We start from the raw sequence: 226,674 nt of genomic DNA on the forward strand, positions 1-226,674 counted from the left end.
CCGGACGGCTGATCGCAGAGCGCCGTGACGGTCCAGGTCACGCCCGAGACGCCCGCCTCGTTGAAGGAGTAGTTACCGTCCGCCGGTGGACCGAGCGCCTTGGCCGGTTCGCCGGATTGCAACGCGATTCCCGTTGCGACGGCAGTGCAGACGGCGGCACCCGCGGCCATTCCGTGACGGAGCTTCATGGGACTCTTTCTCCTTCGCGTGCGACGCTGCACCCGAGTATCACAGCGTTGGCGCGCCAACACCATGGGTTCCCGGCGCATCCGGGCTAATCGGCGTCATGGGGCCGCGCCTCGGCGAGCGCATCGAGGAATGACCGTGCCCAGCGGTCGACGTCGTGGGCGAGCACCTGGCGGCGCAGCGACCGCATGCGCCGCCGTCCGTCCTCGGCGGACTGGTTGAGCGCGGCCTCGATGGCGTCCTTGACCCCTTCGAGGTCGTGCGGGTTGACCAGGTACGCCTGCCGCAGTTCGGCGGCGGCCCCGGTGAATTCGGACAGCACGAGCGCGCCACCCAGATCGCTGCGGCAGGCGACGTACTCCTTGGCGACCAGGTTCATCCCGTCGCGCAGCGGGGTGACCAGCATGACGTCGGCGGCCACGAAGAAGGCGATGAGTTCGTCGCGGGGGACCGGCCGGTGCAGGTAGTGCACCACCGGATGCCCGACTTCGCCGTACTCGCCGTTGATATGGCCGACTTGGCGTTCGATGTCGTTGCGCAGCTGCTGGTAACTGTCCACCCGCTCGCGGCTCGGTGTCGCCAACTGGATCAGCACCGTGTCGTCACGCTTGGCGCGGCCTTCGGCGAGCAGTTCCGAAAAGGCTTTCAGCCGAACGTCGATGCCCTTGGTGTAGTCCAGCCGGTCGACGCCGAGCAGCACCTTGCGGGGGTTGCCGAGTTCGGCCCGAATCTCCTTGGCGCGACGCCTGATATCGCGGTGTCGGGCCGTCTGGTCGAGCGCAGTGGAGTCGATGGAGATAGGGAAAGCGCCCACCCGGACGACGCGGGAGTCGACCTCGACCTCGCCGTAGCGCGACCGTACCCCGACCGCCCCGCGCGACGTGTTGGCTCCGATCAGCCGCCGGGACAGGAACAGGAAGTTCTGCGCACCGCCGGACAGGTGGAATCCGACGAGGTCGGCGCCCAGCAGGCCCTTGACGATCTCGGTCCGCCAGGGCAGCTGCATGAACAGTTCCACCGGCGGGAAGGGGATGTGCAGGAAGAAGCCGATGGTCAGATCGGGGCGCATTTCGCGCAGCATCGCCGGGACCAGTTGCAGCTGGTAGTCCTGCACCCACACGGTCGCGCCGCGCGCGGCGGCACGCGAGGTGGCCTCGGCGAAGCGACGGTTGACGATGACGTAGCGCTCCCACCATTCGCGGTGGTAGATCGGCTTGACGATGACGTCGTGATACAGGGGCCACAGCGTGGCGTTGGAGAAGCCCTCGTAGTACTCGGCGACGTCGCCGGCGCTCAGCTTGACCGGCCGAAGTTCCAGGTCGTCCTGGACGATGGGCGCGTCTTCGTGGTCGACGTCCTCGTCGACGACGCCGGGCCAGCCGACCCACGCCCCGCGCCGTCGGCGCAGTAGGGGCTCCAGGGCGGTGACCAGTCCGCCGGGGCTGCGCTTCCAGGCCGTGGTGCCGTCGGGAAGCACCTCCCGGTCTACCGGCAGCCGGTTGGCAACGACGACGAAGTCGGAATTCCCGAATTTGGCTGCCTTGGAGCTTCGCCCTCCCCCGGGAGCCATTTATGCGTCGAGTTTCGCCGGCCCAATACCCAGCATGGACAGAAAAACCCGGCATTCGTCGGCGTCGGTGGCATACGCCGCGACGACCCGCCTGGCCTGGCTCGCAGTGCTGTCCGCCACCGGCTCGACATCGCCGATTTCGCCAGGATCAGATTTCGTAGGCATGACTTAACTGTAGGCGACGCGAGTGACCGGGCGCAGCCCGTCTCACCAGCTAACGGGCGTCGGACGCATTTATGGCTGGTTTGCAGGGCTTCGCCGCGCCGCTCGCGAAGTCACGATCGGACGGCGCGCACCGCCGGCGGGGACTCCCGGCGCGTGCCCCCAGCGCGGTCCCGGTTACACACTGGCCGTAATCTGTAAACAAGGCCAATTCAACGACGAACGAGGTGGGCGGAATGACAGTCTCCGAGCAAGCCGAAGCCGGGGCGGACGGCGCCAACGCCCCGGAGCTCGTGGCCTACGAAACCCTCGACGAGGGCCGCATCGCGCGGATCTGGCTGAACCGGCCCGAAGCCCACAATGCGCAAAGTCGCGGCCTGCTGGTCCAGCTCGACGAGGCCTTCGGCCGCGCCGAGGCCGACGACACCGTTCGCGTGGTGATCCTGGCGGCGCGTGGCAGGAACTTTTCCGCCGGCCACGACCTGGGTTCCGAGCAGGCACTGGCCGAGCGCGCACCGGGCCCGGGGCAGCATCCGAGCTTCCGCTCGCGCGGGGCCACGCTCGAGCCGATCATGGAGAAGCTGTACCACCAGGAGTGGCACTACTTCTTCGAAAACACCTGCCGCTGGCGCGATTTGCGCAAGATCACCATCGCCCAGGTGCAGGGCAACGCGATCTCGGCCGGTCTGATGTTGATCTGGGCGTGCGACCTGATCGTCGCGGCCGACAATGCAAAGTTCAGCGACGTCGTCGCGGTCCGGTTGGGTATGCCGGGTGTCGAATATTACGCTCACCCTTGGGAATTCGGGCCGCGCAAGGCCAAAGAGCTGCTGTTGACCGGTGATTCGATCGACGCGGACGAGGCGCACCGGCTGGGTATGGTGTCCAAGGTTTTCGCTGTCGACGAATTAGAGGAAAAGACACTCGAATTCGCGCGACGCATCGCCGAGCGGCCCACGATGGCGTCGCTGCTCATCAAGGATTCGGTCAACGCCGCCTCCGACGCGATGGGGTACACCGAGGCGCTGCGCCACGCTTTCCACGTGCATCTGCTGGGGCATGCCCATTGGGCGGCGTTCAACGAGAATCGGTGGCCGGTTGGCCAGCCTCCGCACGTCGAGGATTGGCGTGACGCGAAGCCGACGAAGGTGGCGCGCCGCGATACGCCGTAGCGCCGGGCGGCGCAGGACCTAACGAGACCGGGGGTAGCGATATTCCCCCCGAGGGGACATGCTTCTATAGCTAGAACCTGTTCCAGTTTGAAAGGGCCTCGCGTGCAGCTTTCTTTCCAAGACCGGACGTACCTGATCACCGGCGGTGGCAGCGGGATCGGCAAGGGCGTGGCCACGGGGCTGGTCGCGGCCGGCGCGTCGGTCATGATCGTCGGCCGCAATGCCGATCGCCTCGCCGAGGCCGTCAAGGAGATCGAGGCCCTGCCCGGCGAGGGCTCCATTCGTTATGAGCCCACCGACGTCACGAACGAGGACGAGGTGGCCCGCGCGGTCGACGCCGCGACGGCCTGGCACGGCCGACTGCACGGCGCGGTGCATTGCGCGGGTGGCTCGCTGACCGTGGGGCCGATCACCCACACCGACTCCGAAGCGTGGCGAAACACCGTCGACCTCAACGTCAATGGCACCATGTACGTGCTCAAGCACGTGGGGCGCGAGCTGGTGCGCGGCGGCGGTGGCTCGTTCATCGGGATCTCATCGATCGCGGCCAGCAACACCCACCGGTGGTTCGGCCCGTACGGGGTCACCAAGTCGGCGATCGACCACATGATGATGCTGGCCGCCGACGAGCTCGGCCCGTCCTGGGTGCGGGTCAACAGCATCCGGCCGGGCCTGATTCGCACCGATCTTGTCGACGCGAGCGTGATCCAGTCACCCGAGATCAGTGGTGACTACGCGCTGTGCACCCCGCTGCCGCGGGTCGGCGAGGTCGAGGACGTGGCCAACCTGGCGCTGTTCCTGCTCAGCGACGCGGCCGCCTGGATCACCGGCCAGTGCATCAACGTCGACGGGGGACACATTCTGCGCCGCGGTCCGGATTACTCCTCGATGATGGTGCAGATGTACGGCGAGGATGCGCTGCGCGGGGTGGTCGCACCCTGACCCGTCGCCGCGCCTAGTGAACGGGAGAAGCGATGAAGCGACTCGAGGACAAGCGGATTCTGGTGACCGGTGCCGCGTCGGGGATCGGTCAGGCGACCACGCTGCGCTTGCTCGATGAGGGCGCCGCCGTCGCGGCCTCCGACGTCGCGGCCGAGGGCCTGGACGCGACGCGGGCACAGGCACAAGAGGCCGGCACCGCCGACCGGCTCACCACCGTGCCGATGGATGTCGGCAGCGAGGCTTCGGTGGTCGACGGGGTGCGCCTGGCCGCCGAGCAGCTCGGCGGCCTTGACTCGCTGGTCAACGCCGCCGGCATCCTGCGAGCCGCGCACACCCACGACACCAGCCTCGAACTCTGGAACCAGATCGTCGGCGTCAACCTGACCGGGACGTTTCTGGTGGTGCGGGAGGCGTTACCGTCGCTGCTGGCAAATCCGCGCAGCGCGGTCGTGAACTTCAGCTCGACGTCGGCCTCGTTCGCCCATCCCTATATGGCCGCCTACGCCGCGAGCAAGGGCGGCATCCAGGCGTTCACCCACTCGCTGGCGCTGGAATATGCCAAGCAGGGTCTGCGCGCGGCGTGCGTCGCCCCGGGCAGCATCAAGTCCGGGATCACCGACGCCACTGGCGGATACATCCCGAAGGACGCCGACTGGTCGCTGTTTCCCCGGCTCATGCCGATCCTGCCGACCACGACGGAGTCCAGCGGCACGGGGATGGCCGGCCCCGACGCGGTCGCCGGGGTGATCGCCATGCTGGTATCCGACGACGGAGCCTGGATCACCGGCACCGAGATCCGCATGGACGGCGGCACGCACGCTTGAAGCGTGGCTGGTTGATGGCGGCGACCCGCTGCGCCCGGCTTGGACTATGCGGCGACCCGCTGCGCCCGGCTCCGCCGCGCTTGCGATCGCCACGACCGCGCTTGCGATCGCCGCTAGTTGACGCAGGGCACGCCCCCGCCGTCGATCGGCTTTCCCTGATCGGGCGTCGGGTAGGTCGTCGTGGTGCCGTTGTAGTAGTAGGACTTAACCTTCGTCGACGCGGTGGTGCTGGTGCTCGTCACGTCGTCCATCTGGGTGTCGTCCGGTGTGGGGATCGAGAAATTGGTGTCCACCGTCACCCGGATGTGGCCCGGCTGGACGCCGGGGCTGGGCTGACTGGGTGCGTCCATGCCCAGCAGGTTGGCCACGTTGCGCGCGTCGGTCTGCGCGCCGGCGCCGTACGCGATCGAGCTGGTGGTCGGCTCGCCGGACTCGCGGTCGCGGACCTGGCCCGGGGTGTAGCCCTTCTTTTTCAGGGCGCGCGATACCTCGGTGGCGAGCCCGCTCATGCTGCCCGAGTTGACCACGTCGACGACCGTGGACGGATCGGGCTTGACGGCCGTGGTGGTGGCCGCGGTGGTCGGTGCGTCGGTGCCGATCGCCGCCGCCACCTCGGCCTTGATCGCGCCCGGGTCGACGATGTTGACGTCCTGGCCATCGATGTTGTCGTAGCGCAGGACCGGCAGGGTCCGGAATTCCAGATTGCCGCCGGCGAGCCCGCCGAGCCGTTGGATCATCTCGTCATTCCAGCCGGACGACAGCACCACGTCCTTGCGCGCCACCGCCATCAGGTTCTTGAGCTTGTCGATGTTGGTGAAGGTGCCCGCGGCCTGCAACTCCTGCATGACGGACGAGATAAACGCCTGTTGCCGGTGGGTGCGGTCCAGGTCGCCGTTGTCCAGGCCGTGCCGCTGCCGGACGAACGACAGCGCCTCGGACGCGTCCAATCGCTGGCGCCCGGCCGGGAAGTCGGCGCCGGAATACGAGTCGTAGACGGCGTGGTTCAGGCACACCTCGACGCCGCCCAGCGTCTGCGCCAGGTCGTAGAAGCCGGCCAGGTTGACCTCGGCGAAGTAGTCGATCGGGACGCCGGTCAGGCTGCGCACCGCGCGCAGGGTCGCCGCCCGCCCGGCCTCACGGCCCTTGGTCTCGAGCTCTTTTTGACTGCTCGTCCCCTGGTTGGCCAGCTTTTGCGCGACGTACTGCTTGGTCAGCCCGTACGCCTCTTTGATCTTGATGTGGTTGTATCCCGGGACCCCGGTGAACGGCACCCAGTCGTCGCGCGGGATCGAGAAGGCGACGACTTTGTTGTCGGCGCTGACGTGCACCAGGATCAGGGTGTTGGTGTTGTAGCCGCCGTCGTCGGAATCGCCTGCATGCAGGTGCTTCAGAATCGAATACGGCAGGTCGTTGCCGTCCTGGTCTTTCCGCGAGTCCAGGCCGATCAGCAGGATGTTCATGTTGTCGCCGCTGGAGCGCGGGTCGTCGGGCTGCAGCGCGTTGGAAACGGTGATGCCGCCCAATGCGCCGTGCGCCACGTAATACCCGGCGCCGGTCAGCCCGACCGCCGCCACGGAAACCAGCGCGCCCAGGGTGCGCGTCAGCCCTTTGCGGAATCGAGAGGACTGACGGACGGCTCGGTGGCGGCGATGAGCGCCGCCCGAGCGGGCCATCACAAACCTCTGCCCACACCCAGCGCAGCACCGGACCCCGCAACGGCGGTTAGCGGCGATGTCGCTTCGAGCATGGTGACAAGTATGCGTTAGCTAGCTGTGAAGGCCCCAATCGAGAGCGCCCACCGCGAACCGCCGCGAGCGGATCCAGCGGGTCGGGTGCGCGGGATTCGCGCGCACGATCCTCGCTCTACCTGGCCGTTTTGGTCGGGCGATGCCGGGGTCCGGCCCGGATGGTCTCCTGCCGGGCTCGAGCGGAAGACGGATCGAGCCGAACTCGTGACCGCGCGGATACCTGGTACCGAACCGGCATCGCCCGCGGCCGGCCAGCAAACCGTCGCCGTCAGCAGTACAGGTACTCGATGCGCCATCGACCATTGACATAGTCGGCGCGGTACTGGCCGCCCAGTGCCGGGTTGGCATCGTGAATGAGGCCAGAGCCGCCGACCCCGGGCGTGAAGCCCGGGGGATCCCACGCGATGGACACCGGGTGGGGCGGCATGGTCGGCGTGCATCCGACTTGCTTCTTGATGTAGCCGTCGATGATCACGCGCTCTGCGGCGGCCTGGTCATCGCCGTCCGGCGCAGGGGCCTTGGCGCACAGCGCATTTGCGCTACAGGGACGCTGGCCCACGGCGGCGAGCGCTACGTGCGTCGGCGCGTTTGTGGTCAGCGTTGCCGCCGCGAGCAACCCGACGGTCACGACGGTCCGGGCACTTCTGCCGATGCGCATGTCGTCTCCCCACAGTGCTATCTGGCTTTGACCAGGTCCTCGCCCGACGTGTAAAAGAGCGTGATATTGGTGCCGGTGACAATTTCAGCGAGGTAGACACCCGCCGGTTCGACCTCGTAGTAGTAGTGGGTATTGCCCTGAATATCCAGCGTCGACGCGCACGGGTAACCAGGCGCCCCGCAGCGCTGCTTGATCGGTATTGCGAACACCGCGAGCAACACGACAACGGCGATTCCGATGCTCAGCGGGACTTTTTTCACTGCCGACCTCGTTCGCGCCAGATCTACCACCGTTGGAGTGTAAGCGGCCGATCCGCCCCTGGCACCTGCTGCGCCCAGGGGCGCTTTCGAGGCCGGCAGCGTTTGGGCCGCCGGGTGCGGCGGGTACGCGGATTTGAGCCGATTGAAGGACTGAGCATGAGCGATACGGACCTCAGGCCGCTTTCGGAGGAGTGGCCAGGCAATTCAGAGCCAACGGAGCCGGGGACGCCGGGCGAGACGCCGGAGCGCCTCACGCCGACGGAAGCACCCGAACGGCTCACGCCGACAGAACCGCCGGAGCGCTTGACGCCATCGGAACCACCCGAGCGTCCCGCTTCGGAATAGCGAACGCGACCAAGCAGGATCGGAGGACAGACATGCGTGCCGAGGAAGGCGACGAATCGGTCAAGGACTACGCGAATGAAGGCCGGGAAACCCTGGGCCGCATCAAGGCTTCCCAGCTCGCGGGCGGACGGCTGGGCGCCATCGCCCGACGGTTCGCCACGCTGTGGCGGGGTCAGCGTGACCAGCAGGACACCGATCCGCCAGCGTAAACTGCTTGCGGCAGCGACTAATTCGTGACCGCAGCGGGGTGCCGGTGAGCCCACGGGTTGGCCTCTTCGAGTTGGGCGGCCAACTGCAGGAGGCCGCCGTCGGCACCCAACTTCCCGACGAATTGCACACCCAGCGGAAGGCCCTCCTGCGTCCAATGCAGGGGGACGCTGATCGCGGGGCGCCCGGTGAGGTTGGCCAGCTGCGTGTAGGGCACCCAGCCTAGGCTCTCCTGGATGAGGTCGTCGAGAATTCCGCTGAGCCCCATGAGTTTTCCCGCGTGCAGCCGGCTGATCACTCGGGCCGCGCGCTGTAACACCGCCGACGTCGCCGTGGCGCCCACCTCCAGGGGCGGGGTGGCCAGGGTGGGGGTGAGGAAATAGTCGTAGGCACCGTGGAACTCGGTCAGGGACTGGATGTAGTCGTTCCTGCTTTCCAGCGCGGACATGGCCGCCAGGACACCACCGGATCGGCCGAGTTCACTGACGGCCAGCGTGTCGGCCTCAAAGTCGCTGTCCCGGGCGCCGGTTCGCCGTTTGATGTCCGCGACCTGCTGGTGAAGCTGCGCGAACCAAATGGTCAGAAAGTCACGGCCCAACGCGGCGTCATCGTAGGGCGGCGCGACCTCGTCGACCTGATGGCCCAACTCGCCCAGCAGGACGGCCGTCTTCTCGACGGCGGCGACGGCCTCGGGGTGGGGCCGCGGGTTGATCGCCGAGCGCGCCGAGTAACCGATTTTCAACCCCTTCGGGCGGAGCTTGAGGATGTCGTTGAATGCCTTGTCGGGCAACGCGGCTCGGTAGGCTGCACCGGGATGATTCCCGACGATCGCGTCGTAGAGTGCCGCACTGTCGCGCACGGTGCGCGACACCACCCCTTGGGTCGCCATTCCCAACATCATCTCGCCGGTCTGCGGGCCGTAGGGTGCCAGGCCCCTGCTGGGCTTGAGGCCGACAAGTCCGTTGCAGGCGGCGGGGATTCGGATCGACCCGCCACCGTCGTTGGCCCCGGCGGCCGGAACGATGCCGGCGGCCACCGCCGCCGCGGATCCGCCTGACGAGCCCCCCGGCGTGTGCTTCGTGTTCCACGGGTTGCGGGCCGGGCCCCAATAGTCGGGTTCCGTGACGCCCTTGGCCCCGAATTCGGGCGTATTGGTCATCCCGAAGATCACCAGGCCCGCGTCCAGAAACCGTTGTGTGATCAGCGCGTGCCGGTCGGCCACCTCATTGGCCAGCGAGCGCGACCCGCACGACGTGGGGAATCCGCGGTACTCCTGGCCGAGGTCTTTGAGCAGGAATGGGACACCGGCAAATGGCCCGCCCAGGTTCGGATCGGCGGCCTGGGCGTCGGCGACACCGTCGAGGCGACGGACGATGGCGTTCAACCGGGGATTCACGGCGTCCGCGCGCTGCCGTGCCAATGCGAGGAGTTCGGCCGGGGTGACCTGCTTGTCCTCGACCAGCCCGGCCAGGGCGGTCGCATCCATCGACATGTACTCGTCGAGATGCATGCCTTCTCCTTCACTCCGGGTCCGTCTAGTGCGGCGCCGACCCGCTCTCTAAATTGACGCCGCTGCACGCTCTTGGCGTCAAGTGAGTGCGGGCGCCGACCGGGGGCGCCTTAGTATCACCTGGTGCCCACGGCAGCTGAACCGTTCACGATCCGGGGTCCCGGCGGGGTCCAGATCGTCGCCGACCGCCTCGGGGATCCTCACGCCCGCGCCGTGGTGTTCTTGCACGGCGGGGGACAGACGCGCCGTTCCTGGGGCAAGGCCGCTGCCGCGGTCGCCGCGCGGGGATGGCAGGCCGTCACCGTCGACCTGCGCGGCCACGGCGAATCGGACTGGTCCGACGACGGCGACTATCGCGTCGTCAGTTTCGCCGCCGACGTCCAAGAGGTACTGCACACGCTGCCTTCGCGACCGGTGCTGGTCGGTGCCTCGCTGGGCGGGTTCACATCGATGCTGCTCGCCGGGGAGCTGTCCCCGGGCATCGCGAGCGCGGTCGTGTTGGTGGACATCGTGCCGAACATGGACCAGTCCGGTGCGAATCGGATACATGCCTTCATGGCCGAGCGGGTGGAATCGGGGTTCGCCTCGTTGGACGAAGTCGCCGATGCGATCGCCGAGTACAACCCGCATCGGCCGCGACCGACCGATCTCGACGGCCTGACCACCAACCTGCGTCGCCGCGGCGACCGCTGGTATTGGCACTGGGACCCGCAATTCATCAGCGGCACTGCGGCATTCCCGCCGTTCGAGGTCACCGACCCCGATCGGATGCACACGGCCGTGGAGGCGATCCTGCGCGGCGGGGTGCCGATGCTCCTCGTCCGCGGGCAGATGAGCGATCTCGTCAGCCAGGAGCGCGCCGACGAATTCCTAACGCGTTTCCCCCAAGTCGAATTCACCGATGTCCGCGGTGCCGGGCACATGGTCGCCGGCGACCGCAACGACATCTTCGCCGGCGCCGTGCTGGACTTCCTGGCCCGGCACGTCGACGCCGGATGAGCCGCCCGCGCGGAAACGGCTGGCCGCCAGTGCATTCGGGGCGGGCGGCGCTGCTACGATCTGCCGGGCACAAACGGAGGGGGACGACGTGAGCATGCCGTGGTTGCGAGGGCTGGGAATCGTCGGGGCCGTGTTGGTGGCCGCGACGACGGTGGCGAAAACCGCTGCGGCAGCGCCGCCCCCGGCTCTGCCGTCGCCGCCTCCGGCGCCGGGCATGGGAGTCGATCATGAAGCCGGCAGGTGCACAGCGGGATTCGCGGCGCAGGGCACCGACGGCAGCTATTATCTGATGACCAGCGGGCACTGCGACTCGCACGACGGTGCGGAGTGGACGTACGGCAACGACGCGCCACTGGGCAAAATCTCGGCCAGCGAGCATGAAGGCGCCAAGCGCGACGCCGCGATCATCCGCCTCGAGCCGAGTGTCGGGATGCCGGTGGGCGATGTAGGGGGCAGATATCAGGTTCGGGATGTGTTGAGCCGCGCGCAGATTCAGCCCGGTATGCCATTCTGCAAGATCGGTGCGGTGACCGGCGAGACGTGCGGCTCCATCAAGGGCATCGACGGCGATGTGGTCGAAGCCAGCGTGTTCAGCCTGGACGGCGACAGCGGAAGTCCCGGCTTCGTGATGAACCCGGACGGCACCGTGAGCGCGGTCGGTCTGTTGATGTCCTCGCCCGACGGCGACGATTACACGACCTACTTCATGCTGATCAATCCGCTGCTGGACAGGTGGGGGCTGCGCGTTCTCCCCTGAGCGTCGTAGCGTTTGCAATTCAGGAGTACCGGGTACCGAGGCCATGGTGAAGTGGCAGCGGAACCGGCGACACGAGGGGAAGCGGTAGTGAAGCGTGGGATCGTAGTCGGAGTAGGCGGCCTGGCCCTGGTGATCGCGGCCAGCGCCGGATGTTCGAGTAACAAGTCCAGCACGGGATCGTCGGGCTCGTCTGCTGCGCCCTCAGCGTCGGGTCCGCAAGTCATCGTCGACGGTCAGAACCAGAACGTCAGCGGGCAGGTCACGTGCGCCGCTGCGGGCGACAACATCAACATCGGCATCGGCGACCCAACGGCCGGGCTGGGTGCGGTGGTCAGCAATGGCAACCCGCCGCTGGTGCATTCAGTCGGGCTGGGCACCGTCAACGGCGTCGCGCTCGGTTTCTCTGACGCCGCGCCGAGCCAGGGCGGCAGTGCCGGAGCCGCGGTCAATGGCAAGGACTGGGCGATCAAAGGCACCGCAACCGGTATCGACATGAGCAACCCGCAGCAACCGCAGCAGGTGACCAAGTCATTTGAATTGGACGTCACCTGCCCGTAGCGCAGGCCGTCGACATCCAAGAGGGGAACCCCAGCTATGTCTATGAAACGTGTCGTCAGCGCTGCCGCGCTGGCTGCTGGCCTGAGTATCTCGACAGCGACCCTGAACGCCGGCTCGGCCTTCGCCGCGCCACTTGATCCTCCACCACCGTGCCCGAACTGCCACGGCGGCGGGGGTGGCGGTGGCAACCCCGGCGGACCGGGTGGACAGCCGGGCGGCTCCGGCGGTGGCGGCGGTCAGCAGGGCGGCGGCAACAACCCGCCGCAGGGTGGCCAGAACAGCCCGCCGCAGGGCGGACACAACAGTCCGCCTCAACAGGGTGGGCAGAACGGCCCGTCGCAGGGCGGGCAGAACAGTCCACCCCCGCAGGGCGGTCAGAACGGCCCGTCGCAGGGCGGTCAGGACAGTCCGCCCCAGCAGGGCGGGCAGACGAACGCACCACCCCAGGGCGGTCAGAACACGCCGCAGCCGAATGAACGCGGCCAGTCCCCGGGCCAGAACGGCCAGAACACACCGCCCAACCAGGACAACCAATACCCGCCGCAGCCGGGGCAGAACGCCCCGCGAAATGAGCCCGGTCAGAACCCGCCGCAGGGCGGGCAGACCAATGCCCCGGCGAACACTCAGAACCCGCCGCCGAACAAGCCGAACGAGAGGCAGCGGTATGCGTCGCTCAACCCACCGAGCACCCAGCCGCCGCACCCGCCCTACATCCCGCGTCACGACGTGATCACGGCTAACGCGCAGATCGGTGGCCCCGGCGGTCCGAACGTCCAATTCAGCATCCCGGGCCGCGGGGCGCCCCCACCCCCGCGCCAGCACAACTACGGCTGGAACGACGGCCCGGCCCCCGGCCACCCACCGCCGCACTGGGAGGGCCCGCCGCCTCCGGGCGGCTGGAACGGTCCGCCGCCTCCCGGTGGCTGGAACCGGCCGTGGGCCGGACCGCCGCGCGATGTGGCCGTGGCCCGGGGCGACTTCGGGCCCTTCAACTACAACACCTTCACCGTCATCCCGGTCTTCAACTGGCAGTACGGCGGTTGGGGTTACTGGTTCTTCGGTGTCTGGGTGCCCCTGTACTGATCGCGTCCTACTGCGGATGGGCCGCCACGTAGTCCGCGGCCGGGATCGGTGACGACGCGTCGTAGCCGATGGGCAACAAGACGTCGCCCGCCGTCGTGCGGCAGTAGACGTGCCACCGGTAGTACGCGGCAAACGTGGCGGGATCTTCCCCGATCAGCGCCGCGTATTGGTCGACCGCGTGCACGTATTCGCTGGCGTGGTTGTAGCCATAGATCGCGCGATCCCGATCGTTGGCAAAGCCATTGGCGGCCAGGTATCGGCCCGCCGCCAGGATGCTGTCGCGCGGCGAATGGATATCGCCGCCCTGCCCGTAACCGGCGAACGTCGACGGCAAGAACTGCATGGGGCCCTGCGCGCCGGCGGTGCTCGCGCCCACGATGCTGCCGAAACGGGTCTCGATGAAGTTGATCGCGGCCAGGTAGTTCCAGCTGACGCCGGATTCGGACTCGGCCTGGTGGTAGTCGTTGAGCAGCTCGTCGGCCGGGGCCGGCGGCTCGATGCGCCAAGCCGGCAGGGTGTCGCGCACCGGGGTCAGCGCGGTGAGTTGCCGGCGGGCGTCGACGTTGCGGTCGTAGACCTCGGCCAACTCCACCGGGATGCGCGGGCGCGTCGTCGCATCCCATTCGGGATGGCGGCCGATGGCCCGGTAGGCCGCCTGCTCGCGGTGCGCCGCCGCCGTCAGCGCCGGCTCCGGGGTCCCCGGGTCGCGCAGCGCGCGCTCGTCGGCGACGAGATCGTCGGCCAGCTGCGCGGGGTCCGACGCCAGCCGTGGCTGCGCGCCGCCGGGCGTCCCCGCGTCCGCGGGCACCACCCGGGTCGGCGATGCCGGCGGTGCGGCGGCCGGCGTCGTGGTGACGGCCCCGGGCGCACTCGTGGGATGCGACGCGGAACAACCGGCGAGCGCGACCATGATCGCGGCGAGGGCCAGCGGCGCGGCGCGTCGGTTACCGCCCACGGTGATCACTTCCGTCCATCGCCCCTCAATCCGTACGGCTCCGGTTGGTTGGCTCACAGCGAGTCTTGCGCATCGGAGCGCGTGACATCAATGCCGATGAAGCACCGGGACTTGTAACGGCGTCCAGACGCTCTCAAACTGGTTGATATGCGCGACCGCGAGACGATCGACTCGGAATTGCGGCGCATCGCCCTTGGGCGCCGGTCGATCCGCGAGCAGGGCGGTCAGCCGTCGACCCAAGAGGTCGACGCACTGCTCGACGAGCTTCTGGCCCACAGCACCGGGGTGCCGCTCGTGAGCGCGCCCGATGCGCGTGAAACCCCGGTGGTCGCGAGCTCTCTGCCGCGGCGCGCCAAGGCCACGCTCCTGTGGCGCAGTGGTGTGCTACGCCGTCTCGGCCTAGTGGCGGCGCTGCCGCTCTCCCTGGTGGGCATCGCCGCCGCGGCGATCGTCATCTTCGCCCTCCGCCAGCAGGATTCATCGGCGCAGCCGACGGAAACCCCTCCGCCGGCCGCGTCGTCGCCCAGTCGACCGGCCGCGTCGCCGCCCAGCCGAATGGCGCCGCACGCGCCCGCCCCGCGGATCGGCGTTGCCGACACGGCGTTCATCGCCGCGCTGAAGCACGAAGGCGTGCCGATTCCCAGCCAGGATTACGCGATGGCCCAGGGGCACGCCGTGTGCGACTTCCTGGCGCACCAACACAATTTCTCCGACGCGGTCGGATTCGTGCAGCGATCGTCGATCTGGGACGCCGATCAAAGCACTCATGTCACCGCGGGCGCCATCGTCGCGTACTGTCCCCAGTCCCTACCCTCTGCCTCAAACGAGATGCAGCCGTCGTATCAGGATGCTCTCTCCGATTTGCAGGCCATCGAAGGAAAACTGCGGGACATCCAAGGCGATCTGGACAACCTCCCGGGCTACCCGTGAGCTGATGGGCCGCCATCCCTCTTCGGGTCGAAACTCGTTATCCTGCAGACGATTAACGCTCAGCAGCGAGGAGCGCATGTGGTCGTGTCAGTGCTGTTGCTGATTCTCAAAGTCGCGTTGATCGCCTTTGTCGTCGGAGGCACCGTCGCCGTGATCACCCGCGGGATCAGGCGGTCACGAGCGAACAGACTGGACCCGCGGTGGAAGGGACACATCGGGCAGCCCGGGTATGAGGCATCCGCATTAGGCGCCATGCCCAACACACCGCTTCCCGAATGGGTCTACTGGGACGACGAGGACGACGACAACCACGGCGAGCGCAGGGCGCGCTGAAGAGGCCGATGCAGGATTGAGCTGACGACCGCTCGCCTACCGAGGCGCTCCGTTCGCGAGCTTTCGCCCTACACCCGCACCTCCGCGGGCCCGGTCGACGCGTAGCTCGGACGGCATCACCCTGTCGTAGAATCGTCGTGGCTTATCGAGCCGGCCCCGGCCGCGTTAGCTCAGTTGGTAGAGCGTCGCTCTTGTAAAGCGGATGTCGAGAGTTCGAGTCTCTCACGCGGCTCCATTCCTGTCGGTACTCAGGAATAGCGTTGTCTTGTGCCAACGACCTGTCTCGGGTGCGGAGTCGATTTCGAAGGCCGTCGGCGAAAGGTATTCTGCACCAACGCATACCAACAGAAATACCGCCGACGCTTGCTCTTGGAGGTCTGGCTTGACACCGGAGTCTGTGGGCGCATGTCCTACCAGGGTCACTACGTCCGCGACTATCTCTATGAGCAACAGGGCGGATGTTGTGCGATCTGCGGCATCGAGGACACGTGGAGCGGTGCGACCCTGACGCTGATCGTCGACCACATCAATGGCGACGCAAGCAACGATCGTCGGGAGAATCTGCGGCTCATCTGCCCCAACTGTGACAGCCAGCTGCCCACGTACAAGGCCAGGAATCGCGGCAGCGGTCGCTACTACCGGCGACAGCGGTACGCCGACCGCCAGTCCTATTGACGCACCGGCGGCCTGAGCATCCAACCAACGTGCTGCCCCGGCTCTACCACTGAGCTAAGGAGGCGGGGTAAAACCGGGACCAAGCCTAATCGGTCACTGGTCGCTGTCGACCACGCGTGCTGAGCGCACCGCCCGCGACGAGGGCCGCCGGCGCCCCGGCAGCGGGATCCGATCCGCGATGTTGCTCAGCGGGTTGACCACCATGGTGAGCGCGATGACGGCGTCTTGCAGGGTGGCGATGGCGGGCTCGAGCGCCTCCATCCCCGGGGTGAGTCGCGCCAGGGTGTCGGCGACGTCGGCGAGTTGGTCGAGCGGCCCGTGCTTCGCCGTCAGCTTGTCGACCAGGCCGCCTTCGCTGAGCAGCCGGTCGGCCAGCCCGTCCTCGGCCAGCAGGCGTTCGATCAGACCCTCCTCGGCGACCAGCTGATCCGCCAGCCCGCCGGGCTGCAGCGTGCGCTGCAAGGCGCCGCCTTCGGCGGTCAGCCGGTCGAGCAGGCCTCCCTCCGAGGTCAGCATGTCGACCACCCCGCCCGGGCGCAGTAAGCGGTCGAGCGGCCCGTCCGGAGCCACCGCGCGGCCCAGCGGCGCGTCGTCGTCGAGCAGCCTGGCCAGCCGGTTGGCGCGCACGAGCGCGTCGTCGAGACCCAGCATCGATGTCATCGGGTTCGTGCCGGTGGATCCGTTCTCGCCCAAGGCCCGCTTCGCCACGCCAACGGCCGCGCTTGCCACGCCCAGGCCCGCGTCCGCCGCGGCCAGCCCGACCCGGGCCGGAGCGGTCGCCGCCGACACGATGCTTTTGGCGAGGTTCATTCCCCGAGTCTATTCACGACGCGGCCTGCGAAAGGCCGATCGGTCCCAAGGCAACGCGTTGATCCCTGGCAGACTACTAACAGACGGTTGACACTGAGCTTTCAGGAATCACACAATCTTTCCATAGGTAACTTCAAGTAAGGGACAGCAGCACCTGATGACATCGCCAACTCCCAGCGACACCAAACCGGAGGCCCGCGTCCTCGTGGTCGACGACGAGGCCAACATCGTCGAGTTGCTCTCGGTGAGTTTGAAGTTCCAGGGCTTCGAGGTCTACACGGCAACCAACGGCGCCCAGGCGTTGGACCGGGCGCGCGAAGCCCGTCCCGACGCCGTCATCCTCGACGTGATGATGCCCGGCATGGACGGATTCGGGGTACTGCGCCGGTTGCGCGCCGACGGCATCGACGCCCCCGCGCTGTTTTTGACGGCGCGGGATTCGTTGCAGGACAAGATCGCCGGCCTGACGCTGGGCGGCGACGACTATGTGACGAAGCCCTTCAGCCTCGAAGAGGTCGTCGCCCGGCTGCGGGTCATCCTGCGGCGCGCCGGCAAGGGCGGCGCCGAACCACGCAGCGCCCGACTGACTTTCGCCGATATCGAACTCGACGAAGAAACGCACGAGGTGTGGAAGGCCGGCCAGCCCGTGTCGCTGTCGCCCACCGAATTCACACTGCTGCGTTACTTTGTGATCAACGCCGGCACGGTGCTGAGCAAACCCAAGATCCTCGACCACGTATGGCGCTACGACTTCGGAGGCGACGTGAACGTCGTCGAGTCCTACGTCTCGTATCTGCGGCGCAAGATCGACACCGGCGAGAAGCGGCTGCTGCACACGCTGCGCGGCGTGGGTTATGTATTGCGGGAACCGCGCTGAGCGCGTGCCCGATCAACCGCGGTAGCGAAGAATTGGAAAGATGGTCACTCAGCCTCGACGCGGACTGCCGCTCCGAATAGGTCTTGTCGCCGCCACCCTGGTGCTGGTCGCCTGCGGCCTCGCCGTGTCCGGTGTCGCGGTGACGTCGATCCTGCGGCACAGTCAGCTCAGCCGCATCGATCAGACGCTGCTCGACGCATCCCACAGCTGGGCGCAGGCACCGCGTCGTCAGTCACCGCCGCCGTACGAGGGCCCCGATCCGGGCCGGCCACCGTCGAAGTTTTACGTGCGCGGCGTCGGCACCGACGGAACCCCCTTCACCGCCATCAACGACCGCAACGCCGAGCCGGCCCTGCCGGCCAACAACGACGTGGGCCCCAATCCGACGACGCTGCCCTCGGTGAACGGTTCGAACATTCATTGGCGGGCCGTCTCGGTGCACGGGCCACACGGCTTGACCACCGTCGCGATCGACCTGTCCGACCTCCAGCACACCGTCGGGTCACTGGTCTGGCTGCAGATCGGCATCGGGGTCGCGGTGCTGGTCCTGGTGGGAATCGCCAGCTTCGCGGTCGTCCAGCGCAGCCTGCGGCCGCTGGCCGAAGTCGAACGAACGGCCGCGGCCATCGCGTCCGGTCAGCTGGATCGCCGTGTCCCAGAACGTGATCCGCGCACCGAGGTGGGCCGGCTCTCGCTCGCGCTCAACGGCATGCTCGCGCAGATTCAGCAAGCGCTGGCGTCCTCGGAGTCCTCGGCCGAGAAGGCCCGCGGCTCCGAGGACCGGATGCGCCGCTTCATCACCGACGCCAGCCACGAGCTGCGCACCCCGCTGACCACCATCCGCGGTTTCGCGGAACTGTATCGCCAGGGCGCCGCCCGCGACGTCGCCATGTTGTTGTCGCGGATCGAGAGCGAGGCCTCCCGGATGGGCCTGCTGGTCGACGACCTGCTGTTGCTGGCCCGCCTCGACGTGCAACGACCACTCGAGCACAACCGGGTGGACTTACTGGCGCTGGCCAGCGACGCCGTGCACGACGCGCAGGCGATCGATCCGCGGCGGACCATCACCATGAAGGTCCTCGACGGCCCCGGCACGCCGGAGGTGCTCGGTGATGAAGCGCGCATCCGACAGGTGCTGAGCAACCTGATCGCCAACGCGTTGCAGCACACCCCGGAAAGCGCCGACGTGACGGTGCGGGTCGGCACCGACGGCGACGACGCGGTCCTCGAAGTGGCGGACAAGGGCCCTGGCATGAGTGAGCAGGACGCGTCGCGGGTGTTCGAGCGGTTCTATCGCACCGACTCGTCGCGGGCGCGCGCCAGCGGCGGTACCGGTCTGGGTCTATCCATCGTCGAGTCGCTGGTGCGGGCGCACGGCGGCGTCGTCAGCGTGACCACCGCGCCGGGTGAGGGCTGCTGTTTTCGGGTGACATTGCCGCGCATCAGCGATGTCCACGCGCAGCACGCGGTTCACGCCAATTGAGCCAGGGCCGCCTTGATCTTGGCCTGGGCCTCATCCAGCGATTCTTGTGAGGGGTTGCGGTCCACGTTGGCGAAGCCGAAGTCGCTGAGGCTGCGGGTGGGGAAGACGTGCACATGCAGGTGTGGCACCTCTAATCCGGCGATGATCAGGCCGGAGCGCTCGGTTCTGAAGGCCTTGCACACGGCCTTGCCGATCAACTGACTCACGGCCATGACCCGGGCGAAGGCCGGGCCGCCGACGTCCTGCCAGTTGTCGATCTCTTCGCGCGGGACGACGAGGGTGTGTCCCTGGGTCATCGGCTCGATCGTGAGAAACGCGACGACGTAGTCGTCCTCATAGACAAAGCGGCCGGGCAGTTCGCGGTTGATGATCTTGGTGAAGATCGACGCCATGGGCAATCACTCCTCCTTGCCGAACTGCATCATTTCGAGGTTCCAGTAGCCACGCATGTTGGTGATCAGCCCGGCGCCGTTGACCTTGTAGGTGAACACCCCGCGCACCGAGCTGGTCAGGCCGCCCTCGAACTTGCTGTTGAGCACCAGGATGTGGGCGACCTCGTCGGGCGAACTCGACGGGAAGGTCTCCTCGCAGATGATGGAGAGCTGATTGGCCGCGATGTTGGTGTCGAAGAACGCGCCGACGGCCTCCTTGCCGCGGACGCCGGTGCCGTCGGGATTGGTGACGGACTTACCGATCGGGTCCTCGATGACCACGTCGTCGGACATCAGCGCCAGCCAGCCCGCCCGGTCGTGCGCCTGCACGCACCGCCACGAGGACTGCGACGCGGCCAGGGCCGGCGATGCCTGGGATTCTTGAGCTTGCGCGGCTTCGATCATTTCTTCTCCTGTCACTAGATTGCCCACCCGGTGCCTCGGGACGAGTCAACCCGATGGTCGTCTGTGCGCTGATTGCATTGTGGCGCAAGGAAAGACGGTAGTTCGTCCCCGCGGACATGAGCGCGCGGTCGCGCACCGTCATGGCGCCGGTTGGTCCCGGCGCCATGAGGTGGCAGAAAGCCGGTCACTTAAAGACGCGGCTGATGACGGGTGATTTAGCGGTCGGCGTCGGTGTAGCGGATGACGCCGCGAATGTTCTTGCCGTCCAGCATGTCCTGGTAGCCGTCGTTGATCTGCTCCAGCTTGTACTGGCGGGTGATCATGTCGTCCAGGTTCAGCTTGCCGGCCTTGTACATCGACAGCAGCTGCGGGATGTCGTACTGCGGGTTACCGCCACCGAAGATGGTGCCCTGCAGGTTCTTCTGCATCAGGGTCAGCATCGCCAGGTTGATGTTGACGTTGGTGTCCAGCAGGCTGCCGATGGCGGTCAGCACGCAGGTCCCGCCCTTTTGGGTGATGTTGAGGTAGTTGTCGACGTCGGCGCCCTGCAGCTCACCGACGGTGACGACGACCTTGTGGGCCATCAGGCCGTAGGTGACCTCGGCCATGCCCGCCATCGCGGCGAAGATGTCGGGGTAGACGTGGGTGGCGCCGAACTTGAGCGCCTGGTCGCGCTTCCACTCCACCGGGTCGATCGCGAAGATGTAGCGGGCGCCGGCGTTCACCGCGCCCTGCAGCGCCGCCATGCCGACCCCACCGACGCCGACGATGGCGACGTCTTGGCCCGGCCGGATGTCGGCGGTGCGGACCGAGGAACCGTATCCGGTGGTGACACCGCAGCCCACCAGCGCGGCGACCTCGAACGGCACCGACTCGTCGATCTTCACCACCGAGCTGCGGTGCACGACCATGTAGGGGGAGAACGTTCCCAACAGCGTCATGGGGAAGACGTTCTGACCCTTCGCCTGGATCCGGAAGGTCCCGTCGGACACCGCGGCGCCACCCAACAGCCCGGCGCCCAGGTCGCACAGGTTGCGCATGCCCGCCTGACAGGTCGGACACTGCCCGCAGGACGGGATGAACGACAGCACCACGTGGTCACCCGGGGCGATGTCTTCCACGCCGGGGCCGACCTCGGTGACGATGCCGGCGCCCTCGTGACCGCCCAGCACCGGGAAACCGGCCATCGGGATGCCCCCGGTGACCAGGTGATGGTCGGAGTGGCACATGCCCGCGGCTTCCATCTGGATCTTGACCTCATGCGCTTGCGGGTCGCCGATCTCGATTTCCTCGATGGACCAGGGCTGATTGAACTCCCAGATCAGTGCGCCTTTTGTCTTCACGATGGTCCTGACCCCATTTCGCCTTTGGAATTGATCAGCGCTGACCGGCCCCTTACTGCCGGCCAGCTAGGTGACGGATGCCACAGGCACCCTCGTCGCGTCAGCATAGCGCGTGCAACAAATCAAATGCTTGGTTGGCTCCTATCACCAGATCGGGACGGGTGCCTCGCCCAGCGGGTAGTACCCGGGCAGCTTCTCGCCGGCGATGCTGCGCTCGATGCGCCTCTGCATGCCCTCGCTCAGGTCGCTGGATTCGATGAGCTTGCCGAACATGTACGCGACGTGACCAAAGTCGAAGAAATCCCGCTGCCACTCGATGAGGTTGTCGGCGTTGAGCCGGAACCAGCTGCCGCCGATGCCGTAGATCTCGTCCTGGGTGCCGTCGGTCTTGTTCACGATCTGCTTCCAGAAGCCGACGATCTCGCCCTGCTTCTCGTCGATGAGCACCTTCTGGTACTCATACACCCAGTTCTCCAGGCCTTCCATCTCCAAACCCAAAGCGACGTCGCGGATCTCGTCGACGCCGACGCACATCACGTCTTCCTTGGGGCCGATGTTCCACCCGTAGGTGGCGTCTTTGGTGTAAAAGTCCGCCAAAGGCCGCCAGTCACCGGCCTTTTCGCAGTCTTTGTTGGCCTGCAGCCAGCGGTCGACCCATGCCTCGAGTTCTTCGCGTGACGCTTGTGCAGTCATAAGTCAGTCTCCTGGATCTTCTTTGATGAACAGTGCTTGCGTTGGGCACATATCGACCGCGCGCTCGACTTCCTCGCGGGCGTCTTCGGGCGGTTCGGGGTCGACGATCTCGACCTTGCCCCGCTTGGGCACCCGGAAGTAGTCGGGCGCCTCCAGTTCGCACATGGCGTGGCCCTGACACAAATCCAGATCGGCTTCGATTCTGAATCCGCCCATGGACGTACTCCTTACACGTTGCGCTTGCGGTAGCGGACCTTCGCCGGACGGGCAAGCTGCACAACCATCTTCGAGTGATCGTTGTGATAGCTGTCCGCCGGTTGCGCCATCTCGAAGTCGTACTCGCGAAGGAGTACCGAGAAGATCGCCTTGATCTGCATCTGGGCGAACGCGGCGCCCACGCAGCGGTGACGCCCCGCACCGAACGGAATCCAGGTCCACCTGTTGACGATGTCGGCCTGCTCGGGCTTGTTGTAGCGGTCGGGCCGAAACGCGTCGGGATCGGGGAAGTCCTCGGGAATCCGGTTGGAGATCGCCGGGGACGCCGCGACGTAGTCGCCGTCGTGAATGGGGAAGCCCTCGACCTCGAACTCGCCCTTGGCGACCCGCATCAGGATGATCAGCGGCGGGTGCAGCCGCAGGGTCTCCTTGACCACGTTGTCCAGCTTCGGAATCGAGCGCAGCGCATGAAAACTCACCTCCTGGCCGTCGGCGTAGAGATCCTCGAGCTCGGCCAGCACCTCGGCGTAGACCTCGGGATGGCGGATCAACTCGATCAACGTCCACGCCGAGGTCCCCGAACTCGTGTGGTGCCCGGCGAACATCAGCGAGATGAACATCCCGGTGACCTCGTCGGCGGAGAACCGCAGATTGCCGTCCTCGTCCTTGATCGACACCAGCACGTCGAGCATGTCGCGGTCGGCCTTGTCCTTCGGCGGGTTGGCCATCCGCTGGTCCATGATCTCCTGAACCACCGCAACGAGTTTGACGCGCGCCTCGTCACGCCGCCGGAAACTGTCGATCGGCAGGTACGGATCGACGTAGCACAACGGGTCGGTCCCCCGTTCCAGCTCGTGGTAGTACTCGGCGAACCGGTGGTCGAGCTGCTCGCGGAACTTCAGCCCGATCAAACACGCCGTCGAGGTGTAGATCGTCAGCTCGGCGAAGAAGTCGAGGAGCTCGATCTCACCCTCATCGCCCCAGTCGGCGATCATCTTCTTGACTTCGCCCTCGATGGTGGCCGCGTGGCCCTTCATCTGCTCGCCGCGCAGGGCCGAGTTGTGCAGCATCTCCTTGCGCCGCTCGGGGCTGGCGTCGAACACCACGCCCTTGCCGAAGATCGGCGTCATGAACGGGTAGGCCTCGGCCTGATCCAGGTCTTCGTCGGCGGAGCGGAAGAAGAATTCGTTGGCGCCCGCACCGGACAACAGGATGACGTGCTTTCCGGCCAGCTGGAACCAGCCCACGTCGCCGCACTCGTCACGGACTCGCTTCATCAAACCGATTGGGTCGGTGCGGAATTCCTCGAGGTGGCCGTGCTCCTCTTCACCGCCGGAAACCCGCGGCACGATTGCGGTGGTCGTCATTGTCCTGGCATCCCCTCTTCTCCGAGTGCCAACTTCTGGCGAGTCTTGTTGTCGGCTAACGGGGCTTCGGGCTGAAGCTCCATGTTGGCCACGAAGCCGCCACGCGGAGTCTCGGCGACGAACGTGATGGCTCGTGCCAGGTCCGCGGCGCGCAGGAAGTAGTCGTGGCGGGCCTGCCCCCACTTGGCCCAGTCTTCCAGTGCGGGGCCGATCTTTTCGGCCGGCAGGCTCCAGCCCATCGACGTCTTCGTCGGGCCGGGGTGCACGATCGAGGCCCTTACCCCGGTGCCCTCGAGCTCCATCTGGAAGTTGGTGACCATCGCGACGAGTGCGGCCTTGGCGGCGCCGTAGGCGCCCATGTGCGGCCGCTGGCGCAGGGCCACATCGGAGCCGACGAAGATCAGGTCGCCCCGCTGGCGCTCGAGCATGCCCGGCAGCACCGCGGCGGCCAGCCGGTTGGCGCCGACGAGGTGGATCTGCAGCTGGGACTCGAATTCGTCGGTGGTGATCTCGGCGAGCTTGCCGAAGTATGTATCGCCCGCCCCGGCTACCAGCACCTCGATGTCGCCGAGCGCATCGACCGACTGCGCCACAAAGGATTTCACCGAGTTCGGGTCGGTGACGTCCAGGTGGAACCCGACCGCCTCGCCGCCCTCGGCGTTGATCTTGCCGACGATGTCGTCAAGCTTCTCCACCCGGCGGGCGCCTAGGGCGACCGGGAAGCCGTGCGCCGCGAGTTCGATCGCGGTCGCCTCCCCGATGCCGGAGGAGGCGCCGGCCACGATGGCGGGCCGGCGTTCGGGCAAGGGCTCAAAGCGGGGCATTCAGCGGACCTCCACGCTCATTGGTAGGTGGGCGAATCCGCGGACATTGCTGGAGTGGACGCGGACGGCGTTGGCCTCGTCCACTTCATAGCCGCGGATTCGCTTGAACAACTCGGTTAGCGCCACTCGGGCTTCCATCCGCGCCAGATGCGCGCCCAGGCAGAAGTGTGCGCCGCTACCGAAACTCAATAGTTTGGGCCCGATTTCGCGCCCGATCACATAATCGTCGGGGTTGTCGAAGATCCGCTCGTCCCGATGGCCCGAACCGGGCAGCAGCAGCAGGACGTCGCCGTCGGGAATGGTGGTGTCGTAAAGGCTGAGCTCGCCGGACACGGTGCGGGCCAGGATCTGGCTGGAGGTGTCGTAGCGCAGGGTCTCCTCGACCCACAGCGGCACCCGGGACAGATCGTCGTAGACCGGGGTCAGCTGATCGGGGTTCTTGTGCCCCCAAAAGGCGGCGTTGGCAAGCAGTTTGGTGGTGGTCTCGTTGCCCGCGATGACCATGAGGAACATGAAACCGAGCACCTCGTCATCGGTGAGCCGGTCGCCGTCGATCTCGGCTTCCAGCAGCGCCGACGTCAGATCCTCCGTCAGCTTCTCGCGCCGCTCAGCCACCATCCCCTGGTAGTAGACGATGAGGTTGAGCGACGCCTCGACGGCCTCCGGCGGCACGTCGGTGACGCCCTCCTCGCGGTGCATCACCCCGTCGGCCCAGGCGCGGACCTGGTCTCGATCCGGCTCGGGGACACCCATCAGCTCGGAGATGACGTCCATGGGCAGCTTGCCGGCGAACTCGTCGACATAGTCCACGGTGCCGTCCTTGGCCTTGGCCAGCATGGTGTCGAGGTGCTGCGTCGCGATCTCGGTGACCCGGGGTTCGAGTTCCCGAATCCGGCGCGGGGTGAAGCCTTTTGAAACCAGCGTGCGCAGACGCAAGTGGGCGGGATCGTCCATCGCCAGAAAGCTCATCGTCTTGCTGGCGTGCGGGCCGCGCGACGCCGGATCCAGCGAGACGCCGTACTTGTTGGACAGCGTGGTGCTGTTGCGGAACCCCTGCAGCACGTCCTGGTGCCGCGACAGCGCCCAGAACTTCAGCTCCTCGTTGCGATACAGCGGGGCTTCGTCGCGAAGACGCTTGTAGTACGGGTATGGATCCTCGTGAAAGTCGTAATCGTAGGGATCGAGGACCAGCTCGTGGTCGCCAACATGGACGGTCATCGCTTAGGTTCCTGCCTCTGTCTCTGGGCTTGTGTCTTTGGCGCCGGTCAGGATCAGCCGGACCACGTAGGCCAGCCGGTCGGCGATCTCGCGGTAGCTGAATTCGCCACTGCCGCCCTGGACCAGCGCGCCGAAAAAGGACATCTCCAGCGCGGACACGGTAGTCGGATCGGCGTTGGGGCCCATCGCGGAGGTGATCCGGCGGTGGATCTCCACGCCGATGCGGTCGCGGGCGGCACGCACCGCGGGGTCCGCCCCGCCGCTGAGCAACGCGGTCGTGCAGGCAGCGCTGACTTCGGGCTCATCGGCGACCACCAGGGCCAGATGACGCAACACCTGCTCCACCCGAGTGGGCATCGGGTCGTTGACGTCGGTGAAGTAGGGGACCTGCCGCACCAGGTCCAGGTAGACCTCGGCGATCAGGTGATTCTTCGAGGAGAAGTAGGTGTAGGCGGTGGCGGGCGCGACCTTGGCGCGGGCCGCCACCGCGCGCACGGTCAGGTCGGCGTAGGACTTTTCGCGCAACGTTTCGATGCCGGCGGCCAGCACTTTCCGGAAGGTCTCCTCTTGGCGCCGGTTGCGCGGCGTCTGACCGGTCTGGCGGTCGGCGTCGGAGCTGATCGCCAGTGCATCGCTGGACACATGTCCAAGCTAGTGGATGGTGTCGGCGCGAAGCAAGTCCGTGTCGGCAACGCAATGGTTAATCAGCGATTTTGAGCCGAATTCGGGCGTCCGCCGGGATCGGCTCTTGCACCGCCGCTGATCAGACGACTATGGTTCGATCGGACGATATCGGACAACTGTCCACTAGATTGCCGTGCCGGGTTGACCGCGCACAGACAGGAGCGGGACATGGCCTTGTTGGCCGGCGGCGTGAGCCAACTCTTCATCGACGGCAAGATGTCGGCCGGCAGTGCCGGTACCTTTCCCACGGTCAATCCGGCGACCGAGGAAGTGCTCGGGGTCGCCGCAAACGCCGACGCCGCCGACATGGACCGCGCGATCGATGCCGCGCGACACGCCTTCGACGAGACGGACTGGTCGCGCAACACCGAATTGCGGGTGCGCTGCGTGCGGCAACTGCGCGAGGCGATGCAGCAGCACCTCGAAGAGCTGCGCGACCTGACCATCGCCGAAGTCGGGGCGCCGCGGATGCTCACCAGCATCGCCCAGCTCGAAGTCCCGGTCAACGACCTGGCGTTCGCCGCCGACACCGCCGAATCGTATGAATACAACCAGGATCTCGGCGAGGCATCGCCGATGGGCATTCCGACCAAACGCACCATCGCGCGTGAGGCGGTCGGCGTCGTCGGCGCCATCACCCCGTGGAACTTTCCGCACCAGATCAACCTCGCGAAGATCGGGCCCGCCCTGGCCGCCGGAAACACCGTCGTCCTCAAGCCCGCACCCGACACCCCGTGGTGCGCCGCCGTGCTGGGGGAACTCATCGCCGAGCACACCGATTTTCCGCCGGGCGTCATCAACATCGTCACCTCGGACGACCACGGCGTCGGGGCGCTGTTGTCGAAAGACCCACGGGTGGACATGGTTTCGTTCACCGGATCGACAGCGACCGGCCGCAGCGTGATGGCCGACGGCGCGGCGACCATCAAGAAGGTCTTCCTCGAACTGGGCGGCAAGTCGGCGTTCATCGTCCTCGACGACGCCGACCTAGGCGGCGCGGTGGGGGTGGCGGCGTTCTCGGTGTGCATGCACGCGGGGCAGGGGTGTGCGATCACCACCCGGCTGGTGGTGCCGCGGGCGAAGTATGACGAGGCCGTCTCCATCGCGGCCGCGACGATGGGCGGCATCAAGGCCGGTGACCCCACCGACCCCGGAACCATTTGCGGCCCGGTGATTTCGGCGCGCCAGCGCGACCGCATCCAGGGCTACCTCGACTCGGCGATCGCCGAAGGTGGGGCGTTCGCCTGCGGAGGCGGTCGGCCCGCCGACCGCGAGGTCGGCTTCTTCATCGAGCCCACGGTGATCACGGGGCTGGGGAACGACGCTCGCTGCGCGCGCGAGGAGATCTTCGGTCCGGTCCTGACGGTGATCCCGCACGACGGTGACGACGACGCCGTCCGCATCGCCAACGACTCGCCATACGGCCTGTCGGGCACCGTGTTTGGCGCTGACCCCGGCCGGGCCGCCGGCGTTGCCGCCCGCGTGCGCGCCGGCACGATCAATGTCAACGGCGGCGTGTGGTATTCGGCCGATGCGCCCTTCGGGGGCTATAAGCAGTCCGGGAACGGCCGCGAGATGGGCCTGGCGGGTTTCGAGGAGTACCTGGAAACCAAAACTATTGCGACAGCGATCAACTAGAGGAGCCTGCGAGCATGCGATTCGAGAACAAAGTCGGCATCGTCACCGGGTCCGGGGGCGGCATCGGACAGGCCTACGCGGAGGCGCTGGCCCGTGAGGGCGCCGCGGTGGTGGTCGCCGACATCAACGCCGAGGCGGCCGAGGCGGTCGCCAAGCAGATCGTGGCCGACGGCGGAACCGCCATCAGCATCCCGGTCGACGTATCCGATCCGGCGTCGGCCAAGGCGATGGCCGACCGCACGCTGGCCGAGTTCGGCGGCATCGACTATCTGGTCAACAACGCCGCGATCTTCGGGGGCATGAAGCTGGACTTCTTGCTCACCATCGACCCGGAGTACTACAAGAAGTTCATGAGCGTGAACCTCGACGGGGCGTTGTGGTGCACGCGCGCGGTGTACAAGAAGATGGCCAAGCGCGGCGGCGGGGCGATCGTCAACCAGTCGTCCACCGCCGCCTGGCTGTACTCGAATTACTACGGGCTGGCCAAGGTCGGCCTCAACGGCTTGACGCAGCAACTGTCCCGCGAGTTGGGTGGCCAGAAGATCCGGATCAACGCGATCGCGCCGGGCCCCATCGACACCGAGGCCAACCGGACCACCACGCCTCAAGAGATGGTCGCCGACATCGTCAAGGGCCTGCCGCTGTCGCGGATGGGGACGCCCGCGGATCTGGTCGGCATGTGCCTGTTCCTGCTCTCCGACGAGGCGTCCTGGATCACCGGGCAGATTTTCAATGTTGACGGCGGACAGATAATCCGGTCATGACGAATGAATTGAAGCTCGGCTATATCGGGCTGGGCAACATGGGCGCTCCGATGGCCACGAAGATGACCGAATGGCCGGGCGGGGTAACGGTTTTCGACATCCGGACCGAGGCGATGACCCCGCTGGCCGAAAAGGGCGCCGGCCTGGCCGACAGTGTCGCCGATGTCGCCGCCGCCGACATCATCCACATCACCGTCCTCAACGACGCGCAGGTGCGCGAGGTGGTCGGCGAGCTGGCGGCGCACGCCAAGCCCGGGACCGTCATCGCGATCCACTCGACCATCAGCGACACCACCGCCGTCGAACTCGCGGCCGAACTCAAACCGCAAGACATCCACATCGTCGACGCACCCGTGAGCGGCGGTGCCGCCGCGGCGGCCAAAGGCGAACTCGCCACCATGGTGGGCGCCGACCGTGAGGTGTACGAGAAGATCAAGCCGGCATTCAAGCACTGGGCGGCGATGGTCATCCATGCCGGTGAGCCGGGAGCGGGTACCCGAATGAAGTTGGCCCGCAACATGTTGACGTTTACCTCATACGCCGCCGCGTGCGAGGCCATGAAACTGGCTGAGGCGGCGGGACTGGATCTGCAGGCGCTCGGACGGGTGGTGCGCCACACCGACGCTCTCACCGGCGGCCCCGGCGCGATCATGGTGCGTGAGGACATGAAAGACCTTGAGCCGGACAACTTCCTGTACGAGCCGTTCTTGCACACCCGCGGCCTGGGGGAGAAGGATCTGAGCCTGGCGCTGGCTCTCGGTGAGTCGGTGTCGGTCGATTTGCCGCTGGCTCAGCTAGCTTGCGAGCGGTTGGCCGCCGGTCTCGGGGTGCCACACACGGAGAAAGAGGCGTAATGGACGAGCTGCGCAGCAAGGGCCTCGCGAAGATGAACGAGGTCTACGGCTGGGAGATGCCCAACATCGAAGGCGACGCGTACTTTGACCTCACCGTCGATCACCTCTTCGGCAGCATCTGGACCCGACCCGGATTGTCCATGCGCGACAAACGCATCATGACGCTGACGGCGGTCACCGCGATCGGGAATCGCGACCTGGCCGAGATCCAGATCAACGCCGCCCTCCTCAACGGCGAACTCTCCGAGACCGAACTCAAGGAGATGGCCGTCTTCCTCACCCACTACCTGGGCTTCCCGCTGGGCTCGGCCCTCAACGGCGCGGTCGACGCCGTCGTGGCCAAGCGCAAGAAGGCCGCGGCAAAGGGGGCCGGAGAGGACAAGAAGGCGAACGTCGAGGGTGCGCTGAAGATGCACTCAGGCAATAAGGGCGACTGAAAGGCCGAGCAGACACAAAAGCACCCGACACGCCGAGCTGCGGGTGCTTTTGCGTCTGCTCGCCAGCCTCAAGCGTGGCGTGAAGCCTCCTGGGCGAGCTGCACTCTCGAGCTGATAGCCAGTTTTGAGTAGACGTGGCTGAGGTGCGCTTGTACGGTGCGCGCCGAAAGAAAGAGGCGCGCCGCGATGTCTTTGTTCGAAAGCCCCTCGCTGACCAGCCTCACCACGTTGAGTTCGGCGGGTGTCAGTGAATCCCAGCCCGTTGCTGGCCGCTTACGCTCGCCGCGACCGCGCTGCGCATAAGCGATCACTTCGTCGATTGACAGTGACTGGCCCTCGGTCCATGCGTCCTGGAATTCGCCCTCTCCCATGGCGTCCCGCAGTGCAGCCACCGACGCGTCATAGTCGGCGTCATAGATCTTGAAGCGCACGTAACCGGTGCGGCCGCGAACCGCCTGTGCCGCTCCGAAGAAACGCCCGGCCTCTCGGTTCGAGCCGGCACCTGCCGCAAGCATGGCCAGGCATTCGAGGACGTCGGGAACAACGTAGTAGCCCTTGAGGTCCCCGGCGCCGGTGAGCGCATCGCGTGCGTCGCGCGCCGCCCGCTCAACATCGTTTTGTGCGATCGCAACACGCGTACGCTTCGCCAGTGCCAGCAGCCGGTGCATGCCCGGGGCCACCGCGACGGCATCGTCGGCCAAACGACGCGCCACCGTCAGATCACCCCGGGCGAGGGCGACGTCCGCGAGTGGGATGACGTTGACCGCGGCCAGTTCGGGTTGAGCCTTCATGCGCTCCCATGCCGCCTCGCCGGCGGCGGCAGACGCGTCCACGTCACCCGCGGCCAAGGTCGCGACCGCCAGCGCGGCGTAGGCGAAGCCTTGGTTGAACGCGCTGAAATCCGCGGCGGATTCCACCGCCGCGGTGGCGGCGGCCCGAGCCTCGCTCGTGGCGCCCGCGAAGGCGAGGTAGTGCCCCAGGCTGACAAGGCTGGACATCCGCCACGTCTCGTCGTGCGCCGTCTCCGCCTCGGCGACCAGTGCGCGGAATTGCGCTATGGCTCCGGCGAGATCACCTTCCCACTGCTGCGCCAGGCCAATACACCACCGGCACCCGCGAGAGGCGTAGCCGTCCCCGATCGCGTCGGCGACGTCACGGCCTTCTTCGCCGGCCGCGCGAGCAGCCATCGCGTCACCTTGGCCGGTCACCGCGGCGAAAGCCTGAAATGCCAGGATCTGGCTCAGAATTCGGTCGTCGCCCACAGCGCGGGCGAGTCCGAGCGCTTCGTCAAAGTACGAGCTGGCAGCAGCCGCGTCGTAAGCGGCGATGATGCCGCAACCGGCGAGCGCACGAACCAGCAACGCCGGGTCGCCGATCTCGCGGGCGAGCGCCAAGGCCTCCAGGGCCCTGTCCATGTTGTCGTGGATGGTCTGCGCGCCCTCGAGAGTGGCGTTGTCCGCGAGGGCCCGCGCGCGAACGGTTAGCGGCACCGCCGCGTCGTGCGCCGCGGCGTCGTCGAGCGCCGCTTGGAACCAGGCCGTCCCCTCCCGCACGCGGCCGCGAGTGGTCCAAAGCGGTTGCAACGCCGATGCCAGGCGCAGCGCCTCGGAGATCTCGCCATTCTCGCGGCACCACGCGAACGCCGCGCGCAAATTGTCCATCTCGATTGCGGCGCGCTCGACCCTGCTCTGATAACCGGTGCGTCCGGGCTCGTCGAGCAGGGCGGCCATTGCGGTGTAGTGGTCGCGGTGGCGCGCGCGGACGGAGTCGGCTTCGCTGGACTCGCTGAGCTTTTCCAGCGCGTACTGGCGAACCGTCTCCAGCATCCGGTATCGGGTTCCGCAGTCGCCGTCTTCTGCCGCGATGAGCGATTTGTCGATGAGCAGCGTGAGCTGGTCGAGAATCTGGTAGCTCTCGACGTCGCTGCCGCCACAAACCGCTTGTGCCGCATCGAGATCGAAACCGCCGTGGAATACCGCTGCCCGGCGAAACAGGACGCGTTCCGGCTCGGTCAGCAGCGCGTGCGACCAGTCGACCGACGCCCGCAACGTCTGTTGGCGGCGGACGGCGGTGCGCGCGCCGCCCGTCAGCAGGCGGAAACGGTCGCGCAGGCTGTGGAGGATCTGTGCCAACGACAGCGCGCGAACCCACGCGGCCGCCAACTCGATCGCCAGGGGTATGCCGTCGAGGCGTTCGCAGATCTCCGCTACCGCCGCCGAGTTCTGTTCGTCCACAACGAAATCGGGCCGCACCTGGCGGGCGCGGTCGGTGAACAACGTGATGGCCTCGTCCGTCAGTGACAGGGAAGGCACCCCCCAGGCGACTTCGCCCGGTACCCGAAGGGGTTCACGGCTCGTGGCGAGAACATTCGCCGCGGGGCATGTCCCCAGCAGCGCCACGGTCAGCGAGGAACACGCCTCGATCAGGTGCTCGCAGTTGTCCAGGACGATGAGGATGTGCCGCCCGGCGATGGCCCGGGTAACGGTGTCGATCGCTGATCGCCCCGCTTGGTCGGGCAGGCCCAACGCCCGCGACACGGCGACCGGTACGACGACGGGATCGGTGATCGGCGCCAGATCGACATACCACACCCCGTCCGCGAAATCGCCGTCCATCTGACCTGCGACCTGCACCGCCAAGCGCGTCTTGCCCACACCGCCCGCGCCGGTCAACGTCACCAACCGGTTGCCCGCGACGATTTCCCGCACGGCCCCGAGCTCCGCGCTGCGGCCGACGAAACTCGTGAACTGCGGCGGAAGACGTTGTTCACCATCGCTTTTCGATGCACGAAGCGGCGGAAAATCGTTGCGCAGCTCCGGGTGACACAGCTGGGTCACCCGTTCTGGCCGGGGCAAGTCCCGCAACGGGTGGGTGCCCAGATCGAGCAGCCACGCGCCGGCGGGAAGACCGTCGGCAAGGAGGTCGCTCGTCGTGGCCGACAGGACCGTCTGGCCCCCGTGGGCAAGATCTCGCAGCCGCGCGGTGCGGTTGATGGTGGGTCCCACGTAGTTAGCCTCGTCGCGCAGTTGCACTTCGCCGGTGTGCAAACCGATCCGCAAGCTGATCGGGGCAAGCGGCGCGAGCTGCAGCCGCAGCGCAAACGCGGCGGCGTCGCTGGCGCGGGCGAACGCCACGACGAAGCTGTCGCCCTCGCCTTGCTCCACGGGCCGCACCCCGCCGTGCTCGGTCACCAGATTCGATACCGTGCGGTCCAGGCGCGCCACCGCGGCGCTCATGACTTCGGGTTGGGTCTGCCATAGCCGCGTCGACCCCTCGACGTCGGCCAGCAGCAACGTCACCGTTCCAGTCGGGAGCTCGCCTACGCCCAAGTCGCTCCAGTTCAGAGGTTCCAGCGGCGGCGTTTCCGCACGTCGGTCGGTGGTCTCAGTCATGTTAGTCAGCATCGGGCAATCGCACGCAGCAAACATCAGCGCAAATGCCTAGAATCCGCCTCCGGCGTCGCGTGCCGGATCTAGGCCGATCGGCGAATGTTCTTTTCCGCCCGACCTCGCATAGTGACCTGGTCGGACTCGAGGAGGTCACGAATGGCAAGCCAAACTCTCATCGACGCCCACTTCACAACGGGCGTCCTGCACGGGCACTACGACAGTCGCTTCGAGGACCTCGTCGCCGGGCTGGCCGACGAGGTCAGCACCGGCGGCGAGCTCGGCGCGGCCATCGCCATCGACATTGGCGGCGAACTGGTCGTCGACATCTGGGGCGGGTATGCCGACAGGGCGAAAACCCGCGAGTGGTCGCAAGACACCATCGTCAACGTCTTTTCCAGCACCAAGAACGTGACCGCCTTGGCCGCGTTGATGCTCATCGACCGCGGACTGCTCGACCCCTTCGCCCCGGTCGCGAAATACTGGCCCGAGTTCGCCGCCAACGGCAAGGATCAGGTCGAAGTGCGGCACGTCCTCAGTCACACGTCCGGAGTGTCCGGCTGGGAGATGCCGTTTCGCCTCGAGGACGTCTACGACTGGGAGAAATCCACGTCGCGACTGGCCGCGCAAGCCCCGTGGTGGCAACCCGGCACCGCGTCGGGCTATCACGCCGTGACCAGTGGCCACCTGATTGGCGAGATCGTGCGGCGGATCACCGGAAAGACGCTGAAAGACTTCGTGCGTGACGAGATCGCCGAACCGTTGCGTGCCGACTTTCAGATTGGAGCGCTGCCCGAAGACGACGCCCGCATCGCGGAGCTGGTCCCGCCACCACCGCTGGACGTTCCCCTTGACGCGGTGCCCCATGACCATCCGATGTACAAGACATTCGCCGCTGTGCCGCCCACTCCGGAATCGGCGCTGGCGGCCGAGACGACGGCGTGGCGCCGCGCGGACATCGGCTCGGCCAACGGTCACGGCAACGCTCGGTCGTTGGTCCGCGTCCTTTCGCCAATCTCGTTGGGCGGCAGCGTCAATGGAACACGGCTACTGGACTCGGACACCATCGACCTGATCTTTCGAGAACAAGTCAACGGGACCGACCTGGTCCTGGCCATGCCGGCGCGGTGGGGCATGGGGTTTGCGCTGCCCCACCCCGAGGCGGTGCCGGACATGCCCGACGGGAAGGTCTGCTATTGGGGCGGCTGGGGCGGGTCGATGGTGGTCATGAATCCCGACCGCCGTGCCACCTTCGCCTACGTGATGAACAAGATGGGACAGGTCACCTCGGCGGGAACCGAGCGCACCCGCAAGTACACACGACTGATCTACCAGGCCCTGTAGGCGTCGCGCCTGCGCCCGGCTAGTCTGACGTGTCGTGCGCGTCCTGGTGATCGGTTCCGGTGCCCGTGAGCATGCGCTGCTGCTGGCGCTGCGCAAGGACGCGCAAGTCACGGGACTGGCCATCGCCCCGGGCAACGCCGGCACGGCCCGGTTGGCCGAGCAGCACGACGTCGATGTCACCTCGGCGGAGGATGTCGTCGCCCTGGCGCGCACGGTCCGCGCCGACCTGGTGGTCGTCGGTCCCGAAGTGCCCCTCGTCCTCGGGGTGGCCGACGCGCTGCGGTCGGCCGGCATCGTCTGCTTCGGACCCGGCAAGGACGCCGCTCGCATCGAGGGCTCCAAGGCGTTCGCCAAAGAGGTCATGGCCGCGGCCGGCGTGCGCACCGCGGCCACTGAAATCGTCGACAGCCCCGCACGTTTAGACGCCGCGCTGGATCGCTTCGGTCCGCCGGCCGGCGATGCCGCCTGGGTGGTGAAGGACGACCGCCTGGCCGCCGGCAAGGGTGTCGTGGTGACCGCGGATCGCGGCGCGGCGCGAGCGCACGCCGCCGGGCTGCTCGAGGCAGGCCACCCGGTGCTGCTGGAGTCGTATTTGGATGGCCCGGAGGTGTCACTGTTCTGCGTCGTCGACGGCGCGACCGTGGTGCCGCTGCTGCCGGCGCAGGACTTCAAGCGCGTCGGTGACGGCGACAACGGGCCGAACACCGGCGGCATGGGCGCTTACGCGCCGGTCCCGTGGCTTCCCGACGAGGTTTATCGCGACATCGTCCGCAACATCGTCGAACCCGTTGCGGCCGAGATGGTTGCGCGCGACTGCCCGTTCAGCGGATTGCTGTATGCCGGGCTCGCGATCACCGCAAACGGGCCCGCGGTGGTCGAATTCAACTGCCGCTTCGGTGATCCCGAGACCCAAGCGGTGCTGGCCCTCCTGGAATCGCCACTCGGCCAACTCCTGTACGCGGCGGGCAGCGGCACGTTGGCGGAGTTCGGTGAGCTGCGCTGGCACGACGGTGCCGCGGTGACGGTGGTGCTGGCGGCGGAAAATTATCCCGGCCGTCCTCGTCTGGGCGACATCATCGTCGGCTCCGAGGCCGACGGGGTGCTGCACGCCGGGACCGCGCGGCGCGAGGACGGCGAGATCGTCTCCTCGGGTGGTCGCGTGCTGTCGGTGGTGGGGACCGGCGTCGACCTCTCGGCCGCGCGGACCCACGCGTATGACGCGCTGCGTTCGATCCGACTGCCGGGCAGTCATTTCCGCAGCGACATCGCCCAGTTGGCGGCCGAAGGTCAGATCCGCGTCTAGAAGGCGTCTAGAACGCGGCGGCCTGTCCGTCGCGGCGCGGATCGCTGGCCGCGAAATAACCGCCGGGGAGTCTCCAGATCGCCTGGCAGCTGCCGAATTGGTTGTAGTCGTCGACGGCGACCAGGTCGTGTCCGCGCCGACGTAACTCGTCGAGTGTCGCACCGGGGAAACCCGTTTCGCAGCTGACTTGCATTGCCTCCACCCACCGAAACCGCGGCCCGTCGCACGCCGCCTGCGGGTTCTGCCCGTGGTCGGCGATGCGCACCATCACCTGCACATGCCCCTGCGGCTGCATCATTCCGCCCATCACCCCGAAGCTCATGACCGGGGCCCCGTCCTTGGTCACGAAGCCCGGAATGATGGTGTGGAATGGACGCTTGTTCGGGCCCACGATGTTTGGGTGACCGTGCGTTACACCGAAATTCGCGCCGCGGTTCTGCAGCGAGATCCCCGTCCCCGGCACCACCACGCCGGAACCGAATCCCATGTAATTCGACTGGATCATCGAGACCATCATCCCCGCGGCGTCGGCGGTGGTCAGGTAAACGGTTCCCCCCGTCGGGGCGCCCGCGGAGGCGGGCTTCGCCCGTGCACGGTCGATGAGTTCGGCGCGGCGCGCCAGGTAGCCCTTGTCCAACAGGTGTTCTGGCCGCAGCGGCATGTGGTCGATGTCGGCGACATAGGCCTGGGCGTCGGCGAACGCCAGCTTTACCGCTTCGATCTGTAGGTGCACGCTGTCGGCGGAATCGGGCGCCAACGACGCCATGTCGAAGTGCTCCAGGATGCCCAGGGCGATCAGCGCGACGATCCCCTGACCGTTGGGCGGAATCTCGTGCACGGTGTAGCCGCGGTAGCCGCCGTCGACCGTGCCCACCCAGTCGGCGCGGTGAGCCGCGAGGTCACTGGCCCGCAGGACACCGCCGTTGCCCGACGCGTGTGCCTCGAGTTTGGCGGCCAGTTCCCCGCGATAGAACGCCTCGCCGGTGGTGGCGGCGATCACCTCGAGCGTGGCAGCGTGATCGGGCAGGCTGAATCGCTCGCCGGGTTTCGGCGCCCGCCCGCCGGGAAGAAACGCCTCGGCGAAACCCGGCTGCCTCTCGAACAGCGGCACCTGGGCCGCCCACTGCTCCGCCACGGTCGATGAAACCAGAAAGCCGTTGCGGCCGTAGGAGATCGCGGGTTCGAAGAGCCGCTCGAACGGCAGCTTGCCGAATTTGGCATGCAGTTCGGTCCACGCCGACACCGCGCCCGGAACGGTCACCGAGTTCCATCCGAGGAGGGGAATGGCTTGTCCACCAAAGTATTCCGGAGTCCACCCGGCCGGAGAGCGGCCCGATGCGTTCAGCCCGTGCAATTGCTTGCCATCCCACACGATGGCGAAGGCGTCCGAACCGATGCCGTTGGAAACCGGCTCCACGATCGTCAGCGTGATGGCCGTGGCGATGGCCGCGTCGACCGCGCTGCCGCCCTCGGCGAGCATCCGCAGTCCCGCCTGGGCGGCGAGCGGTTGCGATGTGCACACAACGTTTTCCGCGAGCACCGGCTTGCGTGGCCAGGCGTACGGGAGGTCCCAACCGAAATCTGCGGTCACGTCCGCGAGCGTAACGCTGCGGCGAATTGCGGCGCGATTCTTCGCCGTGGCGTTACGTTCGCGGCCGAAGATCAGGCCGTCAGCAGCGGGGCCATCCAGGTGAGCTCGGCCGGCAACTGGGAGCTCCAGAACTCGGCGTTGTGCCCACCCGGGGAGAAACCACCCGCCGGTGGCTGGGGCAGCTGCGCGACGAACTGCTTTGTCGCGGCGTAAAACGGATCGCTGTCGCCGCAATCGACGCGGATGGGAATGGACGCCAGCGCCGGCGTCCCGAACACGGAGTTCGCCGCGAAATCGTCCGGTCCGTCGAACGCCCCGGGCGCCGCCGCACCGGAAGACAGCCATAGCGCCGGGCTCACGGCGCAGATCGCCGCCGTGCGCCCGGCCCCCAGCCGGCCGCCGAGCAACAGCGCGCCGTAGCCGCCCATCGACCAGCCCAGGAACGCCACCCGCGAGGTATCCAGGTTCTGGTTGCCGAGCATGGGGATGAGCTCGTCGAGCACCATCGCCCCGCTGTCCTCGCCGGAAGCCCGTTTGTGCCAATAGCTGCCGCCCCCGTCGACGGCGACCACCGCGAACGGCGGCAGGCCCGCGTTGACGGCCTGCGCCAGCCCCTGCTCGACGCCGCCGGCCATCACGGTGGAGGCGTCGCTGCCCTTGCCGTGCAGGGCGATCACCGGTCGCAGTGGTTGAGTCTGGCCGGGCGGACGCGCGACGGCCCAGTTGGTGTTCACTCCGCCGCGCGCGGCCGACACGAAGGAACCCGTGACCATGGTGGGCGCGGGCGCCGACGGGGGAGCCGGATCGCGAGGGGCGTTCGGCGCCGGTGCCAACGGAATCTGGGTGCCGGCCGTCGGCGCGGAGACCGGCGCGGCGTGAGATGTCCGAGGCTGTAACAAGATGTCGAGCCCGTAAGCGCCGACGGCGCCGAGGGCCGCGCCCGCGCCGAGACCGAGCACGGCGCGGCGGCTCAAGTCGGGCATGCGGGTCATCATGCCACGTCCGTTCGGCGGGCCGTTTGGCGGAAATGGCAATGTAGTACCACTTTGGCTGGCACGATGGCTACTCGTGACTGCAGCGGTTACTCCGAAAGGAGAACGTCGACGGTACGCGCTCGTCAGCGCGGCCGCCGAGCTGCTTGCCGAGGGTGGGTTCGAAGCGGTGCGCCACCGGGCCGTCGCCGGGCGGGCGGGATTGCCGTTGGCGTCCACCACCTATTACTTCTCCTCCCTCGACGATCTGATCGCGCGCGCGGTCGAGCACATCGCGATGATCGAGGTGGCGCAGCTTCGGTCGCGGGTCACCGCATTGTCGCGGCGGCGCCGCGGGCCGGAGACCATCGCCGAGGTGCTGGCGGACCTGCTCGTGGGGGACGTGTCCGGGCCGGGACTTACCGAGCAGCTGATCTCGCGCTATGAGCGACACATCGCGTGCACCCGCCTGCCCGCGTTGCAGGAAACCATGCGACGCAGCTTGCGTCAGCGCGCCGAGGCCGTCGCGGAGGCCATCGAACGCTCGGGCCGCTCCGTGCACATCGAACTGGTGTGCACACTGATCTGCGCGGTCGACGGGTCGGTGGTGTCGGCCCTGGTGGAGGGCCGGGACCCGCGCGCGGCGGCCCAGGGCGCGGTGGTCGATCTCATCGAGGTGCTCGCCCCCATCGATCAGCGCCCCGTGCAGATCTGACCCGACCGCAACGGCAGCCCGGATCACGTGGCCAGCGTCGGCGTCACGATGCACCCGCTGTCGACTTCGCCGTAGATCGTCACCTCAGCCGGGCAGCGCTGCGCGTACAGCGCCACGTAGGCGCAGACGACGGCGTCGATCGGATCCTCGGCGCGGCGCAGCTCGCATTTGCGTTGCGCGGCCGCCACGGCCGCCCGCAGCGCGACCCAACCGTCGTGCGCGGTGACGCGCAGCGGTATCGGGGCCTGCGCGAGCCGTTCGAGCCCGTCCATCAGCACCAGTAGCTCGGATTTGAGCCGCTCGACGCTGCGGCCGGGCTTGGCCTTGTATTTCAGGGTCCGCTCCAGCCGGAACAGTGCGACGGTCGCCGCATGCGGGTAGACCTCGATGGCGCGACGGCCGGCCGGTGAGCACGGATCCGGATCGAGGCCCAGCGCCGCGGCCAGGCGCCCGCCGCGCGGACCGTGCGCGAATTCGGGCTTTCCGGTGTTGCAGGGGTGGGTGCCGGCCTCGAATCCGCGGAAGTCGCGGTTGAGCGCGGTCTCGGCCGGGCGCTGGCCGGTGGGGTTGTTCACCACCAGCGGTGCGTCGAAGGCGACAACGCAATCGCCGCGCACGTAGGGCTGAAGCGCGGCCAGGATTTCGTCGTCGTCGCGGACCGCGCCCACGCTCACCAAATCACCACCGGAGTCGACGACGGCGACGCCGGTCGGGTTTCGGCCCGCCCAGGCGAGGTCGACGCCGACGAAGTACACGCGCCACATTGTGCCGCGAGGGTGTAGCTACCGACACCCGTCACTCGGGAAACGCGTTGCCAGCTGCAGTCTCGCGGTGGCTAAGCTGACCGAGTGAGCATTCCGAACGTGCTGGCTGCCCGGTACGCCAGTGCCGAGATGGTCGCGATCTGGTCGCCGGAGGCCAAGATCGTCGCGGAGCGGCGGCTGTGGCTCGCGGTGCTGCGCGCGCAGGCGGAGCTCGGCGTCGCAGTTCCCCCCGAAGCGATCGCCGACTACGAGCGGGTGCTCGAGGACGTCGACCTGGCCTCGATCGCGGACCGTGAGCGCGTCCTGCGTCACGACGTCAAGGCCCGCATCGAGGAATTCAACGCGCTGGCCGGTCACGAGCATGTGCACAAAGGCATGACCAGTCGCGACCTGACCGAGAACGTGGAGCAGCTGCAGATCCGGCGTTCGCTGGAGCTGGCCTTCGCGCACGGTGTGGCGGTTGCGGCGCGGCTCGCCGAGCGGGCCGTCGCCTATCGCGATCTGGTGATGGCCGGACGCAGCCACAATGTCGCCGCGCAGGCCACCACGCTCGGCAAGCGGTTCGCTTCGGCGGCACAGGAGACGCTGATCGCGTTGACCAGGCTGCGCGAGTTGATCGACCGTTATCCATTGCGCGGCATCAAGGGACCGATGGGCACGTCGCAGGACATGCTCGACCTGCTCGACGGCGACGCGGCCAAGCTCGCCGAACTCGAGCGCCGCATCGCCCAGTTCTTGGGTTTCGCAACGGTTTTGACCAGCGTCGGGCAGGTGTATCCGAGATCGCTGGACCACGACGTGATTTCGGCGTTGGTGCAGCTGGGCGCGGGACCGTCGTCGATGGCGCACACCATCCGCCTGATGGCTGGCCATGAGCTGGTCACCGAGGGATTCGCGCCGGGTCAGGTGGGCTCCTCGGCGATGCCGCACAAGATGAACACCCGCAGCTGCGAACGGGTCAACGGCTTGCAGGTGGTGCTGCGTGGCTACGCCTCGATGGCCGCCGAACTGGCGGGGGCGCAGTGGAACGAGGGCGACGTGTTCTGCTCAGTGGTGCGCCGAGTGGCTTTGCCGGACAGCTTCTTTGCCGTCGACGGGCAAATCGAGACCTTCTTGACGGTGCTCGACGAGTTCGGCGCCTATCCGGCGGTGATCGGTCGCGAGCTGGACCGCTATCTGCCGTTCCTGGCCACCACCAAGGTGTTGATCGCCGCGGTGCGTGCCGGCGTGGGACGCGAGGCCGCGCATCACGTGATCCGCGAACACGCCGTCGCGACGGCGCTGGCCATGCGGGAACGCGGGGCCGAGCCCGACCTGCTGGATCGGTTGGCCGCCGACGAGCGACTGCCGCTGGACCGGGCAGCCCTGGACGCGGCGCTGGCGGACAAGAAGGCCTTCACGGGTGCCGCCGGTGACCAGGTCGACGAGGTGGCGGCGGCGGTGGACGCGCTGGTGAGCCGCTACCCGGACGCCGCCAAGTACACCCCGGGCGCGATCCTGTGACCCTGGCCGGCGCGCTCTCGGAGATCGACTTCACCGATCTCGACAACTTCGCCGACGGATTTCCGCACGACCTGTTCGCCATCCACCGGCGCGAGGCGCCGGTGTACTGGCACCCACCGACCGACAATACCCCGGACGGCGAGGGCTTCTGGTCGGTCGCCACGTACGCGGAAACGCTTGAGGTTCTCAAGGATCCGGTGACGTACTCGTCGGTCACGGGCGGCGAACGGCCCTACGGCGGCACCCTGTTACAGGACCTGGCGATCGCCGGGCAGGTGCTCAACATGATGGACGACCCGCGGCATTCACAGATCCGGCGACTGGTCAGCTCCGGGCTGACGCCACGGATGATCCGTCTGGTGGAAGACGATCTGCGAAGCCGGGCGCGCCGGCTGCTGGACGCGGTGGTGCCGGGCGAGCCCTTCGACTTCCTGGTCGACATCGCCGCCGAGTTGCCGATGCAGATGATCTGCATTCTGCTGGGAGTTCCCGAATCCGAACGGCATTGGTTGTTCGAGGCGATCGAGCCCCAGTTCGACTTCGGCGGTTCGCGCAAAGCGTCGCTCTCGCAACTCTCCGTCGAAGAGGCCGGCTCGCGCATGTATGACTACGGCCAACAGTTGATCGCGGCCAAGCGTGAGAGCCCTACCGACGACATGCTGTCGGTCGTCGCGAACGCCATGCTCGACGACGTGGGCGGGCACGACGCATCGGCCCTCTCCGACCTCGAGCTGTACCTGTTCTTCAGCCTGCTGTTCAGCGCCGGCGCGGAGACCACGCGTAACGCGGTCGCGGGCGGGTTGCTGGCGCTGGCCCACCACCCGGCGCAGTTGCGTTCTCTGCGTGGGGATCTCGGAGAGCTGCCTACCGCCGTGGAGGAGATGGTGCGGTGGACCTCGCCCTCGCCCTCGAAGCGGCGCACCGCCACCCGCGACGTCACACTGGGCGGCCAACCGATCGAAGCCGGACAGAAGATACAGATCTGGGAGGGCTCGGCGAACCGAGACGCCAACGTGTTCGACAACGCCGACGAGTTCGATATCACCCGGAAACCCAATCCACATCTGGGATTCGGTCAGGGTGTGCACTATTGCCTGGGCGCCAACCTGGCCCGGCTGGAGCTGCGGGTGTTGTTCGAGGAGTTGCTCTCCCGGTTCGGTGCGGTGAAGGTGGTCCGGCCGGTCGAATGGGCCCGCAGCAACCGGCATACCGGCATCCGGCACCTCGTCGTGGAGCTACGCGAAGACCAGTGACGATCCGCTACGCAGATATCGAGCCCTCACCCGATGTGTTCGCTGCGGTGATGGCAACGGGCATCTTGTCGATCGGTGCGAAAAATCATGGATACCGGTTGATCAGCGACACGATGGGCGTCATCGCCACGTTGGGTCTGGTCTTCCTGGTCGCCCTCGTCGTCGCGAAGGGCTGTGCCACCGGGCAGAAGCTGCGCTGGGATCTGACCGATCCCGACGTCACCCTGCGGATGATCACCTTCGTGGCCGCGTGTGCGGTGATCGACACGCGCCTGTCGTCGAATGTGTGGGTGGCGCGGGTGCTCGGTGTGGTCGGGCTCGCCTCCTGGCTGGTGCTGATCCTGCTCAGCACACGAAATATGTTGGCGCACCGCTGGTCCGAGCTGCGCGACCGTGCCCACGGTGCCTGGCAGCTGGGCAGCGTCGGGACGTCGGGTCTGGCGATCGTGATCGCCGGGCAGGCCCGTCACACCGGTCATCACTGGTGGCTCGTGGTGGCCGTGGCCGCCTGGGTGGCGGCGCTGTGCATCTACGGACTGATGACCTGGCTGACCATGTGGCGCGTGGTCAACGAGCGACAGGACCGCGACGGCTTCGAACCGGATACCTGGATCCTGATGGGCGGCATGGCGATTGCGACGCTGGCCGGTGACAACATCCACGCCGTGGCTCCCGCATGGCTCGCCGGCCCGGTGCGCGTGGTCACCATCGTGACCTGGGTGACCGCCACCCTGTGGATCCCGCCGCTGGTCTACTTCGCGCTGCACCGCATCCGGCGGCATCCGAACATGCTTCGATTCGCCGGTGCGTGGTGGGCGTTCGTGTTCCCGCTGGGCATGTACTCCGCGGCGAGTTTTGCCATGGCGCGCGAGATCGGCCAGCGGTTCCTGTTCACCGTCTCGCTGGTGTTCTTCTGGGATGCGTTGGCCGCCTGGCTCATTGTGGTCTTGGCGGGGCTGCTTTTCCTGTCGCGTGCGCTGCTGTTAAGCCCCGCGGATCGCGATACCCGCCGCGCGTAGCTCGAGCGCGGCCAGGGCCCCGATGGTGCCCGGGTCCTCACGACGCCATCCGCCGACCGGGTCCGCGCTGACGGCGATCAACTTGCGCGGCGGGCGGTTGGTCAGCGCGCGCAGCGCGAGCAACTGCGCCCCGGCCGGGGTTGCGGCCAATGCGGTCACCGTCAGCTTGCGCCGAAAGAATCGAACCCGCAGGAATAACCATGGGATCACCGCGACGAGGATCGGGAGCGCCACGACCGCCATCGCCAGCAGCACCGCGAGCCAGCTCGCCGCGCTGTCCAGATCGTGGCCCGCGGCCGCGACGTCCAGTGCGGCCTGGCTGGCGGAGTTGAGCGGCTTGCTGACCGTGTCGCCGACCACCGGGATGTGCTGGGCGCCGTGCCCGGCGGACGCGAGGTTGCCGGCGATGCCGTCCGCGCCGCTCTCGACCTGCCGGCCGGCGTCGGCGATGGTCGCGATGGCGTCGTACACCGCCAGGCCGACAAGAAGCCAGAGCGCCGTCCACACGACGATGGCGAAGTCGCTGAACAGCTGGGCGGCCAGCCGGCCTGGCCTGGTGGAGTAGGGCAGAAACCGCGGTGTCATAGCCCCGATCCCAGCACAAGCCGCGTCGTCAGGTGCCCGATAGGCTGACCGGATGCCTGCACTGTCCGACTACCAGCATCTGGCCAGCGGCAAGGTCCGTGAGCTGTATCGCGTCGACGACGAACACCTCCTACTGGTCGCCACCGACCGCATCTCGGCGTACGACTTCGTCCTGGACAGCACCATCCCGGACAAGGGCCGCATCCTGACGGCGATGAGCGTCTTCTTCTTCGGTCTCATCTCGGAGCTTGCCCAAGTGCCGAACCATTTGGCCGGGTCCCCGGACGACCCGCGCATCCCCGACGAGGTGCTGGGGCGGGCGCTGGTGGTGCGGCAGCTGGAGATGCTGCCGGTCGAATGCGTGGCGCGCGGTTACCTGACTGGCTCGGGGCTTCTGGACTACCAGGCGACCGGCAAGGTCTGCGGCATCACCTTGCCGCCGGGACTGGTCGAAGCCAGCCGGTTCGCCGAACCGCTGTTCACTCCGGCGACCAAAGCCGCGCTGGGGGACCACGACGAAAACGTCTCGTTTGCCCGGGTGATCGAGATGGTGGGCGGGGTGCGCGCCAACCAGCTGCGCGATCGCACCTTGCAGATTTACGTTCAGGCCGCCGACCATGCGCTGCGGAAAGGGATCATCATCGCCGACACCAAGTTCGAATTCGGCACCGACCGCGACGGCAACCTGCTGCTCGCCGACGAGGTCTTCACCCCCGATTCGTCACGGTACTGGCCGGCCGCCGAGTACCAAGTCGGCGTCGTCCAGAACAGCTTCGACAAACAATTTGTCCGCAACTGGCTCACCGGCCCCGAGTCCGGCTGGGACCGCCACGGCACGCAACCCCCGCCGCCCCTCCCGCACGACATCATCGAGGCGACTCGCGGCCGCTATATCGATGCCTACGAACGTATTTCCGGCCTGAGCTTCGGCGACTGGATCGGCCCCGCCGCATGAGCGAGCCGAACCTTGCCGGGCCCGTGCCACCCGTGGCCAAGCGGGTGGACAGCCGGCGCGAGCACCACGGCGACGTCTTCGTCGACCCCTACGAGTGGCTGCGCGAAAAGACGCACCCCGACGTCATCGCCTACCTCGAGGCGGAAAACAGCTACGTCGATGAGATGACCGCGCACCTCGAGCCGTTGCGGCAACAGATCTTCGACGAGATCAAGGCGCGCACCAAGGAAACCGACCTGTCGGTGCCGACGCGGCAGGGCCGGTGGTGGTATTACGCCCGCACGTTCGAGGGCAAGCAGTATCGGGTCCAGTGCCGTTGCCCAGTCGGCGATCCCGACGACTGGGACCCGCCGACCCTGGACGAGAACACCGACATTCCCGGCGAACAAGTCTTGCTCGATTCGAACGTCGAAGCCGAGGGCCACGAATTCTTCTCCCTGGGCGCCGCAACCGTCAGCCTCGACGGAAACCTCCTGGCGTACTCTGTCGACACGCTTGGTGATGAGCGCTATACGTTGCGGTTCAAGGATTTACGCACCGGCGATCTGTATCCGGACGAAATCGCCGACATCGGGGCGGGTGCGACTTGGGCCGCCGACAACCGCACCGTGTACTACCTCACCCTGGATGCGGCCCATCGCCCCGACAAGGTGTGGCGGTATCGGGTGGGCTCCGGCGAGGAATCGGAGCTGGTCTATCACGAAGCCGACGAAAAGTTCTGGCTGGGCGTGGGGCTCACCCGCAGCGAGGCCTACGTCTTCATCGCCTCGGGTTCCTCGATCACGTCCGAATTCCGCTACGCCGACGCCGCCGATCCGCGGGGAGAGTTCACCGTCGTGCTACCGCGGCGCGAAGGTGTCGAGTATTCGGTCGAGCATGCGGTCGTCGGTGGGCAGGACCGGTTCTTGATCCTGCACAACGACGGCGCGGTCAACTTCACGCTGACCGAGGCGCCGGTCGACGATCCCACCCAGCAGCGCACGCTGATCCCGCACCGCGACGATGTCCGCCTCGACGGCGTGGACGCCTTCGCCGCGCACCTCGTGGTCAGCTATCGGCGCGAGGCGCTGCCGCGGCTTCAGCTGTGGCGCATCAACTCCGACGGCACATATGCCGAACCCGAAGAGGTTTCGTTCGACTCCGAACTGATGTCGGCCGGTCCGGCCGGCAACCCGAATTGGGATGCACCCAGGCTGCGGATCCGGGCGGGGTCGCTCGTCATCCCGGCGCGGGTCTACGACATCGACTTCGTCACCGGCGAACGCACCCTGCTGCGCGAGCAGCCCGTGCTCGGCGATTACCGTCCGCAAGACTACGTCGAGCGTCGCGACTGGGCGGTCGCCGAGGACGGCGCCCGGATCCCGGTCTCGGTCGTGCACCGTGCGGGGATCGAATTGCCGGCGCCGGCACTGGTTTACGGCTACGGCGCCTACGAGATCTGCACCGATCCGAGTTTTTCCATCGCCCGGTTGTCGCTCTTGGATCGGGGAATGGTGTTCGCGATCGCCCACGTCCGCGGCGGCGGTGAGATGGGCCGGCTGTGGTATGAGCACGGCAAGCTGTTGAACAAGAAGAACACGTTCACCGACTTCGTCGCGGTGGCAAGGCATTTGGTGGATTCCGGAATGACTCGCCCGCACCAGCTCGTGGCACTGGGGGGCAGTGCCGGCGGTCTGCTGATGGGAGCGGTGGCCAACCTTGCGCCGGAGCTTTTTGCCGGGATCCTCGCGCAGGTTCCGTTCGTCGACCCGTTGACCACCATCTTGGATCCCTCGTTGCCGCTGACCGTCACCGAATGGGACGAATGGGGAAACCCGCTGGCGGACAAGGAGGTCTACTCCTACATGAAGTCCTATTCCCCGTATGAGAACGTCGAGGCCAAGCGATACCCGGCGATCCTGGCGATGACGTCGATCAACGACACGCGGGTCTACTACGTGGAACCCGCGAAATGGGTTGCCGCGCTGCGGCACGTCAACGCGAACGGCAGCCCGGTCCTGTTGAAGACCCAGATGAACGCCGGACACGGCGGCGTCAGCGGCCGCTACAAGGGGTGGGAGGAAGCGGCGTTCCAGTATGCGTGGCTGTTAGCCACCGCCGACGGCGAGCGTCACGGCGGCGGGGCACGCTAGTTCAACGACAACCCACGGGCCCGTGCGACTAATCCTCGACAGGTGGGGTCGTCAGCTTCCGGGGCAGGAACGAGGCCGGGATGATGGTGAACGCCACCAACACGACCGCCAGCACGAATACCGTCGTATAGGCGTGCGCCAGGTGGTGTGACACGTGGCTGGCCAGATCGGGCGTCATCGTCTGTCCCGGGAGGGCCGAGGGGTCGACGCCCCGCTTGCCGGCGCCCGGGCGCACCCCGGCCATTTCGTTCGCCGCCATCAGGGCCTCGTTGCGGTTGAACTGATTGGTCAGGATCACCGCCAGGAGGGAGGCCCCGATCGACCCGCCCACCTGCTGATTCACGGTGATCAAGGTCGTCCCGCGGGCCACCTGGCGCGGCGTCAGCGACTGCATGAGCGCCGCGGACAGTGGCGTGGTGGTCAAGCCGGCACCGAGGCCCATGATCGCGAGCCCGGACACCAAGACCGGCGAGTACTCGGCCTGCGTGGCGACGCCGTAGGTGAACACGCCCAGACCCGCCGCCATCAGGGGCAGACCGATCAGCACGATGTTGCCGGGACCGTGTTTGTCCATGAAGGCCCCGCCGATCGGCATGGTCAACACGGCACCGATCCCGATCGGCAGCATGTGCAGCCCGGACTGCATCGGCGTCTCGTGGCTGAAGATCTGAAAGTAACTCGGGACCAGCAGGCCGACGCCGACCGAGGCGGCCCCGAACACCAGCATCGTCACGTTGACCTGGGTCACCACGGGGTTGCGGAAAAGCCGCAGGTCGATGAGCGGGTGATCGGTGCGATGCCAGGCATGCACGATGAACGCGGCGATCAATGCCAGGCCGAGCAGTGCCGGCCCCAGCACGTAGGGGTCGGTGATCGTGTGCCGACCCGGAATGGAGCACACCCCGCACAGGAAGATCGCCACGCCCGGGGAGAGCAGCAGCGCCCCGGTGATGTCGAGCGCCTCCGATGGGGCGGGGCGATCTTTAGCGAACATGACCGCCGCCAGCGCGAATGCGGTCAGTCCGATCGGCACGTTGATCAGGAAGATCCATTTCCAGCCGTAGGCACCGATCAGCCAGCCCCCGAGGATGGGCCCGCCGATGGGGCCGAGAAGGATCGGGATTCCGCCCACCGCCATGAGGCGACCGACCCGTTTGGGTCCGGCCTCACGCGTCAAGATGACAAAGCTGAGCGGCAACAGCATGCCGCCGCCCACCCCTTGCACCACCCGAAACAGAATGAGCAGCAGAATGTTTGGCGCGACCGCGCACAGCAGCGACCCGAGCGTGAAGATCAGGACTGACCCCATGAACAGGCGTTTGGTGCCGAACCGGTCCGCCGCCCATCCGGTGATCGGGATCACGGTCGCAAACGCGAGCATGTAGCCGGCGATGGTCCAGGAGACAATGGCCTGAGTCGAGCCGAACTGCTCGATGAAGGTCCGCTGCGCGACGGCGACGACGGTGCTGTCCAGGACGGCCATGATGCAGGCCAGGCCGCAGACACCCGCGATCCGGAACAGGGCTGCGTCGAGTTTGTCCGGGTAGTCGTCCGGATGCCGCGTTGGTCCCGGGGCGGTGGGCAACGGGACGGTGGAAGATGCGGAACGGGTGTTCTCCATGGCGCCGCTGAGCATATCTATACGGCTAGCCGTGCTGAGGCGTTTTTACGCGTATTCGCGGCTATTCCCATCCGTGTAATTCGTGCCGCGCAGAAGCGGCGCGGACGGCCGTTAAAGCGATAAATCGGCGCGATGTCGTCGAGCAGGAGCAATGTATTATTCGCCGGCAGTTTCGCTTGCCGGCTTTTTCGGCAAAAAAGACGCCGGAATGACTGTGAAAACCACCAGCACGACGGCAATCACGAATACCGCGGTATACGCGTGGGAAAGATCGTGCACCACATTCGCCCAAAAGCCCGGGACGAGGGCCTGCTGGGGTATTGCGGATTGGTCCACCGGCACGCCGTCGACGGCCGCTCTCTGGTGCAGGGCAGCAACCTTATTTGCCGCGACGACATTTTGGCTCCGATTGAACTGATTGGTCAGGATCATCGACATCAGCGCGGTCCCCATCGAGCCGCCCACCTGATGGCTGACGCTCATCAAGGTCGTCCCCCGGGCGATCTGGTGCGGGGCCAGCGCCTGCACCGCCGCGACGGACAACGGCATCATCGTGCAGCCCATGCCCAGGCCCGTGACCGCCAGCGCCACCAGCAGCACAGGTAGATAGTGGGCCTGCCTGGCCACCCCGAACGCGAACGCTCCCAGACCGGCCGTGATCAGCGCGATGCCGACCAGCACGATTTTGCCCGGCCCCTGCCGGTCGACCAGCGGCCCGGTCAGCCGCATGGTCAGCATGGCGCCGAGGCCCTGGGGGATCAGGTGCACGCCCGCCTGCATCGGCGTCTGGTGCAGCACCTGCTGGAAGTAGCTGGGAAGCAGCAGGCCGGCGCCGAAAAAGGCGGTCGCGAAGACCAGCATCGTCACGTTGGCGTGGGTCAGCACCGGATTGCGAAACAACCGCAGATCTATCAGCGGGTGATCGACGTGACGCCAGGCGTGCGCGACGAACCCCGCGATCAGTGCCAGCCCGATCGTCGCCGGGATCACCACGTGGCGGTCGGCCACGGTGCCGCGGCCCGGGATGGACGACACCGCGAACAGGAACATGGCCAGGCCGGGCGAGAGCAGCAGCACGCCCACGGCGTCGAACGTTTCCGACCGGGCCGGACGATCCCGGGGGAACACGATCGCCGCGAGGACAACGGTGAGCACTCCGATCGGCAGGTTGATCAGGAAGATCCACCGCCAGCTCGACGTGTCGATCAGCCAACCGCCCAGGATCGGCCCACCGATCGGGGCGAGCAGCATCGGGATGCTCAGGATCGACATCAAACGCCCGAGCCGCCCGGGGCCGGCCTCACGGGTCAAGATCATGAATCCCAACGGCAACAGCATGCCGCCGCCGACACCTTGCACCACCCGAAAGATGATGAGCTGCAGGATGTTTGCGGCAATCGCGCACAGCAGGGAGCCCAGCATGAAGGCCAGCACGGAGCCCATGAAGAGCCGCTTGGTGCCGAACCGGTCGGCGGCCCAGCCGGTTATCGGGATCACGGTCGCCAGGGCGAGCGTGTAGCCGGTCATCGTCCACGCCACGACCGCCTGAGAGGACGCGAACTGGTCGATAAACGTGCGCTGCGCGACGCTGACCACCGTGACATCCAGGATCGCCATCACCGTGGCCAAGATGCACACGCCGGAGATCCGCAACAGCGCGGCGTTCAACTTGTCGGGATACTCCCGTTCGTCGGCGTCCGACTGCCCGGCGGTGGCTTGGGGCAGCGGCCCTTTGGCCGCTGCGTAGGAGGCCTCGTCCATGGCGTTGCTTAGCATATCGAACAGATCGTGTCCCCCCGCGGCGGCGGCCGTTTGCTGGACCGCCCCGATATGCCGGTCGCCCAAATCAGTTATCTCGCTTGGGTGAGCGCATATACGCCTGCTGTCTGCGTGTCCTTCACCGTTTCGACACGTGCGGTCGGCAAACTGCTGGTGTGTCTGGAAAATTGATCGTCTCGGTGTCGGGGATCGGTGAACGCACCCTGCCCGACGTGGAGGCGTTCTGCGCACAAATGGACGCCCGCAAGGTACCGGTTTCGCTGCTCGTGGCTCCCCGCCTGTCCGGGGACTACCGGCTCGACAGCGACCCGAAAACCGTTGACTGGCTGACCGCGCGTCGTGCCGGCGGCGACGCGATCGTGTTGCACGGCTACGACGATGCGCTCACCAGGAAGCGTCGCGGTGAATTCGCGATCTTGCGGGCGCATGAGGCCAATCTGCGGTTGATGGCCGCCGACCGGGTTCTCGAGCACCTCGGGTTGCGCACCCGGCTGTTCGCGGCGCCCAGCTGCGTGGTCTCGCCGGGTGTCGTCAAAGCATTGCCGAGCAACGGATTTCGCATGCTGGCCGATCTACATGGGATCACCGATCTGGTGCGGCACACCACCGTGCGGGCACGGGTCCTCGGCATCGGCGAGGGTGTTCTCGCCGAGCCGTGGTGGTGTCGCACGGTCGTGCTGTCCGCCGAGCGGATCGCCCGGCGCGACGGCATCGTGCGGGTGGCGGTCGCCGCGCGGCACCTCCGCAAACCCGGGCCGCTGCAGGCGATGCTGGACGCGGTCGACCTGGCGTTGATGCACGACTGCACACCGACGGTGTACCGCTGGCGTCACGACAAGGCCGTGCTTGACGCCGCCTGACCAATCGCCTGCCTGAGCTGCTGTCCGGGGCATTACCCTGGACCGACATGAGCGATTCTTCGGGTGCGGGGTTCGGCGCTGATGTCATCGTCGTCGGGGCCGGACTGTCCGGCCTGGTCGCCGCCTGCGAACTCGTGGATCGCGGCTTGCGGGTGCTGATCCTCGACCAGGAGAACAGCGCCAACCTCGGCGGGCAGGCGTTCTGGTCCTTCGGCGGTCTGTTCTTCGTCGACAGCCCCGAGCAGCGCCGGTTGGGAATCCGCGACAGCCACGAGCTTGCGCTGCAGGACTGGCTCGGTACGGCGGCGTTCGACCGGCCCGAGGACTACTGGCCGCGCCAATGGGCCCATGCCTACGTCGATTTCGCAGCGGGGGAGAAGCGCAGCTGGCTGCGTTCGCGGGGGCTCAAGCTTTTCCCGCTGGTGGGCTGGGCCGAGCGCGGCGGGTATGACGCGCAGGGGCACGGCAATTCGGTGCCCCGCTTCCACATCACCTGGGGTACCGGGCCCGCGCTGGTCGAGATCTTTGCCCGCCAATTGCGGCACCGCTCCACGGTGCGCTTCGCGCACCGGCATCAGGTCGACGAGTTGATCGTCGAGGGCGACGCGGTGACGGGCGTCCGGGGGACCGTGCTGGAGTCCTCGCCCGCGCCGCGCGGAGTCGCGTCGTCACGAAACGCGGTCGGCGAGTTCGAGTTTCGTGCGTCTGCGGTGATCGTGACGAGTGGTGGCATCGGCGCCAACCACGAGTTGGTGCGCAAGAACTGGCCGAAGCGGATGGGCCGCGTGCCCGAGCAATTGCTCAGCGGCGTGCCCGCGCACGTCGACGGCCGGATGATCGCCATCACGCAAAAGGCCGGCGCACGGGTGATCAACCCGGACCGGATGTGGCACTACACCGAGGGCATCACCAACTACGACCCGATCTGGCCGCTGCACGGGATTCGCATCATCCCAGGTCCGTCGTCACTGTGGCTGGACGCGAACGGCAAGCGGTTGCCGGTTCCCCTCTATCCCGGTTTCGACACCCTCGGCACCCTGGAGTACATCACCAAATCCGGGTTCGACTACACGTGGTTTGTGTTGAACGCCAAGATCATTGAGAAGGAGTTCGCGCTTTCCGGGCAGGAGCAGAATCCCGATCTGACCGGACAGAGCGTGCGCGAGCTGCTGCGGAACCGTGCCCGCTCCGGGCCGCCGGGGCCGGTGCAGGCGTTCGTCGATCGCGGCGTGGACTTCGTCAGCGCGGATTCGTTGCGCGACCTGGTGACCGCGATGAACAAGCTGCCCGATGTGCAGCCGCTGGACTACGCCACGGTGGAGGCCGAGGTCACCGCCCGCGACCGCGAGGTGGCCAACCGGTTCAGCAAGGACGGCCAGATCACCGCGATCCGCGCCGCCCGCGGCTATCTGGGCGATCGGCTGGGCCGGGTCGTGGTGCCGCACCGGTTGACCGATCCGAAAGCCGGCCCCATGATCGCGGTCAAGTTGCACATCTTGACGCGAAAGACGCTGGGCGGCATCGAAACCGACCTTGCCGCACGGGTGTTGACGTCCGACGGCACGCCGCTGACCGGGCTCTATGCTGCCGGCGAGGCGGCCGGGTTCGGCGGGGGCGGCGTGCATGGCTATCGCGCGCTGGAGGGCACGTTCCTGGGCGGCTGCATCTTCTCGGGCCGCGCCGCCGGCCGCGGCGCCGCCGACGACATCACCTAGTTGGCCGAGCAGACGCAAAAGCCCCCGACACGCCGAGCGTGCGGGGGCTTTGCGTCTGCTCGCGCTAGAAGGTGACGGCGTCCTCTTCGGGGAGCACCTGGAAGTCGGTGCTGGTCATCTCGGTGAGCCGCCCGTAGTAGATGCCGCGCGCATCCGGGGCGATGATGCCCTGGTGTATGGGGACAGCGCGCGCGGGCGCCACCGCGCGCAGGTAGTCGACCGCTTCGGAGACCTTCATCCACGGGGCGGCCGCCGGGGTGGCCAAGACGTCCACCGGCTCGTCGGGCACGAACAGCGCGTCGCCGGGATGCATCAACCGGGCGCGATGCTCGGCGTCGCCGACCAGAAACGAAATGTTCTCGATCACAGGGATTTCCGGGTGGATGACGGCATGCTTTCCGCCCACGGCGCGCACGGTCAGCTCACCGATCTGCAGCTCGTCGCCGACATGTACCTCGCGGCAGGGCTCGCCCAGTTGCGCCGTGGTCTGCGGGTCGGCATACAGCGCGGCATCCGGGTTACTCTCGAGCAGTGCCGGCAGCCGTTTGCCATCGACGTGGTCAGGGTGTTGATGAGTGATCAAGATGGCGGTTAAGCCCGTGATTCCCTCGAAACCATGGGCGAAGGTACCGGGATCAAACAGCACGCGTGTCTGGTCGAACTCGGCGAGTAGGCACGAATGACCGAAATGCGTCAGTTGCATATCTACGATTGTGCCTTGATGGACAAGCTGCCGCTGCGCGTGATCCTGGCCACGATGCTGGTCGCCGGCAGCTTCGCGGTTGCCCTGTTCGTCGTCGTCCCTGCGCACGGCGAGCCCGAGACTTGCCCCGGCATGTGCGACCGGATCCCGAACACCGCGTGGATCGATCAGCACGCGGTGCCCCTGGACGCGGTGTACCACTGGCCCGCGCTCGCCGGTCAGGCCGTCCAGACGACCGGCTCGGCGCCCGGCCCCCGTTTCCGGTTCGAGGAGCTGTGCGCCACGCCGGCGACCCCCCGCGACCCGCGCGACTCGGCGGTTTCGGCCCGCTCGACGGTCCAGCATCCGGAGGGCCAGTGGCAGTTGCAGGCCCAGGTCCTGCACTGGCGCGGCGACACGGCCCGCGGTGGCGAGATCGCGACGGGGGCGTTCAACAACGCCGTCGCCGCGCTGCGGAGTTGCCAGCAGCGCGCGCCGCTGCAATCGCCGTCGCTGACCAGCGACGAAACCAACCGCATGGCCGCCGTGATCAGCGGCCCGGTGGTGATGCACACGTACCTTTTCGCGCACCCGGCCAGCAGCACGATCAGCGAGGTCACCCTCTGGTCCTCGGCGCCGCCGCAGTCGCCGTGGCCGGTGATGGCCGACGACCCGGTGCTGGGCGCCATGAGCGCGCCGCTGTGTGAGGCCTACATCGCCTCGTGCCCGTGACAGCGAGCTGCGGTTTCGCCGGTAGAGTTGGCGGCGAAAACCCCAACTGAGGAGGAGCGCCGGTGGCCCGGGTGATCGTGAGCGTGATGCCCAAAGCGGAGATTCTGGACCCGCAGGGTCAGGCGATTGTCGGCGCGCTGGGCCGCCTCGGCCACCCGGGGATATCGGATGTGCGGCAGGGCAAGAGGTTTGAGCTCGAAGTGGACGACAGCGTGGACGACTCGGCACTGGCCGAGATCGCGGAATCGCTGTTGGCGAACACCGTGATCGAGGACTGGACGATCAGCCGGGAGACGCCGTGACGGCACGGATCGGGATCATCACGTTTCCCGGCACGCTCGACGACGTGGACGCCGCCCGGGCGGCGCGGCGTGTCGGTGCGGAACCGGTCAACCTGTGGCACGCCGACGCCGACCTGAAAAGCGTCGACGCCGTGGTGGTGCCCGGCGGCTTCTCCTACGGCGACTACCTGCGGGCCGGTGCGATCGCCAGGTTCGCCCCGGTGATGACCGAAGTGGTGGACGCCGCGCGGCGCGGCATGCCGGTCTTGGGCATCTGCAACGGTTTTCAGGTGCTCTGCGAGGCCGGCCTGCTGCCCGGCGCCCTGACCCGCAACGTGGGTTTGCACTTCATCTGCCGCGACGTGTGGCTGCGGGTGGCGTCGACGTCGACGGCGTGGACGTCGCGTTTCGAACCGGAGGCCGATCTGCTGGTGCCGCTGAAGTCCGGTGAGGGCCGCTACGTGGCACCCACCGAGGTGCTCGAGGAGCTCGAGGGCGAGGGTCGGGTGGTGTTCCGCTATCACGAGAACGCCAACGGTTCCCAACACGATATCGCCGGCGTCAGCTCCGCCGACGGCCGCGTGGTGGGGCTGATGCCGCATCCCGAGCATGCCATCGAGGCGCTGACCGGGCCCTCCGACGACGGCCTGGGCCTGTTCTATTCGGTGCTGGACGGGGTGCTGGCCGGCTGATCGGAAACGCCTGCGGCGGCGCGTAATTCGTCGAAGGCGGCGCTGATGGCGTCCGTCGCTTCATGCGGGTCGTCGAACGTCTGGTCGTCGGTGAGCACGGCGACGCCGAGCCGGTCGACGTAGCTCCACACGGTGATGTTGACCGGGGCGCCGGGAGACAGCACGCCGGTGGAATAGATCTCGCTGACGGCCGCGCCGCCGAAGTGGCCGCGTTCGCGCGGTCCGACCACGCTGGATACGGCGACGTTCATCAGCTTGTTGGGCATGTCGCGCAGGCCCAGCCACCGAAATGCGGCCGGGGCGAACGCGGTCGGCAGGTAGGCCATCATCTTCCCGTAAAGCTGCGGACCGAGGATCTCGTGATCTTCCTTGGCGATCCGGGTGGCCACCGAGATCAACCGGGCCCGTTCGATCGGGTTGTCGACATGCACCGGCAGCGAAATCATCAGCCCGCTGATCTCGTTGCCGGTGATCCTGTCCGATTTGTCGGTGGCCGTCGGCACCGACGCGATGATCGGGCGCTCGGCCGCGCCGTCATACGCCAGCAAGAGTGTCCTCAACCCGCCCGCCGCCGTCGCCAGCACCAGATCGGTCATGGTGACGCCCAACGCTTTTGCCGTCGCCTTGGCCTGCGGCAGCGGTAACGACGTGCTGGCGAACCACCGCCGGGGTGAGACGACATGGTTGAGGAACGTCGGTGGCGCGTCGAAAGCCTCGGCCAGGTCGGGGTGTTCTCCGCGCTCCCGGGAACGACGCCGCACCCGCGCCAGCCCGACGGCCGCGTCTTTGAGCAGCCGTGGCAGTTGCGCGAGCTGCCGGACGTGGTCGCGCGCGGCCGCGCGCAGCAGTTCGGCGTCAGAAGCCGTGACGCCGGCTTCGTCGTTGTCGCGCTCGTCGGTCCGCCCGTCGCGCAGATCCATGGCGCGCGCCAACAGGTTGACCGAGGCGACGCCGTCCGCCAACGCGTGGTGCACCTTGCCGATCAAGGCGAACCGACCGTCGGCGAGTCCCTCGGCGAAATGAAACTCCCACAGCGGCCGGCTGCGGTCCAGGGGAGTGGACGCCACCTCGCCGATGACCCGGTCGAGTTCGCGGCGCCCGCCCGGCGCGGGCACCCGGACGCGACGGAGGTGGTAGTCCAGGTCGACCTCGCAATTCTCCTGCCACATCGGATGATGCAGGTGCCACGGGATGTCAACGAGCTTGTAGCGCAACGGTTCCAGCAGATGAAGCCGCCGGCGCAGGTGATGGCGAAAAGCGTCGAAATCGAACTCGTCGGCACAGTCGGCGGGGTCGATGACCGCCACCTTGAGCGTGTGCGTGTGCAGGTTGGGCGTCTCGCTGTAGAGCAGCATGGCGTCCATGCCGTTGAGTCTTTTCACACGTCACCTCGCCCTGCCGACGCGCCCAGGTCAACCACTATGCCGCAGGGTGCCGGCCGTCGGCTCGGATTGGCCGCATCGTCAGCCCAGGATCGGAAACCGGCGCTGCGCGGCCAACCGCTGCAGTGCGGCCTCCATGACGGCGCGGACGTGGGCGTCGACCTCGTCGACGTCGGGATCGTCGCCGAAGCGCGCGGTGACGTCGATCGGCTCGAGCACCTCGGTGACGATCTTTGCCGGCAGCGGCAGGTTGGGCGGGAAGATCATGCTCAGCCCGAACGGGAACCCGACGCTGATCGGCAGGATGTCCATCCGGGCCTTGGTTAACCCCAGCTTGCGGGCGAGCCAGTTGCCCCGGGTCAAGAACAGCTGAGTCTCCTGGGCGCCGATCGACACGGTCGGCACGATCGGCACGCCGGCTTCGATCGCGGTCCGCACGTAGCCGGTGCGGCCGTTGAAGTCGACGGTGTTGGCGCTGAAGGTCGGCCGGTACGAGTCGTAGTCGCCGCCGGGAAACACCAGCACCACCGCGCCGGAATGCAAAGCGGCGGCGGCGTTTTCGCGGCTGGCCTCGATCACCCCGAGGCGGCGCAGCCAGCCGTCCAACGGCCCCATGAACAGCCCGTAGTGACCCAGCGTGTAGACGGGGCGGTCGTAGCCGAACCTCTCGTAGAAGGCCGGGGAGAAGATCAACACGTCCGGTGTCAGCATGCCGCCGGAGTGGTTGGAGACCACCAGCGCTCCACCCGACGACGGGACGTTGTCGATGTTTCGCACCTCGGCCCGGTAGTACCGTTTGATGGCCGGCCCGAGCGCGTTGGCGACCTGTTCGGTGAAGGCCGGATCCCATTTGGCGGTCTCGTGATTGTCCGCCGCGTCCACGCCGCTGCCCTTCATGGCTCCCCGCTGTCGTGATCGTGCCATTTGCTATTGGTTGCCGGTGTGACGCCGGTCTCAAACCTCAGACCGTGGGTGACATATGGTACTCTCCATTTAAGAGAATGCCATATTCGTTTGCTGGGGGCAAACGCACAGCGGGGGGTCATGTCCGAGAAGGTTCTTGTCACCGGGGGATTCGGGCTCGTCGGCTCACAAACCGTGCGCCGGCTGGTCGCCGACGGACACCGGGTGGTCGCGACGGACCTGGGCACCCCCGCCCAGCGCAAAGCCGCGAGGACGCTGCCGGCCGGCGCCGAGGCGCACTGGGCCGATCTGACCGACCCGGGCGACGTCGACGGCCTGCTCGCCGCGACCTCACCGACGGCCATCGTCCACCTGGCCGCGGTGATCCCGCCGGGGATCTATCGCAGCCCCGCCGTCGGGCGCCGCGTCAACGTCGACGCGACCCGCACGCTGCTGCGCGCCGCGCAGGACCGGCCGCATCCGGTGCGGTTCGTTCAGGCGTCGAGCAATGCCGTGTACGGCGCGCGCAACCCGCACCGCAGCGCCGAGGTGTTGCGCGCCGATTCCCCGATGAACCCGGCCGATCTCTACGGCGCGCACAAAGCCGAGGCCGAAGACCACATCCGAGCCTCGGACCTCGAGTGGGTCATCTTGCGGCTGGGCGGGGTGATCAGCGTCGAACCGGACGCCATGCCGTTCAGCGTTGATGCATTGTTCTTCGAAAGCGCCCTGCCGACCGACGGCCGCATCCACACCGTCGACGTGCGCGATGTCGCCTGCGCGTTCGCCGCGGCGACCACCGCCGACGTCGCCGGTGAGACCCTGCTGATCGCCGGCGACCAGTCGCACCGGATTCGGCAGGGCGAGGTCGGCAAGGCGCTGGCTGCCGCCCGGGGGCTCGTCGACGTCCTGCCCGGGGGACGCCCGGGTGATCCCGACAGCGACGAGGACTGGTTCGTCACCGACTGGATGGATACCGCTCGCGCCCAACAAGTCCTGCGATTCCAGCACCACTCGTGGCCGGACATGCTCGACGAGATGCGCGTCACCGCGGGGTGGCGGCGCTACCCGATGCGGTTGATCTCGCCGCTGGCGCGGCGCTTCCTCAAAAGCCGTGCGGCCTATCGGGATACGCCGGGACCTTACGCCGACCCGTGGGGCGCCATCCGGGCCGAGCTGGGTGAGCCGCGCCCCGACGCGAGCGGTACTTAGCGCCTCAGACGGCGTGAGGCAGCAGCGGCCCGTCCGCGGACGCCACGCCTGCCACGTCTATGGCGGGGTCCAGCTCCTCGAACAGCTCGGTGGCATCCGCGATCGCCAGGTCGACGAACGACGCGAAGTCGGCGAAGGAGACTGCGCTTCGGATCCATTGCGACTTGCGGGCCACCACGCCGATGCGCTGTGGATCGGACGAGCCGTGCACGATCGCCGTGACGTGGCGATCCTGGCGGTTCCACTTGTCGGCGAAGTGCGTCAGCCAGGGACGGTCGGCGGCCGGGAAGTAGCAGCCGGGAGTGACCCGAATGATCAGCACGTCGTCGTGTGCGGGTGAGACTTCGAAATGAACGTGCAACCGTCGCGGAGCGCCGGTGACGAAAAAGTATTCGCCATCGTGATGCCCGCGGAAATACCGCCGCCCGCGGGTGCGCAGATAACGTTCGACAAGGTTCGCGCACATCTGCTCGTTCGCCATAGACCTATGGTGTCGTCGATGACTTTGCGGATGCTTGGAGCCAAGCGATGTGGCACCGAAGAATCTGGTGAGAATTCGCTGAGCGACCAGCCGACCGCCTACGGGGGGCCTTCCAGCGGATACAGCGCGGGCAGCTTGATCACGATCGCTTCCTGGGTGCTGCGGGCAATCACGACCTCTGCCGTGGTGTCGGGGTCGGGGTTTTCTTCCCGGTGCGGCAGATACGGCGGAATGAAGACGTAGTCGCCGGGTTCGGTGGCGATGCGGACCTCTTGGGTGCCGTCATGAAAGACGAACTCCGGGTTGCCGCTTCGTACATAGATTGCGGTCTCCGAGTCACCGTGGTGATGGTTGTCCGACGCGGATTTCGGCGACGCGTGGGTCTCACCCATCCAGAGCTTCTCCGCACCGACCGACCCGCCGGACAGCGCGGCGAAGCGCCGCAGGCCCTCCGACTGCGCGGTGTCCGGACTGATCTCCGACGCCTTGATGTGGCGCACCCGGTTGCGGGCGACCGGCGTTGCCGTGTCCTCGAAGTCGGGATGGAATCCGTCGGAGCTGGCCATGGGTCAATTATGGTCCGATCCATCGCGATACGCTTCGAGCAGCCTCAGCCACAGCTCGCTGATGGTCGGGAAGCACGGCACGGCGTGCCACAGGCGGTCGACGGTAACGTGGCCGGCGACGGCGATGGTGGCCGAGTGCAACAACTCGGTCACGCCCGGACCGACCATCGTGACGCCGAGGAGTCGCCCGCTCTCTTGGTCGACGACCATCCGGGCGCGGCCGGTATAGCCGTCGGCGTAGAGCTTCGCTCCCATCACCACGTCCCCGATCTCGATGTCGGCGACCCGGACACGGTATCGGGCGTCCTTGGCTTGCTGAGCTGTCAGCCCGACGGCGGCGGCCTCGGGGTCGGTGAAGAAGGCTTGCGGCACCGCGTAGTGGTCGGCGGTGGTCGCGTGTGCCCCCCATGGGTTGGTGTCCAACGGTTTCCCGGCTGCGCGTGCGCCGATGGCCGCACCGGCGATCCGGCCCTGATATTTGCCTTGGTGCGTGAGCAGGGCGCGGTGGTTGACGTCGCCGGCGGCGTAGAGCCAGCCGTCCTCGACGGCGCCGCGGACCAGGCAGGTGTCGTCCACCTCGAGCCAGCTGCCGGGCTCCAATCCCACTGTCTCCAAGCCGATATCGTCGGTCAGCGGCGCCCGGCCGGTGGCGAACAGCACCTCATTCACCGTCAGCTCGCTGCCATCGTCCAGTTCGAGGACCACGCTGGTGTCGTCCAGGCGCCGCAGCGCGCGCACCGACACGCCCACCCGCACATCGACGCCGGCGTCGATGAGCCCGCGGCCGATCAGCTCGCCCACGAAGGGTTCCATGCGCGGCAACAGCCCCGACCCCCGGGACAGGAGGGTCACTTGGGATCCCAATCCTTGCCAGGCCGTGGCCATTTCGACGCCGACACCGCCGGCGCCCACGACGGCCAGCCGCTGCGGGACCTCGCTGCTGTCGGTGGCGCGCCGGTTGGTCCACGGCTTGGTCTCGGTCATTCCGGGCAGATCGGGCAGGGCGGGACGGCTTCCGGTGCATACGACCACCGCATGCCGCGCGGTCAGCGCGACACGCTCGTCGTCGCCGGTGGTGACGACGACTCTGCGGGGGCCGTCCAACCTTCCGTGACCACGTACCAACGTCGCGCCGATTCCGCTCACCCAGTCCGCCTGGCCGCTGTCATCCCAGTCGGTGACATACCGGTTGCGGCGGCCGAAGACCCCCTCGGCGCTGATGGTGCCGGTGATCGCTTCCCGAGCACCGTCGATGCGTCGCGCATCGGCGACGGCAATGACGGGACGCAGCAGCGCTTTACTGGGCACGCACGCCCAGTAGGAGCACTCGCCCCCGACGAGCTCGCGCTCGACCATGCCGACGCGCAGGCCCGCGGCGCGGGCGCGTTCGGCGGCGTTTTGCCCGATCGGGCCGGCGCCGAGAACGACGACGTCGAAGTCTCGTTCGCTAGCTATTGCCACTGTCGGCGGTCCCTTCGGTTCGGGTTAGGCGCTCGGCCAGCTCACGGAGGTCGCCGGCGACGATGTTCGGCTGCGGCAGGCCGCTCACCGGTAACGGTGCGTTACCGTGCCGGGTGATCAGCGCCCCGGTGAACCCGACGCTCTGGGCGCCGAGGGTGTCCCACACGTGCGCGGCCACCATCATGCAGTCACCGGGTGTCACCTGGAGCTCCTCGCACACGTACCGATACACGGCGGGCGATGGTTTGAAGGCACGGCGGGCATCGACGCTGAGTCGGCGTTCGAAATAGCCGGACAGCCCCGAATTCTGCAGCGCCGTCGGGCCGTCCGGGTTAGGTGGTGAATTCGTCAGGGTCACCAGCCGAAAACCGTTGTCACGCAGCGCGGCAAGACCCTCGGCGGCATCGGGGTGCGCCGGCATGGTGAGTAGCCCCGTCTTGAGGCGATCGAGGCGGTCATCGGTGACTTCCACTTGGTGGACATCTCCCAACATCCGCAGCACCCCCTGAGCGAGCACGGGGAACGGCACGTATTTGTCGGCCAGCGTGATGGCCATCGAGTACATGATCAGCTGGGCGAACCACTCACGCAGCATCCGCTCATCGCCGAACAGATCTGCGAAAAGCGGTGCGAGGGACTCGATGTCGATCAGCGTCTCATTGACGTCGAAAACCAGGACGGACGGTGTCGGCATGTTCAGGGCTCGGCCTTCTTCCGTTGCGGAATGTCTGGACGTAGATATCCGACGAGACACAACACGACCAACGCCATGCCCACCGCGGGCCACCTCAGCGCGACGAGCGCTGCCGTCACGAACACGCCAAGCGTGATGAACGATCTCATCTGCAGCATCTTTCGCATCCGCGATGAAACGTCCTCTTGGGCAGGACGATCGACCGCCTCCCAGCACAGCGCCAGGTAGGTGACGTTGACCAGGACGAAGACCGCCGCGTACAAAGCCACCGGGGCGGCCGCCAGCCTGCTGTCGGCGATCCATTCGGTGGTGAACGGGATCAGCGACACCGAGAACAGGTGTGCGAAGTTCGACCACACCAACCGCGACGTCGCGGCCTGCGCGTAGTTGAACAGGTGGTGATGGTTGACCCAAACGATCGCGATGAACAGATAGCTGACCACGTAGCTCAGCCCGGTGGGCCATAACGGAAGCAAAGCGCTGAATCCGTGGGCGCTCGGCGGCCGCAGTTCCAACACCAAGATGGTGATGATGACGGCGAACACTCCATCAGAAAACGCCCGCACCCGTTCTGGAGTGGTTTCTCGCGCCGCCACCGCTACCTCCCGATCCGGCGCAGCGCGCCGGAGCCATTGTCAAGCCGGTTGATGATTCCGCTCCTGCAACACCCAGGCATTGCCGTCGGGATCGCGAAAGTCGGCAAAGCTCGCATAGTTACCGCGATCGGGATCGGTACCCGGGAGGAACCCGCCGCGCCAGCCGCCGCTGGTGTCCTTGTGGCGGATCTCGCTCACGGTCACGCCGCGACTGGTCAACTCAGCACGGCAGGCTTCGATGTCCGAGACCACAAGGTAGAGACCCTGCACCGAGCCGGGCGCCGCGTCGGTCAACCCGACTCCGAATTGGATTGAGGCGCCAGATCCCTCGGGTGTCAACTGGATGACCCGGAACCCGGGTGTGGGCGCGTAATCGACATCGAGGGCGAAACCGAGCTGGTCGCGGTAGTAGCTTAGCGACCGATCGGGATCGGCGACGGGCAGGATAACGACTTCGATCGACATCCTCATGACGTGCCCCTTGCCGGTTTCTTCCCCAAGACCTCATCGGTGTCCAGTCCGCGGTCGACACCGTGAGGGATGACCGTTTGGCCGGGTTCCAGCCGAAGCTGCCTGCCGTCGATGTGCACATCGATTTTGTCCGGTTCGAAGGACACCAGGTTGCGGACGCGTGACACTTCGGTCCAAGCATCGACGTAAGACCACGCAGCATGCTGGTGCGCGCCGATGTCGTAGTACGAGCATATTCCTTTGTATGGGCAAAAGGTCTGGATATCAACGGGTTTGAGGGCGGACTCGTCGATGTCTTCGCGCACCACGTACCATCTGGGCGCGAAGCCGGATTCATACAGGGCCAGAGGCCGATGTGTATCGGCGATCACGCGGTCGCCGTCGCGTACAACCAGATGCCGTGTCGTGGAACGGATGTCGATGCGGTGATAGGCGTCCGCCGCATGGCCGACGATACGTTCTTCTTCTTCATAGAAGGCGTCCATGGCCCGCCAGGCAAAAGCTACCCTGCCCTGCAGGGCCGTCGCATGCGCGGGCAGGCCGGTATGTTCCCAGGCGCTGTGGGCGGCCTCGCGATCGGACGCCCTGACCGTGAACCACCGGGTGTCGCCGAAGTCGCGGTGCTGCGTCACCCGATCTTCGGCGGTCAACGCCCCCGCTTCTATATCACCTGAGGGAAAGTAGGCGACCGGGTAGCGGCCCGGCTCGTGTAACAGCAGCACGGCCTCGCTGTCGGCGATCCACCGTTCGGCGAACAGCACCCGCATCCGGCGGCGCAACGGCTCGGCGAAGAGCAGCCGCGAGGGCATCGGCTGTTCGGTGAGGAAGTGTCCGATGGACCCGGCCGCCAGCGGGCCCTGCTGCCATGCCAGTCCCATGTGGACACCTGCCTTTCCCGAATCTCTTACACGCCAAGGTGTTTCAATGACACGTGTCACTCCATCACGACGACCATCTTGCCGCCGGCCTCTCCGGCCTCCATCACCCGGTGCGCCTCATGAATCTGGTCGAAAGAAAAGACCCGAGACGGTTTCGCGTCCAGTGTGCCGTCGGCCACCTGCCGGGCGATATCCCCCAGCGGTACGTCGGACAGCGGAAATCCTGGCGAGCCAAACACGAAGCTGCCGAAGAAGTTCCAGTTCACCCCCGATGCCATGCGCAGCAGCGGGTTGAAATCCCCGATGGGTTCCAGTCCGCCCAGCCACCCGGCCAGGCAGGCCGTGCCGCCGCGGCGCAGCATGTCCAAGGAGTCGAGGATGGTGCTGTTGCCGACGAGATCGAGGACGGCGTCTATCCGGCCGCTCTCGGTCAGGTGGCCTGCCAGGTCGCGCCGTTCCAGCTCGGTACGCGAGGCGCCCAGTTTTTCGAGCATCTCGAAGCGCCCCGCGCTGCGCGCCGTTGCGATGACTCGGGCGCCGGCGGCGACCGCCATCTTGAGCGCGGCTTGGCCGAGGGAGGATGTGGCGCCGCGTAGCACCAGGGTCTGCCCGGCGCTGAGTTCCAGATTGCGGAAGAGGCATGTCCAGGCCACCGCGTAGGTTTCGGGCAATGCCGCCAACGCCGCCCACGGCAGCTCGGACTCGATGAGGGCAACGTTTGCGGTGCGCACCCGCGTGTATTGCGCATAGCTCCCATTGATGGTTCGGCCGAGGCCACCCATGAGCGCGGCCACCTTGGCGCCTACCGGGAACTCAGCACCGGGACACGAGTCGACGATGCCGACGCATTCGATGCCGCTCACTTCCGCGGCCTCGGCCCATTCACCCCGACGCATGTGCAGCTCGGCGTGGTTGATCCCGAAGCCCTTCACCTCGATGACCACTTCGCCGTGTTTCGGCAGCGGCTTGGGGAGTTCCTCGTAAACCAGGTTGTCGAGCCCGCCGAATCCTTTCAGGATGATCGCCCGCATGGTTTCCACGGCTGCCCGCTCACGTACGACCGCCGGTGCCGTCGGCCGCTGAGGTGAATCCGTGACGGACATGGACTGCCTCTTTCAAAGTCGTCGGCAGCGCGAGGACGCCGGGTGGCTGCCCCATAATAATGGGCCAACTGACCCATTATTATGTTCGAACGCTTCCGCCATGTCCAGGGGGAGACCAACCGTCAGGAGTTGCGCCGATCGGGAGACGGGCCGGGCCCGCCCCCGCCGGGCGAAGCCCCGAACGAACGCACATAGTCGACGGCGGCATTGACGGCGGCGCGCAGCGGCTGCGGATCGCCGGTCGCGTGCGTGAGCAGGGCGCCGCCCTGATGCGCGGCAACCAGTGAAACCGCCAGGTGGCGCGGGTCGGCCTCGGGGCGTAGGTCGCCACGATCGCGCATCGCCTCGAGGCCGCTGCGGAACAGTTCGATCCATTGGTCGTATCCCGTGGCCAGGTCGTCGCGGATTTCGTCGTCGGCCTCGATCAGCTCGCCGGCCAAGGACCCATAGACGCAACCTCCGACCCGGTACACGGGATCGATGTCGGATACGCACGCGTCGGCCCACACCTGCAGCGCTTCGAGGCTGTCGAGCGAGGCGAACTTCTGTTGGGTATGGAAGGCGCGTACGCCATTTCGGCGCACGTCGACGACGTGGCGGGTCAGGTCGCGCTTGTCGCGGAAGTAGTGCGAGATCTGGGATCCGCCGACTTCGGCGGCGCGACGCACCTGGTCGATGCTGGTATTGGCGACCCCACGCTCGAACATGAGCCGGGCGGCGGCGTCGATGATCCGCGCACGCGTAGCGAAACCCTTGCGGGTGAACCGGGATGGGGGGTGTTCGGTCACGTTGCCGCCGTCGCTGCGGATGGGTCAGCCGGCTCGTCGGGTGGGGCGGCGGCTCCGCGACCGGCGCGGAGGCCGGGGCGCCCGTTCGGCGGCGTCGGTGGCGAACGTGCGCAAGTAGTTCACCGCGAAACGGGTCGCGTCGGCGTGCGGCCATTCCTCTTGATAGGTGAAAGTCAGAATGCCACCTCCTTGATGCGCGGCGACGATCACCAACGCCAGCTGCCGCGGGTCGGCGTCGGCAATCAGCAGTCCGTCATCCTTCATATGCTGAATTGCCTTCTCCAACAGCTCGATCCACTGGCGGTAGCCGACCGCCAACTGGTCGCGCGTGGCACCGTCCGACTTCGCGAGCAGCCCGGCCAGCGCGTGATAGGTAGGGGTGCCGACATAGCCGATGCGTCGCAGGTAGCGCATGTTCAGGTCGATCCACTTTTCGAAGTCGTCGAACGAACTCAGGCCTCGAAGCGTGGGTTGCCGGTGAAAGTCCAAGACCACACCGATTTGGTGTCGGATCACCGCCCGAATCAGCGCGCCCTTGTCGGCGAAATAGTGCGCAAGCTGCGAGCCGCTGACCGAGGCGGCACGCCGCACGTTCTCCATGTTGGATGCGGAGAGTCCCTCGGTGACGATCAACTGCGCCGCCGCCTGCACGATTCGGTCGCGGGTGGCACGCCCCTTGGCGGTCAACCGTTGTTCGTCACGAACATCGGGATGGGCCATCGAGTCAGGCTAACCCGTCTGTGCCCCCAGTTATGGGATCTCCAGCCCAGACGACGGGATCGTCATGGCTGGTCGCCGCGCACCTCGCTGCCGGTCATCGCGCCGTGAGCTGCTTGGCGAGGAAGTTCCGGATCAAGGGGGTGACGTCATCGAGCGCGGATTCCAACAGAAAGTGCCCACCGTCGAGCAGGTGGATCTCGGCGTCGGGCAGGTCATCGGCGAATGCTTCGGCTCCGGCCGGTCCGAAGATTTCATCGCCGCGACCCCAGACCGCCAGCAACGGCACCCGGCTGGCCCGGAAGTATTCGTGCACGCGCGGATACAGGGGCGCGTTAGTGGCGTAATCGCGAAACAGCTTGAGCTGCACCAAGTCGTTGCCGGGACGGGAGAGCAGCGCGTAGTCGTGATGCCACGACTCGGGATCGACCAGGGTCTCGTCGGCCACACCGGTCACGTACTGCCACCGGGTGGCGTTCAGGGTGAGGAACTGGCGCACCGGGGCCTCGATGTCCGCGGTGGGCTCACGCTGGTAAGCCTGCACGACCTTCCAGAAGCTCTCGACGAAGCCCGCGTCATATCCGTTGCCGTTCTGGGTGATGATCGCGGTGATCGCGGACGGGTCGCGCAGCGCCAGCCGCCAGCCGATCGGGGCGCCGTAGTCCTGGACGTACATGGCATACCTAACGACGCCGAGGGTTCTCAGCAGGCCCGCCGTGAGGTCGGTCAGCCCGTCGAAGGTGTAATCGAACTCCTCGACCGGCGGCGCATCGGAGAGTCCGAAGCCCAGATGGTCCGGCGCGATGACGTGGTAGCGGTCCGCCAGCGCCGGTATCAGATCGCGAAACATGTAGGAACTGGTGGGAAACCCGTGCAGGAGCAGCACCGAGGGAGCGCTCGGGTCGCCAGCTTCCCGGTAGAAGAGCCGGTGGCCGTCGACCGTGGCGTATCGATGATGAACAGGCGGCATGACATTCCTCCTGAGCCAACGCGATTCGCGCGCGAGTGCCGCGACCGCGTTCGGTAGACGTCGGCGAAACCGGGGACGACCTATTTTTGGGTTGTGCAACCCATTATGCACCAAAGCGGGTTCGGTGCAACAGCCCGTGCGGCCGAGGTGTTGCCGTGCGGATCGGGCTGCAATATTCTGGGCCAACCATCCCAGTTGGGTGGCCGGTGCCATGACGAGCTGGTTCGAGGTGACATGGTGGGCACGCTTGTTTCGGTGAACGTGGGCATGCCCAAAGACGTCCGATGGCGAGACAAAACGGTCTTCACCGGCATCTGGAAGACACCGGTGCAGGGGCCGGTCATGGTGCGTCGGCTCAACATCGACGGCGACGGCCAGGGTGACCTCGCCGGCCATGGCGGGGAACAACGGGCCGTGATGGTGTACCAGAGCGAGTCCTATGACTTCTGGAAGACCTACCTGGGCCGCACCGACCTGCGGCCCGGACATTTCGGCGAAAACTTCACCGTCACCGGGCTTGCCGACCACGAGGTATGCATCGGTGACCGCTATCGCATCGGCGACGCCGAATTCGAGGTCACCCAGCCGCGAGTCACGTGCTTTCGGGTGGGTCTTCGACTCGACGAGCCCGACATGCCCAATCTGCTTGTCTCCCAGCATCGTCCGGGTTTCTATTTCCGGGTCATCACCGAGGGCCGGGTGCGGGCCGGAGACGACATCGTCCGGACCCGCCGCGGCCGTCATCAGCTCAGCGTCGCCGAGGTCGACGCGTTGCTCTACCTGCCGAACCGCAGCGTCGAACGGCTGCGCGAGGCCGTCGATGTTCCGGCGCTGAGCCCGGGATGGCAACAGTCTTTTCACGACATGCTGGGCGCCCACGATGGTGCGGCCGCGACGGCCTCCCCCGCCCCAGTCGAGCCTGGATGGAAGGGATTTCGAGACCTCCGGGTCACCGACGTATGCCGGGAGAGCCCGCAAGTGCTCTCGATCCGGCTGCAGGCCGACGACCGGGATCCGCTGCCACCGGCGCTTCCGGGGCAGTACCTCACGGTGAAGATTCCCGGGGCCGGTGACCCGGCGCCGTTGCGCAGCTATTCCCTGTCGGGCGACCCGTCGGCCGGGTACTACCGCATCAGCGTCAAGCGGGAGGATCACGGATTGGTGAGTGGCTGGCTGCACGCCCACGCCCAACCGGGGATGCTGATAACCGCCGCCGCCCCGCGCGGCGACTTCTGCCTCGCCGAGGACCGCCGTCCCGTAGTGCTCTTTTCCGCTGGAATCGGCGCGACGCCGGTGCTCGCGATGTTGCATGCACTCGCCGTGGAGGGCAGCGGCCGTGACATCTGGTGGCTGCACAGCGCCCGGAATCGGGAAAACCAGGCCTTTGCCGCTGAAGTCGCGACGCTGATCGAGTCGCTGCCCCACGCCCGGCAGCAGGTCTTCTACACCGAAACTCAGGGCCGCCTGACCCGAGATGCCGTCGCGGCGTTGGGGCTGCCGACCGATGGCGTCGTTTACCTCTGCGGGCCAACACAATTCATGACGGATATCCGCGCAGAGCTGGTCGACATCGGATTCGACCCCGCTCTGATCCACAGCGAGCTGTTCGGTGCGCTGCCCGCGATCAATCCCGGCGTCGTCGAAACGGGCACGCGCACACCGCCCCATCAGCCCGCCGGGCCGCCGGGCACGGGACCACCGATCACGTTTGCCCGCAGCGGGTTAACGGTCAATTGGTCGCCGGGCTACCGCAGCATCCTCGATCTCGCCGAAGCCTGCGATGTGCCGACCCGCTACTCCTGCCGCAGTGGCGTGTGTCATGTGTGCGTTACCGGAATCGTCGCCGGGACGACGACCTACATTCAGGAACCGCTGGAGCCGCCGGCCGGCGAGACGGTACTGATCTGTTCGGCGGCTCCCGAAACCGAGGTGGTGCTGGACCTTTAGCGAAATGCCGACGACGTTTGCTTCTACGGGCTCAGCGGGACGGACGCCTCGGCGGTGTAGCACAGGAAGGTGAGCGTCTCCTGTAGATACAGCTGCACGGTGTCGGCATCATGGCTGGTGTAGCCGATCGTCACGTCGGTCCCGAGCTGCAGGTCGAAATCGCCGCCGCGGGTGGTCAGCACGAAGGCACCGTCGATCGCCGGGGCCCAGATGATGTCTCCGGGAACCAGCCGGTCGATGTGTTCGAGGATCGGATATCCGTGTTGGGTCGTCTCGCTGACCTTTGTGTAGACGTCGGCGGACAGCAGCACCGAGTAGGGGCCGTCCACACCGGCCAGGCGGAGCTCGGAGATCGCCTGGGTGATGACGTCGGGGATCTCGCTGGGATCCGCCGGCAACGTCAGCGTCTTGTTGGAGCTGGCCGAACGGATGCCCTCGATCGATGCCGCGGCGTACCCCTCGAAGATGGCGCGGTCCTCCACGAACGCGAGTTTCTTTGCCGCCGCCTTGACCGGGTCCCAATCGGAGTCGTTGGCGCCGCGCTCGACGTTGTCGATCTCGTAGCGCGACAGCGTGAACGGAACACGAAGCCGTACAAGGGGTTTGCTCTCGCGCAGGTGCGCCTCCACGCCCTCGGTGGGCGAGGCCACGTTGGCCAGCCGACCGGTGCTGATCGAGGCGGCCACTGGGCCGCCGGGCTCGCTGACGTCGACGACCCGGCGCCCGGCGATGTGGCGCTTGAATGTCCGGGTCGCCTCCAATTCGATTTCTTCCCAGGCGGCTTCGGTGATCGGCGCCAGGTCGCGATAGAGGTTGTTCATGAAGTGGATCCTTTCAGACTGCCGATCGAAAGTGAGCCGTCCTGTGCAACAGACGTTTCCGCCGCCGGCGGTGCGGGCAGGGGCGGGGGGTCATCGAGGAAGTCGACGGTGGGGGAGAAGAACAATCCGCCGGTGATGGCGGTGGAGAAGTCCAGGATGCGGTCGGTGTTGCCGGGCGGGTCGCCGAGGAACATGTTGCGCAGCATTTGCTCGGTGACTTGGGGCGTGCGCGAATAACCGATGAAGTACGTGCCGTACTCGCCCTTGCCGAGCTCGCCGAAGGGCATGTTGTGCCGCACGATTTTCAATTCGGTGCCCTCGTCGTCGGTGATGACGTTGAGGGCGATGTGGGAGTCATCCGGCTTGACGTCGTCGTCGAGTTCGATGTCCTCCAGCTTGGTGCGGCCGATCACGCGCTCCTGTTCGGTGACGGATATCGAGTTCCACGAGGGCATGTCGTGCACGTACTTTTGCACGTGGACATAGCAGGAGCCGGCGAAGTCGGGATCCTCGTCGCCGATCGCGGTGGCGCTGACGGCAAGTGGGCCGTCCGGGTTCTCGGTGCCGTCGACGAATCCGAGCAAGTCGCGGTTGTCGAAATACCGGAAGCCGTGCACCTCGTCGACCACGGTGACCGCGCCGGCCATCGATTTCAGGATGCGGTCGGCCAGTTCGAAACAGACGTCCAAACTCTCGGCCCGGACGTGGAACAACAGGTCCCCGGGGGTGGCGGGAGCGTGGTGACGTGGGCCCTCCAGCTCGACGAACCGGTGCAGCTCGGCGGGACGCGGCCCGGAAAACAAACGGTCCCAGGCATCCGAGCCGATCGAGGCGATCGCCGACAACCGCTTCTGCGGCTCGCGGAAACCGATCGCGCGCACCAGCCCGGAGACGTCCTGCAGCGCGTCGTGCACGGTCGCCTCGCCGCCGTCGTCGATGGTCACCACGAGGAAGATCGCCGCGGGCGTCAGCGGCGCGAGGATCGGTTGCGGCTGGACGGGGGGCACTCTGGTGACCCTAGCGTGGCGATGGTGAGCGCCGGAAGCGGCGCGAGCAAGGAGCGCGCAATCGAAGGCGGCGTGGCGACGGTGAGCGCCGGAAGCGGCGCGAGCAAGGAGCGCGCAATCGGGGGCAGCGTGGCGACGGTGAGCGCCGGAAGCGGCGCGAGCAAGGAGCGCGCAATCGACCCTAGCGTGAGCCCCGCGGGGCCGGACAGCCATGATGTTCACCATGTCCGGCGGGCCTCGAAACCAGACGAAGTCCTCAGCGAGCGCGCAGGGTCTCTGCGAGTTCATCGACGCGTCTCCGTCGCCATTTCACGCCTGCGCCACAGTGGCCGCCCGGCTGCTCGCCGCCGGGTACATCGAACTGAGCGAGGCCGAACCATGGCCGTCCGAACCCGGGCGCTATTTCACGGTGCGGGCGGGCTCGCTGGTCGCCTGGAATTCGCAAGCGCCCGACGGGCCGTTCCGGATCGTCGGAGCACACACCGACAGCCCCAACCTCAGGGTCAAGCAGCACCCCGACCGGGTGGTCGCCGGCTGGCGCGTCGTGGCGCTCGAGCCCTATGGGGGCGCGTGGCTCAACTCGTGGCTGGACCGCGATCTGGGAATCAGCGGCCGCCTGTCGGTGCGGGCGAAGGATCAAAGCACCGGGATCGCGCACCGCCTGGTCCGGATCGACGAGCCGATCCTGCGGGTGCCGCAGCTCGCGATCCACCTGGCCGACGACCGCAAATCGCTGACCCTGGACCCGCAGCGACACGTCAACGCCGTGTGGGGTGTCGGTGAGACGGCCCGGTCCTTCGTCGATTACGTCGCCGAGCGCGCCGACGTGGCACCCACCGACGTGCTGGCCGCCGACCTGATGACGCACGACCTGACCCCCTCGACGGTGATCGGCGCGTCGGACAACGGAACTGCGGACCTGTTGAGTGCCCCCCGGCTGGACAACCAGGCCAGCTGCTACGCGGGGCTCGAGGCGCTGCTGGCTGTGGCGCAGGGCGCGGGCTACCTGCCGGTATTGGTGCTCTTCGATCACGAGGAGGTCGGCTCGTCCTCGGACCACGGCGCGCAATCGGACTTGTTGGGCACCGTCCTCGAGCGAATTGTGCTGGCGGCGGGCGGCACCCGGGAGGACTACCTGCGCCGGCTGCCGGCATCCTTGCTGGCCTCCGCGGACATGGCACATGCCACCCACCCCAATTACCCGGAGCGGCACGAGCCTGGCCACCCGATCGCCGTCAACGCGGGTCCGGTGCTCAAGGTGCACCCCAACCTGCGCTACGCCACCGATGGGCGCACCGCCGCGGCCTTCGCGCTGGCCTGTCAGCAGGCCGGGGTTCCGTTGCAGCGCTACGAGCACCGGGCCGACCTGCCGTGCGGATCAACGATCGGACCGTTGACCTCCGCGCGCACCGGCATCCCCACCGTCGACGTCGGCGCCGCGCAGCTGGCGATGCATTCCGCCCGCGAGCTGATGGGCGCGCACGATGTGGCCGCTTACTCGGCCGCGATGCAGGCGTTCTTGTCACCCGCCTGACGCGGGCTGGGTCTTAGCCGCGCCGTCCAGGATCGCGTCGAGCAGCCCGTCAAATGGCCGCGCTGCTTGCACGGCGAAATCGCTTGCGCCCCCGTGGGTTAACGCGCGAAACAGCATGGTGCCGATCAGTGCCTGGGCGATCGCGTCGAGGTCGGCGGCGGCGCTCAGTTCCTCGTCCCGGACGGCCCGGCGGAGTCGCGTCATCAACCCGTCCAGTTGAGGCGCGCTGAGCTGCTGGTAGAGATCGTCGCCGTCGGCCGGGCGGGCGGCCGCCGCGGCGATCAGCGCCCGCACCAACGCGGCGTTCGACGGCTGCGCCAGAAAGTCGGCGTGCTCGCGCAGCCACGCCCCTAGGTCGGCGCGCAGGTTTCCCGTCTCGGCGACGGGAAACGATCCGGATCCGCCGTACGCCTCCAGGACGGCCTCGGCGACCAGCGGCGCCTTCGATGGCCAGCGCCGGTAGAGGGTCTTCTTGCCCACGCCGGCGCGAGCCGCGACGCTTTCCATCGACAACTCGGCGTAGCCACCGGCGGTCAGGAGTTCGCGGGTGGCGTCCAAGATCGCGTGATGCAGCCGGGTGTCGCGGGGCCGGCCCACCCGCTCGTCTGGCACGTGGACCGAGCCTAGGTGCGCCCGACCGGGGCGGCGAACCGATTCGGTACTGGCGTGCGGGCGTGCGCTCGGGTTACCTTCACGGGGACAAGTGTAGGAAACGATACGTGTCGTTTCTATGGTCGCGGTCCGTGACGAAGGAGTCCACCCATGAATGCCCCCGCGCTGTCGGTCCCCACGACCTGGGATGACATCACGCCGCAGTGGATGTCCGCGGCGCTGGCCACCGATCATCCCGGCGTCGAGGTGGACACCGTCACCGTGGAGGTTCGCGACGACGGCACCAACCGGCGCGCCCGCCTGGGAGTGACCTACCGCAACGGCAGCGGACCGGCGTCGGTGTTCGTCAAGGCCGCCGACCCCGACCACAAAGAACTGATCCGCATGACCAGCGGCATGTTCCACGAACCACGGCTGTTCACCTGCGGGGTCGATCTGCCCCTCGAGCACCCCCGCGTCTACACCGCGCTGATCGACGAGGCCGCCTACGACTTCGTGATGGTCATGGAGGACCTCACCGCGCGCGGCGCCGATCCCCGCGACGCCACCAGGCCGATGACCGTCGAGCAGGTCGCCACCGGTGTGCGCGGCCTGGCCCGGATGCACGGACGGTACTGGGGCGAACGGGTACTGACCGAGCCGGCGCTGGGTTGGCTCGAGCCGTTTCTGCCATGGGACGGCATGGAAATGGCGCCGCTGCCGGCCGCGCTGGAGCGCCTCGGCGCGGATGCCCCGGAGCAGGTGACGTCGCTGACGATCGACGCGCTGATCGAATCGATCTGGAAGCCCTACATCAGAACGCTGACCGCGTCACCGCAGACGCTGCTGCACGGCGATCCGCACATCGGCAACACCTACCTGCTGCCCAACGACGAGGTGGGGTTCCTCGACTGGCAGGTGGCCCGCCGCGGCAACTGGTCACTCGACCTGGGCTACTTCCTGCAGGGCGCCCTGACCGTCGAGGACCGTCGCCGCAGCGAGCGCGATCTCCTCGAGGAGTACCGCGGCGCGCTCGGCCTGCCGAAAGCGGAGATGCCGAGTCCCGACGAGGTCTGGTTGCGATACCGGGCCTCGGTGGCGCACGGGCTGACCCTGTGGCTGTGCACCGCCAGCGCCGGGGAACTGTGGCAGCGTCCCGACATCGCGCTGGCGCTGGCCCAGCGGTATTCGTTCGCCTACGCCGACCTGGATACGGCCGCGGCGCTGGCCGCGATCGCCGGCTGACGCGGTGCGGCGGTCGGCCTCCGACACCGCGGCCGCCGCCACCCTAGACTGTGTCCCGTGACTGTCTCCGGGACGAGTGCGCGCACCCACGCGATCGACACCGTCGAGCACGCCGCCACCACCCCCGACGAGCCGCAGCCGTTCGGTGAGCTGGGTCTCAAAGACGACGAATACCAGCGCATCCGCGAGATCCTGGGCCGCCGACCCACCGACACCGAACTGGCGATGTACTCGGTGATGTGGAGCGAGCACTGCTCCTACAAGTCGTCCAAGGTGCACCTGCGCTACTTCGGCGAGACCACCACCGACGAGATGCGGGCCGGCATGCTGGCCGGCATCGGCGAGAACGCCGGCGTCGTCGACATCGGCGACGGCTGGGCGGTCACCTTCAAAGTCGAGTCGCACAACCACCCGTCCTACGTCGAGCCCTACCAGGGCGCGGCCACCGGTGTCGGCGGCATTGTCCGCGACATCATGGCGATGGGTGCGCGGCCGGTCGCGGTGATGGACCAGCTCCGGTTCGGCGCCGCCGACGCGCCCGACACTCGCCGGGTGGTCGACGGTGTGGTCCGCGGCATCGGCGGCTACGGCAACTCGTTGGGCCTGCCCAACATCGGCGGTGAGACGGTCTTCGATGCGTGCTACGCCGGCAACCCGTTGGTGAACGCCATGTGCGTCGGTGTGTTGCGGCAGGAGGACCTGCATCTGGCGTTCGCCTCCGGCGCCGGCAACAAGATCATCCTGTTCGGGGCGCGCACCGGGCTGGACGGCATCGGCGGGGTGTCGGTGCTGGCGTCGGACACGTTTGACGCCGAGAACTCACGCAAGAAGCTGCCGTCGGTCCAGGTGGGCGACCCGTTCATGGAGAAGGTACTCATCGAGTGCTGTCTCGAGCTCTACGCGGGACACCTGGTCGTCGGCATCCAGGACTTGGGTGGTGCCGGGCTGTCCTGTGCCACTTCGGAATTGGCGTCAGCCGGCGACGGCGGCATGGCAATCCAGCTCGAGACCGTGCCGCTGCGCACCACCCAGATGACCCCCGCGGAGATCCTCTGCAGCGAATCCCAGGAGCGGATGTGCGCGGTGGTCACCCCGGAGAACGTCGACGCCTTCCTGGCGGTGTGCCGCAAGTGGGACGTGCTGGCCACCGTGATCGGTGAGGTGACCGACGGCGACCGGCTGCGGATCACCTGGCACGGTCAGACCGTCGTCGACGTGCCGCCGCGCACGGTCGCCCATGAGGGCCCGGTCTACCAGCGTCCGGTCGCTCGGCCCGACACCCAGGACGCCCTGAACGCGGACACCTCGAACCCGTTGCCGCGGCCCGCTACCGGCGACGAACTGCGCGCGACTTTGCTTGCCCTGCTGGGGAGCCCGCATCTGTGCAGCCGCGCGTTCATCACCGAGCAGTACGACCGGTACGTACGGGGCAACACCGTACTGGCCGAGCACGCCGATGGTGGCGTGCTCCGCGTCGACGAGGTCACCGGCCGCGGCATCGCCCTGTCGACCGACGCGTCGGGCCGCTACACCAAACTGGATCCCTACACCGGCGCCCAACTCGCCCTGGCCGAGGCCTACCGCAACGTCGCCGTCACCGGCGCCACCCCGGTCGCGGTGACCAACTGCCTGAACTTCGGTTCCCCCGAAGACCCCGGCGTGATGTGGCAGTTCTCCCAGGCCGTGCGCGGGCTGGCCGAAGGCTGTGCGGCCCTGGGGATTCCGGTGACCGGCGGCAACGTCAGCTTCTACAACCAGACCGGGTCGACGGCGATCCTGCCCACCCCGGTGGTCGGGGTCCTCGGCGTCTTGGACGACGTCGGCCGCCGCATCCCCACGGGCCTGGGTACCGAGCCGGGCGAAACCCTGATGCTGCTGGGCGATACGCGCGACGAGTTCGACGGATCGGTGTGGGCGCAGGTGACCGCCGACCACCTGGGTGGCATACCGCCCAAGGTCGATCTGGACCGCGAGAAGCTGCTGGCCGAGGTGTTGCGCTCGGCGTCGCGCGACGGCCTGGTGTCCGCGGCGCACGACCTGTCCGAAGGCGGCCTGGCCCAAGCGGTCGTCGAGGCGGCCCTGGCCGGTGAAACCGGTTGTCGCCTCGTCCTTCCCGAGGATGCCGATCCTTTCGTGACGTTGTTCTCCGAGTCGGCCGGCCGCGTGCTGGTGGCGGTGCCGCGCACCGAGGAGAGCCGCTTCCGTTCGATGTGCGAAGCGCGGGGACTGCCCGCGGTGCGCATCGGCGTCGTCGACCAGGCCTCCGACGAGGTCGAGGTCCAGGGGCAGTTCACGGTCTCCCTGGCCGAACTGCGCGAGACCTCCGAGGCGGTGCTGCCGCGGCTCTTCGGATGAGCGCCCGCAGCGAATTCTGATGCCCGCCAGGCGTTCTCGTCGGGCGTACGCAGTGTCCTTGGCCGCCGCGCTGGTCGGCTGGAGCTTCGTGGCCCCGCGGCTACCGGCCGCGTGGCGGGTGGCGGCGCAGTCGGCGGTGGGCGGCGCGCTGGTGGTGGGGACGCGGGCCCCGCTGGGCTTGGGGCCGCCCCGGTTGTGGGCCGGGCTGCGGCTGGGGTCGGCGGTCGCGTTCTCGGCGGCGAGCACGGTGGCCGCGACCACCCTCATGCCGCCGGTGCGCCAATCGATGGCCGTCCGGGAACCGCCCGCGTCCGTGCCGGACTGGCTGTTGGTGCGCATACCCGTGGGCACGGTCTGGTCCGAGGAGTCCGCCTTCCGCGCGGCGCTGGCCACCGTCGGCTCTGCGGCGTTCGGTCGACGGGGCGGAAGGTTGCTGCAGGCCACCGCTTTTGGCCTCTCGCACATCCCCGATGCGCGCGCGACTGGTGAGCCCGTGGCGGCCACCGTCCTGGTAACCGGACTCGGCGGCTGGATATTTGGCTGGCTGGCCGACCGTACCGGTAGCCTCGCCGCACCGATGCTGGCGCACTTGGCCATCAACGAGGCCGGTGCGATCGCCGTGTTGGCGACGAGGTCAGGGGTTGATCGTGTAGTCACCCAGTTGCCGGCCCCACACGAAATCGACCGCCAGGGGTGAACCGACTTCGAAGTGGTTGTAGGGGGCCATACTCGCGCCGGTGTCCATGACCAGGAACGGGGCGGGCCAGAGTTCGCGGGTGATCTTCTGCCAACAGCCGGGCCGCCCGCCCGGTCCGCCCCGGGCGTTGGTGCGCGGCAGGTTTTCCGGCCAGATGTACGGATTGGGCGCACCGGTGATGGCGCCCGAGGCGTGGGCGCCCAACGAGTACCCGTTATCGCCCAAGGCGTTATGAACCCTGGGCGCGACTTCGTCGAAATTGTGGATGGTGCAATAGATTTCGGGGCTGTACTCGTCGAGCAGCTGGCTGCTGGGAATCAGGTCGACGGCACCGCGCGCGAAGTACGGTCCGGCGCGGCCGAAAACGTCCGCGCCGATGTTGCCCAGTCCCGCAGCCGTCAGCAGCGCCTCATCCAGATCGCGTTGCTGACGGTTGAGTGTGCGCGCCGCGGTTACGGCATGGTCCAGCGCGTCCCACAGCTCGGGGGAGGCCTGCGCGTAGGTGTCGCCGAGGGCCGCCAGCCGCGCAATGTCGTTGCGCAGCCCCGGCATCCGGGGGTTCACGTCGTCTAGGACGGCGTTGCCATTGATCAGCGATCTGCCGAGCTTGTCGCCCAGCCCGGTCAATGCCTGCGCAGCCGCGCTGAGCGTCAGGTTCACCTTGACCGGATCGACCTTCTCGGCGATCGAGGTGACCGTCTCGAACAAACTGTTGAACTCGGTCGTCACCGACATCGCGTCGATCACGACGGACGGCGTGATCGATTGCGCCGCGGGGTGATCCGGTGCGACCAGCGCAACGTACTTGTTGCCGAACACGGTGGTCGCCTTGATGTCCGCCGCAACGTTGGCCGGAATCCGCGCGACGTACTTCGGGATGATATCCAGCACCACTTTCGCGGCCGGCTTGCCGCGATGGGTGATCTCGGAAATGCTCGACACCCGGCCGATCTGGACCCCGTTGTAGGTGACCTTGGAACCGGGATCCATCACCAATCCCGCCCGCGGGGCCACCATCGTCAATTGCGTATTCGGTGTGAGGTCGCCCCGGAACTGCCAGTACAAGAGCAACACGATCAGCCCCGTGACCACGATCGTCACCAGGCCGACGGTCTTGTGCGGTGGCCGCTCCCGTAAGCGACGGGGCTCCATGGTTTTGAGACCCTAGGGTATGGCGCCGCGCGAAAAGGCCGATCCGGCCAAGACCCGGCAAGCCGTGTTGGCCGTTGCGCAATGGTTGGCTGACGCATCCGCTCCGGCACCGAGCCGCGACGAATTGGCGGCGGCCGTGCGGCTCACCGCCCGCACCCTGGCCGCGGTGGCGCCGGGACGAAGCGTGGAGCTGCGGATCCCGCCGTTCGTGGCGGTGCAATGCGTCGCCGGGCCCACGCACACCCGCGGCACACCGCCCAATGTGGTGGAGAGCGATCCGCGGACCTGGCTACTGCTGGCCACCGGCAAGCTGTCGTTCGCCGAGGCGAAGGGCACCGGTGCGCTGCGCCTTTCCGGCTCCCGAGCCGGTGAGATTGACCACTGCCTGCCCCTGTTCGATGTGGGCTGAATGCAACCCTGAACTGCACCTTTAGAGTGTGGCCCGGGCATTTCGTCGCCCAACACGCCTGGTGGATTCGGCGACGCGGGCCTCGTGCCCGTAGACTCCCTAGCGTCACCAACCGTTCCCCGGGGAGCTGCCGAATCGTGACCGTCCAAGAGCCCGAAGAGGACTTCAACGCACCCCGTGAAGAATGCGGCGTATTCGGGGTCTGGGCCCCGGGCGAAGACGTCGCCAAACTCACCTATTACGGCTTGTACGCGCTACAGCATCGCGGGCAGGAAGCCGCCGGTATCGCCGTCGCCGACGGATCCCAGGTGCTGGTCTTCAAGGACTTGGGTTTGGTCAGCCAGGTGTTCGACGAGCAGACGCTGGGGGCCATGCCGGGCCACGTCGCCATCGGGCACTGCCGGTATTCGACCACGGGCGACACGACCTGGGAAAACGCGCAGCCGGTGTTCCGCAACACCGCGGCCGGCACCGGGGTTGCCTTGGGACACAACGGGAATCTGGTCAACACCGCCGAGCTCGCCGCCCGCGCCCGCGACGAGGGGTTGATCGCCAAACGCGCCCCGGCCCCGGCGACGACGGACTCCGACATCTTGGGCGCGCTGCTGGCGCACGGCGCCGCCGACTCCACGTTGGAGCAGGCGGCGCTGGATCTGCTGCCGACGGTGCGCGGCGCGTTCTGTTTGACGTTCATGGACGAGAACACGCTGTATGCGTGCCGCGATCCGCATGGGGTGCGGCCCCTTTCGCTCGGGCGGTTGGACCGCGGTTGGGTGGTGGCCTCCGAGACGGCCGCGCTCGACATCGTCGGCGCCTCGTTCGTGCGCGACATCGAGCCGGGTGAATTGCTGGCGATCGACGCCGACGGGGTGCGCTCTACCCGTTTCGCCAATCCCACCCCCAAGGGCTGCGTCTTCGAGTACGTGTACCTGGCCCGGCCGGACAGCACGATCGCCGGCCGGTCCGTGCACGCCACCCGGGTGGAGATCGGCCGCCGGCTGGCCCGGGAACGGCCCGTGGAGGCCGACCTGGTGATCGGCGTGCCCGAGTCGGGCACCCCCGCCGCCGTCGGCTACGCGCAGGAGTCGGGCATCCCCTACGGCCAGGGGCTGATGAAGAACGCCTACGTCGGCCGCACGTTCATCCAGCCGTCCCAGACCATCCGCCAGCTCGGTATCCGGCTGAAGCTCAACCCGCTTCGCGAGGTGATCCGCGGCAAGCGGCTGATCGTCGTCGACGACTCGATCGTGCGCGGCAACACGCAGCGCGCCCTGTTGCGGATGCTGCGCGAGGCCGGTGCGGTCGAGGTGCACGTGCGGATCGCGTCGCCCCCGGTCAAATGGCCCTGCTTCTACGGCATCGACTTCCCCTCGCCGGCCGAATTGATCGCCAATGCGGTCGAGGACAAAAAGGAGATGCTCGAGGCGGTACGGCACGCCATCGGTGCCGACTCGCTGGGTTACATCTCGCTGCGCGGCCTGGTTGCGGCCTCCGAGCAGCCGGCGTCGCGGTTGTGCACCGCGTGCTTCGACGGCCAGTATCCGATCGAGCTGCCCGGGGAGACCGCGTTGGGCAAGAACGTCATCGAGCACATGCTCGCCAACGCGGCCCGCGGTGCCGGGCTCGACGATCTCGCGGCCGACGAAGTGCCGGTGGTGCGCTGACTCGGTTGCGCTCCTTCGCCGACGTTTGATACCGGCGGTCAGCGCCGCCCGGTAGCCTTTATCGCGATGACGGATCCCGGAAAGAGCCCCGCACGCCACTCAGGCAGTCAGGGCATCACCTACGCGTCGGCCGGGGTGGACATTGAGGCCGGCGATCGCGCCGTCGAACTGTTCAAGCCGCTGGCGACAAAAGCCACGCGACCCGAGGTCCGGGGCGGCTTGGGCGGATTCGCCGGCTTGTTCGCGTTACGCGGCGACTACCGCGAGCCGCTGCTCGCGGCCTCCACCGATGGCGTCGGAACCAAGCTGGCGGTCGCCCAGGCGATGGACAAGCACGACACCGTCGGGCTGGACCTGGTGGCCATGGTGGTCGACGACCTCGTGGTGTGCGGCGCCGAGCCGCTGTTCCTGCAGGACTACATCGCCGTGGGCCGCACGGTGCCGGAACGCTTGAGCGCCATCGTCAGTGGCATCGCCGAAGGGTGCGTGCGGGCCGGCTGCGCACTGCTCGGCGGCGAGACGGCCGAACACCCCGGCCTGATGGAACCGGACCATTACGACATCTCGGCCACCGGCATCGGTGTCGTCGAGGCCGACGACGTGTTGGGGCCCGATCGGGTCAAACCCGGCGACGTGATCATCGCGATGGGATCGTCGGGCCTGCACTCCAACGGCTATTCGCTGGCCCGCACGGTGCTCCTCGAGATCGACCGGATGAACCTGGAGGGCTACGTCGAGGAGTTCGGCCGCACCCTGGGCGAAGAGCTGCTCGAGCCCACGCGGATCTACGCCAAGGACTGCCTCGCGCTGTGCGCCGAAACCCACGTCCGCACCTTCTGCCACGTCACCGGCGGTGGGCTTGCCGGAAACCTCGCACGCGTCATCCCGCACGGGCTGGTCGCCGAGATGGACCGCGGCACCTGGACGCCCGCGCCGGTGTTCGCCATGATCGCCCAGCGCGGCCGGGTGACACGGGAAGAGATGGAAAAGACGTTCAACATGGGCGTCGGCATGATCGCCGTCGTGGCTCCAGAAGACACCGACCGCGCCCTGGCCATCCTGACCGCGCGACACCTGGATTGCTGGGTGCTGGGCACCGTCGGCAAAGGCGGAAAGGCGGGCCCGAGGGCCAAACTCGTCGGTCAGCACCCGAGATTCTGAGGGCCCCGGACTTCAGCGGAACTGATACGGCGCCGGTGCACGAGGCATCGGCGCCGAGGCGTTGGTTCTAGCGCCGCCAGCTGTCCTGGTCGTCCCAGGATTCGTCGGCGCCGTCGGTGTCCAGTTCAGTGGGCTCGTCGGAGCCCGTCCCGGACAGCTCTTGCTGAAGCCGCTGGAAGTCGGTCTGCGGAGAACTGTATTTGAGTTCTCGAGCAACCTTGGTCTGCTTTGCCTTAGCCCGGCCGCGGCCCATGGGGGAACCCCCTCGCGCAATAACGGAGCGGCCTAACGAGTAGGCGGCTCCGATCTCCTGGTGTCGTATTGTCCTGCCAACAGTTTACCGTGCCACGCCAGTGGGCGTCGGCGCCCCCTGCTCGCTGTGGCGGACGTTACCGTTCATTATCCCGCACCGCCCCGCAACCGTTCAACGGCCAGTCGCCCGGCGCCGATCTGTTCGGCGGGAGGCAGGGAATCGACGTCGATCACCGCGGCCACCGCGGCCTCCGGACCAGTCGCCAATTCCGTCTCGGCGGGCAGTCCGCGCTTGAGCAGCGCCAGCGCTATCGGCCCGAGATCGACGTGATCGACCACGGTGCCGAGGCGGCCGATCGTGCGGCCGCCGGCCAGCACGGGGTCGCCCGTCGTGGGGCGCTCCACCGAGCCGTCCAGGTGGAGCAGCGCCAGCATCCGGGGCGGCCTGCCCAGGTTGTGCACCCGCGCGACGGTCTCTTGCCCGCGGTAGCAGCCTTTGTCCAGGTGGACGGCACCTTCGCCGGGCCCGCCGATCCAGCCCACCTCGTGCGGAATCGTGCGTTCGTCGGTGTCGACGCCCAGCCGCGGCCGCACCGCCGCGACGCGGTGGGCTTCGTAGGCCCACACGCCGCCGGGCCGCACTCCGGCCTGCGACAACCGGTTTCGCCAGTCACCGAGGTCACTGCGCGGTACCACCAGGTCCAGTTCGACCGGGCCGGCGGGCGTGCCGGGCATGCGCCGCACGAAGCCGCCGCCGACGGCAACCGCGGACAGCTCGTCGGGCAGCACGTCCACTCCGAGCGCATCAAGGATCGTCTGGTCGGCCAGCCGCGGGCCGAGCAACGAGAGCACGGCCAAATCGGCGTCGCCCGGGGTGACTTCGGACCAGAACACCATCTTGCGCAGGTATTGCAGGAGCGGCTCGGCGCGCCAGGGTTCGGTGTCGAGGTAAGTAGTGCCGCCCAGCTCGGTTTGGATCCAGTGGTCCTCGACGCGGCCCTGTCCGTCCAGGCTCAGATTCTGCGTGCTGGCGCCGTCGGGCAGGTTACTGACGTGTTGGCTCGAGATGCTGTGCAACCACGTCTGGCGGTCGTTGCCGGTCAAGGTGAGCACACCGCGGTGCGAGCGGTCGACCACGATCGCGTCGGTTTCGGCCGCGCGCTGTTCGCCCAGCGGGTCGCCGTAATGCCAGACGGCGCCGGCGTCGGGTCCGGTATCGGGTGCAGGGACTGGATGACTCACAGGTCAACTCTACGGACCGGCTCGCGCATCCAGCGAGTGTGCGGCCCGCCGCACGTTCGTCCCCGAGTGCGCGGCCAGCTTCACATTCGGCGGGGAGCGGTGAGCGGATAGGCTTCTGCACCATGGCTGGCCAGAGGGGTGTCATCGTCACGCTGGACGGCGAAATCCATTCGCCCGACGCGCCGCTGTTGCACGCCGACGACCTGGCGGCGGTGCGCGGCGACGGCGTCTTCGAGACGCTGTTGGTGCGCGACGGCAGCGCCTGTCTGATCGAGTCGCATTTGCAGCGGCTGACCCAGTCGGCCGCGCTGACCGATTTGCCAGAGCCGGACCTGCCGCGGTGGCGCAGCGCGATCGAGGTGGCCACCCGGCAGTGGTGTGCGGACACCGCGGACGAAGGCGCGATGCGGCTGATCTACAGCCGCGGCCGGGAGGGCGGTTCGGTGCCGACGGCCTACGTGATGGTCAACGGCGTTCCCGAACGAGTCACGGCGGTCCGGCGCGACGGGTTGGCGGCGGTCACCCTCGATCGCGGCCTGCCCGCCACGGGTGTCGACGCGATGCCGTGGCTGCTGGCCGGCGCCAAGACCCTGTCCTACGCGGTGAACATGGCCGCCCTGCGCCACGCCGCCCGTCTCGACGCCGGTGACGTCATCTTCGTCAGCACGGACGGCTACGTCCTCGAGGGTCCGCGCTCGACCGTGGTGATCGCCACCGACTCCGATGCACCGGACGGCAATCCCTGCCTGCTGACGCCCCCGCCGTGGTATCCGATCCTGCGCGGCACCACTCAGCAGGCCCTGTTCGAGGTGGCCAGGGCCAAGGGGTACGACTGCGATTACCGGGCGCTGCGTGTCGCGGATCTGGTTGCCGCCCAAGGGGTTTGGTTGATCTCGAGCATGACGTTGGCCGCCCGGGTCCATACGCTCGACGGTAGCCCACTGCCGCGGTCGCCGATGGCGGCGGACTTCGCCGAACTGGTCGACGCCGCCATCGTCAGCGATCGCTGAGCGCTGAATCCTGTTGTCGCCTCTGCGATTCGCGGGTACGGTCGGCCGTACACAAGAAGGGAGGTGGTCCGAGAAATTGATAGCTTCATGGACATGTGAGGTGGCTGCGCGCTAGCTGCATCGGCTCGGAAGAGCTGGCGATACAGATGCGCTGGCGAATTCCCCGCAGTCACCCGGCCCCCGAGCTTCCGGTTTTGTCCGACCTGGAATACGGCTCGGGGGCCGCTCCATGTCAGCAGCGCGTAGGCCGGCGCCGGACGCTAGCCGGCGAACCGCGACAGCCGGGCCGAGAGATGCGGCACCAGCCCGCCGTCGGCGTCGACCCGCTCCTCGACATAGGCCAGATCGCCGCCCTCGACGATGCCGTAGAGCCGTTTGGCGCCGCCGACCAGTACGCCGGACCTGCTGCGCGCCAGCGCATCGGTCGCCAGCTCCCACGACGATTGGGTGCGCGGACGCCCGTAGAACAGCTCGACGTAGCCCGCCGAGTGGGCCAGCAGCAGCTCGATCGCCTGGGATTCGCTGGGGTCGTCGGGATCGTTGACAAAGCGCCAGAAACCGGTCTCGCGTAGGTCGCGCTCCCGGTAATCGCCTGTCTCGCTCAGCCGCCAGGAGCGGGACTCCCAGTTGAGATAGTCGCCGCCGTCGTGCGAGACCACGATCTGCTGGCCGAATCGGTAGTCGCCGTCGTGGCCGCGGCCCTCACCTTCGCCGCGCCAGACTCCGACCAGCGGCAGCAAAGCCAGCAGTGCGTCGTTGAGATTGGCGCCCTCGCGCAGGTTGGCGGTGTCGGCGGGCAGGGGCAGGTCGTCGAAGGACGGGATGTTGCGGCTGGCGGTCAGCTTTGCGCGCTCGGCTGCGGCGGCCACCGCTCGGTCACCGGAACCAGCCGAACTCAACGGTTCGTCCGCATCGCTGCGCTCTGGATCGTCGTCGGCGCGCGTCACGACTCGTCAGTGATGAGCCGGTAGAGGGTGTAGAGGGCGAACCATGAAATCACCACGACCGCCACAACCAGCATGATCTCGAAGAACAGCACCACGGGGACAAGTCTATTCGCTCCCGTCGCGGCCCGGTCGCGGGCAGCTGGCCGATCAGGCGATCTTGACGTCGACCTCGTGGATGCCCGCGCCCGACGGCGTCACCACGGCGTTCCCGTTACCGGCTGCCGACAGCGCGCGCAGGGTCCAGGATCCGGGGGCGGCGAAGAACCGGAAGTCACCGGTGGCCGAGGCCACCACCTCGGCGGTGAACTCGTCCGACGAGTCCAGCAAGCGGACGAACGCGCCACCCACTGCCTGGCCCTCGCCGTCCACGACGCGGCCGGTGATCACGGTTTCCTTTTCCAGATCGACGCTGGCCGGCAACGTCAGTCCTTGCTTCGGTGCAGAGCACATATCAGCTTCCCAACTCGATCGGGGCCCCCACCAGGGAGCCGTATTCCGTCCAACTGCCGTCGTAGTTCTTGACATTCCTGTGCCCGAGCAATTCGTAGAGAACGAACCACGTGTGCGACGACCGCTCGCCGATGCGGCAGTAGGCGATCGTTTCTTTCTCGCCGTCCAGGCCGGCCACGGCGTACAGCTTGGCCAGCTCCTCGTCGGACTTGAAGGTGCCGTCCTCGTTGGCGGCCTTGCTCCACGGCACGTTGATCGCGCCCGGGATGTGGCCGGGCCGCTGGCTTTGTTCCTGCGGTAGATGCGCGGGCGCCAGGATCTTGCCCGAGAACTCGTCGGGGGAGCGCACGTCGACCAGGTTCTTGACGTTGATGGCCGCGATGACGTCGTCGCGGAACGCCCGGATGCTGTTGTCCGGGGCGGCGGCGGTGTACGACGTCGCCGGCCTGCTGACGGTGTCGCTGGACAGTGCGCGGCCGTCGAGCTCCCACTTCTTGCGGCCGCCGTCGAGCAGCTTCACTTGAGCGTGGCCGTACAGCTTGAAATACCAATACGCGTAGGCGGCGAACCAGTTGTTGTTGCCGCCGTAGAGGATCACGGTGTCGTCATTGGAGATGCCGCGCTCGCTGAGCAGTTTCGAGAACTGCTGAGCGTCGACGAAGTCGCGCTTGACCGGGTCCTGCAAATCGGAGCGCCAGTCCAGCTTGATCGCGCCGGGGATGTGACCGGCGTCGTAAGCGCTGGTGTCCTCGTCGACTTCGACAAAGACGACGCCTGAGGCGTCGAGATTGCTCTCAGCCCAGTCGGTCGAGACCAGGACGTCGGAGCGTGCCATGGAGTGGATCCTTTCAATCACAATTGGTTACAGCAGGTCAGTGGGGTGCGCGCTGCTTCGGACGCGGGCCGCCAGCGGGTAGAGCTGGCAGCCCAGGCAGATGCCAAAGGCTGCATTGAGGAACGCGGCCGCCAGGGCGGCCGCGGTGGCGATGACGCCGACCAGGGCGGCGCCGGCGGCGAAGCCGACCGTCCCCAGCAGAGCGAAGATCAGGCCGACGAGTTGGGCGAACTTCAGCGGCGCGGTGGGTTCGCGATCCTGCACCGGGCCCAGTCGGGGCGCGACGATGGCGGCGAAGATGCGGCCGTAGGGATGCTGGCGCGGCCCCCCGGCAGCGCCGATGGCGAAGATGACGGCCTGGACGGCCAGGATCGCCGCCGCCGCCGGCGCGCTGACGGCCGACACGATCAGCGCCACCACCAAGACCCCGGTGGTCACCCAGGCGGCAAAGCGTGGTCCACGCACGTCGACGAGGTCGGGCTGCGTGACGGTGTTGCTGCTCGGCAAGGTGTTACTCCTCGAATACCCCTGTTGCTCACGGAAACGACGACGGGAGAGGCGCCACGGTCAGGATCCGGGCCCGCTCCGAGTGCTACGCGAAGGCGCGGCTACTCAGCAGCAACAGCAACAACAACAGCCCGCGGTGCGGCACAGCTCAACTGCGCGACGCTTGGTGAGCATGGGCTCGAGGCGGGCTGACACGTCGGTCAGCTTACCCAATGACACCGCAGTCAAGCCAACAGCGGTTTCAGGGCGGACCGCAGGTCGGCGGCGCTGGGCACTCCCGAGGTCCGGTAGCGCTGCCGCCCGTCGACGTCGAAGATCAACGTGGTGGGCAGGGACAGCACCGAATAGCGCCGCGCGGTCTCCGGATTGGCGTCCAGGTCGACTTCGACATGGGTCACGTCGCCCAGGTCGTCGCAGACCTGGACCACGACCCGGCGAACCCGGTCACACGGCCCGCACCAGGGGGCGCTGAAATGCACGACGGTTGGCCCGCTGCGGGACAGCCCCAGCGCTGCGACGTCGCCGGCGGTGTCGCGGTCCGGCTCGGAATCGACTTCCCGGATGCTGCCGGAGCGGCGGGTCAACAGCCAGCCGAGCAGCGTCGCGGCGGCGAGCGCGGCGACGATGATCACGACGACCGTCATCATGGGCGCCACTCCCGACCATTCCCGGGTTCGGCGGCATCGTCAGCGGGCCTCATGACCGTTTAAACCCATCGAGCGACACCGTTACTCCATAGGTGATGCCCTCGATGATGACGTCCGAGCCCCGCGCCCCCTCGGTGGTGGGCGCGACGCCGAAGGGAAGGAGCTGATCGGGAAGCCTGCCGGCAAAAGCGTGCAGCACCGCGTCCTGCTTGTCGGCCGGGACGGTCTGGTCGGCGGTGTCGGGCCCGGTAAGCACGCCGGTGGGGCTGAAGACCAACGTCGCCGGGTCATCGGGGGCAATCGAGAGGTCGACCGAGACGCTCACGCGTCGATCGAAGCCGGACGATTTGGGCGTGCCGGTGAACACCAGCCCGTGGCTGTCGGAGATGCCCGACGCGGTGACACCGCCGGTCGAGGTGTTGGTTTCCTTCGGCGGCGCCTCGACCATCAGGTCGCTGATGCCCAGGTAGCGGCCCAGGTGCGTCGAGTCGATGATGATGCGGCTTTCCAATTTGTGCACCGCCAGCTTCGCGTCGGGCGTGATCAGCCACGACGCGTGCGCGAGATCCACCGAGTACATCGTGGCTTCGAGGGTGGCTTTGCCGGTCATCGCGTGTTCGACGGCGTTGGCCTTGATCTCCAACTGGTCGTAGTTGCCGCGCATGGCCTGCGGAATGAAGGGAAACGCCACGATCGCCACGAAGGGGTCGCTGCCCAGATTGGCGGCCTTGCGCACGCTGGCCGACAGCCGGTACTCGGCATAGATGCTGGTGCCGTAGTCGACGCCGATCGCGCCGAGGGCGACCACGACCACCAGGATCACGGTCGCGGTCACAGCAATCAGCAGCTTGCGCACCCGCATATTGTGGCGTAACCCCCGGCGGTGCCGGATCGCCCGTGGCAGGGCTCACAGTGGCTCGTCTGCCACGCGAAAAAACCAGGTAACACGTTATCGTTAGATGACCTGGTAACTAACGCCTGATGGCGGCGTGAATTTGGGAGATGCCGTTCCCCCGAGCTGGAGGGACTAGTTGGAGCTTTTATTGCTGACCTCGGAGCTGCATCCCGATCCGGTCCTGCCCTCGTTGTCGCTGCTTCCGCATCCCGTGCGGACGGCGCCGCCGGAACCGGCTTCGCTGCTCGAGGCCGGGACGGCGGACGCCGTCATCGTGGATGCGCGAACCGATTTGTCGTCCGCGCGTGGCCTGTGCCGCCTGCTGAGCACCGCCGGCCGGTCGGTTCCCGTGCTGGCCGTGGTGAGCGAAGGCGGGCTGGTGGCCGTCAGCGCCGACTGGGGTCTGGACGAGATCCTGCTGCCCACCACCGGTCCGGCCGAGATCGACGCGCGGCTGCGGCTGGTGGTCGGCCGCCGCGGCGGGCTCGCCGACCAGGAGAGCGCCGGCAAGGTGAGCCTGGGCGAGTTGGTGATCGACGAAGGCACCTACACCGCCCGGCTGCGCGGCCGCCCCCTCGATCTCACCTACAAGGAATTCGAGTTGCTCAAATACCTGGCTCAGCACGCCGGGCGGGTATTCACGCGGGCGCAGCTGCTGCACGAGGTGTGGGGATACGACTTCTTCGGCGGCACCCGCACCGTCGATGTGCACGTGCGTCGGCTGCGGGCCAAACTCGGTTCCGAGCACGAGGCGTTGATCGGCACGGTCCGCAACGTGGGTTACAAGGCGGTCCGACCGGCGCGCGGCCGCACCCCGGCGGCCGACCCGTCCGACGCCGACGGCGCGGATGGCGCCGAATCCGGTGCGGAATCCGACTCCGAGGACGTCCAGGATCCGCTGGTCGATCCGTTGCACACTCAGTGAGCCCGCCTGACTGGCGCCGGACGCTGACCGACGACGAACAGCGGGGCGTGCGTGAACTTGTCGGTGCGACAACGGAATTCGACGGGGTGGCGCCCGTCGGCGAGCAGGTACTGCGCGAACTCGGACACGACCGCACCGAGCATCTGCTGATCACCGGTGACGACGCCGGCGCCGTCACCGGTTATCTCAACCTCAGCCCGCCCCGCGACGGTGAGACCGGGATGGCCGAACTCGTCGTGCACCCCGGGGCCCGCCGGCGCGGTATCGGGGCCGCCCTGATTCGCGCGGCGCTGGCCAAAACCGGTGCGAGCAATCGATTCTGGGCGCACGGCACGCTCGAGCCAGCCCGCGCGACCGCGGCCGCTCTGGGCCTGGCGCCGGTGCGGGAACTCATGCAGATGCGACGCTCGCTGCGCGATCTCCCCGACACCGCGCCCCCGGCGCCCGGGGTGCAGATCCGCACCTATGCGGGCACGACCGATGACGCCGAGTTGCTGCGCGTCAACAACGCCGCCTTCGCCTACCACCCCGAGCAGGGCGGCTGGACCGACGCCGAGCTGGCCGATCGGCGCGACGAACCATGGTTCGACCCGACGGGGTTGTTTCTCGCGTTCGAGGACTCCGAGGGCGGGCAGGTCGGCAGGCTGCTGGGTTTTCACTGGACCAAGGTGCACCTCGATCGGCCCGGTTTGGGGGAGGTGTACGTCGTGGGGGTCGATCCGTCGGCGCAGGGCCGCGGACTGGGCCAGGCGTTGACGGCCGTCGGCATCGCCTGGCTGGCGCGCCGCCTGGCCGACGCCGACGATCCCACGGTGATGCTCTACGTCGAGTCGGACAACGTCGCGGCGGTGCGCACCTACCAGCGTTTGGGCTTCACCACCTACAGCGTCGACACCGCATACGCGGTCACGCCCGCGACCAACTGACCGCGGGTACGAGCGGCATTCAGCCGGATCGTTAACCTGGTCCTTGCTACCGAGACGTTGCTGTGCGCCGGACCGGCGCATACTTTCGCCGCGACCGGCAACCCGACAGGGGATGGCCAGCGGCGCCCACATGCGTCTTGAACGTTGTCATGAAAGCGAGATCGGTGAAGCTCGAGAGGCAGGGCAAGGCGCTGGCCGCGGTGGTGTTGGCGACGGCACTCGGCGCCACGGCGCTGACCGCCTGCGGCAGCGACGAGAACCGGCCCGGGGCCGCGGCGCCCAGCATGACCGGCGGCGCCGGCACCGCGGGGTGCGGCGGCAAGAACAAAGTGACGGCGGAAGGCTCGACCGCGCAAGCGAACGCGATCACCGTCTTCAACCAGGTGTGGGGCCAGTACTGCCCGGGCAAGGGCCTGGCCTACAACCCGACCGGATCCGGCGCCGGCCGCGAGCAGTTCATCGCCGGGCACGTGGATTTCGCCGGAGCCGACTCTCCGTTGGTCGCCGAACAGATCGGTCCCGCCGCCAGCCGGTGCGGCGGGAACCCGGCGTGGGACCTGCCCCTGGTGTTCGGTCCGATCGCGCTCGCCTACAACCTGCCGGGAAATCCGGGCCTGGCGGTCAGCAGCGACGCGGTGGCCAAAATCTTCACCGGCAAGATCACCGCGTGGAACGACCCCATCCTGGTCGGCCTCAATCCCGGTGTGCCGCTGCCCGACACCAGGATCACGCCGATCTACCGGTCCGACTCATCGGGAACCACCGACAACGTGCAGAAGTACCTGACCGCCGCCGCGCCGCAGAGCTGGGCCAAGGGCGTCGGCACGGAATTTCAGGGCGGCGTCGGCGAGGGCGCGGCGAAGTCATCCGGGGTCATCCAGGCGGTGCAGACCACTCCGGGCGCCATCGGATACGTCCAGAAGGGCTTCGCCGACCAGGCGGGCATGTCCTACGCCAAAATCGCCACGCGAGGCGGGGTCGTCCCGCTCACCAACGACACGGCCGGAAACGCCATCAAGGCGGCCAAGTTCCTCGGCGAGGGAAACGATCTGCTGCTCGACCTCAACGCCATGTACCGCTCGCAGGAGCCGGGCGTCTACCCGTTGGTGCTCGTCACCTACGAGATCGTGTGCTCCAAGGGGTACGACGCCGAGACCGCCGGGGCGATCAAATCGCTCCTCTCCGTGGCCGCCACCAGCGGGCAGGCCGAGCTCTCCTCGGCCGGTTACATTCCGCTGCCCGATAGGGTCAAGGAACGACTGGTCGCCGCGATCAATGCGCTGCAGTGACCGGGTGAGCAGGGTTCCAAGGAGCGACAGCAGAACTGTGGCGGGATCGCAGTGACAACGCCAAACCCCATCGACGCGGGCTCGGGCGCGGTCCTCGCCGCATCGTTTCCCGAGCCGTCGACGACGCCCACCAGCCCCTGGGGCGAGGGGCGACCGCACGTCGGAGACCGGGTTTTTCGTTGGCTCGCGCGGGCCTCGGGCGTGCTGATCATCGGCGTGATCGCCGCGATCGCCGTGTTCCTGCTCGGGCGCGCGGCACCGGCGCTGCAGCGCAATCGCGAGAACTTCTTCAGCTACGGCGGTAACTGGGTCACCACCGACCCGTCGGCGATGCATTTCGGGATCGCCAGCCTGCTGCCGGTCACGGTCTTCGTGTCACTGTTCGCGTTGACGTTGGCCATGCCGGTCGCGCTGGGCGTCGCGCTGTTTATCACGCAGTACGCACCCCGGCGGGTCGCGACACCGCTGGCCTATGCGGTCGATCTGCTGGCCGCGGTTCCCTCGATCATCTACGGCGCCTGGGGTCTGTATGTGTTGGCGCCGCAACTGCGGCCCCTCGCCACGTGGCTCAACCGCTCCATGGGCTGGTGCTTCCTGTTCGCCAACGGCAACGCGTCGGCCGCCGGCGGCGGCACCATCTTCACCGGCGGCATCGTCTTGGCCGTGATGATCCTGCCGATCATCACCGCCGTCACCCGCGAAGTGTTCGTCCAGACACCGCAGGACCAGATCGAAGCCGTGCTGGCCCTCGGCGCCACCCGGTGGGAAGCGGTCAAGATCGTCACGCTGCCGTTCGGGCGGTCCGGCTACATCAGCGGCGGGATGCTGGGCCTGGGCCGCGCGCTGGGCGAGACGGTCGCGCTGCTGATCGTCTTGCGGGGCACCCAGTCGGCGTTCGGCTGGTCGCTTTTCGACGGGGGCTCCACCTTCGCCACCACGATCGCGGGCGCCGCGGGGGAATTCGACGACCGATTCAAGTCGGGCGCATACATCGCCGCGGGCCTGACGCTCTTTGCGCTCACGTTCCTGGTCGACGCCCTGGCCCGGGGCGCCGTCGCCGGGGCCGGCCGAAAGGCCGCGCGATGACGTCGATGTTGGACCGACCCCTCAAGTCTCGGACGTTCTCGCCGCTGTCCTGGCGCCGCCGCACCGCGAATCGTGTTGCGACCGTGCTGGTTTCATTGGCGCTGCTGGTGGCCGTGGCGCCGCTGGTGATGGTGCTGTGGTCGGTGACCGTCAAGGGATTCAAGGCGATCATCTCAACCGTATGGTGGTCGCACTCGCAAGCCGGGATGACGGCATTCGTGACCGGCGGTGGCGCCTATCACGCGCTCGTCGGCACCGTGCTGCAGGGATTGGTGTGCGCCGTCATCTCCATCCCGATCGGTCTGATGGTCGCGATCTATCTGGTCGAATACGGCGGCGGCACCGCGTTGGGCCGGTTGGCCTCGTTCATGGTGGACATCCTGAGCGGGGTGCCCTCGATCGTGGCGGCGTTGTTCGTCTATGCGTTGTGGGTGGCCACGCTGGGCCTGCCGCGCTCGGAGTTCGCGGTGTCACTGGCGCTGGTGTTGCTGATGCTGCCGGTGATCGTGCGCGCGACCGAGGAAATGCTGCGGATCGTTCCGGTCGATCTCCGCGAGGCCAGTTATGCGCTGGGCATCACCAAGTGGAAGACCATCGTCCGGGTGGTCATTCCCACCGGACTGTCCGGCATCGTCACCGGGATCTTGCTGGCGATGGCCCGAGTGATGGGGGAGACGGCGCCGCTGCTGATCCTCGTCGGCTATGCCCAGTCGATGAACTTCAACATCTTCAGCGACTTCATGGGCACGCTGCCAGGCATGATGTACAACCAGACATCGGTCGGCGCGGGCCTCAACCCCATCCCCACGGATCGGTTGTGGGGCGCCGCGTTAACCCTCATCCTGGTGATCGCCGCGATCAATATCGTGGCTCGAGTGATAGCGAAATTCCTTGGCGCCAGAAAGTCATAGGCAGGAGCAGTAGTGGCCAAACGGTTGGACCTCAAGGGCGTCAACATCTACTACGGAACGTTTCACGCCGTCGCGGAGGTGACGCTGACGGTGTTGCCGCGCAGCGTCACTGCGTTCATCGGTCCGTCGGGTTGCGGCAAGACGACGGTGCTGCGCACCCTCAACCGCATGCATGAGGTGGTGCCCGGCGGGCGTGTCGAAGGCAGCGTGCTGCTCGACGACGAGGACATCTACGGCGCCGGTGTCGACCCGGTCGGGGTGCGCCGGGCCATCGGCATGGTCTTCCAGCGTCCGAACCCGTTTCCCGCCATGTCAATTCGCGACAACGTGGTCGCCGGCCTGAAACTGCAAGGGATGCGCAATCGCAAGGTGCTCGATGAGACGGCCGAGTACTCGCTGCGCGGGGCGAACCTGTGGGACGAGGTCAAGGATCGGTTGGACCGGCCCGGCGGTGGTCTGTCCGGCGGGCAGCAGCAGCGGCTGTGCATCGCCAGGGCCATCGCCGTACAGCCCGACGTGCTCCTCATGGACGAGCCCTGCTCGGCGCTGGACCCGATCTCGACGATGGCCATCGAAGAGCTGATCAGCGAACTGAAGCAGGACTACACGATCGTCATCGTCACCCACAACATGCAGCAGGCCGCCCGGGTCAGCGACTACACCGCGTTTTTCAACCTGGAAGCCGTCGGGAAGCCGGGGCGGCTGATCGAGGTCGACGACACCGAGAAGATCTTCTCCAATCCGAATCAAAAGGCGACGGAGGACTATATCTCCGGCCGCTTCGGCTAGTCGGGCGAGCCGACCTGACCCGCGACTACTGCGAGGGCGGCTTCGCCTCTTCCTCCGGCAGTCTGCCGGTCGCCTGGAAGATGACGCGCCGGGCGACCTCGACGGCGTGGTCGGCGAAACGCTCGTAGAAGCGGCCCAGCAACGTCACGTCGACCGCCGCCGCCACGCCGTGCTTCCATTCGCGGTCCATGAGCACCGAGAACAGGTGTCGGTGCAGATCGTCCATCGCGTCGTCTTCTTCGCGGATCCGGGCCGCCTTCTCCGGGTCGCGCGACAACACCACCTCTTGGGCGCTGTTTCCCAATTCGACTGCGATGCTGCCCATTTCGGCGAAGTAGCCGTTGACCTCTTCGGGCAGCGCGTGCTGGGGGTGACGGCGACGAGCGATCTTGGCGACGTGCAACGCCAGCGCGCCCATGCGGTCGATGTCGGCCACCATCTGAATGGCACTCACGATCGACCTCAGATCACCGGCCACCGGCGCCTGCAAGGCCAGCAGCACAAAGGCGCTTTCCTCGGCGCGCGCACTCATCGCGGCGATCGCTTCGTGGTCGGAGATCACTTGCTCGGCCAGCACCAAGTCGGCTTGGAGCAGGGCTTGGGTGGCCCGCTCCATGGCGATTCCTGCCAAGCCGCACATCTCGCCGAGCCGCTCGGATAACTCCGAGAGTTGCTCGTGGTAGGCGGTTCGCATGTCGTCAAGGATACGTTCCCCGCGTCCGCGACAGGCCGCGGAGCGCCGTCAAAACGGCTTATTCGCAGGTGGTGTCGGCCGCGTTGGTGACGGCCAGGTCCTCGGGAAGCTTGGCCGGTGCGTTGCTCGAGCCGCGTTCGATCTGCAAACTCATCGACGAGCCGCTCGGTGAGGGAGCGGTGACCGACTTGAAATCCGGGCCCAGCACCACCTGTACGACCTGCCCGTAGCCGGAAACCCGCTGGACCTTGGCGTTGGCGAACGAGGACGCCACGGTGGCCGCGGCCTCTTCGTTGCCGGGCGAGAACAGCACCGTCGTCGCGGTCACCGAACTCGGGTAATCGTCGGGCGCCATCACGTTGAAGCCGTCCCGTTTGAGCTGGGTGGTCGCGGTCGCCGCCAGGCCGGTCTGGGTGGTGGCGTTGGAAACCCGCACGGTCACACCGCCGGGCGAGGTCGTCGTGACCTGTTGGTGTTGAGCCTCGGGCGTGGGGGACGGTTTCCTGGTGGTGGGGGCCTTCGACGCGCCCGTCGTCGTGCCCGAGGCGGACGAGGCGCTCAAATTCTTTGCGTTCTGGTCGTTTTCCTCCGGCAGCGGGTCGTCGTTGATGATGGCGTCGAACAGCGCCCGCATGTCGGACATGCGCGGCGGTTCGTCGCCGTTCTGGTCGGTGACGCCGGTCGGCACCGTCACGAACGTGACGTGGCCGGCCGCCATCCCCTGCAACGACTGACCGAGCTGCACCAGGTCCTTGGACTTCACGTTGTCGACGACGGTGTCGCTGATGAACATGTTGACGACGTTGTTGAGCTTGTTGAGGTCAAGCAGCGTGTCCGCCGAGATCAACGACCTCAGCAGCGACGACAAGAACAGCTGCTGGCGTTTGATACGCCCGTAGTCCCCGTTGAGTTCCGTGGTGACCTGGCGGGCCCGCACGTAATTCAATGCGGTGGAACCGTCGAGCATTTGGCGCCCGCTGTGTTCCAGCACGGTGCCCAGCTCGTAGTCGTGCAGCGAGGTGCTCGAGCACACCTCGACGCCGCCGAGGGCATCGACCATTTTCGCGAACCCGGAGAAGTCGACGGCGATGAAGCGGTTGATGCTCAAACCGGACAGCTTCTGGATTTCCTTCACCAGACACTTCGGACCGCCGAAGGCGAACGCCGAGTTCAGTTTGGTCTCGGTGTAGACCATCTTCGGTCCCCACGTCTGCGTCTTCGCGTCGTAGAGCGGGCCGTACTTGCCGGTGCTGGGGTTCCAGGCCTCGCATTGCATCGGGGTGATCGCCAGGTCGCGCGGGAAGGACACCGCCACCACGCGTTTGCGGTTGGCCGGGATGTTGACCAGCATCACGGTGTCCGAACGGGCGCCGTCGGCGTCGTCGGTGTCGCCGGCGCCCATGTTGGCGTTGTCGCCGGCGCGCGAGTCGAGACCGACGATCAAGAAGTCCTCGTCGCCGTACTGTCCGTTCGCATCGCGGATGTCGTCCGAGTGCGGGTCGAGCGCGTTGATCGTGTTGAGCCGGGCGTTCTTCGACGTGCTCCACTGCCAGGCCCCGCCGGTCATCACCAGGGCCAGCACGGCGGCCAGCGCCGCTACCGAGCGGCCTGCCAGCAACATCGGGCGGCGGCGTTTGGGCTCCTCGGGGGAGGCGTCGACGGCGTCGGAAGGCCGCTCGTCGGGCTCGTCGTCGTTGGGGTAGTCGGCGGCCATGAGCTCGCGAAGCTCGGAGACCGCGTCGAACGAGTAAGCGAGGTCGTCGATCACCTCTGTTTGCTGCAGCGCGAGCGGCGGCTCGGGCCCGGGCTGGAAGGCCTCGGGGTCGGGCTCAAAAAATTCGGGCTCGGGCGGCTCGGGCTCGGGTGGCTCGACCTCCGGGGCGGCGCGCCGGTGGATGGGCCGGTCGGGGGCGCCGATCTTGGCGATCAGATCGGCGACGCTGACCCCGCCCCCGGCGTGGCTTCCGGTGTGTTCCTCTTCCTGCGGCGGGGCGGGCTCGATGGCCGCTTCCGGTTGCCATCGGTGGATGTTGTCGTCGGGCGGTGGTTCGAAGAATCGCTCCCAGGGGGCAGCGCCCAAGCTCGGCGACGGGCCCGTGGGGATCGGTTGGGCGTGAGCCTCGCCCGGTGCGTGCCGACCGTTACGAGTGGCGTCGCGCTCGCCGTCACTCATGTCCTACCGGCCTCCGAAGCTCTGATGCAGACGTCAGCGTGTCCGTGCGTCGTGGCAGCGCAGCGCCGCTGTCGTCGGCGCGGCGGCTCGTGCCATCCGTTTTCGTTGCGCCCGTGCGGCGGCGCGAAACTCATCCGCCATCCAAGCGCATGCAACAAAGCCCACATCGTACTGAGTTATCGCTCCGGAAGCGATTTCGAGCTGGTGGACTCAGCCGCCGGAGTGCATGACGTCGGCGCCGGCCGGCACGGTGCAGTCGTCGGGGTCGTCCAGCCAGCCTTCCGGGAGCACGACCCGGGCGGGTGAACCCTGCCGGCCCCGGGGCCCGCTCGCCTCATCCGGGAAGGGCACGCCGGCGTCCAACCGGTCGAGGAGGCGGTCCAGCTCGTCGAGCGTCTTGACCATCGCCAGCGCTCGGCGCAGCTCGGAGCCGGCGGGAAAGCCATGCAGGTACCAGGCGATGTGCTTGCGGATGTCGCGCATGCCCTTGTCCTCGCCGAAGTGGGCGGCCAGCAGCTGGCCGTGGCGGCGGACGATGTCGGCGACCTCGCCCAGCGTGGGCGGCGTGGGTGGCGGGCTGCCGGTGAAAGCCGCCGACAGCTCGGCGAAAAGCCAGGGCCGGCCCAGGCAGCCGCGGCCGATGACCACGCCGTCGCACCCGGTGGCGGCCATCATCGTCAGCGCGTCACTTGCGTCGTAGATGTCGCCGTTGCCGAGCACCGGGATCGTGCGCACATGCTGCTTGAGGCGGGCGATCTCGTCCCAGTCGGCGGTGCCGGAGTAGCGCTGCGCCGCCGTCCGGGCGTGCAGTGCGACCGCTGCGGCGCCCTCGCCTTCGGCGATGCGTCCGGCATCGAGGTGCGTGTGGTGCTCGTCGTCGATGCCGATGCGGAACTTGACCGTCACCGGTATCTGGGTGCCCTCGGTGGCGCGCACGGCTGCGGCGACGATCTGGCCGAAGAGCCGGCGCTTGTAGGGCAGCGCCGAGCCGCCGCCGCGCTTGGTCACCTTGGGCACCGGGCAGCCGAAATTCATGTCGATGTGATCGGCCAGCCCTTCGTCGGCGATCATCTTGGCGGCCGCGTAGGTGGTCGCGGGGTCGACGGTGTAGAGCTGCAGCGAGCGTGGCGACTCGTCGGGGGCGAACGTGGTCATGTGCATGGTGACCGGATGCCGCTCAACGAGCGCACGGGCGGTCACCATCTCGCAGACATACAGGCCGCTGACGGTGCCGACCTTGGATTGCTCCAGTTCACGGCACAGCGTCCGGAAAGCGATGTTGGTGACGCCCGCCATCGGTGCCAGGACCACCGGGCTGGCGAGCGCGATGGAACCGATGCGCACCGCTTGGTTACCGCCGGCTCATGGTCAGCGTGCCCGCGGTCTGGTGCAGTTCGGCCGCGGTGGTCCTCTTGCCGGTGCGGGCTTCTCGCTCGAGCTGGCGCCGCTTGGAGACCTCGAACTTGTCGCAGGTCGTCTCGAGTTCCTTGATCAGCAAGGCGAGGTCGTCGCGCAATGCGGCGGCTTCGCCGGTGAAGTCCTCACGCTCGAAGATGCGCCATTTCCTCAGCACGGGCATGACGACCTCGTCGAGGTGGATGCGCGGGTCGTACACGCCGCCGACGGCGATCATCACGGCCTTGCGCCGGAACTCGGGCACCTGGTAGCCGGGCATCTGGAAGTTGCGCAGCACCTTGTGCAGCGACTTCATCGCCTGGTTGGGCGCGATTTCGAACCCGGCCTCGGTGACGTCGCGGTAGAAGATCATGTGCAGGTTCTCGTCGGCCGAGATCTTGGCCAACAACTGGTCGGCGATCGTCTCGTTGCAGGCTTTTCCGGTGTTGCGGTGCGAGATCCGGGTGGCGAGCTCCTGGAACGTAACGTAGGTGACGGAGTCGAACAGGCTCTCGGCGAAGAGGTCTTCGCGAACCTGGTGGTTCTGGCCCGGGCTGAAGCCGCGGTTCACCACCTCCATGCGCAGCTTTTCCAACTCGATCGGGTCGACGGCGCGCGTGACCACCAGGTAGTCGCGCAGCGCGATCCCGTGCCGGTTCTCCTCGGCGGTCCACCGGTTGACCCACTGGCCCCACGGGCCGTCCATGCTGAAGTTCATCGCGATCTCGCGGTGATAGGACGGCAGGTTGTCCTCGGTCATCAGGTTCTGCACCATCGCCACCTGGGCGACGTCAGTCAGCTGGGACTGGCCCGGCTCCCAGTCCTGCCCACCGAGCGCATAGAAGTTCTTGCCGTCCGACCACGGGATGTAGTCGTGCGGGTTCCAGTTTTTGTGCATGCTCTCGTGCCGGTTCAGGTACTTCTCGACGGCCGGCTGAAGTTCGTGCAACAGCTGTAGGTTTGTCAGCTCGGCTGACATAGCGCCTCCAGTTATCTGTGTCGATGGGTAGCAGTCAATATATCTGTGTACTTCAGTAGCAGCAAGTTCCTCGCCGGGCGTGGCTGATAACGGTTTGACATCGCGATCAAGCCCAGTCTTACGGCTTGCCGATGCGGCCCAAATGAAAACCCGCTACTGCGACTTGCCGAGCTCACCGGCGGGGACGTACGGCGCCGCGGTGATGTAGAGCATGTTGATGCAGTAGTCGATGAACTGCTTGCGGGTCGACCCGAGTTGCCCGTGCAGGTAGGCGGTGAACAGGCTCGACAAGCCGCCGACCAGGCTGGTGGCGATCATCTTCTGCAACACCGGATCGCCGATCCGGGACAGCTTGCGCTGCAGCAAGTCGATGAAGTTGGGCATCCATTCCGCGCCCGACCGGACCAGCACCGGCTCAACCGCCGGGGCCAGCAACAGCACCCGCCCGCGGACCGGGTCATCCACCATCAGCTCGACGAAGCGTTCGACGGCCTCACGCGGGGTCGTCGCCGACGTCAGGGTGTTCATCGCCCGCGTGCAGACATCGTCATAGACCGCGCGCACGAATTCGTCACGGTCGGCGAAGCTTTCGTAGAAGTAGCGCTCGGTCAATGCGGCCTTGCGGCACACCGCGCGCACGGTCAGTGCCGGCCCCCCGGAGCCGCCGAGCAACTGCACGCCGGCGCTGATCAGGTTGTCACGGCGAAGCGCGAGGCGACTCTCCAAGGGGACACCGGTCCAGCGGCCCCGTCGTTGACCCGTCTGCACATCGCTCCTAAGCTGAAAAATGACAACGGCTGTAGTCAAAAATTCAGATACCTACAGGAATCCAATAGTGACTCAAGATACGTCCGCATCGCGCCCCCTGACCAGCGACGCAGCGCGCAGCGACGGCCCCGCCACCGCTGAGCAGTCGATATCCGCCGGACCCAACGGCGCCGCGAACGGCTGTCCCGTATCGCCGCTGGGCTACGAAGCGCCGCCCGCGCCGCTGGGGCCCGATTCCCTGACCTGGCGGTATTTCGGGGACTGGCGGGGCATGCTGCAGGGGCCGTGGGCCGGATCGATGCAGAACATGCACCCCCAACTGGGCGCGGCGGTCCTCGACCACTCCACCTTCTTCCGCGAGCGGTGGCCGCGCCTGCTGCGCTCGTTGTATCCCATCGGGGGAGTCGTCTTCGACGGTGAGCGCGCCCCGGTCACCGGTGCCGAAGTCCGCGACTACCACACCGACATCAAGGGCGTCGACGACCAGGGCCGCCGCTACCACGCCCTGAACCCCGACGTCTTCTACTGGGCGCACTCCACCTTCTTTATGGGCACCATTCACGTGGCCGAACGGTTCTGCGGCGGGATCACCGAGGCGCAGAAGCGTCAACTGTTCGACGAACACGTCGAGTGGTATCGCATGTACGGCATGAGCATGCGCCCCGTGCCGAACTCGTGGGAGGAGTTCCAGGCCTACTGGGACCACATGTGCCGCAACGTGCTGGAGAGCAACGAGGCGGCCCGCGCCGTGCTCGATCTCAGCGAGTTGCCCAAACCGCCTTTCGCGCAATGGATTCCGGACCCCCTGTGGGCCGCGCAGCGCAAACTGATGGCCCTTTTCTTCGTCTGGCTGACCGTCGGCCTGTATGACCCTCCAGTGCGGGAACTGATGGGCTACCGGTGGTCGCGACGCGACGAGTGGATGCACCGCCGCTTCGGCGACCTCGTCCGTGCGGTCTTCGCCGTGGTGCCGAGCAGATTCCGTAAGCACCCGCGGGCGCGTGCCGGCCTGGACCGCGCCACCGGGCGAATCCCCATCGATACCCCGCTGGTGCAAACCCCGGCGCGCAACCTGCCGCCGATTGAGGAACGTGGGGACCCCAAGCACTACTGCCCGATGGTGTCTTAAACGCCTCGGCGGCCGCCCGCGCTAGGCGTGGGCGTGACCGTGAACATCCTCCAGCCCGGCCTGGTGCACGTGCCGATGGGTGTGTTCCGTCCCGTCGGCGTGCGCGTGGGAGTGCTCGTGCTCCACGTGGTCATGCTCGTGGGACGTGTGCGGGTGGGCGTGCGTCACGTCGCCGTGCTGGTGCTCGTGCGCGTGGGGCGCGTCGTGGGTGTGCTCGTCGCTCATCGGTGATGTCTCCTTGCGTGGAATGGGTTGTGCTTCCGGCTCACTCAGCGGCTGCTGCCGCGTTGTCGGTTCGGTGTGGGTGACGATTCGGCTACTGCCTTTAACCCGCTGTCGCCGCGGTGGTGACCGGGGACCCCGGGGCCGGCGTGCTCGGCATTGAATACGGCGTCGATGACGAGCTGGCGGACGTGCTCGTTCTCCAGGCTGTAGAAGATCGTGGTGCCCTCCCGGCGGGTGCGGACCAGACGTGCCATCCGCAACTTCGCGAGGTGCTGGGAAACCGAGGGCGCCGGCTTGCCCACGTGCTCGGCGAGTTCGTTGACCGACATCTCGTGATCGGTCAGCGACCAGAGCACCTGCACGCGGGTGGCATCGGCCAGCATCCGGAAGACCTCGACTACCAGGCTCGCCTGGTCGTCGGGAAGACGCCCTTTGCTATTACCTGCATGCATACGCAAATACTAGCGAAAGGCGCCAGGCCTGCCAAGCGGCTCAGGCCGGCGGGACGATCGTCGTCTGGCGCCGGCCGCCATTGCGCTCGTTCCACAGCCGGTAGACCTCTATCGCATCCTCGCGCGGGTCATACCGCATCGGCAGGCGTCGCTCGTCCCAGTCCTTCGCGAATTCGTCGTAGAACGTGGACAACTCGAAGTACTTGCGGTCATCGGCGTAGTACTGCTCGTAGCTGTCGCGGGTGGTCAGGAACACGACCTCCCGGGGCGAGCAGTAATACAGCGAGCCCAGGCACATCGGGCACGGGTGGGCCAGCACGTAGATCGTGCTGTCGACGAGGTGCTCGATGCCCAGCTTCATACAGGCCTCGCGGATGGCGAGGATTTCGGCGTGGGCGGTGGGATCGCTCGTCTGAGCCACCTGGTTGGCGCTCTCGGCGAGCACCTGGCCGTCCTTGACGATCACCGTGGCGAACGGCCGGCCGCCGTCGGCCACGTTGCGACGAGCCAGTTCGATCGTTCGATGAGCGAAGTCGGTCACGGGTCCTCCGGCGGCGAACGGCAGTAGATACGTCGGAGAGTAGCCCCGTCGGCTGGGATTCGATCCTGTGATATTAACTAGATTATCTATCTTTTTTGGACCCGGTTGAAGGAGCCAGCATGGCGCGCAGCGAACGTGATCGTTGGGACCTGGCGACCAGCGTCGGGGCGACGGCGACCATGGTGGCCGCCCAGCGGGCGCTGTCCTCCGACGCGAAGTTGATCGACGACCCGTACGCCGCCCCGCTGGTGCGGGCCGTCGGGATCGACGTCTACGTCCGGCTGGTGAACGGCGAAATCGCGACCGGCGGGAACGCGGAGTTCGATCCGCAGCGGATGGCGCAGGGGATGGCCTGCCGAACCCGCTTCTACGACCAGTTCTTTCTGGATGCCACCCGCAGCGGGATCGGCCAGGTGGTGATCCTCGCGTCGGGCCTGGATTCCCGCGCCTACCGGCTGCCCTGGCCGGCCGGGACCGTCGTCTACGAGGTCGACATGCCGGAGGTCATCGAATTCAAGACCCTGACGCTGGGCGATCTGGGTGCCGAGCCGACCGCCGAACGGCGCACGGTCGCCATCGATCTGCGCGACGATTGGGCCTCGGCCTTGCAGGCCGCGGGATTCGATCCCCAGGCCCCCTCCGCGTGGAGCGCCGAGGGCCTGGTGGTCTATCTGCCGGACGAAGCGCAGGATGCGCTGTTCGACAACGTCACCTCGCTGGGCGCCCCCGGCAGCCGTCTCGCTTTTGAATTCGTGCCCGACACTGCCGTTTTCGCCGACCCGCGGTGGCGTGCGCACCACGACCGGATGAGCGAACTCGGCTTCGAGATCGACTTCAACGACCTCGTCTATCACGGCCAGCGCAGCCACATCGTCGACCATCTGAACGAGCGCGGCTGGCAGACCTCCTCGACAACGGTCGCGGAGCTGCACGCGGCGAACGGCTTCGTCTACGCCGACGACGACGTCGCCGCCGCTTTCGCCGATGTGACGTACTGCAGCGCAGTGCTCGGCCGATGAGCCGACATCAACTGCGCGGTCGGCCAGGCGATGCGCGGTGTGGTCGTCACAGCCGCTCTGGTCCTGCCTGAGCTAGCGACTTTTAATCCGCAGGTCCTAGGTTCGGGAGTCCTAGTGGGGGCAGACCGGCACGGGCCTGCTCCTCCCAGCCCTGGGAGGAGGCCGCAAAGGCAAGCACACGCGGCGCAAGCGGGCTCAGGTTCAAGCACATGTTCCGGCGCGTGAAGCCCGAGCCGTTCTGCAACGCACGCTGTCCCTGTTTGCGGGATGCAGTTAGTGGAAGGCCTATTTGTTCTGGCTTGTTTGTTGAGTCTTCAGCCGCATATCGGCGGCTTGGCGCTTCTTTCGCTGCTCATCCTGCTTTGCGCGCTGCTTTTTCTGATCCTCCGCATAGCGGACTTCGCTCACTGGCTGCTGAAGGGGCGACTGAGGCGGCTGGTCGATGGGCACTTTGTCTCCAAAAATTCGCGTGGCGGCTAGCCCGTTCAAGCGTACAGCGCACGAGGCCCGCGGACACAAAATCCGAGACCTTCGCCATGCGACTAGCGACCGCGCCATCTTGCCTGTTCAAGTTTGTTGGTTATGAACGTAAATGGCTTATCGTTCTCGTCGAGTGCGGCTAGTTCGCTCGCTGTGACAGGTCTGACGTCCGACCATTCCTTCAATGGCTCATTGAAGTCTTGTTGAAACGCCTCGCGGTGGACTTGAAGTTCTCCGTCGGCCTTCAGAAAGAGGCGTCTGGTTTCGCTCTGCCATTCTGCCGGATGTCCCGGGACCGCTGGCTCTGGGTCATCCCACCTGCTCTCGTGCAGCGTATGGATGAACCACCCCTGAACTTCTGGTGGGCCGGACCGCGCGCTTAGTTCGCGCGCGACTTCCTTCGCGAGCTGTAGCACAACGTCATACGCGTTCACCCGCAAGAGCATAGCTACTCAGGGCTGGTGAGCGGGGGAAGTTCACTGAACGACGGAGGAACTGACGCCACCGGAGGTTGGGTGCGGGACGGTCCAAACCAGTACGGCACGGCCGCGGTGGCACTCCAGCGACGCAACGTTTTGAAGGATTAAACACCTCTCAAAGATCGAACAGCGTTCGCCCGATCGGAAGCAATGTGGATATCCGATCTTCGCTACTGCGCCCTGTTGCGAAGTTCGGCGGGATGAGATCGGTTGTCCACACAACTTTGACTGCTTCTTCCACCTCAATCGTGGGAGTGTGCCCCCGAGCTATGTGGTAGCCGAGTCCAAGAGCGATGACCTCGAAAGCAGTATTCGAGAATCCGCCGGAATACTTGTTTTTTTCGGGCACCCAACGCCTGAACGCATCTTCAGCCGGACCAGCTGCAATCTTCGAAAAGGTACGTACGAAAGTATGTTCAAGCGGTTCCCGCCGTTCCATGAAGTTTTCTGCTAATACCATCGTCTCATCGTCCAGGAACGATGAGAAATTCCTCAATTCTCGTGGACGGAAGTTCTCACGGTTATGTAAAATTAGAAATCTAAGCGCTAATTCGAAGTTGTATTGCTCTTGCATCTGACGATCTGTCAATGGTGTGCAAAGCTTGAAGGAATCAAGGTTCACCAAGTCCGTAAGCCAGCGCAGTAGATGGGGATTGACTGAAACGATCAGTGCGCCACGAATTTCTTGCGCGGTCAGCGGAGATCCAAAGCTGTTCAACCGTTGAAACAAGTCGTATTTTGCACGGGCTGTTGATTCGCGTTTAATGATCTGGACGTCGATCCGTGCGCGCCGAATATCCCGCTTTTCGACTGGCCCTAGGGCATCGTCACCCGGCAGCACAGCTTCCCATACTTTTCCTTCCAGCGCCGAAAGGTAATTCGTAGCCCTAAGTTGTAGCTGCGGTTGTTTGACTCCTTCAGGTGATTTGAGTAAGCCCTGCAGCTGCAATAGGGTGCTTACCCGCTGAAGCCCGTCGATGAGTTCCCACCGACCATCAGTCGTAGTCGATACAAAAATCGAGGGTACCGGTATCCCTAGAAGTATGCTCTCAACAAGGCTGGATTTTTGCGTCTCGTCCCAACGAAATAGTCGCTGGAACTCGGGCTGAATTATCAAGTCTCCGTCGGCATACATAGTAGTTAGTTCACCCACCGACATGGAGAGCATCTCCGTGAAGATCTCACGGCGCCGCAGGGTGATTTGTTGCTCTAGGAGCGACTCGCTAGCACTGTCCGTCTCGTCGATCATTCCCACCCCTCCATGATAGATATTTCCTCCGAGAGGCTTTCGAGATCAGGGAAGACCATGGATCTCTGGATCCCGACTGAATGTAATTCGGCAGCGAGACCTGATCGATCACCGGTATATACGTATTTAACGAGGAGTGGTTCTTCGGGATATCGATCATGAGCAATCGCTTCCATCGAATCTGTAAGCGAACCTGCAATAGTGAATGTGCCTCTCTGTGCGACAATTCGAGGGCTATTGTGGATTCCGTAAAGCGCTATTGGTTGCCTGTTTCGTCTCGCCGCCGCAAGGTCTTCGGCGGTTGACCGCGGTTCCCAGTTCTTGATTTCTGGATCCGATGTCGTGAGAATGCCGAGGTCGGCATCTATATGCTCCAAGACGCGACCGTTCCAGGCGACTGGATCCAAAGTCCAGAGCGCAGGTCGGCCATCACCTGCCGCTTCCTGCTCTTCGGAAGAGGTGTAAGGCTGCGACGCGAAATATGCTGCTACAAAGAGATTCTCAGTCCAATCAAGCAGTCGGGTAGGGGCACCGTAGTGCTGCATCGAGAAGAGTAATGACCAATCGTCTCTCGGGTAGCCCGGGATCCAGAAAGGCATGCTTCGTTCGGCGAACCTGGCAAGCAATCGCGCTTCTCTTCGGCGAACGGCTTCGGCATCGTGCGCCTCGCGATGGAGCTTGGGAACGAGTCCGTAATGCTCGCTTTTGGTGCCGCGGAACCAGACAAGGCCGCTAGATGGCTGTTTGGGCTGCACGCCGTTGGGCTGATGCTCAGGGGGACCCACTTCGCCCTTTTTGGGCGGCTCAATCTCGGCCTCGGCAGCCGGAGGAAGCGTACTGGCGAGCCTTTGCTCGATGACCAGCGCTACTAATTCGCTTAGCGCTGCGAACTCTATGTCCGCCACGCGATAACCCCCTCTCAGCCGCAACGAGCAGACGGCGGAGGTTTCAGACTACTGGGCCGAGTGGGGCCCGAGATGAAGAAACTCACTTGGGGTCCACGCTTCTGGGCATCTGGCCGACGGCTTGGAAGCTTACGCCGGCTTCGGACTCTTGCACGATCCTTCCTGAGTAACAGAAAACCGTATACACCGGTGTGTACGTGGTGTGGACGTAGGGGGCCAGCGCGCGTTCGGTGGTGTAACGCCGCTGACCTCATACAACGCCCTGATTTGGACGTTTGCGTGGTGCCCCCACTAGGACTCGAACCTAGGACCTGCGGATTAAAAGTCCGTAGCTCTACCAACTGAGCTATAGGGGCCGCGGAGATTCAGGATACTTGGACCGAAAACCCGGCTCGTTTGAGGATTGGGCACACCGTGACCTAAGCTGACGTGGCTCCCAACGAAACCACGTTGCGAGTACCCCGGAGTGATTCGGTTCTGGCCCCCATCGTCTAGTGGCCTAGGACGCCGCCCTTTCACGGCGGTAGCACGGGTTCGAATCCCGTTGGGGGTACGCGACGCGGTGACGCGGAGCAGCAGCAAGGCCCTGTGGCGCAGTTGGTTAGCGCGCCGCCCTGTCACGGCGGAGGTCGCGGGTTCGAGTCCCGTCAGGGTCGCCAGCGCGGCGAGGCACTCGCTGCCTTCCGGCCAGGTAGCTCAGTCGGTACGAGCGTCCGCCTGAAAAGCGGAAGGTCGGCGGTTCGATCCCGCCCCTGGCCACCAGTCTTGAACTGCACGGACGCGGTGACAGCACTCTATGGATATTTCGGTGTGTCCGGTTCCTGTCCGTTCGCCTGGTCTTTGGCGACGTCATTGAGCCGGTCGAGATTCGTAGCGACGTGGTCGAGTTCGTCTGAGTAGAGGTCGCTGTAGATGTTGGCGGTGACAGTCGGCGTCGAGTGCCCCATGGTCTTCTGGACGTAGCGGAGGTCGGCCCCGGATTTGCGGGCGAGGCTCGCGTAGGTGTGGCGCAGGTCGTGGATCGTCAACGGCGCCAAGCCGGTTTGCTTGAGGGCTTTGTTCCAGTGGGTGTGTCTGCGCCAGTTGTTTGATCTGAGAAAGCCGCCGTTTGGTGAAGTGATCGCTTGTTCTTTAGGTGAGCGGTTTTCGATTCGTGGCTCGAGCGCGTCGATGACGATTTGGGGGAGTGGGACGGTTCGGACGGCGGCGCGAGTTTTCGGTGGCCCGACGATAATTCGGCCCTCCACGTCCGGGGCGGCTTGGCGGACGTAGAGGCGGCGTGCTTTGAGGTCGATGTCGCCGACGCGCAGGCCGACGAGTTCGGACCAGCGCAGACCGGTAAAGGCCAGGATTGTGACGATGTCGCCTTGGCCGCCGCAGGCGGTTGCTAGGGCGGCGACTTCCGTAGCGGAGAGGTAGCGGTGACGTTCCCGCGCCGGCATCCGACCGGATGACACACCTTGGGCCGGGTTGATGTGAATTCGGCCGTCCTCGCGAGCCATGTCGAGAATCGAGCGCAGCAGCCGGAGCGTGGCGAGTCTGGCCCACGGGCCCACGGTGAGGCCGCCGATGAACTGCTGCACATCCTTCCGGCTGACCTCGTCGACCGGGACATGGCCGAAGCGCGGGCTGATACGCAGTTCCCAATGCTGCACGTAGCCGCTCCACGTCTTGGGGGAAACGGCCGGCTGCTTCGACGCGCTGTATTGCGTCCAGATAGCGGAGAGGCTGGCGCGGCCAAGTCTGGGGTCGAATCGTCGGGCGCCGATCGCCGACTCGCCGTCGCGATCCGCCTTGAACGCGCGCGCTTCCCGCATGGTGGCAAACGTCGATGATGTCTCGACCCATCCTGACGGGGAGTTTGGATCGCGCACCAGGTAGCGCACTTGGTAGCGCGCCTGGCCGGCTGAATTGGTCCGCTTTCGGATGCCGCGCGGTACTGATCCGGCCACTTAGCGGTGCACCTGCTTGAGCCACGCGCGGACTTCCGCTGCGTCCCAACGTCTTACGCGATCAGATAGCGTGTAGCAGGGCGGCCCCACATCTGCGCCGTGTTCCCGTAGCGCGCCCCATCGGCTCACGGTGGCAGTGGACACGCCAAGCAGCTCCGCCACCTGTTCCGCTGTCAGAAGCTCTGGAAAGGTCGCTATCTTGGTGGTGGCGTTGATGCCAAGAGTTGCCATGCCGCTGTCCTCAGTTCTCTGCGGGACCAGTAGATCTTTGGCTCTTGAACCCGTATTCTTGTGCAACAGAACGGATTAACGAATCTGGCCAGTAGTCGGCACGTACTCGCATCGTTGATCCGTCTTCTGCGATGACGTATCCGGTCCCAGGTTCACTCGGGTTGATGCGGTGCGCGGGTGCGGCATCAGCGAGGCCATCACCCAGAACCATCGCGACTTCGTCGCGTGAACGCAGCCGCAATGCAACGGTCTGGGTGAACAACCCGCGCATGGGCAGAATCTCCTTGCGGGGGTCCTGCATGAAGGCGGTGGCCACGAGGCCTACGGCCCTGCCCTTTGTCAGGATGCGTGAGAGCGAGGCTGCAACTTGCTTCTTGAGGGCGACGTCTGTCATGTAAGCGGTCAAGCCCGCCAATTCATCGATGAGCAGCACCACGAGCGGTTCGGCGGTGCTCGGTGTGTGCGAACGCGCTTGGCCGGCCATCCTGCGGCCACGGCAATCCAGCAGCTCCTCCAACTTGTTGAGCAGGCTCGCGGCCTCGACCTCGGTCGTCGCGATCTTGCTGAATAGGGCGGAGCCGACTGACACTTCGATCCCGTACTTGAGGTCGACGGCGAAAAGCCGCACGGTTCCTGACCTGATGGCCGGGCCTAAGCCGCCTGCAATGCCCCAAAAAATGGAGCCCTTGCCCGCTCCTGAGCACCCGACAGTGAGGGTGTGGAGGCCAGCGACGCGGAGAATCCAAGCCGAGCCGTTCTCCCGTCGGCCAATCTTAACGGCAGTTGCCTCGGTGCAGGCTGGCCGTCTAGCAGTCTTGATGGCCGACAGCTGTTGTCGCATAACAAATTCCATGCGAACCGTCCCGGGTGCTACCACCGTGGAACGGGCGGAATGTGCCCCGACAGCGTCGCGGATCGCGGGGACCGCGTTTTCGAGGTCATCGACTGTCTGGCCCGTTCGTGTGCGGACGGTCATGTGCAGGCAGTGATCGGAGATGCTCACCCCGAGAAGGCGAGGGTGGGTCCAGACTGTCTTCGTCGTGGTCTTGCCCTGCGAGTCCGTACGTGCGACGCGCTCGGAAGTCGACAGCCCGCAGGCCTTGGCAACTCGCGGCCAAGAGGTCAACGCCCATAGCAGCCATCGGATCCGCCGCGCAGGGGTTGCGACATAGCGCCCAAATGTGGCGGGCGAACGCAGTCTCCAAACGACGAGCGAAAGGGTGACCACGCCGGTCACCGCGGTGAGCCATGTGGCGCCGACCGTCAGTAGGTGCGTGAGGTCAAAGAGGTCCGTCCCGGCGTCGGGATCTGGAATCGAATACGGATCGCTAGGTACTACGGGGTCGTACGGACTCATGCTGACGCCCGGTCTGCCGCTGAGGACCCCGCCTTGCCAGTGTCCGCGGTCATGCTCGAGGCCCGAAACGACCACGCAATGCGGCCGGATTCGCTCGAACGGTCCACGTACGGCAACACGCACAACTCTTCGAAAATCACTGGTGTAAAAGGCATTCCGGCAGTGTTCTGTGGGCACACAGGCTGCTTGGGCGTTGCGAACTTGACGGTCAGGGTGCGTGCCCGCTTGCTCGCGGCCGGATCACCGTCGAGGACTTCCACCTGCCACAACGGCAGGCCTGATTCTCGATCAGTCGCCTGAACCTTGTTGTCTTTCGTTGACCGCTCGTAATCGATCACCGGCGTCACATCTGACACCACGAACGCTTTGTGTGGGAAAACCTGCTGGTGGGACAGCTTGAGCCACTTCGGCACAGACACTTTGTCGACCTTTCGTAGAACTGCTCTAGACAAGTTGAGGGTACATAGTCGTCTAGAGGAGTGCAACGGGCGACGCGTGATTCGTGTGAGACTTTGCGCTCAGCGGGCCGGGAACTCGTATTCGAGCAGGTAGGCGGAGGCCACCTTCACGGTGTCGCAGACCTCCACCGCCACGTCATCGGTGTCGTAAGCGGTTCGCAACACCGTAAGCACCGGAACTCCTGAGTCAAGCTCCAGCTGCCGCCGTTCTTCAGGAGTGGGCATCCGAGCGGCGACTTCTTCAGTGAAGCGAGCAAGCACATGACCGTGCTCTTCTAAGCGCGCGTAGATACCACCGGGTCCGGTATCCAGCTGCTCGATCCTCGTGCCTTCGGCAAATGCCGCCGGAATGTACGAGACGGCCGTCTCGACGGGTCGCCCATTCGCCAGGTAACGCCTCGATCTCACGACAATGTCATCGCCGTCTGAAACTCGAAGGCGCTCAGCCACAAACGAATTCGGCCTCTCTCGGCTCACAACGATGTTGTCCACCTGCGGCGCGAAATCGGATTTCTCCGCCTCGACGGTAAATGCAGCCTTGCCCTCGGCGCGGTGCTGTCGTGCGAATCGATCAGACGCTAGTCTGCGGATTCGAGGTTCCGGGCGGACGAACACCCCGCGGCCGTGTTGTGAGATGACCAATCCGTCGGAACGAAGCTCCTGCACCGCTTGTCTTACAGTCATGCGCGCTACACCGAAATGTTCGATCAGTTCCGCCTCGGACGGCAGTCGCTCCCCGGGTGCGAGCCGATTGGAACTGATCGCCTCTCGCAGTATGCCCGCGATTTGCCGATATGGCGGTTTGTCATCGCCTCGATCGATTTGTCCAAGTTGCAGCACCCGCGAGCCTTCCATTACATGTCTAGACGACTAGTCTAGGAAGCCAGTCAACCCGTGTCACCTCCGACGGCATCGAACAATGGAGACCGAACGATGGGAACCACTCCTAAACACTCAGTCAGTGTCGCCGGCATCGTCGTACGTGGCGATGATCGCATTCTCGTGATCCGGCGAGATGACAACGGCCACTGGGAAGCCCCCGGTGGCGTACTCGAACTGGACGAATCCTTCGAGGATGGTGTGCGGCGGGAAGTCCTCGAGGAAACTGGATTGAAGGTCACGGTGCAACGTCTTACCGGCGTCTACAAGAACCTCAAGCAGGGGATTGTCGCGTTGGTCTACCGCTGCAGTCCTGCCGCTGGCGACACGCACCCGACTGCCGAAGCCCGGGAAGTCCGTTGGATGGCGAAAGAAGAAGTTCAGTCTGAGATGAGCCCTGCTTTCGCCGTGCGCGTTCTGGACGCATTCGACGAATATCCGCACTCGCGTGCCCACGATGGAGCCAACGTTCTTTCAGAGTAGAGACTGTGACGGGGCCACATTGCGTTTAGCCGGCCAACCGTATGCCCCGAGTTCAAAGCGGTCTACTTTCAATCGAATCCAGCCAACGTGACTCTCAAAGCTTCTTTCAACTGAACGTGCAGCGGTGGCTTCGTTTCAGTGTCTGAGCTCAGCCAGCGCCGAAGTATGAATTGTGCGGTGGCCAAACCCGTGTGGACCAGCAGCGAGGGACGGATGTCGGATGCCGCATCGACGCCCATCCTTGTGGCGACGAGTTCGACGAGCTTGCGGTCATCGTTGTCGCTGATCAGTACCGATTCGCTCAGTAGGTGGGGGGCGGTCAGTATGGCTCGTTGCCAGTAGTGCGGGTTCGGATTGGTTTTGTCCCAGGCGGTTTCGGCAAACAACGCGATCAGCGCCTCGGCTGCCGATTGGTCCGACGGCTGAGCGCCGTAGGCACCAACGATTTCGGCGACCGCCTGCCGCAACGGCGCGACAAGAAGGTCGTCCTTCGTAGGCGCGTAACGGAAGTAAGTACTGATGGATATCCCGGCACTGGCAGCGATGTCCTCAGTGGTCACAGCAGCAAATCCACGTTCGGCAAAAAGTTGGTGCGCGGTGCCCTGGATCTGCGAGAGCAACTCGGCACGGCGTCGGTCCCTTAACGAGCCAGTATTTGCGGAGGGCATGACATCGCCTTCGTCAATCCGACATTCCCAGATGCTTCCTGAGTTATGGTACGAACAGTAGCGTAGCGAAACCAACAGTACTAGGGGGGTTCACTTGCTGGTCTCGCAGTGTTGGGGGCCCAGCAGGCGACGCGGGTTTCACGGGAAAAGACCGTCTCACAAAAATACGCGGCGGTCGAGGAAGTCGGTGACAGCGCTGGTGAAGGCGTCGTTGTCGTCGCCGGCAACCATATGACCTGTGCCCGTCACGTCAGTTGTTTCGGCGTGCGGGACGAGTTCGAGGAATTCGTTGACCGTTTCCTCGGAGACGACGTCTGAAAGCGCGCCCCGCACTAACAGCGTCGGGGCCGTGATTCGACGTGCTCCTTCGGCGAGAAACCCGCTGATCGCCTCGAACTCCTCGGTGTCGGTCATGAGTTCGCCTTGCAGGACATCGAAGTTGGAGCTGATGAAGGCTGGGTCCCAGCGCCAGACCCATCGACCGTCGCTACGTTGGCGCAGAACTTTGTGCAGACCGTCGAGATTTTCGGGTCGCGGTCGGCGCGGGTTGTATTCGGCGATGATGTCGGCGGCATCGGTGAGTGTGCCGAAGCCGTCGGGGTGGGCGGCCATGAACGACACGATGCGACGGGCCCCGTGGAACTCCATCCTCGGGGTGATGTCGACGAGAATAACGGCTGCCCACAGCCCGGCTGGGGCCAGCAGGTGGGTTGCCAGGATGGTTAGCCCACCCAGCGACGCGCCAACGAGGGCAGGGGGACTCTCGGTGCCGACGTGTTCTCGAACCGAGAGCAGATCGGCGACGAACTTTTCGACGTCGTATTGTCCGCTCGGGTCCCAGTCGCTGTCGCCGTGGCCGCGGGTGTCGTACGCGATGACGGTGTAGCCATGGGCGTGGAGGCGACGAGCTGTGGTGGCCCAGGCGTGGCGGTTTTGGCCGCCGCCATGGAGGAGCAACACCACGGGACCAGTCGTGGGGTGCCGGTAGCAATCCGCCACGAGAGTGATGCCGTCGCGCGTGTGGATGCGCTCCTGAGTAAGTGTCATGTAATCCGCGCCCCTTTGGGCGCAAGGTCCACGCCCGTCACGCTGCGTTGTCCCTCAGGTGACATGTCATCGTCAGCGTGCTCTGGCGCGCGGGGCCAAGGGCTTCCGTTGAGGCCACCAGCTGGCCTCACCGAGCAATGTGGCGATCGCGGGAACCGTGAGGGTGCGGACCACGAAGGTGTCCAGGAGTAGGCCGCAGCCGATGATGAGTCCGGCTTGGAGCATGATCGCGACGGACCCGACCATAAGGCCGAACATGCTGGCCGCGAAGATGAGCCCGGCCGAGGTGATGACTGAGCCGGTGTTCGCGACCGTGCGCAGCACGCCGACGCGAATGTTGTGAGCGGATTCCTCGCGTAGCCGCGAGATCAGCAGCATGTTGTAGTCGGCGCCCACCGCGACCAGGATGATGAACGCCAAAAGCGGAACGGGCCAAGCGATTTGCTTGCCCAGGCCGTATTGGAAGACCAGTGTGCCGATGCCCAGTGCGGCTGCGTAGTTGAGTACGACCGTACCGAGCAGGTAGAGCGGGGCCACCACGGCACGTAGCAGAACGACGAGGGTCAACCCGACGATGACGAGTGTGGCGATGGCCAGTAGGTGAAAGTCGGCCGACAGGAGGCGCTGGATATCGGAATTGACGGCGGGGAAGCCGGCCATCGATATCCGGGCGTGAGCCAGCGAGGTGTTGGGGCGTGCGGCATCGGCAACGTGCGTGATCTTCTGCGCGAGATCCATCGCTTCGCTGCTGTAGGGGTTGTAGCTAGATTCGATGGCGAAGCGCGCGGTCTTGCCGTCAGCGGATAGAAAGTGCTTTGCCACATCGGAGAACTGGCGATTCTCGAAGGCGTTAGCGGGAAGGTAGAAGCCGCTGGAGTTGTCCGAACCGGCGCTGGATCGCGCGGAATTCTGTAGCTGGGTGGCGATCTGACTCATGCCGGACAACATTTCGATGTTGCTGTCGGCGAGGGTGTGCACACCGGTGGCTAGGGCTTGTGCTCCCGACGCGAGCTGGCTGATGCCGTTTTGAAGGCGGCCGATGTTGCCGGCCATGTCGGCGGGATCGCCAAGCGCTCCGAAGGCCTTGTCCAGCGAAGTGACTGTGCGCTGCAGGTCTGCCACGGTGCCGCCTGCATTATTGGCATCGGGCTGGTACAAATCGCCGAGGTCGGCGAGCTGGCTGAAAAAGCCGCCATCGCGCAAAGTCACCAAGATCCGTACCTGGTCGCGGATCTGGGCACACTCGGGGGTGGTGGCACACCAGGGGGAGGTGTTGAGCGCACCGACCAGCGGGTCGATGGTGGCGATCGCTTGTTGGGCTTGTTGAGCTTCTTGGCGTAGCCCGGGCCCGGTTCGAATAGCTTGGTCGACGGTCGGTGTGGTAGCCGAAAGCTGCTGCAGCAGCTGGCGAAAGCGCTGAAATTGTGGCCCGCTGGACTGGGCTTGGGTAAGGATCCCGGTCAGCGGAGTCAGCGCCGTGCGCAGGGTGGTGTCAAGTTGCGCCAGGCCGCCCGCGAGTTGGTCGGCGCCACCGGTGAGTTTGGTGAGATCGGTCTTGTGGGCGTCTCCTTTGGCGACGGCATCGGCCATCTTGGTGCCGATCTGGCCGTTCTGCCAAGAAAGCTGTGCCTGGTCCAGTCGCGCCCCGGTAGGCCGGGTGACGCCGGAAACTTTGGTGACACCTGGCAATTGCGACACGCGAGACGCCATTTCGTCCAGGTCGGCCAGGCTTTTACCGGTGCGCATATCGGTCGGTGATTCGACGACCATGAACTGCGTGATAACGATATCTTTGCGAAAGTGCCTGTCCAGCAGATGATAACCCTCGTTGCTGGCGGTCGTTTCCGGCTGGCCTTGACGGTCGTCATAGCTCATGCGCATGGTCAGCGCCACAGCAGCTAGCCCTAACACGAGAGCCAGGCTGGCGGCCAGCAATGGGCCGGGCCGGCGGACTACGGCCACCGCGATCCAGTTCCAGTAGCGGCGTGTGCGGTCGGCTTTGGGCTCGCCGATGCCGCGTTTAGCGGCCAGCGCCAACACCGGTGGGAACAACGTCACGGTGGCCGCGACTCCGACGAAGACGGCTATCGCACACGCTGGGCCCAGCGCGCCAAAAACGCTCAGCTTTGCAAACACCATGGCCAAAAATGCAAACGCCACAGTCGCCGCGGAGGCCAGGATTACGCGCCCGATGGTGGCGGTCGCATTGATCACCGCGAGGTCGGGCGAGACCCCCTGGCGGCGTTGCTCGTGATACCGGCTGATCAAAAACACCGAATAATCGGTGCCGGCGCCCAACAGAATCGCCGTCATGAACGCGATGGTGAATTGCGACACCGGCATCCCCGCTTCGCCCAGCCCCGAGAGCACTCCGCGCCCTACCCCAAGACTGACGCCGATAACCACCAGTGGCAGCAACGCGGTAAACAATGACCTATAGATGACCAGCAAAATCAGCGCAATCAGCCCCGCGGTCACCACAGAAATGACAATCAAATCCTGCTCAGCCGAATCAATTTGATCGCTGAACGTCGCGGGAGGGCCGGTTACGCGAACCGTCGTGGACGTACCGTTAAACGACTGGGCGGCGATAGCGCGCACCACCTGGACGGATTCTGCCGCCTTCGGATCGCCGAGTGTGCCCGCCACCCCGACCGGCAGATACCATGCCTTGCCGTCCTGGCTCACCGCCTGACCGGCAGTAACCGGGTCGGCCAACAGATCCTGAACCAGTCGCACATGCTTGGAATCGGCACGCAACCGCGAAACCATCGCGTTGTAACGCTGACGCACCGGCGCAGTCAGGCCCGTCGGGTCCTCTACCGCGACGAAGACGGTTGTCTTGGATCCCTGCTCGCCGAATGCGATCCCCATCCGGTCCACGGTTTGCAGCGAGGGCGCATCAGGAGGGATGAGATTCACCGACTGCTGCTTTACGACGATCTCCAATTGCGGGAACAGCACGGCTAAGACGCCGGCAGCCACCACCCACGCGGCGATGACCAGAACCTTGTGCCGGATACTGAACCGCGCTAAGCGGGCAAGCCGGTCGCTGTAAACGCCCTCACCAGCGGTGACCTTGCGGAGTTGTTCCCGGACCGGCCGACTCAAGGTCGCCACGCCCGACGAAACCCACCCGGTATCTACCATCCCCCGTCTCCGCTACGTTGAAAGAAACTAACGGTATCGCAACAGTACTACCGGTACCCTTTCATGGTGTCGGTGAAACTGCTACCGACAGGCGTGCCCATTCCACTGCGGCGGCACCGATCGGCCCTGGCGCTCGACCTCGATGTCCTGTCGCCGGTTCCGTACCTCGGATACGTCAGTACGTAATCCATTGGTATGCAGATCATTTGACGTTGGGCATGGGTCATCGCTGGCTGCTGACAAGCTCACGAACGCCGTAGGCGAAATGCCAGCCGGGAACTCAGCCTGATCGGCTCATCGCGAACATGATCGTGCATTTCCCGACTCATCAGATCGTCGTCCAGGTACGAGCAAGTGCGAGGGGGATAGTGACGTGGACGAACGCGGCCCTGGTCGACCGGGCGTCCTTGGTGTGTGCGCTTGGCAATACCGCGACTGGCCAGCCGGATATCCCGAACCGCACGCCTCCAGAGGTGGGTTTTCGTCAGCGAAATCGGCACATTCATCAGGATTTGACGTCTTTCGTCCGTGAGGTCGCCGCGCCGAGGCAGAAGCTGGATCCTTCGATAGCCACGCGGCCGGCCGACTGGGGGCAGCACCGTCGACTCCCCCGGGTCCCGAACCGCTCGACCGGTTGCCTGATCACCAATCCTCCTTCGGTGCTTGGCCTACACCGCCAAAGTGTACTCATAGTATCGCTACGATACTACTAGTATCGTTCGACGGATTGAATGGCTTCCCCGGTGCAATTCGCTGCGGGCCAGGTTCGTGGGGGGTTTACGGTGACTACGTGGAGCGTGACGCCGAAACCTCGGTAGATGAAGACGACGACGTCGACCCACGCCGCCTTCGGTCACGGACCCGATTGCTGGATGCGGCGACTAAACTCCTCAATGCCGGTGGCATCGAAGCCGTCACCATCGACGCGGTCACCAAAGCCTCCAAGGTCGCACGCACCACGCTGTATCGGCACTTCACCAGCTCCACCCAACTGCTGGCCGCCACATTTGAACGGCTGCTACCGCAGGTCACCCCACCACCTGCTACGGGATCATTACGCGACCAACTGATCGAGCTGTTGAGCCGACAGGCGACCCTCTTTCAAGAAGCGCCGCTGCACGTCACCACGCTGGCCTGGGTCGCGCTCGGGCCAACACCGGACGGCACAGAGGAAACCTACGATCGCAACGCGCTCCGAACACGGATCATCGACCACTACCGCCAACCGTTCAACAGCCTCCTAGAAGGCCCTGAAGCCCGAGCCGGCCTCGACGACTTCGATCTAGAACTGATCCTGTGCCAACTCGTCGGCCCGGTGGCGTTCGCTCGACTCACCGGGCTGCGCGCAGTCGATCGCCGAGATTGTGAACGTATAGTCGACGATTTCCTCACCGCGCACCGCCGCCCGGCAGACACACCCCCTTCGCGGCCCTCGGCCCGGAAATCCTCGTCCGGCATAAGCCATTCCGATCAAGGCGGCAACTAGCTCGGCAGACGGTCGACGATGCATAGCCCGGATCGGGCTCGCGCACACTGCGCAACTAAAAAGTGTCAACGGCAAGCGAAAACTGATCAGCTTGCCGCGCAGTGGTCAGTATTCAGTTGCCGCCGACAAAAAGTCGATTCCCAGTCGGTATGCGGGCCCGCAGGGCACGAAACGCTATCCGCGCCAGCGACGCATCGAGACAGAAGTGAACGACCCGATCGAAGTGCGGCGTGACGGTAGGTGTTCACCCCGATGTCAACCACAGGACCGGGAACACGCGTTCGCCACGATCGGACAAGCCGGAAGGCAGCAGCACCGAATCACCGGGATACATCATGCTGTCATGCACATCGCATCACACCGGCGTTGGGGGACATCCACCCTCAGCGACCCACGTGTCTTTCGTGGCCAGCTTAAGAGCAGACTCATTGCCTCAGTCAGCATCAGTAACACGTTCGGCGCCAGCGGCTTTTAGCAGCTGGTCGCGCGCTTCATGAAGCCTATCGAGGGCGCTCTTCAAGTCGAGAGCGGCGTCGGCCAATTCAGAGCGGGCCGCCGGGTCGCCGTGTGAAGCAAGGCTCGCGGTCGCCGACGTGAGCGCCCTAACGTGGCGCATGACATCAATGGTGTAGCGAGCGGTCCGCATCGCGGTGGCACCCTCGGTTCGCTGGAGATGATCTCTCATGAGACCTAGCCAATCATCGATCGTGTATCGATCGAAGTTGTACATCGCGTTGAGCACCCAGCGTTGCCAGGCCGGTGGGCGTTGTGATGACGTCCGGAGCAGGACCGGAGGAGTAACCATGATCGAAATTTTAGGGCGCGAAACCGGCGTTTTCGACGGTCAGAATAAAGAATGTATGACGTGACGAACCCGAGTGCGCATTGTGGCAATGGATGAGTTCGGCTGCTTTATCTAGGTGACGCCCCCGACACTGCGGCAGCTAGGTTGGACGCAAAAGCCGGACCGTCATTCACTAGTGCGTATCCGCCCGCGAGGCCTCCTTGGCTGCAGAAGGCTCGTCGTCGGCGCACCCTCCGGAAGGTCACGACGCCCGTGTACTGACCAACGCGGGGGACCAGGCGAGTGGCCGTGCGCGGCACGACGGCGGTGGGGAAGCTGCTGCCGGGATTGCCGTATATCGCTTGGCTACGTGACCAGCGTCGCACGATCCGGCGCGCAGCCAGGTATGCGTCCTGAGCTACCTCTACAACCGCAATGGCCTTCTTGAGTCCGCAGACACCCCAGAATCGGCCGGGTCCGCGCCCAGGTTGCTGCCACAAATTGGGCACGATATGCTGATATTCCTTGTCGCCGTTGATGTTTGGCGATGAGTGTTTGGTGAAGTAGATAGCCAGGCGTTTCGGGTCACACGCACGTAATCCGTTGCGAACATCGATGGCCGTGCCAGCGAGCAAATGGCGCTCGCGCTGCTCGGGATCCGGATGGCCGACGATCTCCGCCCATTCGCGCGAGAGCCAGTCGCGGAATTTGACGCCGGATCGGCCTACCGCATGCGGCGGAGCCATCCAGAGGTGAATGTGCGGAGCGCCGCGGCGTTGAAATTCCAGCTTCCAGATGTAGCGGGCCGGTTCACCCCATTCCCGTTGAAAACGTTTGCGCCACAGCATCATATGCCGCTTTACGCTAGCCCCATCAGGTGCTACAGATTCCCAGTCGCCGGGGTAGGTCAAGGTGACCATTGCAGGGACACGGTCGCACTCCACCAGTGGCGTGTAGTCGAGCTCGGCGAAGGTGCGACACATTGCCGCGCGCGACTTGCGAGACCATTCGGTGATCGCACGGGCTGCCGAGTCGGGAATGTTGCGACCGGCCTCAATGCGATCAACCTCTGCCGTCACATCGAGGCGGTGTCGTTTGACTGCACGCTCAGATGCCTTTTCCGGACGCACCGGGTTGGTCCAGCCGAGTCGGACTACACCGGGGCCGATCGTGATCCGAAATCGGCCGGACTCAGGTTCTACGCCCAGCCGGCCCCGCCCTCGCGCCCACGGCCCCGCCGGTTCAAAGAGTGCTGCCGCCGAGGCCACCAGCTCGGGCCTTGGGAACCGCAGTCCGAGGGCATCTGCCGCCGATAACTGCGCATCAACACCGCCCTCGGCGGCATCGCGGACACTTTTGGCACATATAACAAGCCCGTTGGTCCCAGCCGGAACACGGCCTACGCCGCTCCCGCCGTCCGACCGACCGCTACCGCTCTCGCGCCCTGCGGCCCTGGCGGCCTCGGGCACTCGCGGCCTCCCGGCGTCCGCGGCTCCGTCCGTGTTCCGGCTGGCCGTTCGGCTTGTGTCCGGCCGAAGAGTGGGTCGCTCCGCGGTCGTGCTCGTTGGACGGGCGGTCGACCTCGTGATGCTGGGCATCGCGCATCTGCTCCCCGGGAGCCCTCGGCGCGCATCACTGAGTGAAGGGCGATGAAGGGGTCCCTGTCGGGAGTGCTGTCACCGTGTCCGGTTTGTGTCCGATCGTCGGACGGGCAGCCTGCGTCAGACGCGCTCAGCGCGCCGCATTTGACGCATGAACGACGTTAAACCGCAGGCCAGTGGCCATTCCGTCCGCCTGAAAAGCGGAAGGTCGGCGGTTCGATCCCGCCCCTGGCCACCACGATGGTGATCGCCCATGATCATCGAGATGGAGCACGAGGTTGCCGCGGCGCAACCGGCTCATCGGCCCTCGCAAGATCCAGGCAAGCGTTCTGCTCCGGCCGGTCCCAGGACAGTCAGCAACGACAGCAGTGCCCGCGGGGCACTGCTGTCGTCGGTGGGGGAGCGAAAACCCTTACTTGAGCATGCTCCCGGCGTCGACGGTGACCGGAAGACCTGTGATGTAACGGGATTCGTCGGAAGCCAGGAACAGCACGGCGTTGCTGATGTCCGCGGGCTCGACCCAACCGATGGGCAGCACGTGCATGAACTGCGCGGCGACTTTGAGGTCATCGGGCCCGGGATTCTTCAGGTCGGGCCGGAACAGCTTCATCGTCCCCTCGTTCATGAACATGGGCGTGTTCACGTTGGTGGGGTGCACCGAATTCACCCGAATGAAGTGCTCGCCGAGTTCGACGGCGAAGGTGCGCATCAAGCCGACCACGCCGTGCTTGGCGGCGATGTAGTGACCGGTGTGCGGATAGGCCTTGAGGCCGCCGACCGAGCTGGTCAGAATGATCGAGCCGCCTTGTCCCTGGGAAATCAGGTGCGGCACACCGGCTTTGACGGTTTTCCAGACGCCGGAAAGGTTGACGTCGATCATGTCGCGCCAGTCGTCTTCACTGGTCTTGTCGAGGGTCTGCCCGCCGTTGCCGATTCCGGCGTTGGCGCAGATGATGTCCAGCCGGCCGAGCTGCTCGACGCCGCTGTCCACCGCCGCCTTCAGCGCGTCGAAATCGCGCACGTCGACTTCTGCGGTCACGATGCGCCGGTTGAGGCCCTTGATAAGGTCGGCCGTCTCGGCTAGATCATCCGGTGTGGACGGCGGGATCTCGCTGCTGCTGCTGATCGGCGTGCAGATGTCGACCGCGATGATGTCGGCGCCTTCCTGCGCCAGGCGCACCGCGTGGCTGCGGCCCTGGCCGCGAGCCGCCCCGGTGATGAACGCGACCTTGCCCTCGACTCTTCCACCCATGACAGCACCTCACTTCGACCTGGCCGACAGTTGTTTGTCGATCGATCAGGAAGGGTGGCACCATTCCGTCGCAGTGTCAACAGCCGCGCGTCGAAGGGCGGCCCACATTCCGGCAGTGACGCTCGCGCCCGCGTGCAGGCGGCGATCGGTGCTAGCTGCTTGGGGTCGACGCGGCCGCCGGTGTCGCCAGCAGGCTCAGTTGGCGCTCGACGAACGCGCGCAACTCGTCGTGCCCCTGGGTGACGCCGACGGCGCTCTCGTTGCACAGGCTGCGCGCCACCTGCGCGATCAGCATCGAGATCGCCACCGGAGGATATTCCTCGAGATCGACCCCGTTGGCGCGCAGCACCATGGTGACCGCCGCCGTCTCGATGTCACGAACCCGCTCGGCGTAGGCCTTGAGTTCAGCGCCAATTGCCTTGCGGTGGTTGGCCAATGCCATGAATTCGGCGTTGAGGGCCGTCACTGCGGTGTCGCTGTTCATCACCCACAGGGCGCGCAGGGGGTCGTCCTCGGCCAGCAGGGCGCGCATGTGTGTGAGCGCGGTCTCGGCACCGGTCCGCAGCACCTCGACGAACAAATCGTCCATTGTCGGGAAGTAGTAATAGACCAGCGCCTGCTTGACGCCGGCCTCGGCGGCGACCCGCCGGGAGGTGGCCGCGGCATAGCCTTCCTCGCGCATGATGCGGGCGGTGGCCTCGATCAGCTTGCCGCGCGCGCCGGCGTCGGGATTCCTCTTGGTTTGGCGCGCCGCCGCGCGGTTGGGCGTGCCGGGTTTGCTTGACCGGTCCGCGCGATCCGTGGTAGGCATACCGCATCCTAGCAATTTGGTCGATCGATCAGTTGCGGAGTCGCAAAGAGGGGACGGAGGGCGCCGTATGCGTGTCCGGGTGGAACCGCGCCTGTGTGAGGCGCACGCCCTCTGCGTGGAGATCGCCCCCGAGGTTTTCGACCTGGGCGATGACATCGCGACCTGCGATGAAGAACCGGCTGGAGCGTTGCGCCACAGCGTGGAAGCCGCGGCGGCCGCCTGTCCGCGCCAAGCCATCAGCGTCGTCGCCGGCGACGCATCAGCGTGATGCACTGCGCTTTTCGGTGTCAAGAAAAGGAATTGGACTCATGACCGAGCTCGCCAACGTCGACTACTTCACCGACGCCGACGTCGCGCAAGACCCCTATGACTACTGGGAGTACCTGCGCAACCAGGGACCGGTGTTCCGCGAACCCCACTACGGGGTCGTGGCCGTCACCGGCTACCAGGAAGTGCAGGCGGCCTTCAAAGACGTGGATTCCTTTTCCGCGGTCAACGCGATCGGCGGCCCGTTCCCGCCGCTGCCGTTCACCCCGGAAGGCGACGACATCAGTGAGCAGATCGAAGCGCATCGCCACGAATTCCCGATCTTCGAGCACATGGTCGTCATGGACCCGCCCGAGCATGAAAAGGCGCGTTCCCTACTCGGGCGGCTCCTGACCCCGCGCCGGCTGCAGGAAAACAAGGACTACATCTGGCAATTGGCCGACCGGCAATTCGACGAGTTCATTGCCAACGGCCACTGCGAATTCCTCAGCGAGTACGCGAAGCCATTCGCGACGCTGGCGATCGCCGATCTGCTCGGGGTCCCCGACGAGGACCGCCCGGAGATCCGCCGCAATCTCGGGGCCGGTAATGCGCCGGGCGCCCGGGTAGGCGCGTTGGATCACGAACCGGTGGGCAGCAACCCGTTGCAGTATCTCGACGATCTCTTCAGCGCCTACATCGACGACCGGCGACAACGGCCCCGCGAAGACGTGCTGACCGGCCTGGCTACCGCGACCTACCCCGACGGGTCGGTCCCGCCGCTGTTGGAGGTCGTCCGGCCGGCGACCTTCCTGTTCGCGGCGGGGCAGGAGACCGTGACCAAACTGCTCAGCTCGGCGGTGCAGGTCCTCGGTGACCAGCCCGAGTTGCAGCAGCGACTCCGCGCCGACCGCAGCCTCATCGGGACCTTCATCGAGGAGGCGCTGCGCATGCAGAGCCCGACCAAGGTCGACTTCCGACTGGCGCGTAAGACCACCACTCTGGGCGGGGTGCACATCCCGGCTGGCACCGTCATCATGCTGTGCCTGGGGGCCGCCAACCGCGATCCGCGAAAGTTCGAGAACCCCAACGAGTTCCGGGCCGACCGAAAGAACGTTCGCGAGCACATCGCGTTCGGTCGCGGCATTCACACCTGCGCGGGCGCGCCGCTGGCGCGGGTGGAAGGACAGATCACCATCAACCGGATCCTCGACCGCACCCGCGATTTCACCATCAGCGAGGCCAAGCACGGATCGGTTCGCGGCCGTCAGTACCAGTACGAGCCGACGTTCCTGCTGCGCGGCCTGACGGAGTTGCACATCGACTTCACGTCGGCCGGCTGACCGCATCAATCCTCCGCCACAAGGCCGTTCACCTGCTGGTAGTAGATGACATTGCCGCCGCCGGCCCAATTCCCTTCAGGGATCTCGTGGATCAACGTCCACACATGAAAGGCCATCGGGCCTTGCGCCTCGATTCTCGCCGCGGCGCAGATAGCGGTGTGCACGTCGGCGGCCGGCTGTTCCTTGCGGTCCCGCGACAGTGCGCCGTCGAACACCGTGAGATCGACCCTGAACCGGGGCGCGCCCGGACCCCGACCGTCCACCGAGAGCGCCTCCGGGTCTAGCGCGTGTAGATACACCCACGTGTTGTCACGCAAAAACGGTGTGTCCGGGGCGCGTTCGGCCCGCAGCAACACGGTGACCAACTCGTCGGCCAGTCGATTCAGCGCGTCCTGATCCACCGAGCCACGCACGAACGTCACGTCGATCATCGGCATTGCCGCACCTCCTCGTGACTTCCTGCGGTATCGCTGGCCCAGCATCGAGGCTAGCCGCTACGGCCGGCCACGGTCGACAGGAACTGCCCGAGATGCGCGAGTGCCGTGGTGTATTCGTGCTCGGGCGGTGTCCCGTATCCGATGACGATTCCGTCCGTGTGGCGGCTTGTGCCGTGCCAGAAGGGGTTCAGCCCGGTGAGGGCGATGTCGCGTCCGTGCGCGACCTTCAACACGTCGGCCTCCGAAATGCGCTCGGGGAGCGCGACAACGGCGTGAAGGCCGGCCGAGATGCCCAACACCGGCATCCCGGGGGCGCAGCGGCCGAGGGCTGCGACGAGGGCATCGCGGCGGTTGCGGTAGCGCCGCCGCATCCGTCTGATGTGCCGGTCGAGCGCACCGGATTCGATCAACTCCGCGAACGTCAGCTGCGCGAGGACGTCGGTTCCACGGTCGGCGCGGCGCTTGGCTTCGACCACCCCGTCGACCAATGCGGCGGGCAGCGCGAGCCAGCCAAGGCGCAGGCCGGGCGCCAGGCTCTTGCTGGCGCTGCCCGCGTAGACGACGTGCTCGGGCGCCAGGCCCTGCAGCGCGCCGACGGGGTGGCGGTCGTAGCGAAATTCCCCGTCGTAGTCGTCCTCGATCAGATACGCGCCTCGGGCGGCGGCGATGTGCGCAAACTCGGTGCGTCGGTCGGCAACGAGCGTTGCACCGAGCGGAGCCTGGTGTGCCGGGGTGAGCACCGCCGCGGCGACGCGTTTGTTGAATCCCTCGGGCCGCGCACCCCCGTGGTCGACGTCGAGGGGCTCGACGGTGAGGCCGCTCGCCACCGCCGTCGCGCGATGGTCGGGCAGGCAGGGATTTTCGAGGGCGACCGATCGGGCCCCGCTCGCGGCCAGCGCGTCACACACCAGACGCAGCCCCTGCGTGAACCCGCTGCAGACGACGATGTGCTCCCCGGTAGTGAGCACGCCGCGCACTCGACCCAGATAGTTGGCCAGCGCCGCGCGCAAGCGCGGTGACCCCCGCGGATCCGCCGGCCCGAGCTCGGCGTGGGGAGTGACCTCGAGGACCCGGCGCAGCGCGCGTAGCCATTCGGCGCGAGGGAACATGCTGAGGTCCGGACGGCCGAGGCGAAAATCGGCCGCGTAGCGGTGGATAACCCGCGCGGGATGGGTCGGCGCCTGAAGGTGCGGGCCGCCCGCCACCTGGGTCGCCGCACCTGGACGGGTGCGGAGGTATCCCTCGGCTCCCAGTTGCGCATAGACCTCGACGACCGTTCCGCGGGCAAGCCCGAGTTGTGTGGCGAGGGCACGCGAGGACGGCAGCACTTCGTCCGCGGCGAGGCGTCCACCCCGGATAGCTTGTCGCAGAGCATCTTCGAGCGCTGCGCGCCGGCCCCGCCCCGGGGGAAGGTCAAGGTGCAGGTCGACTCCGGTATCGCGACTGGTCCAAGAATTCGCCATCGAATTGGACCTTACCGATGGGCCGGTCTGCTGGATAGCGTCGAATAGCGGGCAGTTCGTTGCAAAGGGGAGTCGATGGTTGATGTGGGCACTCGGCGCCTAGATCGCGCAGCGAGTTGGACCGCCGAAGTCAATGCGTTCCAGCGCGCAGCGGAAACGCTGCGGCCATCGGGGCGCCGCCTGGTGGACGACACGTACTCCCGGCGTTTCGTCAGGCACCGCGCGCTGCGCGCCCTGCTGACGCACTGGCGCTCAGCCGACGCCGCGCTTCGGATCTTCGACCGGCTGTGGGGAGGGCTGCACGCCCACATCGCGCTTCGGGTGCGCTACGTCGACGACGCATGTGAGACCGCGATCAGCGCAGGAATCAGCCAACTCGTGCTGCTGGGTGCGGGCTTCGACACCACCAGCCTTCGCCGGGCCGACACCCCGGTGACAATCTTCGAGGTCGACGCGCCGGCCACTCAAGCGGAGAAGCGACCGGTCGTCGAACGGTTGTTGCCACCGCAGCACCACTGCCGAATGCACTGGGTTGCTTGTGATTTGGAACAGAACGCGCTCCGTGAAACGCTGCTCGCCGCCGGCTTCGACCCCACCGCGGCGGCCCTCGTGGTCTGGCTTGGAGTTACTCCCTACCTGACGCGCGGCGCCATCGACGCGACGCTCGCCGACCTCGCCGGACTCTGCGCCCCGGGGAGTCGACTGGTTTTGGACCATATCGCGGCGGGCGTCGTCAGCGCCAGCACGCCGTGGAAAAGCGCGGGCCGGATCACCCGGATGGTAGCCAGGCGCGGCGAACCGTATCGCACCGACTTCACCGAGGCCGACCTGACCGTGACATTGGCAGAGCACGGATTTGAACTACGCGAGCACGTGAGTGTGCCTGCGCTCTTGCGGCGCTACGACCCGTCGCGCGCAAGCCGGCTGTCGGCCGACGACTGGCTCGCCGTCGCGACCGCAGAACGCGGATGAGGCGCGACCCGGCCACGCCCTGACGGCCCAGACAACCTGCAAGGGCCTTTCCACCTGCTGGCAGCAGATGACGTTTCCGCCGCCGGCACTGCCGTTGGCTACCCGAGCACCGGAATGAATAACCTCGAAGACGAGCGCACCGTGTTCAAGCTGGACGTGCCGACGCTGGCATGGCGGAAGTTCATGATCGCCGGTGTCGCTGGGTCCTGGTCGTCGCTGGTGAGCGTCAGGCGGATGCGCTGGCCTTTCTTGAACCGGCGAGCATTGGGCACCAACGGGATTCGATACTCGACATCCTCGCCCAGCGGCACCGCTTGCGGGTTTTTGCAGGGTAACACCGGCGCACCCGGGCGGCTGGCCGCTTCGTCGACCTCGCGCAAGCTGGCGCGCAACCAGCCTGCGGTCACGTCGGTCGCTTCCCCATCAGGCGCCACGTCGTGCAGCGTGGCCATCCACGCGGTATCGATCGCCGTCGCCGAGGCAACCAGCCGCAGCTCGACATCGCCGACCACATCGACATCCTGGCTCAGCGGCGCGCTGGTCCATGCCAACATCGACGGCGGATCGATCTCGCTGGCTTTGATGCGGCCCAGGCCTGATCCCAACACCATGAATTCGCGACCGCCCGGCTCCCCTTCGTCGGCATCCAAAACGCCGTCAGTGCGCAGGGCCAGCTCGCGATGCGGGGCTTGCGAGGGCGGCCAGGAGTCGGCAGTTCGCCACTCGTCGGCGCCCGGCAGGAAGTAGCGGATCGGTGGCCCCTCGGTGATCCCGGTGTCGCGCCCCTTCAGCCAATGGTCGTACCAGGCCAGCGCCTCGGTGTGCATGCTTTCCCATGGCCATGTCAGCCCGAACTCGCCGAGCATGCCCATCCGCACACACCCGTTGCCCGACAGCCGCTTCCAGGTTGCGAACGTCGAAGGCAGGTGTAACGGCACATTCTGCCAATCACACCCCAGGTAGACCGGGATGTCGATTTCCTTGAGCAGTGGCAGCAGGTTTCGCTCATCCCACCACTCGTCGCGCGTCGGGTGCTTGACCACCGCCTCCTGCCATAGTTCGTCCCACGGATGGGGATTGTGCGGCAGCCTGAGCAGTTGGCGCAGCATGGTGACCGCCGCCTCGCCGTTCATGGTCTCGAATTTCTTGTGCACCCTCGGGCTCTTGAGCACGCGCCGCGCCAGTCCGATTGGCTTGCTGCGCCACAGCTTGTCGCTGCGGTCGGCAGTCAGGCCCATCATGGCGAGAAACGGTGTGATGAAAGACGAACTCAACAGCCCGTGGTGGTTGGCGCCCTCGTACAGGTCGCTGGTCACGGCCAGGGGAAAGATCGCTTTGAGGTGAGGCGGCCGCTCGACGGCCGCCTCGAGCTGGGTCATCGCGAAGTAGCTGATGCCGATCATTCCGACGTTCCCGTCGCACCACGGCTGAGCCGCGATCCACTCCACTAAGTCGTGCACATCCCGGCGCTCCTGCGCGTCGAAGAAGTTGAAGGAGCCCTCGGAGCCGCAGGTGCCGCGGAGGTTGGCGATGACGTGCACGTAGCCGCGTGGCACCCAGAAGTCGGTCCTGCCGGCCTCGATGAACCCCGCGGGCGCGCCGAGATCCTGCATCTGCCGCGGATATGGCGAGGCTGCCAGCAGCGCCGGGAAGCGGCCGTCGGCATCGGGCCGGTGAATGTCGGCCAAAAGTGTTGTGCCGTCGCGCATTGCGATCGCGGTGTTGATGTCGGTGCGCGACGCGTACTGCGGCTCGCTGAGATTCCGGTATTCGCGGCCCGTGGTCTGCGGACCGTTGAGCGGTGTCATAGTTTCACGCTACGTTGAGATTAGTCTCAACGCAAGATGAAACTTCGGGTATGGTGAGGCGGTGCCGACACGATCGATCGTCCCGGGTCCGCGCGACGAGCGCGGTGTGCTGGCGGGGCGCATCCTGGCCGCCGCCCGCGACGAATTCGCCGAAAATGGCTGGGCCGGAACGGCAATTCGGGCCGTCGCCCGGACCGCGGACGTCGACCCGGCGCTCATCTACCACTACTTCGGCTCGAAGGAGGGCCTGCTTGATGCCGCCACCACGCCGCCGCAGAAATGGCTCGACGCGGTGGCCGCGACGTGGGCGACGCCCAAGGCCGACCTCGGCCGGCAATTGATCCGCACCGTCCTGGACACCTGGACCGACGACGAGGTCGGTCCGATCCTGCGCGCGGTGGTGCTGACCGCCGCCCATGAAGACAAGACCCGGGAGAAGCTGCGGCTGATCGTGGAGCGAGGTCTGATCGGCGGGTCCACCCTGGGGGCCGACGAGGACGAACGACTGCGGCGCAGCGGGCTGATCGCCACCCAGCTGATCGGCTTCGCGCTGTTGCGCTACGTCTGGAAGATAGAGCCGATCGCGTCCATGTCCGAGGACCAGGTGGTGGCGGCGATGGCGCCGAACCTGCAGCGCTATGTCGAGGGCGACATCTCGTAGGAGATAACGCAACTCGGGGTGACCAACTGCGACAATGGCCGAATGCGTTTTTTGCGCCGGGTCCGTGCGCTCGCGATCGTCGCGGGTCTGGTCGCGGTCTCCGGCGTGGGGACCGCCCAGGCCGGCCCCGACGTGCCGCCGGTCAGCGACGCCGCCCGAGCGGCCGGCTTCGTCGACATCCGCACCGTCGTGCCCGACGCGGTGCTCGATCTGCGCTACGCGACGACCAACAATTTCACCCACACGCAGCTGTATCCATCCGATGCCAGATGCCTTGTGCACCAATCGATGGCCCCCGGCCTCGCCGCCGCGGCCGGCGCCCTGCGCCCGCAGGGGCACCTCCTGGTCTTCTGGGACTGCTATCGGCCGCACGACGTCCAGGTCAAGATGTTCAGCCTCGTCCCCAACCCCGCCTGGGTGGCACGTCCGGGCCAGTATGCGCGCAGCCATGAGTCGGGACGCTCGGTCGATGTGACGTTCACGACGACCCAACAGCCATGCTCATCGGGACAGCACGCGGGTGGGCTTTGTCTCGCCGATATGGGCACCGACTTCGACGACTTTACCCCGCGGGCAACGGCTTTCAACACCCAGGGCATCAGCGCCGACGCGAAGGCGAATCGGTCCGCGCTGCGCAACGCCATGAACTACGGCGGCCTGAAAGTGTATTCGGGCGAATGGTGGCATTTCGACGGTCCGGGAGCCGGTTCCGACCTCCCGATCCTCAACGTCCCCGTCGACTAGCTGTCTCAAATAGCGAGACGCATATTTCATCATGTGGCTCGTCGCCGTAAGCTGGCGCCATGAATGACCGGGCCAGTTATACGCACGGGCACCACGAGTCGGTGCTGCGCAGCCACCGGCGCCGCACCGCCGAGGATTCGGCGGCGTACCTGCTGGCACACCTGAAGCCGGGCCTGTCGGTGCTGGACGTCGGATGCGGGCCCGGCACCATCACCGCTGACCTCGCCGCGCGCGTCGCACCCGGATCCGTCACCGCCGTCGACCAAGTCGCGGACGTCCTGGGCGCGGCCCGCGCCGAAGCCCAACAACGCAATCTGTCCAACGTCTCGTTCGGCACCGCCGACGTGCACAACCTCGACTTTGCCGACGACACATTCGATGTCGTCCACGCCCACCAGGTGCTGCAGCACGTCGCCGACCCGGTGCGGGCCCTGCGCGAGATGCGGCGAGTGTGCGCGCCGGACGGCATCGTGGCCGTCCGCGACGCCGACTATGCGGGTTTCATCTGGTACCCGCAGCTGCCCGCCCTCGAGTTGTGGCGAGAGCTCTACCAGCGGGTCGCGCGCGCCAACCGCGGCGAACCGGACGCGGGCCGGCGCCTGCTGTCCTGGGCACAGCAGGCGGGATTCGAGGACATCACGCCGTCCGGCAGCCTGTGGTGCTACGCCACAGCCGAGACGCGCGAATGGTGGGGTGGGATGTGGGCCGACCGAATCCTGCATTCCACCGTGGCCCGCGACCTGGTGAGCCTCGACTTGGCCACCCCCGCGCAGCTCGAGGAGATCTCCGCCGCGTGGCGGGAATGGGCCGCCGCCGACGACGGCTGGATCGCCATCCCGCACGGCGAAATCCTTTGCCGCACCTAGGGATCAGTCCAAGAACAGGTCCGGGATGGGCTGCTCGCCGCCGCCGTACCCGGACAGGTCCGCGACCCCGGCGGATCGCAGCAGCGTCGCGTCGATGTGGCACTCGCCGGTGGCTTCCCGGGCCGGTCGGGAGACGATCTCGACGGCGGCGTCGCCCATGATCTCGGGGCTGCGCGACGACGCGGCCAACCGGTCGCCATCGGCCATGTTGGTGACCGCCGCGGTGGCGATGTAGGTCTCCGGCCACAGACAGTTCACGCCGATCCCGTCGTCCGCGAACTCGGCCGCCCAGCCCAGTGACAGCAGCGTCATCCCGTACTTGGACAGCGTGTAGGCCGGGTGGGCGCCCAGCCAACGGGGGTTCATATTGATCGGTGGCGAGATGGTCAGCACGTGCGGGTTGGCCGATTTCTGGAGATGGGGCACGCACGCCTTGGTCAGCAGGAAGGTGCCGCGCAGGTTGATCTCCTGCATCAGGTCGTATTTCTTGGCCGACAGCACGGCCGTCGGGTCGGTCGCGATGGCGCTGGCGTTGTTGACGCAGACGTCGATGCCGCCGAACCGATGCACGGCCGCGTCGACCACGCGCTGCACGTCCTCTTCGCGGCGCACGTCGCCCACGACGGCCAGCGCCTTCCCGCCGGCGGCCTCGACGTCAGCCGCCGCGGTGTGCACCGTCCCGGGCAGGCGCGGATGGGGTGTGTCGGTCTTGGCCAGCAGCACCACGTTGGCGCCTCGGCGAGCCGCGGCGATTCCAATCGCGAGTCCGATGCCGCGGCTCCCGCCGGAGATCACCACCGTGCGATCGGCGAGCTCGTTGTTAGCCATTCGTCTCCTTTGACCTGGTCAAGCGTGTGGTATTGGCATTCTCTTTTTTTGCAAGTACGTTATTCACCGATGGATAATACGGCCCACACTCCCTCCGGCATCCCGCTGCAGCCCGTATATGGGCCGGCGGATAGAGGCGCGGAGCCTCCCCAGCCCGGGGAGTTCCCCTTCACTCGCGGCAACTTCGCGTCGGGCTACCGCGGCAAGCTGTGGACGTTCCGCCAGTATTCGGGGTTCGGCACCGCCGAGGAATCCAATCGTCGTTACCGCTACCTGCTGGATCAGGGCGGGACCGGGCTGTCGGTCGCGCTCGACCTGCCGACTCAGTGCGGCTACGACTCCGACGATCCCGAGTTCGGCGAGGAGGTCGGCCGGGTCGGCGTCGCCGTGGACACCCTGGCCGATTTCGAGATCCTGTTCGACGGCATCCCGCTGGACAAGCTCAGCACCAGCATGACCATCAACGGCACGGCGGCGATCCTGCTGGCGTTCTACGTCGCCGCCGCCGAGAAAAAAGGTATCCCGCGCGCCAAGCTCACCGGGACCATCCAGAACGACATCCTCAAGGAGTACGCCTCGCGCGGCACGTGGATCTGGCCGCCGGAGCCGTCCCTGCGGTTGATCGCGGACACCATCGAGTTCTGCGCCGCCGAGGTGCCCAGGTTCAACGCGATTTCGGTTGCCGGTGCGCATTTCCGCGACGCCGGGGCCAACGCGGTGCAGGAGATGGCGTTCACCCTCGCCGACGGCGTCACCTACTGCGACACCGTGGTGGAGCGCGGCCGCATGACGATCGACCAGTTCGCGCCGCAGATTTCGTTCTTCTTCTATACCCACGGGGACTTCTTCGAAGAAATCGCCAAGTACCGTGCGGGACGGCGGCGTTGGGCGACGATCGTGCGGGAGCGCTACGGGGCGACGAAGGACAAGGCGGCGATGTTCCGCTTCGGCTGCGTCTGTGGCGGGGCGTCGCTGTATGCCCCGCAGGCCCACAACAACATCGTCCGCGTGGCCTATGAGGCCATGGCCGCTGTGTTGGGCGGGGTCCAGTCGATGTTCACGGCGGCCTGGGACGAGCCGTTCGCGCTGCCCACCGAGGAGACCACGACCCTGGCGTTGCGCACCCAGCAGATCCTCGCGCACGAAACCGGCGTGGCCAGTGTGGCCGACCCGCTGGGCGGCTCGTATTTCGTGGAGGCGCTGACCGACGCGACCGAGGAGCGCATCATCGAGATCATGTCCGACCTCGAGCGGCACGGCGGCATGGTCCATGCCATCGAGGACGGTTACCTGCAGGGCCTGATCGCCGACGAGGCGTTCAAGATGCATCAGGACGTCGAAGCGGGCACCCGCCCGGTGGTGGGGGTCAACCGCTTCGTGACCGAGGAACCCGAACACGACGTCGTCACTTACGAGCTCGACGCCGAAGGGCGTGACCTTCAGCTCAAGCGGCTCTCCAAGGTAAAGTCCGAAAGGGATTCGGCCGCAGTACAATCCACCCTTGCCGCCCTGTCGCGTTCCGCGGAAGGAGACGACAACCTGATGCACAAATTGATCGACTGCGCCAACGCCTACTGCACGGTCGGTGAGATGGTCTCCGCGCTCAAAGCGGTGTGGGGCGAGTTCCAGCAGCCGGTGGTGTTCTAAGTGGCCGTTCGCGTTCTGGTTGCCAAACCCGGCTTGGACGGGCACGACCGCGGCGCCAAGATCGTCGCCCGCACCCTGCGCGACGCCGGATTCGAGGTCATCTACACGGGTATCCGTCAGCGCATCGAGGACATCGCCTCGATCGCGGTGCAGGAAGACGTCGCCGTGGTCGGCTTGAGCATCCTCTCCGGCGCGCACCTGGCGCTCACCGCGCGCACCGTCGAGGCGCTGCGCGCCGCCGACGCCGCCGACATCTCCGTCGTCGTCGGCGGAACCATCCCGCACGCCGACGTCCCCAAACTGCTCTCCGCCGGGGCCGCGGCCGTATTCCCCACCGGGACACCGCTGGACAACCTGGTGCGCGATATCCGCGCGCTGACCGGCACGGCGGAATCCACCGAGAACGAACCCGCTTCAGAAAAAGAGGAACAGTGCGCGTCGGAGTAATGATCGGTGCCGAGCGTGGCGACATGGCCCGCAAGGTGCACAAGCTGGCCTCCGATATCGAATGGGCCGAATCCGCAGGGCTGGACACGGCGTGGATGCCGCAGGTGCCCAACGACTTCGACTGCCTGACCATGGTGTCGCTGATGGCCGCGCACAGCTCGCGCATCGAGCTGGGTACCGCGGTGGTGCCCCTGCAGGCCCAGCATCCGATCGCGCTTGCCCGCCAAGCGCTTTCGACACACGCGGTGGCAGGCGGGCGGCTGGCCCTCGGTGTCGGACCGTCGCACCACTGGATCATCCGGGACATGCTCGGCCTGCCGTACGAGAAGCCGGCCGCCTACACCCGCAATTACCTGCAGGTGCTCAACACCGCCGTCGCCGGGCCGGGCCCGGTGGATGTCGAGAACGATTCGTTCACCGTGCACAACCCGCTGGCGATCGGGGCGGATACCCCGATGCCGGTGTTGGTCGCCGCGCTGGGGCCGGTGATGCTGCAGCTCGCCGGTGAACTCGCCGACGGCACCGTGTTGTGGATGGCCGACGAGCGCGCGATCGGTGATCACATCGCGCCGAAGATCACCAAGGCCGCCGCCGACGCCGGGCGGCCCGCCCCGCGGATCGTCGCGGGCATCCCGGTATGCCTGTGTGCGCCTTCGCAAGTCGAGGAGGCCAAGGAGCGGGCCAACCGTATCCTGGGTGAGGCCGAGGTGTCACCCAACTACCAGCGCCTGCTCGATCGCGGCGATGCGCGCGACGTCGGCGACCTGTGCGCGGCGGGTGACTCCGAACAGATCCTGGCCCGGATGCGTCGTTTCGCCGATGCCGGCGTGACCGATCTGTCGGTGCGGCTGCTGCCCATCGGCGACAACCGGGACGAGCTGGTCGCCTCCAAGCGCCGCACCCGCGAAATGATCGCCTCGCTCGCCGCGGAATTGCGTTGACTGGCGGCAACACCGGGCCGCTGGCGGGGATACGCATCCTCGAGGTCGGCACCATGCTGGCCGGCCCGTACGCCACCATGTTGCTCGCCGACCTCGGCGCCGAGGTCACCAAGATCGAGCCTGCCGGCGGCGAGATCTCCCGCAGCGTCGGCGCGACGTACTTCGCCAGCCTCAACCGGAACAAGTCCAGCATCTGCCTGGACCTGAATTCGGATGCGGGACAACAGCGCCTGGGCGAACTGGTCGCCGAATCCCACGCCTTGCTGGTGAACCTGAAGCCGTCGGCCATCCGACGGCTGGGGCTCACCTACGAGCAGCTGCGGCGGCACAACGAGCGGATCGTCTGCGTGGCGATCACCGGCTTCGGCCTGTACGGCGGCGACGACCCCGCGTTCGATTATGTGGTGCAGGCCGGTGTCGGCACCGCGGCGCTGACCGGTGACCCGGACGGTCCGCCGACGCTGCCCGGGTACTCGTCGGCCGACAACTCCACCGGAATGTCCGCGGCGCTGGGGCTTTTGGCCAAGGTCATCTCCGGCACCGGAGGGCAAGTGGATGTGTCGCTGCGCGACGTCATGCTGTCACAGCTGAACTACCACGCCTCCGCCTACCTCAACAGCGGCGTGGAGCCGCAGCGGCGCCCCCACGGGGCGCACTCCTACTACGTTCCGGCCCAGCTGTTTCCGACCGCGGACGGATATCTGGCGTTGTTCATCACCCATGATGGATTCTGGAAGTCGTTCGCCGCAGAGGCGGGCATCGGGGGTTTCGAGACGATGGCCGAGCGGGTCACCCGCCGCGACGAAGTGCTCGCCGTCGTCACGGCGATGCTGGCGACCGACAGCGCGGCCGGGTGGGAACGGCGGCTGCGCCCGCTCGGGGTCCCGGCGGCGGCCGTCAGGACCCTGCCCGAGGCTCTTGAGGCCACCCCGGAAGTGGTTGTGACGGCGGGCGATTTCCGTCTGGTGGGCAGTCCCATCCATGTCTCCGGTTACGAGCCCGAGTACCGTCCCCCGCCGGAGTTGCCGAGCGTCGAGTAGTTGTGCCCGGATCGCCCATTTTCGCCCAACAGGTCGACGTTCGACGTCAGATTAAGTGCCGCCGGCGGGGACGATGGCCGACAGCACCAACTGCAGATACGGACGGTAGAGGTCGACCCCGTCGAGTTCGCTGCCAAGGGTGACACCGTCGTTGACTGCGAGGATGACGCGGGCCAGCGTCTCGGCGGGCATCGTCAGTGACGCACCGAGCCGCGCCACATTCTTGGCAATGAATTCGGCCAGCGAGCTGATCGTCTCCATTCGCTGTGACGCGAGCCGGTGGCGCGCCTCCGGGCTGCGCAACAAGAACAACGAGAGTTCGTAGTTGAGCGCGGCGCGGTTCGGATCGCCGCTGGCCGCACTCCACCGCTCAGCGAGTTCATCGATGTCGATATCGCCAAGGCGACGGAACGACTCGATGGCTCCGGCGAAGCCATCGAGAAAGCGTTGCCGCTGACGGTCGGTCACCGCGAGAAACAATTCTTCCTTGGCCCCGAAGTGGGAATAGATGGCGCCGCGCGTGTACCCGGCCGCGTCCGCGATGTCCTCGAGCGCGGCGCCGCTGAGGCCCTTGCGCGCGAAGACCTCCTCGGCGGCATCCAACAAGAGGCCGCGCGTGTGCTCGAGACGCCGCTCCCTGGTCCATCGTTCCGCCACCGGCCCATCCTCCCACACCGCAACACGCTCAGCGCTCGTTCGGGCACTGCGGTCGATCGAAATGCCCTGCCGCGCAATCCTATTCATAGCGAATGCCTCGATCGTCGCATCGACCGCGGTGGCGCCGCCCCGCCGCCACAGTGACCTGCGCCACTTTAATACATCCTTGTATATAGAATACATCTCTGTATATGGTGACACGCATCACGACGCAGACGCAGCGGTCGCCGTAGCCCTCACGGCGCACCGCCGGCACCACGATGAGGAGATCGTCATGAGCCAAGTGACACGCCCCGGACAGTGGGTGGAGCAGGAAGCGGGAATCGGCCTTGCCGATGTCGCCGCCGACGCGTTCAACATGTGCATCTCGACCGACCGGTACCGGTCGCGTGAATACTCGTTGCAAGAGCGCGAGCGGATCTGGATGCGCGTCTGGCAGATTGTCGGCCGGGTCGATGAGCTACCGAAGGTGGGCGACTGGAAGCAATACCGGATCCTGAACCAATCGTTCGTGATCGTCCGCGGTAAGGACGAGAAGCTACGGGGCTTCGTCAACGCCTGCCGCCACCGGGGAAACATCCTGTGCAACGCGGCAACCGGAAATGCCAAGCGCGGCTTCCTATGTCAGTACCACCTCTGGTCGTACGACCTGGACGGCAAGTTGCGCGGAATGCTGCGCGAGAACCTCGCCGGCCCGATCGACAAGGGTGAGAACTCGCTGCTGGAGGTGCCCGTCGACACCTTCGGTGGGTTCATCTTTCTCAATCCCGATCCCAACGCTCAGCCACTCAGCGATTTTCTCGGCCCCGAAGTGACCGAACTGCTCGCGCCTTACCACCTCGATGAGATGGTCACCGTGATGAACGTTCGAGAGTCCTTGGAATGCAACTGGAAAGTCGTGATGGACGCCTTCGAGGAGGGCTACCACATCAACGGCATCCACCCGCAACTGCTCAGCGTCCTCGTCATCGATCCGACGAGCGCCCGATACCGGTTCTTCGAAAACCACAGCGTCGCAGTGGCGCCCTTCGAGGTGAAAGGGGCCAGTGCGGACAAGCAGATTGAAGGCATCCTGAACCTCCCGGACACGTTTCCCTCCACCGTCGCCGTCATGCCGCGCTTCCAAGAGTTGGTCGCGCAATACCGCGGGTCCGACGACTCAGTGGAGTTTCCCGAGGACGTGACGGCCCGCACGCTGCTCCAACAGGCCACCCGCGACACCCTGACCGGGATGGGCCTCGATGTCGGTGGGCTTACCGACGACCAGATGAGCGACAACCAGGGCTGGGTGCTGTTCCCGAACTATTTCATGACGATTCGCGCCGGCGAATGCCACGTCATCATGGCGGTGCCGCACCCGGACGGCGACCCGAACCGATGCGTCTGGCATGTCAGCAGCTACATGTACCTACCACCGGAACACCGTGACGCGTTCAGGGTGCCCCTGACCGAAGTCGACGAGCCCGGCACCTACAAGTATTTCGAAGCGCTGCAACAGGATTACGACCAGATGCCGCGCCAACAACTCGGCCTGCGCAACAGCAGGCTCGACCACATGTCGCTGGTGAAGGAAGAAGTTGTCATCGGCCACTATCACTCTGTGGTAGACCGTTACATGGCCAATGGCGTTTGAGCAGGGAGGAAGCCCTATGAACATCGAAGAACGCATTGCCCATCATCGCCGGATGGCCGAGGCGTACCGCGACGCGTACCTGCGTCAAGGAATTCAGGACGGTGAGGCGTTCGCCGACGCATGGAAATTCGCCGACGACGGTATGTACGTGTCGCCGCATTTCACCGGCGACCAGGTGTTCAAGTTCAGCGAGTTTCCCGAGGACACCGCCCGGGCGTCGACCATGGAGGCGAAGGCCTATTCGCTGACGTTCCCGGACTGGAAGCCCGCCGTCTTCAAATACTGGCCCGCCGAAAACGGGGTCGTCATGAAGACCCGGTGGGAAGGCCACACCACGGACGGCACCCAAATGGGTTTCTACTCATATAGTTTCATCGAGACTAACGAGGCCGGTGAGTTGTCCCGCTGGGAAACTCACGTCAACGACGAATACAACGCGTTTTTGGACGTGGCCCTCGGCGTGCATGGTCCGTTTCATGGCACCGGCGAGTACGTCGAGGCGCTCGAACGTTGCCTGGCGAACGCCGGGGTGACGGTATGACGGGGTTGCGCAGGGTCGAGGACGTGATCGGGAGTTACAACGGTCGCGCTCGGACGGTGCTGCAGTACAGCACCGTCACCAAGCGACTGGTGGACGAAGCGAAGAAGCCGGGCTTCTCGGCGGACAGTTGGAAACCGCTCGCCGAACTGGTCGCCGTCGACGAATTCGAACGAATCGGTGCCTTCAAAGAGGTGATGACCTGGCGGGACTACGTCGAATTCCTCACCAACTGGGCCACCTCGTCGCAGTGGGAGTGCTCTTTCAAGAACATCACCGAGTCCGGGGGTCGCGTGTTCCTCGAACTGGAGGAACGAAGCGAGATAGGCGATTTCAGCAGCGTGGTCAATTCGCTCTCGGTGTACGAGTTCACCGGCGACGACAGGATCCGACACATCGACATTTACCTGCAGATGACGCCGCCGCAGCCCGAGATGCTCAAAAGCTTTGAGGGAGTGGAACTGCCGCAGTGAAGGCCGCCGACATCGACAACAGGGACTTCTTCACCGACAACGAGCTACTCGAGGACCCATACGGCTATCTCGCCGGACTCCGCGGCGAATGTCCGCTCCGCCGCGAGCCGCATCACGGCGTGGTGATGATCACCGGCTACGACGAGGGCGTCGCGGTATACAACGACACCAAAAGGTTTTCCTCGTGCATCTCGGTGACGGGTCCCTTTCCCGGGTTTCCCGTGCCGCTCCGCGATCAAGGCGACCACGACATCACCGAGCTGATCGAGGCGCATCGCGGGGAACTGCCATTCAATGACCAGTTGCCCACATTCGACCCGCCGGTCCACACCGCGCACCGCGCGCTGCTGTCTCGGATGATCACGCCCAAGCGGCTCAAGGAAAACGAAGAATTCATGTGGCGCCTCGCCGATCGCCAGCTCGACGTGGCACTGAGCGGTGCGGGCTGCGAATTCATCGGGGACTTCGCATCGCCATTTGCGATGCTCGTGATCGCGGATCTACTGGGCGTTCCCGAGTCGGACCACGCGGAGTTCAGCGCCGCCTTGCTCAGCGAGGCCGGCACCATCGGCAGCAGCGACGGTGACACCATGCGTCATTCGCCGCTCGAATATCTTTACGGAAAGTTCACCGCCTACATCGAGGAGCGGCGGCGAAGCCCGCGCGACGACGTGCTGACCGGGGTTGCGTCCGCCACGTTTCCGGACGGCAGCACGCCCACGGTCATAGATGCGGTGCGAGTGGCGGCCAATCTGTTCGCGGCGGGCCAAGAGACGACCGTACGCCTGCTCAGCTCTGCGGTACTGATGCTCGCCGAAAACCCGCAATTGCAAAAGCAATTGCGCGCCAACCGCGAACTGATTCCCAACTTTATCGAGGAGGCCTTGCGCTACGAGAGCCCGGTACGTGGTGACTTCCGGTTGTCCAAGTGCCCGGTGAGTGTCGGCGGGATCGATCTTCCCGCAGGCGCCACAGTGATGCTCGTCAACGCGGCGCTCAACCGCGATCCCCGCAAGTTCCCCCGCCCGGACGTATTCGACATGCACCGTCCGAACGCCCGAAGCCATGTCGCGTTCGGCCGCGGCCCGCATGCCTGCCCCGGGGCGCCGTTGGCGCGCGCCGAGGCGCGGGTCAGCTTGGAGCGGATGCTAGCTCGCACCAACGACATTCGTATCGATGAGGACCGGCACGGTCCGCCCGGTAACCGCCGTTATCGGTACCTGCCGACGTTCATCTTGCGGGGCCTCACCCGGCTACACATCCGATTCGAGTAACGAGATGCCCATTCGCGAGACGACCGCAATCGTCACCGGTGGGGCCATGGGGCTTGGCCTGGCCATCACCGAGGCCCTCGCCGCGCGCGGGGTCAAGGTCGCAATGTTCGACATCGCCGCCGACGCCCTACGGGCTCAGGCGGCGCGGCTGAACCACGACGGCGGCCGGGTCAGTGGCCACGTCGTCGACGTCTCCGACCGCGACCAAATCGAGGCCGCTGTGGCACAGGTGCGCGCCGACCTCGGACCGGTGCTGATCCTGGTGAATAACGCCGGAATCGAGCAGTTCGGCAAGTTCGACGCGATCTCCGACGACCTGTGGGACCGCGTCATGGCGGTTAACCTGCGTGGCCCCTTCATCTGCGCACAGGCGGTCCTGCCGGACATGCTCGAGGCGCAATGGGGTCGCATCGTCAATATCTCGTCATCGAGCGCCCAGGGCGGCCAGGCGCGGATGGCCGCGTACGTCAGCTCCAAGGCCGGCCTGATCGGACTGACCAAAAGCCTTGCCCTGGAATTGGGTCCGAAAGGAATCACGGTCAACACGATCCCACCGGGCATGGTCGTGACCCCGATGCTCGAGAAGGCGATCGCCGAAGGCAGGTTCACCGCCAGCCTGGAGCATTTTGCCAGCATCACACCGGTGCGACGAGCGGGTCGACCGCAAGATATCGCCAATGCGGCGCTGTTCCTGTGCCAGGACGAATCCTCCTACATCACAGGACAGGTGATCGGCGTCAACGGAGGGCGCAGAACATGACTGACGGCGGCAGCTTTGTGCGGCGAACGCTGGCCCCCCTGGCGGCCGACCAGTGGGGAGATGCCGAGTACGCGGCTTTCGGTGTGTTGCTGGGCATTCCGGGGGACAGGGTGCCCCGCGCCGGCTCCGGGCATGCCTTGGACCCCTTGAGATTCGACATCATCGGCCTGCTCGCTCGCCATCCCGATATGGCGCAGTCCTTCTTGAACTTCAATGGATTCTTGCTGCGGCGCGGCGAGCTTTCGCCTCGCCTCCGTGAGTTGGCGATCCTGCGTGTCGCCCATGCTCGTCACTCGGCCTTCTTTTGGGGCGAACACGCCAAACTTGCGCTCGACAGTGGTGTACCTGAAGACGACATCGCGCGCCTCGCCGAAGGCAATGAGGGGTTCTCGGGCGTGGATTCGCTTGTGCTGAGCGCGACCGACGAGTTGCTCACCGACGGCCGCGTCCACGACGGGACCTGGGAGCGACTCGTCGGCACGCTGCAGACTCACGCCGCGATGGAACTGATCTTCGTCGTCGGCACCTACGTCATGTTGGCCATGGCCTTCCAGACCTGGGGCCTGTCGCCTCCACCGGGCAGCGCGCGGCTGCCAGGACCTCGATCGCGTTAGGAAGCTTCCGCAGGACTGACCTTCGCCGAATGTCGAGTTGTTGCCCCACAATCGCCCATTTTCGCGCAACTACTCGACGTTCGACGCCAAGGATATAAGGTGCAACGATGGATCTGCAGCGGGTCGCTGACGAACTCGAAATCGCCGCGCTACTCAACAGATACGCCCGCGCCGTCGATGCCAAGGATTGGGAGCTCTACCGCTCGGTCTTCACCGACGACGCGCATATCGACTACTCGTCGGCGGGCGCGGCCGCGGGCCCTCGCGACGAGGTGGCCGCGTGGTTGCAACAGGGCTTCGGTGCGATCCCGATGTCCATGCACTACATCACCAACGTGGAAATCCTGGCGCTCGACGGTGATTCCGCGACGGTGCGCGCCATGTTCTACAACCCCATGCAGTTGCCGGGCATGACAGAGATGAGTTACTGCGGCGGCTATTACCACCACGAGCTGACGCACACGGCCGACGGTTGGCGCAGTCGCAGCCTGCGCGAGGAGAACGTGTGGTTCGTCAACCCGCCAACGGGCTGACGGCGCGCCGAGCGTCGACTTCTGGCGCAAAACTCGCCGATTTCGCCCAACGAGTCGACGTTCGACGTTACGACGTGGCCAACTGCTTTTCCTGATAGCGCCGCGCCCACTCGGCACGCGACCGGATCGACACGTCCACGTCAGTTGCCTTGGCGCGCAACGCTTTGACGGTCGCCTGCTCGCGGGGCGTGCGGGCGAACGGGTCCCAGCCGAAGAACCGGCAGGCGTTGGCCCAGGTGATCTTGTTGATGTCGGAGTCGTCGGCGCCGGCGGCGTTCAGTTCGGCCAGCACCTGCTCGGGCGCGTCGGGCCAGAAGCAGTCCGAGTGCGGGTAGTCGCACTCCCAGGCGATGATGTCGATGCCGATCTCGTGGCGCAGCTTCAACGACGTCTTGTCGGTGACGTAGCAGGCCAGCGAATGCTCGCGGAAGACGTCGCTGGGCAGCTTGTCGCCGAAGTCGCGGCGCAGCCATTTCTGGTTGGTGTAGTGGCGGTCGCTGCGGTCCAGGTAGAAGGGGATCCAGCCGATACCGCCTTCCGAGAAGGCGAATTTCAGGTCGGGGTAGTTGCGCATGCCCGGGCCCCACAGCAGGTCCTGGGCGCACATCGCCGAGACCTGGGTGGCCAGGATGATCATGTTGTCGATCGGTGCGTTGGGGGCCATGCTGATCGCCCCGAACCCGGTGCCGATGTGCAGACACATCACCACGTTCTCCTCGGACAACGTGCGAAACACCGGTCCCCAGTAGTCCTCGTCGTGATAGCTCGGAAGCCCTTCCAGGTGCGGCAATTCCGGCATGGTGACCGCGCGGCAACCCTTCGCGGCGACCCGGCGGATCTCGGCGCACATGGCCTCGGGGTTCCAGGTCGGCAGGACGGCGATCGGGATGAACCGATCCGGGTAGGAGCCGGCCCACTCGTCGATGTGCCAGTCGTTGTAGGCCGACACCATCACCAGCGTCACCTCTTCACGATGCATGTTGAGGTGCCGGGCGGAGAACCCGGTGAAGGTGGGGAAACACATCGACGCCAGGATTCCGTTGCGGTTCATGTCCCGGACGCGTTCGTGGACGTCGTAGACGCCCGGACGCATCTCGGCGAAGCCGGCGGGATCGCGGCCCCACTCCTCGGCCGGCCACGACACCACGGCGTTCAGTCCGCTCACGCCCTGCGGCCGGCCCTGGTACATCCACTGGTCGACGCCCTTGTCGTCGGTCACGACGATCGGGGCCTCGTCCTTGTACTTGGCGGGCACGTGGCGCAGGAACATGTCCGGCGGTTCGACCACATGGTCGTCAATGCTCACCAGGATCAGGTCATCGGCCTTCATCAATGTGCTCCTTTTGTGTGCGCGACGCGAACTCGGTCAGCCGCTGCACTCGGTGGTGGTTTCGAGCAGTCGTGGAATCGGCGGCGGGTCCAGCTGCAAGGCATCGGACATGTGCAGCTGGCCGGCGTTGGCGACCATGCCGTCCAGAATCGCCTGCAGATCGTCGCCTTCGATCTCGTAGATGGCGACATAGGGGCCATCGCCGTCGACGGGTCGCAGTCGGCGTGCCGAGACGAATCCGTCGAGCGCCACCAACTCACCCAGGTGCACTTCGTCGTACCAGGTGTTGTATTCGTCTTCTCGTTCGGGCGAGCTGGGCCGACTTTCCACGAGGATGATGCCCTTGGCCATCGCGATCTCTCCTGGCTGCTACTCGTAGCGCACCGTGATCGAGTCTGTATCCGGAACGCCCTGGCACGTCAGAATGTAGCCCTCTTCGACCTCGTCGGGTTCGAGAGCGTCGTTGACCCGCATTGTCGCGTGGCCCTCTTCGAGCTTGGCCATGCACGTCCCGCAGTTGCCGGCCTCGCAACTGAACGGTGGCTCCAGCCCAGCGCGTCGCGCGGTCTCCAAGAGCGTCTCGCCCGGCACCCTGGGCACCGAGACCTTTTTGCGGTCGAGATGAATCGTCACGGTTCCGGCGCCGGAGCCGTTTGTGGCCGGATCTGTCACCCGTGGGGTCTCCTCGATGATCCGGGTGACCGTCACGTGGACCGCCCCCTTCCGTACTTGCATTCTTCAGTATAGAGAATACTATTCTCACGAAGCGATAGCATCTTCTCAAGCACTGTATGGATGTCGGGTCAGCCCGGTCTGTCAGGGAAGGACGGGACGTGACCGAGCCGGCGGCGCTCGTGTACGAGGAACGGCGATTCAGCGCGCCCGAACTTGACGCGTTGGCCGACGGGTGGGCCGCGACCCTGGCCAAAGACGGCGTCTCGGCAGGTCAGCGGGTCGCCGTCATGGCCTCCAACCGGCCGGAGTTCTTCGCCGTAGTGCTCGCGATCTGGCGACTGGCCGCCACGGCCGTCCTCATCAGCCCCGCATGGAAACGCGACGAGGTCGACCATGCGCTCGCGCTGACCGGGCCCGCGCACGCCGTCGGGGACCACCCGGTGCTGGCCGGCCTGACGCCGATGCTGCACCTGGACGAGCCGGTCCCACCCGCCGAGCCGGCCACCGGTTCTGCGCCGCCGCCCGAGGCCGACGCGGCGCTGGTGTTCAGTTCGGGCACCACCGGCCTGCCCAAGGCCGTCCGCCACACCCACAGCTCGCTCGACGAGGCCGTGCGGCACTGGCGCCGCGCGCTGCAGTTGACGCACCGCGACCGGATCCAAGTTGCCACGCCACCGTCACACATCCTCGGGCTGCTGAATCTACTGACCGCGTGGGAAACCGGCGCCTTTGTGCGGCTGCACCCCCGATTCGACATCGATCGGGTGCTGCGCCACATCGAAAGTGACCGCATCACAGTGGAAATGGCGGTCGCACCGATCGCGCTCGCCATCGCCTCGCATCCGGACCTGGAATCCTATGACCTGTCGTCGCTGCGCTACATCATGTGGGGAGCCACACCGGTCAATGCCCACGTCGCCGAGACGGTCACCCGGCGTACCGGCGTGCGCTGGCTGCCCGCCTACGGGACCACGGAATTGCCTGTCATCGCCTGTAATCCGATCGAGGACGCGCGACTCGACACCGTCGGGCGGGCGGTGCCCGGTGTGGACCTGCGCGTCGTCTCGCTGGAGACCGGCCAGCCGGTCGGCCCGGGCGAGGTCGGTGAGATTCAGGCCCGGTCGGCGTCGCTCATGGTGGGTTACCTGCCGACCGAGGCGACCGGCGAGGCGATCCGGGAGGGCTGGTATAGGACCGGAGACGTCGGGTGGCTGGACACCGGCGGATGGCTGCGGATCACCGACCGTCTCAAGGAGATGATCAAAGTCCGTGGCTTCCAGGTCGCGCCCGCCGAGATCGAGACGGTGTTGCATGGTCATCCGGCGGTCAAAGACTGTGCGGTGTTCGGGATTCCCGACGGAATCAACGGCGAGGCGATCGTCGCCGCGGTCGCGACGTCCGCGCCCGTCGAGGCGTCCCAGCTGACCGCCCTGGTGGACGAGAGGTTGGCGTCCTATAAACATCTGAGCCAAGTGGTGTTTGTGCCTGAAATTCCCCGCCTGCCCTCGGGCAAGGTGCTGCGCCGAGTGCTGAAGGAGCGTTATGGATGTACGTCTGACAACTGAGCAACAGCAATTGCGCGACGCCGCCGCCAAGCTGGCCGACGATCTGGGACCGGCAACGGTCCAGGATCTCGACGACCAGACTCGAATCACGCGCCTGGACAAGCAAATCGAGTCCACGGGGTGGCGCTCATTGCGCTCCGATGGGGCCTCGGGGGTCGAAGTGGCCATCGTGGCGGAGGAATTCGGACGCCGGCTGGTGGACACGCCGTTTCTCGGCCCGGTGCTCGCCGACGATCTGGCCCGCCACATTGGCGAAGACGCGTCGGCGGCGACCGTCGCCGTTGCCGATCGGGTGGTCGACGCCCGCGGCGCGCGGCGCGCGTTATCGCTTTTGGGCGGCGCAGTCTCGGCCGCCGATGTACAGGCGGTGACCGATGGCGTTGACCTCACGCGGGCCGAGGCGAAGATCGTGGGTTCGCCGCAGACTCTGGGCGAGGTGTCCTCCGAGGCCGCCGAGCAGTGGCGGGCGCTAGCCCTGGTCACGACGACGGCGGACCTGGTCGGCATCGCCCGCGGCGCGCACGCCGTCGCCTGCGACTACGCCAAGATCCGCGAACAATACGGCAAACAGATCGGGTCGTATCAGGCCATCGCGCATCTGCTGGCCGAAAGCCTTGCGCTGATTGAAGGTTCGGTCAGCGTGTTGCGCCATGCCGCCTGGGCGGTCGACGAGTTGGCCCCCGCCGAAGCCATTCGGGCCGCCCAAATCGCGAAGGTCTACTGCGCGCGCGCCACCCGAACCGTCTGCGAGACGGCCATTCAGGTGCACGGCGGCATCGGCAACACCTGGGAATGCGTGGCGCACGTCTACCTGCGCCGCGCCCTGACCTCGACCGAGCTCTGGCCGGTCGCGTTGAAGGAGATCGATCTTGGACTTTCGTGACTCACCCGATGAGGCCGCCTTCCGGGAGCGGCTGCGCACCTGGCTTTCCGCGCACGCCAAGGAGTTCTCCGGCACGGGAGATGAGTATTGGGCGCGCATGGCCGACTGGCATCGCGCCCTGTACGACAACGGCTTTTTCGGCCTGTCGTGGCCCCGCGATTGGGGCGGCCAGGACCTGGCGGCGGTCTACGACGTCATCGTCGACGAGGAGCTGGTCCGCGCCGGCGCACCGCCGCGACCCAGCGTCGGCTATCTGGTGTACGGCATCGGCGAGCACGCCAACGACGAGGTGCGCAAGCGCTTTCTGCCCGGCATCATCAACGGCAGCGAGCGCTGGTGCCAGGGCTTCAGCGAGCCAGGCGCCGGCTCGGATCTGGCCTCGCTGACCACCACGGCCCGCCTCGAGGGCGACAAGTATGTGGTGAACGGGCATAAGATCTGGACCAGCTATTCCGACGTCGCCGACTGGTGCCTGCTGCTCGCACGGACCGACCCCGAGGCCAAGCGCCACCGTGGCCTGTCGGCGTTCGTCCTGGAGATGAAACAGCCTGGCGTGCAACAGCGCCCGCTGCAGATGATCAACGGGGTCACGAACGAATTCGGCCAAGTGTTCTTCGACGATGCCACGGTGCCGGCGGACCGGATGGTCGGCGCTCCCGGCGACGGCTGGGCGGTGGCGATGACCGTCGTCGGGCACGAACGCGAACCCTCCACACTGGGCTACGCCGCCCGCTACGGCAAGCTCGTCCGAGAGTTGTTGTCGCGCAACGACGGTGAAGTGCCGGAGGAGCTGGCGTGGGCCGCGGTGCAGTCGGACATGCTGACCCATCATGTGCGGCGGCGGCTGTCCGAACAGCTCGACGGGGTGTCGCACGGTTCGGAAGGCTCGCTGGACAAGCTGCTGATGACCTGGGTCGAACAATCCGTCGGGCACGCCGCCCTGGCGGTCGCGGGCACGCGTGATCCCGATCTGCTCAGCGCCTACCTGTACAGCCGGGCGCAAAGCGTCATGGGCGGCACATCACAAATACAGAAGAACATCATCGCCTCACGAATCTTGGGATTGGGAGTCTGACGTGTACGACATGCCTACCGAAATCGCCGTCCAGGCCGACGGCGCGCTGCGCATCATCACGCTCAACCGGCCGGATTCGCTCAACTCGGTCAACGACAACCTGCACGTCGGGCTCGCGCGGCTGTGGCAGCGGTTGACCGACGACCCAACCGCCCGTGCCGCGGTGATCACCGGCGCCGGTAGGGCATTCTCGGCCGGCGGAGATTTCACGTATCTGGAAGAGTTGGCGAATGACGCTGAGCTGCGCGCCAAAACCATCCGGGATGGACGCGAGATCGTGCTGGGCATGGCGCGGTGCCGAATTCCGGTGGTAGCGGCCGTCAATGGCCCCGCCGTCGGGCTGGGCTGCAGCCTGGTGGCCCTCAGCGACATCGTCTACATCGCCGAGGACGCCTATCTGGCCGACCCGCACGTGCAGGTGGGGCTGGTCGCGGCCGACGGCGGTCCGCTGACCTGGCCGCTGCACATCAGCCTCTTGCTCGCTAAGGAATTCGCGCTGACCGGCACCCGCATCAAGGCACCGCGCGCCGTCGAGCTCGGACTGGCCAACCATGTGGTGGCCGACCCGTTCTCGGAGGCGATCGCCTGCGCGAAAAAGATTTTGGAGCTGCCCCAGCAGGCGGTCGAGAGCACCAAGCGGGTGCTCAACATCCACCTGGAGCGCGCCGTGCTGGCCAGCCTGGACTACGCTTTGTCGGCCGAGAGCCAGTCGTTCGTCACCGAGGACTTCCGGGCCAACGTCGCGAAATTCAACGCGGCCAAGAAAAACTGAGGTTGCCGCGCGGCGGCCTCAGGCGTCGTGACCGCGCAGGAAGTCACGCATCACCGAGTCGAACTTGTCCGGCTCCTCGATGAAGGGCATGTGGGCGCTGGACTCGAACAGCTCGAACCGGGAGCCCGCAATGCGCTGGTGCATGGCCCACATGTGTTCGGGCACGCATTCGTCGTAGCGGCCCGCGAGCAGCATTGTCGGCAAGGATATTTCGGGAAGCCGGCCGAACACGTCCCAGTCACGGATCGTCCCGACGATGTGAAAGTCGCTGGGGCCGAACATCGCCTCGAAGACTTCGGCGCCCATGTTTGCGAACGCGTCTTCGAGCTCGCGCGGCCAGGGCCGCACCCGGCACAGGTAGGTTTCGTTCCAGGTGCGGATCGCGGCCTGGTATTCGGGCGCGTACGTGGTGCCGGCGGCTTCATGCCGGTCGATGGCGGCCTGGGTCGCCGGATCCAGCTCGGACTTCAAGCGCGCCACCATCTTCGCGAACTCTGGGATGGACGCGATGCTGTTCGAGATGGTGAGGCTGGCGGCGCCCGAGGGCCTCGCGTCGAGCATGTACTGCTGGGCCAACATCCCGCCCCAGGAGTTACCGAAAAGGTGGAAACGGTCCAGCCCGAGCGCACGCACCACGGCGTCCACCTCGGCCACCGAGCGATCCATCGTCCAAAGTCCACGGTTTGGTGGGCATTTGGACTTTCCGCAACCCAGCTGATCCCAGAAGATGACTTCGCGCTGCGTGGCCAAGCGCTCCAGTGACCGCAGGTAGTCGTGCGGTAAGCCCGGGCCGCCGTGAATGACGAGCAGCGGCAGCCCCGCCCCGCCACCGGTCCGCTTGAACCACACCTCACCGCCCGGGACTCGAATCAGCCCGTCGGGCGCCGTCATCGTGTCCGCCATCAGCAGCAGTGTAGGCAGGCCGGCCCGCGCACGGCGGGTGGCGACCGCGGCAGTCGCTTGCAACTCGCACTCTCCTGCTGAGAGAATAATGTTCTCGTGAATGTGCGGACGGCTTTCGCCGTGCCGCGCCCGCCGGCCGAACTGGAGAAGACCCGTGCCTGAAGCCGTCATCGTGTCCGCCCTGCGTACCCCCATCGGCACCGCCCGTAAGGGCACCCTGCGCGACACCAGCGCGTTCGATCTGGCGCACCACGTCGTCACCGAAGCGGCAACGGATCTCGATCCGGCGCAGGTCGACGACGTGATCCTGGGCGAAGGCCTCTACGGCGGCGGTGTGCTGGCGCGCCACGCGGCCGTCACCGCGGGCCTGACCCAGGTGCCCGGCTTGGCCAACAATCGCCACTGCGCGGCGGGCCAGGCGGCCGTGCAGAGCGCGGCGGCGAGCGTGCGCGCGGGAATGGACCAACTCGTCATCGCCGGCGGCGTGAACTCGGCATCCACGTCGCCGCGGTCCCGGATGCAGGTGGACGGCGACTGGGTCGACTGGTTCCCCCCGACCCACCCTGACCGCCCCGAAGCGCCCAACATGGACATGTCGATCACCGTCGGCTGGAACGCCGCCGTCAAGGCCGGTGTGAGCCGCGAGGAGATGGACGCCTGGGCCCTGCGTTCGCACCGCAACGCCATCGCCGCCATCGACGAGGGCCGGTTCAAGGAGGAGATCGTCCCCATCGACACCCCACACGGGTTGTTCTCGGTCGACGAACACCCGCGGCGCGACACCAGCATGGAGAAGCTGGCCGCGCTCAAGCCACTGCACCCGGAAATCGAGGGCTTTTCCATCACCGCGGGCAACGCCTGCGGCGCCAACGACGGGGCCGCGGCGTTGACGATCGCCAGCGACGGGCTCGGGCTGCCGGCGCTGGCCACCATCCGGTCCTGGGCGTCGGTCGGCGTCGACCCGGCGATCACCGGCCTGGCGCCGGTCGAGGCGATCCCGAAAGCGCTTGGCCGCGCGGGCCTTTCGGTCGGCGACGTGGACCTGTTCGAAATTAACGAGGCCTTCGCGGCGATGTGCGTGGCCACCATCAAGCTCCTCGAGCTCGATCCCGAGAAGGTCAACGTCAGCGGCAGCGGCTGCTCGCTGGGGCATCCGGTCGCGGCGACCGGGGCCCGGATGCTGGTCACCCTGGTGCACGAATTGCGTCGCCGCGGCGGCGGGATCGCTGTCGCGGCGATGTGCGCGGGCGGTGGAATGGGCTCGGCGACGGTGATCGAGGTCGCGGCTCCATAATGCGTACATGACCATCGCTGAGCTGATTGACCGAGCGCGCAACGGATCTCCGCGCGCGGCGGGTCGGCTGCTCAGCCTCGTCGAGGGTGAGCAGCGCGACGAGGTCCTGGGGGCCATCGGGCCCGCGCCGGAGCGCATGGGGCCGGTCATCGGCATCACCGGGCCGCCGGGCGCGGGCAAATCGACGACGGTCGCCGCCCTGGTCGGTGCCTACCGCACGCGGGGGTGCCGGGTGGCGGTGCTGGCCGTGGACCCGTCGTCGCCGTTCAGTGGCGGTGCGCTGCTGGGGGATCGAATTCGAATGGCCGCGCATATCAACGACTCCGACGTACTGATTCGCTCGGTGGCGACCCGGGGCCATCTCGGTGGGCTGGCCGCCGCGGTTCCGGCGGCGATCCGCCTGCTGGGCGCGATCGGCTACGACGTCGTCCTCCTCGAGACCGTCGGGGTGGGGCAGTCTGAGATCGAGATCGCCGCCGTCGCCGACCCGACCGTCGTGATCCTCAACCCTGGGGCGGGCGACGCCGTCCAGGCCGCCAAGGCCGGGGTGCTGGAAGTCGCCGACATCGTGGCGGTCAACAAGGCGGACCGGGACGGCGCCAAGCAGACGGTGCGCGACCTTCGGGCTGAGACCAGCGCCCCGATCGTCTCGCTGATCGCCGCCAAGGGTGAGGGCATCGAGGAGCTGATGGCCGTCATCGAGGACCATCGCCGCACCGACAGCCGCGCCCGGCGGCTGGCCCGTGCCCGCGCGCAGATCCTGTCGCTGGCCCAAACCCGGCTGCGGAGCCAACCCGATCTCGACCGGCTCGCCGAAGCCGTCGTCGACGGCGACCAGGACCCCTACACGGCGGCCGATCGGCTGCTCTCCCCGCGCCCGCCTCAGTCGGACTGACGTCCGCTTGTCCCCCAATCGGGGGAACGGGCATTCATCACCTTTGCGGACCGATCGGCGGAGGTGCGCCGCGCCCACTCGCCCTACGTTGAGCGTCAAGCAGATCGCTTGAGACGGAGGAGGTCCGGCACATGACTCACACACCCGCGATGCCGGCAGCATCTGGACACGACGACAGGCTGGAGCCGTATCGCCGGATGTGGGTCTTGCGGCTGCTCGACATGGCGCTGGAGGAGGCGCGCAGCGGCGGTCTGATCGACGAGGCGCCACGGAAGGAATTCGGGCAGGAGGCGGTGGCCGTCGGTACGGCTGCGGCGCTTCGCCCCGGTGACATCGTCAACGCCACCACCGCCCATGTCCGGCACGCTCAGCACGTCGGCCTGGCCCTGCCGCTGGGTCCGGTCATCGCCGAAATGATCGGCGCGCGGCGCAAAGCCGGCGGGGCGTCGCGCAAGACCGGGGCCGCCGATTGGAAGCAAGCGCTGGCCAACGAGAGCGTTCTGGGGCAGTCGACCCTGTTCGCCCTCGGTGACGCCAACGCGCAGCGGATGACCGGTGAAGGAAAGGTCACGCTGTGTGTGATCGGCGGCTGCGACGCGCACTCCGTCGAATTCACCACGGCCGCAAAGATCGCCGCGACCTGGCGGCTGCCCGTGGTGTTCGTCGTGGAGAACATCCGCGGCGGGTCCAATGCGCGCCGCCGCGCCTACGAGACCGACGCGATGCCCATGCTGTCGGTCGATGGCAGGGACGTCGCCGCCATGAGCGCCTCGGTCGCCGAGGCGGTGCAACGAGCCAGCGCAGGCGGTGGCCCCACCCTCGTCGAGGCGATCACCTACCAGACGAATCACCCCGTGGCCATGGATCCGTTGGTCTTCGCGCGACGGCAGCTAATCGCCGATGGCGTCGACGTCGACCGGCTCTTCGAGGTGGAACGCGGGGCACGCCACCTGGTGGCCGAGGCGATGGCGTCCGCAAAGGCACTCGCCCGGGCGCAGCGGGCCGAGGCCATGCGCGACGCAAATCCCTGGTCGGCAGCTAGCTGAGCAGACCTTGCCGCATTGCCTCAGCGACCGCGGCCGCGCGATCGCTGACGCCGAGCTTCTCGTATAGGCGCTGCACATGCGTTTTGACCGTCGAGGGGGCCACGTAGAGCTCACCCGCGATCGCCGGGATGCTCTGTCCGCGCGCGATCCGGTTGAGGACTTCACGCTCTCGCGCACTCAGCACGGGCGCCGACGGTTCCGCGCGCTGGCGGATTTGTGCGGCGAGGCCGCCGACGAGGGTGGGGGCCACGACGTCGCGACCCTGCGCGCAGTCGAGCACGGCCTTGACGATCTCGCTGCGCGTGGAGTCCTTCAGCACGAACCCGGCGGCGCCCTGCTGCAGCGCCTGGTACACGATCGCCGACTCGTCGTGCGCCGAGATCAGCAACACCCGCGTCGCCAGGCCCTGGGTTCGCACCGCCGCCGCCACCTGCGCGCCGTCCAGGCCGGGCATCCGGTAGTCGAGCAGCGCGACGTCGGGTTGGTGCGTCTTGATCAATTCCAATGCCGCAGAGCCATCTTCCGCCTCGGCGACGACGTTGACCGAGCCGCTCGACGACAAGGCGCGCACCACGCCCTCACGAAAGAGCGGATGGTCATCGGCGACGACCACCCGTACCGTCTCGGGGGCAGCCGCGCCAACCATGGCGGCCAGTGTAGCGGTTTGCCGAGCACCGGCGTCCGCCTTTTCTGGGTCGGCCGATGAGTCATTTTCCAGTTTGCTTCGGGCCGGTTTGCGCCGATGAGTACGGTGATCGGGTGGCAGGTGCCGGTGACGCCGAACTGGAACGGGTGCGCACAATTCATCAATTGCGCTCGTATCGAATCGGCTCGGTGCTGCGGATCGGTGTGGTGGGCCTGATGGTCGCGGCCATGATTATCGGCACCGACCGGCACGAGTGGCCGCGGGAGAGCATGCTGATCGTCCTGTACGCGTGCGTCGCATTCTGCGCGGCGGCGTTGGCCTTCGCTCCGTTCCGGCGATGGATCGGGATGGGCCGATTGGTCGCGATCGGCCGGCTGGAGCCGTTTGCGTTCACCGTCATCGACATCGTCGCGCTGACGGTCTTTCAGCTGCTGTCCACCAATGGGGTCTACCCCCTGCTGATCATGGCCATGTTGCCGGTCCTGTTGGGGCTCGACGTCTCGTCGCGTCGGGCGGCGGTGGTGCTCATCTTCTCGATGCTCGGGTTCGCGATTGCCGTGCTGCAAGATCCGGTGATGACGAGCGCGGTCCGATTGCCGGAGGCGGGTTTTCGCTTCCTGCTCTATGCGTTCCTGTGCTGCGCGGCCTTCTTGGTGGTGCGTATCGAGGAGCGGCATACGCGCTCGGTGGCCGGGCTGAGCGCCTTGCGGGAGGAACTGCTGGCCCAGACGATGACCGCCTCGGACGAGGCGGCGCGCCGGATCTCGGAGTTCATTCACGACGGGCCCCTGCAAGACATCCTGGCGGTGCGTCAAGAGCTCGTCGAACTGGACACCGCAATCCCGGGCGATGAGCGCATCGGCCGGGCGTCGGCCGGCTTGCAGCTGGCCTCGGAACGACTGCGGCAGGCCACTTTCGAGCTGCATCCGGCGGTTCTCGAGCAGGTCGGCTTGGGCGCCGCGGTCCAGCAGCTGGCGGAGCTCAACGCGCGGCGTTCCGGCATCGAGATCTCCACGGACATCGACTATCCCGGGCGCAGCGCCATCGATCCCGTGGTGTTCGGGATGGTACGTGAACTGCTGTCCAACGTCGTGCAGCATTCCGGGGCCCGCAACGCGTCGGTCAGGCTCGGGATCACCGAGGGGACCTGCGTCTTGCATGTGGTCGACGATGGCGTGGGATTCAGCCGCGAGACCGTGATGCGTCGTCTGGGCGAGGGGCACATCGGCCTGGCGTCACACCGCGCACGAGTGGAGGCCGCCGGGGGAGCGACGGTCTTTCTCGATGTCCCGGTGGGCACTCACGTGTGCGTCGAAGTGCCGCTCAAGGACTGACCGCGCCGGGTCGGCGGTGGGACCGTTTGGGTGGTCACACGCGTCGCGTGGGCACTAGTTTCGCTGGCATGAAGTGAGTGTGAATTGCGCTATCACCGGCGCTAGCAGATTTGAGACTCGCCTATTGGTCGGGAACGCAGCCGGTATGGCGGCTAACAAAGGCCCACGTCTCAGTCGCAATCAGTGATGAGAAGGCGGTAGCCGGCGTCGAGCTGTTGTTTCTCCAGTAGTTCCGGGTGTCGTCGTTGCCATCGTCCGGAGCGCAGGTCGGCCTCGAGCCGGCCCAGTCCTTCGGCCAAGGCGCCCTGATCGGCATAGGCCAGCATGGAGATGCCCGCGCGGACGGTGGCGTCAAGGTAGGCCGCTGGCCGGCGCCAAAAGGCGGCGCCGAATCCGTCGGTGCAGTCATGCGGTATGGGCACGGTGTGCACCTGGGCACCGCCCAACAGCTCCACCAGTCGTTCGATCGGTACGTACAGCGCCTTGTTGATCCGAGCGGCGGCGGGCAGATATTCACGCAGCAACCAGAAGTCGTCGATCACCGCCTGATCCCAGGTGAAAACCACGACTCGGTGGCGGCTGACCCGGCGCAGCTCGCCGATCCCGGCGGGCAGATCGCTCCAGTGGTGCACGGTCAACAACGCCATTGCGGCGTCAACGCACTTGTCCCGCAGCGGCAATGCCTCCGCCACGGCCTGCACACACGGCGCCGCTCGCGGTGAACGCTGGGCGAGCATCACCAGGCTGGGTTCGATCGCGACGACGGTCTGGGCCGGTTCATACGAGCCGGTGCCCGCCCCGACGTTGACGACGGTGTCCATCGCGGCGAGTGCCTCTCGCACTTGCGAAGCGATCCGCGGGTCGGGTCGACGGGTGCTGCGATAGGTGGTGCCGATCCGGTCGTAGGCAACCATCGATTCAGAATGACGCAGGCGAGTCCTATTCCGCCAGCATGACCGTGAATTTCAGCAGCACCAGTGGCCGTCGGGGGCATACGCTTCTCGACCCGAAAACAATTTGCGTGTAGCAACATGGGCTGCCACCCTTGAGAGGCCTCAGCACGAAAGAGCCAGCGATGAAAGACCCGTTAAACATCACGGTGATCGGCGATTTCGACAGCTCCTATGCGCCACATATTGCCACCAACAACGCGATAAACCATTCAGCGAAGTTGCTCGGCGTACAAGCCGCCGCAACTTGGCTGGCCACCGAATCGCTCGAAACGGACCTCCGGCCGGTCAAGATTGCGGATGCGTTGTGGTGCGCTCCCGGCAGCCCTTACCGTAGCTTGCGCGGAGTGCTTGCCGCGTTGCGCTTCGGGCGCGAAAGCCATGTGCCAACGTTGGGTACATGTGGTGGATACCAGCACATCGTTCTTGAATTCGCACGCAACGTACTCGGCTTCCAAGACGCGCAACATGCCGAATACGACCCGTACAGGTCTCGTCTGTTCATCTCATCGCTGACGTGTTCGCTGGTGGGGCTGACCATGCCGGTCAACCTCGAGCCGGGAACCCTGACCGCGAAGTGCTATGGGAAGCGACGTATTTTCGAAAAGTACTACTGCAACTTTGGATTGAATAGGGCCTATCGAACAGCGCTGGAGGAAGGTGGGCTGCGCGTCACCGGACTCGACGATGATGACGAAGCTCGCGTCCTTGAGCTACCGGACCACCCGTACTACATCGCCACATTGTTTGTTCCACAGAATCGCTCGACCGTCGAGGAACCACATCCGCTCGTGACACGACTGTTGTCCGAGGCGGCCAACCGCAAACTTGCCGCGCAGCACTAACAACTTAGGTCGCGACCGACGCTGTAATAGCCCTCGCTCGCTGCCCACGGCCGGTTACTTCAGGTCGACGGACTTCCCGGTCGCGGCGGTGTGGCCCGCGCGGTAGCCGAAAACCATTGCCGGACCTAGTGTTCCGCCCGCGCCGCCGTAGGCCCGCCCGGTCACACCGCCCATTGCGTTGCCGGCGGCGAAAAGCCCCGGTATCGGCTCGCCGCCGACGTGCAGGACGCGCGCGTCGTGATCGGTGCGCGGGCCGCCCTTGGTGCCCATCGCACCGATGCTCACCGGCACCGCGTAGTACGGGGCGGTGTCGATCGGGCCGAGCGTCTTGCCGGCCTGCGTCGTCGCGCTGTCGTCACCCCAGTAGCCGTCGTAAGCGCTGGAACCCCGCCCGAAGTCGGGGTCTTCGCCGGCGGCCACGTGACGGTTCCAGCTCTCGACGGTGCGGGCCAGGCCGCCCGGATCGATACCGGTCTTGGCGGCCAGCTCGGCGAGGTCCGCCGACTCGCAGAACCATTCCGGGACGGACTGTCCCGGCTCGACGCCGAGAAATCCGTAGCGCTGTAGGTGAACCGAATCGAACACCATCCATCCGCGATCGTTGACGTACCCGCCGCGAGGATCCAGGTAATGGAAGGCGCCGGCCATCGAGTTGTAGTCGCAGGCCTCGTTGACGAAGCGCTGCCCCGCGGAGTTGACGATGATGCTGCGCGGTCGCGTTCGTTCCAGACGCACGCTGCGGCTGCGTGGCTTGCCCTCGATGGTGTCGCCCGGGATCTGGACGATCGGCACCCACCACGCCTCGCCCATGTTGGCCAGGTCGGCGCCGTGGGCCATCGCCATGCGCAGCCCGTCGCCGGTGTTGTTGGGTGGCGAGACCGCCCCGTGCATGGGGCCGCGCAGAAAGGCTTGTGCCAGAGCGGGATCCCACTCGAAGCCGCCGGTGCCCAGGATGACACCGCGCCGGGCGCGGACGCTGATCGTGCGCTCCGGCAGGGCGACGCGCACGCCGGTCACCTCTGACCCCTCGGTGATGAGTTCCTCGGCCCTCGCGTTGGTGTGGGGGGTCACCCCGGCGTCCAGCAGACCCTTCAGCAGCCCCGCGATCAGCGCGGTGCCCGCGACGCACAGGTGGCCAGTGCGTTCGTCGATCGCCGCGTGCAGGCGTGCCCTGGTCTCGGCATCGAAACCCACGTTGGACCAGTCGGCCGGGAAAGACGTGATCTGCGTTGCCCATTCGCCCAGTTGGGCCAGATCGAACGGGGCGGCGCTCAGCGATCGGCCGCCTGTCGGTTGTCCGCCCGGCAACTCCGGCCGATAGTCGGGGAAGCCCGTCGCGATCTCGAACTGCAAGCCGCTGTGCGCCTCGATGAAGTCGAGCATCGCCGGGCCAGTGCGCACAAACGTCTCGACCAGCTCGTCGTCCATCGAGCCGAGCGACTGGGCGCGCAGATATTTGAGCGCGTCGGCGGGCGTCAATTCGCCGTCGGGAGAACGGTTATGGGCGGGGATCCACACGATGCCGCCCGACACGGCGGTGGTCCCGCCGACCGTCGCGGCCTTTTCGTAAACCTCCACCGATGCGCCCGCCACGACCGCGGTCAGCGCGGCGGTGAGCCCCGCGCCGCCACTGCCGAGCACGACGACATCGACTTCGTGATCCCATGGCATGGACTGCTATCCCTTCAGTTCAGTGGCTAGCTCAGTAGCTCCGACAGTTGCTTGGCGGCCTTGACGACCGCGTCTTTTCCGCGCATCACCACGTCTTCTCGGTGCGAGATGAGGTTGATGCACGTCGGTGGGGACGGCGCCGGGCGGCGCACCCCCACGGCCAGGCCGTAGGTATTCGGTTCGATCTCGCCGTAGGTCGTCACCCAGCCGCGCTCGCGCGCCCGCGAGACCAGCTCCCGTTCCCCCGGACGCGGAGGCATGCAGGCGAGCAAGGCGATCCCAGCGGCGCCGCGGTCGAGCGCGTATCGGCTGCCCTCGTGAAAGGAGAGCTGGTAGGCGACGTGGCTGGGCACGATGACCGCGATCGCCACTTGCTGGTCGCCCTCGGCGATGAGCAGCGAGACCGTCGTGCCGAGATCGTCGGCCAGCGCGCGCAAGGTCGGCAGACTCAGTTGACGCACGTTGCGGTCGAACGACGCGCCGAGCACGGCGAGGCCGGCCGCGGGGCGGTAGCGCCCGTCTTCACCCTTGGCCACCAGCCGAAACTCGGCCAGGGTCGTCAGCAACCGGTAGGCGATCGTGCGGTGTACCCCGACCTGATCGGCGAGCTGCTGCACCGTGAGCCCGGTGGGGGAGTCGGCCACCATCTGCAGCGCGGTGAGACCCCTGGCCAGGGTTTGCGACCCGGTACCGGAACCCGTCACAGCCTTGACAGACCTTCCCGCGAGAGCGAAGCTCTATATATAACGCACATCAGTGTGCGATATTAGCACACGATGTACGTCGAAAACGAGAACGAGATTTCCCCGATCTGGAGGCCGGACAGGACCGTGGCGGAGTTCGAGAGCATATGGAGCGATCTCCAGGGCGTCGCGTTTGAGCAGGGCTACCTCGACGCCGGAGGAATACGAACCCGCTACCTACGGGCCGGGGACCCGGGCAAGCCGGTGCTGGTGCTGTTGCACGGATCCGGCGGTCACGCCGAGGCTTACGTGCGCAACCTGGCCGCCCACGCGGATCATTTCTGGACCTGGTCGATCGACATGCTGGGCCACGGCTACACCGACAAGCCGGGCCACCCGCTGGAGGTCCACCACTATGTCGAGCACCTGATGGCCGTGCTGCGCACCATCGGTGTCGATCGCGCGTGCATCAGCGGCGAATCCCTCGGCGGGTGGGTGGCCGCGCGCGCCGCCGTCGACCACCCCGACGTGGTCGATCGCCTTGTGCTCAACACCGCCGGCGGCTCGCAGGCCGACCCAGCCGTGATGCAGCGGATCATCACCCTGTCCATGGCGGCCGCCGAGGATCCCACCTGGGAAACGGTGCAGGCGCGAATCAAATGGTTGATGGCCGACAAGTCCCAGGACTATGACGACCTGGTCGCCAGCCGCCAACGCGTCTATCGCCAACCGGGATTCGTCTCCGCCATGCGCGACATCATGGCGTTGCAGGATCCCGAGATTCGGGCACGCAACATCCTCGGGCCGGCCGAGTACGGCTCGATCATCGCCCCGACGCTGGTGCTCTGGACCAGTGACGATCCGACCGCCGATGTCACCGAAGGCCGGCGCATCGCGACGATGATCCCGGGCGCGCGCTTCGAGGTGATGCCCGGCTGCGGTCACTGGCCGCAGTATGAGGACGCCAAGACCTTCAACCGCCTGCATCTCGATTTCCTGCTGGGTCGCTGATGTCGGCTCCGGGGCAAGAGACACCTGACACCGAGACCGACGTCCTCGTCGTCGGCGCGGGCCCGGTCGGTCTGACTCTGGCCAACATCCTTGGCCTGCAAGGGATCCGCACGATGGTGGTCGAAGAGCGGGACACCCTCATCGACTACCCGCGGGGGGTGGGACTCGACGACGAGGCGTTGCGCACGTTCCAGTCGATCGGGCTTGCCGACCGGGTGCTGCCGCATACGGTGCCCAACCAGATCCTGCGCTTCATGGATGCCAAGCGCCGCGTACTCGCCGAAATGGCCCCGCCCGACGCGCGTTTCGGTTGGCCGAAGAGAAATGGGTTCGTACAACCGCTCGTCGATGCCGAGCTGCTGGCCGGCCTGGACCGATTCGAACACGTCGAGGTTCGGTGGGGCAGCCCGATGGCCGGCTGCCAGGAAGACGCTGACGGCGTCACCGTCGAGCTCGGCGGCGGAGCCGAAAACAACGGCGACACAATGCGACTGCGGGCGCGGTACGTCGTCGGCTGCGACGGCGGCCGCAGTATGACCCGCCGCGTGATGGGGGTGTCGTTCGACGGGACGACGTCCTCGACGCGGTGGCTGGTGGTCGACATCGCCAACGACCCGCTCGGGCATCCGAACAGCGAGGTCGGCGCCGACCCCGAGCGCCCCTACGCCTCGATCTCGATCGCCCACGGTATTCGCCGCTTCGAGTTCATGATTCACGCCGACGAGACCGACGAACAGGCCGAAGACCCGGCCTTCCTGCAGCAGATGTTGGCCCGGATGGTGCCCCACCCCGACCGGGTCGACGTGATCCGGCGCCGGGTCTACACGCACCACTCGCGGATCGCCGGCGCGTTCCGCCAGGGTCGGCTGCTGCTGGCCGGCGACGCCGCGCACCTGATGCCGGTGTGGCAGGGGCAGGGCTACAACAGCGGGATTCGCGACGCGGCGAACCTGGGTTGGAAGCTGGCCGCGGTGGTGAGCGGCCGCGCCGACGATAAGCTGCTGGACACCTACGACGTGGAGCGCCGCAAGCACGCGCGCGCGATGATCGACCTGTCCACCATGGTGGGCCGCGTGATCTCACCGACCAACCGGCGGGTAGCCGGCGCGCGTGACCTGCTCGTGCGGTCGGCGTCAATCGTTCCGTCGCTCAAGCGATATGTATTGGAAATGCGCTTCAAGCCGATGCCGCGCTATGAACACGGGGCGGTCGTACACGCCGCGCCCGGCCGCGCCGATTCGCCGGTCGGGACGCTGTTCATCCAGCCCCGGGTCGACACCCGAGACCGACAAGATGTGCTGCTCGACGACGTGCTCGGCACTTGGTTCGCCGTGGTGTGCTGGAACAACAACCCCCGCAAACTCCTCGGCGAGGCCGCATTCGCAAGCTGGAAAGCCTTGGGCGCGCGCTTCTTTGCCCTGCGGCCGGTGACGCAGTTGCACTGGACCGGCCACGACGATCCCGACGTCGTGGTCGTCGGTGATCGGCGCGGTGACCTCAAAGCGTGGTTCGACACCCACTCGGATTCGGTGCTGTTCCTGCGGCCCGACCGATGCATCGCGGGCGCGTGCATCGCTCAGCGCACACCCGACCTGAGCGCCGCGCTCCTTGACGTGCTGACCCTGACGCCGCAAGGGGGTGATTTGCAAAGTGGCACTGGCTCTGTGCTGTATGTCGCACAGCCCGCTCCTGAGTCTTCCGGGGCCGTCGCGGGACCTGCTTGACGATATCGAGGGCGCGATCGCCCAAGCGCGAGGGTTCGTCGAGGATTTCGATCCCGAACTCGTCGTCACCTTTTCCCCGGATCACTACAACGGGTTCTTCTACAAGGTGATGCCGCCGTTCTGTATCGGCATGAGCGCCACCGGAGTCGGGGACTACGGCACCCACGCGGGCCCGCTGGACGTCCCGGAGGACCTCGCCGGCGACTGCGCGAAGGCCATCCTTGACGCTGGTGTCGACATCGCCGTATCGGCCAGCATGGACGTGGATCACGGCACAGTCCAGCCACTCGAAAAGCTGTTCGGCGAGGCCACTTCTCGTCCCGTGATCCCGATCTTCGTCAACGCGATCGGAGTGCCGCTGGGCCCGATGCACCGTTGCCGAGCGCTCGGAGCCGCCGTCGGCGCCTATCTCGCCACCCTGGACAAGCGCGTCCTGGTCCTGGGCTCCGGCGGGCTCTCCCACAGTCCGCCTGTGCCGACGCTGGCGACCGCGGGCCCGCCCGTGCTGGAGCGCATCGTGCACGGGCGGCCGATGACCTCCGAGCAGCGCCAGGCGCGGCAGGCGGCGGTCATCGACGCGGCCAAGAGCTTCGCCGCCGGCGGCAGTGACCTGCAGCCCCTCAACCCCACGTGGGATCACCGATTCCTGGAGATCATCGACGGCGGATGGCTCAGTGAACTCGATCAGTGGTCGAACTCGTTCGTGGCCCACGAGGGCGGCAGCTCCGCGCAAGAGATCCGCACGTGGGTAGCGGCGTTCGCGGCGCTGGAGGCCGCGGGACCCTACGAAACCACGGGACGCTACTACAAACCCGCCCCCGAGCTGATCGCCGGTTTTGCCATCAGAACGGCACTTCCGAAATGACGGACGCAGTGGACGATTTCGATCACGTTGTCGACGTACTTATCGTCGGGTCAGGCGGGGGAGGCATGACGGCCGCCCTGACCGCCCAGGCCGCCGGGCTCGACGCCTTGGTGGTCGAAAAGTCCTCCCACTTCGGGGGTTCGACGGCGTTGTCCGGCGGCGGTATCTGGGTTCCTGGAGCGCCCGCGCAGCGCCGCGAGGGCTACGCCCCCGAAGCCGAGGGCGTGGTCGGGTACCTCAAGCAGATCACCGACGGCCTGGTCAGCGAGGCGCGGATACGGCGATACGTCGAGACTGCGCCGCAGATGCTCCAATTCCTCGAACAACTGTCCGAGTGGTTCGAATTCGTCTGGAAGCCCGGGTATGCCGACTATTACCCGGAGCTGCCCGGGGGCTCCGAACTCGGTAGCACCATCAACGTGCCGCCCATCGACCTGCGCAAGTTGGGCGAGGACGAGCAGCAGCTGCTCCAGCCGCTGGCACTGGCGCCCAAGGGGATCTGGTTGGGCCCCAAGGAATTGCGCACCTTCTACCGCATCCGTCAGTCCTGGGCCGGCAAGGGCGTGTTGCTCAAGCTGATCGCGCGGATGGTCAGGGCCAGGGTGTTCGGCGAACGGATGGCCGCGATCGGGCAGTCGCTGGCGGCCCGCCTCAGGCTGGCGCTGCGGGAGCGCGGTATCCCGCTGTGGTTGAACTCCCCGATGGTCGAGTTGCTCACCGACGCCGACGGAGCGGTGACCGGGGCGGTGGTGGAAACCGGCGGCAAGTCCCGGCGGATCGGGGCGCGGCTGGGTGTGATCCTGGCGTCCGGCGGGTTCGACCACGATCTCGCCTGGCGCAAGGAGCTGCTACCCGAGGTGGACCAGGATTGGAGTTTCGGCAACCCGGCGGCGATGGGCGACGGTATCCGCGCGGCGCAAAAGGTCGGCGCGGCCACGGACCTGCTCGACGAAGCCTGGTGGTTCCCGGCGATCCAATGGCCGGACGGCCGCATGCAATTCATGCTCAACGAACGGATGATGCCCGCGCAGTTCATCGTCAACGGCGCCGGCAAACGGTTCATCAACGAAGCGGCCCCGTACATGGATTTCGGCCACGCCATGATCGAGGGCCAGAGATCCGGCGTCACGCACATCCCGTGCTGGCTGATCACCGACCACCGGTCGTTCAACCGCTACGTCGTCGGGGGACACCTGCCGATACCGAAGATCCCGTTCGCGCCCGTGCCGACCGGCCGCAAGGTTCCGCCGGCCTGGCTGGAATCGGGCGTGGTGAAGGAGGCGATGACGTGGGAGGAAATGGCGACCAAGATCGGCGTGCCCGCGGGCCAGCTGGCCGAAACCGCCAGCCGCTTCAACGAACTGGCCCGCAACGGCCACGACGACGACTTCAACCGCGGCGACAGCGTGTACGACAACTACTACGGCGATCACACGTTACCCAACCCGAACTTGTATCCGCTGGGCGATCCGCCGTACTACGCGTTCCGGATCGTCCTCGGGGACCTCGGGACGTCGGGCGGGCTGCGCACCGACGAGCACGCCCGCGTCCTGCGAACCGATGACACCGTGGTACCGGGCCTCTACGCGGTGGGCAACGCCTCCGCACCGGTGATGGGCCGCAGCTATGCCGGTGCCGGTGCGACCATCGGCCCAGCAATGACCTTCGGCTTCGTCGCGGCGAAACACGTTGCGGCACAAGCAGCCAATCAAGCCGTTAATACTCATAGGAGGTAACAATGAAAATCTCGCTGTTCTACGAATTCGCCCTGCCGCGGCCCTGGGCGCCCGACGACGAGCACATCATGATGCAGGACTGCCTCGACGAGGTTGAGGCCGCCGACAAGGCGGGCTTCTCCACCGTGTGGCTGACCGAGCATCACTTCCTCGAGGAGTACTGCCATTCGACGGCGCCGGAGATCTTCCTGGCCGCGGCCAGCCAGCGCACCAAGAACATTCGCCTCGGCTTCGGCATCATGCACCTGCCGCCCGTGGTCAATCACCCCGCCCGCGTCGCCGAACGCATCGCCACGCTCGACCTGCTCTCCAACGGCCGCGTCGAGTTCGGCACCGGCGAATCGTCGTCGGTCGGTGAGCTCGGCGGATTCAACATCGACCCCGCCGACAAGCGGGCCCAGTGGGAGGAGGCCCTCGAGGTCTCGATCCGCTGCATGATCGAGGAGCCGTTCACCGGTTTCAACGGCGAGCACGTCCAGATGCCGGCCCGCAACGTCGTGCCCAAGCCGCTGCAAAAGCCGCATCCGCCGGTCTGGGTCGCCTGCACACGGCCTGCCAGCGTGCAGATGGCGGCCCAAAAGGCCATCGGCGCTTTGAGTTTCGCCTACACCGGCCCCGGGCCGCTGACCGAGCGAGTCAATGGCTACTACAAGGAATTCGAAGAGAACGGCGTCCCCGTGACTCCGCGCATCAACCCGAACATCCTCGCGATCGGCGGCGACCTGTCGATGATGGTGGCCAAGACCGACGAGCAGGCGCTGCAGCGACTCGGTCAGGGCGGCGGGTTCTTCTCGTTCGGCATCATGCACTACTACATGACCGGAGTGCACACGCCCGGGCGGACCGGAGTGTGGCAGCGGTATCTCGAAGAGGTCGAAAAGGATCCGACGCTGGCCTACGGGCCGGGCCGGGGCGCAATCGGGTCGCCCGCCACGGTGCGCGAATTCCTGCGCGGCTACGAAGAGAGCGGCGTCGACGAGATCATCCTGCTGCTCAACCCGCGCAGCCACGAGGGCACCATGGAATCCATCGAGCTGATGGGCAAAGAGGTGCTCCCCGAATTCATCGAGCGCGACGCGAAAGCCGTGGCGGAAAAGGCGAAGCGGCTCGAGCCTGTCATCGAGAAGGTGGAGGCGCGCCGGCCGAAATCGACCGCACCACAGTTCGATGAGGATTACTCGTTTGGTGGACTGCCCACCGGCCGCGGCGGTAAGTTCACCGCCAGCGAGATCCCCGAAGCCATGGCGGAGATCAACGAAGGCCGTGTGCAGGCGGCGCAACGGGCGAAGGACCAGCAGAAGTAGAGCTGGAGTTCTACCAGGATTTCGAGGCGAGCCTTGGGAGAGATCGACGAGCTGTGGCGCTACGACGGCCGCCGCGCGGTGGTGACCGGATGCGCCTCGGGTATCGGCGAACACGTGGTACGGCAGCTCACCGAGCTCGGCGCCGAGGTCATCGGCCTGGACAAGCGACGGCCGCCGTTAGAGGTCAACGAGTTTCATGAGGTCGACCTCGCAGACCCGGAGTCGATCGACGGCGCCGTAGGGTCCATCCGCGGGCGGGTCGACGCGCTGTTCAACGTCGCCGGCGTTTCGTCCGGGATCGGCAACCCGTCACTGGTTGCCACGATCAACTTCCTGGGTCTGCGGCATCTCACCGAGGCGCTCATCCCGAAGATGATCGCGGGGTCCTCCATCGTCAGCGTGTCCTCGCTCGCGGCGGTCGGCTACCGGGAACATCTGCGCGAGGTGGCGCCGTTGCTCGACACCGCGTCCATGCGGGAGGGCATCCAGTGGTGTGCCGCCCATCCCGACGAGTTGGGCAATGGCTATCAGCTCTCCAAGGAAGCGATCATCCTCTACACGATGCGCAGTGCCACTCCGTTGGGCGCCAACGGCATCCGTATCAACTGCTCCGGCCCCGGGGTCACCGAGACCCCGATCCTCGATCAGCTGCGGACGGCCTACGGGCAGGGCTTCCTCGATGACATACCCAAGCCCCTGGGACGCGTTTCCGACCCCGCTGAGCAGGCTGCGGTGTTGCTCTTCTTGAATAGTCGTGCAGCCAGCTACATCACGGGACAGATTGTCTGGGTCGACGGTGGAAACGTCGGTGCCGCGATCGCCCGTGGACTCGAGGAAGGACGGGCGCATGGCCGACTTGACTGATTTTCGGCGGGTCGCGCGTGACGTCTCCAATTGGGGCCGCTGGGGTGACGACGACGAGCTCGGCACGCTGAACTTCATCACCGCGGAAAAGATCGCCCAGGCCGCAAGCCTGGCGCGGCACGGCAGGGTCTTTCCGCTCGGCGTGGACTTCGGGGCGTCGGGCCCGCAGGGCGCCTTCGAATACCGGCACAACCCCGTCCACATCATGACCATCGATGGCGGCGACGCGAAGACATTGGCCCAGTACGGCCCGGGCTGGGCGAGCAACCCAATAGCCCAACAGCTCAGCAGTTACATGGGCGACGACAATCCATTCCGCTTCAACGACGACTTGATCATCATGCCGTTGCAGGCGGCAAGTCAGTGGGACGCGCTGTCGCACGTGTACTACGACGAGCAGCTCTACAACGGCTTCCGAGCGGATTCGGTGACCAGCATGGGCGCCGTGCATTGCGGAATCGACAAAGTCGACGGCAAGGGCATTACCTCGCGAGGCGTGCTGCTGGACCTGGTCCGCCACCGGAAGGCGGAAGTCTTTCTCGAGCAGGGGAATCCGATCACACCCGAAGAATTGGACGACGTTGCACGCGCGCAGGGCGTGCGGATCGAACGCGGTGACATCGTGCTGATCCGGACCGGCTGGTGGACGAGGTTCGCGCAGACCGGGAACAAGACCGAACCCTTCTCCGGACTGGACTGGAGCTGCGCCGCGTGGCTGCACGACCACGAGGTCGCCGCCGTCGCTGCCGACAACCTGCAGGTTGAGGACCTGGTCTCGGGAGTAGAGGGCGTGTTCCTGCCTCTGCATCTGCTCTGCCTGCGGGACATGGGAATGATGTTCGGCGAGTACTGGGATCTCACCGCGCTGGCCGAGGACTGCGCCGCCGATGGCGTCTACGAATTCCAGCTCATCGCGCCGCCGCTGAGAGTCGTTGGGGCAGTGGGATCCCCGGTCAACCCGATAGCGATCAAATGACGGACTTTCAGCGTAAAACCATGTCGGTGGACGGCCTTTGCACCGCCTACCTGGAGGCGGGCGAGGGCGACCCCGTGGTGCTCCTGCACGGCGGTGAGTTCGGCGCGAGCGCCGAACTCGGCTGGGAACGCACTATTTCCGCGCTCGCCGAACGCTATCGGGTGCTTGCCCCCGATATGCTGGGATACGGAAGTTCGGCCAAGGTGGTCGACTTCGTCGACGGCCGTGGCATGCGCATCCGGCACGTCGCACGGTTCTGCGAATCGCTCGGTGTTCACTCGGCGCACTTTGTCGGCAATTCGATGGGGGCCATCAATCTGCTGACCGACAGCACGTCGGAGACGCCGCTGCTGCCGATCCGTAGCCTGGTGATCATCTGCGGAGGCGGCGAGATCCAGCAGAACCTGCATTTCGAGGCGCTGCAGAACTATGACGCCTCGTTGCCGGCCATGCGCCGCATCGTCGAAGCGCTGTTCTCCGATCCCGCCTACGCCGCCGACGAGGAATATGTGCGGCGCCGCCACGAGTCGAGCACCGCGCCGGGGGCGTGGGAGGCCATCGCCGCGGCCCGGTTTCGCCGCCCCGGAGCCACGCCGTCGTCGGCCCCGTCCAGCGCACGGGCTTACGAACGCATCGGCGTGCCAACGCTTGTCATCGAGGGCGGCGACGACAAGCTCCTGCCCAGCGGCTGGGCGGCCCAGATCGCCAAGCAGATCGACGGAGCCCGTTCGGCGGTGGTCGACAACGCCGGGCACTGCCCGCAGATTGAGCAACCGTCGACCGTCAACCAGTTGCTGACGGAATTTCTGGCCGTCGTCTGATCGTCAGAAGACGTAGTCCAGCCGAGTCGCCATCCCCGCGACCTGGTGATAGGTGTTGTGGCAGTGCATCAGCCACGTGCCGGGGTTGTCGGCAACGAGAACAGCGGCGAGCTTCTGCTTGGGCAGCACGATGACGGTGTCCTTGCGGGCGCCCGGGCTTCCGTCGGGCTTGATCACCTGGAACGTGTGCCCGTGCAGGTGAATCGGGTGATACATCGTCGTGGTGTTGTCGAAGGTGATGGTGGGACGCTGGCCTTGTTGCACGCGCAGCGGGCTCGTCTTTCCGTAGGGCTGCCCGTTGATCGTCCAGTTGTACTGCATCATGTTGCCGCCCAGCACGACCGGAAGGTTGATGTTGGGGTCGGGGCGGCCCAGGTTGACCGGCGTTGTGGCGGTGAACATTTCAACGGTGCCCACGCGTTTGGTGAGTTCGCCCGGCTGCAATTGCGGGTCGGGCGCGCTGCCCGCGCCCGTGGACAGCAATGCCCGCGCCAGAGCGCCTTTGCCCTCCGCGACGGCGACCAGCGGGAAGACGCCGTCCGCGGCGGTCACGGTGACGTCGTAGCGTTCGGCCATGCCGATGAGCAGGGCGTCGACCTGAGCGGGCACCACGGCGTAGCCGTCGGTGTGTGTCACCGTCATCGAATGGCCGGCCAGCGCGACCCGGAACGTGGTGTCGGAGGCGGCGTTGATGAACCGAATCCGTATCCGTTGACCGGGCTTCGCATTGAACGTCACCGGGGAGGTGAAAATTCGGCCGTTGATCAGGTAGTGGGGATAGGCGATTTCTCCGGCGTCGCCACCGAGAAGGTCGCTGCTGCCGGCACTTCCCGCGGACGGTCCGGGACCGCCGGGCGCCGGACTCGTCGACGTCGCCGGGCTGGTCGACGTCGTCTCGGACGTGCTGGTTTCCGTCGTCGTCTCGGTTGTGCTCGTCTCGGACGTGGTGGGCATGGGCGATTTGTTCGGGTTGCTCAGTTCGCTGTAGAGCTGCTGGGGGCTCTTCCCGGCGCCGTCGGTCCAATCATCAAGGACGACAATCCATTCGGCGTCGTAGTTGCCCTCGGTCGGGTCATCCACGATGACCGGAAGGTACAGCCCGGTGTCCTCGTCCAGGCCGGTGTGCGGATGTGCCCAGTACGTGCCCGAGTCGGGCACGGAGAAACGGTAGGTGAAGTCATGGCCGGGCGCGATGTTGGGTGTGGCGGGCTCGGCGCCGTCCATGTCGTTGCGCAGGGCGATCCCGTGCCAATGCACCGACGTCGGATGATCGAGCCGGTTTTTCACCGTCACCACGACTTCGTCACCGATGCTGGCGCGGATCACCGATCCGGGGATGGAGTTGCCGAAGGCCAGCGTGCGCACGACCGGTCCGCCCAGGTCGATCTGGACCTGCTGGGGCGTCAGGCTGGCGGTGACGGTCCGGCCGCTGTGCGGTCGGGCGGCCTCGGCCGCATCGATGGCGGCGGCCATCCGGGCGCTGCCCGACGGCTCGGGCTTGGTTTGGCTGCACGCTGTCAGCGTCAATCCGCCGGCGATGCCCGCGGCCAGGAAACCGCGCCTCGTGAGCCGCGTTGTGTCGAAGGGGATGTCGCTGGGGGGTTGCCCGGGCAATGAATGCTCCTCGTCGTTGCGCAACTACCCACCGTAGAGCGAAGGCCGCCGAAAAGTCCGCAACAACTCGACGCCGGCCGCCGCGCCGATCACACGGCGGCGCCGCCGCCGTCGACGTGCAGGGTCGAGCCGGTGACGAAGCTGGAGCGGGGGGAACTCAGGAACAGGACCGCTTCGGCGATCTCGGACGGGAAGGCGGTGCGCCCCAGCGGCAGGGCCCGCCCGAGCTCCTCGTTGACGTCACCCCATTCCGCCGCCACCCCGGGCGTGCGGGTGGGCCCCGGCGCGACGCTGTTCACCCGTACCCCGGCCGCCCCGAATTCGGCGGCCCAGGTGCGGGTGAGCGATTCCACCGCGGCCTTGGAGGCGCTGTAGCCGGACGCGCCGGGAATTCCCTTGAAGGCGGCCATGGTGGTGATGTTGACGATGCTGCCGCGGCCCCGGTTGAGCATCCCCGGGACCAGTCCGGCAACCAGGAAGTACGCGCCGCGTACGTTGGTGTCGAACATCGTCTCGAACGACGACATCCCCTGCTCCACCGTCAATGCCGACGGAAAACTGCCGGCGTTGTTGACGATGATGTCGACCTCACCACACTGTTGCACAAGCGAATTCACCGAGTCGATATCGGCCATGTCGGTCTGGATGAACCGCGCCTTCGGCCCGATGACCTCCAACGCGTGCGCGCCCCTGGCCGCGTCGCGGCCCGAGATGATGACGGTGGCGCCTTCGCTGACGAACAGCCGGGCGGATTCCAGTCCAATGCCCGCCGTGCCGCCCGTGATCACCGCGGTGTGGTCCATCAGCTCCATCGGACCATCTCCTCCGGCCGTTACTTGGTGTTGCTGGGCACCTGTGCAGCCAGCCAATCGCCGAACCGGGTGGGGTAGAGGGTGACTTCTTCGCCCTCGATGGGAACGATCATGCGCTCGTCGAGCACCACGCCGTAATACTGCGCGTCGGGGTCGGTCACCACCTGGCGGGCATCGCCGGTCGCGGCGAAGCGGGTGCGGATGAAGTCGTCCATGCCCTGCTTTTCGGGTCCGGCGATGTTGACCACCCCGTTGGCCGGCTCACCGATTGCGGCGTGCGCGACGGCCGCGGCCACATCCGCGGCGGCGATCGGCTGGAACGCCCCATGCGGCGCGCGGACCGTGTCACCATCGGTCATCGAATCGGCAATGCCCTCAACGAATTCGAAGAACTGGGTAGCCCGCACGATCGTGTAGGGAGCTCCGGATTCCACGACCACCTTTTCCTGGGCGATCTTGGCCCGCATGTAACCACTTTCGGCCGCGCGGTCGGCGCCCACGATCGAGAGCGCGACGTGATGCTGCACGCCCGCGGCCCGCTCCGCCTCGAGAAGGTTGCGGGTGGACGTGGTGAAGAAGTTCAGCACATCGTCATCGGCCCACGACGGCGAATTGGAAACGTCCACCACCGCGTGGACACCGGCGACGGCCTCGGCCACCCCTTCACCGGTCACGGTGTTGACGCCGGTGCTCGGCGACGCCGGGACCGCTTCGTGCCCCTGCTCGGTGAGGATGGTGACCACCTGCGATCCGATCAGCCCGCTGCCACCGATTACCAAAACCTTCATGATCACGCCTTTCAAGCTTCTCGACGAACTGGCCTCTTCAGCATGGCCCGCGCACTGGTCCGTGGGAACCCTGGAAAGTCCGTAGTCCTGCCGGACTCAGGGGCCGAATTCCTTGGCCATGCCGCGCAGTTGTCGGCGCGAGGTGATGCCGAGCTTGGCGAACACCTTGCGCAGGTGCCATTCGACGGTATGGCTGCTGATGAACAACTGCGCGGCGATCTCGGGGTTGGTCAGGCCCTCGCCTGCCAGCCGGGCGATCTGGGCCTCCTGCGCCGTGAGCTCACCACCGGATGCCTTTCCCGCCTTCGCCGACCGCTTGTTCACGTTCTCGCCCGTGGCCAGCAGCTCGCGGCGGGCCCGCGCGGCGAACGCGTCGGCACCCATCCGGGTGAACATCTCGTGGGCGGTGCCCAATTGGGAGCGGGCGTCGATCCGGCGATTGCAGCGGCGCAGCCATTCTCCGTAGGACAGGTGCGCGCGGGCCAGCTGGACGGCGATGCGCGTGCGCGCGAGCTTGTCGATCGCTTCGAGGTGGCAGGCCTCGGCGTCGCGGTCGGCCGCCAGCAATGCCTTGGACCGAAGGAAAACGCCGTTCGCCCAGTCCGTTTGGGCGCTGAGTGCCCGGACTTCCAGTTGGCGCAGGGCGTCGCGGGCCGCGTCCCGCCGACCACTTCGCGCGGCGGCTTCGATGAGTTCGATCAGGCACCAGCCGAACAGGCCCAGGTCCTCGTATTCGCAAGCCTTGTCGGCCGCCGCGAAGGCGTCGTCGTAGCGGCACAGGCCGTTGTAGAGGACGGCGCTGGAATATCCGGTCAATCCGACGACGCGGCCTTCGCCCCTTGCCATCCCGTCGGCGGCGGCCTGCTCGATCAGGCTGGTGGCGACGTCCTCGTCGCCGCGCCAGGCGGCTAACAGCACCGAGTGGTATTTGACCGGGGCATAGCCGGTGGCAGCCGAGATCGCCTTGGCCTCCTCGATGAGTTGGGACGCCGTCGCGAATTCACCCGCTTGCACGTGTACTCCGGCGCGGTAGACCAGGGCGTGCGGCAGCACGGCGAGTGCGCCCGCAGCGCGCGCGAGCCGCACGGCGTGGGTGGCCAGCCGGTGCCAAACCTCGTCGTCCCACAGTTCGTGGACGGCGGATTCCTGCACGACGGGGAAGGCTTGCCAGAACCAGTGCAGGACGTCGTCGCCACGCTCGGCTTCGTCTTCGATGCGGGTCAGCGCGTCGCGCAGCGCCGACCGGCTCGGGGCTTGCCCGGCCGTGGCCCGTAACGCGATGCCATCCAACAGAAGGTCGACCGGAAGCGCGGGTTGCGGCCCGGGCGGCGCGGCGCGGGCCGCTTCGGCGGCAAGGTGAATGCCGCCGTGCGGGCACAGCCGGCCACCGAACATCGCCGCCCCCAAGGCTTCTAGATACGTTTCCCGGGATTGCGCGTCGTCAAGTTTCTCCAGCCGGCGGGCGGCATCGAGCAGGCCGATGGCGGCATCGGAGACCGTCGGCGCGTCGGCGGCACCGCTGCGGCTGCGGGCGAAGACGATCTGCGCGCGCAACCGGGCGGCACGGGCCTGCTGCAGCTTGTCCAGTGCCGCGGCCCCCGCGATCGTGAGCAGCTCGTCCGCCGCGTCGAAGGCGGCCACGTCGCGTTTGGCCCGAGCTGCCGCGAGCGCCCGCGTTCCGCGGCGGGACGGTTCGGCACTCAATTGAGTCGCGCGTTCCAAGAAGGCGGCCGCGGCGGCGACGCCGCCCCGGGCCTGGGCGCGGTCGGCGGAGCGCTCGAGCGCGGCGGCAACGGATTCGTCCGGGCCGTGGGCCGCGATGGCCAGATGCCACGCGCGGCGGTCCGGATCGCTTCGTCTGTCGGTCGCCTCGGCCAGCGCCCGATGTATCCGTCGGCGCTCGATCAGGTCCGCCGTGCGGTATGCGGCCGAGCGCACCAGGGGATGACGGAATCGCACCCGGGTGCCCACGTCGATCAACCCGGCCGCTTCCGCGTCGGCCGCCGCGTCCGACGGAAGGCCCAGATGCTCGGCGGCGCGCAACAATAACGCCGCGTCGCCGACCGGCTCGGCGGCCGCGGTCGTCAATAGCTGCTGGGTGTGGTCGGGAAGCGAGCGGATCCGCCGGACGAAACTCTGCTCGATCTGTCCCGCGAGCGGTTGCACGTCCGGGCGCTGGAAGCCGCCCGCCAGCTCGGCGCCGGTCAGTCCCCGGGGCAGCTCCAGCAGCGCCAACGGATTGCCGCGCGTCTCCGCCACGATGCGATCGCGCACCTGGTCGTCCAGCCGGCCGAAGATCACCGAATCCAGCAACGCGCGGGCGTCACCCGCATCGAGCCCGCCAACCGTCAATTCGGGCAGACCACTCAGCTCGTCGGGATCGAACGCCACGGCGCCGTCGCGTACCGCGAAGGCCAGCGCAACGGGCTCGGCGATCAGGCGGCGGGCGACAAACGCCAACGTCTGGGCCGAGATTCGGTCGATCCACTGCGCGTCGTCGACGAGGAAGATCCAGGGCTGCGCCTCGGTCGCGGCGCCGATCAGGCTGAGTACCGCCAACCCGACCAGGAAGCGCTCCGGCGCCGGTCCGGCGCTTCGCCCAAAGGCGATCTCCAGGGCATCACGCTGCGGGGCGGGTAAGCGGTCGACGAAGTCGAACAGCGGCACGCAGAGTTGCTGCAAGGCGGCGAACGGGAGCTCCATCTCGGACTCCACCCCAGCCACCCGCGCCACGCGGAATCCGGAAGCGCGCTCGGAAGCGAAGTCCAACAACGCCGTCTTGCCGATGCCCGCCTCGCCCCGCAACACCAGCACTTGGCTTTCGCCCGCGCGAGCGTCCGCCACCAGACGATCGAGTGCCGCGCATTCCGCGGCCCGGCCGCGCAAAGGTAGCGCCTGCTGACTTTTCACCCACACCGCCGCGTCTGAAGGATTTGCTGTCCGACCTTACCGAGGGGCGCGACGGGCGGGCGGCGCAGCGCAGTCTTAAATCAACTGCTTGACTTAACGCTGGCGGCCTCGATTAACTCGTCAGGTGGTTAACGAACTTGAGGGCAAGGTCGCCATCGTCACCGGCGGCGCTTCCGGCATTGGTCGGGGCCTCGTGGAGCGGTTTGTGGCCGAGGGCGCGCGGGTCGTCATCGCCGACGTCGAGACCGACCGCGGCGAGGCACTGGCGACGTCGCTAGGTGCCCAGGCCGTCTTCCGGCAAACCGATGTCTCCGATCCCGAACAGGTCGGGGCGCTGGTATCCGATGCCGTCGCAAAGTTCGGCGGACTGCACGTCATGGTGAACAACGCCGGGATCTCGAGCCCCCTGCGGAAGTTGCTCGATGACGACCTGACCGACTTCCACCGGGTGATGGGGGTCAACGTGCTGGGCGTGATGGCGGGCACCCGCGATGCCGCGCGGCACATGGCCGAACACGGCGGCGGCTCCATCATCAACATCACGTCGATCGGCGGGATCCAGGCCGGCGGCGGCGTGATGATCTATCGCGCGTCCAAGGCGGCCGTCATTCAGTTCACCAAGTCTGCGGCAATTGAGTTGGCGTACCACGAGATTCGGGTCAACGCGATCGCGCCGGGCAGCATCCCCACGCCGATTCTGGGGAAGTCGGCGGCGGGCATGGACCCCGAACAGCTCCAGCAGTTCGAGGCGCGGATTCGCCAGGGGATGCGCGATGACCGCCCACTCAAGCGCGACGGCACGCCCGATGACGTCGCCGAGGCCGCGCTGTATTTCGCCACCGACCGGTCGCGCTACGTCACCGGGACCGTGCTGCCGGTGGACGGCGGGACGGTGGCGGGCAAGGTCGTTCGACCCAAGAGAAGCGGTGTTTCGAGTGGGTAGCGCGAGGACCGGGACCCGAGCGTGACGGTGCGTCCACGTTCGGCGCCAGCGTGACGGTGCGTCCACGTTCGTCGCTCCCGGAGGCGCGGCACGAGACCGCCGACGGATTAAATCAAGCGCTTGACTTAACGGCATCCGACGGGGTTGACTAGGCCAATGACCACTGTCGGCCGGACCGTGCGCACCGAGCGGGCCAGCTCCACCCAAGAGGCGATCTTGGTGGCCGCCGAGCGGCTCTACGCCGAGCACGGCATGTTCGCGGTGTCCAACCGGCAGGTCAGCGAGGCCGCGGGCCAGGGAAACAACGCCGCGGTCGGGTACCACTTCGGGACGAAGGCCGACCTGGTGCGCGCGATTGAGCACAAGCACCGCGGGCCCGTCGAGCAGCTCCGCGAGCAGATGGTCGACGAGTTGTCGGCTTCGCGCACCGCCGATGGCCGCGACGCGGAACTGCGCAACTGGGTCGCCTGTTTGGTCCGGCCGCTCACCGATCACCTCGAGGAGCTTGGAAATCCCACGTGGTACGCGCGGTTCGCGGCGCAGGCGATGACCGACCCCGCCTACTACAACATCATCGTCAAGGGCGCGCTCAGCTCCCCGTCGCTGGTCCAGGTCGTGGAGGGCATCAACCGCTGTCTGCCCGAGTTGCCGGCCGAGGTGCACTTCGAACGCAACATCATGGCGCGAAACCTGTTGATGCACACCTGCGCCGACCGTGAGCGCGCGCTGGTCGCGGGTGCGTTGACGTCCCATCGTTCATGGCGCGCCGCGGCGTCTGGCCTCATCGACGCGATCGTGGGCCTGTGGCTGGCGCCCGTGACGGCGTACGAGTGAGGGGGTTGAAGATGAAAGTGACTGTTGACCAAGATGTTTGCGCCTCTTCGGGAAACTGTGTCATGAATGCGCCCGAAGTGTTCGACCAGCGCGACGACGACGGCGTGGTCGTCCTGCTCAATCCCAATCCCACGGCCGACCAGGCCGAAGGCGCGCGGCGGGCGGCCGCGGCCTGTCCCGCACTGGCCATCCACGTTGAGGAATAAAGATGTCCGACATTCTGACCAGCGCCACCACGGAGCAGACCTCCGACATTCCCGACTATCCGATGGCCAGGCAGCCGCGTTGCCCCTTCGCCCCCCCACCGGATGTCATGGCGCTGGCCGAGGCGCGGCCGCTGTCCCGGGTGCGGATCTGGGACGGCAGCACGCCGTGGCTGATCACCGGCTACGAGCAAGTGCGCGAGCTGTTTTCGGATTCGCGGGTCAGCGTCGACGACCGGGTCGCCGGCTTCCCGCACTGGAACGAAGGCATGTTGTCGACCGTGCACAAGCGGCCGCGGTCGGTGTTCACCTCCGACGGCGAGGAGCACACCCGGTTCCGGCGGATGCTGTCCAAGCCCTTCACCTTCCGGCGTGTGGAAGGTCTGCGGCCGACCATCCAGCAGATCACCGACGACCACATCGACACGATGCTGGCTGGCCCGCAGCCCGCGGATGTCGTTGCCGCCATTGCGCTTCCGGTTCCGTCGCTGGTGATCAGCCAAATGCTCGGGGTGCCTTACGAGGACGCCGAGATGTTCCAGCACCACGCCAATGTTGGCCTCGCGCGCTTCGCCGCCGCCGAGGACACCATGAAGGGTGCGATGAGCCTGCACAAGTACCTGGCCCAGCTCGTCGAAGCCAAAATAGAAAACCCCGCGGAGGACGCGGTTTCCGATCTCGCCGAGCGAGTCAACGCCGGCGAACTCAGCGTCAAGGAAGCCGCCCAGCTGGGCACCGGATTGCTGATCGCCGGGCACGAGACGACCGCGAACATGATCGGGCTCGGAGTGCTTGCGCTGCTGGAGAATCCGGACCAGGCCGCCGTCATCCGCGACGCCGAGGACCCGAAGATCCTCGCCAACGCGGTGGAGGAATTGCTGCGCTACCTCAGCATCATCCAAAACGGGCAGCGCCGCGTCGCCCTGGAAGACATTCATATCGGTGGCGAGACCATTCGTGCGAACGAAGGCATCATTATCGACCTGGCGCCGGCCAACTGGGACGCGCAGGCCTTCGCCGAACCCGATCGCCTGTACCTGCATCGCTCTGGAGCCGATCGCAACGTCGCCTTCGGCTATGGCCGCCACCAGTGCGTGGGCCAGCAACTGGCGCGGGCGGAACTGCAGATCGTGTTCCAGACGCTAATGCGCCGCATCCCGACCATGGCACTGGCCGTGCCGATCGAAGAAGTCCCGTTCAAACACGACCGTCTCGCCTACGGCGTCTACGAACTGCCGGTGACCTGGTAGCCCAGCTCGCTGCCTCTGAACAACTGCGGATCGAAAATGGAGGGTCAACGATGACGACTCAAGCAAGCACGCTCTACCCGCCCGGTGGCTATGGCGCTCCGAAAGATCGGCGTGGCCACGCCGCCGGCAGCGATGTGGGCCTGCCCCCGGGGACCGTGGTCTTCTCGGCCGACAACCACATCTCGCTCGCCGATGACATCTTCTACCAACGCTTCCCGGACGACCTGAAGGACAAGGCGCCGCGGATCTGGTACGAGGACGGCGCCTACCAAGTCGGGCGCAAGGGGCAATCGTTCCTACCCGGCGACTTCAGCGCGGTCCTGATGCAGTACGACGACCTGCCCGGGGCCGCGAGCACCAATATCGAGGCCCGGATTCAGGAATTGCACGACGACGGGGTCGAGAAGGAACTGGCTTTCCCCAACGCGGTGCTGGCGCTGTTCCACTACCCGGACAAGCAACTTCGCGAGCTCGCCTTCCGCATCTACAACGAATACATCGCCGAACTGCAGGAGGCCTCGGGCGGCCGCTTCTACGGCGCCGGCCTGATCAACTGGTGGGATCCGCAGGGTACCCGCAAGACCCTGGAAGAGCTGAAGTCTCTGGGGCTCAAGACGTTCCTGTTGCCGCTCAACCCGGGCAAGGACGACGACGGCAACATCATCGACTACGGCAGCACCGCGATGAGGCCGGTGTGGGACGAGATCGAGGCCGCCGGACTTCCGGTGACCCACCACATCGGGGAGACCCCACCGAAAACTCCGTGCCAGTTCAACAGCGTGGTGGTCGGCATGATGATCAACATCGATGGCTTCCGCGAGCAGTTCGCCAAGTACCTGTTCACCGGAATTCTCGATGATCACCCGGGCCTGCGAATCGGTTGGTTCGAGGGCGGAATTTCTTGGGTTCCTTGGGCTTTGCAGGACGCCGATCACCTGATGGGGTCGTACCAACACATGTTCAACCGGAAGCTCGAGCACGAACCGCGCTACTACTGGGACACCCACATGAGCGCGTCGTTCATGGTCGACCCCCTGGGCTTGCAGCTGATCGACCAGATCGGGGTGGACAAGGTGATGTGGTCCAGCGATTACCCGCACAACGAGAGCACCTACGGCTACTCCGAGAAATCGCTGAAAGCCGTTGTCGACGCGGTTGGTCCGGAGAACGCGGTGAAGATCGTCAGCGACAACGTGACGAAGTTCCTGGGTCTGTAGGGATGACGCTCGCGCAAATGGACACCAATACCGCTAACGGACTGGTGATTCCCGAAACACCCGACCTAGCGCGCCTGCGTCGCGAGACGGGAGCCCGGCTGCGGTCGGCGATGACCGAACGCGGCGTCGACGCGATGATCCTGCTCGGGAACAACGCCGTCGTCTACGCCACGGGTGCCAGCTGGCCGCTGGGCGACGCCGGACTGTCTTATGTCGAGCGTCCGGTGGCCGTGGTGCTCGCCGACGACGAGTGGCCGCACCTGTTCCTCCCGTTCCGGGAGGGGGCCTCGCACGAGGCGGATCTGCCCGACGACCACCTGCACGGGCCGGTCTATCTCGAATTCGACGAGGGCGTAGTCCATTTCGCCCGGGCGATCGCCGAGCTGATTCCTGCCAAAGCGGTGGTCGCGGTCGACGAATGCACGGGGGCGATGTCACGGGCCGGAAGCGCCTTGTTCCCGAACGGGGCCCCCGTCGATGCCGCGGCCATCGTCAGCGCGGCCAAGTCGGTCAAAACCCCGGATGAATTGTCGTGCATGCGCACCGCGATCCGGATCACCGACGAGGCCATGGTCGAGGTGCAAAAGCGGCTGGCGCCCGGGATACGTCAGATCGATTTGTCGGCAAGCTTTTTGCGCCGTGCCTTCGAGTTGGGCGCCACGGCCAGCATGCTCGAACCGATCTGGCAGGTGATGCCGCCGAGCAAGGCCGAGGGCGTGTGGACCACGCACGGCGACCTGGCGCTGCCGCTGCTGAGCACCGAGCGGGAGCTGGCCGAGGGCGACGTGCTGTGGACCGACGCCAGCATCACCTACCAGGGCTACTGTTCCGATTTCGGGCGTACCTGGATCGTCGGGCGCGATCCCTCCCCGCGCCAACAGGCGCAGTTCGACGCCTGGTTCGAAATCATGACCGCCGTCCTGGGCGTCGCCAAGGCCGGCGCCACCGCGGCGGACCTGGGCCGGGCCGCAATCAAGGCCAACGGCGGCGCCAAGCCCTGGCTGCCGCACTTCTACCTGGGCCACGGCATCGGCGTCAACGCCGCCGAAATGCCGATGATCGGAACGGATCTCGGCCAGGAGTTCGACGAGAATTTCGTCCTTCAATCCGGGATGGTGCTGGTTTTGGAGCCCGTGGTGTGGGAGGACGGCACCGGCGGCTACCGCAGCGAAGAGGTCCTGGTGATTACCGAGGAAGGCTGGATCCGCTTGACCGACTATCCCTATGACCCCTATGGCTCCCATGTCAGTTGAAGTTTGCCCTGACGAGCGCACCCTGCGCTCGGGGCGTCGCCAGCGGGCGCTCGACCAGATGGCGGCGCACGATCTCGATGTTCTGGTCCTCGGCCGGCAAGCCAATGTCCGTTACGTCACCGGTGCGCCGCAGTTGTGGGTCGCCGGCACCCGGCCGTTCGGTCCGACCTGTGTGGTGGTGCGTGAGACCGGCGCCGTGCACCTCCTCAGCACGTGGGACGAAGGCGTGCCCGACGATATCCCCCACGAGAACCTCTACGGCATCTCGTGGAACCCGATGAACACCATGTCGGCGCTGCAGCGCATCGACGGCGCAGCCGGCGCCCGGCGCGTCGGAACCGATGCGCTCTCACCGGTTTTCGCCCAGCTGCTGCCGACCGCGTTCCCCAACGCACAGCTGGTCGACGGGGAGCTCGCGATGCGGGCGGCGCGCCGCGTCAAGACGGCAGAGGAGATCGCCGCGGTGCGGGAGTCCGTCGCGGTGGCCGAATCGGCCCTGGCGGCCGCGGTCGCGGAGTTGCGGCCCGGGGTGAGCGAACAAGCCCTGACCGGTGTCGTGCTGGAGGCCTCGGCGGCCGGCGGCGTGAGCACGCCGTCGAATCAAGACGTCGCATGGGCGACCTCGCGCACGCACCCGTGGCGGCGCGCCGACGGTGACGGCCGCGTCCAGGACGGCGATCTGGTGGCGTTCGCCGCCGGAGTCCTGGCCGGGGGCTACGTCGGCGAGGTGGGACGCACCTGGCCGGCGTCCAAGAAACAGGTGCCCGGCGGCGCGTCGGCGCTGTACCGGCGCTGGGACAGCCTGTGGGACAGGCTGATCGACGCCTGCCGGCCCGGCGCTGGGGCGTCCGAACTGATGGCCGCCTACCAAGCCGCGGGGGAGCCGGAACCACCGATGCCGGTCGCCCGCGGACTGGGCATGGGGTTCGACCCGCCCGTCGTCTCCAAGCATCTGCCCGCCACCGCGGCCGACGAACGTTTGGAACCCGGGATGGTGCTCGCCGTGACGGGTTATGTATGGGAAGAAGGAGTCGGCGCGGTGTTCGGGCGAGAAGCGGTCCTGATCACCGCCGACGGTCCGGAAGTGCTTACCGCGAGCCCGTTCTGGCAGCCCTAGCCATGCCCGCTCCCGCAGAGCCACCGGCCGAAAAGATCATCCGGTACGACAAAGACGCCCGGACGCGGATCGCCACGATCACGTTCGACCGGCCGGATTATCTCAACGCGCCGACCATCGCCGCGCGCCTGCGCTACGCGGATCTGTTGCATCGCGCCAACGTTGACGACGACGTCAAGGTGCTAGTGGTCCGGGGCGCCGGCGACGACCTCGGCTCGGGTGCGGACCTGGCCGAGGTCATGCGGCTCCGCGATGCGGCCGACCAAGAACCACGGCTCGCCGAATACCGCATCGGCGCGGGGGAAGTCAGGCACCCGCCGCAGGGGTCGTTTCGCAACGGCGCCACGCTCGGTCAGTGGTATGCCAATCCGAATTCCGGCATCCGCGGCCTGCAGGACTTCAAGAAGATCAGCATCCTGGAGGCCAAGGGCTACTGCTACGGCTGGCATTTTTACCAGGCCGCCGATGCGGACCTGGTGATCGCCAGCGACGACGCCCTGTTCGGGCATCCGTCGTTCCGGTATTACGGCTGGGGTCCCCGCATGTGGTGGTGGGCGCAAACGATGGGCATTCGAAAATTCCAGGAAATGGTGTTCACCGGACGGGCTTTCACCGCCGCCGAGATGTATGACTGCAACTTCCTCAACAGCGTGGTGCCCAGGGACCAACTCGAGCCGGAGGTCGAGAAGTACGCCTTGGCCTGCGCCCGCAACCGCCCCACCGACACCGTCTTCATGCAGAAAGTCTTCTTCGAGATCATGAAGCAGTTCCAGGGCGAGTATCTGGGCAGCATGCTCAGCGGCGTCTTCGAGTCGATGGGCGGCATGGTTCGCCCCGATGGCGGTGACGAACTGACGCTCGCTGACGCCATGGAACAGGGTCTGGGTGATGCGGTCAAAGACAACGACGGCAAATTCCCCGCCGACTGGCGCCTGAGCAAGAAAGCGCGCAAAAAAGCCAAAGCGAAGAAAAAGAGCTCGTGACGCAACACCGGGTCGAACCGCCACTGACCGGTTATACGGTGATCGATCTGTCCACCGGCATAGCGGGCGCCTACTGCACCAAGCTCCTCTCCGACGGCGGTGCCGACGTCGTGAAAGTCGAACCGCCAGAAGGCGATCCGCTACGTGCGTGGTCTGCCTCCGGCGCGCCCATCCCCGTCGGCCGCGACGGTGCGTTATTCAGCTTCCTGGCCGGCGCAAAGCACAGCGTCATCGCCGATCCCGCCGACGACGATGACACCGGACTGGTGGACCGGCTGCTGGCGTCCGCGGACGCGGTGGTCTGGTCCGCCGGTTCGGCAGTGGCCGAGAATCCGGCGTTTGCGCCGAGCGCCATCCAGGGGCGGCACCCGCACCTGACCGTCACCGCGATCACGCCGTTCGGACTGGCAGGCCCCTGGCACGACCGCGCCGCAACGGAATTCACGCTGCAGGCGTGGTCGGGAGGAATCGTCGGGCTCGGCCGCGGCGAGCAGGAGCGCCCGCCCGTCTTCGTCGGCGGTCAGGTCGGCGAGTACTTGGCCGGAGCCTATGCAAGCGCGGCCACCCTGGCGTCGCGATGGCGCCGTCTCGACGGCGGCGCAGGCGAACTGCTGGACCTGTCGATGCTCGAGACCCAGATCCTGTGTCTCACCTATTACCCGGTGTCCTACTTCGAGGTGCTCGGGCGGCCGTGGCGAGACATGCGACGCCCGACCATTCCGGGGGTGGCCCAAGCCAAGGACGGCCTGGTGGACCTCGGCTGCGGGACCGCGCAACAGTGGTTCGACTTGTGCGCGATGGTGGGCCACCCCGAGTGGATCGACGAGGATTCACCGCTGTCGATCACGGAGCAGGCCAACATCCACGCCGACGAGCTATTCGGCTGGCTGGCCGACACCACGGTCGACGAAATCCGGGAACTGGCATCGGCGTTCCGTATTCCCAACGCGCCGGTCGGCAACGGCGCCAACGTCACGTCCTTCGACCAGTTCGTGGAACGCGGTTCATTCGTCCGCAATCCGCGCGACGGCTTCCACCAGCCGAGCCACCCCTACCGGATGCGGCCCGCGCAACTGCGCCCCCCGCACCCGGCGCCGCGCCCGGGGGAGCACACCGAGCACTACCGATCCGCGGACCTCGCAGCCCGGCCGGCGCCGAATGCGGCGGCGAAATCGCTGCCGCTCACCGGCCTTCGCGTGCTGGACATGACGACGTTTTGGGCGGGACCGTGTGCCACACACTTTCTGGCGATGCTCGGCGCCGAGGTCATCCATGTCGAATCCACCCGGCGCCCGGACGGCACGCGGCTGATCGCCGGCGTGCCGGTCACCGAGGACCAGTGGTGGGAGAAGTCGCCCATCTTCGAAGCCCTCAACACCAACAAGAAGGGCCTGACGCTGGACCTGCAGAGCCCGCGCGGCAAGGAATTACTGCGCGAGCTCATCGGCACCTGCGACGTGGTCGTCGAGAACTTCACCCCACGTGTGCTGGACCAACTGGGGCTGGATTTCGCGACCGTTCAATCGATTCGGCCGGACGTGGTGATGGTGCGCATGCCCGGTTTCGGTCTCGAAGGCCCATGGCGCGACAACCCGGCCTTCGCCTACGTCATCGAAGCCGCGTCCGGAGTCAGTTGGCTCACCGGCTACCCGGACCGCACACCGTATGACCCCTATTCGATCGGTGACCCCAACGCCGGTGTGCATGCGGCCAACGCCGTGCTGCTGGCGCTGGAGCATCGCCGCCGCACCGGTGAGGGCGTGTTCGTCGAAGCGGCAATGGTCGATGCGGCCCTGAGTATCTCCGCCGAGCAGGTCATCGAGTACTCGGCGTATGGGGCACTGCTGGAGCGCGCCGGTAACCGCGGACCGACGGCCGCACCGCAGAACCTCTACCTCACCGCGGATATCGACGAATTCGGCCGCCTCGACAGCTGGGTCGCCATCGCCGTGGCCACCGACGATCAATGGGTGAAGCTGTGCGGAGCCATCGGATCGCCTTCCTGGGCAATCGATCCCGAGTTGTCGACGCATACCGGGCGGAGCGAGCGCCACGACCTGATCGACGAACACCTCGCAGCGTGGTGCGAGCGGCGCACCCGCGACGAGATCGTCGCAACCCTCTGGGACGCCGGGGTGCCAGTCGCCAAGGTCATGCAACCGCATCGTCAAACCGAATTGGAGCAGTTGGCGTTCCGCAGCTTCTTCGAAGAAGTCGACCACCCCGTTAACGGCCCGGCTAGGCTCAGCACCGTGCCGATGAGAAGCTCAGCCGGGCCCGACAAGTTCCACACCGAGCACGCCCCGCTGCTCGGACAACACAACCACGAACTGCTGACCGGACTCGGCTTGTCCGACGCCGAGATTGCGGCCCTGGAATTCGACGGCGTCATCGGCACCGCGCCGGCGATGCGCACGGCGGGCTGACGCGCGATGGCGATCGACCCCTCGAACATCCTGCTGACCGGCCGCGTCGCGGTGGTGACCGGCGGGGGAGCGGGCATCGGCCGCGGCATCGCGGCGGGGATGGCCGCGTTCGGCGCCCGGGTGGCGATCTGGGAGCGCGATCCCCAAACCTGCGCGCAGGCAGCCGAATCCATCGGGGGCCTGGGAATCGTCACGGATGTCCGAGACAGCGGCCAGGTGGATACCGCGCTGGAGCGCACCATCGCGGACCTGGGCACGCCGACGATTCTGGTGAACAACGCCGGCGGCGTGTTCTCCTCGCCGCTGCTGGACACCAGCGAAAACGGTTGGGATGCGCTCTACCGCGCCAACCTGCGCCATGTGCTGCTGTGCAGCCAGCGGATCGCCCGAAAGCTGGTGGCAGAAGGCCTACCTGGCAGCATCATCTCGCTGACCTCGATCGAGGGCGTACGTGCGGCGCCGGGCTACGCCGCCTACGCGGCCGCCAAGGCCGGTGTCATCAACTACACGAAGACCGCGGCGCTGGAATTGGCGCCTCACGGGATCCGGGTCAACGCCATCGCCCCGGACATCACCCTCACCGAGGGGCTCGCGCAGCTCGGTGGCGAGGCCGCGACGAGCGCAATGCGCGACATGGTGCCGCTGGGCCGTCCCGGTCATGTCGACGAAATCGCCAGTGCCGCAGTATTTCTGGCCTCGGACATGGCGGCCTACCTCACCGGGCAGACGCTGCACATTGACGGCGGCACCCAGGCCTCCAGCGGGTGGTATCACGATCCGCAGACCGGTGAGTACCGGCTGGGGCCGTCGGGCCATTCGATCTAGTGCGTCCAGCCCTCGGCGGCCTGCTCGTCGAACGTTCGGTCAATGCGCTCGAACCGGCGGCGGATGGAATCCCGTGCGGCGCCGTGCGGCAGGATGTAAAGCCGGTTGGCCAGAATCGCATCGGCGGTCAGCCGCGCGACATCGTCGGCGGTGACGCTCTTGTCCTGGGTCGGCAGCGTTCCGAACGCCGCCTCGGGGCTGGCCGACAGTCCGTAGTCCGCACCGCGAATCCGTTCCGAATTGGACACCAACTTGGTTTCCACGACCATCGGGCACAACACCGATACGCCAATGCCATTGGGCTTGACCTCACGCGCCAGCGTCTCCGCGAGCCCGACGACGCCGTATTTGGCGACGCCGTACGTTCCGAGACCCGCGTTGGGCACCAAGCCGGCGAAGGATGCGGTGAAAGCGATGTGCCCGCCGCTGCCCTGCTCGATCAACTTCGGCACGAAGGCCTCGACCGCGTGGATCGATCCCCAGAGGTCGATGTCGATCACCCAGCGCCAGTCGTCGTGGTTCATCTGGCCGATCGGGCCCGCGACGACGATGCCGGCATTGCTGAAAACGACGTCGACGCCGCCGAGCAACCGGAAGGCTTCGTCGGCGAGGTGAATCATCTCGTCGAGATGCCGGACGTCGCACACCACGCCGTGGGCGTCGAAGCCCTCGCCGCGCAGCCGATTTACCGCCTGGTCCAGCGCTGGCTGATCGACGTCGGAGAGCACCAGGCGGGCCCCTCGGCGGCCGAATTCGGTGGCCGTGGCCAAACCGATGCCGCTGGCACCGCCGGTGATGACTGCCCCGCGTCCCTCGAAATCGTCCATAGCTGCCGAGCGTATTACCCGTGCCCGGGCCGGTGTGAGGGACATCATGTAGATAGGCCCCTAACTATTAGGGCACCATGGAAGCATGACCGTTTCGACTGCGCGCGACGTCGATCCGCTGGCCCTGGAACGCCAGGTGTGTTTCGCGCTGGCGACGACCAACCGAGCGGTCCTGGCGGTGTACCGGCCCCTCTTGGAACCGCTCGGCCTGACCCATCCGCAGTATCTGGTGATGCTGGCACTGTGGGATCACCAGAAGGCCCCGGGGTCGGACCAGTTCCCGCTGTCGGTCAAGCGAATTGCCGTCACGTTGCAGATGGATTCCGCCACGCTGTCTCCCATGCTCAAGCGCCTGGAGGCGCAGGGGCTGATCAGGCGCGTCAAGAATGCGGCCGACGAACGCACCACCGATGTGATGCTCACGCAGCGCGGAATCGCCTTGCGACAGCGAGCACTCGAGGTCCCGTCCGCGGTCGTCGCGCGTCTGGGGGTCGAGCTGGCCGAACTCGAGAACCTGCACCGAGCCCTCACCCGGATCAATACCGCCGCCGTGGCGGCCAGCGCATTGCAACACTGACATCACCCAAAGGAGCCACCATGACCGACGCGAAACCCAGTCTCTGGCAGCGGATCGGCTATTCCTACGGTCGGCGATTGCCCGACACGATGCGCGACTGGGTGGCGCACGATCTGGCCGGGGAGGGAGCCGTCCGCCGACACATGATCAGGTGGGCAATACCGCCTCTGCTTGTTCTTGCACCGTTCTGGCTGCTGCCCGCCTCGCTTTACGTGCACACGGAGATGACCGCGCCGCTGTACATCTGGGCGCTGCTGATAACCCTTGCCCTGAACAAGGTCTGGCGCCGCCACCGGTTGGCGGTTCACGGACTGGATCCGAACCTCGTCGACGTGATCGCGCGCCGGAAACAGGCGCGGATGCACGAGGACTACATCCGCCGCTACGGGCCCCGGCCCGAATCGGCCGAATGGCAGTCCAACAGCAGCCCCTTCTAGCGGCTACTTCAGGCAGCTACCCGCATCGATCGGCAGCGTCACGCCGGTGATGTAGCGGGCCTCGTCCGAGGCGAAGAACAGCACCGCGTTGCTGATGTCGATCGGCTCGACCCAGGGGATCGGCAGCGTGTGGAACAGCTGACAGATCGGCGCCATGTCGTCGGGGCCCGGGTTCTCCAGGTCGGGCCGGAACATCTTGAAGGTGCCTTCGTTGTGCAGCATCGGAGTCTTGACGTGGGTGGGGTGCACAGAATTGACGCGAATCATGTGCTGTCCCAATTCAACTCCGAAGGCGCGCATCAGCCCGACGACACCGTGCTTGGCCGCGACGTAGTGGCCCGTGTGCGGGTAGGCCTTCAGGCCGCCGACCGAGCTGGTCAAGATGATGGATCCGCCGCGACCGCCGGCCACGAGATGGGGCACACCGGCTTTCACGGTTTTCCACACTCCGGCCAGGTTGATGTCGATCATCTCGGTCCAGTCTTCTTCGCTGGTCTTGTCCAAAGTCTCGCCGCCGTTGCCGATTCCGGCGTTGGCCACGATGATGTCGAGCCGGCCCAGTTGCTCGACGCCACTGTCCACCGCCGCCTTGAGCGCGTCGTAGTCCCGCACGTCGACTTCGGCCGTGAAGATTCTGCGGTTGTGCCCCTTGACCAGGTCGGCAGTCTCGGCCAGGTCCTCGGGCGTCGCCGCCGGGATCGCCGTGTCCACCACGCCCTCGCGGATCGGTTTGCAGATGTCGACGGCGATGATGTCGGCGCCCTCCTGCGCCAACCGCACCGCATGGCTGCGGCCCTGACCGCGCGCCGCCCCCGTCACCAAGGCGACTTTGCCCTCAACACGTCCGGTCATGGCTACCTCAACTCCTGACTTGATCTGATCGGCACGCCTCCGCGGAGAACAATCGCGTCCCCGGATCGCGGGTCGTGCCGCTGTTGAACTCTGTCATTCGGCGATCACGGGTGTCAATGGCGAATCCGTTTCGGCTATTCGCGGTTCTAGATATTAGAGAATCTCATTCTCACCGGCAAACGGCGTGCGCTATTTGCTCAGCTCCGGAGTGCGGAAGATTACGCCCTTGGGGGCGGCGCGCTACGCGACGAAACCGCGTGAGCAGAAGTCCCACACCTCTTCTGCGGTGATGGGGTGCATGGTCGCATCGTCGGGGCCCCCACTGGACTGCGCGATGAACATCACCGTCTGCATGGTCATGGCGGCCACGCGCTTGGGGTTGATCGTGCTGCGCAACTTGTCGGCCTCGTGGGCCGCCTCCATCAGTTCCGTCAGCAACGCCAGCAACGGCGCGTGCGCCACCTTGACCTCGGCCGGATGCGTCACCAGCAGTCGAGGAGCAAAGTCGGTAAACAGCGGGCGCTTGGCGGTCGGGTCCGGCCGCGAGGCCTCGTACAACAGCTGCACGGCGACCTGGAGCCGCTCCAGCGGATCGGTGTGGCTTTCCGTGGCGGCGCGGATCTGGTCCGCCGAGCGGCTCAGCGCATCCTCGAACAGCGCCAGCAACAGCTCGTGCTTGCCGTCGAACTGTAAGTAGAAGCTGCGCAGCGACTGGCGGGAGCGGTCGACGACCTCCTGAACGGTAAAGTCGGTGCTGCCCTTTTCGATGATGATGGCCTGGGCGGCGTCGAGGAAGCGCTGAACACGTTGCGCCGCACGCAATTTCGCCGTTTTGATGGACCGCTCGACAGCGCGCTGCTTCCAGGCCGGCTCTTCGCTTGGATTGGTCACGGCCGACTCAGGTGATTGCCGCGCTGGGAGAACATGGTTGGACTCTACCGGAGAACGCCGTGACATCGCTGCGCTCGACCCCCTCACGGATCACGTGTCGGAGATTGTAACTTTCTTACCACGAGAATACTATTCTCTTAGACGTGTGTAGGGAAGCGTAATCGCAAGAGTGAACCGCGCCGTTGGCGGAAAGCGTGATCTACCGACGGCGCGACTGCGCTCAGGACCATTCGGGAAGTGCCGTGCAGCTGACGTTTGACGCCGACGTGGAGGCGTTCCGCGCCGAATTCGTCGCTTTCCTCGATGAGCATCTGCCTGCCGAGGCCGAGGCACTCGACCGGCCGCAGTCGAGTTCGGACATCCCGGCGTGGGCCCGCCGGTGGCAACGCCTGCTGTTCGACAGCGGGTGGCTCCTGCCCGGCAACCCGCCGGAGTTCGGCGGACGCAACGCCACGCTGCTGCAGCAGTACGTCTACCAAGAAGAGTTGTCCCGACGGCGGATCTATCAAAGCTTCAACCCGCAGGGTGTGGGCATCATCGCGGCGTCGTTGTTGACGTTCGGCACTCCCGAACAGAAGCAGCGGTGGGCGGTGCCGATCCTGCGGGCGGAGATCACCGCGTCACTGGGCATGAGCGAACCGGGCGCGGGATCCGACCTCGCGTCGCTGAAAACCCGCGCGGTGCTTGACGGTGACCACTTCGTTGTCAATGGACAAAAGGTGTGGACATCGGGCGCCCATCACGCCGACGTGCTGTTGACCTTCGTGCGTACCGATCCCGACGCCCCAAAACACAAGGGCATCAGCGCTTTACTGATTCCGACCGACACCCCCGGCGTGGTACGCCGCCCGTTCGCCTCGGTCGGCGACATCGAAGACGTCGACTTCAACGAGGTCTTCTTCACCGACGCGCGGGTGCCGGCCGAGAACCTGGTGGGGGAGCTCAACGCGGGGTGGCGCGTCGCGACCGGTTCGCTCGGTCACGAACGCGCGATGCTGTGGCTGGACTACGCCGACATGTTGCACGCACTGACCGTCGAGTCCAGCCCCTCGGGGCCCGTTCAACGGGATCGCTACGCAACGCTGGTGATGGATTTCTACGCGATGCGGCTGCTCGGTTCGGCGACGCTGGCCAAAGCCGCGCGGGGCGAAGAGGATGTGCCGGCCCAGTCGGTGCTCAAGCTGCTCGGCTCAGAGGCGATGCAACGCGCCTGCGAGGACGCCCTGGGCGCCAAGGACGGCGACGGACTGGTATTGCGCGGCGTCACCGCCCCGTTCGCCCCGCTCAACCTGGACAGCCACTATGGCGCCTGGTTCGACCGGTACACGCGCACCTTCGCCGCGACCATCGCCGGCGGCACGTCGGAAATTCAGCGCAACATCATCGCCGAACGGGTACTCGGGCTGCCGCGGAATTGATCCGCGCATCAGTGCTTCTGAACATCCAGCCTGGCGTAGTACCCGATAGCGACGAGACCCAGCAGTATTGCGATCGCCCCTAAAACCGTGCCGGCCAAGGCGGTTCGGCGATTGTTCGCCTCCCCACGGGCGACTCTGCGCCGGGCGATGTCGCCTGTCACCACCGCCGCGATGCCAAACGGGACCCCCAGCATCATCCAGCACGTGATGAGTCCGACCAGGCCCAGGAGCAGCGAGGCGACGCCGACCTCGTTGCGCGGTGCGTCAGGGTGACTCATTGTGTCCCATTCGTCGGGGCCGTGCGTGCGCAGTCGGCGCCGGTTGTTGTCCGCGCCCAGTGTGACCCGTGCTTCGGTCCAGGAGCAAGGATCTGAAGGCAAGCGCGGTGGCGCGCCCGCATGTGGCTTCAGGGGTCGGCCGGCCGCATTGAACGGTCGGCGCCGCGACAGCTCGTTACAGCTGAGCAAGCCGTGGGGCGGATCCCGTTGCCACCAGCACGCTTCCGGCGTCGCGCGTGAGTTCCCGCGCGCTACCCAACAGTCCGTCGAGGATGAGCGAACGCTTGATGTGGTGGTGCAGCGGGTGTTCGGCGGTGAATCCGATACCGCCGAGCACCTGCTGGCAGTGACGTGCGGCGGTCAGCGCGGCGTGGCCGGCCGCGGCTTTGGCCAGCAGGGAGGCCAACCCCTCGTCGTCGCATTCGGTGGCGGCTTGCAGCGTCGCCTCGGCGCCCTCGATGGCCACCAGGGTCTCGGCCAGACGGTGTCGGATCGCCTGGAACGAGCTGATGTGCCGACCGAACTGAACGCGGTCCAGGGCATGCTGACGGGCCAGCGACAGCATGGCGCGGCTGGTGCCGACCAGCCACCAGCCCAGGGCGCGCCATCCCGCCTGAAGTGCGGCCGACGGTAATGGATCCCCCTGCGGCACAGGATGGATGGGAAGCAGCTCATCGATTGCCGATTCGGACTCGTCGCGTCGCTCCCACAGCACCCAGGACCCGCCGGCAAACGGCAAGGGCAGCGCGCCCCCGGGCGCATCTCCGGCCCCGCACAGCACCACATCGTTGAGCACGGGCGCGTGCGAACCGGTCTCGCCGAGCAGTGTGAACACCAACGGTATTGCGATGTCGGGCATTTCGTCGAGCATGTCGCGCCAGCCCAGATCGGTCAGCGCCGCATCGAGCTTGGCTCCCGAGGCGGCGCTCATCGTCGTCCGCAACGAGTCAGCCAGCAGGCGCAGCGACTCGGTGTCCGGCGAAGGCGTCACGGTTCACTCCTTCCCGAGGTCGAGCAGCCGGCGGGCGATGATATTGCGCTGGATCTCGGCGGTGCCGCCATAGATCGTCGCCGCGCGTGAGTACAGGTACTCCGAACGCCACGGTGTGTCTTCGAGTTCGAGCTTCCCCGGCAACAGGTCGTGGACGGTGTCATAGAGCCGCTGCTCGGCGGCGGCCAGCAGCACCTTGTCGATGGAGGTGTCGGGGCCCAGGCGGGCTCCGTCGCGCATCCGGTGCTGGGTGCCGCGCGACCGGCAGCGCAAGGTATGCAGCGCCAGATAGGCTCCGCCCAGGGCCGATTCGTCGGCCGCACCGCTGTCGGAGGCTTCGGCGATCAGGGCGTCGAATCGAGAGTAGAGATAGGCGATTCGCTGCCAGAAGCAGGAGGAACGCTCGTAGGGCAGCAGGTCCATGGCGAGTTTCCAGCCGTCGCCGGGCTTGCCGAGCATCCTGCTCGCCGGGATCACCACGTCGTCGTAGTACACCTCGCAGAATTCGTCGACGCCGTGCATCGTGCGCAGTGGCCGGATGGTGATGCCGGGGGTGTCGAGGTCGACGAAGAAGGCGGTGATGCCGTCGTGGCCGGGCGCGGTGCGGGTGAGCAGGACGCACCGCGACGAGAACTGCGCGAAACTGGTCCACACCTTTTGCCCGTTGACGACCCAGTTGTCGCCCTGCTGGGTCGCGCGGGTGGTGAGCGACGCGAGGTCGCTGCCGGATCCCGGCTCGGAAAAGCCCTGGCACCATTGCTCTTCGCCGCTCAACAGCCGCGGCACCATCTCCGCGGCGAGCTCAGGCGGCGCGTAGTCGATCATGGTGGGTGCGAGCACTTCGAGCATTGAGTACGGCCCGGGCTCGGCCAGGCGACGGCCCACCACTTCTTCGCCAACAACCGCCCGCAGCACCGCCGGCCCGCCCAGCCCGCCGACTTCTTCGGGCCAGCCGTACCGCATCCAATCGGCGTCGTAGAGCGCGCGACTGACCCGGGCGAACTGCTGCATATGTCCCTGCAGCGAGTGGTCGGGCCCGGGTGTCAGATCGTTGTCGTCGAGCCACGCGCGCAGGTCCGCTCGGAACTGCTCGACATTCACCGCACTGTCGATTGGTGGGCTCCTTAGGTCGTCGCCTGGGCCGCCGAGTCACCGGCGGGACGCCCGATGGCGTGCGGGCGCCCGGAATCGTGCACACCGCTGCGGCGGATGAAGGTCATCGCGCGAGTCTTGAGGCGCCACCCGTCGGCGGTCCGCACATAGGTGTCGCGATAGTAACCGATCCGCATGTCATGGCTGGAGTGGTCGATGAAGCACAGCGGTTGGGTCCCGCTGGCCACATCACCGTCGAGATCGACCACCGCGGTTCCGGTGAGAAACAAGCCCTTTGGGGCCGCGGCCACCAGTTCCGGGAACCGGTTCAGGCTGTAGGTTTCGCCGAACGCGCTGTAGGTACCGTCCGGGGTGAAGACCGCGACGAGACCCTCGATGTCTTGCTGGGTGATGGTCACGGCGTAGCGGCCGAGCAGCTGCTGGATCTCGACGAGGTCGTCAGTTCTGGTTGGGCCGCTGTCAGGCTGATTTGTCGACATAGACCTTGCCGCCTTTCATCACGAAGCTGACGTTTCGGGTAACGGTGATGTCTTCCAACGGGTTTCCGGGCACCGCGATGATATCGGCGAGCTGGCCCTGCGCCAGTCGGCCGCGGTCGGTCGAGTTGATGAGCTCGGCCGCGGTGGTGGTGGCCGCGCGCAGCACCGCCAGCGGCGGCATGCCCCAGTCCACCAGCGTGACGAGTTCGTCGGCGTTCTTGCCGTGCGGTATTGCCGGCGCGTCAGTGCCGACCGCGATCTTCACGCCGGCCTCATAGGCGGCCTTGACCGATGTCTTCGCCTTCGGGAACATCTCGGCGGCCTTGTCCTGCAACTCCTTGGGTGCGCGGGACACGTCCATCGCCTCGGCGAGCCTGCGGGTGGTCACCAGGAACCGGTCGTTGTCGACCAGCATCTGGATGGCCTCGTCGTCCATGAGGAAGCCGTGCTCGATGCAGTCGATACCGCACGCGACCGCGTGCTTGACCGCTTCCGCCCCGTGCGTGTGCGCGGCGACGCGTAGCCCGCGCCGGTGTGCCTCGTCAACGATCGCGCGCAGTTCCTCGTCCGAATAGTGTTGTGCACCAGCCTCACCGGTCAGCGACATGACACCGCCGGAAACGCACACCTTGATCAATTCGGCGCCGTGCTTGATCTGGTATCGCACCGCCTTGCGGATCTCGTCGATCCCATTCGCGATGCCCTCTTCGACCGTGAGCTCGAGTGCCCCCGGCATGAATGCGGCGAACATCGTCGGGTCCAGGTGCCCGCCGGTGGGCGTGATGGCGTGGCCCGCCGGGACGATTCGGGGCCCGTCGATCCAGCCCGCGTCAATCGCCTTGCCCAGCGCGACATCCAGCAGGTAGCCGCCGGTCTTGACGAACAGGCCGAGGTTGCGCACGGTGGTGAACCCGGCGTGCAGCGTACGTCGGGCGTTGCCGATCGCACGCAGCACCCGCGTCGGGGGGTCGTCCTGCACTTGGGAGAGCCCGGGCGTTTCCCCGCGCCCGCCCATCAGGAGGTTCACCTCCATGTCCATCAACCCGGGCAGCAGGATCTGGTCGCCGAGATCGATGAGCTCGCCTTCCGGCTCACCCCCCACACCGACGATCCGGTCGCCCTCGATCCGCACGATGCCGGGCCGAACGATCTCGCCGGCATCGACGTCGAGCAGCCCGGCTGCCTTAAGCGTCAGCACGTGTCAGATCACCGGCTCCCGAAGCACTTCCACCCACGCCGCGCCGCTGTCGGGGACGCGCGGCTGCTTCCATGCCTCGATCGGGAATGACACCATGACCAAGGATTGCATGATGTGCATCAGGGTCTTTGCGTCATCCGGCAGGTCGTCCAGCGGAAACTTGTCGCAGTAGGCGATCACGTCGTTGAGCAACGGGAACGCGGCGTCGTAGAACTGCTGCATCTGTGGCATCGTCGAGGCGAGCCGCTTGGCGTAGCGCTCGGGCTCGGTGGCCAGGTCCCAATCCAAATAGGGCTCGAGGGCGGCGAATTCAGACGGTAGCGCCATTGCGCTGGTACTCCTTGACGTAGTTGGCGGTCGTGTGGTGCAGATGGCGGATCAGGACTTCCTGGTCACACAGCAGGAACTCCTTGACGGCCCGGGTGCCGATCATGGTCTGGGTCGCTTCCAAGGTGTTGGCGTCCTGCAGCGCGTACTCCTTGAACGTCACCGCGGCCAACTCCTGGGCCAGGCGTTCCCGCGCATTGCGCGGCGGGACGAAATACAGCGTGGACTCGAAGATGTGCTTGTCCACCGCGGTCGGCCAGTAGTGGTAGGTCAGGTACCAGCCGGGCTCCCAGATCAGCAGCATGAAGTTCGGGTAGAACAGCCACGAGTCGATGCCCCACTGCGGCACCCGCTTGACGTTGACACCCGAAGGGAGGTCGAGCTTTTCGATGATCTCCGGCTTGTCCCACGGGCCGAACAACCCGCTGCGCAACACCTGGTCCATGGGCTTGACCATGGACATGTCCGGGGGCGGCGACTGACCACCCCACGTCGACTGCAGGCTGTGCGGACCGGCCACCTCGTAATGCAGCGCCTCGTAGCCGAACTTCTGGATTTTGGCAGCTTCTTCCTTGGTGTACTGCCCCTGGTGCAGGATCGGCGCGTGGTAGAACTCGACGAACGCGTCGATGAACAGCTTCCAGTTGCTGCCGACCTCGGCCCGGTAGGAGTAGGCCTCCGTCATCTCGCCGAAGGGGTACCCCTCGATACTCTTGGCCAGCGGCCCGAGGTAATCGGTGAGCGGCGCCGCGTTGTCGTCGAAGTTGATGAAGATGAACCCTTCCCACACCTCGCAGCGGACGGGCGCCAGCCCGTAGTCGCCCTTGTCGACGTTGAAGAACTCTTCTTCCTGCTGGATGAAGGTCAGGTCACCGTCGAGGTTGTAGCGCCAGGCGTGGTACTTGCAAGTGAACTGCCGGCAGGTGCCTGAGGTCTCCTCGTTGGGAAAGTCGTTCCACACCAGCTTGTTTCCGCGGTGGCGGCAGACGTTGTGATAGGCCTTGACCGACCCGTCCTTGGTCTTGACGATGATCACCGACGTGCCCTTGCCGGCCGACGGCAGTTCTCTGGTGAAGTAGCTGCCGGTGCGGGGGAGCCGGTTGACCCTGCCGACGTTCAGCCACATCCGCCGAAAGACCGCGTCGCGCTCGGCTTCGAAGAACGCGGGATCGATCGAGTCGGTGTAGTCGACCGGATCGGTGCCCAGTTCGGGATAGTTTTCTGTCCAGCTGCCGGCGGCTGGCTTGGGGAAGTGCGGCAACGTTCTTACTCCTCTTATTCGACGTTGGTAGCGGCTGGGGTGGCGTGTTCGGGCTGGATGCCGAAAGTGTTGAAGGCCATGGCCAGCAGGGCGTAGCAGCCGACCGTGAAGACGAAATCCATGCGTTGCTGGTCGGTGAGACGCTCGCCCAGCGCCGCCCACGTGTGGTCGGACAGTTCCGACTTATCGTCGAGCTCGTCGACCCCGGTGATGACGGCTTGGTCGAACTCGTCGAGGGCCTCCCCACGCTGCACCGCCGCGATCTGGTCCTCGGTGATCCCTTCTTCCTTGGCCATGCGGAAGTGGTGGGACCACTCGTAGGCACATTGCCGGCGGTGGGCCACCCGCAGGATGGCCAGTTCGCGGATGCGTGGCGGCAGCGTGGACGACGTCAGCAGGTGGACATTGAATCGGAGAAAGGCCTTGGCCAGCTTGGGGTGGTGCGCGAGCGTGGACAGCGCGTTGTTGGTGTCCGCTTCACGCATGGCCGAGAGGGCCTGCTGGGTAGCCTCGTCCCACTGATCGGCGGGGAGCGGCTGCAAGCGCATCAGCAGTGTCCTCTCGGTGAAAGAGAATCAGATTCTCATTTGCAACTAACAGACTGGCACGAAACGTGCGCCCGGTCAATGCCGGCGTGTCGCGCGACCCCGGGTCGGGTCACCGCCTGGCCTGCGCGGCGGTCGGGTTGGTCGCTGTCCTCACTGATGGGGGCGGCGCCGCCGCGCCGCTGCGTCGCGCCAGTCCTACCTCACGGCATTGATGCTCGGCGCCGGCGAATCCGCCGGTTCCTTCGGTCGCTGGTCAGGACGGTGCGGGCCGGAGCAGCAACCGCTGGATGTTGATTCTCGCCTGGCGAGAAGATAGTTTTCATTTTAGTGATCTTGGCACGGGACAGCGATTCGCCGAGGCTGTGATCGATTCGGTGGAACCGACGAAAGGGACGGCCATGAACAAAGAAGACATGATCCTGATCAGCGTCGACGACCACACCGTGGAGCCGCCCGACATGTTCAAGAACCACTTGGCGAAGAAGTATCAGGACGACGCGCCGCGGCTGGTCCACAACGCCGACGGGTCGGACATGTGGAAGTTCCGCGACACCGTCATCCCCAACGTCGCGCTGAATGCGGTGGCCGGCCGGCCGAAAGAGGAGTACGGCATCGAGCCGACGGGGCTCGACGAGATCCGCCCGGGTTGTTACAACGTGGACGAGCGCGTCAAGGACATGAACGCCGGCGGCATCCTGGCCTCGATCTGCTTCCCGTCGTTCCCCGGCTTCGCGGGGCGCCTGTTCGCCACCGACGACAACGACTTCTCGATCGCGCTGGTGCAGGCCTACAACGACTGGCACATCGACGAGTGGTGCGGCGCCTACCCGGCGCGGTTCATCCCGATGGCGATACCGGTCATCTGGGACGCCGAGGCGTGCGCCGCCGAGGTGCGCCGGGTGGCCAAGAAGGGTGTGCACGCGCTCACTTTCACCGAGAACCCGGCCGCGATGGGCTATCCCAGCTTCCACGACGAGTACTGGAACCCGCTGTGGAAAGCCTTGGTGGACACCGACATGGTGATGAACGTGCACATCGGTTCCTCGGGGCGGCTGGCCATCACCGCGCCGGATGCGCCGATGGACGTGATGATCACGCTGCAGCCGATGAACATCGTGCAGGCGGCCGCCGACCTGTTGTGGTCGCGGCCGATCAAGGAGTACCCGGACCTCAAGATCGCGTTGTCCGAGGGCGGAACCGGCTGGATTCCGTACTTCCTGGAGCGCGCCGACCGGACCTTCGAGATGCACTCCGCGTGGACGCACCAGGACTTCAAGGGCAAGCTGCCCAGCGAGGTTTTCCGCGATCACTTCCTGACCTGCTTCATCAGCGACAAGGTCGGCGTGGCGCTGCGCAACATGATCGGCATCGACAACATCTGCTGGGAGGCCGACTACCCGCACAGCGACTCGATGTGGCCGGGTGCGCCCGAAGAGCTCTGGGATGTCTTGTCGATCAACAACGTTCCCGACGAGGAGATCAACAAGATGACCTACGAGAACGCCATGCGCTGGTACTCGTTCGACCCGTTCACGCACATTTCGCGCGAACAGGCGACCGTTGGTGCGCTGCGCAAGGCCGCCGAGGGGCACGACGTGTCCATCAAGGCCCAGGGCCACGAAAAGGACGGCCGAGGCGGCTCGTCCTTCGCGGATTTCGCGGCCAACGCCAAAGCGCTTAGCGGCAACAAGGACTAAGCCCGGCGAGCAGACGCAGAATCGCATCGTTTGGACGGTATCGTGCGATTCTGCGTCTGCTCGCGCTGAAGAAAGGTGCCACCCGTGGGTGGAATGAACTTTGAGCTGACCGATGACCAGGAATTGATCCGTCGGTCGGTTGCGGAATTGGCGCGCAAGTTCGACGACCAGTACTGGATGGAAAAAGACCAGGCGCACGAATTCCCCACCGAGTTCTACCGCGCCATCGCCGACGGCGGCTGGTTGGGAATGACCATCCCCACCGAATACGGCGGCCACGGCCTGGGAATCACCGAAGCGACCATCCTGCTCGAGGAGGTCGCCAAGTCCGGCGGCGCCATGAACGCGGCCAGCGCGATCCACCTGTCCATCTTCGGCATGCAGCCCGTGGTGGTGCACGGCTCCGATGAACTCAAGGCCCGCACGCTGCCCGCGGTCGCGACCGGTGAGGTGCACGTCTGCTTCGGCGTGACCGAACCCGGTGCGGGGCTTGATACTTCCCGCATCACGACGTTCGCCAAGCGCGACGGCGATCGCTACATCGTCAACGGCCGCAAGGTGTGGATCTCCAAGGCGATGGAATCCGACAAGATCCTGTTGCTGACCCGGACGCAGAGCTATGACGAGGTCACCAAGAAGACCGACGGGATGACGCTGTTCCTCACCGACCTTGACCGGAGCCGGGTGGACATCCGCCCGATCCGCAAGATGGGTCGCAACGCCGTCAGCTCCAACGAACTGTTCATCGACAACCTCGAGGTGCCGGTCGAGGACCGGGTCGGCGAGGAGGGCAAGGGATTTCAGTACATCCTTGACGGCTTGAACCCGGAGCGGATGCTGATCGCCGCCGAGGCGCTCGGCATCGGCCGGGTGGCTCTGGAGAAGGCGGTGAAATACGGTAACGAGCGCGAGGTCTTCGGCCGCCCCATCGGAATGAACCAGGGCCTGCAGTTCCCGCTCGCCGATTCCCTGGCCCGGCTCGATGCCGCCGAGCTGATGTTGCGCAAGGCCACCTGGCTGTATGACAACGGCAAATCCTGTGGGCGCGAGGCCAATACGGCCAAGTACCTGTGCGCCGATGCCGGCTTCACCGCCGCGGACCGGGCGTTGCAAACTCACGGCGGCATGGGTTACGCGGAGGAGTACCACATCACCCGCTACTTCCGTGAAGCCCGGTTGATGAAGATCGCGCCGGTCAGCCAGGAGATGATCTTGAATTTCCTCGGAGCCAACGTTTTGAAGCTGCCGAGGAGCTACTGATGCCGGGCGGGTGCCGCCGGTCGACGGCGGCGTGGTGATGTGACGCACGCTCGACACCGATGACTTCCGCTTTTGGGGGCGACGGCCCGTTGTTGCTGTCGCACGACCATGACGGGGTGCGCATTCTCACGCTGAACCGGCCGCGGCGCAAGAACGCGATCAACCCGGAATTGTGGGTTGCCCTGCGCGACGCACTCGATGCCGCCGGTCGTGATCAGAGCGTGCGCGCACTCGTGCTCACCGGATCCGGGGGCAGCTTCTGCTCGGGGGCCGACATCTCGGTGCCCGAGGACATCCATCCGAAATACAAGTTGCAGCGCCTGACCGACGTGGCGCTGGCCTTGCACGAGCTTTCGATTCCGACGGTCGCCAAGGTGACCGGGGTGGCCGTCGGGGCCGGATGGAATCTCGCGCTGGGTTGTGACTTGGTGGTCGCGACCCCGGAATCGACGTTCTGTCAGATCTTTTCGAAGCGTGGGCTGTCGATTGATCTCGGTGGCTCCTGGCTGCTACCCAAAATCGTTGGCCTGCAACAGGCGAAGCGGCTCGCCTTGCTGGCGGACACGATCGATGCCGAAGAGGCGTGCGCGCTGAACCTGGTGACCTGGGTTGTGTCGGCCGCGGAGATCGACGCCTTCGTCACGGATCTCGCCAACCGGCTCGCGGCCGGGCCGCCGATCGCGTTGGCCCACACCAAAGCGTTGCTGAACGAGGGCGCCGACCGCACCTTGCGTGACGCGCTCGCCAACGAGGCCCGCGCGCAGGGAGTCAACTTCGCCACCGCGGACGCCGCGGCGGCCTATGCCGCTTTCGCCGAACGGCGGGAGCCGTCGTTTACTGGTCGGTGGGCCCTAGCAAAATCCGGCGTGGAACCGGATTCGGGCGAGAAACAATCGGAGTAGAGATATGCGTGAAACAGTCATCGTCGACGCCGTGCGCACCGCCGTCGGCAAGCGCAACGGCGCGCTTTCGGGCATGCACGCCGCCGATCTGTCCGCGGTCGTCCTCAACGAACTCGTGGAACGCACCGGCATCGGCCCCGAGATCATCGACGACGTGGTGTGGGGCTGTGTCTCCCAGGTGGGCGACCAGTCCAGCAACATCGGCCGCTACGCCGTGTTAGCCGCCGGCTGGCCGGAAAGCATTCCCGGCACCACCGTCAACCGCGCCTGCGGTTCCAGCCAGCAGGCGCTGGACTTCGCCGTACAGGCGGTGATGTCGGGCCAGCAGGATGTCGTCGTGGCCGGCGGTGTCGAGGTCATGAGCCGCGTCCCCCTGGGCTCGGCGCGCGCCTCCGGCATGCCTTATGGCCCGAAAGTGCTTGCCCGCTATGACGATTTCTCCTTCAACCAGGGTCTGTCTGCGGAGATGATCGCCAAAAAGTGGGGCTTCTCCCGCACCCGGCTCGACGAGTACAGCGTCGAGTCCCACGAGCGGGCGGCCGCGGCCCAGGACGCCGGCGCGTTCACCGACCAGATTGTGCCGGTGTTCGCCGACGGGGCCGAGAACAACGTGGTGGCCGCCGACGAGGGCGTCCGGCGCGGAAGCAGCGTGGAAAAGCTGGCCGCGCTCAAGCCCGCCTTCGCCGAGGACGGCGTGATCCACGCCGGCAATTCCTCGCAGATCTCCGACGGGGCCGCCGCGCTTCTGGTGACCACCGCCGAGATGGCGGTCGAGCTGGGTTTGACCCCGATCGTGCGGTACGTGGCGGGCGCGGTCACCGGGGCGGATCCGGTGCTCATGCTCACCGGCCCCATTCCGGCGACCGAGAAGGTGCTCAGCAAGGCCGGCGTCGCGCTGTCGGACGTGGGCGTGTTCGAGGTCAACGAGGCCTTCGCGCCCGTCCCGCTGGCGTGGCTGGCGGAAACCGGTACGGACCCCGCCCGGATGAATCCGCTGGGCGGCGCCATCGCGCTGGGCCACCCGCTCGGCGCCTCGGGTGCCGTGCTGATGACCCGCATGGCGCACCACATGCGCGACAACGGGATTCGGTACGGGCTGCAGACCATGTGCGAGGGCGGCGGGACCGCCAACGCGACGCTGGTCGAGCTCGTCGGCTAGCAGCGACCCCACTCACGAAAAGCCACCCCCGGTGACCCTTGTCACAGCGGTCAAACTAACCTACTGTGTGTTCACTAGGTTGGTTCAGCTCACCGATCGCACCAGTCGCTTCAGGGAGTCCGGTTGGCCGTCGCACGGCGTTACGACACGCTTCTCGCCAAGGGCGAGGACCGCAAGCAGCGGATCCTCGACGTCGCCCAGCGCCTCCTGACCCGCAACGGTTGGCGCAGCACGACGCTCGCCCAGATCGCCGGTGAAGCCGGCGTGACCCCGGCGGGGCTGCTGCATCACTTCGAATCGAAGGAGCAGCTGCTGCACGCCGTGCTCGACGCGCGCGACCTCGACGACGACACCCACGCGGACCGGACCGGCGACCTTTTCGACCAGATCACCCAGGTCGCCGACCGGTTCCACCGCGCCCCCGAGCTGGTGGGCACGTTCACGGTGCTGCTGGTGGAGAACATCCTTCCCGAGGCACCGCTGCACGACCGGATGCTGGCCCGCCACCGCGCCGCGACCGACATCGTTGCCGACCTCATCCGTCGCGGTCAGGCCGATGGCCGGTACCGCGACGACATCGACCCCGCCGTCAAGGCAGTGGAAATCCTCGCCTTCGTCCACGGAATGGAAACCACATGGTTGCTCGATCCTTCGATACCGCTACCCGAGGTATTCAAGCAGTACGCCGAGACACTGGCGCGGGACTTCGCGCCCACGAAGAGACCCGCGACGACATGAGATACCGGCTCGACATCGTCGCCGCCACCGTCATCGACGTGGTGCGATTCGCCGGCGGCTGGATCTTCGACCGGTCGATGGCGGGATGGGACGTCACCGTCCTGGTCGCCGACCACCCCGACGTCCGGCCCCTGCAGATCGTCGGCGCCCGGGTGATCGACCTCGAGGACGCCCTCACGTCGGCGCAATCGCGGCCCCGCCCGCAGGCCCTGGCGGCGGCGGCCGACCTGTTCGGCTGCGACCCGCGGGTGCGCCAGGGCGTGCTGCAGGCCCTCGATCACGGCGTCACCGAGGTGACGCTGTGGGGCGAGAACTGGCCGTCCGAACTCGACGAAAGCGTCGGCCTGGTGCAACACCAGCTGAGCATGGCCGCGCAGACGTTCAAGGCCCGGGCCCTGGCGGCCGCCGCGGACGCAGCGGGGGCCCCGCACCTGCCGGTCGGTCACGTCGAGACCTTCCGGAGCGGGCTCTTGGCGTGGCCGTCGGTGGCCGCCGATCTGGTGCCCGCCAGCTGACCGGTCGTGCCGCCGGCGGCGGGCATGAACGCTGGTTTGGGCGTGCCGTGGCAGGACCCGCGTTGACGACCGCCGCGCCCCTATGGAAATGTAATACTCATCTTCGAGAGGCACGTTCTCACTAGCCGAGATTCAAGGAGCAGGAGATGACGAAGGAATTCTCCGAGTTGGACTTCTTCCGCGGCAGCGAGCTCATCGAGGACCCGTACCCCTTCTACGAGGCGCTGCGTCAGCGGTGCCCCGTCACGCGGGAAAGCCATCACGACGTCACGATGATCACCGGCTGGGACGAGGCGTGCGCGGTGCTCAACGACGCCGAGACGTGGTCGTCGTGCATCTCGGTGACCGGGCCTTTCCCCGGCTTCCCGGTATCCCTGGAAGGTCTGGGAGAAAGTGACATCACCGACCTGATCGAGCGGCACCGCGACGAGCTGCCCTTCAGTGACCAGCTGCCCACGCTGGACCCCCCGACCCACACCAACCACCGCTCCCTGCTGATGCGGCTGATCACCCCCAAGCGCCTCAAGGAGAACGAGGACGCGATGTGGGCGCTCGCCGACCAGGCGCTCGACGAGTTCCTGGCGCCCGGCCACGGCGAGTGGATCAAGGGCTTCGCCGGCCCCTTCACGCTGCTGGTGATCGCCGATCTACTGGGGGTGCCCATGGAAGATCGCGACAAATTCGTCAAGGGCATCCGCGAACATTCCGGCGGCGGCGTCGGCGGCACCGGCAAGGAGTCACTGGCCCACAGCCCGCTGGAATTCCTCTACGGCCTGTTCTCCGACTACGTCGCCGACCGCCGCCGCGAGCCCCGCGACGACGTGCTGACCGGCCTGGCGACCGCCACCTTCCCCGACGGCTCGATTCCCGAGGTCGAAGACGTCGCGCGCGTGGCCGCCAACGTCTTCTCTGCGGGCCAGGAGACCACCGTGCGGCTGCTCGGCGCCGCGCTGCAAACCCTGGGCGAGCGGCCCGACATCCAGGCGCAGTTGCGCAAGGACCGCAGCCTGCTGCCGAATTTCATCGAAGAGTCGCTGCGCCACGAGAGCCCGGTCAAGGGCGACTTCCGGATGAACCGGGTGCCCGCCAACGTCGGCGGGGTCGACCTGCCCGCCGGCACCACCGTGATGATCGTGCAGGCCGCCGCCAACCGCGACCCGCGCCGCTTCGACGACCCCGCCACCTTCGACCCGGCCCGCAAGAACGCCCGGCAGCACATCTCGTTCGGCCGCGGAATTCACAGCTGCCCGGGCGCGCCGCTGGCGCGGGCCGAAACCCGGGTGGCGCTCGAGCGGCTGCTCGACCGCACGACCGACATCAGGATCAACGAGGACAAGCACGGTCCGGCGAATGACCGCCGCTACCAATATGTTCCGACGTACATCCTGCGCGGTCTGACCGAACTGCACCTGGAGTTCACGCTGGCATGAGGGTCTGGGTAGACGATCAGCGATGTCGCGGCCACGGGATGTGCCTGACGCTGTGTCCCGACGTGTTCAGCCTGACTGACGACGGCTACGCCGAAGCGATAGATTCCGATGTCCCAACGGAATTGGAGGCCGATGCGCGGGAAGCAATCCAGTGCTGTCCCGAGCAGGCGATCAGCGAGAAGTAACTAATCCACAGGCAGGCAAGGAGATTCGGCGTGGCAAAAGGTTATGTCATCCTGACAGAGGCGATCAAGGACCCGGAGGGCATGAAGGCGTACGCCCAGGCGGCCGGATCGGCGATGAGCGGTGCCACGATTCTCGCGGTGGACACGGCGCCCAAAGTGATCGAAGGGGACTGGCACGGCGACCAGACCGTCGTCCTGGAATTCGAATCGGTGGATGCCGCGCGCGCGTGGTACGAGTCGGAGGGCTATCAGAAGGCGGCGAAGCTGCGCCAGTCGGCGGCCGACTGCAACGCCGTCATCTTGTCCGGATTCTGATCGCTACTCTCCGACGATGGAGATTGCCTGCCGGGGGCACTGACGGACGGCCTCGCGCACGTCCGCCTCGTTCTCCGGCGTGACCTCTTCCTGGTGGACGGTCAACATGTCGTCGTCACCGAGCTCGAAGATCTCCGGGTTGATGCCCATGCAGACACCGTTGCTCTCGCAGAGTCCCCAATCGACTTCAATCTTCTTCGTCATCGTGGCCCCCTCAGCGAAGTACCTTGACGGGCACGTTCTTCCAGCCCGCCACGTTTTGCATGTTCACCCGCTTGCACCCGGCCCAGTCCACCTCGTAGCGCGGCATGAAGTCGAGCAGTCGCTCGAGCGCGATCCTGCTTTCCAGGCGGGCCAGCGCGGCGCCGAGGCAGCTGTGAATCCCGTACCCGAGACCGAGGTGCTGCGCCTCGGTCTGGTCGCGCTCGATGTCGAAGGTGTCGGCATCGGTGAAGGCCTCCGGGTCGCGGTTGGCCGCGGCGCCGCACAGGAACACCGGTTTGCCTGCCGGAATGACGCCGCCACTGACGTGCGCCTCCTTGAGGGTGTAGCGGACGTTGTATTGCACCGGGCCCTCGTAGCGCAGTAGCTCTTCCACCGCCCCGGGGATCTTGTCGCGATCCTCCTGCAGCTTCTGCCATTGGTCGGGGTGGTGGGCGAAGATCACCGCCGCGTTGCCCATCAGCTTAGTGACGGTCTCGGCGCCCGCGCCGCCCAGAAGCGTTGCGAACCCGCAGATCTCGATGTCGTCGAGCTTGCGCAGCTCGCCGTCTTCGCCCGGGATCTCGGCCGCGATCAGCCGGCTGATCATGTCGTCCTGCGGCTCCTGGCGCCGCTCCTGGACCAGGCTGAAGTAGTACATCGCCGTGTCGATGTTGGCCTGTATGCCGGCTTCGCTGACCTCGATCTGGCCCGGCTCGTGATGCAGGCTGGTGTCGATCCAGTGGCGGACCTGCTGACGGTATTCCTCCGGCACCCCGGCCATCCGGGTGATGACCTCGACCGGGAAGGGCCCGGAGAAGTCCTGCACGACGTCGAAGTTGTCGGAGTCGACGGCCCCCAGGTACTTGTCGATCACCTCGATGATGGTCTCGCGCTGCGATTGAATCGCCCGCGGTGTGAACGCCTTGTTGAGCAGGCTGCGCATGTGGCGATGCTCCGGCGGATCCATGAAGATGATCGACTTCTGTTCGGGGGTGATACCCCGGCGCACCATCGCCAGGTCGCAGCCGCGCGCCGAGGAATAGGTCTCGAAGTCCTTGAACGCGGCCGACACGTCGTCATGGCGGGTCAGGGCGTAGAAGTCCTCTTTCTCGTCGTAATACAGGGGCGCGTCCTCGCGCATCCGCCGATAGATGTCGAACGGGTTGTTGAAGTAGTCCTCGGAGTACGGATCGAAGACGACCTTCGGTTTTGTCACTGCATCCTCCTGCGCGGCGAGGTCGGGCTGAAACCTTTACAGCGGAGTCCCTGACTGTAACGCTAACGGTAATACCTTCATGACGAACCGGAAAGACCAAAACGCTGGCATCTCAAACCATCTTCGCGGCGTCGATCGCCGTGATGACGTCATCCAGCGCGCCCAGGTCGCTGCCCAGTTCCGCGGCGACATCGCGGACGACGGCCACGTCCTTGCCGACGAAGTCGCCGGTTACCTCGATGAACGACGCGACGGACCCGCCTGCCGCGACGAGGTCGAGCACGCGACTGGTCGCGCTGCCATGGCCCAGGGCGCTCAGCAACGTCGATTCGGGCACGCCGAGGCGTTCGCCCAGCCGGATGGCCTCCGCGAGTAGGCCGATCTGGCCCGCGAACAGGGCGTTGTTGACCAGCTTCACCCTCTGGCCGGCACCCACGGGCCCGACGTGCAGGACCGGATCTCCGTAGCAATTCAGCACCGGTCGTACGCGGTCGACCGCGGTGTCGGCGCCGCCCGCGAATAGCGTGAGCCGGCCGGCCGCGATGTCGTGCGGGCCTCCGCTGACCGCGGCGTCGACGACATCGACGTGAGCGGCGCGCGCGGCGAGGGCCTCGATGGTGGTTGGGCTGGCGGTGGTGTGCACCACCAGCGCCGAACCCGACAACATGGCCGGTAGCAATCCGCCGTCGAGGCACACCTGGCGCACCTGTTCATCGGTGAACACACAAAGCACCACCACGTCGACGTGCGCGCCGGCATCAGCCACATCATGGACGGGGTGCGCGCCCAGTTGCTCGAGCTCGCGGCGCTTTTCGGCGGTCCGGCCCAACGCGTGGACATCATGACCGGCCGCGGCCAGACGACGCACCATGGGCCGGCCCATCCGTCCCGCGCCGACGAAGCCGACCCTCAACGGGGGTGCTCCATCAGCGTCAGCGCCGCGTCGGCCGCCGCGAGCACGGCGCCGCCGTCGGCCCCGGCCTGGTCGGCGAGGTCGACGACCAGCCGGACGTCCTTCTGCAGCAGCCCCCCGGCAACACCGGCCAGCCGATCCAGCCCGCCGATACCACCAAGGGCATTGAGCGCAAAGCTATTTCCGCTGCTGCGGGAGACGACCTCGGTGAGACGTTCGGGGGTGACACCCAGCGCGTCCGCCAGCGACAGGGCGGTCGCCGCGGTGGCGAGGTTGGCGGTGAACAGCAAGTTGTTGAGCAGCTTGGTGGTTTGCCCCGAACCCAGCTCGCCGAGATGGACGACCGGATCGGCATAGGTTTCGAAGACCGGGCGGCAGCGCTCGACGGCTTCGGTGTCACCGCCGGCCATCACCAGCAGGCGGCCTTCGGCCGCCGCGCCGCCGCCCCCGCTCACCGGCGCGTCGACGATCGAAACACCGACCGCCCCAGCGCGCTTCGCCAGCTCTCGGCACGTCTCGGGGTGCACCGTGCTGTGCACCGCGATGATGCCGCCGGGCTGCATCGCCGACAGCAATCCGCCTTCGCCGCCGGTGAGTTCGTCGATGTCGGCGTCGCCGACGACGCACAGGCAGACCAGGTCACTGGCCGCGGCGAGCTCGGCCGGCGAACCGGCGATCTTGGCCGGGGCGTCGGCGAACGCCTCCAACGACTCCGGCCTGCGCGCCCACAGTGTGGTGGGGTAGCCGCCCTCGGCGATCCGCCGCGCCATGGGCCCGCCCTGACTGCCCAACCCGATGAATCCGACGCGCATCAACCGGCCTCCAAATCGGCGTCGTCGTCCGCCGAACGTGACTGTATCGTCACGTTCGCGTCCGAACGTGACTGTGTCGTCACGCCCGCCGAGTCGGGCGAATCCGGACGGTCACCCACGCATTCGTCCACAAACGCCAGAACCTTGGCGTGGTAGGCCGGCGCCGTGTGGCCCAGGCTGATGTTGTGTCCCGCATCGGGTTGCCGATGAACGGTGAACCGCGGTGTCGCGGAGAACAGCTCCGCGATCTCGTCCATCGCCGAAGGGTCGTTCTGCCATACCTTTTCGTGCTCGGCGATGCTGAACTGCACCGGCACGCGGATGGTCGGGGCGAGCGCCGGGAAGTCCTGGCGGGCCCAGTTCGACACCATCTGGTCCTCGTAGGACGGGGCGGTCGGGGAGACCGTCGCCCCGTTGAGAACCTCGGGTGGATAGAGGTTCTCGGGCTGCCACAACAGGTCACGCAATCCCGCGGGGCGGCGCTCGCGCGTCGCCGCCTTGAGAATGTCGCGGGCCGCGGGGTGATAGTGCCGCCCGGTCCCGGCCAGTTCGACGCCGAGCAGATCCGCGCCGCGCTCAGCCCCTCGCTGCGACGCCATTCGCATGACGAGTTCGCAGCCGCCCGAATGGCCCATCAGGAACAGCCCGGCACCGCGCGGCTTCTGCCCGAGGATGCGATCCACCGCCCCGTACGCGAGATCGACCCGCTGCTGCGGTTCGGCCATCGCCTCCGGATAAGGCGCCGAACTGCCGTACCCGGGCCGGTCGAGTGCGACGACGGTGAATCCCGCTGCGGCGCCGGTGCGTAACAGCGAGGACGACGGGTGGCCGGGACAGTCGAAGTAGACGGCAGTCGTCCCCCCGCCGTGGATGGCCACGATCACGGCCCTCGGGTCGGCGGCTTCGGCGACGATCGCCGACATCGGCACCCCGTCGACGATGACGAGTCGGGGACGGGGGGCGGTACTCATGCGCCGCTCACGTGTCGGACCGCAGCAGGATCACGCCGCTGGGCGTGAGCCCGCCGCTGCTGACGACCCCGACACGCGCGTCGGCGACCTGGCGGTGGCCGCCCTCCCCACGCAATTGGGTGACGGCTTCGTGCAGCAGACCCATGCCGTGGGTGCGGCCGTGCGAAAGCTGGCCGCCGTGCGTGTTGAGCGGGGTCTGGCCGTCGCGGGCAATGTTCTTGCCGCCGTCCAGGAACTCCCTGGCCTCACCGATCCCGCAGAATCCGAGCGCCTCGATCCAGGACAGGCAGTTCATGGTGAACCCGTCGTACAGCTCGGCGACGTCGACGTCGGCGGGTCGCAGCGAGGTCCGCGTCCACATGTGCGCCGCCTGGCCCAGTACCTGCGGCTCGTGCGTGAGAGTGCTTTGGTCCCAATCGATTCGCTCGACGATCTGCGTTCCCACCGCCTCCACCAGCACAGGCGGCTTCGCCAGATCGCGGGCGGCGTCGGCGGCGGAGACGATGACGGCGATCGCACCGTCGCAGGGCACGTCGCAGTCATAGAGGCCGAAAGGCGTGGTGATCGGCCGCGCGTCGAGGTAGTCCTGCATCGTCATCGGAGAGCGGTAGATCGCGGTCGGGTTGAGTTCGGCGTTGGCGCGTTGGTTCAGCGCGATCCAGCCCAGCGTCTCTTTAGTGGTGCCGTAACGGTGAAAATGCCGCTGCGCGTTCATCGCCAGCGTGTGCGCGGCCGAGGTCGCGCCAAATGGCATCTGCCAGCCCGACATTCGGCCCATGGATGGGGCGATCTTGCCCTGCTTCATCAGCTCGCCATGGGTCGCTTCCCACAGCGTCCGAAAGCACAGCACGTGCCGCGCCAACCCGCAGGCGACCGCAAGCATCGCGGCGATCACCGAGCCGCCGGGCCCGAACGTCTCCATGGCGCCGTTATGCCACGCCGGCCGAATACCCAGCGCGGCCTCGAGGGCGGTGACGCCGCCCTCCCCGAAACCGGCGACATTGATCGCGCCGGGGTAGGTGGACAGGCCGTCGATGTCGGCGTACGTCAGGCCGGCGTCGGCGATGGCCGCCTCGCAGGCCTGCACGGTCAGCGCCAGCGGCAGCTGCATCAAGCGGCGCCCGATCGGCGACATGCCGATCCCGGTCAGCGCGACCTTGTCTTCGAACTTCTCCGTGGTGAGCATGGGCCGGACGTGTTCGCCGAAGCGCTCGGGCGCGATCTCGTCGCTGGGCAGCTGACCGGGCTCGGTGCCTGAGACGGGCCGAAACAGCGGAAACCACACGTCCTCGGCCTGCTCGAAGACGACCTCGACCCGTTGGCCGAGTTCAAGCTCGTCGGGATCGCATTCGACGATGTTGGTGGTCAGGCGAACCCGGGGGTCTTCCTCGATCGCGACGTGGGCGATCACATACGGCGCCGCCAACCCGGGCAGGCTGAATCGATGGTTGATGGTGAATCCCGCGACGGTCGCCCTGCCAGAGACGGCCCGCACCCCGACGTCCAGTGAGCGGCAGTACCGGCATACCGGCGCCGGCGGATGGATCAGCGATTCGCAGCTTTTGCATTCCTGCAGCCGGAGCTTTCCGTCGGCGCCCGAGGTCCAGAAGAATTCGTTCTCCTGCGTGACCAGGGGCAATGGGCGGCCGGGTGCTGCTGACACGTCACCTCCGGTGCGTCACACGGCCAACTCGGTAGGGCCGTTATACGAATCGGAGAATCACGTTATCACTTGCGAGCAGGCACGATCTAGACCGCACCTGCCGTGCGAGCACCGTCAGTACGGCACCCAGGTGCCGGTGAAATAGGTACCCCATTGCTGAAAACCGGCATTCCACATCGGTTCGTTCGGTGACCACGATGGCCGCGGTGGAGGGGGTGGCGGCACATCCTGCGCGGCAAACGGCGGCGCGTATTCCGGCGGGGCGGTGTACCAGTCCGGCAGTGGCGGCGGCGGTTTGCACTCCTCGGTCGTCCGATTCCACGACATGTTGCGATCGCACTCCGCCCAGCCGATCGCCGGGGTTGCGATCACCCCGACCGCCATCGCCCCGAAGACGACCGCAATGCCGGCGGTCAAACGACGAACAATCCACTGCATGGTGGGCCTCCTATCGGGGCCTTTCCGACGTTGGCGGATTTAGCTTATTCCGTGGAGACCGCCACGACCAGGAGAAGTTCAGCTGCGGGCGACACGAGACCGAACGCGCTCTGCCGTGGAATTTCGCTTCGGCCGAGAGTTATGCTCCAAGCGTGTTATCAAGTACTTAACATTCGGAGGCCTGGTTGCTCGAAACGGAGAAGATCCTGATCACGGGGGCAACGGGCAAGATCGCGTTTCCCATCGCGCGCGCCCTCGCGGCAGCGGGCAACGAGGTGTGGGGCGCCGCACGCCTGCGAGATGCCGCAGCCCGGGAAAAACTCGTCGAGGCCGGCATCAAACCCGTCGCGCTCGACGTCGGCACCGGCGACTTCGCCGGTCTCCCCGGGGATTTCACCTACGTCTTTCACGCGGCGGTCGACCCGGGCGCAGACGACTGGGGCCACTGCGTCGAAACCAATGCGCAGATGTCGGGCGAATTGCTCCACCACTGCCGCGCCGCCAAGGGCTTCGTGTTGTGCTCGACCGGCTCGATTTACGCCTACCAGGGACGGCGACCGTTGACCGAGGCCGACCCACCGGGGGTGCCGCTGCGCGCCAACTACAGCTTCTCCAAGGTGGCGGCAGAGTCGGTTTGCACGTGGATCGCCAGGCATTTTCAGATTCCGCTGACCATCATCCGGATCTGTTCGACGTACGGGCCGCAGGGCGGTGCGCCCGCCGACCGGCTCGATGCGATGTTGGCGGGCAAGCCCATTCGACTGCACCCCGACAAGCCGAACAACTACAACCCGATCTATGAGGACGACTACGTGGAACTCGGCATCCGCGCCATGGAAGTGGCCGCGACGCCGCCGGTCGTGGTGAACTGGGCCGGCAGCGAAACGGTCAGCGTCGAGGATTACTGCACCTTCATGGGCGAGTTGACGGGCGTCGAGCCCATCTTCGAATACACGCCCGACGCGCACACGCCGCTGTGGCCGGACGTCACCCACATGCACGAGGTGCTCGGCCGCACAAAGGTGCCGTGGCGTGAGGGCTTCCGCCGCATGATTGCGGCCCGTCATCCCGAAATAACGCTGCCCCAGCACGATACGACACGAGCCTGAGGACGAACGCGATGCATCTACCCGGCACACCCTCCGACGAGGTCACCGAGGTCCTCGCCACCGGCAACGGCGGGATCACCACCTTGTTCGTGTCCATGGCGACGCGCCACCCCGAGGGCAAGGACGCCGAATACCTCCGCTGGCACACCCTGGACCACCGCCCGGAACAGCACCGTCTGGCCGCGGTGCGCGCCTCGCTGCGGCTGGTGTCCACGCCGGCGTGCCGTTCCGCACGCGCGCTCACCGACGGGCGGTTGAACGCGGTCGATCACGTGATGACCTACTTCTTCGCCGACGCCGCAGGCCTGCACGATTTCAACGAATTGTCCACCGCGCTGGGCAACGCCGGTCGCAAGCTGCCCTTGCTGCCACCGGTGGAGCGCGGCGTGTACGACGCCCAGCGCAAGGCGGCGGCGCCCCGGATCAAGGCCGGATCCGACGTCCTGCCCTGGTTGCCCGCGCGGGGCGTGTATTTGTTGGTCGAACGCGGATCGGCATCGGTGGACCCGCTGCTCGACGTCGATGGTGTCACCGGTGTCTGGTCCGCGCTATCGCGCCAGGTCGACGCCAAACTGGCCAGCGCGCAGGACAATCAGTCGATCACGTACTGCTTCCTGGACGACGACCCGGTCGCCACCGCGGAGCGGATGCGATCGGTGCTGGCCGACCGCTGGGCCGATGGCGGCGTTGAACCCTTGTTCGCCGCACCGTTTTTCGCGGTAGTGCCCTACGAGTGGGACCGATATGTCCCCTAGGCAAGGGAAGTCGAGGGTCGCATGCGCGTCGGCTTGATGGTTGGCTCCGACAAGGAGCGCTCGCGTGCTGACCGGCTGGCCGGGTTGATCGATGACGGTGCCGGGGCCGAAAGGTCCGGCTTCACCGCGTTTTGGATTCCGCAGGTTCCCGGCTACCTCGACGCGATGACCGCCGTGGCCCTGATCGGGCAGGCGACCGAGCGCATCGAGATCGGGACGGCGGTCGTGCCGATTCAGACGCGCCATCCGATGATCATGGCGCAACAAGCCCTGACCACGCAGATCGCGTGCGGTGGGCGATTCACGCTCGGCATCGGTCCGTCCCACCATTGGATCGTCAGCGGTCAACTGGGGCTGCCCTACGACCGCCCGGCGCGCCTGATGGGCGACTACCTCGACGTGCTCTCCGCGTCGTTCGCCGGGCCCGGCACCGTGGACGTCGACAACGAAAGCTATTGCGTCCATTCGCCGGTGGATGTCACGGACTCCTACGGCGTGCCGTTGTTGCTGTCGGCGCTGGGACCAGCGATGCTGCGGCTCGCCGGCGAGCGGGCCGGCGGCACGATCCTCTGGATGGCCGACGAGCGGGCGATCGGCGACCACGTCGTCCCGCGCATCACCGCAGCGGCGACCGGGGCCGGGCACCCCGCGCCACGAATCGTCGCCGGTGTTCCCGTCGCACTGTGCTCGGCCAACGAGATCGGCGATGCCCGCGCCTACGCCAGCGAGGTGCTCGGGCACGCGGATTTCTCGCCGAACTACGTGCGGCTGCTGGAACACGGCGACGCCGAGGACGTCGGCGACACGATGGCCGCCGGTGATGAGTCGACGATTCTCGCTCGGCTGCACCGCTACCGTGACGCCGGCGTGACCGACTTGGCGGCGCGAATTGTGCCGCTGGGCAAGGACGCTGGCGAGCGCGCCGAATCGCGACGTCGCACCCACGAGTTCCTGTCGTCCGTGTGCCCCGAGTTGTGATCAGCGCGCCGGCAGGCCGAGGACCCGCTGCGCGATGATGTTGCGCTGAATCTCCGACGTGCCACCGGCGATGGTGCCCGCGTAGCTGCTGATGTAGCGGGCGAACCAGGAGGCGGTGAAAAGGCCCGGGGCGTAGGGGTTGTGAGGCGCGGTGAGCCCTTTGTCGCGCAATCCGTCGACACCGGCCGCGTCCAGCGCGTGCCGCAGCGCGCTCTGCTCGGCCTCCGAACCGAAGACCTTCAGCACCGACAAAGCGGCGACGTCGACGTCGCCGCGGGCAGCGCGCCCCAGCGCCGCCGAACCGAGCAGCCGCAGCGCGTAGTAGTCCATCACGATGGTGGCGTAGTGGTCCGCGTTCACCGCGTCGGCCGGCCGGTAGTCCTCGAGCAATTGCTCGAGCCGGTTCGCGAATGCCATCCACATCAGGGTGCGTTCGTGGCCGAGCGACCCGTTGGCCACCCGCCAGCCGCCGTTGAGCGGGCCGACCAGGTTGTCCGCCGGCACGCGGACATCATTGAAGAACACCTCGTTGAAGTCCAGTTCGTCGCGGTCATAGACCGATGCGAAGGGGCGGCGTTCCACTCCGGGGGTTTCGGTCGGGATGAGCAGCGCGCTGATCCCCTTGTGCCGGGGCGCATTCGGGTCGGTGCGAACGAACGTCAGGATGACGTCGGCGTCATGGGCGCCCGAGGTCCACACCTTCTGCCCGTTGACCACGAAGTGGTCGCCCACCAATTCGGCCTTGGTCCGCAGCCCAGCGAGGTCGGAGCCGGCGCCCGGTTCACTCATTCCCAGCGACGCGGTCTGGTCGGCTCGCAGGATCGGGACGGCCCAGCGCTGCTTTTGCTCCTCGGTCCCGAAGGACAGCAGCGACGCGGCGATGATGCCCACGCCCTGGGGATTGAAACAGTGGTAGATCCTTCGCCGCGAGAGTTCTTCGCGGTGTACGAACTGCTGCAAGATGTTGGCGTTGCGACCGCCGAATTCCGGCGGGTTTCCGGGTAGCAGCCAGCCGTGGTCGAACTGGAGCCGCTGCCAGCGGCGCGACCATTCGGGCACGTGCGAGGTCGACGACGGGCGCTCCGCGGCCTGCGCCTCGGCCGGCAGGTGTTCGGTGAGAAAGGCGACGAACTCCGCGCGGAACGCTTCAACCTCGGTGTCAAAGGTGAGTTGCATGGTCGCTAAAAATCAGGCCCGCGGAAGTTCAACGCGTGAATCCCCATTCCGCTTCGTTCTCTTCGGTTTTGAGGTTCTCGGCCGGATCCTCGGCATCGGTGAGTGGCGGCTGAGGGGGACGGGAGGTGCGCTGACCGATTTCAGTGATGGCGTGCACGGGGCAGTCCAGCAGCGCCCGCATGACCGCGTCGCGGTCCGCCTCCGCCACCGTGCCGTCCCCGATGAGGGATGCGTACCCCCAGTCATCCAGCGAAAAGTATCCCGGCGCGTGCTTGGCGCAAATGCCGAAGCCGTCGCAAATCGTGCGGTCCAGACGGATTTTCATGCGTGCCTCACCGCTTCCGCCTCGTAGGGACGGTCGGCGTGGAATGCGCCGCGGGCACAGTCCGCGCACCCGCCGTCGAGATGCGCGCCGACTTCGTCCGGGAACTGATCGAGCAGACTGGCCGCCACGTTGGTGGCGGCATCCAGGGTCGCGCAGGCGCCGCGTCCGCGCAGCACCACCGACCAGCGGCGCAACCGCTCGACGTCCTCGGTGGTCGCGGCGCCGTCACGCAGGGCGCCGGCCGCGGCGGCCATCGCCGCGGTCCCGTTGAAGCAGGAGCCGCACTGGCCGGCGTTTTCGCGGTCGAAGTAGGCCAGCACCGACGCCGCCACCGCCACGGGGCAGTCATCCGTGATGACCGAGATCGCGCCGCAGCCCAGACCGCTGCCCACCCGTCGCATCGTCTCGTGATCCAGCGTTGTCTCCAGCACCGAGCGGTTGAGCAGGCCGGCGAAATAGCCGCCCATCAACGCTCCCCGCACCTGGTCGGCCGGAACGCCATGCAGGGCAAGTAGTTCGGTGAACGGCAGGCCGTGGGGGAGCTCGTAGAGGACCGGCGGGCGCCCGGCCCCGGTGATGGTGGCCAGGAAGGTGCCCGGCGACAACGGCGTGCCCTGCGCGCGGAACGCGGCCGAGCCGTGCAGCTGCAGGTAGGGCAGGTTGGCCAAGGTCTCGACATTGCTCACCAAGGTGGGCCGGTCATCGACGCCCGCCTCGAATGGGCGGGGCGGCTTATCCGTTGGCTTGGCCGGGCCGCCGTTGATCGCGCGGACCGCGGCGGTCTCCTCGCCGGCCACGTAGCCGGCCGGCACCGTCAGCATGATGATCGTCATGCCGAGCGCGTCGGGGCCCAGTTCGCCGAGTGCGGTCTCGACACTGTGCGCCGATTCCGGGTCCGACACATAGATGTAGGCGCGGTCGGCGCCGACAATCGTCGCGGCCGAGCGAAGTCCGTCCAAGACCAGGTGCGGCCGATTGCGCAGCAGCCAGCGGTCTTTGATCGACGCCGGTTCCCCCTCTTCGCCGTTCGCGACGACGACCGGACCACCGGTGTGCGCCAGCAGGCGCCCATTCTCGCGCACCGTACGCAACTTCACCGCAAGCGGAAAGGCCGCACCGCCCCGGCCGACCAGTCCGCTCGCCTCCACCTCGCGCAGCAACGCGTCGGTGTCGGTCACTGGCTGATAGCCACCGGCCTGCTGGTAGCTGGCCAGGTCTTCGCGGCCGGTCTGTCCGGACAGCAGACGCGGTGAGCACCCAGCGGGGACGGCGGTGGTGATTGTGGACTGCGCGGTGTTCAAAGCTGGCCTGCCATCGTCTTAGTTAGGCTTGCACACATGCGAACTGCGGTGGTGCGTGTCAATGTCGACCCGGAAAGCGGGCTCACGCCCGCACAACTACGTGACGGCATGGCAGCTCTCCACGAGCTCGCCGCCGCGGTGGGTGCCGGCGTCGTCAAAAACGACCTGGCCGCCATGCCGGTGCGCCGTCGCGAGGTCGAATTGCTCATCGCGGCCGAAGACGGCGGGGCCGCGCAAACAGCGGCAATCGATGTGTGCGCCAAGGCGTTCGGCACCGTCCCCCGCCCGGGTGTGATCACGTTCGTCAGCCGGGGGACCGACGACGACGCGCACGGGGTGCTGTCCGCGTTCGGGCTGACCGGAGACATCGAGCGGACCCCCGGCGATGACGGCTTCGACGTCGTGCACGTGACGCTCCAAGAGAAGGACCTCGAGCGGATTCCGGAAAGCCGGGTGCACACGGCGCTGGAGGCGTCGCTCAACTGCGAGGTCCACATTCGCACCGTGTAGGGACATTACGAGTCCAGGAATTCGAGGATCGCGGGCGCCGCCTGCACCCATGTGTCGAACATGTTGAAATGCTGCACCCTGCCCGCGGCGCGGTCTTCGGACGCGCGCTCCCAGGCGTCCTCCGGCCAGGGCGGATCAATGAGCTTTGATCCCTTGATCAAACAACTGACCTCCAGCGACGTCCGCTTGGGGTGATCCATGTCGTTCTCGCCGCCACGAATGATCAAGGTGGGAACCGTGATCCGGTCGAACATCTCGTCCTCGACGCCGGGAATCGTTTGTCCCGGCTTGGAAACGAAGGCGTTGAGCCAGCGCAGCATCACCTTGAGGAATTCAGCGGAGTCGAATTCGAGGAATCGCTGCTTGTTGTCCGGGTTTTCCTCGATGCGTTCGCGCCATTCGGCGACCTTCACCACGCCGTCCATGCCGGTGCCGCGCACCGCGAGGATGCTGGGGATGATGTAGAACGAACCGAGCACGAAGGTGCCGTAGGTGCCGCCGACGATGTTCCACACCACGAGCTTGGTGACCATCTCGGGGTAGAGCATCGCGGTCAGCATGGAATCCCTTGCCCCGCCCGAGCCTCCGGCGAGGATGCAGCGCTCGAAGCCCAGACCCGTCACCAGCTTGTGCAGCGTCTCGGCGCGCATGTGGGACTCGCTCTGCCCGTAGAACTGCACGTCCGAGGCGCCGCAGTTGGGCCGGTCCCACAGCAACACCCGATAGCCGCCCGCGACCAGGGCGTCGGCCAGCGGACGCAGGCCGGGGATTTCCATGCTGAACCGGCCGCCTGGTGTCAGGGCAATGAGATCGCCTGAGTCACCGAGGATTTCGTAGACGACATTTCCCCCGTTGATCTCGATTGAAGGCACCCGATTCTCCTGTTGTTAGGCCTGTACCAAAACGTCGTTGCCGACGACACGCACCGGGTAGGTGCGGATACTCCATTCCGGCTTGACCGCGGTGGTGCCGGTCGCCAGCTCGAAACCCCATTGGTGCCATGGGCAATAGATGTACTCGAGGTCGCGCACCATGACCGAGTCGCCGGGCGCGGTCTCGTCGACGATCGTGCGTCCCCGGGCACGTCCCGAACACAGCGGGCCGCCTTGGTGGGGGCAGTAATTCGCGATGGCGTAGAAGGTGCCGTTGACGTTGTAGACGCCGACGCCGTGACGTCCGATCGGCACCAGTTTGTGTGTGCCGGGCGGGATTTCGTCGACGGTGGCGACAACATGCTCGCGCCCCTGGGCGAGTCGGGGCTCGGGGCGCCGCGTGGTTGCCCCTTCCTCTTGGGTGGTCAATTCAGAGCACCCGGATCTGACCCTCGAGAACCGGAACGGTCTCGGGCAGGTGGTAAGTCGCAATGCCGTTCTTGTACATCACCGCGTCGCGGGCGTGCTTGGGCAGGTGCTTGACCAACCAGCGCGGGTCGTCGAACGTCCAGTGCGGGTAGTCCGAGGAGAAGAGGAGAATCTTCTCGCACTCCATCCATTCCAGCGCGCGCGTCAGCTCGGTCTTGTCTTCGGGGTAGTCCAGCGGCTGGGTGGTGAACTTGATGTGGTCTTTGACGTATTCGGACGGCTTGCGCTTGATGTCCACCCACGACTTGCGGGCTTCGTAGATCGAATCCATGCGCCACATCAACGGCAGGATCCAGCTGAACGCGTGCTCGACGAACACAATCCGCAGCGTCGGGAACCGGTCGAACGTTCCGTCGAAGATCAGGCTCATCACCTGGTTGGCGGCCAACAGCGAGTAGGTGACCATGAAATCGTGGTTGTAGCTCGGGTAGCCCACCGGCGGCATCGGCAGCTCGTCGAAGTGGCTGCGCGACAGGTGACAACTCACCGTGATGTCGTGCTTGGTTGCGGCCGCCCAGATCGGGTCGTATTTGGGATGACCCCAGGACGGCCGCGGCTCGGCCTTGATCAGGATCTGCGCCATAAACGGGTGTCCGGCCCAGCGCTCGATCTCGCGTACCGACTCTTCCGGCTCCTCGATGGCCAGGCAGATCGAACCGCGCCACCGCTCGTGCCAGTTGTTGTGGCTGTCCAGCCAGTGATTGGCCTGCCAGTCGTTGAGCGCGGCCGACATCGCGTGTTGCGCTTCGGGAATGCGCGCCGGGTACGCCGCCGGTTCCAGGATCGCAATGTCGGAACCGGCCTCCATGATCAGCTGGCGAAACGCCAAGTCCGGGTCGCTGCAAGGGAACTCACCGTTGGCGGGGAAGGAGTCCACCCGCATCGCATACGAGTGCGCGTAGTCCGGTGCGTCGTAGTAGATCTGCTCACCCACGTTGCGAGTCAGGAAGTATTTGCTGCGCCAGGGCTCGGGGATATACGGGAGGAGCTCTCCGCGCTTGGGTGCCGGGTGGACGTCCGAGTCGACGCACCGGACGGCGATGCGCTCGGCGGCGGGAAGCCGCTCCTGAGAATGGGTCAAACTCATCTGAAACTCCTGTGTCTCACGTCGTACTTCTACTGTGCGCCCACCCCGGCGGGTATGTCTATGCCGTAGAGCTGCGCCGCATTACGCCAGCACAACTTCTCGCGTTGTTCGGCGGAAAGAGCGCTGGGCAGCTTCGTGATATCGCCACACTGCCAGTGTGGATAGCTGGAGCCGAACATCACCATGTCGTCCTTGCCGGTGAAGCCGAACCATTCGCCGGCGAACTCCACGTCGCCGGGGCCGTCGAGGCTGCCCTGGACGAAATACACGTGACCGGGCAGGTAGTCGCTGGGGATCCGCGGTGACCACGGCGTCTGCTCCAGGTGCGGCCGGCCGAACGTGTCCATCCGCCAGATGAACGGCGTCACGAAGTCGGCGGCGCCATCGCCCCACACGAACTTGAGGCCGTCGAACCGCTCGAAAACTCCCTCGGCGATCATGTTCATCAGGTGATACAGGTAGTTCAGCGCCATGAAGCTGACGTACTGCTCGTAGGTCCGGGTGTTCCCCGACGGCGTCGGCGCAAACGCGATGCCCGACCCGACCTCGATATGCGCGGCGACGGGAAGCCCGGCATCGACCGCCGCTTCCCAGATGGGCCAGAACTGCGGCTTGCCGTACAGCTCGCGGGACTGCAGCGGGACGCCGATCTGAACCACGCGCGGATGAGAACGCCATCGCTCGATCTCGCGCAAAGCGCCGGGGATGTCGTCGGGATTCACCCGGATGGTGCCGCGGAACCGGTCGCCGAACTCGCTGGACTCCAGCCAGTTGGACACCATCATTTCGTTGTGCGCGGCGTGCAGCGCGCTGCCCAGGTGCCGGTCCGGCATGATGCCACGAGCCATCGGATGCAGGACCGCGACGTCGACCCCGCGTTTCGTAAACAGTTCAGCAGCAACGAATTCCGGATCCGATCCGGGGTACTGCCGGTCGGGTCCCTCGGTGTTGGGCGCGTACTCGCCACCGGGGGCCCCGTACCAGTCCATCTCGTAGTCGGGGAAGCCGCGACTCTTGAACGGTTCGCGGAGGGTTTTCCGCAGCGCCTTATTCGACGGGAAGAAGATGTGCACGCTCGCGTCGATCAGCGGTGTGCTTGTCCCGTCAGCGTGTGTGATCACGAGAGCAACCCTTCGGCTCCGGCGGCCAACAGCGAGCCGTGCGAGGTCATGTGAATAGCCAATCTAACATTTTGCTGAGCGCTCAATCAATAGGTTTTCGGTAAGCATTCCGTTTAGTCGTTATAGCTGGTAGCGGGCTTTTTGTGGGCTCCCGGGCAAGTGTCGTTCTTCATTACGGATAATACCATTCTCCGGGTTGTTCAGGGATACGATCCGCGAGGTCTGCGCCGCGCGGGCTAGGCCGGGGACGGGCCCACCGTGACGCCCGCGGCCCTCTCGAGCGGTTTGATCACCGTCGTGAAATCGGAATCGGGCCCTTCGTCGCGGGCGACGGCCTCCCACAGCCGGGCGGTCGTCTCCGCAACCTCGGCCGGCACGCCGAGCGACCTCGCCTCGTCGAGGTACAGACGCACATCCTTGACCATCAGGCCGGTGGCAAAGCCGTAGTCGAAGGTGCGCGGCAGGATCGCGCGGGGAAACTTGTCGCGGCTTGCGCTCGTCGCGCCCGACCCCGCGTTGAGCACCTCGATCATCACGCCCGGATCGAGCCCCGCTTTGACTCCCATGACGACCACTTCGGCCGTCGCGGCCAAGACGGTGGCCGCCAAGATGTTGTTGGCCAGCTTCATCGTCTGCGCGGAGCCGGGTTTGTCCCCGACATACACGGGCCGGCCGAGGGCTTCGAGGATCCTTCGGACGGCGTCGAATTCGTCGCGCGGGCCGGACACCATGAGCGCCAGCGTCCCCTTCTCGGCGCCGCCCACCCCGCCGCTGACCGGGCTGTCGATCCGCGCGATGCTCTGTTCGGCGAGCAGGTCGTGGATCTGCATCGCCATTTGGCTGCCGACAGTGGACAAGTCGACATAGCGCTTGATCCGTTCGCCCTCGATCACGCCCGCCGGCCCGGTGGCCACCTCCAGCGATACGCCCGGCGTGGGCAGGCTGGCCAGCACCGTGTCGGCGCGATCGGCGACCTCTTTGGGCGACGACGCCGGGCGCGCCCCCAGCGCGACGATGCGCTCGAGCGCCGAGCCGCGCGTGTCGAACGCGACGACGTCGTGCTTTTCCTGAATAAGGCGGCATGCCATGGGAAAGCCCATGTTTCCCAACCCGATGAACCCGACTTCCATGATGCCCCCTAGCCTCGGTCCAGCTCGGCGAACGCCTCGCCCGCGATGCGAAAGCTGTCGACGGCCGCCGGCACGCCGCCGTAAATGGCCACCTGCAGAAAGATCTCGCGGATCTCCTCGCGGGAGACACCGTTGGTCAGCGCCGCCTTGACGTGCATCCGTAATTCGTTGGGCCGATTGAGCACCGAGATCATCGCCAGGTTGAGCATGCTGCGGGTCTTGCGCGGCAGCTCCTCGCGGCCCCACACGGCGCCCCAGCAGTACTCGGTCACGAGATCCTGTAGGGGCTTGGTGAAGTCGTTTGCCCCGGCCAGCGCGCGGTCGACGTACTCCGCGCCCAGCACGTCGGAGCGGATTTGCCGCCCCCGGTCATACGTTTCGCGATCCAATGCCTTCCTCCTCCACTCCGAGTGCGGCGGCCCTCGGTGGTTGCCGAGGGCGCCGCTGAGCTCCAGTTGCCTGAGCGCAGTCTTGCACCGCGCCGTCTCCGCGAGGTCTACAGTCGAGGTTCACACCGACCTGCCCGCTCGCCTCGTCGTACCCGGCGGCAGGCCACCATCGCCCAATTCACTTGCGATGGACAGAAATACGAGTGGAACGACCCTCGGCGTTGAGGAGAAGCGATGACCGGAGCAAGCGCTGACGTCTGGGAAGTGATGGCGACCGCCCGAACGATCCGGCGCTTCACCGACGAACCGGTGGACGACGCGACCCTGACGCGGTGCCTCGAGGCGGCACGGTGGGCGCCCTCGGGTGCCAATGCCCAGGGCTGGCGTTTCGTGGTGCTGCGCTCGCCCGAGCAGCGCGCCGTGGTGGCCAAGGCCGCCGCCCATGCGCTGGAGGTGATCGAGCCGGTCTACGGAATGAGCCGGCCCGCCGACGCCGACGACAGCCGTCGCGCCCGGACCTACCGTGCGACCTACGAATTGCACGACCGCGCCGGTGAATTCACGTCGGTGTTGTTCACGCAGGCGCATTACCCGACGGCGTCGGAACTGCTGCTCGGCGGTTCGATCTTCCCCGCCATGCAGAACTTTCTGCTGGCCGCCCGCGCCCAGGGACTCGGAGCCTGCATGACCAGCTGGGCCTCCTATGGCGGCGAGCAACTGCTGCGCGACGCCGTCGGTATCCCCGAGGGCTGGATGGTCGCCGGCCACATCGTGGTCGGATGGCCCAAAGGCAATCACGGGCCGCTGCGCCGCCGCCCGCTGGCCGAGTTCGTGAACCTCGACCGCTGGGACGGCGCCGCCGAGGGGTTGCTGACCAGCGGCTAGGTGCGGGAGCAATTCGGCTCGTCACGCGTCGTCCGGTGAGCCCATGCCCGGATTCAGAGATTATTACTTCCGCAACCGAGAATGATATTCTCGCCGTGACAGTCACGACGAGAGGCGGCGCGGATGCTGTTGGAGTTCGATGCTGATCAGCGACTGTGGCAGGACACGGTGCGCGAGGCCGTCACCAAGCAGTGCCCGCCCTCGCTGGTGCGCAGTGTGGCCGAAGAAGGCGTCGACCCGAGCCCCCTGTGGAAGTCCTACGTGGATCAGGGTTGGACCGAGCTGAACGACCCGGAGAGCACGGTCGAGCTCGCCATCGTTCTCGAAGAGCTGGGCCGCGCGACGGACCCCACACCGTTCCTGGCGACGATGAGCCAGTTCGCGCCGCTGGTGGCGGATCGCTTCGACCCGCACGAGTCGGGCACGGCGGTGTACGGCGGGGTGGTGGCCTACCGCGACGCCGAAGGTTGGGTGTTGGACGGAACGGCGCGCCATGTGCTCGACGGCGACCGCGTCGACCAGCTGGCGGTGGTGACCGACGCGGGCGTGTTCATCGTCGCGTCCAGCCAGGTGTCGGCCCGGCGCTCGGCGGTCTTCGACCCCGTGCTGCACGTGGCCGACCTGTCGTTCGGCGAGGTCCGGGTCCCCGACACCGCCCGGCTCACCGTCGACCACGAGCGCGCGCACCATATTGCGTTGACGGGCATGGCAATCACCATGGTCGGCGCCTGCCAACGCATCCTCGACCTGGTGCTCGAGCACGTGGGTAGCCGCCAGCAGTTCGGGGTGCCGATCGGCTCGTTCCAGGCGGTGCAGCACAAGGCCGCCGACATGCACGTCGCGGTGCAACGGGCAAGGGCGTTGGCGTACTTCGCCGCATTGACGATCGCGGCCGACGATCCCCGCCGCCGGCTGGCGGCCGCGATGGCCAAGGCCTCGGCGGGCGAGTGCCAGTCGCTGGTCTTCCGCCATGGCTTACAGCTGCACGGCGCCATGGGATTCACGTGGGAGAACGACCTGCAGTTCGCGCTCAAGCGCGCGAAAGCGGGCGAACTCATGCTGGGCGGCGCGGCGGAGCATCGGGCCCGGATCGCTGAGGAATATCGTGCAGCTGACTTTTGATCCCGACGTCGAGGCGTTCCGGTCCGAGTTTTCGGCCTTCCTCGACGAAAACCTGCCTCCGGCAAGCGAAACGAACGAGCGCCCGCGATCGGTTTCGCACATGCCGGAGTGGGCTCGTCGTTGGCAGCGGCTGCTCTTCGACAACGGCTGGTTGTTGCCGAGCCAGCCGCCGGAATTCGGCGGCCGCAACGCGACGGTGCTGCAGCAGTTCGTCTACCTGGAGGAACTGAGCCGCCGCCGGATCTATCACAGCTTCAACCCGCAGGGCGTGAATATCGTTGCGGCATCGCTATTGTCGTTCGGCAGCGACGAGCAGAAGCAGCGTTGGGCCGTGCCCGTCCTGCGCGCCGAGATGACCGCGTCGCTGGGGATGAGCGAGCCCAGCGCGGGTTCTGACCTGGCATCGCTGCGCACCCGCGCGGTGCTCGACGGTGATCACTTCGTCGTCAACGGGCAGAAGGTGTGGACGTCGGGGGCCCACGACGCCGACTTCTTGTTGACCTTCGTGCGGACGGACCCAGATGCGCCCAAGCACAAGGGAATCAGCGCGTTGGTCATCCCCACCGACACCCCCGGTGTCGTGCGCCGGCCCTTCCCGTCGATTTGCTCGATCGACGACACGGACTTCAACGAGGTTTTCTTCACCGACGCGCGGGTGCCGGCCGAGAACCTGGTCGGGGAACTCAACCAGGGATGGATGGTGGCCAACGGTTCGCTGGGCCACGAGCGCACCATGATGTGGCTGGGCTTCGCGGACCGCCTCGAGAACATGATCGACGACTTCCGCCCCGCTACCGACGTCGAGCGCGACCAGTTCGCCACGACGATCATGGACCGGCAGGCGTTACGCCTGTTGGGCTCGGCCGCGCTGGCCCGCA

The 226,674-nt window shown here is 66.5% G+C and carries 230 protein-coding genes, 6 tRNA genes and 4 pseudogenes (2 of these 240 running past the window's edge); 119 read left to right on the top strand and 121 right to left on the bottom strand.

What is annotated here, in order from left to right; translation table 11 throughout:
• From G6N26_RS20685 to G6N26_RS20695, 3 genes are all read right to left on the bottom strand, one after another.
• Positions 1-188, bottom strand: partial view of a hypothetical protein gene (locus G6N26_RS20685; RefSeq protein WP_067164748.1) — the beginning only. It extends 391 nt beyond the left edge of the window; the window shows 188 of its 579 coding nt (coding positions 1-188); it begins with the start codon at positions 186-188; the stop codon falls past the left edge of the window.
• Between the two features lie 86 nt (positions 189-274).
• On the bottom strand, positions 275-1,756 hold the full coding sequence (locus G6N26_RS20690; protein ID WP_067164745.1) for an alpha,alpha-trehalose-phosphate synthase (UDP-forming): 1,482 nt from the start codon (positions 1,754-1,756) through the stop codon (positions 275-277).
• Complete coding sequence (locus G6N26_RS20695; RefSeq protein ID WP_095576472.1) at positions 1,757-1,921, bottom strand: hypothetical protein; 165 nt, start codon at positions 1,919-1,921, stop codon at positions 1,757-1,759.
• A gap of 233 nt (positions 1,922-2,154) precedes the next feature.
• On the opposite strand from G6N26_RS20695, the gene G6N26_RS20700 reads away from it, so the two are divergent.
• The 3 genes from G6N26_RS20700 to G6N26_RS20710 all read left to right on the top strand — a co-directional run bounded on the left by G6N26_RS20700 (position 2,155) and on the right by G6N26_RS20710 (position 4,856).
• Positions 2,155-3,090, top strand: a complete 936-nt coding sequence (locus G6N26_RS20700) for an enoyl-CoA hydratase (RefSeq protein ID WP_067164742.1) — start codon at positions 2,155-2,157, stop codon at positions 3,088-3,090.
• Between the two features lie 102 nt (positions 3,091-3,192).
• Positions 3,193-4,032 (top strand): SDR family oxidoreductase, encoded by an 840-nt coding sequence (locus tag G6N26_RS20705; protein ID WP_067164739.1) that lies wholly within the window; start codon positions 3,193-3,195, stop codon positions 4,030-4,032.
• Between the two features lie 32 nt (positions 4,033-4,064).
• Positions 4,065-4,856, top strand: coding sequence for an SDR family NAD(P)-dependent oxidoreductase (locus G6N26_RS20710; RefSeq protein WP_083014620.1), 792 nt, complete (start codon positions 4,065-4,067; stop codon positions 4,854-4,856).
• A gap of 113 nt (positions 4,857-4,969) precedes the next feature.
• On the opposite strand, the gene G6N26_RS20715 is transcribed toward G6N26_RS20710, so the two are convergent.
• From G6N26_RS20715 to G6N26_RS20725, 3 genes are all read right to left on the bottom strand, one after another.
• Complete coding sequence (locus G6N26_RS20715) at positions 4,970-6,529, bottom strand: LCP family protein (RefSeq protein ID WP_139799075.1); 1,560 nt, start codon at positions 6,527-6,529, stop codon at positions 4,970-4,972.
• 343 nt (positions 6,530-6,872) lie between these two features.
• Complete coding sequence (locus tag G6N26_RS20720) at positions 6,873-7,262, bottom strand: integrase (RefSeq protein ID WP_083014627.1); 390 nt, start codon at positions 7,260-7,262, stop codon at positions 6,873-6,875.
• A 17-nt stretch (positions 7,263-7,279) separates the two neighbouring features.
• On the bottom strand, positions 7,280-7,522 hold the full coding sequence (locus G6N26_RS20725) for a hypothetical protein (RefSeq protein ID WP_083014631.1): 243 nt from the start codon (positions 7,520-7,522) through the stop codon (positions 7,280-7,282).
• Between the two features lie 377 nt (positions 7,523-7,899).
• Between G6N26_RS20725 and G6N26_RS25860 the strand changes: the two genes are divergently transcribed.
• On the top strand, positions 7,900-8,076 hold the full coding sequence (locus G6N26_RS25860; RefSeq protein WP_165605020.1) for a hypothetical protein: 177 nt from the start codon (positions 7,900-7,902) through the stop codon (positions 8,074-8,076).
• 17 nt (positions 8,077-8,093) lie between these two features.
• Here the strand turns inward: G6N26_RS25860 and G6N26_RS20730 are convergent, their stop codons facing one another.
• Complete coding sequence (locus G6N26_RS20730) at positions 8,094-9,584, bottom strand: amidase (RefSeq protein ID WP_083014638.1); 1,491 nt, start codon at positions 9,582-9,584, stop codon at positions 8,094-8,096.
• 123 nt (positions 9,585-9,707) lie between these two features.
• On the opposite strand from G6N26_RS20730, the gene G6N26_RS20735 reads away from it, so the two are divergent.
• The 4 genes from G6N26_RS20735 (at position 9,708) to G6N26_RS20750 (ending at position 12,981) form a co-directional block, all read left to right on the top strand.
• Positions 9,708-10,583 (top strand): alpha/beta fold hydrolase, encoded by an 876-nt coding sequence (locus G6N26_RS20735; protein WP_179960242.1) that lies wholly within the window; start codon positions 9,708-9,710, stop codon positions 10,581-10,583.
• Between the two features lie 88 nt (positions 10,584-10,671).
• On the top strand, positions 10,672-11,340 hold the full coding sequence (locus G6N26_RS20740) for a S1 family peptidase (RefSeq protein WP_083014642.1): 669 nt from the start codon (positions 10,672-10,674) through the stop codon (positions 11,338-11,340).
• Between the two features lie 87 nt (positions 11,341-11,427).
• The gene (locus tag G6N26_RS20745) at positions 11,428-11,898 is read left to right on the top strand and encodes a lipoprotein LpqH (protein ID WP_067169354.1); all 471 of its coding nucleotides are present in this window, start codon (positions 11,428-11,430) and stop codon (positions 11,896-11,898) included.
• 42 nt (positions 11,899-11,940) lie between these two features.
• The gene (locus G6N26_RS20750) at positions 11,941-12,981 is read left to right on the top strand and encodes an MAP_0585 family protein (protein ID WP_083014645.1); all 1,041 of its coding nucleotides are present in this window, start codon (positions 11,941-11,943) and stop codon (positions 12,979-12,981) included.
• A gap of 7 nt (positions 12,982-12,988) precedes the next feature.
• Here the strand turns inward: G6N26_RS20750 and G6N26_RS20755 are convergent, their stop codons facing one another.
• The gene (locus G6N26_RS20755; protein WP_179960387.1) at positions 12,989-13,891 is read right to left on the bottom strand and encodes a lytic transglycosylase domain-containing protein; all 903 of its coding nucleotides are present in this window, start codon (positions 13,889-13,891) and stop codon (positions 12,989-12,991) included.
• Positions 13,892-14,083: 192 nt separating this feature from the next.
• On the opposite strand from G6N26_RS20755, the gene G6N26_RS20760 reads away from it, so the two are divergent.
• From G6N26_RS20760 to G6N26_RS20775, 4 genes are all read left to right on the top strand, one after another.
• The gene (locus G6N26_RS20760) at positions 14,084-14,866 is read left to right on the top strand and encodes a DUF732 domain-containing protein (protein ID WP_083014649.1); all 783 of its coding nucleotides are present in this window, start codon (positions 14,084-14,086) and stop codon (positions 14,864-14,866) included.
• 84 nt (positions 14,867-14,950) lie between these two features.
• The gene (locus G6N26_RS20765; protein WP_083015143.1) at positions 14,951-15,199 is read left to right on the top strand and encodes a hypothetical protein; all 249 of its coding nucleotides are present in this window, start codon (positions 14,951-14,953) and stop codon (positions 15,197-15,199) included.
• 159 nt (positions 15,200-15,358) lie between these two features.
• Positions 15,359-15,434, top strand: a tRNA-Thr gene (locus tag G6N26_RS20770).
• 32 nt (positions 15,435-15,466) lie between these two features.
• On the top strand, positions 15,467-15,874 hold the full coding sequence (locus tag G6N26_RS20775; protein WP_067168612.1) for an HNH endonuclease: 408 nt from the start codon (positions 15,467-15,469) through the stop codon (positions 15,872-15,874).
• A gap of 93 nt (positions 15,875-15,967) precedes the next feature.
• On the opposite strand, the gene G6N26_RS20780 is transcribed toward G6N26_RS20775, so the two are convergent.
• Positions 15,968-16,684: a hypothetical protein gene (locus G6N26_RS20780; protein ID WP_067168614.1), complete on the bottom strand. Its 717-nt coding sequence runs from the start codon at positions 16,682-16,684 to the stop codon at positions 15,968-15,970.
• Positions 16,685-16,841: 157 nt separating this feature from the next.
• On the opposite strand from G6N26_RS20780, the gene phoP reads away from it, so the two are divergent.
• Together phoP and G6N26_RS20790 are read left to right on the top strand one after the other, a co-directional pair.
• Complete coding sequence (phoP, locus tag G6N26_RS20785; RefSeq protein WP_008263800.1) at positions 16,842-17,561, top strand: two-component system response regulator PhoP; 720 nt, start codon at positions 16,842-16,844, stop codon at positions 17,559-17,561.
• A 40-nt stretch (positions 17,562-17,601) separates the two neighbouring features.
• Positions 17,602-19,060 (top strand): annotated as a pseudogene (locus G6N26_RS20790) (sensor histidine kinase).
• A gap of 127 nt (positions 19,061-19,187) precedes the next feature.
• Here the strand turns inward: G6N26_RS20790 and G6N26_RS26595 are convergent.
• The 9 genes and pseudogenes from G6N26_RS26595 to G6N26_RS20835 all read right to left on the bottom strand — a co-directional run.
• Positions 19,188-19,436: pseudogene (locus tag G6N26_RS26595) on the bottom strand (HIT family protein); the annotation flags it as partial.
• Positions 19,437-19,442: 6 nt separating this feature from the next.
• On the bottom strand, positions 19,443-19,880 hold the full coding sequence (locus G6N26_RS20800; protein ID WP_139799076.1) for a ketosteroid isomerase family protein: 438 nt from the start codon (positions 19,878-19,880) through the stop codon (positions 19,443-19,445).
• A 215-nt stretch (positions 19,881-20,095) separates the two neighbouring features.
• On the bottom strand, positions 20,096-21,223 hold the full coding sequence (locus G6N26_RS20805) for an NDMA-dependent alcohol dehydrogenase (RefSeq protein WP_067168622.1): 1,128 nt from the start codon (positions 21,221-21,223) through the stop codon (positions 20,096-20,098).
• Positions 21,224-21,367: 144 nt separating this feature from the next.
• Entirely contained in the window at positions 21,368-21,916 is a 549-nt protein-coding gene (locus G6N26_RS20810) for a hypothetical protein (protein ID WP_083014652.1), read from the bottom strand.
• A gap of 3 nt (positions 21,917-21,919) precedes the next feature.
• Positions 21,920-22,132: a ferredoxin gene (locus tag G6N26_RS20815; RefSeq protein ID WP_067168625.1), complete on the bottom strand. Its 213-nt coding sequence runs from the start codon at positions 22,130-22,132 to the stop codon at positions 21,920-21,922.
• Positions 22,133-22,143: 11 nt separating this feature from the next.
• Positions 22,144-23,499 (bottom strand): cytochrome P450, encoded by a 1,356-nt coding sequence (locus tag G6N26_RS20820; RefSeq protein WP_067168627.1) that lies wholly within the window; start codon positions 23,497-23,499, stop codon positions 22,144-22,146.
• A complete protein-coding gene (locus G6N26_RS20825) occupies positions 23,496-24,323 on the bottom strand; it encodes an SDR family oxidoreductase (RefSeq protein ID WP_067168629.1) in 828 nt (275 codons plus the stop codon). Before G6N26_RS20825 ends, G6N26_RS20820 begins: the two co-directional genes overlap by 4 nt.
• Positions 24,324-25,541, bottom strand: coding sequence for a cytochrome P450 (locus tag G6N26_RS20830; RefSeq protein ID WP_067168631.1), 1,218 nt, complete (start codon positions 25,539-25,541; stop codon positions 24,324-24,326). It lies immediately after the preceding gene.
• Positions 25,542-25,544: 3 nt separating this feature from the next.
• Positions 25,545-26,183, bottom strand: coding sequence for a TetR/AcrR family transcriptional regulator (locus tag G6N26_RS20835; protein ID WP_067168633.1), 639 nt, complete (start codon positions 26,181-26,183; stop codon positions 25,545-25,547).
• A gap of 210 nt (positions 26,184-26,393) precedes the next feature.
• On the opposite strand from G6N26_RS20835, the gene G6N26_RS20840 reads away from it, so the two are divergent.
• The 4 genes from G6N26_RS20840 to G6N26_RS20855 are packed head-to-tail and all read left to right on the top strand — an operon-like array spanning position 26,394 to position 29,918.
• The gene (locus tag G6N26_RS20840; protein WP_083014655.1) at positions 26,394-27,863 is read left to right on the top strand and encodes an aldehyde dehydrogenase; all 1,470 of its coding nucleotides are present in this window, start codon (positions 26,394-26,396) and stop codon (positions 27,861-27,863) included.
• A 14-nt stretch (positions 27,864-27,877) separates the two neighbouring features.
• Positions 27,878-28,627 carry an SDR family oxidoreductase gene (locus tag G6N26_RS20845; protein ID WP_067166333.1) on the top strand — a complete coding sequence of 250 codons (750 nt, stop codon included), beginning with the start codon at positions 27,878-27,880 and terminating at the stop codon, positions 28,625-28,627.
• Positions 28,624-29,481 carry an NAD(P)-dependent oxidoreductase gene (locus G6N26_RS20850; RefSeq protein ID WP_083014658.1) on the top strand — a complete coding sequence of 286 codons (858 nt, stop codon included), beginning with the start codon at positions 28,624-28,626 and terminating at the stop codon, positions 29,479-29,481. Before G6N26_RS20845 ends, G6N26_RS20850 begins: the two co-directional genes overlap by 4 nt.
• Positions 29,481-29,918 carry a carboxymuconolactone decarboxylase family protein gene (locus G6N26_RS20855; protein WP_067166340.1) on the top strand — a complete coding sequence of 146 codons (438 nt, stop codon included), beginning with the start codon at positions 29,481-29,483 and terminating at the stop codon, positions 29,916-29,918. The genes G6N26_RS20850 and G6N26_RS20855 overlap by 1 nt, the downstream gene beginning before the upstream one ends.
• A gap of 68 nt (positions 29,919-29,986) precedes the next feature.
• Here the strand turns inward: G6N26_RS20855 and G6N26_RS20860 are convergent, their stop codons facing one another.
• Positions 29,987-33,322 carry a LuxR family transcriptional regulator gene (locus G6N26_RS20860; RefSeq protein ID WP_083014661.1) on the bottom strand — a complete coding sequence of 1,112 codons (3,336 nt, stop codon included), beginning with the start codon at positions 33,320-33,322 and terminating at the stop codon, positions 29,987-29,989.
• Between the two features lie 141 nt (positions 33,323-33,463).
• Between G6N26_RS20860 and G6N26_RS20865 the strand changes: the two genes are divergently transcribed.
• Together G6N26_RS20865 and purD are read left to right on the top strand one after the other, a co-directional pair.
• Complete coding sequence (locus G6N26_RS20865) at positions 33,464-34,648, top strand: serine hydrolase domain-containing protein (RefSeq protein WP_083014664.1); 1,185 nt, start codon at positions 33,464-33,466, stop codon at positions 34,646-34,648.
• Between the two features lie 34 nt (positions 34,649-34,682).
• Complete coding sequence (purD, locus tag G6N26_RS20870; RefSeq protein WP_083014667.1) at positions 34,683-35,951, top strand: phosphoribosylamine--glycine ligase; 1,269 nt, start codon at positions 34,683-34,685, stop codon at positions 35,949-35,951.
• Positions 35,952-35,958: 7 nt separating this feature from the next.
• Here the strand turns inward: purD and G6N26_RS20875 are convergent, their stop codons facing one another.
• Together G6N26_RS20875 and G6N26_RS20880 are read right to left on the bottom strand one after the other, a co-directional pair.
• Positions 35,959-37,542 (bottom strand): gamma-glutamyltransferase family protein, encoded by a 1,584-nt coding sequence (locus G6N26_RS20875; protein ID WP_083014671.1) that lies wholly within the window; start codon positions 37,540-37,542, stop codon positions 35,959-35,961.
• Positions 37,543-37,613: 71 nt separating this feature from the next.
• Entirely contained in the window at positions 37,614-38,537 is a 924-nt protein-coding gene (locus tag G6N26_RS20880; RefSeq protein WP_083014675.1) for an alpha/beta hydrolase, read from the bottom strand.
• A 73-nt stretch (positions 38,538-38,610) separates the two neighbouring features.
• Here G6N26_RS20880 and G6N26_RS20885 point away from each other — a divergent pair, with 73 nt between their 5' ends.
• Positions 38,611-39,228 carry a TetR/AcrR family transcriptional regulator gene (locus tag G6N26_RS20885; protein ID WP_067167059.1) on the top strand — a complete coding sequence of 206 codons (618 nt, stop codon included), beginning with the start codon at positions 38,611-38,613 and terminating at the stop codon, positions 39,226-39,228.
• A 23-nt stretch (positions 39,229-39,251) separates the two neighbouring features.
• Here the strand turns inward: G6N26_RS20885 and G6N26_RS20890 are convergent, their stop codons facing one another.
• Entirely contained in the window at positions 39,252-39,983 is a 732-nt protein-coding gene (locus tag G6N26_RS20890) for a DUF429 domain-containing protein (protein ID WP_067167069.1), read from the bottom strand.
• A 93-nt stretch (positions 39,984-40,076) separates the two neighbouring features.
• On the opposite strand from G6N26_RS20890, the gene purB reads away from it, so the two are divergent.
• From purB to G6N26_RS20905, 3 genes are read left to right on the top strand one after another with little or no spacing between them, the layout of a single operon-like run.
• Positions 40,077-41,495, top strand: coding sequence for an adenylosuccinate lyase (purB, locus tag G6N26_RS20895; RefSeq protein WP_067167055.1), 1,419 nt, complete (start codon positions 40,077-40,079; stop codon positions 41,493-41,495).
• Positions 41,492-42,748: a cytochrome P450 gene (locus G6N26_RS20900; RefSeq protein ID WP_083014679.1), complete on the top strand. Its 1,257-nt coding sequence runs from the start codon at positions 41,492-41,494 to the stop codon at positions 42,746-42,748. Before purB ends, G6N26_RS20900 begins: the two co-directional genes overlap by 4 nt.
• Positions 42,745-43,767, top strand: a complete 1,023-nt coding sequence (locus G6N26_RS20905) for a tellurite resistance/C4-dicarboxylate transporter family protein (RefSeq protein ID WP_083014682.1) — start codon at positions 42,745-42,747, stop codon at positions 43,765-43,767. Before G6N26_RS20900 ends, G6N26_RS20905 begins: the two co-directional genes overlap by 4 nt.
• On the opposite strand, the gene G6N26_RS20910 is transcribed toward G6N26_RS20905, so the two are convergent.
• Complete coding sequence (locus G6N26_RS20910; protein WP_067167045.1) at positions 43,732-44,352, bottom strand: hypothetical protein; 621 nt, start codon at positions 44,350-44,352, stop codon at positions 43,732-43,734. The two genes, G6N26_RS20905 and G6N26_RS20910, sit on opposite strands and share 36 nt — an antisense overlap.
• A gap of 52 nt (positions 44,353-44,404) precedes the next feature.
• Between G6N26_RS20910 and G6N26_RS20915 the strand changes: the two genes are divergently transcribed.
• Both G6N26_RS20915 and G6N26_RS20920 read left to right on the top strand, forming a co-directional pair.
• Positions 44,405-45,307 (top strand): phosphoribosylaminoimidazolesuccinocarboxamide synthase, encoded by a 903-nt coding sequence (locus G6N26_RS20915; protein WP_083014686.1) that lies wholly within the window; start codon positions 44,405-44,407, stop codon positions 45,305-45,307.
• The gene (locus G6N26_RS20920) at positions 45,304-47,439 is read left to right on the top strand and encodes a S9 family peptidase (RefSeq protein ID WP_083014689.1); all 2,136 of its coding nucleotides are present in this window, start codon (positions 45,304-45,306) and stop codon (positions 47,437-47,439) included. Before G6N26_RS20915 ends, G6N26_RS20920 begins: the two co-directional genes overlap by 4 nt.
• Before the next feature lie 28 nt (positions 47,440-47,467).
• Here G6N26_RS20920 and G6N26_RS20925 read toward each other — a convergent pair whose 3' ends face one another.
• Both G6N26_RS20925 and G6N26_RS20930 read right to left on the bottom strand, forming a co-directional pair.
• On the bottom strand, positions 47,468-49,075 hold the full coding sequence (locus tag G6N26_RS20925; RefSeq protein WP_083014693.1) for a DHA2 family efflux MFS transporter permease subunit: 1,608 nt from the start codon (positions 49,073-49,075) through the stop codon (positions 47,468-47,470).
• Between the two features lie 141 nt (positions 49,076-49,216).
• On the bottom strand, positions 49,217-50,836 hold the full coding sequence (locus tag G6N26_RS20930; protein WP_232067494.1) for a DHA2 family efflux MFS transporter permease subunit: 1,620 nt from the start codon (positions 50,834-50,836) through the stop codon (positions 49,217-49,219).
• A gap of 158 nt (positions 50,837-50,994) precedes the next feature.
• Here G6N26_RS20930 and G6N26_RS20935 point away from each other — a divergent pair, with 158 nt between their 5' ends.
• Together G6N26_RS20935 and G6N26_RS20940 are read left to right on the top strand one after the other, a co-directional pair.
• A complete protein-coding gene (locus tag G6N26_RS20935; protein ID WP_067167029.1) occupies positions 50,995-51,699 on the top strand; it encodes a DUF2334 domain-containing protein in 705 nt (234 codons plus the stop codon).
• A 47-nt stretch (positions 51,700-51,746) separates the two neighbouring features.
• Entirely contained in the window at positions 51,747-53,414 is a 1,668-nt protein-coding gene (locus G6N26_RS20940; protein ID WP_083014698.1) for an FAD-binding dehydrogenase, read from the top strand.
• A gap of 64 nt (positions 53,415-53,478) precedes the next feature.
• Here G6N26_RS20940 and G6N26_RS20945 read toward each other — a convergent pair whose 3' ends face one another.
• Positions 53,479-54,117 carry an MBL fold metallo-hydrolase gene (locus tag G6N26_RS20945; protein ID WP_067174750.1) on the bottom strand — a complete coding sequence of 213 codons (639 nt, stop codon included), beginning with the start codon at positions 54,115-54,117 and terminating at the stop codon, positions 53,479-53,481.
• On the opposite strand from G6N26_RS20945, the gene G6N26_RS20950 reads away from it, so the two are divergent.
• The 3 genes from G6N26_RS20950 (at position 54,094) to purQ (ending at position 55,801) form a co-directional block, all read left to right on the top strand.
• Positions 54,094-54,828: an ATPase gene (locus G6N26_RS20950; protein ID WP_179960243.1), complete on the top strand. Its 735-nt coding sequence runs from the start codon at positions 54,094-54,096 to the stop codon at positions 54,826-54,828. The two genes, G6N26_RS20945 and G6N26_RS20950, sit on opposite strands and share 24 nt — an antisense overlap.
• 62 nt (positions 54,829-54,890) lie before the next feature.
• Entirely contained in the window at positions 54,891-55,130 is a 240-nt protein-coding gene (purS, locus tag G6N26_RS20955; protein ID WP_067174746.1) for a phosphoribosylformylglycinamidine synthase subunit PurS, read from the top strand.
• Positions 55,127-55,801, top strand: coding sequence for a phosphoribosylformylglycinamidine synthase subunit PurQ (gene purQ, locus G6N26_RS20960; protein WP_083014701.1), 675 nt, complete (start codon positions 55,127-55,129; stop codon positions 55,799-55,801). Before purS ends, purQ begins: the two co-directional genes overlap by 4 nt.
• Here purQ and G6N26_RS20965 read toward each other — a convergent pair.
• Positions 55,768-57,183, bottom strand: a complete 1,416-nt coding sequence (locus G6N26_RS20965; protein WP_179960244.1) for a wax ester/triacylglycerol synthase family O-acyltransferase — start codon at positions 57,181-57,183, stop codon at positions 55,768-55,770. The two genes, purQ and G6N26_RS20965, sit on opposite strands and share 34 nt — an antisense overlap.
• Positions 57,184-57,264: 81 nt before the next feature.
• The gene (locus G6N26_RS20970) at positions 57,265-58,080 is read right to left on the bottom strand and encodes a lysophospholipid acyltransferase family protein (RefSeq protein WP_083014708.1); all 816 of its coding nucleotides are present in this window, start codon (positions 58,078-58,080) and stop codon (positions 57,265-57,267) included.
• A 147-nt stretch (positions 58,081-58,227) separates the two neighbouring features.
• Between G6N26_RS20970 and G6N26_RS20975 the strand changes: the two genes are divergently transcribed.
• Complete coding sequence (locus G6N26_RS20975) at positions 58,228-59,298, top strand: NAD-dependent epimerase/dehydratase family protein (RefSeq protein WP_083014711.1); 1,071 nt, start codon at positions 58,228-58,230, stop codon at positions 59,296-59,298.
• 4 nt (positions 59,299-59,302) lie between these two features.
• On the opposite strand, the gene G6N26_RS20980 is transcribed toward G6N26_RS20975, so the two are convergent.
• The 11 genes from G6N26_RS20980 to G6N26_RS21025 all read right to left on the bottom strand — a co-directional run bounded on the left by G6N26_RS20980 (position 59,303) and on the right by G6N26_RS21025 (position 68,023).
• Entirely contained in the window at positions 59,303-59,779 is a 477-nt protein-coding gene (locus tag G6N26_RS20980; protein WP_083014715.1) for a YbjN domain-containing protein, read from the bottom strand.
• Between the two features lie 98 nt (positions 59,780-59,877).
• The gene (locus G6N26_RS20985; protein WP_083014718.1) at positions 59,878-60,345 is read right to left on the bottom strand and encodes a cupin domain-containing protein; all 468 of its coding nucleotides are present in this window, start codon (positions 60,343-60,345) and stop codon (positions 59,878-59,880) included.
• Positions 60,346-60,348: 3 nt separating this feature from the next.
• On the bottom strand, positions 60,349-61,806 hold the full coding sequence (locus tag G6N26_RS20990; protein ID WP_083014722.1) for a dihydrolipoyl dehydrogenase family protein: 1,458 nt from the start codon (positions 61,804-61,806) through the stop codon (positions 60,349-60,351).
• Complete coding sequence (locus G6N26_RS20995) at positions 61,793-62,500, bottom strand: haloacid dehalogenase type II (protein ID WP_083014726.1); 708 nt, start codon at positions 62,498-62,500, stop codon at positions 61,793-61,795. The genes G6N26_RS20990 and G6N26_RS20995 overlap by 14 nt, the downstream gene beginning before the upstream one ends.
• Before the next feature lie 2 nt (positions 62,501-62,502).
• Positions 62,503-63,096 carry a TMEM175 family protein gene (locus tag G6N26_RS21000; protein ID WP_232067495.1) on the bottom strand — a complete coding sequence of 198 codons (594 nt, stop codon included), beginning with the start codon at positions 63,094-63,096 and terminating at the stop codon, positions 62,503-62,505.
• 39 nt (positions 63,097-63,135) lie between these two features.
• Positions 63,136-63,561: a VOC family protein gene (locus G6N26_RS21005; RefSeq protein ID WP_083014733.1), complete on the bottom strand. Its 426-nt coding sequence runs from the start codon at positions 63,559-63,561 to the stop codon at positions 63,136-63,138.
• A gap of 2 nt (positions 63,562-63,563) precedes the next feature.
• Positions 63,564-64,445, bottom strand: a complete 882-nt coding sequence (locus G6N26_RS21010) for a DUF427 domain-containing protein (protein WP_083014737.1) — start codon at positions 64,443-64,445, stop codon at positions 63,564-63,566.
• Between the two features lie 56 nt (positions 64,446-64,501).
• Positions 64,502-65,548 carry a zinc-binding dehydrogenase gene (locus tag G6N26_RS21015; RefSeq protein WP_083014742.1) on the bottom strand — a complete coding sequence of 349 codons (1,047 nt, stop codon included), beginning with the start codon at positions 65,546-65,548 and terminating at the stop codon, positions 64,502-64,504.
• 122 nt (positions 65,549-65,670) lie between these two features.
• Positions 65,671-66,336 carry a TetR/AcrR family transcriptional regulator gene (locus tag G6N26_RS26215; RefSeq protein ID WP_145011884.1) on the bottom strand — a complete coding sequence of 222 codons (666 nt, stop codon included), beginning with the start codon at positions 66,334-66,336 and terminating at the stop codon, positions 65,671-65,673.
• Between the two features lie 24 nt (positions 66,337-66,360).
• Positions 66,361-67,056, bottom strand: coding sequence for a TetR/AcrR family transcriptional regulator (locus tag G6N26_RS26220; protein WP_145011881.1), 696 nt, complete (start codon positions 67,054-67,056; stop codon positions 66,361-66,363).
• A gap of 94 nt (positions 67,057-67,150) precedes the next feature.
• A complete protein-coding gene (locus tag G6N26_RS21025; RefSeq protein ID WP_083014746.1) occupies positions 67,151-68,023 on the bottom strand; it encodes an alpha/beta fold hydrolase in 873 nt (290 codons plus the stop codon).
• 237 nt (positions 68,024-68,260) lie between these two features.
• Here G6N26_RS21025 and G6N26_RS21030 point away from each other — a divergent pair, with 237 nt between their 5' ends.
• Positions 68,261-69,970 (top strand): MOSC and FAD-binding oxidoreductase domain-containing protein, encoded by a 1,710-nt coding sequence (locus G6N26_RS21030; protein ID WP_083015149.1) that lies wholly within the window; start codon positions 68,261-68,263, stop codon positions 69,968-69,970.
• 23 nt (positions 69,971-69,993) lie between these two features.
• On the opposite strand, the gene G6N26_RS21035 is transcribed toward G6N26_RS21030, so the two are convergent.
• Both G6N26_RS21035 and G6N26_RS21040 read right to left on the bottom strand, forming a co-directional pair.
• The gene (locus G6N26_RS21035) at positions 69,994-70,791 is read right to left on the bottom strand and encodes a family 1 encapsulin nanocompartment shell protein (protein ID WP_067174695.1); all 798 of its coding nucleotides are present in this window, start codon (positions 70,789-70,791) and stop codon (positions 69,994-69,996) included.
• Complete coding sequence (locus tag G6N26_RS21040; protein WP_083014749.1) at positions 70,788-71,798, bottom strand: Dyp-type peroxidase; 1,011 nt, start codon at positions 71,796-71,798, stop codon at positions 70,788-70,790. The genes G6N26_RS21035 and G6N26_RS21040 overlap by 4 nt, the downstream gene beginning before the upstream one ends.
• Before the next feature lie 214 nt (positions 71,799-72,012).
• Between G6N26_RS21040 and G6N26_RS21045 the strand changes: the two genes are divergently transcribed.
• A complete protein-coding gene (locus G6N26_RS21045; protein WP_179960390.1) occupies positions 72,013-73,332 on the top strand; it encodes a M18 family aminopeptidase in 1,320 nt (439 codons plus the stop codon).
• On the opposite strand, the gene G6N26_RS21050 is transcribed toward G6N26_RS21045, so the two are convergent.
• Positions 73,321-73,944 (bottom strand): TetR/AcrR family transcriptional regulator, encoded by a 624-nt coding sequence (locus G6N26_RS21050; protein ID WP_083014753.1) that lies wholly within the window; start codon positions 73,942-73,944, stop codon positions 73,321-73,323. The genes G6N26_RS21045 and G6N26_RS21050 overlap by 12 nt on opposite strands.
• Positions 73,945-74,094: 150 nt before the next feature.
• Between G6N26_RS21050 and G6N26_RS21055 the strand changes: the two genes are divergently transcribed.
• From G6N26_RS21055 to G6N26_RS21065, 3 genes are read left to right on the top strand one after another with little or no spacing between them, the layout of a single operon-like run.
• Positions 74,095-75,168, top strand: a complete 1,074-nt coding sequence (locus tag G6N26_RS21055) for a phosphotransferase (RefSeq protein WP_067174685.1) — start codon at positions 74,095-74,097, stop codon at positions 75,166-75,168.
• A 57-nt stretch (positions 75,169-75,225) separates the two neighbouring features.
• A complete protein-coding gene (gene purL, locus G6N26_RS21060) occupies positions 75,226-77,523 on the top strand; it encodes a phosphoribosylformylglycinamidine synthase subunit PurL (RefSeq protein WP_067174682.1) in 2,298 nt (765 codons plus the stop codon).
• 19 nt (positions 77,524-77,542) lie between these two features.
• Entirely contained in the window at positions 77,543-78,220 is a 678-nt protein-coding gene (locus tag G6N26_RS21065) for an Rv0804 family intramembrane glutamic endopeptidase (RefSeq protein ID WP_179960245.1), read from the top strand.
• On the opposite strand, the gene G6N26_RS21070 is transcribed toward G6N26_RS21065, so the two are convergent.
• Positions 78,158-79,372: an MCE family protein gene (locus tag G6N26_RS21070; protein ID WP_083014758.1), complete on the bottom strand. Its 1,215-nt coding sequence runs from the start codon at positions 79,370-79,372 to the stop codon at positions 78,158-78,160. The two genes, G6N26_RS21065 and G6N26_RS21070, sit on opposite strands and share 63 nt — an antisense overlap.
• 19 nt (positions 79,373-79,391) lie before the next feature.
• On the opposite strand from G6N26_RS21070, the gene G6N26_RS21075 reads away from it, so the two are divergent.
• The 3 genes from G6N26_RS21075 (at position 79,392) to purM (ending at position 82,606) form a co-directional block, all read left to right on the top strand.
• The gene (locus G6N26_RS21075) at positions 79,392-79,781 is read left to right on the top strand and encodes a sterol carrier family protein (protein WP_083014762.1); all 390 of its coding nucleotides are present in this window, start codon (positions 79,392-79,394) and stop codon (positions 79,779-79,781) included.
• Positions 79,782-79,918: 137 nt separating this feature from the next.
• Entirely contained in the window at positions 79,919-81,445 is a 1,527-nt protein-coding gene (gene purF, locus G6N26_RS21080; protein ID WP_067174674.1) for an amidophosphoribosyltransferase, read from the top strand.
• A 66-nt stretch (positions 81,446-81,511) separates the two neighbouring features.
• On the top strand, positions 81,512-82,606 hold the full coding sequence (purM, locus tag G6N26_RS21085; protein WP_008263904.1) for a phosphoribosylformylglycinamidine cyclo-ligase: 1,095 nt from the start codon (positions 81,512-81,514) through the stop codon (positions 82,604-82,606).
• 67 nt (positions 82,607-82,673) lie between these two features.
• Here the strand turns inward: purM and G6N26_RS21090 are convergent, their stop codons facing one another.
• A complete protein-coding gene (locus tag G6N26_RS21090; protein ID WP_067174670.1) occupies positions 82,674-82,859 on the bottom strand; it encodes a DUF3073 domain-containing protein in 186 nt (61 codons plus the stop codon).
• Positions 82,860-83,005: 146 nt separating this feature from the next.
• Positions 83,006-84,100: a CAF17-like 4Fe-4S cluster assembly/insertion protein YgfZ gene (gene ygfZ, locus G6N26_RS21095; RefSeq protein ID WP_083014765.1), complete on the bottom strand. Its 1,095-nt coding sequence runs from the start codon at positions 84,098-84,100 to the stop codon at positions 83,006-83,008.
• 122 nt (positions 84,101-84,222) lie between these two features.
• Here ygfZ and G6N26_RS21100 point away from each other — a divergent pair, with 122 nt between their 5' ends.
• A complete protein-coding gene (locus G6N26_RS21100; RefSeq protein WP_083014768.1) occupies positions 84,223-85,110 on the top strand; it encodes an aminodeoxychorismate lyase in 888 nt (295 codons plus the stop codon).
• Positions 85,111-85,370: 260 nt separating this feature from the next.
• On the opposite strand, the gene G6N26_RS21105 is transcribed toward G6N26_RS21100, so the two are convergent.
• The 7 genes from G6N26_RS21105 to lmeA all read right to left on the bottom strand — a co-directional run bounded on the left by G6N26_RS21105 (position 85,371) and on the right by lmeA (position 89,358).
• Complete coding sequence (locus G6N26_RS21105; protein WP_095578090.1) at positions 85,371-86,009, bottom strand: heme-binding beta-barrel domain-containing protein; 639 nt, start codon at positions 86,007-86,009, stop codon at positions 85,371-85,373.
• Positions 86,010-86,204: 195 nt separating this feature from the next.
• Positions 86,205-86,507, bottom strand: a complete 303-nt coding sequence (locus G6N26_RS21110; protein WP_067174630.1) for a DUF1416 domain-containing protein — start codon at positions 86,505-86,507, stop codon at positions 86,205-86,207.
• A 1-nt stretch (position 86,508) separates the two neighbouring features.
• A complete protein-coding gene (locus G6N26_RS21115) occupies positions 86,509-87,342 on the bottom strand; it encodes a sulfurtransferase (protein WP_067174628.1) in 834 nt (277 codons plus the stop codon).
• Positions 87,343-87,369: 27 nt separating this feature from the next.
• Positions 87,370-87,849, bottom strand: coding sequence for a DUF4395 domain-containing protein (locus tag G6N26_RS21120; RefSeq protein ID WP_067174625.1), 480 nt, complete (start codon positions 87,847-87,849; stop codon positions 87,370-87,372).
• A 105-nt stretch (positions 87,850-87,954) separates the two neighbouring features.
• Positions 87,955-88,023 (bottom strand): putative leader peptide, encoded by a 69-nt coding sequence (locus tag G6N26_RS26600; protein ID WP_415621345.1) that lies wholly within the window; start codon positions 88,021-88,023, stop codon positions 87,955-87,957.
• A gap of 50 nt (positions 88,024-88,073) precedes the next feature.
• Positions 88,074-88,496, bottom strand: coding sequence for a thioredoxin family protein (locus G6N26_RS21125; RefSeq protein ID WP_067174755.1), 423 nt, complete (start codon positions 88,494-88,496; stop codon positions 88,074-88,076).
• A gap of 49 nt (positions 88,497-88,545) precedes the next feature.
• Positions 88,546-89,358 carry a mannan chain length control protein LmeA gene (lmeA, locus tag G6N26_RS21130; RefSeq protein WP_083014774.1) on the bottom strand — a complete coding sequence of 271 codons (813 nt, stop codon included), beginning with the start codon at positions 89,356-89,358 and terminating at the stop codon, positions 88,546-88,548.
• 169 nt (positions 89,359-89,527) lie between these two features.
• Here lmeA and G6N26_RS21135 point away from each other — a divergent pair, with 169 nt between their 5' ends.
• The 6 genes from G6N26_RS21135 to pstB all read left to right on the top strand — a co-directional run bounded on the left by G6N26_RS21135 (position 89,528) and on the right by pstB (position 95,317).
• Positions 89,528-90,316 (top strand): winged helix-turn-helix transcriptional regulator, encoded by a 789-nt coding sequence (locus G6N26_RS21135; RefSeq protein ID WP_083014778.1) that lies wholly within the window; start codon positions 89,528-89,530, stop codon positions 90,314-90,316.
• Positions 90,313-91,242, top strand: a complete 930-nt coding sequence (mshD, locus tag G6N26_RS21140) for a mycothiol synthase (RefSeq protein WP_083014782.1) — start codon at positions 90,313-90,315, stop codon at positions 91,240-91,242. The genes G6N26_RS21135 and mshD overlap by 4 nt, the downstream gene beginning before the upstream one ends.
• Positions 91,243-91,406: 164 nt before the next feature.
• Positions 91,407-92,531: a phosphate ABC transporter substrate-binding protein PstS gene (gene pstS, locus G6N26_RS21145; protein ID WP_083015160.1), complete on the top strand. Its 1,125-nt coding sequence runs from the start codon at positions 91,407-91,409 to the stop codon at positions 92,529-92,531.
• Between the two features lie 51 nt (positions 92,532-92,582).
• Complete coding sequence (pstC, locus tag G6N26_RS21150) at positions 92,583-93,617, top strand: phosphate ABC transporter permease subunit PstC (RefSeq protein ID WP_163648846.1); 1,035 nt, start codon at positions 92,583-92,585, stop codon at positions 93,615-93,617.
• Entirely contained in the window at positions 93,614-94,528 is a 915-nt protein-coding gene (gene pstA / locus G6N26_RS21155) for a phosphate ABC transporter permease PstA (protein WP_067174606.1), read from the top strand. Before pstC ends, pstA begins: the two co-directional genes overlap by 4 nt.
• Positions 94,529-94,540: 12 nt before the next feature.
• Positions 94,541-95,317: a phosphate ABC transporter ATP-binding protein PstB gene (gene pstB / locus G6N26_RS21160; RefSeq protein ID WP_067174602.1), complete on the top strand. Its 777-nt coding sequence runs from the start codon at positions 94,541-94,543 to the stop codon at positions 95,315-95,317.
• A gap of 25 nt (positions 95,318-95,342) precedes the next feature.
• Here the strand turns inward: pstB and phoU are convergent, their stop codons facing one another.
• The 5 genes from phoU to G6N26_RS21190 all read right to left on the bottom strand — a co-directional run bounded on the left by phoU (position 95,343) and on the right by G6N26_RS21190 (position 101,326).
• On the bottom strand, positions 95,343-96,011 hold the full coding sequence (phoU, locus tag G6N26_RS21165) for a phosphate signaling complex protein PhoU (RefSeq protein ID WP_067174598.1): 669 nt from the start codon (positions 96,009-96,011) through the stop codon (positions 95,343-95,345).
• Between the two features lie 58 nt (positions 96,012-96,069).
• A complete protein-coding gene (locus G6N26_RS21170; protein ID WP_083014788.1) occupies positions 96,070-98,184 on the bottom strand; it encodes an LCP family protein in 2,115 nt (704 codons plus the stop codon).
• A gap of 210 nt (positions 98,185-98,394) precedes the next feature.
• Positions 98,395-99,480: a tRNA dihydrouridine synthase DusB gene (dusB, locus tag G6N26_RS21180; RefSeq protein WP_232067621.1), complete on the bottom strand. Its 1,086-nt coding sequence runs from the start codon at positions 99,478-99,480 to the stop codon at positions 98,395-98,397.
• A gap of 55 nt (positions 99,481-99,535) precedes the next feature.
• Positions 99,536-100,558 carry an acyl-ACP desaturase gene (locus G6N26_RS21185; RefSeq protein WP_067174588.1) on the bottom strand — a complete coding sequence of 341 codons (1,023 nt, stop codon included), beginning with the start codon at positions 100,556-100,558 and terminating at the stop codon, positions 99,536-99,538.
• Positions 100,559-100,711: 153 nt separating this feature from the next.
• Positions 100,712-101,326: a TetR/AcrR family transcriptional regulator gene (locus G6N26_RS21190; protein ID WP_095576516.1), complete on the bottom strand. Its 615-nt coding sequence runs from the start codon at positions 101,324-101,326 to the stop codon at positions 100,712-100,714.
• A 67-nt stretch (positions 101,327-101,393) separates the two neighbouring features.
• Here G6N26_RS21190 and G6N26_RS21195 point away from each other — a divergent pair, with 67 nt between their 5' ends.
• On the top strand, positions 101,394-102,455 hold the full coding sequence (locus G6N26_RS21195) for an oxygenase MpaB family protein (protein WP_083014794.1): 1,062 nt from the start codon (positions 101,394-101,396) through the stop codon (positions 102,453-102,455).
• A gap of 21 nt (positions 102,456-102,476) precedes the next feature.
• Here the strand turns inward: G6N26_RS21195 and G6N26_RS21200 are convergent, their stop codons facing one another.
• The 3 genes from G6N26_RS21200 to G6N26_RS21210 are packed head-to-tail and all read right to left on the bottom strand — an operon-like array spanning position 102,477 to position 103,673.
• Positions 102,477-102,680, bottom strand: coding sequence for a zinc transporter Slc39a7 (locus G6N26_RS21200; RefSeq protein WP_082991537.1), 204 nt, complete (start codon positions 102,678-102,680; stop codon positions 102,477-102,479).
• A 44-nt stretch (positions 102,681-102,724) separates the two neighbouring features.
• Entirely contained in the window at positions 102,725-103,132 is a 408-nt protein-coding gene (locus G6N26_RS21205) for an ArsR/SmtB family transcription factor (protein ID WP_083014797.1), read from the bottom strand.
• Between the two features lie 40 nt (positions 103,133-103,172).
• The gene (locus G6N26_RS21210; RefSeq protein WP_083014799.1) at positions 103,173-103,673 is read right to left on the bottom strand and encodes a nucleoside deaminase; all 501 of its coding nucleotides are present in this window, start codon (positions 103,671-103,673) and stop codon (positions 103,173-103,175) included.
• A 119-nt stretch (positions 103,674-103,792) separates the two neighbouring features.
• On the opposite strand from G6N26_RS21210, the gene G6N26_RS21215 reads away from it, so the two are divergent.
• Positions 103,793-104,692, top strand: coding sequence for a class I SAM-dependent methyltransferase (locus G6N26_RS21215; RefSeq protein ID WP_083015163.1), 900 nt, complete (start codon positions 103,793-103,795; stop codon positions 104,690-104,692).
• Positions 104,693-104,977: 285 nt separating this feature from the next.
• On the opposite strand, the gene G6N26_RS21220 is transcribed toward G6N26_RS21215, so the two are convergent.
• The 5 genes from G6N26_RS21220 to G6N26_RS21240 all read right to left on the bottom strand — a co-directional run bounded on the left by G6N26_RS21220 (position 104,978) and on the right by G6N26_RS21240 (position 108,161).
• Positions 104,978-105,142 (bottom strand): hypothetical protein, encoded by a 165-nt coding sequence (locus tag G6N26_RS21220; protein ID WP_163648848.1) that lies wholly within the window; start codon positions 105,140-105,142, stop codon positions 104,978-104,980.
• Positions 105,143-105,234: 92 nt separating this feature from the next.
• The gene (locus tag G6N26_RS21225) at positions 105,235-105,606 is read right to left on the bottom strand and encodes a hypothetical protein (RefSeq protein WP_139799077.1); all 372 of its coding nucleotides are present in this window, start codon (positions 105,604-105,606) and stop codon (positions 105,235-105,237) included.
• A gap of 160 nt (positions 105,607-105,766) precedes the next feature.
• Entirely contained in the window at positions 105,767-106,900 is a 1,134-nt protein-coding gene (locus G6N26_RS21230; protein ID WP_232067622.1) for a DUF262 domain-containing protein, read from the bottom strand.
• The gene (locus G6N26_RS21235; protein ID WP_163648850.1) at positions 106,897-107,805 is read right to left on the bottom strand and encodes an FRG domain-containing protein; all 909 of its coding nucleotides are present in this window, start codon (positions 107,803-107,805) and stop codon (positions 106,897-106,899) included. The genes G6N26_RS21230 and G6N26_RS21235 overlap by 4 nt, the downstream gene beginning before the upstream one ends.
• Before the next feature lie 280 nt (positions 107,806-108,085).
• Positions 108,086-108,161: transfer RNA gene (locus tag G6N26_RS21240), tRNA-Lys, on the bottom strand.
• A gap of 124 nt (positions 108,162-108,285) precedes the next feature.
• Here G6N26_RS21240 and G6N26_RS21245 point away from each other — a divergent pair.
• The 3 genes from G6N26_RS21245 (at position 108,286) to G6N26_RS21255 (ending at position 108,567) form a co-directional block, all read left to right on the top strand.
• Positions 108,286-108,358, top strand: a tRNA-Glu gene (locus G6N26_RS21245).
• 29 nt (positions 108,359-108,387) lie between these two features.
• A tRNA-Asp gene (locus G6N26_RS21250) sits at positions 108,388-108,464 on the top strand.
• A 26-nt stretch (positions 108,465-108,490) separates the two neighbouring features.
• A tRNA-Phe gene (locus G6N26_RS21255) sits at positions 108,491-108,567 on the top strand.
• Between the two features lie 32 nt (positions 108,568-108,599).
• Here the strand turns inward: G6N26_RS21255 and G6N26_RS21260 are convergent.
• The 5 genes from G6N26_RS21260 to G6N26_RS21280 form a co-directional block, all read right to left on the bottom strand.
• The gene (locus tag G6N26_RS21260; RefSeq protein ID WP_041787011.1) at positions 108,600-109,757 is read right to left on the bottom strand and encodes a tyrosine-type recombinase/integrase; all 1,158 of its coding nucleotides are present in this window, start codon (positions 109,755-109,757) and stop codon (positions 108,600-108,602) included.
• On the bottom strand, positions 109,758-109,988 hold the full coding sequence (locus G6N26_RS26225; protein ID WP_041787012.1) for a helix-turn-helix transcriptional regulator: 231 nt from the start codon (positions 109,986-109,988) through the stop codon (positions 109,758-109,760). It abuts the gene before it with no gap.
• A gap of 10 nt (positions 109,989-109,998) precedes the next feature.
• Entirely contained in the window at positions 109,999-111,345 is a 1,347-nt protein-coding gene (locus tag G6N26_RS21270; RefSeq protein ID WP_014379116.1) for a hypothetical protein, read from the bottom strand.
• Positions 111,342-111,764 carry a hypothetical protein gene (locus tag G6N26_RS21275; protein WP_041787013.1) on the bottom strand — a complete coding sequence of 141 codons (423 nt, stop codon included), beginning with the start codon at positions 111,762-111,764 and terminating at the stop codon, positions 111,342-111,344. The genes G6N26_RS21270 and G6N26_RS21275 overlap by 4 nt, the downstream gene beginning before the upstream one ends.
• 99 nt (positions 111,765-111,863) lie before the next feature.
• Positions 111,864-112,658 carry a GntR family transcriptional regulator gene (locus G6N26_RS21280; protein WP_014379118.1) on the bottom strand — a complete coding sequence of 265 codons (795 nt, stop codon included), beginning with the start codon at positions 112,656-112,658 and terminating at the stop codon, positions 111,864-111,866.
• Positions 112,659-112,736: 78 nt separating this feature from the next.
• Between G6N26_RS21280 and G6N26_RS21285 the strand changes: the two genes are divergently transcribed.
• Positions 112,737-113,165: an NUDIX hydrolase gene (locus G6N26_RS21285; RefSeq protein WP_041787014.1), complete on the top strand. Its 429-nt coding sequence runs from the start codon at positions 112,737-112,739 to the stop codon at positions 113,163-113,165.
• Positions 113,166-113,233: 68 nt separating this feature from the next.
• Here the strand turns inward: G6N26_RS21285 and G6N26_RS21290 are convergent, their stop codons facing one another.
• From G6N26_RS21290 to G6N26_RS21300, 3 genes are all read right to left on the bottom strand, one after another.
• Positions 113,234-113,833 carry a TetR family transcriptional regulator gene (locus tag G6N26_RS21290; RefSeq protein ID WP_041787015.1) on the bottom strand — a complete coding sequence of 200 codons (600 nt, stop codon included), beginning with the start codon at positions 113,831-113,833 and terminating at the stop codon, positions 113,234-113,236.
• A 156-nt stretch (positions 113,834-113,989) separates the two neighbouring features.
• Complete coding sequence (locus tag G6N26_RS21295; RefSeq protein ID WP_041787016.1) at positions 113,990-114,880, bottom strand: alpha/beta fold hydrolase; 891 nt, start codon at positions 114,878-114,880, stop codon at positions 113,990-113,992.
• Between the two features lie 72 nt (positions 114,881-114,952).
• Positions 114,953-118,030, bottom strand: coding sequence for an MMPL/RND family transporter (locus G6N26_RS21300; protein ID WP_014379122.1), 3,078 nt, complete (start codon positions 118,028-118,030; stop codon positions 114,953-114,955).
• Positions 118,031-118,820: 790 nt separating this feature from the next.
• Here G6N26_RS21300 and G6N26_RS21305 point away from each other — a divergent pair.
• Positions 118,821-119,516, top strand: coding sequence for a TetR/AcrR family transcriptional regulator (locus tag G6N26_RS21305; protein ID WP_014379124.1), 696 nt, complete (start codon positions 118,821-118,823; stop codon positions 119,514-119,516).
• Between the two features lie 433 nt (positions 119,517-119,949).
• On the opposite strand, the gene G6N26_RS26230 is transcribed toward G6N26_RS21305, so the two are convergent.
• Positions 119,950-120,321: a hypothetical protein gene (locus tag G6N26_RS26230; RefSeq protein ID WP_044059196.1), complete on the bottom strand. Its 372-nt coding sequence runs from the start codon at positions 120,319-120,321 to the stop codon at positions 119,950-119,952.
• A gap of 107 nt (positions 120,322-120,428) precedes the next feature.
• On the bottom strand, positions 120,429-121,898 hold the full coding sequence (locus G6N26_RS26605; RefSeq protein ID WP_014379125.1) for a rolling circle replication-associated protein: 1,470 nt from the start codon (positions 121,896-121,898) through the stop codon (positions 120,429-120,431).
• 173 nt (positions 121,899-122,071) lie between these two features.
• On the opposite strand from G6N26_RS26605, the gene G6N26_RS21320 reads away from it, so the two are divergent.
• A tRNA-Phe gene (locus tag G6N26_RS21320) sits at positions 122,072-122,139 on the top strand.
• A gap of 174 nt (positions 122,140-122,313) precedes the next feature.
• Here the strand turns inward: G6N26_RS21320 and G6N26_RS21325 are convergent.
• Complete coding sequence (locus G6N26_RS21325; protein ID WP_083014812.1) at positions 122,314-123,153, bottom strand: mycofactocin-coupled SDR family oxidoreductase; 840 nt, start codon at positions 123,151-123,153, stop codon at positions 122,314-122,316.
• Positions 123,154-123,304: 151 nt separating this feature from the next.
• On the bottom strand, positions 123,305-123,859 hold the full coding sequence (locus G6N26_RS21330; protein ID WP_167526026.1) for a TetR/AcrR family transcriptional regulator: 555 nt from the start codon (positions 123,857-123,859) through the stop codon (positions 123,305-123,307).
• Between the two features lie 172 nt (positions 123,860-124,031).
• Here G6N26_RS21330 and G6N26_RS21335 point away from each other — a divergent pair, with 172 nt between their 5' ends.
• Together G6N26_RS21335 and G6N26_RS21340 are read left to right on the top strand one after the other, a co-directional pair.
• Positions 124,032-124,232, top strand: a complete 201-nt coding sequence (locus tag G6N26_RS21335) for a ferredoxin (RefSeq protein WP_083014819.1) — start codon at positions 124,032-124,034, stop codon at positions 124,230-124,232.
• Positions 124,233-124,272: 40 nt separating this feature from the next.
• On the top strand, positions 124,273-125,553 hold the full coding sequence (locus G6N26_RS21340) for a cytochrome P450 (protein ID WP_083014823.1): 1,281 nt from the start codon (positions 124,273-124,275) through the stop codon (positions 125,551-125,553).
• Positions 125,554-125,558: 5 nt separating this feature from the next.
• On the opposite strand, the gene G6N26_RS21345 is transcribed toward G6N26_RS21340, so the two are convergent.
• Together G6N26_RS21345 and pdxR are read right to left on the bottom strand one after the other, a co-directional pair.
• Positions 125,559-125,990, bottom strand: coding sequence for a tautomerase family protein (locus G6N26_RS21345; RefSeq protein WP_083014826.1), 432 nt, complete (start codon positions 125,988-125,990; stop codon positions 125,559-125,561).
• 50 nt (positions 125,991-126,040) lie between these two features.
• Positions 126,041-127,453, bottom strand: coding sequence for a MocR-like pyridoxine biosynthesis transcription factor PdxR (gene pdxR, locus G6N26_RS21350; protein ID WP_083014829.1), 1,413 nt, complete (start codon positions 127,451-127,453; stop codon positions 126,041-126,043).
• A gap of 84 nt (positions 127,454-127,537) precedes the next feature.
• Between pdxR and G6N26_RS21355 the strand changes: the two genes are divergently transcribed.
• Positions 127,538-128,425, top strand: coding sequence for a class I SAM-dependent methyltransferase (locus G6N26_RS21355; RefSeq protein WP_308208244.1), 888 nt, complete (start codon positions 127,538-127,540; stop codon positions 128,423-128,425).
• Positions 128,426-128,523: 98 nt separating this feature from the next.
• On the opposite strand, the gene G6N26_RS21360 is transcribed toward G6N26_RS21355, so the two are convergent.
• The gene (locus G6N26_RS21360) at positions 128,524-130,233 is read right to left on the bottom strand and encodes a CocE/NonD family hydrolase (protein ID WP_083014835.1); all 1,710 of its coding nucleotides are present in this window, start codon (positions 130,231-130,233) and stop codon (positions 128,524-128,526) included.
• 61 nt (positions 130,234-130,294) lie between these two features.
• On the opposite strand from G6N26_RS21360, the gene G6N26_RS21365 reads away from it, so the two are divergent.
• From G6N26_RS21365 to G6N26_RS21375, 3 genes are read left to right on the top strand one after another with little or no spacing between them, the layout of a single operon-like run.
• On the top strand, positions 130,295-130,894 hold the full coding sequence (locus tag G6N26_RS21365) for a TetR/AcrR family transcriptional regulator (RefSeq protein WP_095576529.1): 600 nt from the start codon (positions 130,295-130,297) through the stop codon (positions 130,892-130,894).
• Between the two features lie 42 nt (positions 130,895-130,936).
• Positions 130,937-131,638 (top strand): M15 family metallopeptidase, encoded by a 702-nt coding sequence (locus tag G6N26_RS21370; protein WP_067165676.1) that lies wholly within the window; start codon positions 130,937-130,939, stop codon positions 131,636-131,638.
• Between the two features lie 59 nt (positions 131,639-131,697).
• Complete coding sequence (locus G6N26_RS21375) at positions 131,698-132,504, top strand: methyltransferase domain-containing protein (protein WP_083014839.1); 807 nt, start codon at positions 131,698-131,700, stop codon at positions 132,502-132,504.
• 3 nt (positions 132,505-132,507) lie between these two features.
• On the opposite strand, the gene G6N26_RS21380 is transcribed toward G6N26_RS21375, so the two are convergent.
• Complete coding sequence (locus tag G6N26_RS21380) at positions 132,508-133,332, bottom strand: SDR family oxidoreductase (protein ID WP_067165608.1); 825 nt, start codon at positions 133,330-133,332, stop codon at positions 132,508-132,510.
• Positions 133,333-133,401: 69 nt separating this feature from the next.
• Between G6N26_RS21380 and G6N26_RS21385 the strand changes: the two genes are divergently transcribed.
• From G6N26_RS21385 to G6N26_RS21400, 4 genes are read left to right on the top strand one after another with little or no spacing between them, the layout of a single operon-like run.
• On the top strand, positions 133,402-134,979 hold the full coding sequence (locus G6N26_RS21385) for a methylmalonyl-CoA mutase family protein (RefSeq protein ID WP_083014842.1): 1,578 nt from the start codon (positions 133,402-133,404) through the stop codon (positions 134,977-134,979).
• Complete coding sequence (locus G6N26_RS21390) at positions 134,980-135,426, top strand: cobalamin B12-binding domain-containing protein (protein WP_067165601.1); 447 nt, start codon at positions 134,980-134,982, stop codon at positions 135,424-135,426.
• Positions 135,411-136,367, top strand: a complete 957-nt coding sequence (locus tag G6N26_RS21395; protein WP_067165598.1) for an LLM class F420-dependent oxidoreductase — start codon at positions 135,411-135,413, stop codon at positions 136,365-136,367. The genes G6N26_RS21390 and G6N26_RS21395 overlap by 16 nt, the downstream gene beginning before the upstream one ends.
• Positions 136,364-137,407 (top strand): CaiB/BaiF CoA transferase family protein, encoded by a 1,044-nt coding sequence (locus tag G6N26_RS21400; protein WP_067165595.1) that lies wholly within the window; start codon positions 136,364-136,366, stop codon positions 137,405-137,407. The genes G6N26_RS21395 and G6N26_RS21400 overlap by 4 nt, the downstream gene beginning before the upstream one ends.
• Positions 137,408-137,458: 51 nt before the next feature.
• Here the strand turns inward: G6N26_RS21400 and G6N26_RS21405 are convergent, their stop codons facing one another.
• The gene (locus tag G6N26_RS21405) at positions 137,459-138,064 is read right to left on the bottom strand and encodes a TetR/AcrR family transcriptional regulator (RefSeq protein ID WP_083015171.1); all 606 of its coding nucleotides are present in this window, start codon (positions 138,062-138,064) and stop codon (positions 137,459-137,461) included.
• A 274-nt stretch (positions 138,065-138,338) separates the two neighbouring features.
• Here G6N26_RS21405 and G6N26_RS21410 point away from each other — a divergent pair, with 274 nt between their 5' ends.
• From G6N26_RS21410 to G6N26_RS21440, 7 genes are all read left to right on the top strand, one after another.
• The gene (locus tag G6N26_RS21410; protein WP_083014846.1) at positions 138,339-139,697 is read left to right on the top strand and encodes an aromatic ring-hydroxylating oxygenase subunit alpha; all 1,359 of its coding nucleotides are present in this window, start codon (positions 138,339-138,341) and stop codon (positions 139,695-139,697) included.
• Between the two features lie 16 nt (positions 139,698-139,713).
• On the top strand, positions 139,714-140,238 hold the full coding sequence (locus G6N26_RS21415; protein ID WP_083014849.1) for a hypothetical protein: 525 nt from the start codon (positions 139,714-139,716) through the stop codon (positions 140,236-140,238).
• Positions 140,235-140,708, top strand: coding sequence for a hypothetical protein (locus tag G6N26_RS21420; RefSeq protein ID WP_083014853.1), 474 nt, complete (start codon positions 140,235-140,237; stop codon positions 140,706-140,708). Before G6N26_RS21415 ends, G6N26_RS21420 begins: the two co-directional genes overlap by 4 nt.
• On the top strand, positions 140,705-141,982 hold the full coding sequence (locus tag G6N26_RS21425) for a cytochrome P450 (RefSeq protein WP_083014856.1): 1,278 nt from the start codon (positions 140,705-140,707) through the stop codon (positions 141,980-141,982). The genes G6N26_RS21420 and G6N26_RS21425 overlap by 4 nt, the downstream gene beginning before the upstream one ends.
• Positions 141,983-141,986: 4 nt before the next feature.
• A complete protein-coding gene (locus G6N26_RS21430; RefSeq protein ID WP_083014860.1) occupies positions 141,987-142,742 on the top strand; it encodes an SDR family NAD(P)-dependent oxidoreductase in 756 nt (251 codons plus the stop codon).
• Positions 142,739-143,356 (top strand): carboxymuconolactone decarboxylase family protein, encoded by a 618-nt coding sequence (locus G6N26_RS21435; protein ID WP_083014864.1) that lies wholly within the window; start codon positions 142,739-142,741, stop codon positions 143,354-143,356. Before G6N26_RS21430 ends, G6N26_RS21435 begins: the two co-directional genes overlap by 4 nt.
• A gap of 107 nt (positions 143,357-143,463) precedes the next feature.
• Positions 143,464-143,889, top strand: coding sequence for a nuclear transport factor 2 family protein (locus G6N26_RS21440; RefSeq protein WP_083014868.1), 426 nt, complete (start codon positions 143,464-143,466; stop codon positions 143,887-143,889).
• A 67-nt stretch (positions 143,890-143,956) separates the two neighbouring features.
• Here G6N26_RS21440 and G6N26_RS21445 read toward each other — a convergent pair whose 3' ends face one another.
• From G6N26_RS21445 to G6N26_RS21455, 3 genes are read right to left on the bottom strand one after another with little or no spacing between them, the layout of a single operon-like run.
• The gene (locus tag G6N26_RS21445; RefSeq protein WP_083014872.1) at positions 143,957-145,219 is read right to left on the bottom strand and encodes an amidohydrolase family protein; all 1,263 of its coding nucleotides are present in this window, start codon (positions 145,217-145,219) and stop codon (positions 143,957-143,959) included.
• A gap of 36 nt (positions 145,220-145,255) precedes the next feature.
• The gene (locus G6N26_RS21450) at positions 145,256-145,570 is read right to left on the bottom strand and encodes a DUF4286 family protein (RefSeq protein ID WP_067165578.1); all 315 of its coding nucleotides are present in this window, start codon (positions 145,568-145,570) and stop codon (positions 145,256-145,258) included.
• An 18-nt stretch (positions 145,571-145,588) separates the two neighbouring features.
• Positions 145,589-145,927: a 2Fe-2S iron-sulfur cluster-binding protein gene (locus tag G6N26_RS21455; protein WP_014379137.1), complete on the bottom strand. Its 339-nt coding sequence runs from the start codon at positions 145,925-145,927 to the stop codon at positions 145,589-145,591.
• 125 nt (positions 145,928-146,052) lie between these two features.
• Here G6N26_RS21455 and G6N26_RS21460 point away from each other — a divergent pair, with 125 nt between their 5' ends.
• Genes G6N26_RS21460 through G6N26_RS21475 form a run of 4 tightly spaced genes read left to right on the top strand, consistent with a single transcriptional unit; the run spans position 146,053 to position 150,189 of the window.
• Positions 146,053-147,459 carry a class I adenylate-forming enzyme family protein gene (locus tag G6N26_RS21460; protein ID WP_083014875.1) on the top strand — a complete coding sequence of 469 codons (1,407 nt, stop codon included), beginning with the start codon at positions 146,053-146,055 and terminating at the stop codon, positions 147,457-147,459.
• Complete coding sequence (locus tag G6N26_RS21465) at positions 147,437-148,342, top strand: acyl-CoA dehydrogenase family protein (protein WP_067165571.1); 906 nt, start codon at positions 147,437-147,439, stop codon at positions 148,340-148,342. Before G6N26_RS21460 ends, G6N26_RS21465 begins: the two co-directional genes overlap by 23 nt.
• Positions 148,329-149,417, top strand: a complete 1,089-nt coding sequence (locus tag G6N26_RS21470; protein WP_067165568.1) for an acyl-CoA dehydrogenase family protein — start codon at positions 148,329-148,331, stop codon at positions 149,415-149,417. The genes G6N26_RS21465 and G6N26_RS21470 overlap by 14 nt, the downstream gene beginning before the upstream one ends.
• 1 nt (position 149,418) lies before the next feature.
• Positions 149,419-150,189 (top strand): enoyl-CoA hydratase/isomerase family protein, encoded by a 771-nt coding sequence (locus tag G6N26_RS21475; RefSeq protein WP_083014879.1) that lies wholly within the window; start codon positions 149,419-149,421, stop codon positions 150,187-150,189.
• Positions 150,190-150,207: 18 nt separating this feature from the next.
• Here G6N26_RS21475 and G6N26_RS21480 read toward each other — a convergent pair whose 3' ends face one another.
• Positions 150,208-151,092, bottom strand: coding sequence for a proline iminopeptidase-family hydrolase (locus G6N26_RS21480; RefSeq protein WP_372509321.1), 885 nt, complete (start codon positions 151,090-151,092; stop codon positions 150,208-150,210).
• Between the two features lie 154 nt (positions 151,093-151,246).
• On the opposite strand from G6N26_RS21480, the gene G6N26_RS21485 reads away from it, so the two are divergent.
• The 3 genes from G6N26_RS21485 to G6N26_RS21495 all read left to right on the top strand — a co-directional run bounded on the left by G6N26_RS21485 (position 151,247) and on the right by G6N26_RS21495 (position 154,327).
• A complete protein-coding gene (locus G6N26_RS21485) occupies positions 151,247-152,386 on the top strand; it encodes a thiolase family protein (RefSeq protein WP_067165560.1) in 1,140 nt (379 codons plus the stop codon).
• 7 nt (positions 152,387-152,393) lie between these two features.
• The gene (meaB, locus tag G6N26_RS21490) at positions 152,394-153,281 is read left to right on the top strand and encodes a methylmalonyl Co-A mutase-associated GTPase MeaB (protein ID WP_083014882.1); all 888 of its coding nucleotides are present in this window, start codon (positions 152,394-152,396) and stop codon (positions 153,279-153,281) included.
• Between the two features lie 131 nt (positions 153,282-153,412).
• Positions 153,413-154,327, top strand: coding sequence for a thiamine pyrophosphate-dependent enzyme (locus tag G6N26_RS21495; RefSeq protein ID WP_179960246.1), 915 nt, complete (start codon positions 153,413-153,415; stop codon positions 154,325-154,327).
• On the opposite strand, the gene G6N26_RS21500 is transcribed toward G6N26_RS21495, so the two are convergent.
• Entirely contained in the window at positions 154,320-154,973 is a 654-nt protein-coding gene (locus G6N26_RS21500; protein WP_083014889.1) for a response regulator, read from the bottom strand. The genes G6N26_RS21495 and G6N26_RS21500 overlap by 8 nt on opposite strands.
• Before the next feature lie 113 nt (positions 154,974-155,086).
• Here G6N26_RS21500 and G6N26_RS21505 point away from each other — a divergent pair, with 113 nt between their 5' ends.
• Complete coding sequence (locus G6N26_RS21505; RefSeq protein ID WP_083014893.1) at positions 155,087-156,307, top strand: sensor histidine kinase; 1,221 nt, start codon at positions 155,087-155,089, stop codon at positions 156,305-156,307.
• A 170-nt stretch (positions 156,308-156,477) separates the two neighbouring features.
• Here the strand turns inward: G6N26_RS21505 and G6N26_RS21510 are convergent, their stop codons facing one another.
• Positions 156,478-157,221: a class I SAM-dependent methyltransferase gene (locus G6N26_RS21510; protein ID WP_083014897.1), complete on the bottom strand. Its 744-nt coding sequence runs from the start codon at positions 157,219-157,221 to the stop codon at positions 156,478-156,480.
• A 161-nt stretch (positions 157,222-157,382) separates the two neighbouring features.
• Here G6N26_RS21510 and G6N26_RS21515 point away from each other — a divergent pair, with 161 nt between their 5' ends.
• The gene (locus tag G6N26_RS21515) at positions 157,383-158,102 is read left to right on the top strand and encodes a CTP synthase C-terminal region-related (seleno)protein (RefSeq protein ID WP_083014901.1); all 720 of its coding nucleotides are present in this window, start codon (positions 157,383-157,385) and stop codon (positions 158,100-158,102) included.
• 54 nt (positions 158,103-158,156) lie between these two features.
• Here the strand turns inward: G6N26_RS21515 and G6N26_RS21520 are convergent, their stop codons facing one another.
• Positions 158,157-159,773: an FAD-dependent oxidoreductase gene (locus tag G6N26_RS21520; RefSeq protein ID WP_083014905.1), complete on the bottom strand. Its 1,617-nt coding sequence runs from the start codon at positions 159,771-159,773 to the stop codon at positions 158,157-158,159.
• Positions 159,774-159,799: 26 nt separating this feature from the next.
• Entirely contained in the window at positions 159,800-160,477 is a 678-nt protein-coding gene (locus G6N26_RS21525; RefSeq protein ID WP_067165535.1) for an IclR family transcriptional regulator, read from the bottom strand.
• 126 nt (positions 160,478-160,603) lie between these two features.
• Between G6N26_RS21525 and G6N26_RS21530 the strand changes: the two genes are divergently transcribed.
• The 8 genes from G6N26_RS21530 to G6N26_RS21565 are packed head-to-tail and all read left to right on the top strand — an operon-like array spanning position 160,604 to position 169,757.
• Positions 160,604-161,467, top strand: coding sequence for an alpha/beta fold hydrolase (locus tag G6N26_RS21530; RefSeq protein ID WP_067165532.1), 864 nt, complete (start codon positions 160,604-160,606; stop codon positions 161,465-161,467).
• Positions 161,467-163,191, top strand: a complete 1,725-nt coding sequence (locus tag G6N26_RS21535) for a bifunctional 3-(3-hydroxy-phenyl)propionate/3-hydroxycinnamic acid hydroxylase (RefSeq protein WP_083014908.1) — start codon at positions 161,467-161,469, stop codon at positions 163,189-163,191. Before G6N26_RS21530 ends, G6N26_RS21535 begins: the two co-directional genes overlap by 1 nt.
• Complete coding sequence (locus G6N26_RS21540; RefSeq protein ID WP_067165525.1) at positions 163,139-164,056, top strand: 3-carboxyethylcatechol 2,3-dioxygenase; 918 nt, start codon at positions 163,139-163,141, stop codon at positions 164,054-164,056. Before G6N26_RS21535 ends, G6N26_RS21540 begins: the two co-directional genes overlap by 53 nt.
• 8 nt (positions 164,057-164,064) lie before the next feature.
• Complete coding sequence (locus tag G6N26_RS21545; RefSeq protein ID WP_139799081.1) at positions 164,065-165,792, top strand: FAD-binding protein; 1,728 nt, start codon at positions 164,065-164,067, stop codon at positions 165,790-165,792.
• 2 nt (positions 165,793-165,794) lie between these two features.
• Positions 165,795-167,096, top strand: coding sequence for an LLM class flavin-dependent oxidoreductase (locus tag G6N26_RS21550; RefSeq protein WP_067165517.1), 1,302 nt, complete (start codon positions 165,795-165,797; stop codon positions 167,094-167,096).
• Positions 167,097-167,129: 33 nt separating this feature from the next.
• Entirely contained in the window at positions 167,130-167,960 is an 831-nt protein-coding gene (locus tag G6N26_RS21555) for a coniferyl-alcohol dehydrogenase (protein WP_083014915.1), read from the top strand.
• The gene (locus G6N26_RS21560) at positions 167,944-168,936 is read left to right on the top strand and encodes a cyclase family protein (protein ID WP_083014919.1); all 993 of its coding nucleotides are present in this window, start codon (positions 167,944-167,946) and stop codon (positions 168,934-168,936) included. Before G6N26_RS21555 ends, G6N26_RS21560 begins: the two co-directional genes overlap by 17 nt.
• Complete coding sequence (locus tag G6N26_RS21565; RefSeq protein ID WP_083014924.1) at positions 168,933-169,757, top strand: alpha/beta fold hydrolase; 825 nt, start codon at positions 168,933-168,935, stop codon at positions 169,755-169,757. Before G6N26_RS21560 ends, G6N26_RS21565 begins: the two co-directional genes overlap by 4 nt.
• A 3-nt stretch (positions 169,758-169,760) precedes the next feature.
• Here the strand turns inward: G6N26_RS21565 and G6N26_RS21570 are convergent, their stop codons facing one another.
• The 4 genes from G6N26_RS21570 to G6N26_RS21585 all read right to left on the bottom strand — a co-directional run bounded on the left by G6N26_RS21570 (position 169,761) and on the right by G6N26_RS21585 (position 175,815).
• Positions 169,761-171,371 carry a multicopper oxidase family protein gene (locus G6N26_RS21570; protein ID WP_139799078.1) on the bottom strand — a complete coding sequence of 537 codons (1,611 nt, stop codon included), beginning with the start codon at positions 171,369-171,371 and terminating at the stop codon, positions 169,761-169,763.
• A gap of 89 nt (positions 171,372-171,460) precedes the next feature.
• Positions 171,461-172,183, bottom strand: coding sequence for an SDR family NAD(P)-dependent oxidoreductase (locus G6N26_RS21575; RefSeq protein WP_083014930.1), 723 nt, complete (start codon positions 172,181-172,183; stop codon positions 171,461-171,463).
• Between the two features lie 20 nt (positions 172,184-172,203).
• Positions 172,204-172,971, bottom strand: a complete 768-nt coding sequence (locus G6N26_RS21580) for an SDR family oxidoreductase (RefSeq protein ID WP_083015177.1) — start codon at positions 172,969-172,971, stop codon at positions 172,204-172,206.
• Between the two features lie 96 nt (positions 172,972-173,067).
• Positions 173,068-175,815, bottom strand: coding sequence for a helix-turn-helix transcriptional regulator (locus G6N26_RS21585; protein WP_232067497.1), 2,748 nt, complete (start codon positions 175,813-175,815; stop codon positions 173,068-173,070).
• A 190-nt stretch (positions 175,816-176,005) separates the two neighbouring features.
• On the opposite strand from G6N26_RS21585, the gene G6N26_RS21590 reads away from it, so the two are divergent.
• From G6N26_RS21590 to G6N26_RS21635, 10 genes are all read left to right on the top strand, one after another.
• Positions 176,006-176,824 carry an SDR family NAD(P)-dependent oxidoreductase gene (locus tag G6N26_RS21590; protein WP_083014934.1) on the top strand — a complete coding sequence of 273 codons (819 nt, stop codon included), beginning with the start codon at positions 176,006-176,008 and terminating at the stop codon, positions 176,822-176,824.
• Positions 176,825-176,980: 156 nt separating this feature from the next.
• Positions 176,981-177,658, top strand: coding sequence for a TetR family transcriptional regulator (locus G6N26_RS21595; protein WP_083014937.1), 678 nt, complete (start codon positions 176,981-176,983; stop codon positions 177,656-177,658).
• An 11-nt stretch (positions 177,659-177,669) separates the two neighbouring features.
• Entirely contained in the window at positions 177,670-177,864 is a 195-nt protein-coding gene (locus G6N26_RS21600) for a ferredoxin (protein ID WP_067165486.1), read from the top strand.
• A 2-nt stretch (positions 177,865-177,866) separates the two neighbouring features.
• On the top strand, positions 177,867-179,111 hold the full coding sequence (locus G6N26_RS21605; RefSeq protein ID WP_083014941.1) for a cytochrome P450: 1,245 nt from the start codon (positions 177,867-177,869) through the stop codon (positions 179,109-179,111).
• Positions 179,112-179,266: 155 nt separating this feature from the next.
• Complete coding sequence (locus tag G6N26_RS21610; protein WP_179960392.1) at positions 179,267-180,328, top strand: amidohydrolase family protein; 1,062 nt, start codon at positions 179,267-179,269, stop codon at positions 180,326-180,328.
• 17 nt (positions 180,329-180,345) lie between these two features.
• On the top strand, positions 180,346-181,581 hold the full coding sequence (locus G6N26_RS21615; RefSeq protein WP_139799079.1) for a M24 family metallopeptidase: 1,236 nt from the start codon (positions 180,346-180,348) through the stop codon (positions 181,579-181,581).
• Positions 181,571-182,698, top strand: a complete 1,128-nt coding sequence (locus tag G6N26_RS21620; protein ID WP_067165475.1) for a M24 family metallopeptidase — start codon at positions 181,571-181,573, stop codon at positions 182,696-182,698. Before G6N26_RS21615 ends, G6N26_RS21620 begins: the two co-directional genes overlap by 11 nt.
• A gap of 2 nt (positions 182,699-182,700) precedes the next feature.
• Positions 182,701-183,681 carry an enoyl-CoA hydratase/isomerase family protein gene (locus G6N26_RS21625; protein WP_083014952.1) on the top strand — a complete coding sequence of 327 codons (981 nt, stop codon included), beginning with the start codon at positions 182,701-182,703 and terminating at the stop codon, positions 183,679-183,681.
• Entirely contained in the window at positions 183,678-186,107 is a 2,430-nt protein-coding gene (locus tag G6N26_RS21630) for a CaiB/BaiF CoA-transferase family protein (protein WP_083014955.1), read from the top strand. The genes G6N26_RS21625 and G6N26_RS21630 overlap by 4 nt, the downstream gene beginning before the upstream one ends.
• Positions 186,108-186,113: 6 nt before the next feature.
• Positions 186,114-186,932 (top strand): SDR family NAD(P)-dependent oxidoreductase, encoded by an 819-nt coding sequence (locus G6N26_RS21635; RefSeq protein ID WP_083014959.1) that lies wholly within the window; start codon positions 186,114-186,116, stop codon positions 186,930-186,932.
• Here G6N26_RS21635 and G6N26_RS21640 read toward each other — a convergent pair.
• On the bottom strand, positions 186,929-187,759 hold the full coding sequence (locus tag G6N26_RS21640; RefSeq protein ID WP_083014964.1) for an SDR family NAD(P)-dependent oxidoreductase: 831 nt from the start codon (positions 187,757-187,759) through the stop codon (positions 186,929-186,931). The two genes, G6N26_RS21635 and G6N26_RS21640, sit on opposite strands and share 4 nt — an antisense overlap.
• Before the next feature lie 85 nt (positions 187,760-187,844).
• Between G6N26_RS21640 and G6N26_RS21645 the strand changes: the two genes are divergently transcribed.
• Both G6N26_RS21645 and G6N26_RS21650 read left to right on the top strand, forming a co-directional pair.
• A complete protein-coding gene (locus G6N26_RS21645) occupies positions 187,845-188,336 on the top strand; it encodes a MarR family winged helix-turn-helix transcriptional regulator (RefSeq protein WP_083014968.1) in 492 nt (163 codons plus the stop codon).
• A gap of 20 nt (positions 188,337-188,356) precedes the next feature.
• Positions 188,357-188,773 (top strand): DUF5313 domain-containing protein, encoded by a 417-nt coding sequence (locus G6N26_RS21650; RefSeq protein WP_083014971.1) that lies wholly within the window; start codon positions 188,357-188,359, stop codon positions 188,771-188,773.
• A gap of 3 nt (positions 188,774-188,776) precedes the next feature.
• Here G6N26_RS21650 and G6N26_RS21655 read toward each other — a convergent pair whose 3' ends face one another.
• Both G6N26_RS21655 and G6N26_RS21660 read right to left on the bottom strand, forming a co-directional pair.
• Positions 188,777-189,625 (bottom strand): mycofactocin-coupled SDR family oxidoreductase, encoded by an 849-nt coding sequence (locus G6N26_RS21655; protein ID WP_083014975.1) that lies wholly within the window; start codon positions 189,623-189,625, stop codon positions 188,777-188,779.
• A gap of 240 nt (positions 189,626-189,865) precedes the next feature.
• Positions 189,866-190,516, bottom strand: a complete 651-nt coding sequence (locus G6N26_RS21660; RefSeq protein WP_067165449.1) for a TetR/AcrR family transcriptional regulator — start codon at positions 190,514-190,516, stop codon at positions 189,866-189,868.
• A 266-nt stretch (positions 190,517-190,782) separates the two neighbouring features.
• Here G6N26_RS21660 and G6N26_RS26610 point away from each other — a divergent pair.
• Positions 190,783-191,364 (top strand): annotated as a pseudogene (locus G6N26_RS26610) (acyl-CoA dehydrogenase family protein); the annotation flags it as partial.
• A gap of 156 nt (positions 191,365-191,520) precedes the next feature.
• Positions 191,521-191,934: pseudogene (locus tag G6N26_RS26615) on the top strand (acyl-CoA dehydrogenase family protein); the annotation flags it as partial.
• An 8-nt stretch (positions 191,935-191,942) separates the two neighbouring features.
• Here the strand turns inward: G6N26_RS26615 and G6N26_RS21670 are convergent.
• The 8 genes from G6N26_RS21670 to G6N26_RS21705 all read right to left on the bottom strand — a co-directional run bounded on the left by G6N26_RS21670 (position 191,943) and on the right by G6N26_RS21705 (position 198,129).
• Complete coding sequence (locus G6N26_RS21670) at positions 191,943-192,212, bottom strand: DUF4190 domain-containing protein (protein WP_067165446.1); 270 nt, start codon at positions 192,210-192,212, stop codon at positions 191,943-191,945.
• A 175-nt stretch (positions 192,213-192,387) separates the two neighbouring features.
• A complete protein-coding gene (locus G6N26_RS21675) occupies positions 192,388-193,203 on the bottom strand; it encodes an acyl-CoA dehydrogenase family protein (RefSeq protein WP_083014978.1) in 816 nt (271 codons plus the stop codon).
• 3 nt (positions 193,204-193,206) lie between these two features.
• Complete coding sequence (locus G6N26_RS21680; protein ID WP_067165442.1) at positions 193,207-194,304, bottom strand: acyl-CoA dehydrogenase family protein; 1,098 nt, start codon at positions 194,302-194,304, stop codon at positions 193,207-193,209.
• A gap of 23 nt (positions 194,305-194,327) precedes the next feature.
• On the bottom strand, positions 194,328-194,795 hold the full coding sequence (locus G6N26_RS21685) for a nuclear transport factor 2 family protein (protein ID WP_067165438.1): 468 nt from the start codon (positions 194,793-194,795) through the stop codon (positions 194,328-194,330).
• Positions 194,776-195,993: a metal-dependent hydrolase family protein gene (locus G6N26_RS21690; RefSeq protein WP_083014983.1), complete on the bottom strand. Its 1,218-nt coding sequence runs from the start codon at positions 195,991-195,993 to the stop codon at positions 194,776-194,778. The genes G6N26_RS21685 and G6N26_RS21690 overlap by 20 nt, the downstream gene beginning before the upstream one ends.
• A 3-nt stretch (positions 195,994-195,996) precedes the next feature.
• Positions 195,997-196,320: a hypothetical protein gene (locus G6N26_RS21695; protein ID WP_083014987.1), complete on the bottom strand. Its 324-nt coding sequence runs from the start codon at positions 196,318-196,320 to the stop codon at positions 195,997-195,999.
• Positions 196,304-197,581: an aromatic ring-hydroxylating oxygenase subunit alpha gene (locus G6N26_RS21700; protein ID WP_083014990.1), complete on the bottom strand. Its 1,278-nt coding sequence runs from the start codon at positions 197,579-197,581 to the stop codon at positions 196,304-196,306. Before G6N26_RS21700 ends, G6N26_RS21695 begins: the two co-directional genes overlap by 17 nt.
• A 14-nt stretch (positions 197,582-197,595) precedes the next feature.
• Positions 197,596-198,129: a carboxymuconolactone decarboxylase family protein gene (locus tag G6N26_RS21705; protein ID WP_083014994.1), complete on the bottom strand. Its 534-nt coding sequence runs from the start codon at positions 198,127-198,129 to the stop codon at positions 197,596-197,598.
• Positions 198,130-198,527: 398 nt separating this feature from the next.
• Between G6N26_RS21705 and G6N26_RS21710 the strand changes: the two genes are divergently transcribed.
• The 9 genes from G6N26_RS21710 (at position 198,528) to G6N26_RS21750 (ending at position 206,330) form a co-directional block, all read left to right on the top strand.
• Positions 198,528-199,826, top strand: coding sequence for an amidohydrolase family protein (locus G6N26_RS21710; RefSeq protein ID WP_083015187.1), 1,299 nt, complete (start codon positions 198,528-198,530; stop codon positions 199,824-199,826).
• A gap of 93 nt (positions 199,827-199,919) precedes the next feature.
• Positions 199,920-201,086: an acyl-CoA dehydrogenase family protein gene (locus G6N26_RS21715; protein ID WP_067165421.1), complete on the top strand. Its 1,167-nt coding sequence runs from the start codon at positions 199,920-199,922 to the stop codon at positions 201,084-201,086.
• A gap of 59 nt (positions 201,087-201,145) precedes the next feature.
• Complete coding sequence (locus G6N26_RS21720; RefSeq protein WP_083014998.1) at positions 201,146-201,988, top strand: enoyl-CoA hydratase/isomerase family protein; 843 nt, start codon at positions 201,146-201,148, stop codon at positions 201,986-201,988.
• Positions 201,989-201,992: 4 nt separating this feature from the next.
• Positions 201,993-203,147, top strand: a complete 1,155-nt coding sequence (locus G6N26_RS21725) for a thiolase family protein (protein WP_067165415.1) — start codon at positions 201,993-201,995, stop codon at positions 203,145-203,147.
• Positions 203,148-203,270: 123 nt separating this feature from the next.
• Positions 203,271-203,885 (top strand): TetR/AcrR family transcriptional regulator, encoded by a 615-nt coding sequence (locus G6N26_RS21730; protein ID WP_067165411.1) that lies wholly within the window; start codon positions 203,271-203,273, stop codon positions 203,883-203,885.
• Entirely contained in the window at positions 203,882-204,400 is a 519-nt protein-coding gene (locus G6N26_RS21735) for a hypothetical protein (RefSeq protein WP_067165407.1), read from the top strand. The genes G6N26_RS21730 and G6N26_RS21735 overlap by 4 nt, the downstream gene beginning before the upstream one ends.
• 146 nt (positions 204,401-204,546) lie before the next feature.
• On the top strand, positions 204,547-205,830 hold the full coding sequence (locus tag G6N26_RS21740; protein WP_083015001.1) for a cytochrome P450: 1,284 nt from the start codon (positions 204,547-204,549) through the stop codon (positions 205,828-205,830).
• Positions 205,827-206,015: a ferredoxin gene (locus G6N26_RS21745; RefSeq protein ID WP_067165400.1), complete on the top strand. Its 189-nt coding sequence runs from the start codon at positions 205,827-205,829 to the stop codon at positions 206,013-206,015. Before G6N26_RS21740 ends, G6N26_RS21745 begins: the two co-directional genes overlap by 4 nt.
• Before the next feature lie 81 nt (positions 206,016-206,096).
• Positions 206,097-206,330 (top strand): DUF1330 domain-containing protein, encoded by a 234-nt coding sequence (locus G6N26_RS21750; RefSeq protein ID WP_232067623.1) that lies wholly within the window; start codon positions 206,097-206,099, stop codon positions 206,328-206,330.
• A 3-nt stretch (positions 206,331-206,333) separates the two neighbouring features.
• Here the strand turns inward: G6N26_RS21750 and G6N26_RS21755 are convergent, their stop codons facing one another.
• From G6N26_RS21755 to G6N26_RS21785, 7 genes are all read right to left on the bottom strand, one after another.
• Positions 206,334-206,534, bottom strand: coding sequence for a ferredoxin (locus G6N26_RS21755; protein WP_065031025.1), 201 nt, complete (start codon positions 206,532-206,534; stop codon positions 206,334-206,336).
• Between the two features lie 10 nt (positions 206,535-206,544).
• Positions 206,545-207,750, bottom strand: a complete 1,206-nt coding sequence (locus G6N26_RS21760) for a cytochrome P450 (protein ID WP_067165393.1) — start codon at positions 207,748-207,750, stop codon at positions 206,545-206,547.
• 112 nt (positions 207,751-207,862) lie between these two features.
• Positions 207,863-208,621: an NAD(P)-dependent oxidoreductase gene (locus G6N26_RS21765; RefSeq protein WP_232067624.1), complete on the bottom strand. Its 759-nt coding sequence runs from the start codon at positions 208,619-208,621 to the stop codon at positions 207,863-207,865.
• A gap of 38 nt (positions 208,622-208,659) precedes the next feature.
• Positions 208,660-209,475, bottom strand: a complete 816-nt coding sequence (locus G6N26_RS21770) for an NAD(P)-dependent oxidoreductase (protein ID WP_083015009.1) — start codon at positions 209,473-209,475, stop codon at positions 208,660-208,662.
• On the bottom strand, positions 209,475-210,446 hold the full coding sequence (locus G6N26_RS21775) for an alpha/beta hydrolase (protein ID WP_083015012.1): 972 nt from the start codon (positions 210,444-210,446) through the stop codon (positions 209,475-209,477). The genes G6N26_RS21770 and G6N26_RS21775 overlap by 1 nt, the downstream gene beginning before the upstream one ends.
• 7 nt (positions 210,447-210,453) lie before the next feature.
• Complete coding sequence (locus tag G6N26_RS21780; protein ID WP_083015016.1) at positions 210,454-212,109, bottom strand: thiolase C-terminal domain-containing protein; 1,656 nt, start codon at positions 212,107-212,109, stop codon at positions 210,454-210,456.
• Positions 212,110-212,223: 114 nt separating this feature from the next.
• Positions 212,224-212,547, bottom strand: coding sequence for a hypothetical protein (locus tag G6N26_RS21785; protein WP_067165380.1), 324 nt, complete (start codon positions 212,545-212,547; stop codon positions 212,224-212,226).
• A 185-nt stretch (positions 212,548-212,732) separates the two neighbouring features.
• On the opposite strand from G6N26_RS21785, the gene G6N26_RS21790 reads away from it, so the two are divergent.
• The 3 genes from G6N26_RS21790 to G6N26_RS21800 are packed head-to-tail and all read left to right on the top strand — an operon-like array spanning position 212,733 to position 215,389.
• Positions 212,733-213,656, top strand: a complete 924-nt coding sequence (locus G6N26_RS21790) for an NAD-dependent epimerase/dehydratase family protein (RefSeq protein WP_083015019.1) — start codon at positions 212,733-212,735, stop codon at positions 213,654-213,656.
• An 11-nt stretch (positions 213,657-213,667) separates the two neighbouring features.
• Positions 213,668-214,411 carry a hypothetical protein gene (locus G6N26_RS21795; RefSeq protein ID WP_083015023.1) on the top strand — a complete coding sequence of 248 codons (744 nt, stop codon included), beginning with the start codon at positions 213,668-213,670 and terminating at the stop codon, positions 214,409-214,411.
• A 21-nt stretch (positions 214,412-214,432) separates the two neighbouring features.
• Positions 214,433-215,389 carry an LLM class F420-dependent oxidoreductase gene (locus tag G6N26_RS21800; RefSeq protein WP_083015026.1) on the top strand — a complete coding sequence of 319 codons (957 nt, stop codon included), beginning with the start codon at positions 214,433-214,435 and terminating at the stop codon, positions 215,387-215,389.
• Here the strand turns inward: G6N26_RS21800 and G6N26_RS21805 are convergent, their stop codons facing one another.
• From G6N26_RS21805 to G6N26_RS21815, 3 genes are read right to left on the bottom strand one after another with little or no spacing between them, the layout of a single operon-like run.
• Positions 215,390-216,565, bottom strand: coding sequence for an acyl-CoA dehydrogenase family protein (locus tag G6N26_RS21805; RefSeq protein ID WP_067165367.1), 1,176 nt, complete (start codon positions 216,563-216,565; stop codon positions 215,390-215,392).
• 28 nt (positions 216,566-216,593) lie between these two features.
• Positions 216,594-216,890, bottom strand: coding sequence for a ferredoxin (locus G6N26_RS21810; protein ID WP_067165364.1), 297 nt, complete (start codon positions 216,888-216,890; stop codon positions 216,594-216,596).
• The gene (locus G6N26_RS21815) at positions 216,887-218,191 is read right to left on the bottom strand and encodes an NADH-ubiquinone oxidoreductase-F iron-sulfur binding region domain-containing protein (protein WP_067165360.1); all 1,305 of its coding nucleotides are present in this window, start codon (positions 218,189-218,191) and stop codon (positions 216,887-216,889) included. The genes G6N26_RS21810 and G6N26_RS21815 overlap by 4 nt, the downstream gene beginning before the upstream one ends.
• Positions 218,192-218,227: 36 nt before the next feature.
• Between G6N26_RS21815 and G6N26_RS21820 the strand changes: the two genes are divergently transcribed.
• Positions 218,228-218,701 carry a hypothetical protein gene (locus tag G6N26_RS21820; protein ID WP_083015030.1) on the top strand — a complete coding sequence of 158 codons (474 nt, stop codon included), beginning with the start codon at positions 218,228-218,230 and terminating at the stop codon, positions 218,699-218,701.
• Between the two features lie 5 nt (positions 218,702-218,706).
• Here G6N26_RS21820 and G6N26_RS21825 read toward each other — a convergent pair whose 3' ends face one another.
• The 6 genes from G6N26_RS21825 to G6N26_RS21850 all read right to left on the bottom strand — a co-directional run bounded on the left by G6N26_RS21825 (position 218,707) and on the right by G6N26_RS21850 (position 223,789).
• Positions 218,707-219,573 carry an alpha/beta fold hydrolase gene (locus G6N26_RS21825; RefSeq protein WP_067165354.1) on the bottom strand — a complete coding sequence of 289 codons (867 nt, stop codon included), beginning with the start codon at positions 219,571-219,573 and terminating at the stop codon, positions 218,707-218,709.
• A gap of 15 nt (positions 219,574-219,588) precedes the next feature.
• Positions 219,589-220,002, bottom strand: a complete 414-nt coding sequence (locus G6N26_RS21830; protein ID WP_064933395.1) for a Rieske (2Fe-2S) protein — start codon at positions 220,000-220,002, stop codon at positions 219,589-219,591.
• A gap of 1 nt (position 220,003) precedes the next feature.
• Entirely contained in the window at positions 220,004-221,149 is a 1,146-nt protein-coding gene (locus G6N26_RS21835) for an amidohydrolase family protein (protein ID WP_067165349.1), read from the bottom strand.
• A gap of 29 nt (positions 221,150-221,178) precedes the next feature.
• Complete coding sequence (locus tag G6N26_RS21840) at positions 221,179-222,270, bottom strand: amidohydrolase family protein (RefSeq protein WP_067165345.1); 1,092 nt, start codon at positions 222,268-222,270, stop codon at positions 221,179-221,181.
• Positions 222,271-222,506: 236 nt separating this feature from the next.
• On the bottom strand, positions 222,507-223,400 hold the full coding sequence (locus tag G6N26_RS21845) for an NAD(P)-dependent oxidoreductase (protein WP_067165341.1): 894 nt from the start codon (positions 223,398-223,400) through the stop codon (positions 222,507-222,509).
• Between the two features lie 8 nt (positions 223,401-223,408).
• Entirely contained in the window at positions 223,409-223,789 is a 381-nt protein-coding gene (locus tag G6N26_RS21850; protein WP_067165338.1) for a carboxymuconolactone decarboxylase family protein, read from the bottom strand.
• Between the two features lie 234 nt (positions 223,790-224,023).
• Between G6N26_RS21850 and G6N26_RS21855 the strand changes: the two genes are divergently transcribed.
• From G6N26_RS21855 to G6N26_RS21865, 3 genes are all read left to right on the top strand, one after another.
• Complete coding sequence (locus G6N26_RS21855; RefSeq protein ID WP_083015033.1) at positions 224,024-224,674, top strand: nitroreductase family protein; 651 nt, start codon at positions 224,024-224,026, stop codon at positions 224,672-224,674.
• A gap of 123 nt (positions 224,675-224,797) precedes the next feature.
• Complete coding sequence (locus tag G6N26_RS21860) at positions 224,798-225,796, top strand: acyl-CoA dehydrogenase family protein (RefSeq protein ID WP_083015037.1); 999 nt, start codon at positions 224,798-224,800, stop codon at positions 225,794-225,796.
• Positions 225,780-226,674, top strand: partial view of an acyl-CoA dehydrogenase family protein gene (locus tag G6N26_RS21865; protein WP_067165328.1) — the 5' portion only. Its footprint extends 281 nt past the window's final position; 895 of the gene's 1,176 nt are visible here — the first part of the coding sequence; it begins with the start codon at positions 225,780-225,782; its stop codon lies beyond the right edge, outside the window. The genes G6N26_RS21860 and G6N26_RS21865 overlap by 17 nt, the downstream gene beginning before the upstream one ends.

Source organism: Mycobacterium marseillense (genome assembly GCF_010731675.1).
Lineage (GTDB): Bacteria > Actinomycetota > Actinomycetes > Mycobacteriales > Mycobacteriaceae > Mycobacterium > Mycobacterium marseillense.

Bases quoted from the DNA above. Each gene is read 5' to 3' on its own strand.
- G6N26_RS20690 (WP_067164745.1), bottom strand. From the start codon at position 1,756: ATGGCTCCCGGGGGAGGGCGAAGCTCCAAGGCAGCCAAATTCGGGAAT.
- G6N26_RS20695 (WP_095576472.1), bottom strand. From the start codon at position 1,921: ATGCCTACGAAATCTGATCCTGGCGAAATCGGCGATGTCGAGCCGGTG.
- G6N26_RS20700 (WP_067164742.1), top strand. From the start codon at position 2,155: ATGACAGTCTCCGAGCAAGCCGAAGCCGGGGCGGACGGCGCCAACGCC.
- G6N26_RS20710 (WP_083014620.1), top strand. From the start codon at position 4,065: ATGAAGCGACTCGAGGACAAGCGGATTCTGGTGACCGGTGCCGCGTCG.
- G6N26_RS20715 (WP_139799075.1), bottom strand. From the start codon at position 6,529: ATGGCCCGCTCGGGCGGCGCTCATCGCCGCCACCGAGCCGTCCGTCAG.
- G6N26_RS20720 (WP_083014627.1), bottom strand. From the start codon at position 7,262: ATGCGCATCGGCAGAAGTGCCCGGACCGTCGTGACCGTCGGGTTGCTC.
- G6N26_RS25860 (WP_165605020.1), top strand. From the start codon at position 7,900: ATGCGTGCCGAGGAAGGCGACGAATCGGTCAAGGACTACGCGAATGAA.
- G6N26_RS20730 (WP_083014638.1), bottom strand. From the start codon at position 9,584: ATGCATCTCGACGAGTACATGTCGATGGATGCGACCGCCCTGGCCGGG.
- G6N26_RS20750 (WP_083014645.1), top strand. From the start codon at position 11,941: ATGAAACGTGTCGTCAGCGCTGCCGCGCTGGCTGCTGGCCTGAGTATC.
- G6N26_RS20755 (WP_179960387.1), bottom strand. From the start codon at position 13,891: ATGGTCGCGCTCGCCGGTTGTTCCGCGTCGCATCCCACGAGTGCGCCC.
- G6N26_RS20760 (WP_083014649.1), top strand. From the start codon at position 14,084: ATGCGCGACCGCGAGACGATCGACTCGGAATTGCGGCGCATCGCCCTT.
- G6N26_RS20780 (WP_067168614.1), bottom strand. From the start codon at position 16,684: ATGAACCTCGCCAAAAGCATCGTGTCGGCGGCGACCGCTCCGGCCCGG.
- phoP (WP_008263800.1), top strand. From the start codon at position 16,842: ATGACATCGCCAACTCCCAGCGACACCAAACCGGAGGCCCGCGTCCTC.
- G6N26_RS20800 (WP_139799076.1), bottom strand. From the start codon at position 19,880: ATGATCGAAGCCGCGCAAGCTCAAGAATCCCAGGCATCGCCGGCCCTG.
- G6N26_RS20810 (WP_083014652.1), bottom strand. From the start codon at position 21,916: ATGACTGCACAAGCGTCACGCGAAGAACTCGAGGCATGGGTCGACCGC.
- G6N26_RS20815 (WP_067168625.1), bottom strand. From the start codon at position 22,132: ATGGGCGGATTCAGAATCGAAGCCGATCTGGATTTGTGTCAGGGCCAC.
- G6N26_RS20820 (WP_067168627.1), bottom strand. From the start codon at position 23,499: ATGACGACCACCGCAATCGTGCCGCGGGTTTCCGGCGGTGAAGAGGAG.
- G6N26_RS20825 (WP_067168629.1), bottom strand. From the start codon at position 24,323: ATGCCCCGCTTTGAGCCCTTGCCCGAACGCCGGCCCGCCATCGTGGCC.
- G6N26_RS20830 (WP_067168631.1), bottom strand. From the start codon at position 25,541: ATGACCGTCCATGTTGGCGACCACGAGCTGGTCCTCGATCCCTACGAT.
- G6N26_RS20840 (WP_083014655.1), top strand. From the start codon at position 26,394: ATGGCCTTGTTGGCCGGCGGCGTGAGCCAACTCTTCATCGACGGCAAG.
- G6N26_RS20845 (WP_067166333.1), top strand. From the start codon at position 27,878: ATGCGATTCGAGAACAAAGTCGGCATCGTCACCGGGTCCGGGGGCGGC.
- G6N26_RS20850 (WP_083014658.1), top strand. From the start codon at position 28,624: ATGACGAATGAATTGAAGCTCGGCTATATCGGGCTGGGCAACATGGGC.
- G6N26_RS20855 (WP_067166340.1), top strand. From the start codon at position 29,481: ATGGACGAGCTGCGCAGCAAGGGCCTCGCGAAGATGAACGAGGTCTAC.
- G6N26_RS20860 (WP_083014661.1), bottom strand. From the start codon at position 33,322: ATGCTGACTAACATGACTGAGACCACCGACCGACGTGCGGAAACGCCG.
- G6N26_RS20865 (WP_083014664.1), top strand. From the start codon at position 33,464: ATGGCAAGCCAAACTCTCATCGACGCCCACTTCACAACGGGCGTCCTG.
- G6N26_RS20880 (WP_083014675.1), bottom strand. From the start codon at position 38,537: ATGATGACCCGCATGCCCGACTTGAGCCGCCGCGCCGTGCTCGGTCTC.
- G6N26_RS20910 (WP_067167045.1), bottom strand. From the start codon at position 44,352: ATGACACCGCGGTTTCTGCCCTACTCCACCAGGCCAGGCCGGCTGGCC.
- G6N26_RS20915 (WP_083014686.1), top strand. From the start codon at position 44,405: ATGCCTGCACTGTCCGACTACCAGCATCTGGCCAGCGGCAAGGTCCGT.
- G6N26_RS20920 (WP_083014689.1), top strand. From the start codon at position 45,304: ATGAGCGAGCCGAACCTTGCCGGGCCCGTGCCACCCGTGGCCAAGCGG.
- G6N26_RS20925 (WP_083014693.1), bottom strand. From the start codon at position 49,075: ATGCTCAGCGGCGCCATGGAGAACACCCGTTCCGCATCTTCCACCGTC.
- G6N26_RS20930 (WP_232067494.1), bottom strand. From the start codon at position 50,836: ATGCTAAGCAACGCCATGGACGAGGCCTCCTACGCAGCGGCCAAAGGG.
- G6N26_RS20940 (WP_083014698.1), top strand. From the start codon at position 51,747: ATGAGCGATTCTTCGGGTGCGGGGTTCGGCGCTGATGTCATCGTCGTC.
- G6N26_RS20950 (WP_179960243.1), top strand. From the start codon at position 54,094: ATGACCGAAATGCGTCAGTTGCATATCTACGATTGTGCCTTGATGGAC.
- G6N26_RS20945 (WP_067174750.1), bottom strand. From the start codon at position 54,117: ATGCAACTGACGCATTTCGGTCATTCGTGCCTACTCGCCGAGTTCGAC.
- G6N26_RS20970 (WP_083014708.1), bottom strand. From the start codon at position 58,080: ATGAAGGGCAGCGGCGTGGACGCGGCGGACAATCACGAGACCGCCAAA.
- G6N26_RS20975 (WP_083014711.1), top strand. From the start codon at position 58,228: ATGTCCGAGAAGGTTCTTGTCACCGGGGGATTCGGGCTCGTCGGCTCA.
- G6N26_RS20980 (WP_083014715.1), bottom strand. From the start codon at position 59,779: ATGGCGAACGAGCAGATGTGCGCGAACCTTGTCGAACGTTATCTGCGC.
- G6N26_RS20985 (WP_083014718.1), bottom strand. From the start codon at position 60,345: ATGGCCAGCTCCGACGGATTCCATCCCGACTTCGAGGACACGGCAACG.
- G6N26_RS20995 (WP_083014726.1), bottom strand. From the start codon at position 62,500: ATGCCGACACCGTCCGTCCTGGTTTTCGACGTCAATGAGACGCTGATC.
- G6N26_RS21005 (WP_083014733.1), bottom strand. From the start codon at position 63,561: ATGTCGATCGAAGTCGTTATCCTGCCCGTCGCCGATCCCGATCGGTCG.
- G6N26_RS21010 (WP_083014737.1), bottom strand. From the start codon at position 64,445: ATGGGACTGGCATGGCAGCAGGGCCCGCTGGCGGCCGGGTCCATCGGA.
- G6N26_RS21015 (WP_083014742.1), bottom strand. From the start codon at position 65,548: ATGTCCGTCACGGATTCACCTCAGCGGCCGACGGCACCGGCGGTCGTA.
- G6N26_RS26220 (WP_145011881.1), bottom strand. From the start codon at position 67,056: ATGGCCCATCCCGATGTTCGTGACGAACAACGGTTGACCGCCAAGGGG.
- G6N26_RS21025 (WP_083014746.1), bottom strand. From the start codon at position 68,023: ATGCCGCCTGTTCATCATCGATACGCCACGGTCGACGGCCACCGGCTC.
- G6N26_RS21035 (WP_067174695.1), bottom strand. From the start codon at position 70,791: ATGAACAACCTCTATCGCGACCTGGCGCCGATCACCGAAGCCGCCTGG.
- G6N26_RS21045 (WP_179960390.1), top strand. From the start codon at position 72,013: ATGTTCACCATGTCCGGCGGGCCTCGAAACCAGACGAAGTCCTCAGCG.
- G6N26_RS21055 (WP_067174685.1), top strand. From the start codon at position 74,095: ATGAATGCCCCCGCGCTGTCGGTCCCCACGACCTGGGATGACATCACG.
- G6N26_RS21065 (WP_179960245.1), top strand. From the start codon at position 77,543: ATGCCCGCCAGGCGTTCTCGTCGGGCGTACGCAGTGTCCTTGGCCGCC.
- G6N26_RS21070 (WP_083014758.1), bottom strand. From the start codon at position 79,372: ATGGAGCCCCGTCGCTTACGGGAGCGGCCACCGCACAAGACCGTCGGC.
- G6N26_RS21075 (WP_083014762.1), top strand. From the start codon at position 79,392: ATGGCGCCGCGCGAAAAGGCCGATCCGGCCAAGACCCGGCAAGCCGTG.
- purM (WP_008263904.1), top strand. From the start codon at position 81,512: ATGACGGATCCCGGAAAGAGCCCCGCACGCCACTCAGGCAGTCAGGGC.
- G6N26_RS21090 (WP_067174670.1), bottom strand. From the start codon at position 82,859: ATGGGCCGCGGCCGGGCTAAGGCAAAGCAGACCAAGGTTGCTCGAGAA.
- G6N26_RS21100 (WP_083014768.1), top strand. From the start codon at position 84,223: ATGGCTGGCCAGAGGGGTGTCATCGTCACGCTGGACGGCGAAATCCAT.
- G6N26_RS21110 (WP_067174630.1), bottom strand. From the start codon at position 86,507: ATGTGCTCTGCACCGAAGCAAGGACTGACGTTGCCGGCCAGCGTCGAT.
- G6N26_RS21115 (WP_067174628.1), bottom strand. From the start codon at position 87,342: ATGGCACGCTCCGACGTCCTGGTCTCGACCGACTGGGCTGAGAGCAAT.
- G6N26_RS21125 (WP_067174755.1), bottom strand. From the start codon at position 88,496: ATGATGACGGTCGTCGTGATCATCGTCGCCGCGCTCGCCGCCGCGACG.
- lmeA (WP_083014774.1), bottom strand. From the start codon at position 89,358: ATGCGGGTGCGCAAGCTGCTGATTGCTGTGACCGCGACCGTGATCCTG.
- pstA (WP_067174606.1), top strand. From the start codon at position 93,614: ATGACGTCGATGTTGGACCGACCCCTCAAGTCTCGGACGTTCTCGCCG.
- phoU (WP_067174598.1), bottom strand. From the start codon at position 96,011: ATGCGAACCGCCTACCACGAGCAACTCTCGGAGTTATCCGAGCGGCTC.
- G6N26_RS21170 (WP_083014788.1), bottom strand. From the start codon at position 98,184: ATGAGTGACGGCGAGCGCGACGCCACTCGTAACGGTCGGCACGCACCG.
- dusB (WP_232067621.1), bottom strand. From the start codon at position 99,480: ATGGCGGGCGTCACCAACATCGCTTTCCGGACGCTGTGCCGTGAACTG.
- G6N26_RS21185 (WP_067174588.1), bottom strand. From the start codon at position 100,558: ATGTCAGCCGAGCTGACAAACCTACAGCTGTTGCACGAACTTCAGCCG.
- G6N26_RS21200 (WP_082991537.1), bottom strand. From the start codon at position 102,680: ATGAGCGACGAGCACACCCACGACGCGCCCCACGCGCACGAGCACCAG.
- G6N26_RS21205 (WP_083014797.1), bottom strand. From the start codon at position 103,132: ATGCATGCAGGTAATAGCAAAGGGCGTCTTCCCGACGACCAGGCGAGC.
- G6N26_RS21215 (WP_083015163.1), top strand. From the start codon at position 103,793: ATGGCGCGCAGCGAACGTGATCGTTGGGACCTGGCGACCAGCGTCGGG.
- G6N26_RS21230 (WP_232067622.1), bottom strand. From the start codon at position 106,900: ATGATCGACGAGACGGACAGTGCTAGCGAGTCGCTCCTAGAGCAACAA.
- G6N26_RS26225 (WP_041787012.1), bottom strand. From the start codon at position 109,988: ATGGCAACTCTTGGCATCAACGCCACCACCAAGATAGCGACCTTTCCA.
- G6N26_RS21270 (WP_014379116.1), bottom strand. From the start codon at position 111,345: ATGAGTCCGTACGACCCCGTAGTACCTAGCGATCCGTATTCGATTCCA.
- G6N26_RS21280 (WP_014379118.1), bottom strand. From the start codon at position 112,658: ATGGAAGGCTCGCGGGTGCTGCAACTTGGACAAATCGATCGAGGCGAT.
- G6N26_RS21285 (WP_041787014.1), top strand. From the start codon at position 112,737: ATGGGAACCACTCCTAAACACTCAGTCAGTGTCGCCGGCATCGTCGTA.
- G6N26_RS21290 (WP_041787015.1), bottom strand. From the start codon at position 113,833: ATGCCCTCCGCAAATACTGGCTCGTTAAGGGACCGACGCCGTGCCGAG.
- G6N26_RS21295 (WP_041787016.1), bottom strand. From the start codon at position 114,880: ATGACACTTACTCAGGAGCGCATCCACACGCGCGACGGCATCACTCTC.
- G6N26_RS21300 (WP_014379122.1), bottom strand. From the start codon at position 118,030: ATGGTAGATACCGGGTGGGTTTCGTCGGGCGTGGCGACCTTGAGTCGG.
- G6N26_RS26230 (WP_044059196.1), bottom strand. From the start codon at position 120,321: ATGGTTACTCCTCCGGTCCTGCTCCGGACGTCATCACAACGCCCACCG.
- G6N26_RS26605 (WP_014379125.1), bottom strand. From the start codon at position 121,898: ATGCCCAGCATCACGAGGTCGACCGCCCGTCCAACGAGCACGACCGCG.
- G6N26_RS21325 (WP_083014812.1), bottom strand. From the start codon at position 123,153: ATGGGTGGAAGAGTCGAGGGCAAGGTCGCGTTCATCACCGGGGCGGCT.
- G6N26_RS21335 (WP_083014819.1), top strand. From the start codon at position 124,032: ATGCGTGTCCGGGTGGAACCGCGCCTGTGTGAGGCGCACGCCCTCTGC.
- G6N26_RS21340 (WP_083014823.1), top strand. From the start codon at position 124,273: ATGACCGAGCTCGCCAACGTCGACTACTTCACCGACGCCGACGTCGCG.
- G6N26_RS21345 (WP_083014826.1), bottom strand. From the start codon at position 125,990: ATGCCGATGATCGACGTGACGTTCGTGCGTGGCTCGGTGGATCAGGAC.
- pdxR (WP_083014829.1), bottom strand. From the start codon at position 127,453: ATGGCGAATTCTTGGACCAGTCGCGATACCGGAGTCGACCTGCACCTT.
- G6N26_RS21360 (WP_083014835.1), bottom strand. From the start codon at position 130,233: ATGACACCGCTCAACGGTCCGCAGACCACGGGCCGCGAATACCGGAAT.
- G6N26_RS21370 (WP_067165676.1), top strand. From the start codon at position 130,937: ATGCGTTTTTTGCGCCGGGTCCGTGCGCTCGCGATCGTCGCGGGTCTG.
- G6N26_RS21375 (WP_083014839.1), top strand. From the start codon at position 131,698: ATGAATGACCGGGCCAGTTATACGCACGGGCACCACGAGTCGGTGCTG.
- G6N26_RS21380 (WP_067165608.1), bottom strand. From the start codon at position 133,332: ATGGCTAACAACGAGCTCGCCGATCGCACGGTGGTGATCTCCGGCGGG.
- G6N26_RS21385 (WP_083014842.1), top strand. From the start codon at position 133,402: ATGGATAATACGGCCCACACTCCCTCCGGCATCCCGCTGCAGCCCGTA.
- G6N26_RS21410 (WP_083014846.1), top strand. From the start codon at position 138,339: ATGAGCCAAGTGACACGCCCCGGACAGTGGGTGGAGCAGGAAGCGGGA.
- G6N26_RS21415 (WP_083014849.1), top strand. From the start codon at position 139,714: ATGAACATCGAAGAACGCATTGCCCATCATCGCCGGATGGCCGAGGCG.
- G6N26_RS21420 (WP_083014853.1), top strand. From the start codon at position 140,235: ATGACGGGGTTGCGCAGGGTCGAGGACGTGATCGGGAGTTACAACGGT.
- G6N26_RS21430 (WP_083014860.1), top strand. From the start codon at position 141,987: ATGCCCATTCGCGAGACGACCGCAATCGTCACCGGTGGGGCCATGGGG.
- G6N26_RS21435 (WP_083014864.1), top strand. From the start codon at position 142,739: ATGACTGACGGCGGCAGCTTTGTGCGGCGAACGCTGGCCCCCCTGGCG.
- G6N26_RS21440 (WP_083014868.1), top strand. From the start codon at position 143,464: ATGGATCTGCAGCGGGTCGCTGACGAACTCGAAATCGCCGCGCTACTC.
- G6N26_RS21445 (WP_083014872.1), bottom strand. From the start codon at position 145,219: ATGAAGGCCGATGACCTGATCCTGGTGAGCATTGACGACCATGTGGTC.
- G6N26_RS21450 (WP_067165578.1), bottom strand. From the start codon at position 145,570: ATGGCCAAGGGCATCATCCTCGTGGAAAGTCGGCCCAGCTCGCCCGAA.
- G6N26_RS21465 (WP_067165571.1), top strand. From the start codon at position 147,437: ATGGATGTACGTCTGACAACTGAGCAACAGCAATTGCGCGACGCCGCC.
- G6N26_RS21480 (WP_372509321.1), bottom strand. From the start codon at position 151,092: ATGGCGGACACGATGACGGCGCCCGACGGGCTGATTCGAGTCCCGGGC.
- meaB (WP_083014882.1), top strand. From the start codon at position 152,394: ATGACCATCGCTGAGCTGATTGACCGAGCGCGCAACGGATCTCCGCGC.
- G6N26_RS21495 (WP_179960246.1), top strand. From the start codon at position 153,413: ATGACTCACACACCCGCGATGCCGGCAGCATCTGGACACGACGACAGG.
- G6N26_RS21500 (WP_083014889.1), bottom strand. From the start codon at position 154,973: ATGGTTGGCGCGGCTGCCCCCGAGACGGTACGGGTGGTCGTCGCCGAT.
- G6N26_RS21510 (WP_083014897.1), bottom strand. From the start codon at position 157,221: ATGGTTGCCTACGACCGGATCGGCACCACCTATCGCAGCACCCGTCGA.
- G6N26_RS21515 (WP_083014901.1), top strand. From the start codon at position 157,383: ATGAAAGACCCGTTAAACATCACGGTGATCGGCGATTTCGACAGCTCC.
- G6N26_RS21520 (WP_083014905.1), bottom strand. From the start codon at position 159,773: ATGCCATGGGATCACGAAGTCGATGTCGTCGTGCTCGGCAGTGGCGGC.
- G6N26_RS21535 (WP_083014908.1), top strand. From the start codon at position 161,467: ATGTCGGCTCCGGGGCAAGAGACACCTGACACCGAGACCGACGTCCTC.
- G6N26_RS21540 (WP_067165525.1), top strand. From the start codon at position 163,139: ATGTCGCACAGCCCGCTCCTGAGTCTTCCGGGGCCGTCGCGGGACCTG.
- G6N26_RS21550 (WP_067165517.1), top strand. From the start codon at position 165,795: ATGAAAATCTCGCTGTTCTACGAATTCGCCCTGCCGCGGCCCTGGGCG.
- G6N26_RS21560 (WP_083014919.1), top strand. From the start codon at position 167,944: ATGGCCGACTTGACTGATTTTCGGCGGGTCGCGCGTGACGTCTCCAAT.
- G6N26_RS21565 (WP_083014924.1), top strand. From the start codon at position 168,933: ATGACGGACTTTCAGCGTAAAACCATGTCGGTGGACGGCCTTTGCACC.
- G6N26_RS21575 (WP_083014930.1), bottom strand. From the start codon at position 172,183: ATGGAGCTGATGGACCACACCGCGGTGATCACGGGCGGCACGGCGGGC.
- G6N26_RS21580 (WP_083015177.1), bottom strand. From the start codon at position 172,971: ATGAAGGTTTTGGTAATCGGTGGCAGCGGGCTGATCGGATCGCAGGTG.
- G6N26_RS21595 (WP_083014937.1), top strand. From the start codon at position 176,981: ATGACCACTGTCGGCCGGACCGTGCGCACCGAGCGGGCCAGCTCCACC.
- G6N26_RS21600 (WP_067165486.1), top strand. From the start codon at position 177,670: ATGAAAGTGACTGTTGACCAAGATGTTTGCGCCTCTTCGGGAAACTGT.
- G6N26_RS21605 (WP_083014941.1), top strand. From the start codon at position 177,867: ATGTCCGACATTCTGACCAGCGCCACCACGGAGCAGACCTCCGACATT.
- G6N26_RS21615 (WP_139799079.1), top strand. From the start codon at position 180,346: ATGGACACCAATACCGCTAACGGACTGGTGATTCCCGAAACACCCGAC.
- G6N26_RS21620 (WP_067165475.1), top strand. From the start codon at position 181,571: ATGTCAGTTGAAGTTTGCCCTGACGAGCGCACCCTGCGCTCGGGGCGT.
- G6N26_RS21625 (WP_083014952.1), top strand. From the start codon at position 182,701: ATGCCCGCTCCCGCAGAGCCACCGGCCGAAAAGATCATCCGGTACGAC.
- G6N26_RS21635 (WP_083014959.1), top strand. From the start codon at position 186,114: ATGGCGATCGACCCCTCGAACATCCTGCTGACCGGCCGCGTCGCGGTG.
- G6N26_RS21640 (WP_083014964.1), bottom strand. From the start codon at position 187,759: ATGGACGATTTCGAGGGACGCGGGGCAGTCATCACCGGCGGTGCCAGC.
- G6N26_RS21645 (WP_083014968.1), top strand. From the start codon at position 187,845: ATGACCGTTTCGACTGCGCGCGACGTCGATCCGCTGGCCCTGGAACGC.
- G6N26_RS21650 (WP_083014971.1), top strand. From the start codon at position 188,357: ATGACCGACGCGAAACCCAGTCTCTGGCAGCGGATCGGCTATTCCTAC.
- G6N26_RS21655 (WP_083014975.1), bottom strand. From the start codon at position 189,625: ATGACCGGACGTGTTGAGGGCAAAGTCGCCTTGGTGACGGGGGCGGCG.
- G6N26_RS21670 (WP_067165446.1), bottom strand. From the start codon at position 192,212: ATGAGTCACCCTGACGCACCGCGCAACGAGGTCGGCGTCGCCTCGCTG.
- G6N26_RS21685 (WP_067165438.1), bottom strand. From the start codon at position 194,795: ATGTCGACAAATCAGCCTGACAGCGGCCCAACCAGAACTGACGACCTC.
- G6N26_RS21695 (WP_083014987.1), bottom strand. From the start codon at position 196,320: ATGGCGCTACCGTCTGAATTCGCCGCCCTCGAGCCCTATTTGGATTGG.
- G6N26_RS21705 (WP_083014994.1), bottom strand. From the start codon at position 198,129: ATGCGCTTGCAGCCGCTCCCCGCCGATCAGTGGGACGAGGCTACCCAG.
- G6N26_RS21710 (WP_083015187.1), top strand. From the start codon at position 198,528: ATGAACAAAGAAGACATGATCCTGATCAGCGTCGACGACCACACCGTG.
- G6N26_RS21715 (WP_067165421.1), top strand. From the start codon at position 199,920: ATGAACTTTGAGCTGACCGATGACCAGGAATTGATCCGTCGGTCGGTT.
- G6N26_RS21720 (WP_083014998.1), top strand. From the start codon at position 201,146: ATGACTTCCGCTTTTGGGGGCGACGGCCCGTTGTTGCTGTCGCACGAC.
- G6N26_RS21725 (WP_067165415.1), top strand. From the start codon at position 201,993: ATGCGTGAAACAGTCATCGTCGACGCCGTGCGCACCGCCGTCGGCAAG.
- G6N26_RS21735 (WP_067165407.1), top strand. From the start codon at position 203,882: ATGAGATACCGGCTCGACATCGTCGCCGCCACCGTCATCGACGTGGTG.
- G6N26_RS21740 (WP_083015001.1), top strand. From the start codon at position 204,547: ATGACGAAGGAATTCTCCGAGTTGGACTTCTTCCGCGGCAGCGAGCTC.
- G6N26_RS21745 (WP_067165400.1), top strand. From the start codon at position 205,827: ATGAGGGTCTGGGTAGACGATCAGCGATGTCGCGGCCACGGGATGTGC.
- G6N26_RS21750 (WP_232067623.1), top strand. From the start codon at position 206,097: ATGAAGGCGTACGCCCAGGCGGCCGGATCGGCGATGAGCGGTGCCACG.
- G6N26_RS21755 (WP_065031025.1), bottom strand. From the start codon at position 206,534: ATGACGAAGAAGATTGAAGTCGATTGGGGACTCTGCGAGAGCAACGGT.
- G6N26_RS21765 (WP_232067624.1), bottom strand. From the start codon at position 208,621: ATGGTGCGTCGTCTGGCCGCGGCCGGTCATGATGTCCACGCGTTGGGC.
- G6N26_RS21770 (WP_083015009.1), bottom strand. From the start codon at position 209,475: ATGCGCGTCGGATTCATCGGGTTGGGCAGTCAGGGCGGGCCCATGGCG.
- G6N26_RS21775 (WP_083015012.1), bottom strand. From the start codon at position 210,446: ATGAGTACCGCCCCCCGTCCCCGACTCGTCATCGTCGACGGGGTGCCG.
- G6N26_RS21785 (WP_067165380.1), bottom strand. From the start codon at position 212,547: ATGCAGTGGATTGTTCGTCGTTTGACCGCCGGCATTGCGGTCGTCTTC.
- G6N26_RS21795 (WP_083015023.1), top strand. From the start codon at position 213,668: ATGCATCTACCCGGCACACCCTCCGACGAGGTCACCGAGGTCCTCGCC.
- G6N26_RS21800 (WP_083015026.1), top strand. From the start codon at position 214,433: ATGCGCGTCGGCTTGATGGTTGGCTCCGACAAGGAGCGCTCGCGTGCT.
- G6N26_RS21805 (WP_067165367.1), bottom strand. From the start codon at position 216,565: ATGCAACTCACCTTTGACACCGAGGTTGAAGCGTTCCGCGCGGAGTTC.
- G6N26_RS21810 (WP_067165364.1), bottom strand. From the start codon at position 216,890: ATGAAAATCCGTCTGGACCGCACGATTTGCGACGGCTTCGGCATTTGC.
- G6N26_RS21820 (WP_083015030.1), top strand. From the start codon at position 218,228: ATGCGAACTGCGGTGGTGCGTGTCAATGTCGACCCGGAAAGCGGGCTC.
- G6N26_RS21835 (WP_067165349.1), bottom strand. From the start codon at position 221,149: ATGAGTTTGACCCATTCTCAGGAGCGGCTTCCCGCCGCCGAGCGCATC.
- G6N26_RS21845 (WP_067165341.1), bottom strand. From the start codon at position 223,400: ATGGAAGTCGGGTTCATCGGGTTGGGAAACATGGGCTTTCCCATGGCA.
- G6N26_RS21855 (WP_083015033.1), top strand. From the start codon at position 224,024: ATGACCGGAGCAAGCGCTGACGTCTGGGAAGTGATGGCGACCGCCCGA.
- G6N26_RS21860 (WP_083015037.1), top strand. From the start codon at position 224,798: ATGCTGTTGGAGTTCGATGCTGATCAGCGACTGTGGCAGGACACGGTG.